Consider the following 230,686-nt stretch of genomic DNA (forward strand, 5'->3'; position numbering starts at 1 on the left):
AACACCAATCGGAAATCCACCAATAGAAACTTTCCGAGCAGTTTTAAATGCAGAAAAAACGGACAATTTATTTTTCTTTACACATAAAGGAAAAACTTATTATTCCAAGACACATGAGGAACATTTGAAAAAACGTCGTGAAAGTGGACAGTTAAAGTAGAGAGTTAAGTAACAGAAAATTTAAAATATAAAAATTGGAAATAAATTTGATGGAAAAAGAAAAAATAAAAAAAATCAAAAAAAAAATTTTGGAAAAATCAAAAAAAATAATAGAAAATAATTTAATTTCTGAAAACGACAAAATTTTAATTGCATTTTCAGGTGGACCAGATTCAGTTTTTCTGTATTATTTTCTAAAATTTTTTAAAAAAAAACTTGAAATCGAAGTTTCGATTGTATATATTAATCATAATTTACGTTCTGATGTAGAAAATGATTTACAATTTGTAAAAAAATTTGCAGCAGAAAATAATATTGATTATTACATTGAAAGCATAAATGTAAATAAATATGCAAAAGAAAAGAAAAAATCTGTTGAGCTAGCGGCAAGGGAACTTCGATATGAGGCAATTGAAAATATTAGAAAAATGATAAATTATGATAAAATTGCAACTGGACATAATTTGGATGATAATGTAGAAACTTTTATTTTTAGGCTTTTAAGAGGAACTTCATTAAGTGGATTAAGAAGTATTCCTAAGGTAAGGGAAAATATAATAAGACCAATATTGGAATTTGAGAAAAGTGAAATTTTAGATTTTTTAAAAAATGAAAATCAAGATTATATAATCGATTATACAAATAACGAAAATAATTATACAAGAAATTTCATCCGAAATAAGATTTTTCCCGATTTTGATAAAATTAATCCAAGCTTCAGAAAAAAAATTTATATGTTAATTGGAGAAATTAATGACAGAGACTTTGAAAATATTAAATTTAGTGATCAAAATGCTAAAATATTAGAAAAAAAAGAAATTTTGAAGCAAAATGGAATAATCAGAAAAGATAATATAGCTTTATTTTTAAAGAAAAATAACATCGAAGTTTCAAGAGAAAAAATTAATCAAATTTTTAAGAGTTTTTTTGATGAAAATGATAATTTAAAGACTGAAGGCTCAACGGCACTTTATTTAGGTAAAAATAAAATTTTGAAAAATGAATATGGAAAACTTGAAATTACTCAAGAAAATTTTAGAAAAAAAGAATGGAATTTAAAAAATGGAAAAATAAATAATTCATTTGAAAAGTCTCAGATTTTAAAGGAAAATCAAAGTATTGAGTGGTATAATTACAAAATAATGTTTTATAAAAATATTAAGAATTTGAAAAATCATTTTGCAGAGGATAAAAATATTGATTATACATTTTTTAGGTTCACTGATAATATAAAAAATAAAAAAGTTATTGTAAGAAATCGAAAAGATGGGGATAGGATTCTTATAAAAAATTTAGGTCATAAAAAAATCAAAAAAATTTTGATTGATGAAAAAATTGCAAAATGGGAAAGAGATTTTATTCCAATTATAGAAGCAGAAATTATAGAAAATAAATATAAAGATCAAAGTATGAAGGAAAAAATAATTTTAGCAGTTTCGGATATAAAATTTTCAAAATTTTTGGAAAAAATTAATAAAAATGATATAAAAACATTAGAAAGTAACAGTGAAATATTAATAATTGGGAGGAAAAATGGCAGATAGAGATAAAAATGACATTAGAAAACGGCTGGAAGAACTGCGAAAAGATAACAATAGAAGAAATAATAGACAAGATAATGGTAATAGATCTCCATTTTCAGGATTTTTATTTTTTATTTTTGTAATTCTATTATTCACTTTTACATTGTTATTCCACCGTGATATACAGACGTATTTTCAGGAAAAAAGGGAAATTTCTTACACTGAATTTGTAAGCAAGACACAAAAAGGGGATTTTTCTGAAATTAATGAAAAAGATGATAAGTTAATTTCGCAAGTAAAAGAAAATGGAAAAGACGTTCTATATTATACTAAAAAAATAACAGATCGTGTTGGAGATGAACCAAATATAATTAGTGCAATTGGACAAAAGAAAGTAAAATTAAATTCATTGCAGCCATCAGGTGGAGGATTCTTTCTTTTACTTTTAGGACAGTTTTTACCAATGATTATTATGATTGGTCTTATGGTTTATTTAGCTAAAAAAATGGTAGGTGGCTCGCAAGGTGGAGGGCCAGGAAATATTTTTGGCTTTGGAAAATCTAGAGTTAATAAAATTGACAAAAAGCCAGATGTTAAGTTTGATGATGTAGCTGGTGTTGATGGAGCAAAAGAAGAATTGCGTGAAGTTGTAGATTTCTTGAAAAATCCAGAAAAATATACAAAAGCTGGAGCTAGAGTGCCAAAAGGTGTACTTTTATTAGGAAGACCAGGAACTGGTAAGACATTGCTTGCAAAAGCGGTAGCTGGAGAGTCAGGAGCATCATTCTTTAGTATTTCAGGTTCAGAGTTTGTAGAAATGTTTGTTGGAGTTGGAGCTTCACGTGTAAGAGATTTATTTGAAAAAGCAAAAGAATCAAGCCCATCAATTATTTTTATAGACGAAATTGATGCTATTGGAAGAAGAAGAAGTGTTGGAAAAAACAGCGGAAGTAATGATGAAAGAGAACAAACTCTAAATCAGCTGCTAGTTGAAATGGACGGTTTTGAAACAGATACAAAAGTTATTGTACTTGCAGCAACGAATAGGGAAGACGTATTAGATCCGGCATTATTGCGTGCAGGACGTTTTGATAGACGTGTGACTGTTGATGCGCCTGATTTACAAGGACGTATTGCAATATTAAAAGTTCATTCAAGAAACAAAAAATTGGCAAGAGATGTTAAATTAGAAGATATAGCTAAGATAACTCCAGGATTTGTTGGAGCCGATTTGGCAAATTTATTAAATGAAGCGGCAATTTTGGCGGCAAGAAGAGCTAGTGATACAATAAAAATGGCTGATTTGGATGAGGCTGTGGATAAAATTGGAATGGGACTTGGGCAAAAAGGTAAAATTATTAAACCTGAAGAGAAAAAACTGCTGGCGTATCATGAAGCTGGACATGCGATAATGACTGAACTAACACCAGGAGCTGACCCTGTTCATAAAGTTACAATAATTCCTAGAGGGGATGCAGGTGGATTTATGATGCCGCTTCCAGAAGAAAAATTGGTAACTACAAGTAGACAAATGCTAGCTGAAATAAAAGTATTATTTGGTGGACGTGCGGCAGAAGAAATTGGACTGGAAGATGTAAGTACAGGTGCATATTCTGATATAAAACGTGCCACAAAAGTTGCAAGAGCTTATGTTGAAAGTGTTGGTATGAGTAAAAAATTAGGACCAATTAATTTTGAAAATTCAGATGATGAATATTCATTTACACCAAACAAAAGTGACGAAACAGTTCGTGAAATTGATTTGGAAATAAGAAAGATTTTGACAGAAGAGTATTTTAACACTTTGAATACATTACAGGATAATTGGGAAAAACTTGAACAGGTTGTTGAATTATTATTAAAGAAAGAAACTATTACTGGAGATGAAGTTAGAAGAATTATAGCTGGAGAAAAAGCTGAAGATATTTTGAAAGGAACTGAAGTAAAAGAAGAAAGTATTCAAAAAGGCTCAGAAGGAATAGTACAAACATCTGAAAATTCAATAGAAGAATCTCAAGAGAATAAAACAGTAGAAGCCGAAGTACATGATTCAAACTTAAAAAGTGATACTGAAAAATTAGCAGAAGCAGTTAGAGAAATTACTGGTGAAACTGGTGGAGTATTGGAACCAACTGAAAAAAATGATTTTGATAAAGATTCAGATGATAATGAAAAAAATGATGACGATAATGAGAATTCAGATGATTCTTCTAAAAATGATAGTGATTCAGATGATGAAAATGAAAATTCAGATAATAAATCTGAAAAAAATAAAAAAAGAAAGAGTAATTTTAAATTACCTAGTTTTATGGAATAATAAAAAATAATTTAAAATAAGAGAACTAAAAGGATAGAGAAATAGCATCAATGTCAAGTTTTGCTATTTTTCTATTTTTTTGTTCTAAATTTTTATGAATAAAACTTAAATAGAATAATCATAACTCTTGAGTTTAGGTTTAAATAATAGCTAATATAATTTTACAGATTTTCTATTACTCTTATTTTTTTTAGTATTATGTAAATATAATGTTGACATATATATAAATATATTGTATAATTTATTATAAAATAAAAAATAAAATATATTAATATAAAATAAATTACTACTAAAAATAAATTACAAAATATTTTATTCTCATTTTTCTTTAATAATTTAATGATACAATGCTAGTATCTAAAAGATGGAGGGATTTATATGAAAAAAATATTATTAATGGCAACATTGTTGATAGGAGCAATAAATTACGCTGCAGAAGGAATGAATTTAACTTTTACAACTGATGGAAAGCTGCATGAAGAAAAATTGATAAATAGAAATATTCATTCGGAAGATACGGATATCAGAATAAAAAAGATAGGTAAAGGAAAATATGAAATTACAGGTTATTATGAATCTCAAGATGAAGATTTTGGTGAAGTAGAAACTTCAGTAATAGTAAGTGAAGCAACTTTGAAAAAGAATGTGATTTGTGATGAGAATGTTTGTATTGGATACGATACAAAATTAAAGAAAGCCGTATTTTTAGATAAGGATGATATGAAAATAATTTACCCTGAATGGTAGAATAGGTTTATTTAAGAAGGAGTGGGAAAATGAACAAGAAGAAAGTAGCAGTATTAACAGTAATAATTGGGGCATTATCGTATGCAGCTTATCAAACTGGAAAAAGCAAAGTTAATCAAAAAAATCAAAGAGCAGTTGAAGTTAATCTTACATCGTCTGTTAAAGATAATGGGAAATTTGATTATTATTCTGAAAATGAAATAAGAAATGAATTGCAAAAGGCGGGGGTGAACAAAAAATCAATAGAAGCATTTTTATCAGCTAATAAAATGGCCTTAAATGCAGATATACCGTTGAAACAGAAAAAAGAGATCTTCATGAAAGCTCTTGAAGAAGATGGTAACAATTATTTGGCAATAGCAGCTTTGGGAAAAATTGCTTATGCACAGGATGACCGTTCTACAGCGATAAGTTATTATAAAAAATCAATAGAAACAAATCCAAAATTCCAAAAAGGATATGAAAATCTCATAAGAAGATACAGAGATTATGAAGATTATGAAAATTTGAAAATAACAGCAGAGCAGTTGATAAAACTTTATCCTGAAAATCCTGTAAGCTATGATGGACTGTATCATTATTTCAAATATAAAAAAGATTATAAAAAAGCAATTGAAGTTGGGAAAAAGGCAATAGAATTGTATTTAAGAGGAGAGCCAAAATACTATAATTATGAGTTTATAACTACAGATTTGATTCATAGGATAGCAAAAGATTTGGGGCAAAAACCTGAAGAAACTGAACTGACAAATGACTATGAAGGACGGAATTTTCAATTATATATTCTTGATGCTTATATTGAACAAGGTAATGACAAAGAAACTTTTGATTACTTTTTCAGTAATTATCAAAAATTTAAGGATAATATTAAATATATGGGAGATATGGATTACGAGTATAAAGAATGGATAGATGAATATATCGATTCGCTAAAGAAAATAAATGATAAGTATAAAAATAAAGATAAAAAATTTTATGAAGAAAATTTGAAAAAATTTAAGGCATTAAAATAAAAATTTAAAATACTAAAAGATAAAAGTATGAATAATATAAATAGGAAGGTGAATAAAAATGAAAAAATTAATGTTAGTAGTGCTGATGTTGCTAATTGGGGTTATTGGATGTTCAAAATCTTCAGAAAAAAAATTATCTGGGGAAAAAATTGATGATAAACAGACGATTTCCAATATTTCTGAAAATAATGTACAAAATCAGGAAAGTAATGAAAATTATGAAACAAGTCTGAAAAAAAGAATAGAGGATATTCAGAAAGAAGTTCAGCCAGGGTTGGATAGCGGTGTAACAGCAGATATGAATAATGCGGTTTCAAAACAGGAAGAACTTTTGGAAGCAGAAATGAAAAAAGTTTATGGATTGCTTGAAGCAAAATTATCTGATAGTGAAAAGGCAAAATTGAAAAAAGAGCAGGAAGATTGGAAGAAAGAAGTAGAAAAGAATGTCGATGAAGCTACCAAAGAAGTAGAAGGCGGAACAATATCAGGAGTTATGGGAGGAAATGCTTGGGTAACTAAAACAGAGGAAAGAGCTTTGGAACTTGCAAAAAGATATGATCAGTTAAATAATAAATAATATTTATAATTTGATTAAAAATTGACAAAGGATTGGTATTTGATATGAAAAACAAAATTTTGAAAATATTTGTAATTATGGCTTTAGCGGTAAATGTAAGTTATGCAAAAAGCAATACAAAAATAGATAAAGCAACATTTCAGGAAATAGATGCTACATATTCAAAAGATAAAAATGGAGTTTATGTTTGGGAAAATAGAGGGTGGAAAAAATTAGAAGGGCTGGATCCAGTTACTTTTGAAATTATAAATATTAGCGGAAGTGCACGTCGATATCTAAAAGATAAAAATGGAATTTACAGTATCATTTACAGTATGGATGGAGATAGTGATAAGTTGGCACTGGAAAATTTGCCATATGATCCACAGACATATGAAGTGATAAATCAGTTATATTCAAAAGATAAAAATAATATTTATTATTCAGATAGAAAAATAATCGGAGTAGATTTACCTACATTTCAAAGAATAGATGAGAACATATATTCAAAAGACAAGAATAATATTTATTTTAGAGGAAAGAAAATATCAGGCGCTGATAAAGACACTTTTGAAAAAATAGATAAATATAACTACTCAAAGGATAAAAATAATATTTATTATAATGATAAAAAAATAGAGGGAGTGGATAAAAATACATTTGAATTAACGTATGATTTTGGCTCTGTAGTAAATGAGTATTATTCAAAAGATAAAAACAATGTTTATTATGAAAACAAGAAATTGAAAGGTATAGATGTAAAAACATTTAAGAAAATAAACAAATTAGTTGACAATTTTCTTATAGAAGATAAAAATGGATTTTACATTGTTGAGGAAGATGGAAGTGTAGCTCCGATAGACAGTAAGGAAGTAGATATTGAAAATCTCTCACAGTTAGCTATCAAAACTAACTTGTATCACGATAAGGACAGCATGTATTTTGTAAAAAATCATAAACTTGTAAAAATAAAAGACGCTCCTAAGGTTGATCCATATAATTTATCGACATATAATGACAAATATATAAATAAATACGATATAGTTTATTACTTAGACACAGATGAAGGTGCATTTAAAAAACTTGAAAAAGCAGAAAGCCATGAGTTTCGTGCATATGGCGATACTGAATATGCAAAAGGAAAGAAAAATGTTTATTTTAAAGGTAAGGTTTTAGCGGGTGCTGATTATGCAAGTTTTGATATGAAATATAATCATGAAAAAGATGTATATGAAATAAAAGATAAAAATAAAGTTTATGAAAAAGTAAAAGCAGACTAGAAAAAATAAAAAGTAAAAGAAAAACTCTCATTTTTCTTTAATAAACTTATGATATATTGTTAGTATAAAAATAGATAAAGAAGAAAAAATAGAAAGTGGAGGAAATAAAAATGAAAAAAATTATTATGGCACTTATGCTTTTAATGGGAGTTATTGGATTTTCGGAAGAAGAATTTAGTTACAAAGGTTATGATTTACCTTTTACAAATGATGGGAAATTGTATGAGGAAATATTACTGAAAAGAGAGATAACAGCTGATGATACTTCAATAGAAATAAAAAAATTGAAAAATGGAAAGTATCAGTTCTGGGATTACGCTTCTGATACTGGAGATGAAAATGAGCCGCCACGAATTTCAGATGCAGTTAAGGAAAAAAATGTGCTTTGTGATGAATATATCTGTGTTGGATACGATACAAAATTAAAAGATCCAGTAATTTTGAATAGAAAAACGAAAAGAATAATTAGTATTGTACGTGAAGAAAACTACAATAAAGTTGATGACCCTGAAACTTTAAGAAGATTCCCTGAGGATAATCCTGAAATGTATAAATTATACCGTGATTATTATAAATTGTATAAATAAATTATGATTAAAAAATAAAAAAATTATAAATATCAAATTTAAATAGAAAGAGTAGGTAAAAATTATGAAAAAAGTATTATTTTTAATTATGGCATTAGCTGCAATACCAGCGTTTGCAGTAAAAGTTACGACAGATGGGAAACATAATTTAGATAAGGTAGCGGGGAAATACAGAGAATATTCGGAACTTGAAATATTTGAAAAAAGTGGGAAATGGTATGCGACAAAAAAAGCTTTTAAAACAGAAACAGTTCCTCTAGTTTTAGAAAAAGATGGAAAATTTTCAGCAGAATTTGAGCATGGAAAAGAAACTTTTGCTTATGATACAAGAATGAAGGCTTTGGTAACGCTTGTTAAAGATGACACAGATCAGATACTTTCTATAGAATTGCCTACAGGAAAAACAAAAGCAGCAGTGGATAAAAACTTTAATATGAATAAAGTAAAGGGAGATTGGTGTGATTTTGAAAAAATTGTTCAGAAAAATGGAAAATGGTACATGTATACTGATTTTGATGACGAATACACTCCTTTAATTGTAACAAAAAATGGATTTACTATTAAAATTGAGAATGATATTGCAAAATTTACATTTGACACAAGACTTCAGACACTTGTGAAAATTGATGAGGATGGAAATATAGTTGATACGTATATACTAAAGGATTATTGTCCAGAAGGATATGTAGAGTTATAAAAAATGATTATAATAAGCGAAATAATAGAAATAGGAGTTGAGAAAAATAAAACAATTATAAATACTAAATTTAAATCGAAAGTGTAGGTAAAAATTATGAAAAAAATATTATTTTTAATTATGGCGTTAGCTGCGATACCAGCATTTGCGATAAAGGTCACGACAGATGGAAAACACAATTTGGAAAAAGTGGCAGGAAAATATCAAGGTATTGAAATATTTAAAAAAAATGAAAAATGGTACATAACAAAGATACATGACGGATTCGATGAAACGGAAACAGTTCCTATAGTAATGGAAAAAAATGGAAAATTTTCAGCAAATTATAAAAAACGTGAAAAAGAAACTTATGCTTATGATACGAAAATGAAAACTTTAGTAACACTTGCTAAAAATGATACAGATCAGATACTTTCTATTGAGCTGCCTGAAAAAACAAAAGCAACAGTGGATACAAACTTTAATATGAATAAAGTGAAGGGATATTGGTGTGATCAACTGTTTGAAATTGTTCAGAAAAATGGAAAATGGTATTTACATGGTGAGGATGACGGCGGATGGGAAGAACTTATAACTGTAGCAAAAAATGGATTTACCGTTGAATATGGAACTAAAGATACTGGAGATGACAGAAGATTTACTTTTGATACAAAACTTCAAACAATGGTTGAAATTGATAAGGACGGGAATATAATTCTTCCATTTATATTAAAGGATTATTGTCCAACAGGATATAATTAATATCTGAATTTTATTGAAAATTAAGTTGACTAAAAAAGGGGTTTGTGATTTAATACAAAATACAAAAAATAGGAGTTGATAAAAAATGAGAAAATTACTAATAGCAGGATTATTACTTTTAGGAGCTATTGCATTTGCAGGAAAATATGAAAATGAATTGACAGAAAGAATGAAAGTTGCAGAAGAAAAAGCACAAACTGGATGGGATAGCGGAGTAAGAGCTGATATGGTTAATGCTTCACTGGACTTAGATAAAGAATGGGAAAAAGAAATGAATAAAGTCTATGATTTGATTCTAAAAAAACTTCCAGCAAAGGAAAAGACAAAATTTAAATCAGAACAACAAAAATGGTTAAAAAATAGAGAAAGTCAAGTACAAAAGGCTTATGATAAATACACTAAAGAAGAAGGACCTAGAATGGCTGGAGAGCTAGCTGCTAGTGAAAGACTGAGTATAACAAAGGAAAGGGTTTTGGAACTAGCAAAAAGATATGATAAAATGAATGTGAAAAAATAAAAAATATATTTTAATTAAGGAGATTATTATGAAAAAAATATTATTATTAGGAATGCTGCTTGCAGGAGCGATTGTGTTTGCAGGGAAATATGAAGATGAAATGACAGAAAGAATGAAAGTTGTAGAAGAAAAAGTTCAGCCAGATTTGGAGTCTGGAAGTACAGATGGCATGCTAAATGCTAGCTATAAATTGACAGGCGAATGGGAAAAGGAATTAAACAAAGTTTATGATTTGATTTTGAAAAAATTGCCAGCAAAAGAAAAGTCAAAATTTAAAGCCGAACAGGAAAAATGGATAAAAAGTAGAAAAGCGGCTATAAAAAAGGCATTAGCTGATGAAGAGGATGGACCTAGAATGGCTTTGTTTGGAGCAGCTGGAACTGAATATGAGATGACAAAGGCAAGAGTTTTAGAACTGGCTAAAAGATACGATAAATTAAATAAATAATAAAAAACAATAGTTATGGAATAAACGAGTTTCATAACTATTTTTTCTAAATAGCATATAATTTAAAATTTATAAAATATCTACTATGTAAAATAGGAAATAGTATAAAACTTATACTAAACCCCATTTAAATAACGAATTTATTGGAAGCTTTTCCAACAAAGGATAAAAACTTAGTATTTCAAAATAATTAAAATATAATTATAAACCGACGGAGATTTTATTTGTTCAACTACGACTGTTTGACGACTATAAGGAGGAGTTTCGGAGGTGGGCAAATAAAAGTCGTAGTCTAGCCATGGGTATTGCGTAGCAATCTTGCCACAATTTTAATTATCAGGATAAACCTTTACTGCAAGATAAGGATTTGCGGCAATGAGCAATCCTGCGAAAAAAAGAAAAAAATGAATAAAAATATTAAAAAACTGATATTAAATAAAATAATCCAATACTAAATCCCATTATAAAATAGAAACTATGTTAAGGACCAAAAGTTTTAATTCCTTACTAAATAGTATGTAATTCAAAATTTATTAAATATGCGCTATTTAAACGGGGAATAGTATTAAATTTTTGATGATTTATTTTTATTGGAAAGAATGAATTTTATAGAAATTTTAGTACAGTATTATAATTATTAGAAAAAAAATCTGAAAAAATATTTGCACTTTTAAAATCATATGGTATAATATTAAGTATAGTGAGGTATTAAAAAATGAATAAATTTTTTTATAAAATAATTCTTCTCATTCCATTATTTCTCAGTCAAATATCATTCTCGCTAAGTTTTAAATACAATACGGGAGAAAACCTGGTTGAAAGAATAAGAGAAAAAAATACTCAGGAAAAACGTATAAAATTAGTACTGGATTCTATTAGAAAGCATAATAATAAAATTGTACGTTTTTATCTTGCTACCAAGGATAATATTATTAATAGACAGAATTTAGAAGATAGCATACTACATAGAAAAGAAGGGGTGTATGGAGTTAACCTTGATAAAAAATCAATATATGAAGGGGATATTGAGCTGGTTGATATAAATGCCAAAAGTCAAGATGGATACACTCCAATTGTTGTTGCAATTGAGGCTAAAAATCATGAAATTTTAAATTTATTAATTGAAAATGGTGCAAATTTATATGAAAAACATCCAATTTTTAACAGGACAACACTAGGAACCGCCGCATATTATGAAAATGTTGAAGCGGTACAAGCTTTACTAAAAAAAGATCCTAAACTCGTAAATATAGGAAGTACGTTGGACGGATGGACACCTCTTGAGGATGCTACTTTGAAAGCTAACGTCCAAATTGTAAAATTGTTATTGCAATATGGTGCTAACCCTACAATTACTGATAAACATGGTGGAACTCCTATGGATATGGCAACAAAGTTTGGAAAAGGTGAAATAGTGAAATTATTAAGAGATAATATAAAGGCTAATAGGAAAAAATACAATTATTGAAATGTTGAGTTTCAAAAAATAAAAAATCTTTATTAACTAAATTTGTTTGTAATAAAAAAATTTATATATAGAGGAGAAAAAAATGAAAAGAATGACAGGAATTGGTGCTTCAGAAGGAGTATCTATAGGTAAAGTATTACTTTTTATCACGGAGGAAATTGTTATTCCAGAAATTAAAGAAGAGGGTTCAACAATTGAAGCAGAGTTAGCAAAATTGAAAGAAGGATTGAAAAAATCGAAAACTCAATTAATTGCAATCAGAGAAAAAGTAAAAGAAAAAATGGGAGAAGATAAAGCAGCAATTTTTGATGGTCATATTATGCTTCTTGAAGATGAAGATTTGATTATGGAAGTTGAAGGTAAAATTAAAGAAGAAGGGTTCCCAGCTGCAAAAGCATTACACGATGGAATAGATGAGTATTGTGATATGATTTCACAATTAGATGATCCTTATTTGAGAGAAAGAGCTGCTGATTTAAAAGATATAGGGAAAAGATGGCTTAAAAACTTATTGGGAATGAAAATTCACGATTTGAGTAACTTAGCGCCAGGAACAATTGTTGTAACTGAAGACTTAACACCATCTGATACTGCACAATTAGATTTGGAAAACTGTATCGGATTTGTTACAGAAGTTGGAGGAAAAACAGCTCACTCTGCGATTATGGCAAGATCGCTTGAATTGCCAGCAGTAGTTGGAGTAAAAGGAATATTAGGTGAAGTAAAAGACGGAGAAGTTATTATTATGGATGGAGAAACAGGAGAATTATTCCTAGAACCATCTGAAGAGCTAGTTAGTGAATACATTAAAAAACAAGAAGTATTAAGAGTTGAAAAAGAAGAATTGAGAAAATTAATTCACGAAGATGCAGTTACTACTGACGGAAGAAAAGTTGACATTTGGGGAAATATTGGAAGCCCTAATGATGTTGACGCTGTAATAGAATCAGGAGCAACTGGAATTGGATTGTATAGAACTGAATTTTTATTCATGAATTCTGATCATTTCCCAACTGAACAGGAACAATATGAAGCGTACAGAATTGTTGCCGAAAAAATGCAAGGGAAACCTGTTACAATTAGAACAATGGATATTGGTGGAGATAAAGAGTTGCCATATTTAGACTTGCCAAAAGAGTTAAATCCATTCTTGGGATATAGAGCAATCAGAATTTCGTTGGAAAATAAAGATATGTTCAAAACTCAGTTAAAAGCGATTTTAAGAGCGTCTCAATATGGACAGATTAAAATTATGTATCCAATGATAAGCTCAGTTAATGAAATCAGAAAAGCAAATGCTATCTTGGAAGAATGTAAAAAAGAACTTGATGAAATCGGAAAAATTTATGATAGAAACATAAAAGTAGGAATAATGGTTGAAACTCCTTCAACAGCTATTATTGCTTACAAATTTGCAAAAGAAGTTGACTTCTTCTCAATTGGAACTAATGACTTGACACAATATTTCCTTGCTGTAGATAGAGGAAATGAAATGGTTGCTAATTTATACAACTCATTTAACCCTGCGGTATTAGAAGCCATTCAAAAAGTAATTGATGCTGCACATGATGCTCATATAAGTGTTAGTATGTGTGGAGAATTTGCTGGAGATAAGAGAGCAACTAAGTTATTGCTAGGAATGGGTCTTGATTCATTCAGTATGAGTGCTTCATCTGGATTGACTGTTAAAAAAATAATTAGAAATAGTAGTTATGCAGACGCACAAAAATTCAGAGATTTAATCTTACAACAAGATACACCTGAAGATGTTATAGCAAAATTATAATTTTTTTAAAAGGGCTAATAATAACGCTATTAGCCTTTTTTTCATCTTGATTGTTTGGAAAATATTAGAAAATACCTTAAAATTATAAAGGAGTTGAAAGTATATGAAAACAAAAAAAGTAGCAGTTTTTTTAGCAAATGGATTTGAAGAAATTGAGGCGATTACACCGATTGATTTATTGGAAAGAGCTGGAATTACAGTAGATACAGTATCTATTACTGAAAATAATCTTGTTGAAAGTGCAAGAAAAGTGAGAGTATTGGCGGATAAAGTGATTAAAGAGATTAATTTTTCAGAATATGATATGCTGATATTGCCGGGAGGACCTGGATTTAAAAATTATTTTGATTCACAATTGCTGCTTGATAAAATTGTAGAGTTTTCAAAAGATGTGGAAAATAAAAAAGTGGCTGCTATATGTGCTGCACCGACGGTATTATCAAGTTTAGGAATTTTAGAAGGGAAAAAGGCGGTTTGCTTTCCAGCTTGCGAAGAGGATTTATTAAAAGGTAACCCAATTTTGACACGAGAGCGAGTTGTTAAAGATGAGAATATTATTACAAGCAGAAGTGCGGGAACTGCTCTTGATTTTGCTCTTGAAATTATTAGTGAACTTTTGGGTAAAAAAGAGGCAGAAAGAATTGCTGATGAGATTGTTTGTAAATAAATTTGTAAATATTTCTAGGCTGTGTCTGAAAACTCAAAATCTATGTTATATTTAATGTTTTTTTGATTTTATAAATTATACAAATCACGATAAAATCAGTATTTATTATTTTTGATTTTGGAAAAATTTATTAAAAATTCATCATTTTGATAGTTTTCAGACACGCCCTAAATAAAAGTTTAAATTTTAAAAACTTATATGGAAAAAATAAGAAAAGTATGCTAAAATGTTTCAGTAATTATGAAAGAAATAAAATGACTTAATAATTAACAAGATTACAAACTATTAATATATGTTAAGTATGTTAAACTTTAAAATTGATTTTAAAGAGTTTTGTAAAATATTAAAATTTACAATTAAAAAAACTTTTAAAAAAGGAGAATTTTATGGAATACCATAAGCCTGTGCTGTTTGATGAAGTGATGGACAATATAATAACAGATAAAGATGCAGTTTATGTTGACTGTACTCTTGGCGGCGGCGGGCATACGGAAGGTATTTTAGAAAATTCTTCTAAAAATTCAAAAGTTGTTGCAATTGATCAGGATGTACAAGCTATTGAATTTGCTAAAAAAAGGCTTGAAAAATATGCAAATAAACTTCAGATATTTCAAGATAATTTTAGAAATATTGATACTGCCGTTTATCTTGCAGGCTTTGAAAAAGTGGATCGAATACTTATGGATATAGGAGTTTCCTCAAATCAATTGGATAATGCCAAAAGAGGTTTTTCATATAGGTTCGAGGCAAGGTTAGATATGCGAATGGACAGTAACTTAAAAATAAGTGCTTATGAAGTTATTAATAATTTTTCAGAAAAGGAACTAGCTGACATTATTTATAAGTATGGTGAAGAACCAAAATCTAGAAAAATTGCAAAAAAAATTGTAGAATATAGAAAAATTAAGGCAATCGAAACTACGACGGAACTTGCTGATATTGTAATAAAATCAATAGGAAAAAGTATGAAGCGGCATCCTGCCAAAAGAACATTTCAAGCTATTAGAATTTTTGTAAATAAGGAGCTTGAAATATTAAGTGAGACGTTGGATAAGGCAGTAAAGTTGCTCGGTAAAAATGGGAAACTTTTAGTGATTACTTTTCATTCACTGGAAGATAGAATTGTAAAAGAAAAGTTTCGTGAATATGAAAATCCTTGTACTTGTCCACCAGATATTCCAATTTGTGTATGTGGCAAACAGAGTCTGGGAAAGGTAATTACAAAAAAACCGATTGTTGCTAAAGAATTAGAGTTAGCAGAAAATAATCGGGCACATTCAGCAAAATTGAGAATTTTTGAAAGGAGTGAATAGGTTATGAATGGTGTTTCAAAAAATAAAAAAATGCAAATGGAAATACTTGATGTTCCAAAAATCACAAATTCAGCAAGATCCCATCAGGATGCAAAAAGAAAAGAAATAGTAGCTCCTAAAGAAGTTAGAAGACAACTTTCAAGGACAGCTGGACTTAATAAAAAAGCTATAAAAATAGTTATGTTTTATGTTACTATAGTAACGGCAGTAGCTTTATTGAGAGCATTTGTTTTATATGATGTTTCTGATTTGGGAAAAACAAAGACTATAAGAGAAAAAGAATTAATTCAATTAAAAAAAGAAGTTGCAAGAATTGATAATGAATTTATAAGTAATAATGATTTGAAAACTAAGGAAGAAGAAGCAAGGGCAACAGGATTTACTGTTCCAAATGATCCAACGTATATAAATTTAAATAAATAGCAAAAAGAGAGAAAATATAGCATAAATATAAGAGTGTTATATTTTTTTTATTATTTTTATAATAAAAAGTGAAGCATATTCAAATTTTTTCAAAATCAAACTAATAAAAATTACATTAATCTAAAATTGAGTAAAAATTATAATTTTTGAATTTGATTTTAAAGTGGTATTGCTGTAAATTAAGGAAAAGAAAAATTCTTGACAATACCTTAAAAAATTGGTAACATAATAATATAATGACTAATCAGTCAATTTATTTTTGAAAAATTATTTATAAATAATTAAAAAAATTATAAATGATTATAAAAAAGTAAAAATAAATTTTGAAGGAGGTTATATCTTGGCAAAAGAAGTTTTACAAAAAATAAAAGATGCTGAAAGTGAGTCAGACAGGATTATTGCCGATGCGAATGAAAAGGCGAAAGATATTTTGAAAAATATTGAGCAGAAAATAAAAGATGACGGCGATAAAATAATTTCTGAGACAAATCTTGAAGTAGAAAGTTTAAAAAGACAGTCAATTGATGTTGCTGAAAAAAGAGTAAAATCTCTTTTGAGCAGTGAAGAAGAAAATGTAAACAAAATTCTTGAAATTGACGAAAAGAAAATAGATGAAGTTGTTAATTTATTAGCAGAGAGGATTGTGAAATAATGGCAATAGTTAAAATGAGCAAATTTGATTTAGTTGTTTTCGCAGAACAAAGAGCTAAAGTATTAAAGAAACTTCAAAAATTTAAAGAAGTAAATTTTGTAGATATTGAGTTGCATGATGAAAATGGGGAACTTAGTAAAGATGCTGTTGAAGGTGTTGCTAAATATGCAAATAATGAAGAGTTGACACACATTGATGAACGTCTTTATCAGTTAAGCAATGCAATTTCTCTTATTAAAAAGTATGACGAGAGAAAGACACGTTTAAGAGATGTTATTTATGGAAACGAGAATTATACATTTGACGAGCTAGCAAAAAAAGTATTGACTTATGACTGGAAGAAAGTTTCTTCTGAACTGAACAAAATTGGAACACAATATTCACAGATAAAATCGGAAATTTCTAAAAAATACACACGTTATGATGAAATTGATTTGTGGGAACGACTGGATGTAAATCCTAAAGAATTAAAGAACTTGAAAAAAGTAAATACATTTTTAGGTACAGTGCCAATAAAGTTAAAAGGAACTTTTATTGACGGTATTTCTGAGCTTGATAAAACTTATTATGAAGAGCTGAAAATAGTAAAAGATGAAGTGTATTATCTTGTAATTTCAAGTATTGATGAAAGCGAAAAGAAAAAGTTGGCTGAAGTTTTTAGAAATAGCAGTTTTACAGTGGAAAATCTTGACATTGATGCAGTTCCACAAGATTACAAAAATGGACTGCAAAAGGAAATTTCAGAGTTGAAAAAGGAAAAACGTAGACTAAAAGCTCAAATTAAAACTTATAGTGAAGACTTAACTGATTTACAGGCAGTTTACGAATATATGCAGAATAAAAAGTTAAGAATTGTTGAATCAGAAAAATTAGCACAGACTGAAAATACTATTTTGATAAAAGGATGGATTCCAACCGAAAAAGTAAGTGAATTTGAGAAAGTGATAAAAGATGAGACTAGGAATAATTATTACTTGACATTCATAGATGCCGATAAGGATGATGCGACAGTGCCTATTAAGTTGAAAAATGGAAAAGTTGCAAGTACATTTGAAAATTTGACTGGAATGTATGCATATCCAAGATATAATGAAGTTGATCCAACCCCACTGTTTACACCGTTTTATATCTTATTTTTTGGAATGATGGGAGCAGATGTAGGTTATGGGCTTGTTTTACTGCTTGCAACAATGTTTGTTTTAAAAGTAGTGAATTTAAGTTCTCAAATGAGAAAATCTATTAAGTTTTTCTTTTATTTAAGTTTTTCTGTTATTTTCTGGGGACTTTTATATGGCTCATATTTTGGAGCGACAATTCCAGGAATGTGGCGATTGGTAGATCCAGCGTCACAATATAATGATTTATTGATAGGTTCAATTTTATTTGGTGTAGTCCATATATTTGTTGGATTGGCAATAAAAGCGTATATGTTAATTAGAGATGGTAAATCATTGGAAGCAGTTTATGATGTATTGTTTTGGTATATGGCTCTTATTGGCGGAATGTTATTCCTAATATTCAAGTTAATGAATTTATCAGCAGTTGTGGCAAACGTGTCAATGTGGGTAATGATTGCTGGAATGGCTGGAATCGTACTTACTGGTGGACGTGAAGCTAAAGGAGTCGGTGCAAAATTAGGTGGAGGACTTTACAGCCTTTATGGAATTTCAAGTTATGTAGGAGATTTCGTATCGTATTCAAGACTTATGGCTTTGGGACTTTCTGGTGGATTTATTGCTTCGGCTATAAATATGATTGCTGGAATGATTAGCGGAAGCTGGGTTGGAATGATATTTATTCCAGTAATACTGATAGCAGGACACTTATTTAATATGTTCTTATCTTTCTTAGGTGCTTATGTTCATACTTCAAGACTTATGTACGTAGAGTATTTTGGAAAATTTTACGAAGGTGGAGGAAAACCATTTAAAGATTTTAGAACAGAAAATAAATATATAAATCTTGATGATTAATTTTATAATTTTAAGTTTAGTAAAAATATTTAATAAATAAAATAGAAAAAATTAGGAGGAAATAAAATGAATTTTTCACAATTTTTAGTACAAAATGGAGGAATCGTAATGGCGACATTAGGTGCGGCATTAGCGACATTATTAGCAGGTATTGGATCTGCAAAAGGTGTAGGTATCGTTGGGGAAGTAGCTACTGGACTTATGAGTGAGGAACCTGAAAAATTTGGTAAATCGTTAGTATTGCAATTATTACCAGGAACACAAGGGTTATATGGATTCGTTATCGGGCTTATGGTGTTAGGAAAATTAAAACCTGAAATGACTTTACAAACAGGATTAGGAATTTTAATGGCTTGTTTACCAATCGCAATTGCAGGTTATGGTTCGGCAATCGCACAAGGAAGAGTTGCTGCGTCTGGTATTAGCTTGCTTGCAAAAAATGAAGAACAAAATACAAAAGGTATTATTTACTCAGTAATGGTTGAAACTTATGCGTTATTGGCATTCGTTGTATCAATTATGCTATTAGGAAGATTCTAATTTAAAAAGGGGTATTTATACCCCTTAAATATGGTAAGGAGTGAATATGTCTAATTTAAATAATTTAACATCAAAAATATTAAATGATGCTAAAGAGGAAGCCGACAAAATTGTAAAAAGTGCAGAGGAAAAAGCAAAGCAAAAATACGATTTGGAAATAAAAAAAGCTATTGCAAAAAAACAAACATTACTTGAAAATGCAAGAAGAGAGCGTGAACTGCTTTCAGACAGAATTAAGTCAAGTGCAAATTTAAAGGCTAGAAATGAAAAATTAAAGGCAAAACAGATAGTAATTGACAAAGTTATAAATAAATTAAAAACAAAACTTGTTAATATGAATGAGAAGGAATATATTAATTATTTGAATCAAAATATTGATAAAAAATCTATAACAGGAAAAGAACTAATTGTAAAAAAAGAATTTTTAAATAAAGTAAAAAAAGAATTTCCAAGTGCAAAAGTGAAAGAAAATGAGTTTGTAACTTCGGGATTTGTCATTGAAGAAAATGGAATTCAGGAAAATTATACTTTTGAAGTGAAATTGGATTTTATGAGAGATGAATTGGAAGTTGAAATTTCCAAACTTCTTTTTTCATAATGTAAATAAAATTTATGAAAATTTAAGTTTTATATTTTCTTTTACAAAATAAATTTTATAATTAACTGGAATTTGTAAACAAGGGAGAAAAAAATGGATAGAATGGATTACGGACAAAGTGTCGTAACTATTAGAGTACTTGAAAAGAGGCTTTTGACTAGAAATAGGTTGGAACGTATGATAGAAGCCGAAACTCCCGAAGAAGTGCTAAAATTATTGGGAGAAACGGAATATTCTCAAGATATGGCTGATATTCACGGCAGTCAAGATTATGAAACAATACTGAAAAGAGAAACAGAGCGTGTTTTTTCCATTGTAAGAAGTATGGTTAAAAACACTGCAATTGTTGATATTTTATCTCTTAAATATGATTATCATAATCTAAAGGTGTTATTAAAAAGTAAAATAACAGGAAAAGATTTTTCAAGTCTGCTTATGCAGGCTGGGACGATTGATGCTGGGAAATTTAAGACAAAATTTGAATTGCAAAGTCATGATTTGCCACAGGAAATTCTGGAAGCAATTAATGAAGTGCAGAAAGACTTTGAAGAAAATCATGATCCGCAAAGAATTGACATCCTCGTAGATAAACATTATTTTAAAAATTTATCAAGACTGGCAAAAGAAATTGATGTAAAAGTTATTACTGATTATGTTGAGGGACTGATTGATTTTCAAAATATGATAACTTTATTTAGAGTGAAAAAACAAAATCGTGATGCAAGATTTTTGGAAACTGTTATTTTTGAAGGTGGGACAATTTCAAAAAATAAAATTGTTGAGTCAATAAATGACAATACAGACACTATTTTGAATAAGTTCAAAAAGGAAAAATTGGGAATATATCTGACAAAAGGACTAGAAGTGTTTAATGAAACAAAAAGATTATCAGAGCTTGAAAAAATTTCTGATAATTACTTGATGGAATTAAATAAAGAGTCAAAATATGTTGTATTTGGACCAGAGCCGTTATTTACATATCTAGTTGCAAAAGAGCGTGAAATTAATGCAATAAGAATGATAATGGTAAGCAAGATAAACAATATAAGTTCGGATAAAATAAGAGAAAGGTTGCGTGAAACTTATGCATAAAATAGGTGTAGTTGGAGATAAAGATTCTATTTTATCATTTAAGGCATTGGGAATTGACGTGTATCCAATTATTACAAAGGAAGAGGCAAGAAGTACAATAGATGAAATGGCAAGTAATAACTATGGTATTATCTTTGTAACAGAGCAAGTTGCAGCTATGGTTGAAAGTACCGTTGAAAGATACAATCGTGAAGTGCTTCCAGCTGTTATTTTGATTCCGAATAATCAAGGAAGTCTGGGGATAGGGCTTAAAAAGATAGATGAGTACGTTGAAAAAGCGATAGGATCTAATATATTTTAGATGAAAGGAGAAAATTCATTGAAAACAGGAAAAATAATAAAAGTATCTGGACCTCTTGTTGTTGCAGAAGGTATGGAAAATGCCAATGTATATGACGTGGTAAGAGTTTCAGAGAAAAAGTTGATAGGTGAAATTATTGAAATGAGAGGCGACCAGGCTTCTATTCAAGTATATGAAGAAACAGCGGGAATTGGTCCGGGAGAAGAGGTTTTTACAACGGGAGAGCCTTTAAGTGTTGAATTAGGGCCTGGGCTTATTGAAGCGATGTTTGATGGAATTCAGCGTCCACTAAAGGAATATCAGGAAATAGCAGGAGACTTTTTGGATAAAGGGGTAGAAGTAAATCCTTTAAATAGAGATAAAAAATGGGAGTTTGAGCCTGTTTTGTCTACTGGAGCAGAAGTTGAAACTGGAGATATTCTGGGAACTGTTCAGGAAACTTCAGTTGTAAGCCATAAAATTATGGTTCCAGCAGGAATTAAAGGAACTTTGAAAACTATTAAAAGTGGAAGCTACACAGTAGCTGATACAATCGCAGTTATTGAAACAGAAAAAGGTGAATTGATAGAAGTTCAAATGATGCAAAAATGGCCAGTAAGACGTGGAAGAAAATACAAGCAGAAATTAAATCCAGAAGCACCATTGATTACAGGGCAAAGAGTAATTGACACGTTCTTTCCTGTAACTAAAGGTGGAACTGCATGTGTACCAGGACCTTTTGGATCTGGAAAAACCGTTGTGCAGCACCAAATGGCTAAATGGGCAGATGCTGAAATTATAGTGTACGTAGGATGTGGAGAGCGTGGAAATGAGATGACAGACGTTCTTATGGAATTTCCAGAAATAATCGATCCAAAAACAGGACAATCACTAATGAAAAGAACGGTACTTATAGCAAATACTTCAAATATGCCAGTTGCAGCCAGAGAGGCTAGTATTTATACAGGGATTACAATTGCAGAATATTTTAGGGATATGGGATACTCTGTCGCAATAATGGCGGATTCTACTTCAAGATGGGCAGAAGCACTTAGGGAAATGTCTGGACGGCTTGAAGAAATGCCAGGAGATGAAGGATACCCTGCTTATTTAGGTTCAAGAGCCGCTGAATTTTATGAAAGAGCAGGAAAAGTAATCTGTCTTGGAAAAGATGGAAGAGAAGGAGCATTAACAGTTATCGGAGCGGTTTCTCCTCCAGGTGGAGATATTTCAGAGCCAGTTTCTCAGGCTACACTTCGTATTGTTAAGGTATTCTGGGGATTAGATGCCAATCTAGCATATAGACGTCATTTCCCAGCAATTAACTGGTTAAATTCATACTCATTGTATCAAGGAAAAGTGGATAACTGGATGGATCAAAATGTAGGGACTAAATTTTCTAAAAATAGAGCACGTGCAATTTCATTATTACAAGAAGAAAATAGTCTACAGGAAATTGTTAGACTGGTTGGTAAGGATACTTTGTCAGAAAAAGATCAGCTTAAACTGGAAATTGCAAAATCAATAAGAGAAGATTACTTGCAGCAAAATGCGTTTATGGAGTCAGATACTTATACTTCACTTGAAAAACAGGATAAAATGCTTGATATAGTATTGAAATTCTATGATGAGGGATTAAGAGGACTTGAAAATGGAGCTTATTTAAATGAAATTATCGCAATGCCTGTAAGAGAAAGAATTGCAAGAGCAAAATATTTACCTGAGGCAGAGTTAGGAAAAATTGAAGAAATAGCAAAAGAATTGGAAAAAGAAATTGATGAACTTGTAAATAAAGGAGGTGTAGCAAATGCTTAAAGAATACAAAACTATCAAGGAAATAGTAGGACCATTGATGGTTGTTGAAGGTGTTGAAGGAATAAAATATGAGGAACTTGTTGAAATTGAAACACAAAATGGTGAGCTTCGTCGTGGGCGTGTACTTGAAGTAAATGGCGATAAGGCAGTAGTACAACTATTTGAGAATTCAGCTGGAATTAATTTAAAGGATTCAAAAGTAAGATTTTTGGGCAGACCTTTGTCGCTTGGAGTATCAGAAGATATGATAGGGCGTGTATTTGATGGATTGGGACGACCAAAAGATAATGGACCAAAAATAATTCCTGAAAAGACATTGGATATAAATGGAACGGCTATAAATCCAGTTGCACGTGATTATCCGTCAGAATTTATTCAAACAGGAGTTTCTGCGATTGACGGCTTGAATACTCTTGTTAGAGGGCAAAAATTACCAATTTTCTCTGGTTCAGGGCTTCCACATGCAGAACTAGCACTTCAAATTGCAAGACAGGCAAAAGTTTTGGGAACAGATTCAAAATTTGCGGTAGTATTTGGAGCGATTGGAATTACATTTGAAGAAGCTCAGACGTTTACGGAAGACTTTATAAAAACTGGAGCAATAGATAGGGCAGTATTGTTTATGAATTTGGCTAACGATCCTGCAATTGAGCGTCTGTCTACACCAAAAATGGCACTTACTTGTGCAGAATACTTGGCATTTGAAAAAGGAATGCATGTACTTGTAATTTTGACTGACTTGACTAATTATTGTGAAGCATTAAGGGAAGTTTCGGCAGCAAGAAAAGAAGTTCCTGGAAGAAGAGGATATCCTGGATACTTGTATACTGACTTATCTACAATTTATGAAAGAGCAGGAAGAATTAAAGGGCGTGAAGGATCAATTACGCAAATACCTATTTTAACAATGCCAGAAGATGATAAGACACATCCAATTCCAGATTTGACGGGATATATTACAGAGGGGCAAATAATCTTGTCAAGAGATTTATACAAACAGAATTTAATGCCTCCAATTAATGTTTTACCATCACTTTCAAGATTGAAGGATAAAGGGATTGGAAAAGGAAAAACTAGAGAAGATCATGCAGATACAATGAACCAATTATTTGCAGCTTATGCAACAGGTAAGGAAGCAAAGGAACTGGCTGTAATTCTAGGAGAATCAGCATTATCTGAAACTGATAAAGCGTTTGTTAAATTTACAACTGCATTTGAGGAACAGTATGTAGCTCAAGGGTTTGATAATAACAGAACTATTGAAGACACTTTAAATTTAGGATGGGATTTACTAAAAATATTACCAAGAACAGAGTTGAAAAGAATTAGAGACGAATATTTGGAAAAATATTTGCCTGCAGGAGATGAATAGACTATGGCAAGATTAAATGTAAATCCTACAAGAATGGAGCTGAGCCGTTTAAAGATACGTCTAAAAACTGCTAAAAGTGGACATAAACTGTTAAAGGACAAACAGGATGAACTTATGCGTCAATTTATAATCTTGATAAAGCAAAATAGAAAATTGCGTGTAGAAGTGGAAGGCAAATTACAAAATTCATTTAAGGATTTTTTGCTTGCAAGAGGGGTAATGTCTGATGAAATGCTGGAAAATGCTATCGCATATTCAGAAGATAAACTTTTAGCAAATATAAAAACTAAAAATGTAATGAGCGTAATTGTGCCAACAATGACTTTTAATAGAGATATGGAAAATGCAGAAGTATCTTATCCTTATGGATATGCTCAAACATCTGCTGATTTGGATGATGCTGTTGATGGCTTGAATCGAGTAATGAAAGACTTGCTGGAACTGGCAGAAATCGAAAAGGCATGTCAGCTTATGGCAGATGAAGTGGAAAAAACAAGACGGCGTGTAAACGCATTGGAATATATGACAATTCCACAGCTTGAAGAAACAATCCGTTATATTCAGATGAAACTTGATGAAAATGAAAGATCAAGTATCACAAGGCTTATGAAAGTTAAGGATATGATGGCTGAAAAAGCATAAAAAATCAAATTTGAGAATGAAATAAAATAAAAAAGCCGTGATGAGCGGCTTTTTAGTTTCTATTTTTCCAATTCTTTTTTTAATCCTTCAACTTTATCCAGCTTTTCCCAAGGTAAATCAATATCAGTTCTTCCAATATGTCCAAATGCAGCTAAATCCTGATATCTGAATGAAGGTTTTCTCAAGTTTAGAGATTTTTGAATTCCATTTGGTGTCAAGTCAAATAATTTTGCAACAGCTTCTTCGATTCTTGTTTCTTCAACTGTTCCAGTTCCAAATGTTTCTACACGAATTGATACAGGTTCTACAACACCGATTGCATACGATAATTGAACTTCACATTTTGTAGCAAATCCTGCTGCAACAATATTTTTGGCAATCCATCTTGCTGCATAAGCTGCTGATCTGTCAACTTTTGATGGGTCTTTTCCAGAAAACGCTCCACCACCATGTCTAAAATACCCTCCATAAGTGTCAATTATAATTTTTCTTCCAGTTAATCCAGAATCTCCGTGAGGACCTCCGATTACAAATCTTCCTGTTGGATTAATATGGAATTTTCTCACATTTTCAATATTCAAATCATATTTTTCTAACACAGGTTTTATTACAAGCTCTTTTAGATCCTTTTCAATTTGTTCGTTTGTAACATCTTCATTATGCTGCACAGACAAAACAACTGTGTCAACATTCAATAATTTTCCATTTTCGTCATAAGCCAATGTAACTTGAGCCTTCGCATCTGGTCTTGCCCAAGCAAGTGTTCCATTTCTTGTGATTTCAGTTAATTTTTGAATAATTCCACGTGATAATACAAGTGCTAAAGGCATTAATTCTTCGGTTTCATTAACTGCCCCTCCAAACATAATACCTTGATCTCCAGCTCCGCCTGTATCAACTCCCATTGAAATATCAGGCGATTGAGAATGAATAGTATTTAACACACCACAATCAGAATCAAATCCCATTCCAGGTCTATATCCAATTTCTGAAATTTTATCTCTTACTATTTTTTGTACATCTACATAAGTTTTAGTAGTAATTTCTCCTCCAACAACTACAAGTCCAGTAGTTGCAAATGTTTCACATGCCACTCTTGAATTTTCATCATCTGCAAGGCAAGCATCTAATATTGAATCTGAAATTTGATCACAGATTTTATCTGGATGTCCTGGTGATACAAATTCTGATGTAAAATAAATTTTTTTAGTCATTTTATTTCCTCCTAATTTTTCTACTAGTTCTTGTTTAGTTATTTATTATATCTTAAACTATACGATGTTAGTAATAAAAAACTCTTCCTGCTAGGAAGAGAATAAAAATTCTTATCTTCGCATTCACATGCCGGAATTAGCACCTTGTTAATACAGGTTGCTGGATACTCAAAACGGGCCGGTCCCTAGTATCACTCTTGATAAGTTGATATTAAATTGTTTCTGATTTTAAGATATATATTTAACATTATTTTAAAAATAAGTTTAATAATTTAATAACTTAACGCAAAAATAGTATATACTATTTTTTTTAAAATGTCAATATTAAAATTATTTATATTCTTCTTGTTTTCTTTTCATAATATCATCAACACTTTGAGACTTTTCTTGCTGTTTTTTTTCGATTTTTTGTCTTTCTGCAATTTTTGCTTCTTCTTCAGCTTTATTTTTGCTTCTAACACTGTTCAGAGTGCTTTCTGTTAAACTCGGAGAAGAATTATTGTTTCTTAGAATAGTATTGCTTTTTGCCTGTTGTTTATCATTGTTTCTTTTTTCATTAATAACGCCACCTTTTTCAATTCTTTCAACAGCGGCAGCAGCATTTTTGTCTCCATTTTTAGCGGCAATTTTGTACCATTTTAGAGCTTCTGCCATATTATTTTGCTGATGATAAGATATTGCGATTGGCATAGCCATTGCCTTATTTCCTGAATTATATGACTTTACTAGATATGGACGTGATTCTGACTGTTTTCCACCATCATATAAAATCGCTCCAATTTCGTAATTGGCTTCTTTTACACCACGATTTGCAGCTTTTTGAAACCATTTTACAGCGTCGTTATTATTTTTTAATTGTTTATTCAAAAGTGCTATACGAACATCAGCTTCTTTTATTCCTGCGTTATAAGCCTTTTCAAATTCAGCTCTTGCTTCACTATATCGTTTGGCTCTAATTAAGTCTACTCCTCTATTATACGCTTCCGCACCGGGTCTCATTTTTATTTGTCTCATTTGCATTTGTTGTCTTCCTGTTGTTGTTGCAGTTCTTGGAAGTTTTGCCATCATTTTTTCAGCTTCAGCTGTATTTCCTTCTTGTTTTAGAATTACAGCAAGGTTATAAATTGCTTCAGGATAGTTTTTATCTACACCATATTGCAAAATTTGTTTTACTTTATTTAAATTTTTCATATTGTAATAAAGTTGTGCAAGTGACATAATTGCCTCTTTATCTCCATTTTGAGCTTTTGTAAGCGCTTCTGACACTTTTAGAGGGTCAATTTGGTTGTCAATTAGATTTTGTTGTTCTTCTGGTGTTAAATTTTGTATATTGGGATTTCCTTGAGCTTGTCCTCCAAGGTTAAAAATATCTGTATTAATTGTTTTTTGCTCTTGTTGTGTTTGAGTGTCATTTTTAGTATCTTTTTTCTTTTTAAAACAAGAAACTGACATCATCCCAATAGCTAAAATTACTACTACAAACATTGCTTTTCTTTTCATTTGTTGTTAATCCTCTCTTTAATAATCTTTATTTTAGTAAGTTTTTTTATTTAAAATGATCCTAACTGTGTTGCATCTAGTATTTTGTACATAAAATCTGTACTGGATTTTGTGGTTGGCTCATCATCAAAATTTATTGTAAACAAACCATCCTTATTTTCCCATAATCTGTCAAAATACGAATAAATATCTTTTGTTAATTTTGAATCTTCATTTGTTAGAATTCTAAAATTAGCATCCATTATATAACCGCGTATGTTTTTTTTGATTAAATTTGCAGAACCTGCGTGTATTATAACATTTCCGTCTGTTTTTTTTATTAGTGTTATCTTTGTGTGATATTGTTCATTATTGGTAAAATACCACTTAATTTCTATTTTATTTTTAGTTTTTTTCTTCAATTTTTTAGAAACAGGTTTATTTGGAAGCCCATTGGTACTCATTCCAAAAGCATCCCGGCTTCTATCAAAGATGATACGTATTTTTACTCCACGATTTGCAGCCTTTATCAGCCTGTTTATAATTCCTTTATCGGCAAGAAAATACATCCCCATAAGAATTTCATCACCAGCTTTTGCATTGTCAATATCTTTATTTAAATGTTCTCCAATTTTTGCTTCTGTCACAAACTGCAACTGATATTTGTTATTTTCATCATCAAATTTAGTTATAGTATCTCCATTTTTCAAATTATTTTCATTTTTAGAAGAATTTTCCCTATTTAAATCTGAATTTTTGTCGGGAAGCTCTCCAGTTTTAGAAAATCTTTCAGTTTCTGCTTCTACAAATTTAACTTTTTCTTTTTCAATTTCCTTTACTTGCTGTTCAATTTTGGTTTCATTATTATGAGAATTTTTTTCTTGATTTTCCTCATTTTTACTTAAGTTTCCAAAATCTATGTTTTTATTATTTTTTTCAACAGCATTGCTGGAAATATCAATTTTGCCGTTTGAAAAATTAGCTACTAGCTGTAATCCTCGTAAAACTTCATCTTTTATTTCACCATCTGCTGATATTGCTATATTTTCGTGAAAATAACTTTGGTCATGGATATTTGCACTAGAAACCATAACATTTTCTTCATTTAGAAATATTTTTCTATGATCTGCTTTTACATTTAATGCTCTTAATAAATTTCTTAATGTTAGTTTTGGCCACATTGGACCATAAAAATTACCAATCCATCCTTTATTCTGTGGATTTCCCGAAGGTTTTATCAATGTTCTCCAGATTGGCGAATACCAAGGGAATGTGTCCTTTAATTTGAAAATATCAACTAATATAATATCAATTCCAGCATTTTTCATTTGTGTAATGAAAGGATGTTCAAATGCGCCATATAAATTGTTATTTTCATCCAGCAGAACATATACTTTTAAATTTGGATTTTCCATTTTCTTTTTAACAAGTCGCCTTGTGTATTCTTTCGCAAATGCAGGATAACTTTCCTTATCTTTATTATAAATGTCATTAAACAAAAACATTTCTACAATCAAGTAGTCTTTTGCCTCATCTACAATTTTATAGCTTGCATCCCAAATTTGTCTATCGTAATGAATATTCCCATTTTTGTCAAGATATGTTAAATCATAGTGAAACTCGACATTGTTACTGCTTTTTAAAGGGCTTTCGTAATCGACTCCTAATGGAGGTGTCTTTATTGTTGAACAGGAAATATTTAATATTAGGATACTCATTATGAGATTTCTTTTGTTTATAATTTTGCTTTTAAAATTCATTTATCAATATTACCTTTCTATAACTGCTAGCTGTAAAAACTTATTAATTTAAAAAGTTAAATTAATTTATATTGCCATATTCTCTCATATATTTCCAGTAATATATTATTTAATTTGGTTTGAGAATTATTAGTTAATCATATTAATTTGATGTTTACTGTCTATTATTAGAAAGTTTTACAGTAAAATCACTTTAAAATTAGATATAAAAGTTATACGTTATTTAATATAAAAAATTCTCTTAGTTTACCAGATTATTTATCCATTTTTTACTTTTTAATCTTTTTAAGCATGGAATTATTTTTATAACTTCATCACTGCAGGAAATTAAATACACAAATGCTACTGGCAATCCTAAATGCAGTCCAGCAAAAAATGTGATTGGAATTGCGATAAACCAGAGGGGTATTAAATCTACAAACATTGTCCAAAGTGTATCTCCTCCTGAACGTAGTATTCCAACTAATAATTGCAAACTTATTGCCTTTATGAAAATTACAAATACTTCTGCTGCTATAATTTCTCGCGTTAATGGGTAAATTCGTGGATTGACTTTCATCAGTGTTAATAATAGCGGGCTGAAAAGGAATACAAAAATTCCAATAAGGATTCCGCAAATAATAGCTACTTTTATAAGAATTATTGAATAATCGTAGGCTTTTTCTTCTCTCCCTGCTCCAATTTCATTTCCAATTATAGCCGCTGTTGCACTTGAAAGACCAAATAATAACGTTAATACAAGGCTGCTTATAGATTTTACAATTTGAACAGAGGCTGCAAAATCGGTTCCCATTCTTCCAAAAATTACAACGTACATGCTTGCTCCCAGTACCCATAGTATTTCGTGAATAAATACAGGAAGTGATATTTTCATAACTTTTATAAAAAAGTCTAAAGATAAATCAAATAATTCATTTATTTTTCCAGCAATTGGTAATTTTAACTTGTAAATTATAAAAATAATATAGCCTGTGCTTATAATTCTTGCGATAACAGTAGCAATTGCTGCTCCACGTACTCCCATTGCAGGAAATCCAAAATGTCCAAAAATTAGTGTATAATTTATAGTGGCATTTATTAAAAGTCCGATGAAACTTGAATAAAAGGAATATTTTGTTTTTCCAATTGCACGAAGTTCCATATTAAAGGCAAATCCAATTCCTATGAGTGGATAAGTCCAAGCTACAATTTTTAAATATTCTGCCCCTATCTTTATAACTTTTTTATCTTTCGTAAATATTGAAATTACTAGTTCTGGCGTGAATAGTCCAGCAAACAGGAATAAAAGTGAAAATAAAAATCCTATAATTATCGTTATTCCAAGACATTTTTTCAAATTTTTATAATCTTTATTTCCAAAATACTGTGCCGCTAAAATTCCACCACCGCTATTCATTCCAAAAAGTGATGTCATAAAAATCATAAACATCTGATTTGCAAATCCCAGTCCCGCAACTGCAACAGTTCCTAGCCCAAGTGCCACATTTTCAGTTCCAACCATAAACATGTCAATAAAGTTCATAAGCGCATAAATCATATTTTCTATCGCTACAGGGAGTCCAATAGTAAGCACTTTCTTATAAACCAGTTTTTTATCTAAATTTTTCTTTTCCATTAATCCCCTTTCTAAAAAATAAATTATCTGCCGATTTTTAAAATATTCAATCCAAATCTTCTGTTATCGAGTATTCTGAAAAAATTGGCAAATGGTCTGATACATATTTTTTTATTATAGCATAATTATTATTTTTTATAAAGTTATAAACGCCAGAATTTCCAGTAAATTCTTTTGTCTTTTTTGAATTGATAAAAAAGTTGTCGTATGAGCTTACCAGTTTATTGTCTGAAAGTGTTGTTAAATTCTCATTTGGCTCTAAAATATAGGAAACGTTGTATTTATCAGAAAGATTTTTAAATGCCATATTGTCTGCTGCTGTATTAAAATCCCCTGCGATAATTATATCATCTTCATCAGTTAGTTTTGAAAAATATTCATAAACATTCACATAATTTGCCGCTTCCAGCAATCTCTGCTTTTCCTTGTCTCCAAAAACTGAATGGGCGATTATATAGACAAAGTCAAAATTTCCCGCCTTAAAATAAGCTCCATAAGGTTCACGCATAAACTCATTTTCATCTTTTTCTTTATAAAATCCAAGTCCTTTCGCTTCTAAAAATTTATCACGCCTATAAATAAAAGCATAATACTCCCTGTAATTTTCACTTCCAACAGAGTCTTCTGAAATTATATAATCCCATTTTTCTTTCGTTAATTTTTGTAAATGTGCCTGAACCTTTTTCACCCCTTTTTCATTCATAACTTCTTCCAGCCCAATCAAGTCAAAATTTGCCAGAATTTTTGAAAATGCCTTATAATCCTTCTGCTTTTCTCCAAGCCGAAGAGCATTAAATGATGCAATAATTATTGTTTTATCATTTTTTTCAATTTGAGAAAAGTCTGTTTCAATATTTTCTTTTGTACATGCAAAAATCAAACAAAAAAGTAATGCTAAAATTTTCATTTTTAAATTTTTCATAATATTCCCCCATTTTATTATTTATTTTTAATTATACCAAAAAATATTGCAATATTCTATATATTTTTAATTTTTTTTTAATAAAATATAATAATCATTTAGAATTTTTATATAACACCTGAAATGAAATAAAAGTTTGCAAATGCCATTAAAATTTGTTATCATAAATTTAAGAAAAATATAGTAATTCTAGTTTAAAACGAGAGTAGAAAGTTAGGATGTTATCTACAACCAATCCATTGTTTTTGTATATTTTTACTCTTATTTTTAAATGGATTGACTATAAATATTAAAATTCAAGGGAGAGATAGTGGTGGAAAATATTATTTCTATGAATGATATGGGAAAAGATGAAATTCTTGATATTTTAGAACTGGCAAGAAAAATTGAAAATTGTTCGGAAGAGGAGAAATTAGAGTTTTTGCATGGAAAAATTATTTCAACTTTATTCTTTGAGCCAAGTACACGTACTAAAATGTCATTTGAATCTGCCGCAATGCGACTTGGGGCAAATATCCTGTCATTACCGCCTGTGAGTCAGTCATCTGTAAAAAAAGGGGAATCTTTTACGGATACGATAAAAATGGTGGAAGCGTATTCAGATGTGATTGTTGTGCGTCATCCATTTGACGGCGCGGCACGACTTGCTTCAGAAACATCAAAAAAACCTGTTATTAATGCGGGAGATGGCTCTAATCAGCATCCTAGCCAGACATTGCTTGATTTGTATACAATTCTGGAGGAAAAAGGTACGCTTGAGAATTTACAAATTGCATTTGTTGGAGACTTGAAGTATGGAAGGACAGTTCATTCGCTGGTAAAGGCACTTACACATTTTAATCCAACGATTTATTTTGTAGCGCCACAAATCTTGCAAATGCCTGATTATTTACTGGAAGATTTGAGAAAACATAATATAAAATATGAAATTCTGGAGGATTTTAGAGGCTGTCTTGATAAAATTGATGTTTTTTATATGACTAGAATTCAGAAAGAGAGATTTCCAGATGTTGAAGACTATGAGAAAGTGAAGGGAATTTACGTTATAAATCGTGAAAATATTGAAAAAAAATGTAAGGACGATATGATAATTTTACATCCTTTGCCAAGAGTTGATGAAATTGACAAAAATTTGGACAATACAAAATATGCTTTATATTTCAAGCAAGCTAAAAATGGGATTCCTGTGAGGCAGGCAATGATGATGACTGTTTTAAAAAAGGATAAGGAATTTTTTTCTGTAAATTTATTATTTTAGAATAGAAAATTATATTTGGAAAGGAAAAGATTATGTCTGAAGGAAGAGAATTACTGATACGGGCAATAAAAAATGGAATTGTAATAGACCATATCCCGTCAGAAAAAGTTTTTGCAATCGTGGAAATCTTAAAATTAAAAGAATACAGTGAAAGAATAACAGTTGCAACAAATATGCCAAGCAGCTCACTTGGAAGAAAAGGGATTATAAAAATTGAAGAAAAAATACTTGAAGAAAAAGAGTTGAATAATATTTCACTGCTTGCTCCAAATGTTACAATAAATATTATTGACAATTATGAAGTTGTAGAAAAATCAAAATTAGATAAATTGGATAAAGTTATCGGACTTATGAAATGTGATAATCCAAAATGTATTTCAAATCACGAAAATATTGAAACAAAATTTATCCGCGTAGAAGAAGATTTAAATGAAAATAATTTGGAAGAAAAAACAAAATATAAATGCTTTTATTGCGAAAAAATAATTTTGGAAGATGAAATACAAATTCAATAAATTTGTTTAGTAACTTAATTTCAAATTTTTGAATTAAAGAGAGGAGAAAAATTAAATGCCTAAAATTCTAATAGAATCAAAAATGCTTGAAAATAATAAAAATGGTGTATTAAAATTAAGAATAAATAACGAAAGAGTGGAAGAATTAAAAAATGTAAAAAATGAAGTTGATCTTGATTATGGTGAGCAGACATTGCAGGTATATAACAGTTTTTTTACAAAAACACCAAAAAAAGTTATAAATGTGGAATCAGCTGATCAAAAATATAAGATTACACTTCACTATAAAGCATGGGGAATCACAACTTTTTTACACCTTGTAATGATGGTATTGATTGCTGTTTTTAAATCGAATCCACTTTTTACAGTATTCCCGATAGTTGCAATAGAATTTCTGTTTCTGATTTTTATAGGAGCGTTTGAAATAAGAGAAGTTAAAAGAAAGGATAGTTAAAAAATGGCTAAAATTGATGAAAAAGCAAAAGAGCGAATATTTGTTGCATTGGATTATAATAATATGGAAGATGCAAAAAGGCTAGTGAAAGAACTGGGAGATAATATTTCTATGTACAAAGTTGGACTGGAAAGCTATCTTAATACAGATGGAAAATTAGTTGATTACTTGCATGAAAAAGGAAAGAAAGTATTTTTAGACTTGAAGTTTCACGATATTACAAATACTGTGAAAATGGCTTGTGCGAATGCTATTAAAAAAAATGTGTTTATGTTTAATATCCATTGCTCAAATGGAAGTAAAACTATGAGGGAAGTTGCTGAATTAGTTAAGGAAAGTAAATCAGAAAGTCTTTTAATTGGAGTTACGATTTTGACAAACTTGGGAGAAAATGATATTTTTGAAATGTTTAAAAGTAAACTAAAATTGGAGGAAATTGTTTTAAATCTTGCTACACTTGCTAGAAACAGCGGAATGCATGGAATTGTATGTTCGCCACAGGAGGCAAAAGATGTGAAAGAGAAATTAGGGAAGGATTTTGTGACAGTTTGTCCAGGAGTACGTCCTAAATTTACATTAAATGCTGATGGGAAAAGTGATGATGACCAGACACGGATTATGACACCAGCAGACGCGATAAGACAGGGAGTGGATTTTCTTGTAGTTGGGCGTCCAATAACTAAGGCTGAAAATCCTGTGGAAAGTGCGAAATTGATTTTGGAGGAAATTTCTGAGGTTTTAATTTAAGAAAAATATTAAAAATAATTATAAATTGTAAAAATAGTGAAATTGGAGAATAAAAATGGAAAAAAAAGAAATTATTATTCTAAAAAATGGAACAGACGTTTTTGGACATAAAATTGAAATTTTGATAAATGGAGAAATTATTGAAAAAATTTCTGAAAACATTGATGTAAAAGAATTTGAAAGTAAAGATAATGTGAGAATTATTGATGTTAATCAGAAATTGATAATGCCAGGAGTTATTGATGTTCACACACATATGAGAGAGCCTGGAATTACGTATAAGGAAGATTTTGGAACAGGTTCACGTGCTTGTGCAAAAGCTGGAGTTACAACTTTTTATGATATGCCAAATACAATTCCGACAACTGCAACATTGGAAAGTTTGCAGGAAAAGAAAAAATTGGCAAGTGAGAAGTCCATTATAAATTTTGGACTGCATTTTGGTGGGAGTAAAAATGATAATGTTGAGGAAATAAAAAAAGTTTTGAAAAATAGTGAAGCGAATACAGTAAAAATTTTTATGAATGTTACGACTGGAGAAATGCTTATTGAAGATAATGAAATTTTGAAGAAAGTCTTTGAAAATTCTAAATTAGTACTAGTTCACGCAGAGCATGAAATGATTGACAAAGCAATAGAACTCAATAAAAATTATGGAAAAGGACTTTATGTATGCCATATCCCATCGGCAGAAGAATTGAAAAAAGTTATAAATGCTAAAAAAGATGGAAATCTGAATACAGAAAAACATCCAGTTTATGCAGAAGTTACGCCGCATCATTTGTTTTTAAATACTGAAATTCGAGAAAGTACAGAGCGAAACAAAATGCTTTTGAGAATGAAGCCTGAATTAAGAGAAAAATCTGACAATGAATTTTTGTGGGAAGCTATAAATCGTGGAGAAGTAGATACAATTGGGACTGATCACGCACCGCATTTAATCAAAGAAAAATTGGAAAAAGTTACTTTTGGTATGCCGGGAGTTGAAACTTCGCTTGCTCTTATGATAAATGCCTATAATAAAGGAAAAATTTCACTTGAAATGATTCAAAAGTTAATGTGTGAAAATCCTGCTAAGATAATGAAAATTTTAAAAAGAGGAAAACTGCAGGAAGGGTATTTTGCAGATATAATAGTTGTAGATACTAAGAAAGAATGGATTGTTGGTATAGATGACACGATTGAGTCAAAATGTGGATGGACTCCTTATGAAAATTGGAAATTAAAAGGAAAAAATATAATGACAATTGTAAATGGGAAAATTGTTTATGAAAATGGGAAAATTCAGGAAAATGTGAAAAATGGGAAAGAAATTGAATTTTATAATTAAATTTGAAAATTAAATTATAAAGAATAAAAATCAAAATTTGAAAGATGAAAGGAAATAAAATTATGACTAATTTAACATTAGAAGAAAAAGTAGCAAAGGCATTATTTGATGTAAAAGCAGTGAAAATTAACGTAGGAGAGCCGTTTACATTTGCTTCTGGAATAAAAAGCCCTATTTACTGTGATAACCGTTATGTTTTAGGTTTTTCTAAAGAGAGAGACACAATTGTAGAAGCATTTGTGGAAAGAATTGATAAAGATGTGGATGTAATTGTGGGAGTGGCTACAGCAGGAATTCCTTGGGCCTCATTTATCGCCGACAGAATGAAAAAGCCACTTGCATATGTAAGAAATAAACCTAAAGACCATGGTGCTGGAAAACAAATTGAAGGTGCAGAAGTTAAAGGGAAAAAAGTTGTTGTAATTGAGGATTTAATTACAACAGGAAAGAGTAGCCTTATAGCAGTTGATGTACTGCAAAAGGAAGAAGTAAGGGAACTGGAAGTAAAATCAATTTTTTCTTACGGATTTGACAGCGCAAAAGAAAATTATGCGAAATATAACTGCAAGTTCAGTTCGCTTTCAAATTTTGATGTTTTAATAAGATTATTAGCACAAACTGATTATTTGACACAAAATGAAGCGGGAATTGCTTTGGAATGGAGTAAAAATCCTGAAAAATGGGGAAAATAAAGTATACTAATATTGTAATTTTAATCAGAATGAAGAAAGGAAGAAAAAAGTATGATAAAATTAATTGCAATTGATATGGATGGAACTTTGTTAAATGAGAAAAAGCACATTGAAAAAGCACAAAAGGAAGCAATTCACGAAGCAATAGAAGCTGGTATAAAGATTGTATTGTGTACAGGCAGACCTTTATATGGGATTTTACCGTTTTATAAAGAACTTGGGTTGCAAGAACTGGATCAGGAGGGATATGTTATTTTAAATAATGGATGTTCAGTTCATAAAACAAAAGACTGGGAACTGATAGAATGTGCAGAGATTACACCTGACGATATGGAACATTTATATAAATTTTCTGAAAAATATGACATAAACTTTACATTAGTTGATGAAACGCATTATTTTAACATTGGTAGAAAACCAACTAAAGAGCTTATTATGGACGCTCAGTTTGTATTTTCGGACATTACAGATATAACTTTGGAAGAAGCGAAAAGTGGGAAATATAAAATAGTCAAAGTTATGTTTTTAGGAGATCCAGAAGAAATGAAAAAATTTCAGACAGAATATGAAGATATGATAAAAGAGAGATACGAAGGCGTATTAAGTCAGTCTTATGTTTATGAAGTATTGCCAAAAGGCTATAATAAAGGAACTGGATTAAAGAATTTAGCAGAAAAACTGGGAATAAAGCAGGAAGAAGTAATGGCAATAGGTGATGGAAATAACGATGTTGAAATGCTTGAATATGCAAATTATGGGGTTGCAATGGGAAATGCTTCCAAATTAGCAAGAAACGCCGCTAAATATACAACTGACACTAATGAAAATGATGGAGTGGCAAAGGCAATTAGAAAATATGCTTTAAATAAATTATAATTATTATATAAAAGGAGATGTGGTGTCATGAAAAAAATGATGTTGAAATTTACGCTGACAGTATTATGTTTTTTTACGTTTAATGTTGCTGTAACCGCTGCCATTAAGGAAAATCCATTAATTCAGGAAATAATAAGGGAAAAGGAAAATACAGACAAGGAAAAACTAACTGTTAAAACAGAAACTCGACGTATTGATGGTGGTGCAGAAGAAATTAACTATTATTATAACGGAAATGAATTAAAAAAAATAGTTAATATCAATGATTATAATAATGTAGTTATAGCTGATGCAACTAATGAGATAGAATACTATATAAAAAATGGAAAGGTATATTTCATATATGATAAATTTACAGTAATAGAATACGGAGAACCGATAATTGATGATAAAACTGGAGAAGAAGAATATCCAGTAATTGATGAATCGATTAGAGAGAAAAAATATTATCTGGATTTTAAGGGGAAACTTATAAGATATGTAGATGAAGATGGAAAAATTCATGAAAATGATTCAAAAATGAAAGAAGATTATGAAAATTTTAAAATAAATATGAGTGATAAATTGAAAAAATATTTAAAAAATTAAGAAATAACTATAGCTGATTTAAAAGGAGAATGAAGTTATGGAAAAAGAATTAAAATGGGCAGTTTTAGGAACAGGAGTAATTGCAAATGAAATGGCGCAGGCACTTCAAAAAATGGGGAAAAAATTATATGCTGTGGCAAACAGAACTTATGATAAAGCTGTAGAATTTTCTGAAAAATATGGTGCAGAAAAAGTTTATGAAAAAATAGACGATATGTTTACTGATAAGAAAAGTGATATAATTTATATTACAACTCCACATAATACACATATAAAATTTATGCTCGAAGCATTAAAAAATGGGAAACATGTGCTTTGTGAAAAATCAATTACTTTAAATAGTGAAGAGCTGGAAAAAGCAGTAAAAATTGCAAAAGAAAAAAATCTTATTCTTGGTGAAGCAATGACAATCTTTAATATGCCGCTTTACACAAAATTATCAGATATAGTAAATTCAGGTAAGTTAGGCGATGTAAAAATGATTCAGGTTAATTTTGGAAGTTATAAGGAATATGACATGAATAACAGATTCTTTAACAGAAATTTAGCTGGAGGAGCATTACTTGATATAGGTGTTTATGCAATTTCAATCACAAGATTATTTATGACTTCAAAACCTGATAATGTCCTATCTCAAGTAAAATATGCTCCAACTGGCGTAGATGAGCAAGTGGGAATAATTATGATGAATAAGGAACAGCAAATGTCAACAATTGCTCTGACACTTCATTCAAAACAGCCAAAAAGAGTTGTAATTGCTTGTGAAAAAGCATACATTGAAGTTCTTGAATACCCGAGAGCTGATAAAGCTAAAATTGTTTATACAGAAACAGGAGAAATAGAAGAAATCGAAGAAGGAATAACAGCAAATGCACTTCAGTATGAAATGCAAAATATGGAAAAATCTGTAAAATCTGGAATTAATCAAATGAAATTAGAATACACAAGAGATGTAATGGATATTATGACAAATTTACGAAAAGAATGGGGAATGACTTATCCTGAAGAAGAAAAATAAAAAGGAGAAAAAATGAGAACATTATTACTGCTACGTGGAACAGTCGGAAGTGGGAAAAGTACCTTTATCAAGAAAAATAATTTGGAACCATACACTCTTGAAGCTGATAAGTTTAGACTTTTAATTTCTAATCCTAAATTGACAAAATTTGGAGATTTTGAGATTTCGCAGAAAAATGACAGGCTGGCTTGGGAAATGCTTTTTAACTGTCTGGAAGAAAGAATGAAAAAGGGAGAATTTACAGTTGTTGATGCGACACATGCTACAAAAAGGGCAATGAACTCCTACAAGGCTCTTGCAGACAAGTATAAATATACAATTTATTATTACCAGCTTGATACGCCACTTGAAGAGTGTATTAAAAATAATAAAAAGAGAGAAAGCTATAAGCAGGTTGATGAAAATGTTATAAGTCGAATGTTTAGGAATATTCAGAATGAAAAACTTTCAGGAAGTTTTAAAAGAATTTTTGACATAAATGAGATTATAAACTTTTATGTTGCTGATGTAACAGGAAAATATGATAAAGTTCGAATAATTGGGGATATTCATTCGTGCTTTACAGCGATTTCTGAAATTGTGAAGGATTTTGATAAAAATACCTTGTATGTATTTTTAGGAGATTTTTTGGATAGAGGAATTGAACATAAACAGACACTTTTGTTAATGCTGGATTTATATAAAAAGGAAAATGTTATAATGATTGAAGGAAATCACGAAATTCATCTCGAAAATTTTGCCAATGACTTTAAAATTAACTCAAAGGAATTTTTAAATGTAACTTTGCCAGCAATTTTGGAAAATGAAAAAAATATTGATAGTTTTAAAAGGGAAATTCGTAAATTTTATAAGAAATTAAGACAATGTTATGCCTTTAAATTTCACAATCATAAAATTCTTTGTATACATGCAGGACTGTCTTTTGTGCCGAACTTGGCACTTGTATCGACTAACGAAATGATAAACGGCGTTGGAAGCTTTGAAACAGAAATTGGAGAACTTTATGAAGAAAATTATTTGAAAGGTAAATGTCAGGATTTTGTGCAGGTTCATGGGCATAGAGGTGTAAATTCGACTGAACATTCAATTTGTCTGGAAGGAGAAGTTGAGTATGGTGGAGAACTGAAATACTTGGATGTAATGCCAGATAAAATTTTGCAAAAATCAGTTATAAACACTGTTTACGATAGAGATTATTTGCAACACGAACTGGAAAAGGCAAAAGAAAACAAGCAGATAAATTTGACAACCGATGAAGATGTGAATAAATTGATTGTAAGTAAACTAATCAGCGTTAAAAAGACAAAACCGAACTTGTATTCATTAAATTTTGGTAGAAACGTGTTTCGGAAAAAATTGTGGAATGACTCGACAATTAAGGCACGTGGACTTTTTGTGGATGCAGAAACTGGAAAAGTGAAAATAAGAAGCTATAACAAATTCTTTAATTATGGCGAAAATAAATATTCTACGAGAGAATATATTGAAAACAACATAGTTTACCCAGTTACAGCCTACGAAAAATACAACGGATTCTTAGGAATACTTTCAGTTATTGATGAAAAATTTGTATTTGCAACAAAAAGTGTAACAAATGGAACACACGTCAAATATTTTGAAACTCTTTTTGAAAAAGCAAGTGAAAGAATGAAAAATAAGCTTTTTAGAATTTGTAGCGAAAATGATGTCTCCATAGTGTTTGAGGCTGTTTCAGATGAAGATAGGCACATAGTTGATTATTTTGGAAAGGAACATCTTTTTATTCTGGATGTTATTGACAACACTTTATTTATAAACGGTGTGCATGTGGATAATAATTTTAGTAAAAAATTTTTAAAAGAGCTGAATTTTGATGATAATGTTATTAAAATGAAAAAAGAAATCAAAAAATGCAATGACTTTGACGAAATAATTGACTTGATGGAAAATTATGATAATTTTGAAAATGCTGAAGGTATTGTATTTTGTGCTGAAAATGGATTTATGTTTAAATACAAGGCAAGACATTACAGTTTGTGGAAAAAACGGCGTGGAATACTGGAATTTTATAGAAAAGATTTCAACAGATCAAAACTTACTGGAAGATATAAGGACGAGCACCAGTTTATTGAATGGCTTACTGAACTTGATAATGATAAAGTTGAAAATGCTCATATTATTGACTTAATGAATGAATATGAGAATCTAAAATAAAAAAATAAATTTCAAAAATGTATCAAAAAAACTGGACAATAAAAATTGAAAAGTTTAGGGATACATTTTTTATTTTTTAAACAAAAAGGAGAAATATTTTACCAAAAGATAAAATATAACTCCTTGTTCCAAAGTTTTTTATTACAAAATCATTTAAATTTTGTGTTTTTTCTTGTCTATACAAGATTTTTTATGTAAAGAATATATTTATTTTATAAGAAATAGTTTATAGTTTAACTAAATGGATTAATTGCCCATCTAAATGTCTTGTTGTAATAGTTACTGTCTAAACTAGAAACTGTTACTCTTTTACTTCCAGAAGAAGCATGAATAAACTGTCTATTTCCCATATAAATACCTACGTGAGAAATACGACCTTTTCCAGTTGTTTCAAAAAATACCAAATCACCTTTCGTCATATTCATTGATGAAATTCTTGGTTTAAATGTTGCTTGTGAACTTGAAACTCTCGGTAAGTTTACATCAGCAGCTTTTTTGAATACATAACCAACGAAGCCTGAACAATCAAATGTGTTAGGTCCAGTTGCTCCCCAAACATATGGTGATCCTAGTTTTGTTTGTGCAAAAGAAATAATTTGATCTCTTACAGCTGTAGAAGAAGTTCCACTACTTTTCACCTCTTGTTTTGGTTTTGAAACAACAGACAAATCTATATTTTTATTACTATAATGACTTCTGATTGTACTTTGTAAATCTGCAAAAGATACTGCAGAAATGATCATAGCTCCAGCTAGCATCAATATTTTTTTCATTATAACCTCCAATCTACCTTTGAACTTTGGTAAATATATTATAACAACTGTTACTTTTATTGCTATTTTAAAAAAATTAATTTTTAATTAAAAAAATTGATGCTTTTTTTGATGTTGCTTATATTTTTAGGTTTAAAATTCAAATCTTATACCTGTTGTAATCATGTGATTATCAGCTTTTGATTTATCAGTAGAGTGTTTGTAGTCATAATTTGCATACCAGCTTGCTCCGTTTTTAATTTCTGTATTCACTCCAATTCCCGCGTTAATTTTGTTTCTTGAATAATTTATTCCTTTTACTTTAAATTTGGCATCAGGTGCAAAATTGTATGAGGCTTCAAAATCCAGATTCTTTTTATTGAGTCCTTGAGTATAGCCTGTATATCCAGTAATATCTGTCTTTCCAAAAGTTTTTACTGTTTTAATACCGATTGATGCATAAGGCATATTATAACTTTTTTTATCAGCCTTCATTCCAAAGTTAGTGTTTTCTTCAGAGAATTTTCCACGTGTAACTTTGTCCATACCTAATGCGGCATAAGGAGTTACAGCAAAATCTCCTTCTTTATTTTTAATATCGTATCCCGTTTCAAAATATCCTGAAATTATGTTATCATTATGACTTACTTTAGAATGTTCGATATAATTATTATTAACAATAATATCCCGTTCTACTCGACTATCAGCAAATCCAATTCCAGCACGTCCTGCAATATATGAATTTCCTAAATTTTGCCGTCCATAAAGCGATAAACCTGTCATATCAGCTTTTGACTGTCCATTATATCTATTAAATTTAACTTTTCCCTTGCTGTAATCTGCAGAAATTCCTAAAATTGCATCAGGGCTAATTTTCATATCGAAACCGATTTGTCCGCCTTTTACAGATGTATTACCTTTAGCAAATCCATCTTTTTTAATATTCCCTTTTGAAAAAATTCCACTTGTCCAAAAACCAAATTTTTTATCCAAATTTTCCATACTTTTACTTAACATTGAGATTCTATTTGAAAGATTCTTGTTTACTGTTTCACTTTGTTCAAAAGTTAAAGCTTGTGCCGATGCATAAATTTGACCAGACATACTGTCAAGAGTATTTAAATTTAATGTTTGAAGTTTGGAACCAAGTATTCCTGCTTCTTTTTTTCCGCTTTCATAATTTTTGTCAACATTTTCCAATGCAGTTTCAATTTGTCTTGCAGTATTTAGTTGTTCTGTATCGGAATTTAAGGATTTTGCATATTCAATTGTATCAGTTCTTGAAATATTTGCTGATAAATTTTCAGTTTTGATTTTGTTGACTGTCATAAGTCCATTATCACTTTTTATTTCAGAATTACCTGTAACGTTTCCTGTAATTATATCAATATTTTTACCATTTTTTGTTAAATATTCACCATTGTTATTTGTGACTGTTACTATTCCGTTTACTTCAGCATTTGTTGCTTTTAAGTTTGCATTGATATCAGAATACATTTTAGATTCATTTGTCATTACAACATTATTTGCTATTGAGTTTCCATTGTTTATAAATGTACCATCATTTTGAATATTATTTATAGTTGAACTGGAAACTTCAACGATGGCTTCTTTTCCTATGGAAAGTGTGCTTGGAGAATTCATTCTTTTGATTTTCAAGTATACATTGTTTCCAACGTTTGTTTCACCTGTATAAGTAGCAGCTCCATTTAATATAAGAGTCCCTGATCCACGAAGTACTAATCCAGCATCTCCTGAAATATCATTATCAAATTCATATGGTTTTGATCTGCCGTCAAGAGTGATGTAGACATCGTCTCCAAGCGCAAGTCTTTTATCAAATAATGCAGGTCCTTTTAAAGCCTTGTCAATATTCAAGAATCCCCATCCGTAAACATCATCCACTCCAACATCTCCGATATCAGTTGCAGTTGAAAGGATAGTCTGTCTTAAGAGGTCACCAGTCATAAAAGGATATTTTTCCTTAATAAGAGCAGCTGTCGCTGTAACACGTGGTGCTGCAAATGAGGTTCCAGAACGAACACGTCTTGATCCGTCAACTTCTATGTAATAATCAGCAATAGTAGTTACAGTCCAGTTTTTAGCCCCTGCAGCTCCTGCAAAAGGCTTAAAATTACTAAAATTAAAGTTTCCTTTTTGTTCAGATGTTTTTGAAGTTAGACCGTTTACATTAATCCACCCTTCTTCTAACTCAGGCAACCAATATGGAAGCGTGGCTCTAAGAAGAGAAGTATTGTATTCTTCATTTCCAGCAGAAAAGACAAATAAGCTCCCATTAGCGACAGCAGTTTTATAAAAATCTAGTGTACTTCTGCTAAGCTGACTTTCATAAAAATCATCTCCTTTATCAGAGTAAGTTTCGTATTCTGCTCCAAATGAATTATTAAAGATTCTTACGCCTTTGTCATACAGTTTTTGGTACAAATCAGTTGTAACGTTAAGTTTGTCAGTATCTTCATTATCTGTTCCATCAATAACATACATATCGGCATCAGGTGCAATTCCTTCTTTTCCCGCTATAAGGCTTGTTACCATATAGCCATGATCTTCATCACCAGAATTTCGTGAACTGTAAACTCTTGTTATATTTTTTACTTCACGGTATAAATCATCATAATAATCTCCAGTAAATCCAGTATCTATTACACCAACCTTAACATTGTAACCTGTATAATATCTTTCTGAATTATTTTGTGGATTATTGCTATTGTAACTAAAATTCCCATTCCATTTTATATTTCCGTAATAGTTGAATTTACTGTTTTCGCCTCCATCAACATCTGATAGTCTTCGACGATAAGGAATGTTATAGTTATCATTATCAGCTGCTATAATTTCTCCATTAAAAGTGTTATAAGATGGTTTAGGAGGAGCTGGATTCGGAGTGTTTGAATTACCAGTATTTGTATTTGGAGGTGTTGGGGTTGGATTGTTTGAAGAATTTCCTCCACCTCCACCTCCGCCACCGCAAGCTACAAGTGAAAACAACGAAATTAGAATAAATGTAATTTTTTTCATCTTTTTATCTCCTTATTTTTTATTTGTACAGTAATTGAGTTTCTGTTTTCTTTTAATAAGATTATACGATATATTTTTTATAGTGTCAAGACTTTGAATAAAAATATTTTCATCAAACACGAAAACAGTAAATGATTTACTTCGATTTAAACTGTGTAGAATAAAATAAGGCTGCTTAAACAGCCTTTTAATTAATTTCTTCCAAATACTTGTTTATTAAATTATCACATTCATTACTGCTTTTTTTCATCAAGTCAAAACTGTTAATTTTTTTTTGTTTTAATTTTTCCAAATCAACTTTTTCCTTTGTTTTAAAAACATAATTTAAGATATCTAAATTACATCCTTTATTTAAGATGGTTTCATTTGGTATTGATCTTGAAATACCATTTATTTCTTCTCTTTTTTCAAAAATTTCTGACAGATCCTTAAGATTTTCTATTTTTATCTTTTCACTTCCTTTTTCAAAAAAATGTTGAGATTGAATAAAGAAGATATTGTTTTTATTAATTTTTTCTTCATTAAATATTATTATCTGATTTTTTAGGATACCATTAAGAGGCATGGAAATTATACTTTCTATTTTATCCATTTTTATAATTTCTTCTAATTCATGAGCTTTTAATGAATAGATGGCTTCCTTTTCTACGATACCTTTTTTTGTATTTTTTATTAAATCGTATATCAGTTTATCAGAATGTGTGTCCTTTGTTATGATTACTGCAGATTTGTTTTCTGTTTTTAAATTTGCCATAGAAGATAAGAGTTTAATAATGACATTTTTTTCAGTATTATTTATTTTTTCATTATAAAAATTATTTTCTTCAAAAAAATCAATATTGTATAGGATTTCATCATCCTGAATGCCCAAAAGCAATAAGACTAGTTGATTAATACTGCTGTCATGCATAATAGACAGATTTATTATGTTATCTGTATAATTTTTCGCTATTTTTATATATCTTCCTCTTAAAATATCAAGTTTTAGTTCCATTTCCATTTCTTCTAAACATTCGATGTACTCATCTTTGCTTGGATGACTGATAATCATATCATATGTTTCTTTAAATATTCCCAGTTTATCTGACGCTATTTTTACATTTTCCAAATACGAAGTTTCTAAGTTATATTCAAATCCTAAATAATTTAAATATTCCAAAAATAGATAATTATCGTCTCTTAAATTTTCCAATTCTTCATAAACAACTTTACTTACAGAAACGGCATATAACAATAGCGATATTTTAAAAAACTCTATTTTTTTAGAATTTTTTTTGTCTTCTAATTCTTCTTCTATAAGTTTAAAAAATTTATTTTTCATTTATTCTCACCTGATTCTTTTCAAGAACTTTTTCTTCAATATATTTTTTCTTGATTTTTAGATAGTCTATTGTATTCTTTTCTTCATTTTCAAAACTCGTTATTATCTCTACCATTTTATCCTGAACTTCCCTTTCAGGCAGATCTATATCCAGTTCGACAATATCAGATTTATTTACTGCTCTGACTGCACTCATTGTCTTGTATTTTTTTTCAAAATAGAGTAATAATAATTCTGTTTTTAAAAGCCATTGAAGATATTTGGGATTTATTTTTTCGTTAGCTCTTAAAATAAAATAGAGTGTGGCAGGCAGAACATTTTCATAATCCTGATCTACATAGACAACTTCTATTTTACTCCCTTTTGCCTGAAATAGCACATCGTTTTTTTTCACAAAATATTTATCAGCTATCTTATTTTTTCCATTTTTGTATCTTTCTGGAACTTCTGCATTGTCAAAATTTTCTATTTTTCCATTATTTACCATTGTCGGATTTAATAAAAGATAGCCAGTTTTTATATCAGCTGTTTTTACGTTTAACGGTGCTATAATATCTACATTGTCTCCTAATTTCATTTTCCCTGCTCCTTTTCTATAATTTTATTTATTAAATATATTATACCATAAAAAAAAACAGAATACCATATAATAATTCTTTTTTATTTGTATAAAATATGTTAATTAGGAAAAATTATAAATAAAATTAGAATACTGTAAAAGAATGTTAATTTATATTTGAATTAAATTTTTAAAATTTGAAAAATAAGTAATCTAAACTATTTTTCTGAAAAATATTTTTCAATTCCGTTTACAATTCCGTTTATCATTAAATCCTGAAATTCAGGAGAAGACATTTTTCTATCATCTTCAGGATTTGACAAGAATCCCATTTCTATAAGTGTGTTTGTTACAGTTGACCAGTTTGTTCCAGTAAGGTCGTCCCTGTATGAGATTCCTCTGTTTTTAAATCCTGTGGCTTTTACATATTCTTCTAGAACTATTTTTGAGAATTTATCACTCGATTGCTGAACGGCTCGAGTATTAGGATTTTTTATCGATGAAGTGATCGTGCTTGCCCCAGTTGCACCGCTACCTCCTGCATCTGCATGAAGTCTTAGAAACACATCGCATCCCGCTTTATTTGTTATTAAGGCTCTTTCTTTGTTGCTTATATTCACATTATTTTTTTCTCTTACCATAAATACGTCATAGCCTTTATTTTTTAAAGCATCTCTTAATTTTAAGCCAATTTCCAATGTTAATTCATACTCAGGTTTTTTTGTTGCAACTCCAGTTGCTCCTCCTAAAACTCGTGCTTTTCTTTGATTTGATCCTGGGGCAATTTCCTCTGTTCTTAAATCAGCTTTTTCCTGGTGTCCTGGATCAATACAGATTTTATTGTTCTTTATGTTTTTATTTTCTTTGCTCTTTTTATTTTTTTGAGATACATTTTTCTCTGTTTTTTTTATATTTATTATTTCATTTTTTTCTTTTGTTTTTTGTGATTTTTTATAGATATTGGATAATAATACACCAGTTCCCAAACAAAGTACCACTATTATTATTGATAAAATTATTATTTTATTTTTTTTCATTTATTCTCATCTCATCTTTCTATTTTTCCATTGTTCTTACTATATTTATGAAGTTTCTATCTTCTTGTGAAAAATTCTGCTCAATAGTTGTGGCATCAGGATTACTTTCTTCATAACCTGATAAATTGTTAAAATATTCATTCATATCCTGATTTTTTTGAAATATGTATCCATGTTCTGCATAAAAAGAATTTCTAATAATTTGTAATCCGAATGGAGTATAATTTTTTAATATATTCTGATCTCCACTTAAAACCTTTTTTTTAATCTGTCTTACTCTAGAAAGTAAATCTGATAAATTGCTTGCATCATCTATACTTATAATTTCCTGTTCTTGTGATGTCTTTTCTTGTTGTATTTGATTATTTTGATTCTGGTCATTGTTATTTTGTACTTGGCTTGAATTTTCATTTTCACTATTATTTTTATTGCTATTGCTAGTTTGAGGTTGAGTATTTTCAGTTTTAGCGGGGATATTGCTTTGAACAGGAACACTGCTTACTTCAGGATATTTTGGCTTCATAGCCTGAACTATTGAGAAAACAGCTATTAAAATGACTATTATCCCAATTAAGAGAAAAATAGGAACATTATTTTTTTTTACAGTTCGAGTTCGTGCTGAATTTCTATAATAATTGTTATTTGTGTATCTTGGGGTATCCGATGAAGTAGTTTCCTGATTTTGTTCTCGATTTCGAGTGTAAAGGCTTTTTTCAATTTCTACATTTTTTAAATACGGATATTTATTTTTTAGTTGTTTATATTTTTCTTCTGCTATTCCATAATTGCCATTTCTTATACAATTTTTTATTTCTTCAATTTCTCTAATAATTTCCTCTTTTATTTTATTTAATTTTGTTTTGATTATCTTAATTTGAGGATTCTCTGACCAATAGTTTTCTGCCTCTTTTAAATAATTCTGAGCATCAGCCAATCTGAATTCATCTATCGCTTCTAGAGCTTTTTCGCAAGATTTATTACTTGTTTTTTGAGTTTCAGAACTGTCAAAACTTTCATTGTTTTGTGTGTTATTATTATTTGTATTATTTGAAGTTTCTGAAATATTGTATGGAAAATTATTTTCATCACAAAAATTTGTAAATATTTCTCTTGCTTCTTTTTCATTTTTTAATATTTCTGCAATCTCATTAATAAAGTTATCGCTTTGTCTTTTTGAAATAGTTGTTCCTATTACATTAAATATTTTTTTTATTTTAGATAATATTACTGAAACTTCTTTATATTTCAAATATTTCAAATAGTCATCGTATTCTGTTTTTATTTCAGTATATTTCAACATTTTTTCACATTCGCTGTATAATTTTCTTTTGGCAGAAGTTTCATCATCTGATTTTAATAATTTTAATCTTTTTTCATCAATTTTACTAACAGTCAAAGTCTTTAATTCTAGTCCTTCTGAAATTAAGAAATCATATAAATTTTTTTTATTTAATATTTTTAAATATTGGTCAATTCCACGAAATACAGTTAAAAATTTAAATTTTTTCTTCATATAGTTACAATAATTATTATATGCATCTGATGCTGTTTTTTTAGCTTCATCAAAGTCTATTTTTTTTCCAGATTGCTGTATTCTTTCTACAACTAGCTTTTCATCTCTTTTAGATTCTTTTGCAATTTTTTTTATTATTTCATTTGTAATTGGAATATTTCCTATAGCATTTAAAAAATCATCTATTGGTTTAAAATAATTATTTCTTGCATCTTTTATCAGTTTTTCCCTTATATTATTTTTGCCTAGCATCTGTTCGTATATAATACCTTTATTGTACAAATTTAAGTATATTTTATAATCCGTACCTTTTATAATATCTGATCCATTTATTATCCATTGTTTTCTTTTTTCATCAATTCTGTTTTTTATTTTTTCTTCATTTTCTTCAGCAACTGGATAAAACGTTAATTCAAGTATTTCATACCAGTTATGTTCTATTTTATTTTTTTCTGCCATTTCCATACCTTTTATTTTTCTATATTTTACGATTTAAATTCCTATAACTAAAGAATTTCCAAAAAAAAGTTAAAATATACTCAAACCACTTTAAAATCATAATTTTTTAGACATTAAAGTGATCTGAGCAGTTTTTTTCTTATAATTAGATTTTCTTATAAGATTTATTTTCATCTTTTTGGAATTTTGTTTTTATAATACTGCTAAACCTTGTGATTTTTGCTTTATTTTTTCTAAATCTTCATCTGACATTACGCCTTTTGTTTCCATTTTTACGTTTACTTCCCTATTTCCTGTTTTATCCAGCCCTCTTACTTCGAGAATACCTTCTTTATTTAATTTAAGAGTTATTTCAATTGGAGAGCCACTTGGAAGATTTTCTGGCAATTCTAATATTGCATTTCCTATTCTTAAATCATCGTCTACATCAAAGTATTTATCCATATAGTCGTTCTCATATATTTCTATATTTACGGAAGCCTGATTATCGTGAAGAGTGCTGAAGTTTCCTGGAACTTCTAAGATACCATTAGGCATAGCTTCATTTTTTATAATCATATTGAAACATCTTTTGAGACCTTCTTTATTTTCTACTTTTATAGCAAAACTTTTTGTTGTTGCAATAATGATTTCTCTAGTATTTCCACCAATGCTCATCATTTCAGGAGAGAATGTTAAATCTTCTTTATAATCTTTTGCATTTATTTCTTTTTCATCTCCATCAACTGTTACTTTTACATCTTTATCTGACTCAAAATCTTTTTCTGTAAGGCTTTTTTGATTGTTTACATAAACGTTTACAGCATGAATGGCGGCTCCTTTAGCTACAGCTTCATCTGGTTCCAGAACTTTGATTTCAGTTTCTTCAAACCTTTCAGTCAAAGCCTTTTTTACTTGCGGCATTCTTGTGGAACCGCCAACTAACAGAATTTCATCAATTACTTTGTATCCTTTTTCTTTGGCGATTTTAATTGCCTCTTCTGTTTTTTTCAAAGTTTCATTAAGTAAAGTGGAAGTTATTTCATCAAATTTATCTCGAGTTATAGATATTTTTTTTCTATTTCCCATAACTTCCAGCATATCACCAGCTTGAGTTTTTGAAGTTAATTGTTTTTTAATTTTTTCAGATTTTAGTCTTAAATCCTGCATTGCATATTCATCAAATTCAATTTCATATCCTATTTCTTCTATAAACTGTTCAGATAAGTAATGCATTAATGCTTCATCCCAAATTTTCCCACCTAAGTCGTGATCTCCGTCTGAACAGATAACTTCAATTTTATCAGAACTTATTCTCATAATTGTTACATCGAATGTTCCTCCACCAAGGTCGTATACTAATATTGTTTTTTCATTCTGTTCTTTTGCACAGCCATAGTACAATGCGGCAGCTGTAGGTTCACTTATGATTTCTAATACATTTAGTCCAGCAATTTTCCCAGCATTTTTAGTTGCAGTCCGTTCTGCTGTTCCAAAATAGGCAGGACAAGTTATTACAACATCTTTAACTTCTTCTCCTAGCTGTACCGAAGCATCCTGTGCTAATTTTCTTAAAATATATGATGATATTTCTTCAGGAGTTTTGTCTTCTCCATTATAGTTAAACGCAAAATCTGTTTTCCCCATTAACGTTTTAACAAATGCCGCTGTAGTTTCTGGATTTAAGACCGCTTCTGCTTTTGCATCTTCTCCAACTATTACGTTATTCCCCTCAAATGCAACTACAGATGGTGTAGTATTGCTTCCTTCATTATTTTTAATTACCTCAGCTCTTGCTGAATCATCTACACGAGCTATACAAGAATAAGTTGTTCCTAAATCGATTCCGAATACATACTTTGCCATTTTATTCTCCCTTCAATTCTTCTGTTGTTTTTTTATAAATATTAACTTCTACTTTTTCTGGTGAAATAACTCTTCCTTTATACATATATCCGTTACTTGAAATATGAAAAATTCTTCCATGAAGCTCCTCATATGGTGTTTCTATTTTTTTTATTATTTTTTGTTTTTTCATATCAACATTTTTATCAATATCTTTATCTGTTTCGTATATTTCTATATCGTTATTTTCTAAAATAATTTGAATTTCTTCTATATAGCTGTTAAGTAGTTTTAATTTATCTTCGTCTGTTTTATTATTAAAATCCTGTACATTTTTTCTCATACTTTCTCTCATGTCTATAAAATGCATTATAAGAGGTTTTATAAATTTGAAATAAATATCATTTTTATATTCTTGCAGTTCTTTATGAAGTCTATCTGCAGTTTCCTTTTCAAAGTCTATGCTTAAAATTTTTTTTGAAAATAATTCTTTCATTTCATCCATTTTTTTATTAAGATCTTCAATTTGTTCTGATAGTTTCAATTTTTCAGTTTGGTCTTTCTCAGATTTGATTTCTAAATTTAAATTTTCTGATAAAGGCAATTCATTTTCTGAGTTTGTTTGTGTTTCGATTTCCTTATTAAAGTTTTGAATTTCTAAATCTGGAACTGTCATTTCTGGTAATTGCTTTTCTTCTAATTTCATAATTAATCCTTTCTTGAAATTACTGATTTTATTATTTTATCGCCAAATTTAATAACCTTTTTCTCTATTTTTAGTAAAGAGAGTGTGCTTTAGAAATGATTAATAGCATTATATCACATTTATAATTAAATTTCATTAAATTTCTAAAAAATTTGAAAGAAGTATTAAATATTAATTTTTGCCTCTATAAAAAACAGTAATTTAATTTCTGTTATTTTATACATAATTATACTTTATATTTTGTTGGATGTCAATATATTTTTTTGTTTTTTTAAGATAATATAAAATTTTTTAAATAAGTTTGTCTAAAAAAAATCAGACAGTAATTTTTATTATACTGTCTGAGAAATTGTTTATAATGAATTTAATAACATGCTGAGGCATCGTAAGTTTGTACAAAATTTCTTGCGGTATCACGTCCACAGTCATATGTTACTCCTGAACCATTTTCTATTAATGTTTTATTCAAATTATAACTGTATATTTGATCAATGTCTGCATCTGGCTGATGAAGTATCAATCCGTATTCCATCTCCACACCATTATTAATACCTGATGCAGCCCAGGTACTTCCAATCAATTTCCTTAAAGAAGAGTTACTTATATTTTTAAAACCTTTTAAATTTATATATCCTTTTTTATTTTTGTTTCTTCCTTCCAAAACTTGAACTAATACCCTGTTTCCATCTCTAACTCCCTTAATTTCCACAAGCGTATTATTCATATCAGAAGCTGTAAATCTTTTTTCATACGGATCAACTTCTTTGACTTCAGCTTTAGGTTCATTAGTTTTTGTTTCAATTTTCTTATTATTTTCAATAGGTTGTGTCTGTATTGAAGCCATCATCTGATTTTCTAGCTGTCTTTTTTCCTGTTCTTTCTGAGTTTTTTCCATCTCATTTAGTTTATTTTTCGTACTTATGATATAATAAATGCCACCACCTATGACAATAGAGCCTATAATTAGCACCAAAGCAACTATTATTCCAATTAAAATTTTTACTAAATTCTTATTTTCCATTTATTTCCCTCCAAAAAGATATTTAAATTTGTTTTCATTTTAATTATACTATTTTTTTACTTATATATCAATTAATTTAAACTTAAATTTTAAAGTTCTTCAATAATGATATTAAAAATTGTAAATAAATATATTCTTTAGTGATTTTAATATGTTTAGAAAATATAGAATCTATAAAAAAATAAAATTTTATTAGTTTTTAATAAATTGCATCTTATATTTTTGAGTTAGAATTTCCTGTACAAGAACAGCATTAACAAGGTTAGCAGTGTCACATTTTTCAAATGATGATAAAAATTTCCATTGTGGCTCAAAACTTAGGTTAGATTGAATTCTATGGAATTTTCCAATAGTTATGTAACTTTTTTTGTTTGTAGTTACTTTTACCCTGTCTTTGTATTCTAATTTTATATTTTTATAAGTTATTTTTCCAAAAGATTTATTTTTTATGAAGATAAACTTATCATTATTAATTTGTCCAAATAAATAGGGAGAAGCAATGATTTTTTCCAAATCGTTATCATATTTTTCAAATACATAATTTTTAAACTGCTCTTTTATAACGTTAAATACACGTGCGAAATCTTTTTCCAGCAATTCATCGTCAAAAATAATTGAACGTGAAAATTTACTAAAATTATTAGAAATATCTTCTAATTCCTGTTCATTGTATTCATAAAAAGGCTTTTTCAAATATATAATCCTCATTTTTTGATTCAGTTCACCCTTGATTCCTAAAACTCTCTCAAAAGCAATATTTCTTGAATTATTTTCATCTAATATGCTAAATCCTGTTGGATAAACAATTATTTTATTTTTTTTAGTTAATAAATGAACTCCGTATCCCATCATCACTAAACCAGCAATGGATGAAAAACCTCCAAAAAACAGTGCAATAAAACCAAGCGTAACAAATACCCAGAAACCTTTTGAATTATTTCCACTTTTTTCAAATCTAAAAACTTCTTTTTCTTGCATATATTTTCCTTCCGATATTTTTCATTTATATTAAAAACAAATTCCTTTAAAATTTAGTTTAATCTAGTAAATTTTATTAATAAAACAATAATTTGAAAATAATACAGTTCTAATTATACTATATTTTTTCGTTTATGTAAAAAGTAGATTGTAAAAAAATTGAAATAATTATAAAATAACAAAAAAGTGAAAAAAAGTAATTTACAGAATAGAGATTTTACAGTATAATATGGACAAAGAAAGACAGAAAAATATTATTTAAAACAATTGATTAAAAAGGTTTTGAAATAATATTATTATTAAGAAAAAATTTATATTGAGGAGGAAAAATTAATGGGAAAAAAAGCATTAGTAATCGGAGCTGGAGGAGTGTCAAATGTGGTTTGTCATAAATGTGCACAAAATTCAGAAGTATTTAGTTCAATTATGATAGCCAGCCGTAGAAAAGTGAAATGTGATGAAATCAAGGAAAGAATTGAAAAAAGTAAATATGCTGGAAGAATTGAAATTCAAACTGCACAGGTGGATGCTAACAATGTGCCTGAATTAGTGGCATTGATTAACGAATATAAGCCTGACATTGTGATAAATGTAGCTTTACCGTATCAGGACTTGACAATTATGGATGCTTGTCTTGAAACTAAGACTGATTATTTGGACACAGCAAATTATGAGCCGTTGGATACAGCTAAATTTGAGTACAAATGGCAATGGGCTTATAAAGAAAAATTTGAAAAGGCTGGAATTACAGCTATTTTAGGAAGCGGATTTGATCCAGGAGTTACTGGAGTATTTTCAGCGTATGCACAAAAGCATTATTTTGATGAAATAAATTACATTGATATTCTTGACGCAAATGCTGGAGATCATGGTTATCCATTTGCAACAAACTTTAATCCTGAAATTAACATTAGGGAAGTTACAGCTAACGGAAGTTACTGGGAAGAAGGAAAATGGGTAGAAACAGAGCCAATGGAAATCAAAAGAGTATACAATTTCCCACAAATTGGTGAAAAAGATATGTACTTACTGCACCACGAAGAGCTGGAGTCGCTTGCAGTAAATATTAAAGGAATTAAAAGAATTAGATTCTTTATGACTTTTGGACAAAGTTACTTGACTCATCTAAAAGTGCTTGAAAATGTTGGGATGACTTCAATTGAGCCAATAGAATTTGAAGGAAAACAAATTGTGCCATTGCAATTCTTGACAGCAGTATTGCCTGATCCAGCTTCACTTGGACCTAGAACAAAAGGAAAGACAAATATTGGAAATATTTTTAGAGGTAAAAAAGATGGGATTGAAAAAACTTATTATGTTTATAATGTGTGCGACCATCAAGAATGTTATAAGGAAGTTAGCTCACAAGCGATTTCCTATACGACAGGTGTTCCAGCAATGATTGGAGCGGCAATGGTGCTTACTGGTGAATGGAAAAAACCAGGAGTATTTAATGTGGAAGAAATGAATCCAGATCCATTTATGGATGCCCTTAATAAATTTGGGTTGCCTTGGGTTGAAGACTTTAATCCGACATTAGTTGATTAGGTAAATTTATGAAAAAAATTGAATTTGTAAAGATGGTTAAAATTTGGTAATTTAGAAATAGTGGAATTGAAAATTATCTTTTAATAGTTTATTAATAATTTAATAAATTATAGAACAAAATTAAAATATTGGGTATTTTTAGTAGTTTGTTTTTTTCAAAACAAATTAAAAATACTATTTTGACAATTAAAAAAAATGGGGTATAATTTAAATGTAAACAAATAAAAATTTTTAGGAGGAGAAAATGAAAAGAATTGTAACGCTTTTTAGTGTAATTTTTGCACTAATGTTAGTTGTGGCTTGTGGAAATAAACCAGCTACAGGGGAGCAGGTAAAAGATGGAAAGACATCTGCTGATTCAACAAATTCTAAGAAAGCTGTGGCGGTAGTATATTCTACTGGTGGAAAAGGTGACAAATCATTTAATGATGCGACTTTTAGAGGATTACAAAAAGCTCAGAAGGAATTGGGAATAACTTTTAAGGAATATGAGCCCAAAGATCCTGCTACAGAAGCAAAAAATGCTTTGACACAGTTCGCGGAATCTGGAGAATTTGATTTAATTATTGCAGTTGGATATACAATGAAAGATTCATTAGTTGCAGTAGCTCAGACATTCCCTGATCAAAAATTTGCAATAATTGACGAAACTGTAAACGGATTGCCAAATGTTGCTTCTATTTTGTTTAAAGAACAGGAAGGTTCATTCTTAGTTGGAGCATTGGCTGGAATGATGGATAAAACAGGGACTATTGGATTTGTTGGTGCAAATGAATCTGAATTGATTAACAGATTCTATGCTGGATACGAACAAGGTGCAAAATATATAAAACCTGGAATTAAAGTTTTACCTGTTTATATTGGAGGAAACAATGCATTTAACGACCAGGCATCAGCTAAAGCTAAAACTGAAACATTGGTTCAACAAGGTGCAGATATTATTTATCATGCTGCTGGGGCAAGTGGACTGGGAGTTTTCCAAGCAGTTAAAGAAAAAAATATTTACGGTATCGGTGTAGATTCTGACCAAGACGGTTTATATCCAGGAACAATTTTAACATCTATGTTAAAATATGTTGATAATGCAACATTTGATGTAATCAAAGCTGCTGTAGACGGAAAATTTGAAGCTAAGTTACAAACTTTTGGAATCAAGGAAAATGGTGTAGGAACTACAAATTTTGAATTTACAAAAGATAAAATTGGTGAAGAAAATCTTAAGAAATTGGAACAAATCAAACAAGATATTAAAGATGGAAAAATTGTTGTAAAAGCATCAAGATAATTTTTAAGTGTATAAATTTTAATTTTTTTAGATTGTTTATATAAAAATGGTTGTTTAAGGTTGATATTATTAAAAAGTATCGTTCTTTTAAGCAACCTTTTCTTTTCATTTTTTAAGTAGAAATTTAAAATTTAGGAGTTGATTTTATGAGAGCAGTAGATATAATTCAAAAAAAACGTGATAACGAAAAACTTTCAGATAAAGAAATTGAGTTCTTGTTAAATGGATATCTAGCTGGAGATATACCTGATTATCAAATGTCGGCATTTCTTATGGCAGTTTACTTTAATGATATGTCGCAGGAAGAATTGTTAAAATTTACAATGTTAATGAGAGATTCTGGAGATGTTATAAAATTTGATGAAATAAACAGATTTTTAGTGGACAAGCATAGTACAGGGGGAGTTGGAGACAAGGTTACTGTTGTACTTTCCCCAATTTTATCAGCACTTGGAATGGGGAATGTTAAATTATCAGGAAAAGGTCTTGGACATACTGGGGGAACAATTGATAAATTTGAGTCAATTAAAGGATTTAGGTTTTCAACTACGAAAGATGAACTTGTGAAAATTGCCAATAAGACAGGAGTTGGGCTTATGGGCTACAGCGATAAAATTGTCCCTCTTGATAAAAAATTGTATTCTTTACGTGATGTTACAGCGACTGTGCCAAGTATTCCGCTAATTGCAAGCAGCATTATGAGTAAAAAGCTGGCAATTCATTCAGATGTTATAATTCTTGATGTAAAAGTTGGGGATGGAGCTTTTATGAAAAATTTGGAGCTAGCTGAAAAATTGTCGGAAAGAATGATTGAAATAGGAAAAGGAGCCGACAGAAAAGTAAGGGTTGTGTTAAGTAATATGGATGAGCCGCTAGGACATGCAGTTGGAAATGCAAATGAAATTATTGAGGCAATAGAGTTTCTAAAAGGAAATTATGCAGATGATTTAAAAGAAGTTGTTTATACAATTGCAAGTTTAGCATTAAAGGAAAAAGGAGAAGTAAAGGAACTGGAAGAAGCGAAGGAAAAAATTGACAAAGTAATAAACGATGGAAGCGCATTGAAAATTTTATCTGAATTTATTGAAGAAAGTGGTGGGAATAAAGAGCTTGTAAATAATTATGACTTATTGCCGAAAGCAAAATCCGTAATGGAAATTTTTTCTGAAAAAGAAGGATATATAAAAAAAATAAAAACAGAAGAAATTGGAAAAGCAGCAATGATTATAGGTGCTGGACGTGCAAAAAAAGAAGATGAAATTGACCATGCAGTTGGAATAAATATTTTCAAAAAAGTAGGAGAAAAGATAGCTAAAAACGAAAAAATTGCTGAAATTTATTATAATAATGGTGAAAATGTGGAAGAGTCTAAAAATATGATTTTAGAGGCATTTGTTTTGACTGAGGAAAAAGTTGAAAAACAAAAAGCTGTTTTGAAAATTATATAATATTGTTAGTTCAAATAATACTGATAAAATTTTAAGAATTGTTTTATAATTTAAATATTTATAATTACTAATATTAGATTTAAAAATAAGGGGTTTAAAATAACCCCTTAATAATTTAATTATACTAATTTTTTTCCACATTCAGGACAAAATTTTGCTCCATTTGTTTTTGTTCCGCATTCAGGACAGAATTTTGGTGGAGTAGCATCGGATGAAGCTGAAGATTGATTTTGAGATGATGATTGGGATTGTTGATTTTGATTATTCTGGTTTTGCATTTGATTCATCATTTGCTGTCCCATCATCATTCCCATTTGCATTCCAGCCATATTGCTTGCCATATTTCCCCCTGAAGAATCATTTCCCATAGAATCAGCCATAGCCATTTGAGTGTATCTGTTTACATCGCCAACCATACTTTGTCCTGCGGCTTTTTCTTGCATTCGCTTGATTTCTTCGGGATAATTAAAACTAGAAACTGAAAAGCTTGGAACAGACAGTCCCATTTTTCTCATTTCCATGTCTAAATCTTGTCTTATTCCAGCACTTATTTCAAATGAATTTATTTGAAGATTGAACATATCTTTCCCTTCTCTTGAAATCCATTTCATAAGTAGTTGATCTAACATTGAAATTACACGTTCTTTCACATCATCAATATAAAATTGTTGTTTAATTCCAGCGATTTTATCAATAAGAACATTATAATCATCAATTTTACAGGCCATTGTACCGAAAGCACGGATTGGCATTCCTCCCGGAAGTCCTGGCGCTGGAATATTGACAGCATTTTTAGTTCCCCATTTTACAGTAACTTCTTTCGTATTGATAAACAGCACTTCGGCTCTTATTCCAGAATTAAATCCAAATTTGAAACCTTTTAATGTGGATAAAAATGGAATAATTTGAGATTCAATGTCGTATCTTCCATCATCTACAAAAACTCCTTCCACTTTGCCGTTATAGAGAAATATCGCATCCTGTCCAGGTTTTATAATAAGTTTTGAACCTTTTTTGATTTCCTTGTTTGACCATTTCCAAAATAACATATCATCGTTGTATTCTTCCCATTCAATGACATTTGCAAATTGATTACCGAATAATCCCATAATTAATTTCTCCTTTTCTTATTCTAGTCCCATTTCCTTTTTCATTTTTTCAAGTTCAGCGTCAACTGCTGAAGATGTTTCTGATGAATTATCATCATATTTTTTCATTAAATCATCAATTCCGTCACTTTTTGGCATGTTTAATTCCATTTTTGCATTTGCTTCGTCAATCATTCTATTGGCTTTTTCTTCCATTGCATTAAAGGCTGAAACGTTTCCGTTTGGTCCTGCACCTGAAAGAGAACTAATTCTTTCGCTAGTTTTTGCCATTTTCATTTTTGCCTTGATTTCACTTCGTTTTGCAGATAATTTTTGAATGTCACTTGCAAGTTTATCGTGCATTTCACGCATTTTTAGAGCATTTTGTGCTGCAACTTCTTTATCATTGTTAAGTGATTCTAATTTAGTCTGAAGAGTAGCCTTTTTTTCAAGAAATAATTTTGCATCACTTTCATTTCCTGATTTTAATGCTTTTCTAGCATATGTGTCCATCTTTTTGATTTCATCTTCACATTCTATAACTTTTCTTTTTGCAGCGCTTTCTTGAGCCATAACTGCCGCTGTTTCTGATTTTACGCTATTAAGATCTCTTTCCATATTTCTCACATATTGATCTATCATTTTTTCAGGATTTTCCATTTTATCCAGTAGTGAATTAATATTAGCTGACATAATGTCTTTAAATCTCCCTAAAATACTTGCCATTTTTCTTCCTCCTAATTTTTATTTATTTTTTACAAAAAAAAATCTACTTGTCAATAAAAGTGTACCTTATATTTCTGTTTTGTCAATAGTGGTACAATTTAAAATAAAAATGCAGTAAATTTTTATAAAAAAATTAATAAAAATAAAGGGAATATTTTCCAATGAATAGACAAAAATTTGAATAAATGATATAATAAGTGAGTTTTTAAATTAAAATGATAAGATTTTGGGAGCATAAATATAGTGAAAAAAATAGTTATAAATAAACGTAAGAATGTAATGCTTATTATGACTTGCATTGTTTTTATGATGACTTATTCAAGTCTTTTAGGGACACCAGGATTTAGTTATAAATTAAGTGTTTTTGTAGATGAAAACAATTTGACGCACGAAGACATTAAAGATTTGATTGTAAAAATTAATCAAATTGAAAGTCAAAATAATAAAAAACTTACACAGGAACTGAGAAAAATAGGGAAACGTAAGGAAAAGCAAAAGAATAAAGAGTTTTTAACATCTGAAAAAAATCAGAATATTTTTTTGGAAAAAGAGAAAAATATTCAAAAAAATTCTAAAAATATTGGAGATATAGGAATCTTTCTTATGAAAAAAAGTGAAAATAATTTAAGAGCAAGAGAATAAAAGCCAAATATTTTGATAATTTGTAACAAAAGAAAATAAATGATGAGAAAGGATTGAAATTATGTTAAAAAAAATAGGAGAAAAAATATTTGGTACATCAGACGAGAGAGAAATAAAAAAAATGAAAAAACTGGTGAATAAAATTAATGAAATTGAGCCACTTTTTGAAAAAATGACAGATGAAGAATTGCAGCATAAAACAGTAGAGTTTAAAGAAAGATTAAAAAAAGAAACACTAGATGATATTTTAGTAGAAGCATTTGCAACAGTCAGAGAAACTTCTAAAAGACTAATGGGAATGCGTCATTATGATGTTCAGCTGATTGGTGGAATGATTCTTCATAAAGGTAGCATTGCGGAAATGAAAACAGGGGAAGGAAAAACTCTGATGGCAACGCTTCCAATTTATTTGAATGCATTGACAGGAAAAGGAGTGCATGTCGTAACAGTTAATGACTATCTTGCAAAGCGGGATAGAGATATTATGGCAGAACTTTTTGAATTTTTAGGACTAACTTCAGGAGTAATTGTTGGAAATATTACGCCAGAACAAAGAAAAGCTAGTTACAACTGCGATATTACTTATGGAACAAATAATGAGTTCGGATTTGATTATTTGAGAGACAACATGGTAGGAGAACTTGAAGATAAAGTACAACGTGGACATAATTATGTAATTGTCGATGAGATTGATTCGATTCTGATTGATGAGGCAAGAACACCGCTTATTATTTCGGGAGCCGCTGAAGAAACTACAGAATGGTACAATACCTTTGCTGAAGTTGCTAAAAGATTGAAAAGAAGTTATAAAACTGAAGAAATTAAGGACAAGAAAAATACTGTAATACCAGATGAAGATTGGGAAGATTATGAAGTTGACGAAAAATCTCATACTGTAACAATTACAGATAAAGGGATTAAAAATGTTGAAAGAATATTAAAAATTGATAACTTATATTCGCCAGAATATGTAGAACTTACTCATTTTTTGACACAGGCTTTAAAAGCAAAAGAATTATTTAAATTGGACAGGGATTATATTATCAATGATGAAAATGAAGTTATTATAGTTGATGAATTTACTGGTCGTCTTATGGATGGAAGACGTTATTCAGATGGCTTACATCAGGCGATAGAAGCTAAGGAAAAACTGGAAGTTGCTGGAGAAAATCAGACTCTTGCGACAATTACATTGCAAAATTACTTTAGAATGTATGAAAAATTATCAGGAATGACAGGAACTGCAAAAACAGAAGAAGATGAATTTAAACAAATTTATAGCTTAAAAGTTATTGTAGTGCCTACAAATAAACCTGTTGCCAGAGTTGACTTGCCAGATGTAATTTATATGAATAAAAAAGCTAAATACAAAGCAATCGCAAGAAAAATCGAAGAACTTTATCAAAAAGGGCAGCCAGTCCTTGTCGGTACAGCATCAATTCAACATTCGGAAGAAGTTTCAGCATTATTGAAAAAGAAAAAAATTCCACACGAAATATTAAATGCTAAACATCATGAAAGAGAAGCAGAAATCATTGCCCAGGCAGGTCGTTACAAAACAGTAACAATCGCAACAAATATGGCAGGACGTGGAACAGATATAAAACTTGGTGGAGATGCAGAATCTTTTGCAGCTAAAGTGGCAGTAAAAGGGACACCTGAATATGATGAAGTTCATAAGGCGTATGTAAAGGAATGTGAAGAAGACAAGAAAAAAGTTATCGCCGCTGGTGGATTGTTTATCCTGGGGACAGAAAGACATGAAAGTAGACGTATAGATAATCAGTTAAGAGGACGTGCGGGACGTCAAGGAGATCCAGGAACATCAGAATTCTACTTATCACTTGATGATGACTTGATGAGATTATTTGGTGGAGACAGATTAAAAACAATGATGAAAATGCTAAAAATTGATGAAGATGAGGAAATTCGTCATAAACAAATCAGTAAATCTGTTGAAAATGCACAAAAACGTATTGAAAGTAGAAACTTTTCATCAAGAAAAAGTCTTATTGAATATGATGATGTAAATAATACTCAAAGAGAAGTCGTTTATGAACAAAGAGATGCGATTTTGAAAAATGAAAATTTAAAAGAGTTAATTACAGCAATGATCTCAGATACTGTGGACGATATTGTAAATTCAGCTTATGTCGGTGAAGGAAGCGGAGAAAAAGACTTTAATTTATTGTCAGATAAACTTCAGGAAACATTTGGATATGAAATTTCAGAAGGTCTGGAAAATGCAAGTGCAGAAGATATTTCAAATAAAGTTTACGATGATTTGATAAAACTTTACGATGAAAAGGAAGAGGCAATTGGAGAAGAAATTTTCAGAAGAATTGAGAGGTATATAATGCTGGAAGTACTGGATTCTAAATGGAGACAGCATTTAAAAGATTTAACAGAGTTACGTGAAGGAATAAGACTTCGTTCATATGGACAAAGAAATCCAATTCACGATTACAAAATTGTCGCTTATGATATTTACAATGAAATGATAGATGCAATAAAACGTGAAACAAGTTCATTTATACTGAAATTAAGAGTACGTGGTGAAGAAGATACGAATAACTTGACACACGAGGAAGTTTCTAATGTAAAATACGAACACGATGAAAATGAAATGATTGGTGACGATGTTTCAGACAGAATGCCATCTGAACCGCAACGTCCACTTTCAAGAAGGGAAAGAAGAGAAAGAGAAAGACGGAATGTCTAATTCTAAAAATGATCTGACTTCAAAAGTTGGACATAATTTAATTTACTAACAAGGATTAATTTCTGTATAAAGCAGTAGTTAATCCTTTTAATTTTTCTTTTCATTTAATTTCTCTTTTTTACAATATTAAACCTAATTTTTCTAAAATTTTAAAATCTATTTTTATTTTTATATCTTTTGTCAATTGCAATACAAATTGTGCCATTAAAATCTAAAATTTATAAGCTTAACAAATTTTATTTTAAATTTGTCGCATTTTATTATAATCTATCGCTGTTAAAAAAAATTTGAAGTTTTGTCGTCCTCTATTCCCCAAAATTCTTTTTCTAGCCATTTTTCTTGACGTGATTTAAAAATGATTAATGAATCTTTGTCTTTACGAATGTGACGTTTTAGTTCAAGGTTTAGTTTTTTTAATAATACTGGTGTTATTTCTCCTTCAAATACTGATTTTTGTACATTTGTTAAATATTTTTTACAAATTTTAAATACGTTTCGAGAAATTTTGGGACCATTGTCTTCTGTTAGAATGTCGTACACTAAAATTATATACATATTACCACCATATTTTAAATCCTTCGTATTTTTTATCTTCTAGCAAGTGTTTTACTAATTTGTATGCTTCTAAACGCATCAGGTGCCGATAGGAAACTTTTCGATTTAAATCTCTATGTTTTATTGAGGTTTCTAATCTTTCGTTAAAAGTTTTTAAAATCAATTTTTGTGCATTTTCTTTCATGTAAAAATAGTTTGAATCTTTAACAAAATCTTTTTCTGTTATCATTTTTTTATTCAAAAGAGAAAAAATAATTCTATCTGCCAAAAGAGGCTTAAACACTTCAGCAATATCAAGTGATAATGAAAACCTTCTTTCTCCTACACTATGCAAATAGCTAATTGTGGGATTTAATTGACTGACATAAATTTCTGAAAGGCATGCTGTATAAACTAGTGTATTCAAAAAAGAAATCATTGTATTAATCATATTATCTGGTGGCCTTTTTACTCTTTTTTCAAAGTCAATTTCCTGATTAACAATTGTATTCCATGCGGTATAATAAGTACGTCTGATACTTCCTTCAATTCCCATTAATTCATTAATCTCGTTTGTTCTAAAAATTCCTTTTTTCAGTGCCTTAATTTCTGTTATTATGGATTCTAAATCTTTTCCTCGTTCCTGATAATATCTTAAATTTCGCAAAATATTTGTGCTTGCTGCATCTATTATTAATTGTGCTAATTCAATTCTTTTGGCATTGTCTGTATAATTTTCAACTTGCTTTACGAATAGTTTTCCAGAAACATTTGATTCTTTTGGATAAAATGTTCCAGTGTAAAAACCATAATAATTAAAAATATGAACAGGAATTTTATTCTGTGCCAAGTAATTTAAACATTTTGTATTTAATGAAACTTCTCCAAATAAGTAAATATCTCTTGTAACTTCTATTTTTATATCTTTAAAACGTCCATCTGGCGCTGTTATTCTTATAACATTATCTTTACGTTTTAATTCACCGCTGGAAAAAATAAAATAACTTTCTGCCATTTTATACCTCTCTTTATGATATTTTTTTATTAATTTTAAATGTAACAAAATTCATAGTATGCACATTTTTTACAAATTTTATCATTAATTACAGGAGGAGCTTTTTCATTTTTACAAATTTTTTCAATATCAATTAAAATTTCCTTCAATGTATTTTCGTCCTCTTTTGTCAAAATTATTTCCTTACGTTCCCTAATTACAGGATAATCAATAATCCCTTTTTCAATTTTTATTCCACGCTGTTTTAGAAAATAAATATAGTATTTTACTTGCCAAATTGCCGCCTCTTCCACAGCTTTACTTTTTTTTATTTCGTGAACAACTTGCCATTTACGGATAAAATCAATGTTGACTGTTTCTTCTATCATAATTTGTTTAGTTTCCGAACTATAACTATTTTCATCAATTAATTTTCCTAGCTGAACATTTTCATTTTCCTCTTCAAGATTAATATTTTTAGACTGGCACCACAATTTACGTTTGCATATAAAATAATAGTTTATCATAATTCCTGTTATTTTCATTGTTTCACCTCATAACATTTAAAAAGTATTATCTTCAAAAAAATCTCGATTTTTTATTTTTACTTCAAATCCTTTTTCATACGAATAATCACAATCTAAAATAATCAATGTTTCATAATCATTTATTTCCATTTTTTCTACTTGTTCAGGAGAAATATCATCAAGTTCATATTCAGGAATTGCTACTTTAAATTGATTTATTTCTCGTCTTGCTTCTATTTTTTCACTTCTTAAATTTTTCCGCTCTTTTTCATTTAATCCCTTTGTTTTCTTCTGTAGGATTTCAATATTTTTCTCTATTTCTTCTTTATTTTCTTGATAAATAATTTTTGGAATTATATCTCTTGAAGCAATATTTCTAAAGATTTTCTGTACTTCTGATTTTGTTTTTTCATATTCCACTATATAATTTTTCAAAGCATAAATATTTTTTACTAATTTTCCATAATACTCCGTATCTTTTAAACTTTCAGTTGAATAAACCTTATCAATCAATTCCAATTTTTCCTTTTCTGTAAGTAATCCATCAATGTTTATCAAGGCTTCTTTAGATTTTTGATGAATTTCTTTATCTATAACTGCTTTAGAACCCTTTATTCCGGAACACTCTTCCGTAAAAACATAGCAGTTATATTTTTCATCCAAAATTTCTCTATTTCTGTAGCATCTTCCCATTCTCTGAAAAAGTCCATTCAAATCTGATAATTCTGTAATAAGAATATCAAAATCCAAATCAAGAGATGCTTCAACTACTTGTGTACCAATCCAGATTCCATTTTCAAAAATATTTTTTGATTTTCTTTCTTTTTTTACACTTTGTTTAAATCTTTTAGGATTGGCAAATTCAGAAATTTCCTTTTCTTTTTTAGCCCTGTCTTTTTTTATAAATCGGCTATGAAGTAGATTCAATTCTTTACACTCTATTCCTAAATTTTTCAAATTTTCATACATTTGTTTGGATTTTTTGACAGTATTGCAGACAACTAAAATTTTATTATCTTTGTAATTTTCTTTTATAAATTCAGCATTGATAGTATCTTTTAATACTTTTATATTATGTCTTTTTTTATCATTTATAAAAGGTTCTGTAGTTACAAATTCTATTTCTTCCTTTTTTAACAAATCTATGATAATTCCTGGTAAAGTGGCAGTCATTATAGCAAATTTCCCACCAAAATCTGTAATATATTTAAGTCCGTATATCAAATAAGCTAATAAATCCGTTGAATACATCTGAATTTCATCAATAACCACTTTAGAATAAGATAGTGTAGCAACTTTTAATTCAAATCCCGGTGCTCTGAAAACAAAATCAAAAAGCTGGTCTATTGTGCAGACTGTCAATGGTAAGGAGAGCTGCTTTGTTTTATCTATATACATAAACAGATCATCATTATCCATTTTTTCTAGATTATTTTTTTCCTTCTTTTTTGTATCTTCTATATATATTTCTCTAAAATCTGAATGTAGCAGCCCTATTCTATTTTCTAGTTTTTCAATCACAATCTGATTTTTCACCCTATTAAAAATGGAATTAATTGCTACTCTTAGCGGCAATGTGAAAAATCCCTTATTATTGCCTATCCAAAGTAGCCCCGCTTCAGTCTTTCCATATCCTGTCTGTGCCACCACTACAACATTTTCATTTTGATTATGAATCATAAACTTCTGCAACTCGTTCCAGTCATTTTTAGGATTATCCTTTTTCAATACATTTTTTAGAAAATCATCCATTTTTTCTTCAAGAAAATCATTTTTTTCCTCAACCGGAATATATGAACTTGCAGCATAATCTATTTTATTCAGTAATCCTTTTAACATCACATATTTTTGAAAAGTTTCAAAGGTTTCCTTTTCTGATAAGATAAAATCTTGAGAATAGATTCTTCCATTTAATTTATAATATTTTTTACTTAATTTCTTTAATTTTACTTTTTCATTCTCGATTTTAAAAATAGAATACTTTAAATTTTCTTCTATATTCTTATTCACATAGTCAAAATATATATTTTGTAACTTTTCCAAATATTTTAGAAAATAGTCTGCTTCAATGTTCATTAATTCTATTTCTGACGAAAAATCTTCTTCTTCAATTTCTGAAATATCTCTTTCATGATGTAATGCAACAGAATAGGATAAAACTTTAATATCACTTTTATCAAAACCATTTTCACTTAAACTTTTGCTATCTATAAAAGAAGTACTTAATAGTCCATGAGGAAGTTCTCCATTTTGCTTTTGACCAGATAACTTACTTTGAAATTTTTTATTTATTTTCCCAAGATCATGATAAATACAGGCAAGTAATAATAATTCTTTATCCACATTTATCTCAGAATATATTGTAAAAAAGTTTTTAAAGTTATTAATCAGATTTTCTGTATGCTCCATTATTGTTTCACCATTAGATTTTGCCAAAAACTCATTTTTCATAATTAATTTCTCCTATAAATTACAACTCACAAAAAACAATTTCATTATCTTCATCAACTGGAACTATTTCTTCTTCCAATGCTGTTATATTTGAAGAATATAGCACTTCTTCCTTTTTCCATTCCCTTATAAATTTTGGTTTTGCTTTTGTACCAATATTTTTAGTTTCATAATTTTTTGTCAATTCATATCTCGTACCACAAATACGAACACCTGAGGCAGGATTACCAAATTCAACTTTTTCATCATATACAAAACTTAAAGGAATATATGCAAACACTTCTTCTCCATTTTCTAAATCCTCTTCCATTTCTTTCTTTTCTACGTCTACAATCCTAACATCCTTAATTAACACAATATCCTCTCTTCTTCCTAAGCTTGGATATTCTCTTGGATATTTGAATGCTTCAAAAATGGTATTTAAAAATTCTTCTGACTGGTCTTCCGGAATAATATGAATTGTCAAGTTTACGTCAACCAGCAGTTCAGCAGTTGCAACTCCTCTATTAATACCATAACCATTTACATTTAATTGATGCCTTCCCATTTCAAAAGGATTTCCATTTTTAAATTCATATCTTGTATATAAGTCATTAACCTTAGAAAAGTAATTTCCACTGATACTTATTTTCATCGGTTTATATTCCTTAAAATCACAGAGGGAATGAACCATTCCAATTACTGTCGAATATGGTGGCAAAGGATAGCTTTCTTTCAGCTGAAAACTTGTTGGAACTTTATAATTCACCATATTTTGATACAATTTCAATTTAATTGCCTTCATAGTTATCCATCAACTTTCTCTGTATAATAATTATCAACCTTTTCTTTTAACTGTTTGAAAAATTCAGGAACATCTAGTACATTTATGTTTTTTCCTTTTAATTTTTCTTCAACTTCTGTATCATTTTCAAATTGTTCTTTCACAATTCCGGAGATTGTATCTTCTTCAATATAATCATAGATTCCGCTACACAGTTTATCAGCTAGAATCTTGTTATTTTTAACATCCACTATATTTTCAAAAAATGGATTTTTTATATCATACACTCCACCTATTATAAATAAGGGTTTCAAATCTTCCCTTCTTCCTTTAATATCCCTATAAAGTAATGAAATCGTATCTAGAAGTTTTTTCACTCTTCTTGATTTTTCTTCATTTGAAACTTCAATTTCATCCAATTCATCTATTCCAATTCTATCTAAATCTATAGTAACTGTATATTTATAGTAAGATTTGTGTATTTCAGCCTGTGCTATATTTGGAAATTCTCCAATTCTATCAGCTAATCCTTTATTTGTTAAAAATTCCAAATCCCCTTTAAATGTTTCCAATGAAATTGCATTTGACAGTCTTACTATTGCAGAACGATTTTTAGAATTTTCACCTTTTATTGTTTTCATATATCCAAAAAAATCAAGTTCAGGATAATCTTTAATTGTCGTATCTGCTGAAAATTGAACTATTTTCTTGTCTCCACTTCCTTCTGCTTTTACTGGTGACTTTTCTTCTCCAAGCTGTTCTATAATATTATATCTTATTGCCTGTCTAGAAATATATGTGTATTGTTCCCCCTTATTTCTTGATAATTTCTTTAATGCTGCAACATTTCCTATTCCTTCTCCATAGTTAGCACTTTGTGCCAAAAATATTGCTGTAAAAGTTAAACCTTTTTTATTCATAATTATTCATTCCCTTCTTTTTTATCTGTCTTATTTTCATTCTTACTTTTATCTTCACCTAATAAACCTAATAAAAATCCATGACCTAATGTCTGAAAATTTTCATCATTTAAAAGTGCTTTAGCAAAAAGTGAGCTAATATTTTTTCCTGCATAAGCATGAGCTGAAATCAGTGCATCCATAAACATATCAACATTATTAATTCTCAAAGCATTCTGAAGTCTGTATAACAGACTTCCAATCTTTTTATCATTTCCACTTTTTCTTATATATTCTTCCCTAAAAATCATTGCATCTCTTCTTATATAGAAAATATCTTTTTCTGTTAATTCTTCTGATGTTTTCTTATTTTCCTTTTTTTCAATTATTTCTTGCTTATCCATTTTCTTCAACCTCCTGATATAATCCAAATTTATTTTTAGCAAATCTTCTATATTTTTTAGTTTACAAGATAATTTTGTTTTTGAAATCTTATAATAACATAATTTGTTTATTAATGAGAATAAATTTTGATTATTTAACAATTCTGTTATTGTTGTATCATAAAGATAAAAATACCTTCTATCAATTAAATACCATTTATCTAATAAGGCATCTAATTTTTCTTTATTTTCAGATAAAAGTTTTAAAATATTTCGTGACAATAAAGTAAACTTATAATGTCCTTCCTCAAACTTCACAATCTGAATATCTGATAATTCATATTTTGTATTGTCTTTTTCTTTCTTGATTTCCTTCAATAAATTTTTATACAGATTTATATTCTTTTCTTCCGACTCATCTTCTAAAATATTATATGCAATTCCATTATTTATTTTACATAATTGGTCTATATTATGATTTGCATTTACGAATATTCCTTTGTCAGCTCCGTATATAAATCCTGCCGGAACGCAGGAATAAACCAATGTAACTAAAGGAGTTACTGCAATATCATTTACAAAATTCCAGACATGTGACGGCTTTCTATTCACATCAAAACCTGTGTCATTTAAAAATCCTAATGTATTTTTATAATCCTTCATTAGCATATTCGAAAGTACACATTTATATTTAAATTTAGACTTGTCAGCATTAACATATTCTAATGCAGGTTCTACAAAATATGATTTATGTTCTTCATAAATATCTTTAGCGGCATTTGCCCTATTTAAAAATGATACACTGCTCCAGGCATTATTTATTATTACATAAGCTATATTTTTAGCAGCAAGATAATTTTTTACATTTCCGTTCTTATCAGTTATTTTCTTCTTAAAAAAATCAATAATTTCCTTCATAATTTTGATATTATTTTTTACATCATCTTTTGAAATTTCATCAATATTTTCTTTAGGTTCTTTTATTTTTTTTAATTCCTTTTCCAGTCCTAAAATTTTATTAGTCCCGTCTTTTTCTATAAAATCATACGCCTTCTTATAACTTGCAGATTTAATTTTAGCTTTGAAAAATGTAATTTTGTCATTTATCATTTTTAATTCATTAATACTTCTAATTTTTTCTCCATTTTCCTCAAATTCATCAATGTATTTTTCAAATTCCAGGATTTTACCATAAGTTAGTGTTTTCCCATATCTTTTTATAAAAAAATCAAAATATTTATACTCAAAGTTTTCCAGAACTTTTGGAGAAAATCTTATTAAGCGATTTTTATCATCTATTTCCAGTTCTCCATTATTTCTTGCTTCTTCTCCAAGAATATTTATAAATCCTAACAATCCAGCATTAAATAACCAATCCTTCAATTTCAATTCTATTTTTTCATCACTCATTTTTCTACCTTTTCCTAATTCAAATTATTTCAATTTTTCCAGCATTCCAAATCCACTTCCAGTTATGCTCCCAAGCCCTGCATTATAAATATAATCCAAAATATAACTTTTCCCTTCCAATTTCAATATACCAACTGAAGTATCCAAAAATTTACCATTAAATTTATTTTCATAATTTAAAGTTTTATCTTTTTTAGTCTTATCATAATGCTTTACAACGATTTTTTTAGTCTGACTTGAATCTATTATCAAATCTTCAATATCTTTTTTTACATATTCTCCTTTTAATTCTTTAAGTCTTGTATAAAGATTTCTTTTTATAATTTCAGTAAATTTATCGTCTGTTCCTATATAGTATGCATCTTTTTTAGTCTCCTGATTATGATCACGGCAAACTATTGGGGACATAGTTTTAACGATTAATACATTGTCCTTTATAATTTTTCTCGGTAAAATCGAAATGTTAGTAACCACAACCTTTGTTTCTTCCGAAATTTCTATCTCTTTAAACCTAAGACTTGAAAAAGCATTATAAATGTTCAAACTATCAACATTATCGTACGCTGAAAAATTAATTGTAGCCTTTTTTTCATCGCCTAAAAATCTAATTTCATTTTTTTCAAATTTTACATTCTGAAAATAAACCGCCCATGTATAATTTTTCTGTTTTGCAGTTCCAAAGAAATCTTCAAAAATATCAAGATCACACTGTTTCAATCCTTTTTTTAAAATACGCAAAATCTTTGATCTCCAATTAACAGGAAAACTATTTCCTTTTATTAATTCAATATTAATTTTGAATCTCATGTCTTTTTTATACCTTTCTTTCTGTTATTTTTTTCTTTGAAATATAATATATTATATCCTATTTTCTATAAAAGTAAATACTCGTATAGTAAACTTTTACTACTATTCAATATTTTTAATCTGTCGATGCCTAATAACTAAAAAATCCCTGTATATCGACAGATTTTTAAAATCACTGATTTTTACTAATTTTCTTAAATATTTTTAGTTTAAAATAAAAAATCAACCTTTAAAATTTTGAAAAAAAATTAGGTATCGACAAAATTGATAAAAAATGATATGATATACAAGGAAGTTAATAATGATTTAGTTTTAATAGCACAAATTGTATTGTAAATTATTAGAAACCTTGTTTTTAATAACAGGATTTTTTGTTTTAATAGCACAAATTGTATTGTAAATCTCCCTACATCTTGTATTTTTAACACTCTTGTGCTAGTTTTAATAGCACAAATTGTATTGTAAATGCAAATGAAACTTTTAGTTGTGGATTGAAACATCCGTTTTAATAGCACAAATTGTATTGTAAATGGAATAAAAGAAAAATTGGAGGAATACTTAAACCACGTTTTAATAGCACAAATTGTATTGTAAATGATGCTTTTAGTGCTTCTGCGAAAGTTTCAAAACTGTTTTAATAGCACAAATTGTATTGTAAATCAAGTATCTACCATCTGCATCTTTCCACAATTTCAGTTTTAATAGCACAAATTGTATTGTAAATAACACATTCAGGCACTCAATGACTATCTTAGCTGGCGTTTTAATAGCACAAATTGTATTGTAAATTCGTATATTATATGAGGATTATAATACTTGTCAGCTGTTTTAATAGCACAAATTGTATTGTAAATGCTTTTCAACCCATTTAATATCCGTTTTAATGTTGTGTTTTAATAGCACAAATTGTATTGTAAATCATCTTAAAGCTGTATTTAATACCACTGACAAGGAAGTTTTAATAGCACAAATTGTATTGTAAATCTCCTCTTTGCCAATGTTGTTTTTAATTTGCACTCGGTTTTAATAGCACAAATTGTATTGTAAATGATTAGTAAATACATAATGCAATAAGTCTAAATCATGTTTTAATAGCACAAATTGTATTGTAAATAATCACTTTGTATGCTTGACTTAAACTTACTTCCAAGTTTTAATAGCACAAATTGTATTGTAAATTTGCGTCTTCGATATAATCGAGAACGATTCTTTCAAGTTTTAATAGCACAAATTGTATTGTAAATGCTTTCTTGATATTATTATACTATACTTTTTATCAAAAGTTTTAATAGCACAAATTGTATTGTAAATGCCTGTTAAGGACTTCAACAAGTTTTTCGTTTTGTGGTTTTAATAGCACAAATTGTATTGTAAATTTGTGAATATTTACTATTTGTTTCTCAACTTTAAATGTTTTAATAGCACAAATTGTATTGTAAATTCCGCCGCCGGACCGTAAATAATCGTATTATTGCTGTTTTAATAGCACAAATTGTATTGTAAATAATTGTATTATATGGAATGTTGGGACTGGCTGGTAAAGTTTTAATAGCACAAATTGTATTGTAAATGTGTAAACGGAGATTACAACAACATTATTAGAAAACGTTTTAATAGCACAAATTGTATTGTAAATATAATACCATTAAAGGCTTTATTTTTGAGTTTAATTGTTTTAATAGCACAAATTGTATTGTAAATTTGTATTGTTTGTGTCAAATTCTCCTAGAAGTGTACGTTTTAATAGCACAAATTGTATTGTAAATACAGGTATGGCACGTTCGGTTAGGTCTAATTAAATCGTTTTAATAGCACAAATTGTATTGTAAATTTTTCTCTAATTCTTTAATTTTTGAATACAAACTGTTTTAATAGCACAAATTGTATTGTAAATTTCTTTATCTGAGCCTAAAATATCATCTAAAATTCTGTTTTAATAGCACAAATTGTATTGTAAATCAAAATTATTGGACTTTGGTAACTTTGATACAATTGTTTTAATAGCACAAATTGTATTGTAAATTATATTGCCTTGTACTTGCCTTTACATATTGGTATCGTTTTAATAGCACAAATTGTATTGTAAATTAAAAATTGATAAAACTTGTTAATTAATACTTATTTGTTTTAATAGCACAAATTGTATTGTAAATGTTTTTAATGGAAAAAATGCAATAGATATTATGGAGTTTTAATAGCACAAATTGTATTGTAAATTTATTCAACATCTCCTTATAGTTTTTATTAATTTTTGTTTTAATAGCACAAATTGTATTGTAAATTTAGTAAATACTTGTTGGGAAACAGAGAAATTATAGTTTTAATAGCACAAATTGTATTGTAAATGATGTAAAAGACGAAGAAGGGAATATTAATCTTAAAGTTTTAATAGCACAAATTGTATTGTAAATGAAAAAGGACTTAAAAGATTTCGAGCAAGAAGAAAAGTTTTAATAGCACAAATTGTATTGTAAATACTTTTGAGGAAACTGCTGAACACATCTTGAAAGATGTTTTAATAGCACAAATTGTATTGTAAATAGTTATATCGCCAAAAACCTTTTTCAGCCTTCTGTAGTTTTAATAGCACAAATTGTATTGTAAATCTTGTTGTGCTTTAAATTTAGTTAGTTTTGCCATCTGTTTTAATAGCACAAATTGTATTGTAAATGCTTACACATTTGCTCAAGGAATTAATGGACGTTGGGTTTTAATAGCACAAATTGTATTGTAAATTTCCCGCCCGCAGCCCTTCAGTTGTGCCAAGTGTGGTTTTAATAGCACAAATTGTATTGTAAATTCAACTCCCCTTATTTTCTACCAGTACCTTTAAAAAGTTTTAATAGCACAAATTGTATTGTAAATATTCATTTATATAATCATATTCTTTTAATTTCTTTAGTTTTAATAGCACAAATTGTATTGTAAATATACAAATTGTCTCTTTCCAAAAGTTATTAAATATTGTTTTAATAGCACAAATTGTATTGTAAATTTAAATCAATGATAAATTATTTTCATATCTGAACTTGTTTTAATAGCACAAATTGTATTGTAAATTAGTGTTAGAGGAATTAACACAATTAAAGATTAATTGTTTTAATAGCACAAATTGTATTGTAAATATCAAAAAATAAGTATATTAATGATGATAATAATATGTTTTAATAGCACAAATTGTATTGTAAATTTTTCACTTTCTCGTTGTTGCTGTTTACTAATGTTGTTTTAATAGCACAAATTGTATTGTAAATCGAATTCTTCCATATCTGAAAATTTGCCTTTTTTAGTTTTAATAGCACAAATTGTATTGTAAATTGCGGAATTGGCTTTTATTTAATTGAATGTTATTGTGTTTTAATAGCACAAATTGTATTGTAAATTTCAATACTATATTCTCTAATACTGGAATATCTTTGTTTTAATAGCACAAATTGTATTGTAAATAAAGGTTTCTAAAAACAATATCGGCGATTTCTGACAAGTTTTAATAGCACAAATTGTATTGTAAATATACAAATAGAAGTAGTTGCTAACAATAACAATAAGTTTTAATAGCACAAATTGTATTGTAAATTTTCTTCCGCAAATTGCACAAGTTCTTGACTTTAAGTTTTAATAGCACAAATTGTATTGTAAATTGATATTAAGAGAAAAGATTTGGAAGATGCTTTATTGTTTTAATAGCACAAATTGTATTGTAAATATTCACAATCATACACTCCATTAAACGTTGTAGTGGTTTTAATAGCACAAATTGTATTGTAAATGTTGCAGGACTGTTTATGGGAATTGCTGAAGCAATGTTTTAATAGCACAAATTGTATTGTAAATACAGTATCTTGTACTAATCTGTACTCTGAACTTTCGTTTTAATAGCACAAATTGTATTGTAAATTATGTTTACCGATTTCCCTTTTGACGCTTTTATAAGGTTTTAATAGCACAAATTGTATTGTAAATCAATTTCGTGCAGTAAGTCATCTTCTTTCTTTTCATGTTTTAATAGCACAAATTGTATTGTAAATTCAAATTTTTGTTCTTTACGATGCAGATTGTTTTGTGTTTTAATAGCACAAATTGTATTGTAAATTGATATTAAGGAGGTGTAGATAATAATTGAGTAGTAGTTTTAATAGCACAAATTGTATTGTAAATATAATGGTAATTGGGACTTTTGCGGGCGTGGCCTTGGTTTTAATAGCACAAATTGTATTGTAAATTTACTCAATCATATAATTTAAATGATAATATGTTTGGTTTTAATAGCACAAATTGTATTGTAAATAATTATGAAATATGGAAAGGGTATGTTTTTTCAAAAGTTTTAATAGCACAAATTGTATTGTAAATTTATCTTTGTATGTTTTTACATCACAATAAAAATAAGTTTTAATAGCACAAATTGTATTGTAAATACAATCATCTGTAGGAGTGTGATTTATGGACATAAAGTTTTAATAGCACAAATTGTATTGTAAATAATTTTGATAGCTTTTCTTCTATTTTTGAAGCGGCTGTTTTAATAGCACAAATTGTATTGTAAATTAAAAATTTATTTCTTAAATAATTTCTTAATTCTGGTTTTAATAGCACAAATTGTATTGTAAATGTTGGGAGGACGAATAATGAGAGAAATAAAATTTAGGTTTTAATAGCACAAATTGTATTGTAAATTTTGTCTATAAGGAAAATATGGATATTTTTGAACTGGGTTTTAATAGCACAAATTGTATTGTAAATGTTACAGTTCCTCATATTCTTTCAGGTTTTCCAGTATGTTTTAATAGCACAAATTGTATTGTAAATAATAACCGTATTCGTCAGTTTTAAGATTATGTTCATGTTTTAATAGCACAAATTGTATTGTAAATCAATTCTGCTTTTTCTATCCAGTTCTGAACATACAGTGTTTTAATAGCACAAATTGTATTGTAAATTATAAACTGGCAATTGAAAAATCGTATTCGGGATGTGTTTTAATAGCACAAATTGTATTGTAAATTATCTTCCTTAGTTATTTGATAATACTTTTTCCAAGTTTTAATAGCACAAATTGTATTGTAAATCTTTGTGGTTGTTTTCAAAGATAAGTTCCTTTGCCTGTTTTAATAGCACAAATTGTATTGTAAATAGAAGATTTTATGTATGTAAGAAATGGTAAACAAGTGTTTTAATAGCACAAATTGTATTGTAAATGGAGAATTGAAGAGCCTTTAAAAATTCTGAAGGTACGTTTTAATAGCACAAATTGTATTGTAAATTGTCTAGTGAGCGGAAGACGACCCTTGAAACGAAGGTTTTAATAGCACAAATTGTATTGTAAATCATCTTCGGTGAAAGCAAATTTTTCTTGTAACTGACGTTTTAATAGCACAAATTGTATTGTAAATCGTCTAGTGTAGCAGTTCTTAGCCCACTGCGCAAGGTTTTAATAGCACAAATTGTATTGTAAATCCTTTTGAGTTATAATAATATCGCCAAATAAAATCGTTTTAATAGCACAAATTGTATTGTAAATTTTTTATCACATAATTCTAATGAATAATTATCAAAGTTTTAATAGCACAAATTGTATTGTAAATCAAAACAAGGAGCGATAGTTTCGACTATTTTTGGAGGTTTTAATAGCACAAATTGTATTGTAAATTTCTGTACATTTGCTATTTTATTCCAGCCCATAAAAGTTTTAATAGCACAAATTGTATTGTAAATTGCATTTTACCCTTGACTATTGCGGGCACAATTTGTAAATTTTAAAATATTAATCAGTAAAATAGCTGTACTTTTGTTAATAAAGCATGGCTATTTTTAGTTTACAAATGCTTTTTCTTGTTTATTTTATTTGAAATTCTAAAAAAATAGGTTAAAATATAGCAATAAAAAGAATATTAAAATTTAAGTAAGGGAGAATGCGGATGAAAAAAAATGTAGCAGCATTTTTTGATATAGATGGAACAATTTATAGGGATTCTTTGCTGATTGAGCATTTTAAAATGCTTGTGCAGTATGAATATATTGATATGATGACTTGGGAAGGGAAAGTTAAGGAGAAATTTTCCAAGTGGGAAAATAGGACTGGGGATTATGATGATTATCTGGATGAACTTGTCCAGACTTATATGGAAGCATTAAAGAATTTTAGCAAAGAGGATATGGATTTTATTGCGAAAAGAGTAATGAAACTTAAAGGAGACAAAGTTTACCGATATACACGTGAGAGGCTCAAATATCATAAGGAAAGAAATCACAAAGTTATAATTATTTCTGGAAGTCCAGATTTTCTTGTAAGCAAAATGGCTGAAAGATATGGAGTTAAGGATTACAGGGCATCTACTTATGAAGTTAATGAAAATGGCATTTTTACAGGAAAAGTGATACCAATGTGGGATGCCAAGAGTAAACAAAAAGCAATAGCAGATTTTTGTAAAATGTACAAAATAGATTTGACAAAATCATATGCTTACGGAGATACAACAGGTGACCTGACAATGTTCAAAAATGTAGGCAAGGCTATTGCTATAAATCCAGCTAAAAAATTATTGCAAAAAATAAAGCGGGATAAGGAATTGAAGGAAAAAGTTATGATTATTGTAGAAAGAAAAGATGTTATTTATAAATTAAAAGCAGATGTGGATATTATATAGATTAATTTTCTATAAGAATTAAAAATTTTGAGAATATAATTCGTAAATTAAATTTTTTAGATAATTTTTTGAATAAAATCCTTATTTTTGTCAAAATTAAAAGTTTAAAGTAAGAATATTTGTTAATGGAAAAGATTTACCATACAAAATAAAAATTGTTAGTAAGAGGCTTTTAATCTTTGATTTAAGTAAAAAAATTGACATTAAACGTATATATTTTTTAATTGAAAAATATAATTTGATAAAATAACTTTTTATAAATATGTAAAAATTAAATTAACTAAAGAGAGAGGATAATTATGGATAAAAATTTAAAGATAGTTTATTTGGACAGAATTACGGCTGGACCTATTGATTTGAAAGAAAAATTTTCTAAATACGGTAAATACATTGAGTATGAAGATACTGATTCTAGCGAAATTGACGAGAGAATAAAGGATGTGGATGTTGTAATAACGACTCGGATAAAATTGGGAAAAAAGCAGTTTGAGAAGGCTGAAAAACTTAAATTGATACTTATTACAGCGACAGGATTTAACCATATTGATGTGAAAAGCGCAAATGAGTTTGGAATAAAAGTAGCGAATGTTTCGGGGTATTCGACTAATTCTGTGGCACAACTTGCGATTACTTTTTTATTGAATGAATTAACGCCTGTTAATAAATATTATGAGGAAGTTAAGGAAGGAAAATGGATAAATGTTGCTGTTCCTGAATATCAGAAATATCCGATAGATGATGCAGATGGGAAAATTTTAGGAATTGTGGGATTTGGAAATATTGGCAAGAGAGTTGCTCAAGTTGCAGAAATATTGGGAATGAAGGTAATGGTGGTAAAAAATAATGAAAAGGATTATGGAAAAACTAACTCTGTAATTGAAAAAGATGGGATTTTACAATATGACTTGGATGAAGTTCTCGAAAAATGTGATGTTTTAACGCTTCATGTCCCGCTGACTGATTCGACACGGAATCTTATAAATCTTGAAAAAATGAAAAAGATGAAGAAAAGTGCAGTAATTTTGAATTTAGCGAGAGGACCTGTAATAAATCAGGAAGATTTGTATTTTGCGCTAAAAAATAAAATAATAAAATCAGCGGCTGTTGATGTTACAAGTGTTGAGCCAATTGAAAAAAATTCTAAATTATTTGAGCTGGATAATATTTTAATTACACCGCATATTGCTTGGAAATCTGAAAAAAGCATGATAAAACTGATGGACGATGTTGAGAAAAATTTAAAATTATTTCTTGAAGGAAAGCTGGAAGGCTTAAAATAGGGAAAATTTTCAAAAATATTTCAGAAAATTCTGTACTAAACTAGTACTTTTCAGAAATGTTTTTTACAGAAAAATTTTACTAGAAATGTGAAAGAGGTGAAAAATAAATGTTAATAAATAATTTTAGTGGGATAAAACTTGAGTTTGATGGACTTTATTATGGGGGAAATTATGATATTGAAATTTTTCCTGATGGAAGATTTTATTATTCATATATTGAGAATACATCGGTTGAGCTTAAAAAAGGCTCTTTTCAGATTAATCAGAAAGAAATTATGATTTTTGAGGAAATGATGGACTATTTTGAACTTTTAAAAAATCAGAGCAATTATATGATAAATGAGTTCAATTTTGGAAATGGAGTTCTTGTTATTCATAAAAATAACGGACGAGAGGAAAAAATCCAGCTTGGCAAGGAAATGATGTTTGAATATGCAAAAACATTAATTGATAAATATACGAAAAAATCAAAACGACTTTTTCTACTGGATACTTATTTGGAAGGAGCTAAATATATCAGAAATTTTGCAATTAAAATTAAAGATGAAGTTCAATTGGATTTATTCCGTGAATTTAACGGTATTTCCCTAAATGCAGTGGCTGTGTTTAATTCCAATAAGGAAAAAGTAGGATATTTGCCAAAGAATCAAAGTGAAATTATTGCAAGAATGATTGATGCTGGAAAGAAGTTTGTTGCAGTTCCAATTCCATTTGATGAAGAAATAGCTTTAAAAATATATCTTTTAGATTAATTAAAATAATATTAATTATTTTCTTGACAAATAAATATTTTTGAGGTAAAATAATAACAGATGATTAAAATTAAATTAATTTTTAAAATAGTACTATTATTTAATTGTCAAAAATAAAACAGGGGGAATAATTATGGGATTCAGATTGAGTGTAAAAGGGCAGGAAAATGAAATTTTACTTGATAAGGAAAGCATTCTAGATGTAAAATACATTTCTGAAACGCCTGATGATTCAAATGCGAGAGCGACAGACTTGGGAGTAATCTTGGAAATTCGTGGAAAAATACTGGCAGCAGCAAGTGGAGATACAGAAGACGATACAAGAAAAGTCGCACAATGGTCGTTAGTACCATCAGAAGCAAGCGACGCTTACAGACAAGCTAGCCTTGAAATAATCTCAGCAGGACAAATGGTAAGAAAAATCGACATGACAAACGTGTTTGTGGTTGATTATATTGAAGAATACGGAAATCAGGCTGGAACTGGAACTTTTTCACTAAAAATAAAACAGAAGAAGGAAAAAGTGAAGGAAGTTGCAATTGAAGGAGGATATGCAACACAGGAAGCTTAATTTAGCAAATTAGAATTTTCAAAATTCTAAAATCAGAAATATAAAACATTTTTGAACTTTGGAAAATTTTTGTAAGTAAAATTATATAAAAATAATCTCTTTTTCTTGAAATTTATTTAAGATAGGAGGTTATTTTTTTATAGAAAATTTTGTTATAGTAATATTAATCCTGTTTACATAGTGAATATTTACTAAATTTTGATTATTAGGGAATTAAAACTTCTTGTTTTTATGGGGGTGTTAGTATTAGATTATCTTGTTTAATAACAGTTTTTACTATTTTTATTGGAAAAGTTTGTAATAAATTTGTTATTTAAATGAGATTTAGTATGAGAACAGAATTATAAAATTAATATTTAAGATGTATTATTAAATTAAGAAAAAATGCTTTGAGAAAAAATGTAAAAATGGTAAAATATACAAATATGAATATTGTTAAAATTTAAAGAAAAGAGGAATAATTAAGTTGAAAAGAGCAGTTATATTGGATACGAGTGCGATTATGTATAGAAGCCATTTTGCACTGATGGGAATGAGAAATAGCAGCGGGATGTCTACTGGGGCGACATTTGGATTTATTAATACGCTGGAAAGTGTGATTAGGGAGTTTAGGCCTGATTATCTGGTGGCTTGCCTGGATGTGAAAAGGGACGAGTTGGAGAGAACTGGGGAGTTGGAAACGTATAAGGCACATAGGGAAAGTATGCCTGAAGAGCTGGTTATGCAGATTGATACTATTATGAAGGTATTGGATGGGTATAGAATTCCGAAATATAAGAAGGCTGGGCAGGAAGCGGATGATGTTATTGCCACTTTTGCCACTAAATTTTCTAACGATGCTGATGAACAAATTGAGGTTTTTGTAATAACTGGGGATAAGGATTTGACACAGCTTGTAGATGGAAAAATTAACATTGCCTTGCTTGGAAAAGGGGATAAAAATTCTGCATTTAAACATATAAAGACTGATGAAGATGTAGTTGAATATTTGGGAGTTACGCCTGATAAGATTCCTGATTTGTTTGGGCTTATGGGAGATAAGTCGGACGGAATTCCAGGAGTTGCTGGGATTGGACCTAAAAATGGAGTGAAACTTATTACGACTTATGGAAATTTGGAAGGAATTTACGAAAATATTGATGAAATAAAAGGGAAACAGAAGGAAAAATTACTGACTGACAAGGAAAATGCCTTTATAAGTCGGGAACTTGCAACTGTGAAAAGGGAGCTTGATGTTGAATACGATAAAAATAAATTGAAATTTGAGGAAAAGGATTTTGACAGTCTTTTAAAACTTTATGAAGAGCTTAATTTTAAAAGATTTTCTAAAGCTGTGGAAGAAGAAAAGGAAAGATTCTTGCAAAATGGTAATCAGAAGGAACTTACTGAAGAAGAGAAGTTAGTTTTAGAAAAAAATAAAAAAATTACTGAAGAAAAATTGGAAAAAGAGAGATTTGAAAGAGAAAAAATTGAAAAGCAGGAATTGGAGTATGATAAGGAAAATCCAATTTTTGATGGAATTTCACATTTTTATGAGCATGTAGAGTATGAGCATAATTCAGAAATAGATAAAAAAATTGATGAAATTCAAGTTTTAAAAGAAGAATTGGCAATAGAATATGAGGCTCAGAAGAAAAAGCAGGAAGAGATCGCACTAGAAAATCAGAAAACTGAAAAAACCAAGAAAATTAAAGATGAAAAAGTGTATTTTGAGAAAAATTATGGAAAAGTTGTGAGCTGGAATGATGCTTATTCTGTGATTGAGAAAATGGATAAAAAAGTGGCAATTTTTGAGAATATGCTTGGACTTTCCATTTGCGATGAAAAAATGAATATTGTGCTTTTGGATAGTGAATTGAAAAATATTTTACAAAATAAAAATTATGAAAAATCAGGAGCTGAAGTTCAAATTAACTTGTTCAGTTTAGGTGAGAATACTGCTGAAAAAGAAGACAACAAAAAAAATATTGAGAATATTTATAAATTATTGAGTGAGAAAGAAATTATTGCCTATAATGTGAAAGAGTATATGAAAAGTGGAGAAAGTGAGTATTTTGGATACTCTGTTGGTGGAAAAACTTATGGGATAAATGAAGAGAGATTCGGGATAAAATGCACGGAATATTTTGATATTTTGCTTGCAAGATATGTACTTGGGACAGAAAGTTTGCAGGAAATCGAGGAAATAATTTTAGATGAGTTTGGTGTTGAGATTGCAACTTTTGAGGAGCAATTTAAAAAGGAACGAAGAAAGAAGGATTTTAGCGATGTTTCTGATGATGTGGTTTGTGAGTTTTTATCAAAGAGAACGTTTTTTATTTATAAATTGGAAATAATTTTTAGAAATAGATTACAAAATGAGCAGTTCTTAAATATATTTGACAAGCTGGAAAGTCGATTAATACCAGTATTGGCACAAATGGAAGAAACTGGAATAAAAATTGATAAAAAATATTTCAGTGAATTTCAGAATGAGCTGGAAGAAAAGATAAATATGCTTCAAAGTGATATTTATAAACTTGCTGATGGAGAATTTAATATTGATTCGCCACAACAATTAGGAGAAGTTTTGTTTGAAAAATTACAGATTCCATCAGGTAAAAAGACAAAAACTGGATATTCAACAAATGTGGAAGTTCTGGAAATGATTGCAAACAATCGAGAATTGACAGAAGACAAACGTATGATTGGGAAAAAGCTTCTGGAATACAGGGCTTATAAGAAATTATTATCAACATACATTGAGCCAATTCCAAAACTGGCGGATAAAGAGGAAAGGATTCATACGACTTTTAACCAAAATGGGACATCTACTGGACGGCTTTCGTCAGCAAATCCAAATTTACAGAATATTCCTGTGAGAACAGATGATGGAATAAGGATTCGTACAGGTTTTGTATCAAAAGAAGGACATAGCTTGATTTCATTTGACTATTCACAAATTGAATTGAGAGTTTTGGCTGAATTGTCAAAAGATAGGCATTTAGTACAGGCGTATCAGGATAATCAGGATTTGCATAACTTGACGGCAAGAAAGATATTTTTCAAAACCGAAGAAGATGAGATTTCACGGCATGAGAGAAGTATTGCAAAAGTAATTAATTTTAGTATTCTGTATGGAAAAACTCCGTTTGGGTTGTCAAAGGAACTGGGAATTACAGTTCAGGAGGCTTCTCAATATATTACGACATATTTTGAGGAATATCCGAGAGTCAGAAAATTTTTGGATATTGTGACAGAAACGGCTAAACTTCACGGTTTTGTAGAAACTTTTTACGGTACGAGAAGATACATTAGCGGAATTAATGCTACAAATAAAAATGTACAGGCACAGGCTGTGAGAATGGCGGTAAATACTGTCGTTCAGGGAACAGCAGCAAATATTATAAAAAAAGTTATGATTGAACTTCATGAGGAGTTTAAAAATGATGAAAATATCAAAATGCTTCTCCAAGTTCACGATGAACTGATTTTTGAAGTTCGTGATGAATTTGCTAAGGAATACATGGAAAAAATTGAAAAAATTATGGAAAATACTGTTAAATTTAAGAAAGTTCCATTAAAAGCGAATGGAAGTGTGGCTAAAAATTGGGGATTATTAAAGTAATAATATATTTTATATATGATAGAAATATATATTATATATTTGACTAATTGTTTTGAAATTGTTAGAATAATACTATATAAGGAAGGAATCAGAACAAAAAATGGCACAAATAAGAAAATTGGAAAACTATTTAAAGGGATTAAAAGATGGTACTGGAATTGGAATTGCCTATATTCCCTTTGGAGTTGCAATTGGACTGATTTCAGCCAAAAGTTTTTCCCAAATTTTGCCAATGATTGGGCTTACATCGTTTGGAATGTATGCAGGAGGGGCTCATTCATTACTGTTAAAGATACTTTATGTGATGAAGTCGCCTCCAGTTGAAGTGATTTTATCTATTGCTCTTATCAATTTAAGATATTTACTGTTAAATATCGTTATTTTTAGACAGCTTGGTGAAAAAACTCCTATTTTTCAGAAGTTTCTGGTAGGCGTGGGGCTTACTGATGAAACTGTAACATATCTGACATTGAAAAAGGCAACAAATGCGTGGTATATGATGGGAGTAAATACAATTCCATATTTTTGCTACTGTTTTGGTACAATTTTTGGAGCGATATTTGGTGAAAAATTGCCTGAATCACTTATGACAAGTATGAATTTTGTGCTTTATTCTATATTTTTCAGCATGCTAATAATGGCTTTGAGCCAAAATTTTAAATATATAAGAATTGTTTTGCTGGCACTTATTATAAAAATGGCATTTTCATTTTTGCCTATTTTAAATAAGGTAAGTTCAGGATGGGTTATGATTTTGACGATGTTTTTGGCAAGTTTTATATATGCACAGCTTTATTATAATGAAAATCCTGAAAAGCAGGAAAACGATGAAATTGATAAAAGGAAAGGAAGTGATAAGATTGAATTATAACGAAAATTTAGGGATTTTAACAATGATTTTGATGACACTCATAATCATGACGGTAATACTGAGGACATTGCCAATATTTGTAAAAATTCCAGAAAATAACCTAAAAGTTAATAAATTCTTTGAAGCACTTCCTTATACAGTACTGACAGTATTAGTATTTCCAGACATTTTCACATCTACTGGGAGTACAAAATTTGACATAATAAGAGTTCTGATTGGAATGGCAATCGTGGCATATTTAACTTTTAGGAAGACAAATCTGGGAATAATAATAATTGTTTCTATTGCAGTGATATATTTTTTAGGAATGTTAAAAGGAAGTTTTTAAATAAAAACAGAAAAATTTTAAAGAAATATAAATTAAAATTGATATTTAAAAAGGATTTTTATGAGTTTAGATAATTATAAAAAATTTTTAGGACAAAAAATACATGTAAAGATGGATAGAAAAATGGGAGAAAGACATCTTAAATATAATTTTATATATCCAGTAAATTATGGATATATTCCAAATACTATTAGTGAAGATGGAGAAGAAATAGATGTGTATATTTTGGGAGTTTTTGAACCTGTTGATGAATTTTGTGGAATATGTAGAGCTATTGTGTATAGGTATGATGATGAAGAGAATAAACTTATAGTAATTCCAGATGGGAAAAATTATACAGTTTCCCAAATGGAAGTACTGGTTGAGTTTCAGGAACGTTTTTTCAAACATAAAATTTTAACTGAATAATAATTAAAATTATTTTTTATTTAACAACTGTCAATTTATTATTTTCAATTTTTATATCCTTTATCATTTTAAATTTGTCAATATTTGATAAATTTGCAATTTCCTTTTTTTCAAATTGGGCAAAAATATAGTCAAGTACAGGTCTTATAAGCGGATTTTTATCAAGATTAATTTCTTTATTTTCTTTAGTTAATTTTTCAATTTGAAAATTTTCTAAATAAAGATTTGAGTTTGTTGTGTCATAGCGAATATCAGTTGTAAATATCATTATTCCACTTATTTTTTCATTTAGTGCATCATTTAAATATTCAGTTTCAATAACTAATTTGTTGTTTTCAAAATAGACTTTTGGATTAAACAGTTTTATTTTTCCAAGAGGGTATGAATACTCTATTGGAAATTTTGATGTTATGGCATTTTGCACTATCGAATTTGGGACTTTTAGTTGATTTTGCGTATAAATATGATAACCAGCGATAATTATTAGTATAATAATTGAAAAAAATAAAATTTTTAATATTTTCATAATTATAAATTCCTTTCAGTTGAGAATTTTTTAAATTTAAATAACTATATCATTTGTTTATTTTAAAATATTTTGAAATATTATTTAATATTCTTTGAATACAAATAAAAAATTTTTATTGAAAAACGTATAAATATTAGGTATAATATTATCATAATGATTAAGAATAAGGAGGATATGAACAAAAACGTTCATAAAAAATAATGAAAGATTTACAAAAAACAAGGAAATTAGTAAAGACCTCATTTTTTATAGCAGTTGTAACAATTGCGGCGGTTCTTGCATTTCCACGTGAATTAACAGGAAAAGAATGGCAAATTTATATGAATAGCTACCTCATTACTACAATGGGATTAACAGTTGGAGGAGCGGCTATTGGTATATTTTTTGGAATGGCTTTAGCATTTTTTAAATTTCAAAAGACAAATAACGAAATTGTTAATATGATAAAAGATGTTGTTATTGATGAGTATGTGGATATAATGCGTGGAACGCCAATGGTTTTACAATTATTGATACTTTCGGTAGTTATAGCAGTATTTGATAATTACTGGGTGGCAGTTATTGCTCTTGGAATGAATAGTGCGGCTTATGTTGAAGAAACAGTGCGTTCTGGAATTGAAAGTATAGATAAAGGGCAAATGGAAGCGGCAAGAGCAACTGGAATGCCTTACAGAATGGCAATGAATGAAATTATTATGCCACAGGCAGTAAAAAATATTTTGCCAGCACTTGTAAATGAATTTATAAATTTATTTAAGGAAACATCAATTGTAGGATATATCAGTGTTGTTGATATTACAATGAACAGTAAGAGTTTACAAGCTGTATATTACAGTGTAAAACCTATATTATTTACAGGTGTAGTTTATTACGTAAGTGTAAAATTATTCTCATTTATTGGGAAACGATTGGAGATGAGATTAAAGGAAAATGATTAGTTTTAATAAAAAATGTAGAGAATCAGCTTCATTTCAAGGTATTACCGAATTAAAAGAAGTTGAAATGATAAAAATAAAAGATTTGAAAAAAAAATATGGTGAATTAGAAGTATTAAAAGGAATTAGTACAGAAATAAAAGAAGGTGAGGTAATTTCGGTTATAGGACCTTCTGGAAGCGGTAAATCAACGTTTTTACGTTGTATTAACAGACTTGAAGAACCAACATCAGGTGAAATCTGGGTAAATGGAAAAAATATTACGGAAAATGGAGTGGACATAAACAAAGTTCGTGAAGAAATTGGAATGGTATTTCAGCATTTTAACTTGTATCCGCACAAAACTGTAATGGAAAATATTACTTTAGGTCCTATCAGATTGAAAAAAATATCTAAAGCTGAAGCTGAAAAATTAGCTCTAGAACTATTAGAAAAAGTAGGTCTTTCTGATAAAAAAGATGTTTATCCAAATAAACTTTCTGGAGGACAAAAGCAAAGGGTGGCAATAGCAAGAGCATTAGCAATGAATCCCAAAATAATTCTTTTTGATGAGCCAACATCAGCACTTGATCCTGAAATGATAGGAGAAGTTCTGGAAGTTATGAAAGAACTTGCAAATGCAGGAATGACAATGATTGTAGTAACACACGAAATGGGATTTGCAAGAAATGTTGCAAATAGAGTGTTTTTCATGGATGAAGGGTATATTTTGGAAGATGCGAAACCGCAAGATTTATTTGATAATCCAAAATCAGAAAGGGCAAGGATATTTTTAGATAAAGTTTTGAATCATTAAAATAGTAAAACCTTTTTATTTTCTTTGTATAAAAAAGGCGGTATAAAAATGAAAAAATTATTATTAATAATTACGATGGCAATATTCGGGATAGTATCGTGGGGAGAAAGTAAAACAGAAACAAAAAAAGATGAAAAAAAACTGATTGTAGGAACGAATGGAGTATTCCCTCCATTTGAGTATATGGAAAATGGTGAATTAGTGGGATTTGACATTGATTTGATAAAACAGATTGGAAAAAATTTAGGATATGAAATTGAAATGAAAAGTCAGCCATTTGACGCTCTTATACCATCATTAAAAGCTGGGAAACTAGATGCTATTATTTCTGGAATAACTGTAACTGAAGCAAGAAAACGATTAGTTGACTTTACAGACGAATATTTTAATTCAACACAAGTGTATTTACGAAAGAAAGGGAATATAGCTGTAAATTCTAAGGAAAGCTTGTCAGGTAAAAAAGTTGGTGTACAATTGGGAACAATTCAGGAGTTCGAAGCTAATAAAATTAAAAATGTGAATGTTATAACAAATGATGCAACTGTTAATATAATTTTAGACTTGAAAAATGGAAAAACTGATGCAGTAATTTTAGAAAATATTGTTGCAATGGAATTTATGAAAAAAAATCCAGATATAGAAATTTTTTATGAAGAAAAGTTGCCGTATGGTATGGCAATCGCATTTGATAAAGGAAAACATTCAGAACTTATTAAAAAGATAAATGAAGAACTGAAAAAGTTGCAGGAAAATGGTCAATATTCAGAATTAATGAGAAAATATGGATTAGAAATGAAAAAAAATTAAAATTAAAAATAAAAAAATAAGAAAGTGAGGAAAAAATATGAAAAAAATATTTTTTATATTAACATTAGCTATGTTTGGAATTATTTCGTGCGGAAAGAAAGCTGACAATGGAGAAAAAAAATTAAGAGTCGGATTAAATGCAGTTTTTGCTCCATTTGAGTATATTGAAAATGGTCAAGTAACAGGGTTTGATGTGGAAATGATAAACGAGATAGGGAAAAATCTTGGATACAAAGTTGAAATTATAGACCAGTCATTTGATGGGTTGATTCCAGCATTAAAAGCAGGGAAAATTGATATAATTGTTTCTGGAATGAGTTCAACTGAAGAAAGAAAAAAATCAGTTGATTTTACAGATGATTATTTTGTATCTAAAGAAACTTACTTAAGAAAAAAAGGAAATAATGCAGTTACTCCAACTACTTTAAGTGGAAAGAAAATTGGAGTGCAATTAGGAACAATTCAAGAGATGGAAGCAAGAACAATTAAAGGTGCAACTGTTGTACCAAATGAAAACACTGTAAATACAATTTTAGATTTAAAGGCTGGTAAAATTGATGCGATTATTTTGGAAAAAGCAGTGGCTACTGAATATATGAAAAAAAATCCTGAAATGGAAATTTTTGATGAAAAACCTGCTCCAATTGGAATGGCAATGGCTGTTGACAAAGGGAAAAATCCTGAATTAATTAAACAGATAAATGCTGAATTGAAAAAAATGAGAGAAAATGGAAAATATAATGAATTAATCAAAAAATATGGTTTAGATAAAAATTAAAGAATTTTTAAAAGGAGGAAGGAAAAATCATGAAAAAGCCAACATTGATTGCGGTTTCCTCGATGGTAGCAATGGCAGTACCGACAGTATCTGAAAAAGTTACAACTTCAGATATGAGAAAGGATATAATTCGTGCAAATGTGGCGGATATAGAAAAGGATAGTGAAAATAATGTACCAATATTGGATACACCAAATCCTGAGAAACTGACAGATAATGATAATCCTGATTTAATAACAGTTACATTGCCGCAGAATGAGAAAAATACAAGTTTGTTGGATAAAGGCGGAACACAGCCAGAGCAATCTCCAAAAAGTCAGGATCAAGATGTAATTTCACAACAACAGGGAATACGTTCAGAAATAAAAGAATCAGCTTCTTTAGATACCAATACTCAAGAAAATTCAATAAATAATCCACAAAAAGTTCAAATATTAAAATCAGAAATTATAACACTTAGAGCAGAAGATTTGAATTTTCATAAGAATAGTATAAACTTGAAAGAAGAAGCATATTCTGTTTTAAAAGATATAAAAAATTATATTGAAGAAAATGATTATCTGGTATCAATTGTTGGATATACAGATGAAAGTGGTATAGCCGCATACAATAACAGATTATCTCTTAGAAGAGCTGAAAAAGTGAGTTCAAAATTATTGGAGTTAGGACTTTCAAAAGATAGGATCTTAGATTTAATAGGTCGTGGAGAAAATAATCCGATAAATTCAAATGAAACTAAAGAGGGAAGAGAAAGAAATAGGAGAGTAGAATTCAGGTTCATAAAAAAAGGACAAATATAATGTCCTTTTTATTTTTTATCTTTTTTTGTTTCACTATTTTCAGAATTATTAAGCTTTCTCTTAGAATCTTTTGGAACATTAGAAATATGCTCATCTGTTGTATTACCAAAAATATCCCTGAAAAATCCAACTTCTAATTCTTTAGAGAACACGTTTTTTAAAATAATCATTACAATCGGTCCAATCAAAAATCCTATAACTCCAAAAATTTTGAAACCAGAATACATTGATATTAATGTAATTAGTGGATGAACGCCTAAGTTTTGACTTACTAATTTTGGTTCCAACATTTGCCTTACTGACAAAACAATCAGATAAATCATTATTAATGCGATTCCCAGCTTTATGTCTCCTAATGCAAAAGAAATTACAGCCCATGGAATTAGAATTGTACCGGCTCCTAAAATTGGCAGAGCGTCTATCGCACAGATAATAATCGACATAAGCAGTGGGTATGCTACATTAAAATGAAGAAATGATAGCAAATTCAGGCAGACTAAGAGTTCAAAGAAGCAAATTGTCATTAGAATTATCTGGGCTTTTATGTAGGAACCAAGCACTGTAAACATATCTGTCTTTATATTGAATAATTTATCTAGCCAAGATTTTGGAAACTGCTGTTCCAAAAATGAGATAATTTTATCTCGGTCAAGACTTATAAAAAAAGTTGCCAAAATTGTTATGCAAATGTATAAAATTAAAGTAGGAATCGACGTAATAAAATTTATAAGCCCTTTTATAAACGTTCCAAGTTTTGCTGAACCTGACGAAATAAATCCGTTTATAGCATCGTTTATTTGTTTTGTAAAGCCTGACGGGAAATTTCCTAAATAAGAATAAATTTTTGCCATACTGTCAGTCCATAATTTCTGGATCATTTCACTGTAACTATTTAAGTTTTGTGATAATTTATAAATTTCGCTGACTAATTTTAGAGAACACCAGCCAATAATTCCGAAAAATATAAGTAAAAATGTTACAATTGAAATTATTGTAGCGATTTTTTTGGAAAGTTTTAGCTTATTTTGTAAAAATCGCGTAAGCGGGCGTGCTAATATTGAAAAAAATAACGCTATTGTAAATGGGAATAGAAAAATTCCCAGTTTGAAAACTATAAATACGACTAGCAGAATTAAAGCGATGTATACAATAAAATATAATTTTTTAAAGTCAAAATTTTTGTAACTTGCCATAAAGTAAGTACTCCTTTTCATCAAATCTTTTATTGAAAATATTATATAATAAATAAATAAAATTGTAAATGAATAATTTTAATAAATATCTTAAAATATAATTTCAAAAAAAATAAAAAAAGTCATAATTTTGTCAAAAAAAAATGATATTCTATGAAATAAATGCTATAATGAAAAGCATTAAAAAAATTTAATATGTTTTATTTTTAGGGAAAGGAGATTAAAAAATCAAAATGTATTTAAACTTTAAAAATAGGAAAATACAGATTTTACTGCTATTATTCGTATCTTGTGCATTGAGTTATGCGACTAATGTAGATGATTTGATTTCACAGTATGAAAAAAATTCCTATACTACAAAAATTAATGCAGTAAGCTTGAAAAAATATGATATAAAAGACAAGGCATTAAAAAATGGAGATAGGAATGAAATTACAGTAACATCTGACGACAATTACACATTGCATGGGCAGGCAAATGGTCTGACTATTGAAAACAATGTAAAATATGGCATGTTTTATTATAGGAATGGGTATAATTTTACAAATAGGGAAGTTACTCAAAATAGAATTGGAATTTCTAAAAATTTAAATGATTATTTCGGATATAGTGACAATAATTATAATAAAAAAACAAATGAAATATCAAGAAATATACAAAAAATTACTAATGAAACTACGAAAAATTCTGAAATTCGGGATTTAATTGATTTGTATAAAAATTATAAAAATAAACAGAAGGAAATTGAGCAGGAAGCACTTACAGTAGATGATACAAAGAAAGATTATGCGATTCAGACAAAAAAGTATGAGCTAGGGACAGCTACCCAATATGATTTTGAGCTGTCAAAGACAGAATATGAAAATTCCCAGCTGAAATATGAGAATTTAGGAAGAGAACTTAAAATTTTGGCAGAGCAGTTTGGAACCTATAATGTAACTTTGCCTGAAAAAGAGAAACTGGAAGACTTGAAAAAGGTTGAATTGCAAAAGGATGATTTTTATGCACTTAGATTATCAGAAGCTGAGACAATAGAATTGAATACCAAATTAAATAATGAACAGCTGAAAAAAGAAACAATAGACTATAAATATCCAAAACTAGTTGGAGATATCGGATATTCGCTGAAGGATCATTCAGTTGTCGTGGGACTAGCCGTCTCTAAAACATTTAAGAGATACAATGATACAATTGAAGATTTGAAAAATGAAGCTGATAAATTGCAGTTACAGTATGAACAGAAAAAAAATGAGCTAATGTCAAACGTAGGGCAGCAAATGATAACTTATACAACTTACCAGACAAATGAACTGACAGCGGAAAATACTATGAAAATTAAGAAAAAAGAATATGAAATCTATGCAAAAAAATACGAACTGGGACTGGACACATATTCCAATTATGTTGAAAAGCGGAATAATTATAAAAAAGCTGTAATGGATTATGAAATTGCCAAAAATGAACTTGCGGCGTTTACTAAAAAAATAAAATATTATAAATAAAATGTGCAATATATGAAATAAGAATATAATGAAAGATAAAAAAAAGAAAATTGAGAAAGTGGTGATTTTGTGGAAATGAATACAGAAATTTCTGAAATAGTCGAAACGATTGTATTGAGAAGGAAAAAGTCCCAAAATAAAAATAGGATTTGTAAATTTTTGCTAATGCTGGCTGTAGTGATGGCTGCTGTGGTGTCTTGTGGAAAAAAAGAAAATGTAGCTGAATATGAAGTTACAAATGTCCAGTTGGGAGATATTTCTCTGTCAGTTTCAAAAACAGGGCAAGTTGTGTCAGACAATGCGGTGTCAGTTTATACGACAGCAAGTCAAAGAGTTAGTAAAGTATTTTTCAAAGAAGGGGATAATGTAAAAAAAGGAGATGTAGTTGTAACATTTTATCCAGTTGATAAAAATGAAACTTTGAGAAAAATAAAAATGAAAACTTTGGAAATAAAAAAATATGAAAGAAATATAGCTGATGCTAAAGGCTCGCTTAGAAGAAAAAAAGAGTCTAAAAGCTTGGAAATTCAGCAAAAATCAAGAGATTTATATAATGCTGAAGAATTATATAAAGTTGGCGGAGAAACAAGAGTTAATGTAGATGATGCAAGAAAGGCTCTAAGAAATTCAAGAATAGACTTAGATACAGTTGATAGTGAGCAAAAGGCGAGTATAGAAGATTCGAGAACAGCATTAAAAACTGCAAAATTAGAGTTAGCAACATTGCAGGAAGATCTGGCACTTATAAAAGATCAAATAACAAGTCCAGTAGATGGAGTTATTACAGAAATGACTGCTGATGAAAATTATAAAGTAAATACAGAAACAACTTTATTTAAGGTGTCAGATTCTCAAAATATGAGAGCAGAAGTGAGTTTGTCAGATACACAAGTAAAAAATATAGAAGTAGGGCAAAGAGTAGAAATTACATCGGATGCATTACCTGATGGAGAAAAAGTGGAAGGAGAAGTGTCGCAAATTTCTGGAGTGGCTAAGAAAAGTTCATCTCTTGATGAAAGTGATACAGTTGTAAAAATTAATCTGAACGAAACTAGAGGATTAAAGCCAGGTGCTACAATAACAGCAAAAATCTTTTATAAGGAAAGTAAAAATGTGACAAAGTTGCCATATAGTTCGGTTATTAATGAAAATGGAAAATATTATGTTTTTGTCGTAGGAAAAGGTAATAAAGTTTCAAAAAAGGAAGTAAAGGTAGGATTAAATGATGATTCCTATTATGAAATAGCTTCGGGAGTATCAATAGGCGAAAAAGTAATTACTGTTGCTGATGAGACTCTTAAAGATGGACAAAAAATAAAAATTGCAGATCCATCAAAACAAAAGATGAAACCTAAAGGCGTAATATTTAAAGAAGAAAAACCATCAAAAAGAGGCGGAGGACCTGGTGGACCGCCAAGATAGGAAAATAAACTTTAGAGGTAAATTTTTATGATAAAGGTAAATGACATAGTAAAAATATATAAAAATGGGAACATGGAATTAAAAGTTTTGAAAGGGCTGAATCTGGAAGTGAAGGAAGGGGAATATGTAGCTTTTATGGGACCTTCTGGAAGTGGTAAATCAACTCTTATGAATATTTTAGGCTGTCTTGACAGCTTAACATCGGGAACATATATTTTAGATAATCAAGATGTTTCAACTATAAAAGGTGATGCACTTGCTAATGTTAGAAATAAAAAAATAGGCTTTGTCTTTCAAACTTTTAATTTATTACCAAAAATGACTGCAGTTGAAAATGTAGCTCTTCCAGCGCTTTATGCGGGTTTGAAAAAAGCTGAACGGATAAAAAAGGCAACGGAGGCGCTAGAAAGTGTGGGACTTGGAGAAAGAATACATCATAAGCCAAACGAAATGTCTGGGGGACAAAGGCAAAGGGTTGCGATTGCAAGGGCGATAATTAATAATCCAAAAATTCTTTTGGCGGATGAGCCGACTGGAAATCTAGATTCAAAGTCTGGAGAAGAAGTTTTGGAAATTTTTAAAAAGTTAAATGATAATGGAACGACGATTGTAATGGTTACACATGAGGAAGATGTGGCAGAGCATTGTAAAAGAATTATTAGGTTAAAAGACGGTGTAATAGAAAAGGATGAACTTGTCCAGCATAGGAGAGGAGTGTAATATAAATGGATTTTATGGAATTGTTAAAATTATCAGTGTCAAATTTGTTTAGTTATAAAGTACGTTCCTTTTTGACAATGCTTGGAATAATAATTGGAATATCTTCAGTTATAATGATGTCTTCACTGGGAGCAGGAGTTAAAGAGAATATTACTGGAGATTTGAACAAGTTGGGAGTATCAAATTTTGAAGTATCAATTGATACTTCACCAGGACAAACTCATAAATCGCAGGATTTATTAACACAAAAAGATATTAAAGAATTGAAGAATATAGAAGGTATTGAAGCAGTAACTCCTACTTCTAGCACTTTTGCTAGATTGTCTACAAGCGATGGTTCGGATAAGATGTTTACAGGAACTGGAGTAACGGAAGACTATTTTAAGATATCAAATTACACAATAGTAAAAGGACGAAAGTTTTTGCCAACTGAATACAGAAAAGATGGGAAATATGTGATAATAGATAATACAACAGCTAACCAGATGTTTCCTGATGAAAATCCAATAGGAAAAAAACTGACATTAAATTTTAAAAAGAACAGTGAAATAGTTACAATTGTTGGAGTATTTAAAAATCCGTATGCAAGTATGGGAGGAGGCGACCAGATGCCTGCAATGGGACTTTTACCTAATAATTACTTAAATTATTTGGAAGGAAATGAACAAGATAAATTTACTGCATTACAAATAAAGGCTACGGATGCAAATGAAATGAGCAGGGTAATGGAAATTGTAAAAGAAAAGATGAAAACCCGAGGGAGTGAATCTGATATTTACAACGTGAACTCAACAAGTCAAGGATTGGATGAATTTAACAATATTCTTAATATGCTTTCGCTTTTTATAAGTGGAGTTGCCGCCATTTCACTTTTTGTAGGTGGAATAGGAGTTATGAATATAATGCTTGTAAGTGTTACCGAAAGAATCAGGGAAGTTGGACTCAGAAAGGCAATTGGGGCTAAGACTAGGCACATTCTTATACAATTTTTGATAGAAGCAGTTATTTTAACATTTTTTGGTGGAATAATTGGAGTTGTAATTGGATATTCATTGGCACTCCTGATCGGCATATTTATACAAACTTCGCCAATATTAAGTCCGGTTGTAGTATTTGTGTGTATATTCGTTTCTACAATGATAGGATTGGTTTTTGGTGTTTATCCAGCAAAAAAAGCTGCGGCATTGGAGCCGATGGAAGCACTGAGAACAGATTAGAATTATGTTTAAATAAAAATAAAAATTGATTATCTTAAAAAATTAAATTTAGGATAATCTTTTTTTATAGATTTTGAGAAAAGTGTGATATAATAAGGAATAAATTTTAAATATATTTGAATTATAATATTGATGAGAAATGTAGAGTATAAAAGGAGATGATAAAAAATGTCAAAAAATAAGTATATTGATATGGATATAACAAATTTGCCAACACCAGCGTTTATAGTTGATGAAAGGCTGCTAAAAAGAAATCTTGAAACATTAAAAAGTGTAATTGATAGAACAGGATGTAAAATATTGCTTGCACAAAAGGGATTTTCGATGTTTTATTTCTATCTGTTAATTAGTGAATATTTAAATGGTACGACTGCAAGTTCATTATTTGAGGCAAGACTTGGGTATGAGGAAATGGAATTGAAAAATCCTGGTAAAAAATTAGAAACTCATATTTTTAATCCGTCTTACAGGGATGATGAGTTTGATGAAATAATGGAAATAACAAATCATATTGTTTTTAATTCTTTCAATCAATGGAAAAAATTTAAAAGTAAAGTGAAGGAATTTGAAGAAAAGAATGGTAAAAAAATTAGCTGTGGACTTCGGTTAAATCCAGAATTTTCAGAAGTTGAAACAGAGATTTATAATCCAGCGGGAAGGTTCTCAAGATTTGGCGTAACACTCGAAAACTTTAAGGAAGATGAGATTGAAGGCTTGGATGGCTTTCATTTCCATGCACTCTGTGAGCAAAATTCAGATGCGCTTGAAAATGTATTAAAAATTTTTGAACAAAAATTTGGGAAATACCTGTATAATATGAAATGGCTTAATTTTGGCGGAGGACATCACATTACAAGAGAAGATTATGATATTGAAAAACTTGTAAAATGTATAAATTATATAAAAGAAAAATATAATGTGGAAGTGTATTTGGAGCCAGGAGAAGCGGTTGCCTTGAATACAGGATTTTTAGTTTCGGAAGTTTTAGATATTACAAAAAATGAGATGGATATTTTATTAATGGATACTTCGGCCTCCTGCCATATGCCTGATGTAATCGAAATGCCATACCGTCCATTTATTTTTGGTTCAGGAATGCCAAATGAGAAGAAATACACTTATAGATTGGGAGGGCCTACTTGTCTTGCTGGAGATATAATCGGAGATTATTCCTTTGATGAACCTGTAAAAGTGGGAGATAAGCTTATTTTTACTGATATGGCACATTACAGCATGGTTAAGACGAATACTTTCAATGGGATAAATTTGCCTGTGATTGCAGTTTATACAGAAAAAGGTGGAGTTGAGGTTATTAGAAAATTTGAATACGAAGACTTTAGAAATAGATTGTCATAATTTGAAATAAAAAAATGGGGTTGTCTCATAAGGTAATACAAGACAACCTCTTCTTGTGTTAGTTTTTTTCTAGTTGCTAATTATTCATTTCATCTACAATTGTATTATTTTATTAGCTACATCTTCAACAAATCTCTTATCGTGTTCTACCAATATTAAAGTTAAAGTTGACTTTTTTATAATTTCCTCAATCTGTATTCTTGATATTACATCTATATAATTAATTGGCTCATCCCAAATAAACAAATGAGCTGGTTTTGACAAACTTGCAGCAATCAATACTTTCTTTTTTTGTCCATTACTATAATTTTTCATGTCCATTTCAAATAATTCTATTGAAAAATCTAATTTTCTAAGAATTGTTTTAAACAAAGTTTCATCAATATCTTGTTTTTGAATATACTCATTTAAATTTCCTATTAAATCAGAAGTATCTTGAGGTATATATGATAGTTTTAAATTACTTGCTAATTTTACTTCTCCCGTGTAATTATGATTGATCCCTAGTAAAATTTTAATTAGTGTTGATTTTCCACAGCCATTGCAACCATATATGGCTGCTATGTCGCCTTGTTTTATCTCGAAATTTACACCACTTAATATCTGTTTTTCTCCATAATATAATGATAAATTGTTAACTGATATTAGAGTTTCTTTGTGATGATGCAACGAATGTAGCAGCAAATTTTCCTTTACCTCGATATCTTTTAATAAGTTTTGTTTTTCTTTTATCGCCTTGATGTATCTGTTTTCCAAATTCTTTGATTTTTTCATCATCTTAGCAGACTGATGACCGATATGCCCTTTGTCTGGTTTTACACCAGATACTTTTACTCCATTTTTTGTATTTTCAATTTTATCTGACCAGATTTTACTTTGTTTTGCAGCTTTCTTTAATCGCTTAATATCCTTTTTTAATCTCTCGTTTTGACTAATTTCAAACTGATCTTTGATCATTTTATTTTCATACCATGATGTAAAATTTCCCGATTGAACATCAATAGTATTTCTGTTAATAGAAATAATATGATTGATACATCCATCTAAAAAATCTCTATCATGGGATATAAGTAAAAATCCCTTTTTATTTTTCAGATATTTGCTTACAATTTTTCTCCCATCCATATCTAAATGATTCGTTGGTTCGTCAATAAGTAAAAATCCGTTTTCGTTTGTAAATAAAATAGCTAAAAGGATTTTTGCCTGTTCTCCCTTAGACAGGGTTTCAAATTTTCTGTGAATAAGATTTTCGTCTACATTTAACAAATTAAGTTCTCTAAATAATCTCCACTCTTCCTCACTTGATGTCAGTTCTTTAAATAATTCTATACCTGATTTTGAAGTATCAGTTATATTTGGCGGGAATTTAATAAAGTCTGTACTTTTACTGATTTTACCCTGATAAGTTTCCTGATTTAAAAGCAGTTTAAATAGAGTTGACTTTCCAATTCCATTCCTACCTATTAACCCTGTTTTCCAGCTAGTATCAAAAGAAAATGATACATTTTCAAAAACAGGTTTTACATATCCATAATATGAAAATGTAAGGTTTTCAACTTTAATTGTTGACATAAAATCACCTCTTCATAAGTTTGATTTTGTTTGATATTACACCACTTTCAATTCCTGCATTTACAAAACTTTATTTTTCCTGCACTTTCACTAATTTTACACTGTTATTTTTATCTAAAGGTATTAAATAATCAGTATTTTGTTCATTTTCTTCAAAAAGTAATTTTATTTTTGGAGAAATACTTTTCAAAATATCTGTTTTGTTATCTTTTTCATCTTTTATTTTTTACCTTCTTTCCTTATTTTTCATATTGTTCTACGTTTAAAATTTTAAGAATATCACTATAAATTTCATCAAAAATATCTAAAGTGTTTTTTAAAAAATTTACATTACTTTTATTTAAGGATATTTCTTTATAATCAGCTTTTATTTTATATTTCCAGCATTTTTAAATTCTTTGGATTTTTTCTCCAAAGCAATTCTAGTATCTTGATATCGCCCTATATACGTATTTTCCCCTTTAATCAATATTATTATTTATTCAATTATACCTTAAGAATTTAAAAAAATAAAGATTTTTTATAATAAATTTAATATATTTTATTTGTTTAATCTTTTTTTGTTATAAAAAAGATAGCCATTTCTGACCATCTTCGCTAAATACTTATTTAAAAAGTTCATTAATTTTCTGAATCAAATAATTTACATCATTTTTCTCTAAAAATTCAACAATACTCGTTCCTACAATCACTCCATCCGCATATTTTCTCATCGTATTCACGTTATCGTTATTTTTTATTCCAAAACCTAATGAAACTGGCAAGTCTGAAACTTCTCTAATTTCATTAATAAAAGATTCTAAACGTGGTAAATCAACTTGTTTTGAACCTGTAACTCCAAGAGAACCGATTGCGTAAATGAAGCCGTCACCTTGAGAGATAATTTTTTTCATTCTATTTCCAGAAGTAACGCTTACAAGAGGGATAAGAGCGATATTGTTTTCTCGTAGTTTTTCTGACATTTCAAAGGCTTCCTCGTAAGGTAAGTCTGGAATGATTATTCCTTTAACATTAGCTTCACAGCATTTTTTGATAAATTCATCAATTCCATAAGCAAATATTAAGTTGTAATAAATTAAAAAAATTAAAGGTTTTGAAATATCGTTTTTTATTTCTGTTAGTAAATCAAATACGGTATCGGTAGTAACTCCAGCTTCTGAAGCGAGAAATGAAGCTTGTGAAATCAATTTTCCGTCAGCTATGGGATCAGAGTAGGGGATACCGACTTCTAGCATATCAAGAGCCGTATTATCCAAATTTTGTAAAAATTGTTTTGTAAAATCAACGCTTGGGTATCCTGCGACAATATAACCAATGTTTACTTTTTCTTTTTCTCTAAAAATATCAATAATTTTCTTATCTAAATTTTTTTCACTCATTTTCTAAACCTCCATTTAACTCATAAATTCCATTTTTTCCGCCAGTTTCCTTGTCTTTTAACACAGAAAAAACAGTATGCATATCTTTATCTCCACGTCCAGAAACGTTTACAACGATAGTTTCTCTCTTGTCTTTAGAAAGTACAGGACATAATTTTTCAAGATAAGCTAATGCGTGGGAACTCTCAATTGCTGGAATAATACCTTCTTTTCTTGTAACAAGCATTAGTGCCTTCATTGCCTCATCATCAGTAATTGGTGCGTAAGTTGCTCTTTTTATATCAAATAAATGTGAATGTTCAGGACCTACTCCTGGATAGTCAAGTCCAGCCGAAATTGAATGAACTGGACTTATTTGTCCATATTTGTTTTGAAGAACATAAGTTTTCATTCCATGAATAATTCCAGGTTTTCCAAGTGTCAACGTGGCAGCGTGCATATCTGTGTCAATTCCGTATCCTCCAGCTTCGACTCCATAAAGTTTTGTTGAGTTATCTTCTAAAAATGCACTAAAAATACCAATAGCATTACTTCCGCCACCAACACAGGCAATCACGTGATCAGCATGTTTTCCCATTTCATCAAGCTGAGCCTTTGTTTCATAACCGATAATTGACTGAAAATCACGCACGATAGTCGGATATGGATGAGGACCTACAACAGATCCGATTACATAAAATACAGTTTCTATCTCTGCAACCCAAGACTGAATAGCCGCAGTTGTCGCTTCCTTTAAGGTTTTAAGCCCGTCTTCAATCGAAATAACTCTCGCACCCAAAAGCTCCATTCTAAAAACATTTAACTTTTGCCGTTCAATATCAACAGCCCCCATGTAAACATCACATTCTAATCCTAATAGAGCGGCGGCAGTAGCAGTAGCAACTCCGTGCTGTCCAGCCCCAGTTTCAGCAATAACTTTTTTCTTTCCCATTTTTTTAGCAAGTAAAACCTGTCCAAGCGCATTATTAATTTTATGAGCGCCAGTATGGTTCAAGTCTTCTCTTTTCAAGTAAATATCGTGGTTATAATGTTCACTCAAATTTTTTGCATAATAAAGCGGAGTTTCACGCCCAACATAATTCTTTAGCAAATCATCAAATTCTTCAAAAAATTCCTTGTCATTTTTTAGCTTTTCATATTCGGCTTCCAGTTCTGACAGAGCAAACATCGCAGTTTCAGGTACAAATTGTCCGCCAAATTGCCCAAAATATGCCTTTTCATTAAAATGTTTATTTTCCATATTTTTTCCTTTCATATTCATCTTTTAAAATTATTATTATTTCTTTTTTACCAAATTTACAATATTTTCAACTAATTTTTTATTTTTTCTATTATTAACTTCAACTTTGCTGTTTATATCCAAAATGGCAGGCTTGTAATCAAGTGCTTTCTGAATATTCTCAATCGACAACCCTCCAGCCAGCACAAACGAATGCTTCTCCAATTTTTTCAAAATATCCCAATCAAAGACAATTCCATTTCCTCCACGATTTTCTCCCTTCGCATCAAATAGAGGATATTCAATATATGGCTTGTAGTCAGCAATATTCGGAAGTTCATCAGTTACGCCAAAAACTTTCCAAAGCTTCGTTTTAGCAGGGAAATTTTTACGTTTTCTAAAACAATTTTTCTCATACAATTTTTCTAATTTTTGAGTAAGTTCCATGCAATATTCCACTGATTCATCTCCATGTAGCTGCACAATATCAATATCTGTTTCTTCCACAATCTTTACAATATTCTCAATCATTGCATTTACAAACACTCCAACAGTTCTTTTCCCATGCCTGTGTGCAATCCGTGTAATTTTAGCCGCAAGTTCGCTATCCACTTGCCTTTGACTTTCTGCAAAAATACATCCGAAATAGTCAATATCCAAAGTTTTCAATTCATTAATTTCAGTAATGCTTCTAATTCCACAAACCTTTAATTTAGTAGTATTTTCTGTGAAATCATCAGTTGCCACATTATTTTCTTTTTTCTCCAATTTTTTTCCTTCCATAAATTTATTTTTCTTTTTAAAGAAGCCCTTTCATAAGTGCCTCCCCAATTAGCAGTCCATCCACGTTCAATTTTTCTGCATACTCTACATCTTCTTTTGACAAAAATCCACTTTCACTTACAATAGTCAAATTGTTCAAAACATCGCTTGGAATTTCATTTATCAGTTTTTCCGTAGTTCTAATATCAACTTCAAAAGTATTCAAATTTCGGTTATTTATCCCCAAAATTTCCAAATTTGGAATCTTCAAAGCTCTTCTTATTTCCTCTTCGTCATGAGTTTCCACCAAAACATCCATTTCCAAATCCTGTGCCAGCTTATGAAGTTCCAAAAGCGTCTTATCATCCAGCATTCTCACAATCAGCAAAATTGCCGAAGCCCCCAAAAACTTAGCATGAGCCACTTGAAACGGAGTATAAATAAAATCTTTTCTCAAAATTGGAATTTCTGGAAATTTTTGCCTTACAATTTTTATAAAATCATTCTCCCCTTTAAAATATTCCTTTTCCGTCAATATCGAAAAAGCGGAAACTCCTTTATCCACATAACTTTGTGCCTGTTTTAACAAATCAAAATCATCTTTCGCAATTTTTCGCTTCGATGGGGAAGCTCTCTTAATTTCCCCAATAATCTGAATCCCCTTTTGATTAAGTGCCTTTTTTAAAGACGGTTGCTTAAAAGACTTTAATTCGTCTTCAAGCTGTATATCTCTTTTTATTTTTATTTTTTCTAAAATATCCATATTTCTCCTTTTGTTTTTAAATATTTGGTATGAAAATTTCATTTTTTACTAAACTGACATAGATACTAAACATTATTAAATTTACTAAAAAAATTACTAATTTTAATTTATTTTTAGATTTTTTTCTTTTTTCTTCATCTTCAACTTTATTTATTTCTTTTAATTTTTTTGAACTTAAATACATTACTATTATTTTAAACAAAATATAAATTAAAGGAATATTTCCAATAACAAAAAAATATAAAAATTCTAACATAGGGTAGAAAAAAATTGTAACTAATAAAAGCAATATTATGTCAGGTACTATAAAATATCTTAAACATTTTTCTTTATATAGAGTTTTTATCATATTTTCAATTTCTTTTACTTTCTAAAATTTTATCAATATCTTCAAATGCGTTTTCTAAAGTTTCCGTATGATATTTTTCATACATATCGTATATTAATTGCGTTATATTAAGTTTATCCCATTCTTTTAAAATATCACTCGCATTTTTATTTTTTTTATCTGCATACTTTTCCAATAAATATATAAAAAAATTCATTTCTTTAGACATAGTAATCATCTCTCATATATAGTGAATTTCTAGGATTTCCAGTTACCTGCTCATTTTCCCACATATCAAAAATTACAAGAGGGCTAAAATCCCACATTTCTAATTCAAAATTTGAAAGCATTTTATATGTTTCTGAATAAAAAAACTTTCTTAACGCTTCCATTTCATTAAAACCGTATTTTTCAACAATTAATCTTATGATTTGAGTATCATATTTTTCCAATATATCTGAAAAAATTGTTTTCATATTCATAATTCCACCTCCAAAAATTTTAAATATTTAAGAGCCTTTTCTGTTTTAAATGTATACTGGTCTTTAAGATTTTGAGGTAAAAGTCTTTTTAAAGCCTCGTTTTCATCGTAGATTCCATTTAAATAGAGATTGATAACAGGCATTGTATTATCGTTTGCAACAGGTCCTATTATAATATCCCAATTTTCATTATTTATTATATTATTGCTTCTATTTTGAGTAACAAATTTAAGCCATTCTCTATTGGCTGATTCAAAATATAAAACTTTCAAATTCTTTAATTGCTCCTTGCTTATTTCATACACGGAAACTGTTGCAATTCCTTGTTGTCTCCGTTTTTGAGTCAGCTTTGCCCATTTTTTAGCCTGTTTAAAATCCGAAGTTAGATAAAAACCATATCCAAAATCTAAGAGCCTAGTATTTGTGATAATTCTAGGATTTTTTACGTTGACATTACTTCCATGATACAATTTCACTTAATCACCCTTTTTTCTTATTTTTTATAATTTTAGGAAAACTAAATAATTTTTATTAGAAAAATTTTAAATTTAAATCCTTTTTATAACATAAATTTCAAAATTATATTTTTTTCAGTTATATTTTACAATATTATTTCACTATTTCCAACAATTTATTATATTGAATTGTGTTTAGTAGATAAATAGCATTATACGGAACTTCTACATAATATTTTTTATCATTCTCATAAATATAAACATTTAGTTTTTCTGTTTTTAACAAATAATATTTTTCTAGATTTGGAAAATCATTTACAGATTCTGTTCTACTTCTCAATTGTTGCAATATTTTTACAATGTCATCTATTTTATTAGGAGAATTTATATCTTTAATTTTTCTCTCTTTGCTAAAAACTTCTATTCTAGCAATTTTTTCGGGATTAAAATTGATTTTTCTTGTACTAGTATTATAAAGAAAAAATCCTAAAATAGCCAATATTAAAGTTATTAAAATCAAAAACTTACTTTGTATAATTTTTATAAAACTCATAAACCTTCCCACTTTCAATCGCTTCCAAAACCATATCCTTTGCTTTCGCAGGGTGATCCACCACATCTGCAGTATAAAGTGCAAACATTGCATTCAATACGACAATATCAAATTTTGCGGATTTTTCTTCGCCTTTTAAGATTTTTATCAAAATTTCAGCATTTTCCTCTGGAGTTCCGCCTTCAATTTCAGAATGGAAAGCCCGCTTAAAGCCAAAACTTTCAGGCGAGATTGTATATTCGAGAATTTGTTCACCTTTTACTTCAATAATTTTAGTGTCATCACAAATTGTTATTTCATCAAGCCCATCATTTCCTCGAACAGCTAATGCATGCTTTCTTCCCAGTAATTGTAATGTTTTAGCGTACAATCTGTGTACAGGCTCGTGGTAAAGTCCAACCAATTGGTATTTTAATTTTGTGTTTGGGTGAAGCAGTGGACCTAAAATGTTAAAGACAGTTCTGATTCCAAGACGGCCTCTAACTTCTCGTACTTCTCCAACTAATTTGTGGAAGAATGGGGCATGAAAGAAAGCAAGATTTTTTACGTGCAGTTTTTCAATTTGATTTGCAAGCGAATTTTCAAGAGGTACTCCTAGTTTATCAAGTACATCACTGCTTCCACTTTTACTCGAGATTGCACGATTTCCATGTTTTGCGACATTTACTCCCATTGCTCCTAGAATAAATGCAACTGCCGTAGAAATATTTATTGTCTTGAATCCATCGCCACCAGTTCCGCAAACATCAATCATATCAGAATCATCTTCAAAAGTTGTGCTGTATTCCAGAATATTTTTTACAAATGCTGTAAGCGATTCAGGATAAAGGCTTTTTTCCGAAATTAGTACAAGCAAGGCTCCAAGCTGTACAATGTCATAATTTTTACTGTCAATAATTTTACAGATTTCACGAAAATCAGTATCTGTCAATGCAATATTTTCCTGTAATTTTTTTAAATATTTATTCATATCTATAAAGTTTCCTTTCTTTTTAAAATTTTTATTATTTTGCAAAGTTTCTGAAACTTCAATATTCAAGAAATTTCTTATCATATTTTTTCCATATTCAGTAAAAAATGATTCTGGATGAAACTGTATTCCAAAAATATTTTTACTTTTGTGTTCCACAGCCATCGCAATCCCATCCTCAGACTTTGCCGTAACTTCAAGATCTTCTGGAATATCGTCAACATAAAGCGAATGATATCTCATAACTTTAAATTTTTTTGGCAAGTTTTTAAATAATACAGAATTCTCGGATAAAACTGTAATTTCTGAAGTTTTACCATGCAACGGATTTTCAAGCCTTTTTATTTTTCCGCCAAAATTCATTCCAATTGCCTGATGCCCAAGACAAATTCCTAAAATTAGAATATTCCCCAGTTCATCAGTATTATTTAAAATTTCTAGGCAAATTCCGCTGTCCTTTGGATGTTTTGGACCTGGAGAAAAAATTATTTTACTAGGATTCATTTTTTTTATATCATCAATCGTAATTGCGTCATTTCTAACAGTAATAACTTCATCATCAGTCATTTCCTTCAAATACTGCTCAACATTAAATACAAACGAATCATAATTGTCAATCATTAAAATCATTTATTTCACATTCTTTCTATTTTCATTTTTATCATTTTTATTTTTTTCTTCATTACAGAATTTTTTAAAAATGTTTAGAACAGATGCTCTTTTATGGCAAATTTCCTCATATTCTTTTTCTTTCACAGAATCAAAGACAATTCCTGCTCCAGCCTGAATAAATACATTTCGAACTTCATCAACTTTATTCAAGTCGTAATTTTTATTTTCAAAAAATGCAGTACGAATAATAATCGCAAGCTGAACATCTCCATTAAATCTCAAAAATCCAATTCCGCCAGCATAAACATTTCTTTTAAATTTCTCCAGTTCTGAAATAATTTGCATAGCACGAATTTTTGGCGATCCAGAAAGTGTTCCCGCTGGAAGAGCCTGAGCAATAACTTCAAATATCGACACATCTTTTCGCTTTTTCCCATAAACATCAGTTACAATGTGCATTACATGCTCATAATTCTTAATATGCATAAGATTTTTTACAACGACTGAGCCACTTTCCGCAAATTTCCCAATATCATTTCGAGCCAAGTCAACAAGCATCCGATGTTCAGCACATTCCTTTTCATCATTTAATAAGTCGTTTGCTAAAAATGCATCTTCGTTGGCATCTTTTCCTCTTGGACGAGTTCCAGCGATAGGAGCAATATAAATATTATCCGATGAAATATCAACCAGTATTTCAGGGCTAGAACCAACTATATCTCCATATTTTGTAGGAAAATGGTACATATACGGACTCGGATTTGCCTTTGATAATTTTTCATAAAAATCAAGAGAATCCATATTTGACGTAAGTTTTAACTGCTCGCTTAGAACAACTTGAAAAATATCCCCAGCCTTGATGTATTCCTTCGCTTTTTCAATAATTTCATAATAATGTAATTTTTCCTCTTCAAAATCTGTTTTTATATCATAAAATAAATCAGAATCATTAAATTTTTCAGAAATTTCATCATTTAACAAATTAAAATATTTTTCTTCATCTCCGTAAAATGAAAATTCTTTGCTAGTTTTAGAGTAGTGTAAATATGCCTTTGCATTGGCAAAAATAAACTTCGGAAATTTAAACTGCTCTTTTTCAATTTTTGCAATTTTTTCAAAAAAATGTATCGACTCATAAGCAAATGTTCCAAAAAGCCCTGCAAAAGGGGAAAGTCTTTTCTGTTTTACAAAAGAATTGTATATTTTTTTTAATGAGTCATAACTGTATTCATTAGAATCAAAATATTCACAGTCAATCCCAATAATAACTTGTCTTTCATCTTCAGCAAAATAGGAATTGCTAAATTTTTTTCTAATAATGGAGTAATAATAAATAGGCTTGTTTATCAACATAAAGTGTCTCGCTTTCTATATTTTCGTATTTTTGTTTTTTTTCTTTTTTAGTTGAATTTATAAAAAAATTCTCTTAAATCGTTTTACCGACTAAGAGAATTGTATAAAATAAAAGCATTGATTTTATTTCACCAATGCTTTCCTCGCAATATTTAATAATAGTAATTACAATAAATTTCAACATAGCTGGCAAAAAATATTAAATTGTATTTAATTTTTTCCACCATGTCCAAGTTTGTCTAATCATTGTAATCACTCCTTAAAATTTTTATTTATTATTTTACTTTACAAATAATATACCATAAAAAATGTATTTTGTAAAATATATTTTATTAATTTAATCATATATTATATTAATGATTAGTCAGTATTTATTAACCCATTTTCTTCATCAAGTTTTCTCTTATCCCATAATTTAAAAAATGGATAGTAAATAGCTGCTGTTATAAAGAAGTTCACTACTTGCATAAGTAGTCCGCTTATATGTCCACCTGTTGCCAAGAAACCAGCAAGAAATGGAGGAGTAGTCCAAGGGATGACAATTCCAGCTGTTTTTGCCACTAATCCAAAATACATAGCCCAGTAAGTAACTGATGATGAAATTAATGGCGCTAAAATAAATGGAATAATTAAGATAGGATTCATAACTATTGGTAATCCAAATAATATTGGCTCATTAATATTGAAAAATGCGGGTGCAATTGCCAATTTTCCAATTTCTTTAAGTTGTTGACTCTTTGAAAGGAATAACAGCATTATTGCCAGTGCAAAAGTTGCTCCAGAACCACCTGTATTATGGAATACATCAAAGAATGGTCCAGTTACTACATTTGGAATAGGTTGTCTAGCTACGAAAGCTGCTCTATTTTGATCAGCTAGAGCTAAAAGTGCAGGACTTGCAATACCACCAGTGATAAGGTTTGAACCATGAATTCCACATGACCATAATAAGTTGTTCATCAATGATAAAATAACCATTCCTGGGAAAGAAGCACCAACAGCTGTTATAGGTCCAGTCAATAAAACTTTTGCAACTTCGTGAATATTATCAAATGGTGATACTTCAAATCCGATACGGATAACTAGTGAAAGAAGAATCACAACACATCCTGGAATTAATGCCGCAAATGATTTTGCTACTGAAGGCGGAACTGAATCAGGCATTTTAATAATGATATTTTTCTTGACAATAAAGTTAAAAATCTCAATAGTGAAAATAGACATAATAATTGCGACAAACAATCCTTGGCTTCCTAATCGGCTTAGAGGAATAATACCATTTATAGATTCGCCAGTTTTTTCAATCATAAAAGTAAATGGAGTTACAAGGAAAAATGAAAGCAGTGATAAAATAACTCCAGAAACTTCATCAAGTTTGTAATATTGAGCTAATTTGTACGAAATACCGATACATGCAATAAATCCTAATAAATTAAATGTTACATCAACAGGGTAAGAGAGCCATCTTGCAATAACTTGTCCAGTTGCATTATTTGTATAAAAATTAGCTAGTGCTGGTATTGGCAGGTTTCCCAAAATCAAAAATACAGATCCTACAATAATGAATGGCAATGTAATAACCATTCCATCTTTTATTGCTGCCAAGTGTCTCTGATTAGCCACTTTTACAGCAACTGGCATTAATTTTTCTTCTAAAAATTATGTAAATTTGTCCATAATGTTTGCCATATTAATTCCTTCTAAATGATAATTCTTTTAAATTTTAATCTTAGTTTGTAAAATTACATTATTCTTCATCTGTACTAATTATTTGGCTTTAATCAATTAATAAAGTGTTTGTTATATATTAATAAAATGAATAGATAATGTAATTAATATGTTCGTGATAAAAATATTTACCAAATTAATTTATAAGAATAAATTATTAAATCAATAAATATGATGTGGATAATTCTGAAGTTTTGAGTCATTCTTTAAATTTCTTATAAACTAACTAAAATGAAAAAATTAGAGTTTAGTTTAAAGTGGTTTTTCTATATTCTAAACAAAATTTAAATAAAGTTGTTTTAAAGCTAAATACTAATATTTATAGTAATTGTATTTGATAACTAATATCTTTTTTAGACAAAAGAGTTTGACTTCTTTCAAGATAACGTATATCAGTATTTGAAAAGTTACAAATATTAGTATTTAAACTTTAAACAAAAAATATATTATAAAGAAATAGAGTATCTTAAAGTAAATTTAATGCCTGATCCAATACTTTGGCACCGTTCATCATTCCATAATCAACCATATTAATTACATCTATGTTAATGTTATTTTCTTCAGCGATTTTTTTAGCTTCTGGTAAAGCATATTTTACTTGTGGCCCTAATAAAACAACATCAGCTTTAGCAAATTCTTCTTTTGCTTTATCAAGTGGTTCTGCCCAAATTTCAGCTTCGATTCCTCTTTTTTGAGCTTCTGCTTTCATTTTGTTTACTAATAAGCTAGTAGACATCCCTGCTGCACAACATAATAAGATTTTTTTCATTTCTGATCATCCTTTCTTTTTTCAAAATTTTATTTTGTATTTTCATTGTTCTATCAAATCAATGAGTTTAACTTTCATATTCATAGTATACCATTAATTTTCCAGAAGTCAAATTTTATAAAAAAATTATTATTTTTCGTCTGTAATTTGTTTTAAACATAGTTAAAATAAGACTTTATAAATTCAAAAACAAAATAAGCGATAAATTGTTTAATAATTTTTCGTTTATATTTTAAGCCAAATATTTCAAAAAAAAATAAAATTTTATATATTTTTTTACAAAAATTTAGTAAATTTTATGATACTTTCAGTGTTTTGGAAATATTGAATGTAAATTTTGAAATCATAAAACCTTTTTTCCATAATTTGTTTATTTTTTAAAACAAGAATTTCATTAAAATAACCATCATCAACTATTATTCTTAGCTCATTTTCCAAATAATTCTGTCGCATAAGATTTGCTACATCCAGCTGAAGAAAAAAAGATGTAGTGTATTTTCTTTTAATATTAAAAATTTCTATTTCTTTTCTAAAATTAGTTTTTGAAAATTGTGCCAAGTCAAGCAGTAAAACTTTCTTTAACTGTTTTTCTATATTATTTTTAAAGTGTTTTTTTGCAAAGCTGACATTTTTGTACACATAATCATAATTTTTTTTCAAAATATATGTTTTTATTAATTCATAAGTATAATGAAAATCTTTTATATCATTTTTTATTAAATCCATAATGCTATTGATATTTTGAACAAGTTCGATATTGTTCTCTTTCAAAATTTTATTATTATCAACAATTTTAAAAAGAATCTTTTCCACTCTATTATTTATATGTTCTCCAATCTTAATTTTTTCATAAATAACCTTAATATCTGAAAAAATATTAATAGTTTCTACTGCCTTTTTTAAAATCTGCTTTTCAAAATCAAAAAATCTTTCATATTTATCTTCAATATGAAAAATTTCTTTCAATCTTTCAAGTGTAATAACAGTATCATTATTATAATTCTTATCTGAAATTAAATAAGTATAAAAATTATAAATGGCTTCGTCTCCCATAAAAATCATAAAATCAAGTCTAAGCAATGAAAATAGGGTATTATTTCTCCTAGCAGCTTGAATTTCCCTTGCAAACTGAAACTCAATTTTTGAATAAACAATATTGTAAGATGCCAAAATAGGAAAACGACTATAGATAACGACTTTATCATTACTAAAAATAGAAAATTCCAGCTTTTTCAGCTGTAAATTATCTAGAAACTTTTTTAACTGCTGAAAAGATTTAAATTTTAGGACTTTCATTATTTCTGTTAATTCAATATCGCGTAAAACAGCAGTTTGTTCTAGTTTTTTTAAAAGGCTGTATTCTGTAAAAAGGTACTTTAAAAAATAACGTTCTTTTTTGTTCAAAGCTTTTGAAAATAAAATCTTTATTTTTTTATTTTCTAAAAAGTGCTTATTAATAGGCATATAAATATCCATTTTCTAATTCTCCTTTAACAAAATTGATTATTATAAATTTACTAAAAAGGTTTATTTTATAAAATATTTTTTATATAAATTATATTTTTTAACTTTTTGATATATATTATACACGAAAAAACATATATTTGTAAATCGTTTATTTTAAGGAAAATTATCAAAATTATATTTTAAATATTGAAAATAATATTAAAAATAGACGAAAAATAGCCTAAAAAATTGAAAAATTGACATATAGAAAAACGTGTGTTATAACAAAGTTAAGAAGAAATTTTGATATAAAATTAAAAAAATAAATTTTTAGGAGGAATTACTATGGCTGAAGAAGTATTGGATATTGAAATCATCGCGATGACATTGATTGGACATGCGGGAGAAACTAAAAGCTTGGCTTATCAGGCTATGAATGCTGCAAAAGAAGGAAAATTTGATGAAGCGGAAAAATTTCTGAAGCAATCTACTGAAGAAATGTTGAAAGCTCATGAATTACAGACAGATTTGATTGTGAGAGAAGCAGGCGGAGAAAAAATGGAAGTAGGTTTAATTATGGTTCATTCACAAGATCACTTGATGACAGCAATTTTATTTAAGGAATTGGCAAAGGAATTTATAGAAGTTTACAAAAGACTGGAACAAAAATAGTTAGACTGGTATACAAAAGGAAATTAAAAATAATGGAGAAAATAGGAAGGTTATTGCCATGATGACAATAGGAATTATAGGAAATGGGAAAAGTGCGAACAGATATCATCTCCCATTTTTACTCCAAATAAAAGATAAAATAAAAGTAAAAACAATTGTAACTAATAACTTGGAAAATAGGACTTGGGAACGAATAGACGGAATTAATTATACTGATAAAATTGAGGAATTGTATAATGATCCTGAAATTGATTTGATTGTTATATGTTTGAGATCTGATTTACATTATCAATATGCTAAAGAAGTGTTGGAACACAATAAAAACTGCCTTGTGGAAAAACCTTTTGTTGAAACATTGGAAGAGGCAGAGGAGCTGTTCAGATTGGCAAAGGAAAAAGGACTTGTTGTGCAGCCTTATCATAATAGAAGATTTGACAGTGATTTTTTGACTACAATGAAAGTAATTGAAAGTGGAAAATTAGGAGAAATTTTAGAAATTGAGTCTAATTATGATTATTACAGGGCAGAAGTGCCTGAAAATGTGAAGGAATGTGATGGAAAATTGGCAAATACATTTTTATATGGGCATGGAACGCACGTCTTGGATCAGATAATTTCACGATATGGAAAGCCTAATAAAGTGCATTATGATGTAAGGCAGCTTCTTGGAACAAATCGGATGAATGACTATTACGATATAGATTTATTTTACGAAAAAGAAAATGGGAAAAATTTGAAAGTTACTGTAAAAGGGAGCTATTTTAGAGTAAAACCAAGAGCTTCATTTATCGTGTACGGAACAAAAGGGTGCTTTATAAAAGAAACAGAAGATAGACAGGAAGAACATTTGAAGTTATTTTATATGCCAGACAATACAGATTTTGGAATAGATTTGCCAAAACATTATGGGACGTTAATTTATTATGATGATAACGGGAATTATCACGAGGAAAAGGTTATTTCTGAAAAAGGTGATTATGGCAGAATTTATGATGATTTGTATGAAGTGATAAAAAATAGGAAAGAAAAAACTGTTAAGGACAAAGAAATACTTTGCCAGATAAAAATTTTAGAAGAGGGAAGTAAGGATTTGAAATAAAGACTTGATAGTTTGATTTCTTTTTAGTAATGAAATAGGGTAAAGGAAGTGAAAAATGACGGAATTAGAAAAATTAAAGGCAGGACTGGAATATAATTTTTATGATGAGAACGTTGCAGGTGTAAAAGGAAATGCACTGAAAAAATGTCAAATGCTCAATTCTATTGATCCAATGAATAACGAAAAACAGCTTGTTGCTATAAAAGACTTGTTTGGAACAGTAAAAAATAATGCTTCTGTACAGCCATTTTTTAACTGTGATAATGGGAAAAATATTCATGTAGGCGAAGATTTTTTAGCCAATTATAATGTTACAATTTTGGATATTGCAGAAGTTAGAATTGGAGATTATTGTATGATTGGACCTAATACATTAATAACAACAGTGGGACATCCAATTTCTCCAAAAGGGCGGCGAGAAAGAAAGGTACAAGGAACACCTGTAAAAATAGGAAATGATGTTTGGATTGGAGGTAATTGCACAATTTTGCCTGGCGTTACGATAGGAAATAATGTTATTATTGCGGCTGGGGCAGTTGTAACGAAAGATGTGCCTGATAATAGTGTTGTGGGGGGAGTTCCTGCGAAAGTAATAAAGAAAATTGAAAATGATTTGTAAAAGTGACTAGTTGTTAAAAAACTGAAAAATTATATAAAAATCAGAAGAAAAATCTAAAAAGATAAACTTCTGTTTTTTTGTTTTATTTTAATTAGGGTATGTCTGAAAACTCTTCAAATGATGAATTTTTAACAAATTTTTCTAAAATCAAAAATAATAAACACTGCTTTTATCGTGATTTGTATAATTTATAAAATCAAAAAAACATTAAACATAGATTTTGAGTTTTCAGACACGGCCTAGTGTATTTATAGTGCTACTTTTAGATTAATAATTTTCATTAACTTTATATTTTAAAACTCTAGTTGCATTTAATACAGCCAGTAAAGCGACACCAACATCAGCAAATACAGCTTCCCACATTGTTGCATCCCCAAAAAGCCCTAGAATTAGAACTATTAATTTTACAGCAAATGCTAAAGTAATGTTTTGCCATACAATTGTTTTAGTTTTTTTGGCTATTTTCATAGCAGTTACGATTTTTGAAGGTTCATCGTTCATTATTACAACATCGGCAGCTTCGATGGCGGCATCACTTCCAACACCTCCCATTGCGATTCCAATATCGGCTCTGGCAAGTACAGGAGCGTCGTTTATTCCATCTCCTACAAAGACAACTTTCCCTTTTTCACTTTTAGTCTTGTAAATTTCTTCCAGTTTTTCAACTTTTTCATTTGGAAGAAGTTCGGCAAATACTTTATCAATTTCTAATTTTTCAGCAATATTTTTACCAATTGCATTGTTATCTCCAGTAAGCATTACAATTTCCTTTATTCCGTTTGCTTTCATTCCTCTAATAGCTTTTGGAGAATCTTCCTTTATTTCGTCAGAAATTAGGATATTTCCGATGTATTGTCTGTTAAATGCGATATAAACCACAGTTCCTAAATTTTCTTTTTTATCAAATCTAATATTTTCCGAGTTCATCAATTTAGAATTTCCAGCTAAAATCTGATGATTGTTTATGTTAGCCTTTATTCCAAATCCTGAAATTTCTTTAAAATCTTTTACAATACTTTCATCAGTTTTGGCAATAGAATTTTCATATTCAGAAACTATCGACTGTGCAATAGGGTGATTTGAAAATTTTTCAATGTGTGCGGCATATTTTAGTAGTAAAGGCTGTGTCAAATCAGTTTTATTGTTTTCAAAATCATTTATTTTTACATTATTTTCAACATTAATTTCAGTAACTTTGAATACACCTTTTGTCAAAGTTCCAGTTTTGTCCATAACGATACTTTCTACGTCATTTAACGCTTCCAAATAATTTGCACCTTTTACCAAAATTCCATGTTTTGAAGCACCGCCAATTCCGCCAAAAAATCCTAATGGAATAGAGATAATCAAAGCACATGGACAAGATACAACAAGGAAAATTAAAGCACGGTAAATCCAGTCTGTAAATGTTGCACCTGAAATTAACAATGGAGGAAAAATTGCCATAATTAAAGCTGTTATTACAACTGCTGGAGTGTAGTATTTTGCAAATTTTGTAATAAAGTTCTCTGTTTTTGATTTCTTACTGCTAGAATTTTCTACCAAGTCAAGAATTTTGGAAACAGTTGATTCAGAAAACACTTTTGTAACTTCAATTTCCACAAGCCCTGTTTTATTTATAAATCCGCTTAGGACAATATCTCCAGTTTTTGCTTCACGTGGTAATGATTCTCCAGTTAGTGCAGAAGTGTCAAAAGTGGAATTTCCAGTTATTATTTTTCCATCTAAAGGTACTTTTTCTCCTGGCTTTACTACAATAATATCAGCAACTTTTATTTCATCAGGATTTACTTTTTTTATTTCACTATCAGTTTTAAGATTTGCATAATCAGGACGAATATCCATTAATGCAATAATAGATTTTCTTGAATTATTAACTGCAATACCCTGAAACAGTTCCCCAAGCTGATAGAATAACATAACAGCCACACCTTCAGGATATTCCCCAATAGCAAATGCCCCAATGGTTGCAATTGACATCAAAAAATTTTCATCAAAAACCTGTCCTCTTAAAATATTTTTCACTGCAGAAACCAGCACATCTCCACCAATAATGAAATAACTTACTAAAAATACTGCGAATTTTGGAATAAACAAAGTTTTTGGAATAAAAATTCCTAAAACAAATATAATCCCGCCAATTAACAATTTTTTCTTAATCTTATCAGTATCCCCTTCTCCATGAGTATGAGAGTGGCTATGAACATGGGAATTACTATGGCTGTGATGATGAGTGTGTCCATGGGAATGAAGTCTTTTAGTGGAAATCTTAACTCCATCCTCAATTTTATCTACTTCAGTCTGAATAAACTTTGCCAGTTCATCTTGTGAAAAATCTTCAGACTCTACAATAACTCTTTTTCCAAGAAAATCAACGGTAGCCGCCTTAATCCTTTGTAATGTATTTAATTTACGTTCAATCTTAGCAGCACAATTAGGGCAATCTAACCCTTCAATAAATAGCGTACATTCATTAGTTTTCATGAGCCTAACCTCCCAAATTTTTTTATTTATTAATTTTATGTTATTTTAACATATGAACATTTATTCATATATAGTTTACTATATTTGATATTTATTGTCAACATATTTTTTTCTTAATTTTAAAGTTATTTTATCAGGTGTATTGTGATATTTTAGCAATCGTATTAATAAAAATTAAATGTTCTATCTTTTGACAATGGAAAATTATTAGGTAATCTAGTTTTGAAAGGTTTGCCTTTTTTGTTTTTATAAAAATTATCATTGACTTTATATGTTATATCATATAAAATATAAAAGGGAGGGGAAAATATGAGTAAATTTATCTTAGAATTTAAAGATGAAATCTAGACTATATCGTACATTAGCTGTGCTAGAAACAGATGGAAATAATATCAGAGAGCCTTATTCCAAATTTTTAGGAGATGGTATTTATGAAGTGAGAGTACAGCAAGTAAATAATATAGCGAGAGTTTTATATTTTTTTGTAGTAAACAAAAAAATTATTCTGACAAATGGGTTTATAAAAAAATCTCAAAAAACACCAAAATCATAGATAAATAAAGCAAAAAAATTTTGTTCTGAATATCTGGATATGAAAAGGAGTGAAGAAAATGAGTAAATATTTTAGAGATTCTTTGAATGAACAGCTAAAAGATGAAGAATTTAGAAAAGAATATGAGAGTCTTGAGGCTGAATTTCAGATTATAAGAGAAATTATTTCAGCAAGAAAAGATAAAAATATTACGCAGAAAGAATTGTCGGATTTAACGGGGATAACTCAGGGAGATATAAGCAAAATAGAAAATGGAAATGCCAATCCTTCATTAAAAACATTGAAAAAGTTGGCAGCTGCATTTGATAAAAAGTTAGTAATTTCATTTGAATAATTTTAATTTACAAAGGTACATTTTGCAAATATCAGGTATTACTAAAAGGCATAGTCACTAATAAGAAAAAAGCATTTGAAATTATAAGGGGTATTTGTTAAAATTTGGGTGTAAATGTAGTGAAAATTATTGAGAGGCAGTTTGATAGATTATTTAGATAATTTAAAATATAAAATAAACAATGACATTGATTTAATCGAAGATAAAATTTTAAGAAGATTATTTAAAGAATTAATGATGGAAATATTGAATTTAAAAGAAAGAGAATTTAAAAAAGGACAATTCGTAGATTCATTGCTGACAGTGTGGATTTTAATAGTTTAGATATTAAAATAAGTGATGAAATTCTCAAAAATAATAATTTATATTTTAAAACTGGACAACAGTAATTTACTAAAAATATTTTAATTAATAATAATTTTAGGAGGGAAAAGATGGCATTAGAAAAGGTAAATTCGCCAGAGGACTTAAAAAAATTAAGTAGAGAAGAGTTGGTTGTACTGGCTCAGGATATTAGGGAGGCAATGCTTCACAGAGTTAGTAATAAAGGGGGACATGTGGGGCCTGACTTTGGGGCAGTTGAGTTAATAATTGCGTTGCACAAAGTGTTTAATTCTCCTGTTGATAAATTTGTGTTTGATGTTTCGCACCAATGTTATCCGCATAAAATTATTACTGGGAGAAAATTTGGATTTTTGGATTTGGATAGATATTCGGAAGTTTCGGGGTATACTAATCAAGATGAAAGTGAGCATGATTTCTTTAAAATTGGGCATACTTCTACATCTGTGAGCTTGGCGACTGGACTTGCTAAAGCGAGAGATTTACGAGGGAAAAAAGAAAATATAATTGCGATTATTGGGGACGGTTCACTTAGTGGTGGCGAGGCATTTGAAGGACTTAATATGGCTTCTGAAATTGGTACGAATATGATTATTGTTGCAAATGACAATGACATGTCGATTGCTGAAAATCATGGAGGACTTTATAAAAATTTAAGAGAATTAAGGGAAAGTAACGGACAGGCTCAAAATAATTATTTTAAATCGTTGGGGCTTGACTATGTTTATGTGGATAAAGGAAATGATTTGGATGCTTTGATAGAAGTTTTTGAGAAAGTAAAAGATATTAACCATCCAATAGTTGTTCACGTGCATACTCAAAAAGGAAAAGGGCTGCCTTACGCTGAAAAGGATAAGGAAACTTGGCACTATGGAATGCCTTTTGATCCAAAAACGGGAGAAAGCAAAGTAAATTATTCTGGTGGATTAAGTAATGACACTGCTGAATTTTTGATGGATAAAATGGAAAAAGATCCGACAATAGCCGTGGTAACTTCTGGAACACCGACTGTTTTAGGATTTACAAAGGATAGAAGGGATAAATTTTCAAAACAGTTTATTGATGTTGGAATTGCAGAAGAGCAGGCTGTGGCGATGATTTCGGGAATGGCTAAAAATGGCGGAAAACCAATATACGGAGTTTTCAGTACATTTATTCAAAGAACCTATGATCAGCTTTCACAAGATTTGGCAATAAATAATAATCCAGCCACAATCCTTATTTTTGGTGGGGGACTTGGTGGAATGAACGATGTTACCCATTTATGCTGGTTTGACATTCCATTAGTATCAAATATTCCAAATATTGTATTCCTAGCCCCAACAAGCAAGGAAGAATATTTTGCAATGCTAGACTGGTCAATTGAATACAAAGGACACCCAGTTGTAATAAGAGTTCCGTCTCAATTGTCAGAAGATACAGGGAAAGTACAAAAAGACTTTAGTGACTTAAATAAATATCTTGTTACTGAAAAAGGAAAAGATGTCGCAATATTAGGATTGGGTAATTTTTACAAATTAGGAAAAGAAGTGAAAGAATTGTTAAAAGAAAATGGAATTGATGCAACATTAATTAATCCAAGATATGCTTCAGGACTTGATGAAACATTGTTAAACGGATTAAAAGCAGAACATAAATTAGCTGTTACATTAGAAGATGGTGTAATTGATGGTGGATTTGGAGAAAAAATTGCAAGATTTTACGGTGCTTCTGATATGAAAGTGTTAAATTATGGTATTAGAAAAGAATTTACCGATAGAGTGGCTTCAGATGTGGCATTTAAGAATAATAGGTTAACAAAGGAGCAAATTGTAAAAGACATTTTAAGAGTTATGAAATAATTTAAATAGAATAAAATCAGGAATGAACTTAATGATTGAGGAATTTTCTGATTTTTTTATTTTTATTGTTTTTTTTTAAAAATTATACTAAACCTCGTTTAAAATGAGAATAAATTTTTACAATAGGATTGTTCAATAGCTAATTCATAATCATTCAACTTTTTTCTTTTTTACTTCGTAGGAGTGCTCATTGCCGCAAATTCTACAACCTATGGCTAGTCTACGACATTTTTCTGCACTGACAAAAAACTCGCTATGCTCAGACAGTTTTGCCAGCACAGAAAAATGCTCCGACAGATTAGTTTATACTAGAATCTATTTAAAAGATGAAAATTATATCTTAAATTACTTGAAAATATTAGGTTTTTATCCTTTATTAGAAAAGTTTAATAAATCCGCTATTTAAATGGGGTTTAGTATAAGATAATAAAGTAAGATGAAAAATAGCTATTTTCTAATAATTATTGAAAATTGGAAAGGGAAATTTATTCAAAGAAATAAAACGATAAAAAATAATGTGGTATAATATAATAAAGTAATAAACACATTTAGAAAAAAATAAAAAATTAGATGTCAATGAAAAAGTGACAAGTAAATGGATAAGAATATTTAAGTCAAGACATATAAGGATTATTGAATAACCTAAGAACAGGAAATCATAGAAACTTAATGTTAAAGTAAGGAGGAATTGGAATGTTTCAAAAATCTGGAAAAAATTTTATGAAAAGGAAAAGATACAATAAAAAAATGTTTATTTTTCCTTTAATTGTTTGGACTATAGGATTTATCATTAGTTTTATTGCTTATAAGCCGTCATCGCCAAAATCGGTTTATAGTATACCTTCATTTTCAGGATACATAATGCTTGGTTTAGGAACGGGGTTGTTTTTTCATGCTTTGGTCAAAGAGAAATATCGTTTAAAGTTAAAAATACGTTTTCCTCTGAAAATACTATTTCCAGCATATCCAATTGTGGAAGACTATAATCAGTTAACAAGGAATATGAGTTCATTTAAAGAAGTTTACAGTGAATTTATGAATAATATAGGCGGTAGTAAAATCAACAGCAAAATACAAGATTATGCTACACAGATGTTATGGCACTGTATTTATCTTCAAAAAAAACGTATGGAAAAACTGGGTATACAGATAGGGCTGGAATCCAGCAGACTTTCTTACTCAAAAAAATCAGATCCTGTTCGTTCTACTCTTTATTTTGATGGCAGATACAATGTAAATGATGTGTACGAAGAAATTTACTCTGTAAAAACTTTCCGTCATGAAAACCGTAACATAAAAAAAGTTTATAATAAAGAAGTTGCACATTACACATTTCTATCTGCAAAAAATGTAGGAAAAGATGAGGTAGTATGTCCAAATTGCGGCAGCCTCTCATCTAGAAGTAATTTAATTGATGGTTGTGATTTCTGTGGAACAAAATTTACTATTGAGGATTTAGATAATAGGGTAGCCAGTTTTGGATTTCGTCGTGATTTCGAGGTAATGGAAGGAAAACGCGAGGCAATAAAAAAAGTAATTTTTCCATGGTTTTTCTTTGCTGGAGGAATGCCATTTGCTTATATAGGATTTCTTATACCATTTATTAGCGTTAAAAATATGGAGATTTCTTTACCATTTGCTATAATATTCTTTTACTTGCAAGTCATCATGGGATTATTAGCTGCAGTTGTATTTTCTGTTCTTGGATTTGTATTTGTAACCATTTCAATGTGGTTTATTGTACCTGTTGTTATGCTTTTTAATCAATTTTTTAAATTTTTAAATTCTAAACTTGTTTATCGATCAAAAGGAAAATTGTATTCAGAAAATAGAATGGCTCAAAAGGTTAGAAAAAAAGATCCTCTGTTTTCTATACAAAGTTTCTTTGGAGGAGTTCAAAATAAACTTTACGCAATTCATTTTGCAGATAAAAGGAATCAGGTCAATGCTTTCTCTGATTTAGACCTTTCAGAATATTTGAAAAAATATGAAAAAGTCGTAGATATTGAAACATTATCCTTATCTATGGATTTATATAGAGTGAAAAAAGGTATTCAAATTGCAACAGTACGTGCAGAGTTGTTACTTAGAGAATTTAAGGACAATAAGATAAAAAATAGAAAAGAATTTTTAAAATTACAGCTTGAAAAAAGTGAATATTGTAAAACACAGGCGGTCTGTGCTCCATCTATTTTAAAATGTACAAAATGTGGAGGTAATTTATCTCTTTTGGAAGGTAAAATTTGTAAATTTTGTGGAAATGAACTGGATATGAAAGAACATGACTGGGTAATTACAGAATACTCTAGTATGCAGGAACAAAAGTAATTTTTAAAATATTCTTTATTGAGCTATGCTGATTAGGACGATAGAAATATCGTCTTTTTTTGTATGATAATAATTTTTTAGAATACTGTAAGCTGTAAAAGATATTATGAATAAAAGCATATAAAAAGGGACATTATGTCCCTAATCATATAAATAAATTATTCAAGACTATTATTTCATAATTCTTAACACAAGTTTCTCTTTTGCATCTTTCAAAATTTCATTAATTTCATTTTTTGAAATATCATTCGCCAAGATAATATAATAATTTTCAATTTGATTTATTAATTCAAATGGCGAGCTTTCTATATCAAAATCATCAGAAACTCTTATGTAGTAAGAATCTTTTACTGTGTTTGAATCCACAATTTCAAATACTTTTGTAGAGTTAAAGAAGTAGTCTGATTCGATGTGGTTTCTTGTTACAATTTTTACGATGTCTGCCACTACAGCTGATGCAGTTGGATCCATTCCAGCACCTTTTCCGTAAAATAAAGTCTTATCTGTGTAAGAACCAGTTGTTTCGATTGCATTGTAAACACCATCCACTTTTGCTAGAATTTCGCTGTTTGGAATTAATACTGGTTCAACTGAAATTTGAGCTGACGTTTCTGACAACAGTTTTGAGCTTGCAATTAATTTTATTGTGGAATTTAGCTGATTTGCTGAGAAAATATCGACTGTACTAATTTCTCTTATTCCATATAATTGCATATCTTTGAATTTTACAGAACCTCCATAGGCAAGTGAAGCTAGAATGTTGATTTTGTGTCCAGCATCAATTCCGTCCACATCAAATGTAGGATCAGCTTCCGCATATCCTTTTTCAGAGGCAATCTTTAATGCTTCGTCAAACGACAAGTTATCCTCTTTCATTTTTGTCAAAATATAGTTTGAAGTTCCGTTCATAATTCCACGAATTTCAGTAACTGTATTGGCAACTAAACTTTCCATTAAAGGTGTAACAATAGGGATTCCTCCTCCAACAGCAGCTTCAAATAGAAATGAAACTCCATTTTTTTTTGCACGTTGGAATAATTCTACTCCGTATTTTGCAATTAAAGCCTTGTTTGCTGTAACAACACTTTTTTTAGCTTCAAAAGCTTCAATAATTATTTGTTTTGCAATAGTTTCTCCACCGATTAGTTCTACAACAATCTTAATTTCAGGGTCATTTAATATTTTTTTATAATCGTTTATGAGGATTGATTTATCAAAATCGAAAGAAAATTCACGGTTGATATTCAAATCACAAGCATACTTTACTTTGATGTCGGCTCTTGATTTTTCAAAAATGCTTTCTTTTTCTTTTGTTAATACTTTAAGAACTCCTTCTCCCACAGTTCCTAATCCAATAATTCCTATTTTCATATTTATCAAAGTCCTTTCTTTTGTTTTTTTTTATAAAAAATTAGTCAATTTCAATGAATCTTTTGTGAAGAGCATTTACAGCCTTATCTACATCTTCTTCACGAATAATGCACGAAACATTGATTTCTGAACAAGAAATCATATCAATATTTATATTGTTTTCTGCAAGAGTGTCAAAAATTTCAGATGTTGTTTCATAATGGGTTTTTAATCCAATTCCAACAACAGAAACTTTCGCAATTTTTTCTTCGTAAGAAACTCCTTCAGCACCGATTTTTTCTTTTATTTGTTCTGAAATCGCAACAGCTTCTTTCAAATCATCACTTTTTACAGTAAATGAAATATTATTCAGTTCTTTATTAATACTTGAACTTTGTAAAATTATATCAGTATTAATTTTTGATTTCGCAAGTCTGGAAAATACTTTGGAAGCGATTCCCGGTCTGTCAGGCACTCCAAAAAGTGTAATTCTCCCTTCATTTTTTGAAGATGTGATACCTACGATTTTAACTTTTTCCATAGCGTCTCCTTTTGTGTTGATATTTTGGCTTTCAATTTCATCAATAGTTTTCTTATTTTCAACGATTGTTCCTGTAGAATCGTCAAATGATGAACGTAAATGTATTTTTATGCCATATTTTGCGGCAATTTCAACTGATCTTGGATGTAAAACTTTTGCTCCTGATGCAGCTAATTCAAGCATTTCCTGATACGAGATTGTTTTTATTTTTTTGGCTTCTTTGACAACTCTCGGATCAGCTGTATAAACTCCGTCAACATCAGTATAAATTTCAACTTCATCGGCGTTAAGAGCCGCTCCTAATGCAACAGCAGTCGTATCTGAACCACCACGTCCAAGTGTAGTAATTTCATTATTTTTAGTAATTCCTTGAAATCCAGCAAATACTACCACATTTCCTTCATTTAATTTTTCCTGTATAAGTTCTGTATCAATGTCAATAATTTTAGCTTTTGTATGTGCAGATGTTGTTTTGAAGTTTACTTGAAAAGCATTTAATGAAACTGCCTTTTCTCCTAACTCAGAAACAGCAATTGCAAGAGATGCAATAGAAATCTGCTCGCCTGAAGTCAAAAGCATATCAAATTCACGTTTATTTGGTGTATCAGATAATTCATATGCTCTTTTTATTAAAGCATCCGTTCTCCCTGCTGGTGCAGAAACAACAACAATCACATCGTGTCCAGCTTTTTTATACTTAACAACCCGTTTAGCCACTTCTTTTACACGTTCAGCATTGGCAACAGAAGTTCCGCCGTATTTTTGTATAATTAAAGCCATATTACCTCCTATTTTTTATAATTCATTTTAACAAGCAAAGAATATCATATTCTAAGTAAAAAATCAAGGCAATTTCGCATATTTATTAAATGTTAAAACTTTATTTTTTAAGTTGGGATAATATAAAAAATATATAATATAGATTTAAAATTTTAAATAATTTAATATATTCAAAAAAAATTCAAAGATTTATATGTATATTTTTGGAGATATTTAAATTCAATATAAGTAAAAATAAATTGAAAAAAACACAAAATTGTGATAGTATAACAAGAAGAAATATGTTTTAGATTATATAATGAATAATTTGTTAAATTAAAATTAAAATATTTTTATTTACTTTAATTATTGGGAGGATAGTTATGCAAAAAAGAAAAAAATTAATAGTTGTCGGTTCTGCTCTTGCAATAGGAATTCCATTACTTGCAATAGGTACAAAGTCGATATTAAAAAAAGTTAAAAGTGATTACTATAAAAATCAGAAAGAGCAAATTGAAACTGAAAAACTTAAGGAAAAAGAGGAGGAAGCAGCAAGGCTGGCAGAGGAAAAAGCTAAACAGGAACAGCAGATTAATGAAAATAAATCAGATATAAGTAAATTAATAATTCAGAAAAAACCGGAAAAAATCCAGAAAGTTGAAGAACAAAAACTTAAGCCATCAATTGTAAAAGAAAAACCAGAAAAAGTAAAAATAGTTGATGCAACACAAGCTCATGAGCCAGTTCCAGCAGCACCTGTAGTTATTGTAAAACGAGAATTGACAAAGGAGGAGATTAAACGGGCTAAAAAAGCTCTAAAAGAAGCAAGAGCCAGTTATTTTAGCGGAAATAAAGGTCCTGCACTTGCAAAAAGCTCGACAAAGAATAAAGATAAAATTGTAATTAGAACTGACAGTAAAGGAAATATAGAAGTAGCCTCAAATCATACTGTTAAAAATAAAAATGATAAAGCTGAAAAAATCATACAGGAAATAAAAGAAAGTTACTATAAAGGTAAAAATAAAAAATAAAAATGTTTAAAATAGCTCATTTTTGAGCTATTTTTTGGATTAAAAAAAAATTTAAAAAAAAACTTGCAAAAAATTTGAAAATGTATTATTATATTACTAGCACTTAAGCTAACAGAGTGCTAAAAATATAAAAATAAAAATATTTAGGAGGAAAAATGATAATTAAACCACTAGGAAAAAGAATTTTAATAAAACAAACTCAACAGGAAGAAGTTACAAAAAGCGGAATTGTACTTCCAGGTACAGCTTCTAAAGAAAAACCAATAATCGGAGAAGTTTTGGCAGTAGGAAGAAAAATAGAAGAAGTTAAAGTAGGAGATAAGGTTATCTTTGAAAAATATTCTGGAACAGAAGTTAAGGATGGGGAAGAAACTTATTTAATTTTGGAAAAAGATAATGTTTTAGCAATTGTTGAATAATAAGAAATTTTATTAGATGCATTAAAAAATAAGATAAACATTGCAAAACAATCGATTTTAATTTCTTATTAAAATAAAAAAGTTATATTATTAAATTATGAAAGAATTTCGTAATAAAAAAATTTACAAAATTTAGAAGGAGATGATTAAAAATGGGAAAAATAATAAAATTTAATGAAGATGCAAGAAAAGCGCTTGAAGTAGGAGTGGATACATTGGCTGACGCTGTAAAAATTACACTTGGACCAAAAGGAAGAAATGTAGTATTAGATAGAGGATTTGGAGCACCAATGATAACAAACGATGGTGTTACAATAGCAAAAGAAATCGAACTTAAAGATCCAATTGAAAATCTTGGAGCACAAATTGTAAAGGAAGTTGCTACAAAGTCAAATGATGTGGCAGGAGACGGGACAACTACTGCAACTGTACTGGCACAGGCTTTAATCAAAGAAGGACTAAAAATGGTAGCTTCTGGAGCAAATCCTGTATTTATAAGACGTGGAATGGAACTTGCTTCTAAAAAAGTTATTGAAGAGCTTACAAAAAGAGCTAAAAAAGTGGAATCAAATGAAGAAATTGCACAAGTTGGGGCAATTTCGGCAGGAGATATAGAAATTGGGCAGCTGATTGCTCAAGCTATGGAAAAAGTTGGAGAATCTGGAGTTATTACAGTTGAAGAGGCACGTTCTTTGGATACAACTTTGGATGTTGTGGAAGGAATGCAATTTGATAACGGATATTTGTCACCTTACATGGTTTCAGATTCTGAAAGAATGGTTGTGGAAATGGACAATCCATTTGTCTTAATCACAGATAAAAAAATTGCAAATATGAAAGAATTATTGCCAATCTTGGAAAAAACAGTGGAATTAGGACGACCAATGCTTATAATCGCTGAAGATGTGGAAGGAGAAGCGCTTGCTACTCTTGTTGTAAACAAACTTCGTGGAACATTGAATATTGCCGCTGTAAAAGCTCCTGCGTTTGGGGATAGAAGAAAGGCTATGTTACAGGATATTGCAATTTTAACAGGTGGAGAAGTTATTTCTGAAGAAAAAGGAATTAAACTTGAAACTGCTGACTTGAATTTCTTGGGACAAGCTAAAAAAGTTAGAATTACTAAAGATAACACAGTTATCGTAGATGGACTTGGAGAAAAAGATGAAATTCAAGCAAGAATTGGACAAATAAAAAATTCTATTGCTGAAACAACTTCTGATTATGACAGAGAAAAATTACAGGAAAGACTTGCAAAATTAGCTGGTGGAGTAGCTGTAATAAAAGTTGGAGCTGCAACTGAAACTGAAATGAAAGAAAAAAAATTAAGAATTGAAGATGCTTTAAATGCAACAAAAGCGGCTGTGGAAGAAGGAATTGTTGCTGGAGGAGGAACAATCTTAATCCAAATTGCAAAAGACATTGAAGACTTTAAATTGGAAGGTGAAGAAGGACTTGGAGTGGAAATTGTGAAAAAAGCATTATCTGCACCACTTAGACAAATTGTTCTTAACGCTGGAATTGACGCAGGTGTTGTAATTGAAAAAGTAAGAAATTCTGAAAATGGAATAGGATTTGATGCGGCAAAAGAAGAATATGTAGATATGGTCAAAGCTGGAATTATTGATCCTGCCAAAGTAACACGTTCTGCAATCCAAAACGCAGTATCAGTATCATCAGTATTACTTACAACTGAAGTTGCTGTTGGAAATGAAAAGGAAGAAGCTCCAGCAGGTGGAATGCCAGGTGGAATGGGAATGCCAGGAATGATGTAGTAATTTAGGCATTTTCTAAAATAAAAATATTTCAAAACGGTAAAAGAAATAAATATAAATTAAATAGAGGTAGCAATTTTAAACTACCTCTTTTCTATTTTTCTTGTATTTTTATCTCGTACTTTTTATTTCTTCCAAAATTTTCTTCACATTTTCTAAATTAATACTTTTCCCACTTTCCAAAAGCCTTTCTACGATAATATCGATTTCTTTGCCTTTCGCACCAGCAAACAATGCCAACGAACGAGCTTGCAATTTCATATGTCCATGCTGTATTCCAGTTGTAACAAGCGCTTTTACTGCGGCAAAGTTTTGGGCGAGTCCTACTGATGTAATAATGCTTGCCAGTGTCCTTGCATCAGGATTTCCTAAAATATTAAATGCAGCTTTTACACTTGGATTTAGCCCTATTGAGCCACCTACACTTGCAATTGGCATTGGAAGGATAAGTTCTCCTTTTAATTTATTTGTGCTTTCATCAAAAGTCCAAGTTGTAAGACCTTCGTATTTGCCATTTTTCACAGCAAAGGCATTTCCCCCAGCTTCGATTGCGCGCCAATCGTTTCCAGTAGCGATTACCACAGCGTCAATTCCATTAAAAATTCCTTTATTATGAGTTGTGGCACGATAAATATCAAGTTTTGAAAATTTGCTTGCAAGTTCAATTTTTTTGGCAGTTTCAATAGATGTTTCCATTGAGCTGCTAAGAAGTTTTACATTTACTTCACATTCGGCTTTTACAAGAGATTCAGTTGCATAATTTGATAAAATTGCCATAAGACTTTTTCCGTTTGTAATATTTTCAAGCGGTATTTTTATTGCCTCAAGCATTGTATTCAAAATATTTGCTCCCATAGCCTCTTTCACATCGGCAATCAGATAAACAATCAAAAATTCATCAATATTTTTCACTTCAATATTAATTGCGCCGCCGCCACGTGCCACAATTGAAGGATGAGCATCATTTGCAATTTTTAAAATCTCGTTTTTATTTTCCAAAATCATTGAAATAGCATTTTCAAAGTCCAAAATATCATACAATGCAACTTGTCCAATCATTTTCCTGTCCAAAATCTCTGTTGTAAAGCCGCCAGATTTTCCAATAATCTTAGCCGCATAACTGCATCCTGCCACAACAGACGGCTCTTCCGTAACCATTGGCACAGCATAGTCTTTCCCGTCAATAACAAAGTTTGGAGCAATGCTAAATGGCAAGGCAAATGTTCCAATTCCATTTTCAGCCATTTGATTTGCAGTTTCTAGTGGCAAGTTTTCATTTTTTTTCAGAATTTGTTCAAATTCATCGGTTAAAAAGCCATTAGCTTTTAACATTTGTATTCTTTCAAGCCGTTCTTTTTTTTGAAATCCAAGCCAGTTTAATTTTTTTTGATTTTCTTTTTTCATATCTAAAATTAGTTCCTTTCATTTTTCATTTATAATAAAACTCAAGCATTTGAAAAAATGATAAATTCTAATACTTGAGTAAAAATATAGTTTTAAATTAAGGTTTGTAGACAGTTTTATCGTTTTCTGTTATTTTTCTAATAATTTTGCACGGCACTCCTGCTGCAATTACATTATCTGGAATATCTTTTGTAACAACGCTTCCAGAGCCAATAATAGTGTTGTTTCCGATTGTAACTCCTTGATTAATGTGAACTCCCGCACCAATCCAGACATTATTGCCGATTTTCACGGGCTTGGCATAGCATCCCCCGTTTATTCTTTCTTCTGCATCAATGCTGTGATTGGAAGTGTAAATTCCCACTCTTGGGCCAAAAAGAACGTTATTTCCAATTTCAATTCCGCCACCGTCGAGCATTACACAGTCAAAATTTGCATAAAAGTTATTTCCTATTGAAATATTAAATCCAAATTCACATCGGAATGTTGGCTCAAAATGCACATTTTTTCCAATTGATTTCAAAAGTTCCTTTAAAATTGCTTCACGCTCTTCTGATTGCTTTCCAAAACTTTCGTTATATTTATTTGTTAAAAAAACGGTATTTTCTCTAGCCTTTATGAGCTCTGGAGTTAAATCATTGTAGACTTTTCCTGATAAAATAAATTGTCTTTGTTCTTCTAAGTTCATAGCTGTTCAATCCTTTCCAATTATAATTTATTTTATTTTTTTATAAATCCTTTTATGGTTTTCCACTTTTTCCAATACAAACGCATTGTCACTTTCCTGAATAAATCTGTTATTTGAAAAATCACAATTTCCTTCTTCATTTAAAATTATTTTTTCAAAAAACATATCTTCATATTCCTTTATTGATAATTGTTTTCTATTATCAAAATCATTTAATCTATCATTTCTTAGATGACTTTTAAAGCCATCTGCAAGAGTTAGATTAAAAAATTCACAAACAGCGCCACTTCCGTAACTATACATTCCGATCTTGTCGCCAGCTTTCAGGTTATCACAGTTTTCAAGTAGTGACAGCAAACTTAAATAAAGGGAGCCAGTGTAAATATTTCCAACTCTTTTTCCATAAATTATTGAAGCATGAAATTTTTCTAAAAATTTATTTTTTTCTTCTTTTTCCACTTTTTTTGCAAAAATTGAATTAATTGCCTTTAATCCAAGTTTCGGAAATGGAAGATGAAAACAGAAAGCATCAAAATCAGATAAATCCTGATTATATCTTTTTGTATATTCCTCAAATGTTGTTGTAAGACAGTCAAGGTACTGCTTTGTTGAAAAATGTCCATCTACTATTGGGAAATCTGAGTAGTTCGGACGCCAGAAGTCCATAATGTCACGTGTCTGGCATATACTTTCATCGTTTATTACAGCGATTCTTGGCTCTTTTTTTATTAACATTGCGATACTTCCTGCACCTTGAGTGGATTCACCAGGAGTGTTAATTCCATATTTTGCAATGTCAGAAGCAATTACTAGAACAGAAGCGTTTTCATTTTGCTCAATATAATTTTTTGCAAAGTTAAGAGCGGCAGTAGCTCCGTAGCAGGCTTCTTTAATTTCGATACATCTTGCAAAAGGCTGAATTTCTAAAAGGTTATGGATAAAAACGGCAGATGCTTTACTCTGATCAATTCCTGATTCTGTTCCTACAATAACCATTTCAATATTTTTTTTATCTTCTTCGTCCAAAATCTGTTCAGCGGCACTAGCTCCAAGTGCTACAATATCTTCTGTAACAGGTGCAATACTCATTTCACTTTGCATAAGCCCTTTCACAAATTTATTCGCATTTTCATTTCGTCCTATTGCCAAATCCCGTATATCTAAAAAATATTTTGGCATAGCAAAGCCAATTTTATCTATTCCAATTTTAATTTTTTCTCCTATTTCTTTTATTTTCATAAAATTTCATCCTTTCTTTATATTTTTTTGAAAGTTTCTTAAATTATATAAAATTTTTTGATATAACTAAACATATTTTACTATAAAAAAAATGAAATATCAATAATACAAACTTTTATTTTTTTCTTGAAGTTTTTTGCATATACTGATATAATAAATTTGAAACTTTATTGAAATAAAGTTAATATTAAAAAAATTATAAATTTGGAGAGGTAAAATGAAAAGATATATTTTAATTGCAATTACAGCAATTTCAATAATGTCCTTTGCTGAAGTAAAAATAAATAAGAGGGCGCTTCTTGAAAAATACAGAAAAGAAGCTCTTTTACAGGAAGAAAAAAAGGAAAAGGAAGCAAAGGCAAAATCATCTGGGAAATCTAATACAGCTAAATCAAGTTCAAGCTATCAAAATAGGACAGAAACTTCAGAAGAAGTAGAAGATGAGAGATTTTCGACTCAAGTTGATGAAGATATAATTGAGTTCGTAAACTATTACTTAAGACGTAATCCAGAAAAAAAAGGAAAACTTGAGCAGCATTATAAAAATGTTGTAGGTCAAGAATAGATTTTCAAGGCACTTTTTATAGTGTCTTTTTTTATGAAATTTTGAAAAAATTAATTATAAAAAAACTTGATATAATATATGTTATATGTTATTATATCAATGTTAAAAAGTTTTGAGATTGGTTTTTTATAACTTTGAAAAATAAAAAATGAGAGGATTACATAATAATGAAATTTGACGAAAGTTTTTATGAAAAAAAGAACACAGGTAGAAATATTTTGATAATAGTAATTATAATAATAATTTTATTTGCTTTTAAAAATAGAATCACAAGTTCATTTACATTTTTGGATGGGATAACTCAAGCGGTAAATTTTAGATTAGTAAAAGTAAAAAGTATGCTTTATACGCAAGTTCTTAAGCTAAGGTCAAGAGTTAATGATATTAGTTACATTGAAGATTATGTTGAAAATAATAAAACTAGAGATTTTGAACTACAAAAAAATAAAGTTCAGAATATGGAGCTTGCATATTTAAAACAGGAAAATGAAAATTTGCGGCAAATGCTTGAAATGCGTCAAAAAAATCCATCTGAATTTATAGCTGCAGACGTAGCTCTTGTGGAAAATGGAAATTCTTCAGAAAAAATGTACATAAATAAAGGGGCTGCTCAAGGAATCAAAATGAATTTGCCAGTAATGTTTGACGGCTTTTTAATCGGTAAAATTTCTAAAGTTAATGATGAATATTCAGAAGTGACTTTATTGACAAGCAAAACTTCAAAGTTAAGTGTAGTATTAAATGGAGAGTTGCAAATTTTACGTGGAAACGGAAATGGAACATTTTCTGTGCAAAACTATAATGCTGGAATCGTTAATAAAAATACAGTGTTTAAAATAGAAACTTCAGGAGTAAGTGATGTTTTACCAAAAGGAATTAAAATAGGAACTTTCAAATTAAATGATTTAGGAGCTTTTAGCAAAATGAAAGAAGTAAAGCTTAGACCTACCTTCCAAATATTTGATATTCAAAGTGTCCTAGTTTATAAATGGAGTATCAATGATACTATAAATACACAAATACAAAATCAGATAAAAACTGAAAAACAAGAAAATAAAGATAATTCACAAATAAATTAAAGAAAGTTGTATTAATATATAGAGTAATGATAATTAACAATTATCTAAAATAAATAAAGAGGTGAGTTTAATATGTTAAAAAATTTAACAATGGTGAAGAAAGTAATGTTGTTATTTCTATTGGTGTCAGTATTTTCCTTTTCAAAGGATTTTTGGGAAAAGAGTAATTTTACTGTAAATGTTGTAGAAGATGCTACAATTAACGGGAACAAAAGAAGTAAAAGTTATGTGATGAATTATAATTCAGGTACATTAAGATTAACAATCACAGCACCAAAAACTAACAAAGGTGAAGTTTATACTTTTAGTGGAGCTAAGAAAACAATTTATTACCCAAGTTTAAAACAAACTGTAACACAAAAGGTTCAAAAAGATGAAGCAACTATTTTAGCAGTATTTAATAAATTGCGTACAATAAGAGCTAAAAAAACACAAACTAAAAATGGTGATACTTTTACTTTTTCAAACAATTGGCTAACAGCTATAAAAAGTAAAGGCTATACAGTAAACTTTAGTGATTATAAATCTTCAAACGGATATTACTATCCAACAAAACTTGCTGTAAAAGATGGAAGTTCCCAAATAATTTACAGATTATCAAATTTTAGATAAAAAATAAACTTTGAAAAGAAAAAATATGAAAATAATAAAGACAAATTGTATTATTTTGAAAAAAAAAGAAATGAGAGAAGCGGATTTACAGGTAACATTATTTAGCAAGGAATATGGAAAAATTATGGCAACAGCTTATGGAATACGAAAATCCAAAAAAAGAAATATTGTTTCCTTAAATCCGCTAAATAAAGTTGAAATTACACTTTTAGAGAAAAATGGCTACTATGTAATAAAAGATGTAGAAATTATGAAGAATTTTAAAAATATTCCAAAAAGTATTGAAAAACTTGAAATTTCATTGTATATACTGGATAGTATTGACAAAATTTATTATATGACAGATGAAAATGGAAATTTTTTTGATAAACTAGTGGAAATATTGAGTTTTATTGACATTCTTCCATACATAAAAAAAGGTTATAAATACTATGTTGTATTATCATTCCTAAGGAGAATAATGATAGAACATGGTATTTATGATATTGAAGAAATAATTTCAATATTAATTAAAGAAAAGAAGGAAAATAAAAAAAAATACAAAGAAATCATGACAATTTTAAAAACAAATTCTGATATTTCAGAAATTCAGGAAAAACTTGAAAGTTACACAGTTTTTTTTAAAAAAATGGTAATTATTTTTGAAAATTTTATAAATAAAAATTTACAAGTTGAATTAAAAATGAAGAAATTTATTATGGAGGAATTTTATGGAAATTAAAAATATATCTGAGTACATCAAAGCTGATACAATAGATCTAAATTTAAAGGCAAAAAATAAAAATGCAGTAATAAAAGAGCTATATAACAATTTAAAGAAAACAGGCTTAATTAATGATGAAGAACTTGGATTAAATGATATCTTTGTAAGAGAAGAAATAGGTTCAACAGGAATTGGGAAAAGAATAGCGTTACCACATGCAAAAACTAAAGCTGTGGAGGAATTAATAATAACTTTTGGAATTTCAAGAAATGGAATAGCATATGATTCATTGGATGATGAAAATGTAAATATTTTCTTTATGTTTCTTTGTCCAGAAAGTAAGGCACATGAATATTTAAGAGTGTTGGCGAGAATTTCAAGATTAATAAGAGAAAATAGATTTGTAGAAAATTTATTAAAGGCAACGTCAAATGAAGAAATTATTGAAATTATTAGAAAAGAAGAAACGAATTAATTAATAAGTTAAATTTTTCGGATTCCAAAACTTTCTTGAATCTATTTTTAAATATATTTTAAAATCACTGAAAATTAGATGTATTTTTAAAATTATTTTTTTAATTAAAAGAAAGATTGGTGAAAATTATGAGATGTCCATTTTGTGGTTATGAAAATACAAAAGTTATTGACAGCCGTTCATATTTTGAAGGAAATTCAATAAAACGTCGACGTGAATGTGAAAATTGTGGAAAAAGGTTTACAACCCATGAAAAAGTCGCCGAATTATCATTAACTGTAATTAAGAAAAACGGACAAAAGCAACCGTATTCGAGAGAAAAGGTTTACAATGGAATTATAAGAGCTTTTGAAAAGCGTCATAGTGATACTGAAAAAATTGAAGAAATGATAGATAAAATTGAACGAGAAATTTTAACTGAATATTCTGGAGAAATAAAATCTAGTGAATTAGGAGATAAAATATTGTCTTATTTAATAGATTTAGATGAAATTGCTTATGTCAGATTTGCTTCAGTTTATAAAAAATTTGATAGTCTTGATAGTTTTGTAAAAGAAATTGAAAAAATAAGAAATGATAGAAAATAAAAACTCATAAAAGTAAAATTTGAAAGGAGTAGCATGAAAAAGCTTTATTTTATTGGAAATATTATATTTTTTTGTTTAGTAGTGCATTTTATTGGTCAAAGTGTAAGTGTGTATATGGGAAAAAAGAAAATGAAAATTAGTTTAATGGAAACAGAAAGAAATATAAAAGAATTAAAAGAAAGAAAAAATAAACTGCTAGAAGAAAAGAAAAATACCAACGATAAGGAAAAAACAGAAAAATATGCAAGAAATGATTTAAATTTAAAAAGAGAAGGAGAATCTACTTATAAAATAGTAGAATAACTTTGAAAGTTAAATTATAGTAAAATTACTTAAAATTAATTTGATTTAGATAATTTTACTATAATTTTTTATCAAAAAGTTTTATAAGTAAGAATAAATATACAATGAATAATTTAATTAATACAGAAAATTTAAAAGACAAAATTGAAAAATATAAAATAGAAGATGAGAAAAATAAATATATTTTTAGGGCAAATTTGAAATATATGATTTCATCATCTATTTTTTTTATAATACTTATATTTATTGCAGGATATTCACTGTATAAAGGAATCGCAGGACTTGAAAAATTAACACCAATAAAAATTACCCTTATAATAATTTTATTTGGATATGTTTCTGTTGCATCTTTTCTTCTGTTCAATTTCAAAATTGTTATTGAAAATAATGAAATATTTGTAAAAAATTTATGTATTAAAATGTCAGATATTGAAAGAGCTAGTGTAAAAGTCGCTAAAATAAGCTCTACAAAAGTTGATAAAATTTTGGAAATAGTAACGAAAGATAAAAAGAAAATACAAATTAGATTGAATATAAATAATGAGTTATTATTTTTTAAATTAATACAAAATCAAATTGGAGAAAAATTAAATATTTAAAAGAAAAAATTGTAAATTTTTATAAATATTAGATAATTCAGATAATAATGTGAGAAATATAAAACTAGAAGGAGAGAAAAACAATTATGGTAGAGTTTTTTATTGCGTTTCGGCATGTTGTTGAAAGAAAATTTCAAAGTATATTTTCTATACTTGGAGTAGCGATTGCTGTGACGGTTTTTATTGTATCGCTTACTGTTTCCAATGGACTGGAAAAAAATATGATAAATTCATTACTGACAATGAGTCCACATATTTTAATAAAAAATAGACAGAAGTCATTTTTTGAAAATTATAATCAAATTGTAGAAAATGTAAAAAAAATAAAAGGAGTAAAAGCTGTAATTCCACAAATTAACAGCCAGTCAATAATAAAACGTGAAGGCTTTGCAAAAGGAGTGTTGGCAAATGGAATTAGTCCTGAAAATGTGAAAACAGACCTGAAGTTACGTATAATTAAGGGAAATAATAATATTTCAGAGCTTAATTCAGTTTTGATTGGAGAAGAATTGTCAAAGGAACTGAAACTAAAAGTTGGAGATGAAATAAGTCTTGTATCAGCTGAAAATAAACCATTAAAACTTATAGTAAGAGGAATATTTAAAACGGGTTTTTTAGACTATGATTCTAATCTTATAATTGTACCTTTACAAACTATGCAAATATTATCGGAACAAGGACAAGCTGCAACAGAAATTGGAATCAAAGTTGAAAGTCCACAAAAAGTGGAAGAAACTTTGAATCAGGTAAACAATACTATTAATAGTCAGGAATATGGAGCAATAAGCTGGAAGACAATTAATCAGAATCTATTAAGGGCAGTGCAGTTTGAAAAATTTGTACTTGTTGCGATTTTAAGTTTATTATTAGTTATTGCAAGTTTTGCTGTATCTGTAATTTTAAATATGATTGTACGTGAAAAAATAAAAGATATTGGAATTTTAAAGTCAATTGGGTATACAAATAAAAATATTCGTAGAATTTTTACTATAGAAGGATTAATAATTGGTGTTTTTGGAATGATCTTGGCAAGTGCATTATCGCCACTTATATTAATAGCTTTAAAAAGACTTTTTAAAATATATATGAAAAGTGGAACATATTATTTAGAAGAATTGCCTTTGTATATTTCACAAAAAGAACTGCTCATTATTTACGGAGTAACATTCGTCGTTGTATTTTTATCGACAATTTTTCCTGCAGCCAGAGCATCTAGATTGAAACCAGTGGAGGCATTGAAATATGAATAAAAATAAAATAATAGAACTGAAAAATGTTAATAAAATTTATAAGACAAAAGTTGAAGAAATTCATATATTAAAAAATATAAATTTAGCATTTAATAAAGGGGATTTTATTTCCATTCAAGGTAAATCAGGAAGTGGGAAAACTTCTCTTTTAAATATACTGGGACTTTTAGATGAGCCAACAGATGGAGAAATTTATATTGGCGGAGAAAAAATTCATTATAGAAATGAAAAAACTAAAAATATTATAAGAAATGAAAAAATAGGGTTTGTATTTCAGTTTCATTATTTATTAAATGAATTTACTGCTCTTGAAAATGTTATGATGCCTGCACTAATAAATAAAAATATGAATAGAAATGAAGCCCAGAAAAAAGCTAAGGAACTTCTTGCACTTGTAGGGCTTGAAAAACGTACAAAACATAAGCCAATGGAACTTTCAGGCGGAGAAAAGCAGCGTGTGGCAATAGCAAGAGCAATGGTTAATGACCCTGATATAATTCTGGCTGATGAGCCAACAGGAAATCTGGATACAGAAACAAGTAATTTAATAAACCAACTATTTATGAAAATAAATAAGGAAAGACAGCAGTCAATAATAATAGTAACACACAGTCTGGAACTTGCAAATTTAGCTGCATATAAATACAAAATTGAAAATGGTGAGTTTAATATGATTTTACCGACAATACAGTTTTAAAAAATAATTTAAAAAAAGTAGGAAATTAGTAATGGAAGAAAGAAGAATTTATTTGCATTATGATATGGATGCTTTTTTTGCCGCAATTGAACAGCGGGATAATAAAGAACTTAGGGGAAAGCCTATTGCAATAGGGCATGGAGTTGTTACAACAGCAAGCTATGAAGCTAGAAAATTTGGTATAAAATCAGCAATGCCAACAGTTCAGGCTAAACGGCTATGTCCCAGCCTTATTGTTGTGAGCCTTAGAAAAGATATTTATTTTGAAGAGGGCAGAAGAATACAGGGATTAATAAAAAATATTTTGAAAAAGTGTGAATTTACTTCTGTCGATGAAGGTTATATTGATATTACAGAATTTATTCAAAATAAAAATATAAAACTTGATAAAAGAGATGAAATCTTAAAAATTGAAAGATTTATAAAAAAATTTAAGCAATATATTTATGATAATTCTAAGCTTACCTGTTCAGTTGGAATAGGATTTAGCAAAATTAGTGCAAAAATTGCAAGTGATATTAATAAACCAAATGGTTACTTTATATTTAAGAATCGAGAACATTTTTTGGAATATATTTATGATAAAAATTTAGCTATAATTCCTGGAATTGGGAAAAAAACTAGAGAAGTATTAAAGTTATTTAATACGACAACTGTTTTTCAGCTTTACGAAATTGAGAAAAATGAATTAATTAGAAGATTTGGAATGAGTAAAGGAGAATATTTGTATAATACAGTTCGTGGTTTACATTTTACGGAAATAAATACGGATAGAAAAAGGCAGTCGTATGGACATGAAATAACATTTAATCGGGAAGAAAATGATATTTCCATAATATATGATGAATTAAAAAAGCAATCTAACAAGTTAAGTCGTAAACTTATCGAAAAAAATGAATTTGCAAAGACAGTTACAGTAAAAATTCGATATTCAAATTTTGTTACTCACACTCGTTCCAGAACTTTGGAAAATGCTACAAATAATGAAAATAAAATTTATGAAGCGACTCTTGAAAATCTAAATTTTTTTGAAAAAAAAGATGAAATAAGGCTCATTGGAGTACAATTAAGTTCAATATTAAAAAGTAATGTTGTCCAGTTATCATTTAATGACTTAAAATAATTCTAAAATTTTTTTAAATTAAACATCTAGAGTTTTTTTTGTAAAATTTGCAACTTTTGAGTTTAAATTTAAAATATACTCGAACCCATTTAAAATTGAACTGCTAAAATTATAAATTTAGGGTTTGAATAAAATAGTCATAGCTTTTGAGTTCGGCTTTAAATCAGTTTTAACTATAACATTACTTTATAGATAGGGAGTGAGAATAATGTCTCTAAATGAAAAAGAAATATTAAGTTATATTAATGAAGTAAATCTTTTATTAAAAAATGCGTATGTACCTTATTCACAATTTCCAGTAGCAGCACTTCTAATTGACGATAATGGACGTAAACATAAAGGAGTCAATGTGGAAAATGCTTCCTTTGGACTTACAATTTGTGCCGAACGTAATGCAATTACAACAGCAATTACTGAGAATATGAAAAAAATAAAAGTGCTTGTTATAACAGGAAATACCCCTGAACCAATTAGCCCTTGTGGAGCCTGTAGGCAAGTAATCAGAGAATTTTCAGATAAAGATACAATTATAATTTTGGCAAATAAAGAAAATAAATATAAAATTACTTCAATAGAAGAATTGTTGCCATATTCATTTGGTGCAGAAGATTTAGAGTAAAAATATGTTGAGAAATTTATAAAATGTGATATAATTATTATAGGGAGAGGTTTACAAAAATAAAAAAATTTTAAAAACCAAGCAAAAAAATAACTTTATTATTGAAAAAGTAAAAAAATGAGTTATAATTATAATGAAAAAGCCAAATATTATAAAATTTTAGTTTTGGAGGAGTGGTTTTTATGAAAAAATTTAATTTAAAAAAAATGTTTTTAGTTTCAATTTTGTCTTTAGCGTTTAGTACTGTTTCTATGGGAGCTTCTTTTATAACATCATCAAAAGATAATGCCATTAATATCCGAGAATCTGCTACTACAGATTCTAAAGTTATAGAAACTATTAAAAATGGAGAAATACTTGAAAGTACAGAAAAATCTGGAGATTGGCATAAAGTGACTTATTATAATAGCGAAATAAAAAAGTCATTCACAGGATATATTCACAATAGCCAATTAAAAGAAACAATTGGAAAACTTGTTATAACTTCCAGTATAGGATATAGCAACATAAGAGAAAAACCAACAACAAAATCTGCAATAAAAACTAGATTAAAAACTGGTCAGACAGTTTATGCAATAAGTAAAACAGACGATGACTGGTATTACATAAAATTTAATGGTAATCAGCGAGGTTATATTTACAGTAATCAAGTTGCTAAAAAGTAATATTTAAATTTTTTGATTTATTATTAATGTTACAGATGATAGTAGGAAATTTTAATGTTTCCTACTATTTTATATTATTTTTTTATATTTTTTTTAAATTTGTATTGCAAAAATAAAAAAAAGAGGTATAATTATAGTGATAAAAGAATTAAAAAAAGTTTAAATATAGGGAGTGATTCTTATGAAAAAAATATTATCATCTTTGATTATGTTCTCAACATTGAGCAGCATTTCAATGGGAGCAACATACATGACATCAGCAAAGGGTAATGGAATTAATGTACGAACTTCTCCAACAACAAAATCCCGAGTTGTAAAAGTTGTGCCAAGTGGAGATATCGTGAATAGTGATGAAAGATCTGGTAACTGGTACAAAGTAGAATCTGTAGATTCTGAATCTGAATACAACGGATATATTCATAACAGCCTATTAAAACCAGTAACTGAAAGAAATGTACTACCGAATGGAAATACTAATGTAAGAGCAGCAGGTTCATTAAAATCTAAAGTAATTGGTAAAGTAAATAGTGAAGATGTAATCTACACAATAGGAAATAAGAATAAAGGATGGTACCACGTAAGACTTTCAAAATACCAAGCGAATGGAAAAAAATTTGGATACATTCATGAAAGTAGATTTCAAGACTAATTATTAAAAATAAACTATATTTATTATTGCTTAAAAATTAAACTTCAAAATAGTAGGATTATAAAATTTTTCCTGCTATTTTTATATAAATTTTAAATTTTTTATTATTTTTTAAAATTTATGTTCAAAAAATGAAAATATGAGGTATAATTATAATGATAAAAAGATTAATAAAATTTTAAATCTAAGGAGTGATTTTTATGAAAAAGATGTTTCTGTTTTTAATTTTATTTTTCACATTAAGTACTGTTTTGACGGCAGATTGGTATTACATAGGGTCATCAAGTAGTGGAATAATTAATGTTCGAGAATTTCCAAATAACCAATCTAGAGTTGTAACAACCGCACGAAATAATCAAATAATACGGGTTATTCACAAACAAGGTAATTGGTATAAAGTGAATATTGAAGCTGGTGATATTGGCTATTTAGGATATATTCATAATAGCATGTTAAAAAAAGTTACAGAATTTTCAATATATTCTAAGGAAGGATACACTAATGTAAGATCAAAGCCTAGTTCTTCTTCTAAAGTAATAGCTCGGTTAGAAAATGGAGAAGAAGTTTTTGCGATAAATAAGACAGGAGACTGGTATTATGTAACACTTTGGGATAGTGACATATACGGATATGTTCATCAAAGCCAATTACAAAGAAACTAAAAAATTAAAATAAAAAATGGCAGGAAATATTAACAAATATAATCCTGCTATTTTTATATAATTTATATTCAACTTAGCTATACATTTCATTTAGTCTTGCTTCAACTGTTTCATCATTCAAATAATCATCATATTCCATTTCTTTTTCCAAAATACCTTTTGGTGTAATTTCAATTATTTTATTTGCGATTGTCTGAATAAATTCGTGGTCGTGTGTTGTGAATAAGATTGTTCCGTCAAATCTTTCTAACGATTTATTAAGCGATGTAATTGCTTCAAGATCCAAGTGATCTGTTGGGTTGTCTAATAATAGGACATTTGCGTTGGATAGCATCATTTTTGAAAGCATACAACGAACTTTTTCCCCTCCAGAAAGAACTTTGGCTTTTTTTCTTGCATCTTCTCCTGAGAATAGCATTCTTCCTAAGAATCCACGTACATATTCTTCGTGCTGATCAGTCGAAAATTGTCTTAGCCAGTCAATTAATGACAAGTCAACATCTTCAAAATATTCTGAATTGTCTTTTGGAAAATAGCTTTGTGAAGTTGTAACTCCCCATTCAACTTTTCCAGAATCAGGTTCTAGCTCGCCAGCTAAAATTTGAAAAAGAGTTGTCTTGGCTATATCATTTTTGGATAAAATAACAACTTTGTCCCCAGTGTTTATTGTAAAGGAAATATTGTCAAGAATTTTTTCTCCGTCAATAGTTTTTGTTAAGTTCTCAACTTTTAACATATTGTTTCCAGCTTCCCTTTCAGGTTTGAACTCAATATATGGATATTTTCTATTAGAAACCTGCATATCTTCAAATTGTAATTTTTCCAGCTGTTTCTTACGGCTTGTAGCTTGTTTTGATTTTGAGGCATTAGCAGAAAAACGTGCAATAAAGTCTTGAAGTTCCTTTTTCTTTTGCTCCATTTTTTTATTTTGGTTTCTAATTAATTCTTGCATTAATTGATTTGATTCGTACCAGAAATCGTAGTTTCCAACAAACATTTTGATTTTTCCGTAATCAATATCAGCAATGTGAGTACAAACCTTATTTAAAAAGTGTCTATCATGCGAAACTACAAGTACAGTTGTGTTTTCCAAGTCCATTAGAAAATCTTCTAGCCATTTTACTGCGTGCAAGTCAAGTCCATTTGTAGGCTCATCTAATAATAAAATGTCAGGATTTCCAAAAATAGCCTGTGCAAGCAGTACTTTTACCTTTTCAGGTTCTGTTAATTCTTTCATCAGTTTGTGATGCATTTCAGCGGGAATTCCTAATCCAATTAGAAATTTTTCGGCATTTGTTTCAGCTTCCCAGCCGTCCAGTTCTGCAAATTCCCCTTCAAGTTCAGCCGCCAAATTTCCATCTTCTTCAGTAAATTCAGTTTTTGCATATAAAGCATTTTTTTGCAGCATAATATCGTATAATTTTGCGTGTCCCATCATTACTACATTTAGCACTTCTTCATCTTCATAAGCAAAGTGATCCTGCTTTAGAAATGATAGTCTTTTATTTTTTTCTACAATAACTTCCCCAGAAGTAGAATCAAGCTCTCCAGTTAAAACTTTCAGAAAAGTTGATTTTCCAGCTCCGTTCGGTCCAATAATACCGTAACAGTTCCCTTCTGTAAATTTAATATTCACTTCATCAAAAAGTTTTCGTCCACCAAACTGGACAGATAAATTACTTGTTGAAATCAAAAAATTTCCTCCTTAAATATTTATAATTTATCTATATTATATCAAAAATTTTCACTAAAAACAAAATAAATTTACTTAAAACCTTTATTTTTTCCAAAATAATTGGTAAAATATACGAAAGGAAAAATTTTGAAAAAACAGAATGGGGAAAACGTATGAATAAAACAAATTTTCACACTCATAATTACCGATGTGAACATGCCGTTGGAAATGTTGAAGATTATGTAAAGGTGGCAATTAGGGAAGGCTACACCGAGCTTGGAATATCAGATCACGCTCCAATGCCTGAATATTATGAAAATAATAGAATGAAAGAAGAAGATTTTGACGGATATTTGAAGGAAATTGAAGAAGCACAAGAAAAATACGGAGATAAAATTAAGATTTATAAATCATTAGAAATTGAATATTTCCCAGAATTTGCTGAAAAATATAATAAATACAGGGAAAAACTAGATTATCTTATTTTAGGGCTGCATGCTTTTAGAAAAGATGGAGATGATACAAATTATAATGCTTGGAAAATAAAAACAGAAGAAGATGTGCTGGCTTATGCCAAATTTATGGTGGAAGCTATAGAAAGCAAAAAATTTGACTACATCGCACACCCAGATTTGTATGTAATAAATTATCGAACTTGGGATGAAAGCTGTGAAAAAGCTGCACATATGATTGCAAAAGCAGCAGAAAAAATAGATGTGCCGCTTGAAGTAAATGCAAATGGGATAAGAAAATCGTTTGAAAGACATCCTGACTGGGACAGATATATGTATCCGTACAAGGAATTTTGGGAAATTGTGAAACAGTATAATGTTAGAACGATGATTGGATCGGATACGCACAATTTTAACAGGATGGAAGATAGAGAAATGGAAATTGCTAGGGAGTTTGCGAAGGAAATTGGGTTGAATGTGATTGAGAGCATTTTTTAGAATTGTAAAATTTAACAGGAAGGATTACAATTATGAAAAAAATAATTTTATTTATTTGTATTTTAATAGGAGTGAGCTCGTGTGATATGATCGCTGAAAATATCCAGGAATCAAAAATTTATTTTGCAAATAGAAAATTAGATAAGAAAAGAAATAAAATTGGTTGGGAACTTTTAAAAGGAGATACTGAAAAAATATTATGGAATGATATGGAATTAACACTTCCTAAAAATACAAAGATAAAAAAAGAACCTGGTAAGCCAAAATATGAAACTGGAAATTTGGAATATAATGAAGTAGTATTAGAAATAAAATTTGTATACATTCCTAACAAAAATGATGGGAATATTTGTTTTGCTGAACCAACTCCATTCAAACAATGGTATAAGAAAAAAGATAATGATTATTACTTTTTATATGCTGATAATTTTGAGAATACAAAGAGTAATATGGTATTAGCTGAAAAAATAGCAAAAGAAAATGGTTTTACTGAATGTAAAAATGGGTTAAGATAATAAATTTGTATAAAAAATGAAAAATTTTAAAGAAAGGAGTGTATGGTATTGATTTATCATACAATAAACAAAAATGGATAACAGTTTTAAATTTTTAAAAGGGGCAAAAATGATACACCCCACAACAGGGATAACTTTGGAATATTTGGATAAGGCTCATGCAGTATGTTTTGTGCTGTTTAATGAAACGAAGGAAAAAGTAATTTTGGTAAAACAGTTTAGACCTGGACCAAAAGATTATTCGATTGAAGCTTGTGCAGGGTTAATTGATGGAAATGAGGAGCCTAGAGTGGCGGCTTTTAGAGAATTAAAGGAAGAAACTGGATACTTGGAAACAGACGTAACAGATATTGAGGAATTGCCGCAAGGACTGTATGTATCGCCAGGTTACACTACTGAAAAATTGTATTTTTTTAGTGCAAGATTGAAATCTGATGATATTAAGCCAATAGAGCAGTCGCTTGACCATGGGGAAGAAGTGGAAGTAATATGGGTTGATGTAAAAGATGTTATAAAACTTTCAAGCGATATGAAAACAATACTTGCTGTAACATATTTTTCTAAATAATTTTTACTAAATTTTTAGATTGTACAAATCAAATTGAAGGGAGAAAATTATGAAAAGCTCTTTGCCGTTGCCATCTCTGATAATATATGTTTATATTATTTATTTGCTTTTCAGTTTAATTATGAAAAAAATTAGATTTAAGGCAGAAAATTTGGAAGAGCTGGATGGAGAATTCATTTTTACTTTTATAAGAAGAATTAGAAAAAAAGAGATTTATTTTAACATTAATGAAGTAAAAATGTGTGTATTGTCAAGAATGCTTATACAAGGAGGAACATTTAAAACTATAAATTTCAATGTTTTCTTAAATGACGGGTATACTTTTCGACTAAGAAAAAAAAGAGAATGTTTATTATTTTTGCAAGTTTGCCGTGAAAAAAGGAATGAACTGTATCAAAAAATATTAAGCATGATTCCAGCTGATATAACAGTTATTTCAATCATTGAAAAAGAGCTGGATAATTTTAAAAGATAAATTATAGAGAAAATAAGCATTTAATCAATAATTTTAAAAATTATTTGACAACATAAATTAAAAATGATAATATAAAAACGTAAGGTTAAAAGAAATTTTCTGTTAATAAATTTTTAATTATAATAGTTATAGAAGGAGAAAAAATCTATGAAAAAAATCGCAATTTTAACTAGTGGTGGAGATTCACAAGGTATGAATACAGCGATAAGAGCTGTTACGAAAGCTGCCATAAATAAAGGAATGAAAGTTTATGGAATCAAAAGAGGATATAAGGGTATGCTTGAAGATCAGATTTCACCATTGACATTATTAGATGTAAGTGGAATTGCTGATAAAGGGGGAACAATTTTATTATCAGCAAGATTGCCGGAATTTAAAGATCCTGAAGTTAGAGCAAAAGCAGCGGCTAATTTAAAAAAATATGGAATTGATGGATTAGTTGTAATTGGTGGAGATGGATCATTCCATGGAGCACATTATTTGTATGAAGAACATGGCATCAAAACAATTGGAATACCAGGAACAATTGATAATGACGTAGCTGGAACTGATTATACAGTTGGTTATGATACTGCATTAAATATCATATTAGATGCTATTTCAAAATTAAAAGATACTGCCACTTCTCATGAAAGAACGTATTTGGTAGAAGTAATGGGAAGAAATTGCGGAGATTTGGCTCTTTATTCTGCAATAGCAGGTGGTGCAAGTGGAGTTATGATTCCTGAAAAAGAAAGCTCAATTGATGATTTAGCAGAAGTAATTAAAAAAAGACGTGCAGATGGTAAATTATATGATATAATCGTAGTTGCTGAAGGTGTAGGAAATGTTGTACAACTTAAGGAAGAATTAGCTAAAAGAGTTAACACAAGTATAAGAGTTACTATTTTAGGACATATTCAAAGAGGTGGAGCTCCTACTGCATTTGATAGAATTTTGGCAACAAGATTAGGTGTAAGAGCGGTTGAATTAATTGAAGAAGAAAAAGGTGGATTAATGGTTGGAATTCAAAGTGAAGAAGTAACAACTCATAAACTATCTTATGCTTGGGAAAATTATTCAAAAGCATCATCAGCTGACTATGTAATAGCAAATATGTTATCATTATAATTATTTAGTAATTAATGATCTATAAAAAATGAATGAATATTCTTATATTAAGTAAGATTCATTGATAAATAAGACAGTAAGAATTTTAAACATTAAATTAGGAGGAAAAATGAAAATTAAAATGACTAAAGTTGTTTGTACCATCGGTCCAAAAACTGAAAGTATTGAAATGTTGACAAAATTAGTAGAAAGTGGAATGAACGTAATGAGATTGAACTTTTCTCATGGTGATTTTGAAGAACATGGACAAAGAATTAAAAATATTAGAGAAGTAATGAAAAAAACAGGTAAAGAAATAGGGATTTTATTAGATACTAAAGGGCCTGAAATTAGAACTGGAAAATTAGAAGGTGGAAAAGATGTATTATTAGAAACTGGTAAAAAAGTAACTATTACTACTGATTATTCTTTCGTTGGAAATGCTGAAAAATTTGCAGTTTCTTATCCTGGAATTGTTGATGACTTATATGAAGGAACAACAGTTTTATTAGATGATGGTTTAGTTGGATTAAAAGTTGAGAGCGTAGACAAAGCAGCTGGAGAAGTTCACTGTGTTATCACAAATACTGGAGAATTAGGAGAAACTAAAGGTGTAAACTTGCCAGATGTTTCAGTTGGATTGCCTGCATTAGCTGAAAAAGATATTGCTGACTTGAAATTTGGTTGTGAACAAGGTGTTGACTTTGTAGCAGCTTCATTCATAAGAAAAGCATCTGACGTTGCTGAAGTAAGAAAAGTATTAGATGATAATGGTGGAAAAAATATTCAAATTATTCCTAAAATTGAAAGCCAAGAAGGTGTTGACAACTTCGATGAAATCTTGGAATTAAGTGATGGAATCATGGTAGCAAGAGGAGATTTAGGAGTAGAAGTTCCTGCAGAAGAAGTTCCTTTCATGCAAAAAATGATGATTAGAAAATGTAACAAAGCTGGAAAACCAGTTATTACAGCTACACAAATGTTAGATTCAATGATTAGAAACCCAAGACCTACAAGAGCAGAAGCAGGAGACGTTGCTAATGCTATTTTAGATGGAACAGATGCAGTTATGTTATCAGGAGAATCAGCAAAAGGTAAATATCCAGTAGAAGCTGTTAAGATGATGGCTACTATTTCAAAAAGAACAGATGAATTTAAAAAATTCAAAACAGTTGAAACTCCAGGAGGATCAGATATTTCTGTTACAGAAGCAATTTCAAGCGGTGCAGTAAGTACTTCTCATGCATTGGATGCTAAATTAATTGTATGTTGGACAAAAACTGGTAGAGCACCAAGAATGATTAGAAAATATGGACCAACTATACCAATTATTGCTTTGACAGACAATGACCAAACTGCAAGACAATTGGCATTAGTAAGAGGAGTTAGAGCTTACGTAGCAAAAGGATTGGATAAAACAGATGATTTCTTCGCAAAAGCAAGAGAAATTGCAGCTAACCATGAAGAAGCGAACAAAGGTGATTTAGTAGTAATGGTAACTGGAATCTCTAAAGAAGGAACAACTAACACATTCAGAGTAGAAAGAGTTGGAGAATAATTAAAAAATTTGATTATTTAACTGACAATTAATTTAAATATTTTTGTGAGGGAAACGGTTTTATACCTTTTCCCTTTATTTATATACATAAGAAAAGAAAGGAATAAAAAAAGTGAAAAAACTTGATGATTTGATAGATGTTTTTGCAAAATTACCGGGAATTGGAAGAAAAAGTGCGGCAAGAATTGCATTTGATGTGCTTGAAAAAAGTGAAGCTGATATTGATAGAATGCTTGAAATAATAAAAGATTCACATACTAATATTAAACATTGTGAAATTTGTGGAAATTTATCGGAAAATGATATTTGTGAAATTTGTGCCAATGAGAAAAGAGACAAGGAAGTAATCTGTGTTGTTGAAGGAGTGCGAGATGTGATTGCATTTGAAAAGTCTGAAACTTATAATGGACTTTATCACGTACTTGGCGGAAAAATTGATCCATTAAATGGAGTTACTATTGAAGATTTAAACTTAATGAAATTAATGAGAAGGTTGGATGGAAATGTGAAAGAAATTATATTAGCTTTAAATCCTGATTTGGAAGGGGAAACTACAAGTCTCTATTTGACAAAATTTTTAAAAGATAAAAATGTAAAAATTTCAAAAATTGCCAGTGGAATTCCAATGGGAGGAAATATTGAATATACAGATATGGCGACGCTGGGAAGATCGCTGGAAGGTAGAGTTAATGTGGATGATGTAGACTAGATTGGGTTTTAGAAAATAAGAGTTTAAATTACTTGTATTTTATTTGCTATTTCAGTATAATTTCAATATAGGGGCTGAAGGATAAAAAAGGGAGTAAAGTGGAATGAGAAAGAAGTTGCCCAATTGGAATATCGGATTTTAAAAAAGTGATTGAAGGGAATTAGTATTTTGATAAGATAGAATTAATTAGTAATACTAAACACCATTTAAATAACGAATTTATTACAAATTTTTCTAATCAGAGGATAAAACTCAATATTTTCAAATGATTAAAATATAATTTTCACTTTTTAAACAGATTTTGGTATAAAATTATGGAAGAGGCGGAAATGGTAAAAATTTTTACAAGACCTCGGCGTTTTTAGGAAAAGAAATGGAAGTTAAATTTGAAGGATAAATAAAAATATAAAAAACAAAAAATAAATACTCAAGCAGTCTGATAAAATAACCATTGCCTGAGTATTTTTTATTGAAATTAGATTAATTTCTAAAATTTTAATAATTTTTATTTTAAATCGTTTATATATTTTTTCACAAAGTCCTGAATTTCAGCCTTATCAATTACATTTGAAAATCTTATTTCTGAATTTCTGACTTCTGTCAGCTTTTCTGGGAATTTTACACCAGTAACTTTTGATACTTCATCTAAAATTGCATAAGGCTCTTTTGTTTCATCAAGTCCCAATGCTTTTGCAATTGGAGTTGGGAATTTGAATGGGTGTGCTGTTGACATTATTACTGTGTGAATGTTTTTATCTAAATTGTTGTTATCTAATTTTTCATAAACAGAATAAGCAACTGCTGTGTGAGGATCCATTAAATAATGATAATTTTCATATACATTTTTAATTGCATTTACAGTTTCATCATCGTTCGCAAATTCTCCGTAAAATTCATTTTGAATATTTTTCAATTCTTCTTCATTTACAGACAACTCTCCTCCTAAAAGTAAGTTTGTAATCAATTCATTTACTCTTTCAGAATTTTCATTTAGTGCGTAATATAAATATCTTTCAAAATTTGATGAAAGAAGAATGTCCATTGAAGGTGAGTTTGTTGCGTAAAAATCTCTATTTTTGTTGTATATTCCAGTTTGGAAGAAGTCAGCCAGAACTTTATTTTTATTTGAAGCTGAAATAAATTTTTTGATTGGTATCCCAAGTTTTTTAGCGATAAATCCAGCTAAAATATTTCCAAAGTTTCCAGTTGGAACTACCACATTAAATTCCTCGTTAGGCTTAATTGTTCCAGCTTTTACCAAGTTTACATAAGTTGACACATAATATATGATTTGTGGAAATAATCTTCCAATATTGATAGAGTTTGCACTTGAAAACATTACATTGTGATCGTTTGCATATTTTTTAAATTCTTCGCTGGAAAAAATGACTTTTATGGCACTTTGAGCATCATCAAAGTTTCCGTTTATTGCGACAATTTCGACATTGTTTCCAAGCTGTTTTCGCATTTGTTCTTCCTGCATCGGACTAACTCCATTTTTAGGATAAAATACGACAATGTTAATTCCGTCAACATTTTTAAATCCTTCAAGTGCAGCCTTTCCAGTATCTCCAGAAGTTGCAGCCAGAATCAATATTTTTTTATCTTCTTTTTGTTTTTCTTTACTTAAAAGCAGCAAATATGGGAATAATGAAAGAGCCAAATCTTTAAATGCCAATGTTCTTCCATGAAACAGTTCTCCAAAACTTACTTTTTCATTTAATTTATGTACAGGAACAATATTTTCATCAGTAAAAGTAGTATTGTTATAAGCATTGTTCACAGCATTTTTTATTTCTTCGTCTGAAAATTCTGTAAAAAATAGTTTTATAATTTTTTCTGAAAGTTCTTGATAAGACAAGTCTTTTAGTTCATCATAAGTCAATTTAACTTCTGGTAATTTTTCAGGGATATAAAGCCCGCCGCCATTTGCAAGTCCATGTAATGTAGCAAAAGTGGAGCTTTGTACTTTTCCGCCTCTTGTACTTTTGTAATTCATAATTACACCTCTTCTTTGATTATTTTATTTATAAAACATTATAACATAAAAAAATACGCCAATCAATTGGAATGGAGCATTTTTTTAGCTTTTGTTAATCTAAATGGATTAATTTATTATTTTTATAAGTCAAGCATATCATAAAATGTGAAATTAGTTAACTAGAAAATAAAAAATTATAAATTTTTTAATAAATAAACAATTTTTCTCATTTTTCTTTAATAATTAATCTGTATAATATAATTGAAGTAAAGTTTTTTGTTTTATAATTATTATGATATATGTGTATAGAAAGGTTGGTAAAGACTATGAAAAAAATATTTTTGATGTTATTATTGATATTTTGTGTAATTTCCTGTGAATTAAAAAAGGCTCAGGAAGCATACGATAGAAAAGAATATTTGGAAAGTATGAAAATTGTTTTAAAATATTTTGAAAAAAATCCTCACAAATTACAGAAGATAAAACCAGATGTAAAAAATGACCTTATTGCAAAATTTTCAAATATTGTAAGTATTTATGAAAGAAAGGCGTATAATGGAACTCCTGATGAAAAAATTGAAGGTTATTCTAGTTTAGGTCAGATTTATATGTTAGTGGATAAATATTCGGCATCACATGAATTTACAAATTTTACTAGGGAGCATAATTTGAATTCAATTTATGACAATTATGAAAGTCTTATTTCACAGAAAATACGAGATAATATGAGCTGGGAAAATTATGAAAATATTTATCAGACGGTAAAGAAATACTATAACGGGCATATAGAATTTATGGAAGAATTAATGAATAGTGGTAAAATGACGTTTTATCGAGAAGTTCATGAAAAAATGTCAAGATCAAAAGCTGATAAATTAATAGATATTGCACAAAGATTTGAAAACTCGGGAAATTATAGAAATGCTGAAAAATTGTATTTAGATGCGAGTAAAACCTATTCGCGTTATGACGAAAACTACAGACAAGCCAAAACTAGATATTATGAAACAAAGCAAAGAGCAGATTTAATTGATGCGGAAAAAAGTTATAATTTAGGACTTGCAGAAGTTCGTAAGAATACTAAATCGAGTTATAGAAAAGCTGCAAACTATTTTGAAGAAGCTGCAAAATTTGTGCCTAATTATCGGGATAGTAAAGAATTGGCAAGAAAATATGAAAGTATGGGAGAAATACATTATTATTTTTCAGAGTGTCCAACTACAGTTGAAAATTATATAAGCAGTGGGCTAGCAAGAGTAGGAAGTAAAAAAATGTCAATTGGGTATGCTGATGTAGTTATTTCATGTGATATGGATACTCGATATAGAGTTTATGAAGGACTTCCTAAAAGAGTGGGACGTACTGAAGTTGGTCAGGTACGAGATAAAAATGGAATGTTTGTTACAAAGCAATATATGTTCCAAGAAATTGAAAAAATTTCTACTGAAACGATGGATATGAAATATACAATAAAATTAAGTGGATTGTCAAGAAAAAGCGTTAATGGAAGTTTTTCCGTAGAAAATAAATATAAGGAACTAGTTTACAGTGGAGATGTTCCAGAAAAATATAGATCGGTAAAGGAATCTCCTTTAGGAAAAGATGAAATGAAGAAAAAAGCATATAAAACAATGTTAGATAAAGCTCATACAGAATTAGAGGAAATAATAAAAGTTATCAAAAATTTATAAAAAAAGAGAGAAGTGAATGATATGAAAAAAGTAATTTTAAGTTTATTTGTATTGTTAAGTTTATCAACTTTTACACAGGAAAAATATAAAATAGAAATAGAGCCGTCTACAAAAATATCTCAAAATGTTATTCAGGGCTATAATTCTCAAATTGAAAAAGAAGTGAGCAAAATATATTCAAAAGAAGAAATGTTTGGAATTATGAATAAAATGATGAACGGAGCTTCTGCTTCTATTCAAGGTAAAAATGGAGCAAATGAGTCAAAAGGATTTTTGGGAGAAGACTATATTTCTAAAATGATGGATACAATGTTTAAGTATTATAAAATTGAAATAGAAAAGATAAATTATATTTCTGAAAATAAGGCGTATGTAAAAGTTAAATTGGGATTTCCTATTAATATGGATGAAATAAAAAGTATGAGCAGTCTTGATAAAATGCTTGAAAAAGCTCAGGAGAATTCTAAAAAACTTGAAACAGCCTTTAAGAAAAAAACAGGAAAAACAATAGAAGAGTATTCAAAGTCAATTTCAGAAAAAGATGAAAAGGCAATGAAAAAATATTTTAAAATAATGAGTGAAATTCAAATGGAAATGATGGACGAAGAATTGGATAAAATGACAAAAAATGGAAAATATGTAGGAAGAAAAGAAATTTTGGAAGCTAATAGAAAGAATGGTAAATGGGTAATAGAAAATCCAAATTTTGGATATTAAAATAATATCAATAGAGAGAAAAATAAATTTGAATTAGTAAAATTAAAGTGAACAAAAATAGTAAAAATGAATACACTTCAGTTTAAAAGATAATACTAGATAAAAAAGGAGCATATTGTGTTTTATATAGACTAAGCCGCCCCTTGATTCATAATATTTATTTGATTAAATTCCAGATTAAATACAAGGAGATTTTATTTTCTCCTTGTTTTTTTGGTTAAATACTCATCAAGTTTAATAAATTTTGGAATTAATTCTAAAGTAATTTACTACAAATATTAAGAAATTATAATTAATATTATTATATTTTACTTTTGTTAAAATTTATTTTTGTTAGATGTGATATTTTAAAAGTAATTTATATAAATTGTTTTTTTTGGTTTGTTTACTTTTGATAATTTATATGGTATAATAATTACTGTATAATATTAAGGTTATTGAAATAAAAAAATAGGAGGGATTCAGTATGAAAAAATTAGTATTAGGTTTGTTTTTAGTATTAACGGCAATGTCATTTTCAGCTCCACGTTTTGTAGATGTTAATGGGATAAAAAGAAAAAAATATAGAATTATTGCTGATACAGATATAGGATTTTCATATTTAGCGAAAAATAGCGAAAGTGGTAAATATATATCATTATCATATTATTATGGTAGGGATAAAGATAATCCAAAGTCTGTAAATAATTTGTTGAAGAAAGAATTTATAGAAGGGATAGATTTGGAATATATGCGTAATTATGAAAATAGCAGATACTATGTTACTAAATATTATAATAGAGAAGAAGAAATTTATGCTTATCTTGCAATAGGAAAAAATCCTAAAATAAAAAATTGCTATGTTGCAGTTCTTTATCTTACACCAGAAAATTTTGGCACAAAAACTTTAAATTATAATATAAATGTTCTTTTAGACGAAGCAGAAAGTTTTTTAATAAAATCATAAATTGCAATATTAATTGCGATATTTTACTAAATTTTTTTAAAACTAATTTCGTGTAAGAATTTTTCAAATGGTGTTACATGGTTTAAACATTTTCTTGGTCTTGAGTTTATCAGCATTAAATTCTTATCAATTCTTCTGTTTCTATCTTTGCTATGTTGGTCTTCTTTGGGTAAAATTCTCTCAGAAGACCGTTATTGTTTTCGTTACAACTTCTTTGTCACGAGCAGTATGGTTCTGTAAAATAGAAATCTATTTCCAGCTTTTCCACATATGTGAAATAAATCTTTACAGAAGGAATAGCAATGTAAGTTTTAGTTTTATCATTAGCCAAATCGTTAAAAAAGAAAATGACTTTATCATCGACATTATTTTTTCTTATTGTTTTATTTTTAATGTTAATATTTTATTTATCTCAATTTTTTTAAAATTAAGATAATAAATTAAATGTTGAGTGTAGAATAAAAATAGAATGAGAAAAAATTTTAAAATTATAGTGAAATAAAATGAATTTTAGTGTATAATATAAAAAATAATTTAAAAAATAAAGGAGTTGGATATTGAATGTAATAGATGCAGAAAAATCACTTTAAAACTAATTTTAAAATTTGATTTTGAAATATTCTTTGAAATATTCAATTTTCAATCTAAGTTTTCAAAGAGGTCGAGTATAAATTGTAAAAGTTGAATAAAAATAAAACAATAAAAAAAAAGAACATTAAAGAAGAAAGAGGTGCAAAAATTATGTGGTTTACAAAATCACAAAATGATGTTTTAAAAGAGTTGAATGTGGATCCTAAAGTTGGGTTGACAACTGAGGAAGTAAATATCAGGCTTGAAAAATATGGACAGAATAAATTGAAAGGGAAGGCTAAAAAAACGTTATTGCAGTTATTTATAGCACAGCTTCAGGATATGCTGATTTATGTGTTAATTGCAGCTGCTGTAATAAATTTGATTGTAGATATTCATCATGGATGGACTGATGCTTTGATTATAATGGCGGTAGTACTTATAAACGCTGTAGTCGGTGTAGTTCAGGAATCAAAAGCGGAAAAGGCGCTTGAGGCATTGCAGCAAATGACGACTCCTAAGAGCCTAGTTCGTAGAAATGGAGAAGTTATAGAGGTTAATTCAGAAGACTTAGTTCCAGGAGATATTTTGGTAATTGATGCAGGTAGATTTATTCCAGCTGATGTGCGGCTTATAGAAAGTGCAAATTTACAAATTGAAGAATCGGCACTTACGGGAGAATCAGTACCAAGTGAGAAAAATGCTGATTTTATTACAAAAGATGAAAAAATTCCTGTTGGAGATAAGGAGAATATGGCATTTATGTCAACTATGGCGACTTATGGACGTGGTGAAGGTGTCGTAGTTGCCACAGGAATGGAAACTGAAATTGGTAAAATTGCGAAAATACTTGATGAAGATGAAAGTACGTTGACTCCACTTCAAATAAAGCTGGATGAGCTTGGGAAAATACTTGGTTATATTGCAATGGGAATTTGTGCTGTGATATTTGTTGTTGGAATTATTCAGAAACGTCCTATTTTGGAAATGTTTATGACTTCGATAAGTTTGGCAGTCGCTGCGATTCCTGAAGGGCTTGTTGCAATTGTTGCGATTGTGCTTGCAATGGGTGTTAATAAAATGTCTAAAAAAAATGCAATTGTAAGAAAATTGCCTGCGGTGGAAACATTGGGAGCAGTAAATATAATTTGTTCAGATAAAACAGGAACATTGACGCAAAATAAAATGACAGTTGTAAAAACTTATACCCTTGACAATTTGAGAGATGTGCCGTCAGAAGGAAGAGATTTTGTGGCAAATAAAGATGAAAGTGAATTAATTCGTTCATTCGTGCTTTGTTCAGATGCTTCGATTGACAACGGGCAGGATATTGGGGATCCGACAGAAGTGGCACTGGTTGTGCTGGGAGATAGATTTAATCTTGAAAAAAATGCTTTAAATGCGAAATATAAAAGAGTTAGTGAAAATCCGTTCGATTCAGATAGAAAATTAATGTCGACTTTGAATGAAGAAGGAAACGGGAAATATAGAGTTCATACAAAAGGTGCGATTGACAATATTCTTGTAAGAGCAAATAAAATTCTGTTAAATGGAAAAATTGTTGCATTGACGCAAGAAATGAAAGAAAAAATATTAAAAGTGGCAATGGAAATGTCAGATGATGCACTTCGTGTATTAGGTGTGGCATTTAAAGATGTAGACAGTGTAATTGTTCCTGAAGAAATGGAAAAAGAGCTGGTTGTAGTTGGAATTGTTGGAATGATTGACCCGCCAAGAACAGAAGTTAAAGATTCGATAATGGAGGCAAAAAATGCTGGAATTACTCCAATTATGATTACAGGGGATCACAAAAATACAGCAGTTGCCATTGCAAAAGAACTAGGAATTGCGACAGACATAAGTCAGAGTTTGACTGGTGCTGAAATTGATGAAATTTCAGATAAGGAATTTTCTGAAAATATCGGTAAATATAAAGTTTTTGCAAGAGTTTCGCCTGAACATAAAGTGAAAATTGTAAGAGCTTTTAAACAAAAAGGTAACATTGTTTCAATGACAGGAGATGGAGTAAATGATGCACCGTCGCTTAAATTTGCTGATATTGGTGTAGCAATGGGAATTACAGGGACTGACGTTTCCAAGGGTGCGAGTGACATGATTTTGACTGATGATAACTTTACTACAATTGTTCATGCAATTGAAGAAGGAAGAAATATTTACAATAATATCAAAAAAACTATTATTTTCCTGCTTTCTTGTAACTTGGGAGAAATAATCTGTATTTTTCTTTCGACATTGTTAAATTGGGATTTACCATTAGTTGCAACACAATTATTATGGGTAAATTTGGTTACTGATACTTTACCAGCATTAGCACTTGGAATTGATCCAGGAGATAAGGATGTAATGAAACGTTCTCCAAGAAATCCTAAGGAAAGTTTCTTTTCTGAAGGTGCAGGAATGCGGGCAGTAATTGGCGGGGGATTAATCGGACTATTGACATTAGCTGCATTTTATATCGGAATTAGTGAAACTGGAATGATTGGAAATTTGGGACAGCTGGAAGCAATGGCAAAAGCTGGGAACGAAGCTGCAAAACATGCCTTGACGCAAGGTAGAACAATGGCATTTATTGTGCTTACAGTATCGCAGTTATTCTATTCATTGACAATGAGAAACAGTCAAAAAACGATATTTAAAATTGGAATTTTTAAGAACAAATATTTAATTTATTCGATTATAATCGGAATTGCATTGCAAATAGGATTAACTTCATTTGCACCTATTGCACAAGTATTTAAAGTAACAAAAATTTCATTTGGAAATTGGGATATCGTTTTAATGTTTGCATTAATACCTTTTGCAGTAAATGAAATTATAAAATTAATTTCAAACATAGAAAACAAATAAAAATTTAAATTATTTGAAAAAATCTTGACAAATATTAAAAATGTGGTAACATATAGTAAACAATCTAAATAAAAGAGTTTGGAGGAAATATAATGTCAAAAAAAGAATTTGTAGATGCTTATGCTAAAGCAACTGGAGAAACTAAAAAAAGAGCTGAAGAATTAGTAAATGCTTTTTTAGAAACAGCAGAAGAATTTTTAGTAAAAGGTGAGAATATTCAGTTTGTAGGCTGGGGAACTTTTGAAGTAAAAGAAAGAGCAGCTAGAGAAGGAAGAAATCCTTCAACTGGAGATCCAATCCAAATAGAAGCTAAAAAAGTAGTAAAATTCAAAGTTGGAAAAAAATTAGCAGACAAAGTTGCTGAAGCTAAATAATAAAATATTTTATTTCTTATAAATCAAAGCTATCTTGAGATAATAACTTTTCATTTTTTCAAGATAGTTTTTTGTTTACTTTATTAATTTTTTGTAATTATGTAATAAAACATTTATTATTAATAATTTGTCTAAATATTAAGTAAGATAAAATTCAAGGAAGTAAAAAATAATCAAAAAAGTAATTAAAAAGGAAATAATAATATTGCTTTAAAGAGAAAAAAATGTTATTATTTTATAGTAAGAAAAATTTAGTAGGATAGTAGGAAAGGTGAGGAAAAGATTATGAAAAGATTATTGATTTTAGTGAGTGCTTTGGCATTTATGGTTTTGAGTTGTGGTAATTCTAATGGTAGTAAAGGTGGTAATGGAACTGAAAGTGGAAATGGTTCCAAGAAGTATAGAATTGGGATTACACAGATTGCGTCACATCCTGCACTTGATAGTGCAAGAGAAGGCTTTAAAGATGCTTTTAAGGAAGCAGGAGTTACAGCTGATTTTGATGAGAAAAATGCAAATGGTGAAACAGCTAATGCAAATTTAATTGCAAATAATTTTGTCGGTTCAAAAGAAGATCTGATTTATGCCATTGCAACAAATGCGGCTCAACCGGCAGCACAGGCAACAAATGACGTACCTGTTGTATTTGCAGCAATTACAGATCCAGAATCTGCAGGTATTTTAAAAAATAATGTGACTGGTGTAAGTGACAGAATGGATGTAAAACAGCAGCTGGAATTATTAAAGAAATTGAGTCCTAATGTAAAAAAAGTTGGCGTAATTTACAATTCATCAGAACAAAATTCAAAAATTCAAGTGGAAGACTTGAAAAAAGCTGCAAAAGAATTGGGGATGAGTATTGTTGAAAAAAGTATTGTTCAAGCAAATGAAATACCGCAAGCAGCAGATAATTTGGTAAGAGAAGCAGATGCAGTTTACTTGCCTACAGATAATCTTGTAGCATCAGTTGTGAGTTTGATTACAGATAAAGCGACAGCAGCTAAAAAAATAGTATTTGGTGCTGAAGCAGCTCATGTAAAAGGTGGAGCATTGATTACACAAGGTGTGAGCTATTATGAAATAGGAAAAGAAGCTGGTAAAATGGCAATCGATATTTTGAAAAATGGTAAAAAGCCAAGTGAAATTAAATTTAAGACAATGCCTTTAAATGAAATTGTAATAAATGAAAAGACACTTGCAGCACTTGGAATTTCATTGCCAGAAGACATAAAATCCAAAGCTAAAATGGTTCAATAAGATTATAATATAATAACAATTGGGAAAGGAAAAAAATAACATGAAAAAAATATTATTAGTAGCAATGAGCTTATTAATGGTATTATCCTGTGGAAATAAAGGCGATAATACTGTTAGTGGGAACAAGGATTCGCAGGCATCAGATGGCAAGCAGGTCTATAAAATAGGTGTAACGCAGTTTATGGAACATCCGTCACTTAATTTAACTAAGCAAGGATTTGAAGATGCATTTAAAGAGGCTGGAATAAAAGCTGATTTTGATGAAAAAAATGCAAACGGAGAAGTAACAAATGCAAATTTAATTGCAACAAATTACAAGGCGGATAAAAAGGATTTAGTATTTGGAATTGCAACACCGTCAGCACAGGCATTGGCAAATAATATTACAGATATTCCTGTGTTATTTTCAGCAGTAACTGATCCTGCAAGTGCGAAACTTCTGAATCCAAATGTGACAGGAACAAGTGACAAAGTGGAAAATATTGCGGCTCAGCTTGACTTGTTAGCAAAAATAAAACCTGGATTAAAGAAAATTGGAGTTTTATATAATCCATCAGAACAAAATTCGACTGTTCAAGTTCAGGAAATTCAAAAAATTGCTAAAGAAAAAAATATAGAAGTTGTGCTGCAAGGAATAAGCAACTTTGGAGAATTGGCTCAGGCTACTAAAAATTTACTTGGAGCAACTGATGCGTTGTATCTTCCAACAGACAATCTTGTTGTATCTGGAGCAAACTTAATTACTTCAGAAGCGATTAATGCAAAAAAACCTGTAGTTGCAAGTGAAAATTCCACTGTAAAACTGGGAGCGTTATTTACAATGGGGCTTGATTATTACGCATTAGGAAAAAGAACTGGAGAAATGGCAATTGAAATTCTGAAAGGAAAACCTGTTTCTCAAATTCCTTTTGAAACTTCAAAACAAATGAAATTGTACGTAAATGAAAAAACAGCACAAGCATTAGGACTGGATGTAAAAAATTCTATGTTTAATGGGGCTGAATTTGTCAGTAAATAAAAAATAAATTTTGGAGAGAATAGAAAAGAAAGAGAGAAAAAAGTTAAATGAATGAATTATTAGTATTTTTGCAAAGTCTTCCAGAGGCTTTTAAAACAGGGTTTATATATTCGATAATGGTTATGGGAGTGTATTTGACTTATAAAATACTAGATTTTCCTGATATGTCAGTAGATGGAACTTTTCCATTAGGAGGATTTGTATTTGCAGCATTTGCACTTTCTAAAAACGGCTTTTTTGGAATTACAAGTCCTATTATGGGGCTTATTTTAGCGGTAATATGTGGAATGATTGCTGGTTATATTACAGGGGCATTGCACGTTTATTTAAAAATTAACGGACTACTTTCGGGGATTTTAGTAATGACGGGGCTTTATAGTATAAACTCCAGAATTGTCGGAATGCCAAATGTATTTATTTCGCCAGAGAGAAGTATTTATGAAATAATTTCGTATGAAAAGGATTTTGTGCCTTTTATAATTATGTTTGTTATTTTACTTATTTTAAAAGGTCTTTATGATTATAAAATTAAGGAAAATAAGTATATGATTAGAAGTTTGGCTACTTATACTGTTTTTGTAATAGGGTTAATTATTTATGTTGCAAATACGAAAGATGTTAAATTGATGTTAACTGTACTTATAGCTTTTGTTATAAAAATGATTATTGATTATGTTTTGACATCAAAATTTGGATTTGCGTTAAGAGCTTTGGGAAATAATGAGCAGCTAGTTGTAAGTTTAGGGGTAAATGAGAAAAGACTTAAAATATTTGGACTTATGCTTGCAAATGGTGTTGTAGCCTTATCAGGAGCGTTATTCGCACAAAATATTAAAGTTGCAGATTTACAGTCTGGAGTAGGGACAATCGTTATTGGACTTGCGGCAATTATTCTAGGACTTGGAGTATTGAAAAAATCTCGTATAATAAATGAAATTTCAATTGTTACAATAGGTTCTCTTATGTATTATTTTATTATAAACTTGGCGTTAATGTCAAACGGATGGACAAGAAGTCTATATGAAGGACTTCATTTCAGTGACAATATTATAAAAATACTAGAAATAAAACCAACTGATGTCAAAATTATAACAGCGATAATACTTGCGGCAATTTTATGGAACGAGCTTATTAAAAAGGCTAAAAAAGGTAAGAAAAAAGTAAAATTAATTAAGAAAGGGGAAGGGAACTAATGATAGAAATAAAAAATTTGTACAAGACTTTCTTCTCTGAACTTGGAACGGAAAAACAAGTATTTAAAGGTCTCAATTTTACAATAAATGATGGAGATTTCATAACAATTATCGGAAGTAACGGTGCTGGAAAATCAACTCTTTTAAATGTTTTAAATGGACAAATTATTCCAGACGGAGGAAACATCGTTTTAAATGGAAATGACATTACTAGTATTGAACAGCATAAAAGAGCAAAATGGATTTCACAAGTTTATCAAAATCCAACAATGGGAACAGCTCCATCAATGACGGTGCTGGAAAATCTGTCAATGGCAAAAAATAAAGGAAAACGATTTAATTTTACTTTTGGACTGGATACTAAAAATATCGAATTTTATAAAAAACAATTAGCAACTCTCGGACTTGGACTTGAAAATCAGCTGTTTACACAAGTAGGACTTCTATCTGGTGGGCAAAGACAATGTTTATCTTTAATAATGGCAACTTTGAACCGTCCAGACATCTTACTGCTGGATGAACACACAGCAGCACTTGACCCGCAGACTTCTGAAATAATTCTTGAAAAGACAAAGGAAATTATTGAAAAAAATAATATAACAAGTCTTATGATAACACATAATATGCAAGATGCTATAACTTATGGAAACAGACTAATTATGCTTCATGCTGGAGAAGTAATTTTTGATATAAAAGGTGAAGAAAAGAAAAAGCTGACAGTAGAAAAATTATTGGAAATGTTTAAAACAAAAGATGCCAAATTGTCGGATAAAAATATATTTTAAATGTGTAAGGGCTGTATTTAACAGTCCTTTTTTTGTGAATTTTCAATAATACTTGTCCATTTTAAAAATAAACTAAAAATTATAAGTATGTTTCTCCAGTCTGAATAAAAGGACTATATTAAAAATAAAAAAACATTGACTGATTCAAATTGATAATTTTCGTATAAAAAGAGGTTTTAATAAATTATAATGATATTGTTCCAATTTAAAAATTGTTTTAATATAAATTAATTTAAAATAAATATACTTCAAATTTGAAATTATTATAAAAATACTATTGACAAATTTTTTAAATTTGATAAAATTATAAGGTACAAATTTTTTTAAGACTTTACCTATTTTTTATAAAAAACAAATATTTTTCAGGAATATCAAATAAAATACAGATAAAAATAATAGAAAAATATTATAATTATTGGATTTAATTGATTTAATATTAGAAAAATTATAGAAAATAAAGTGTAGTTAAAAAATATAGAACATACTATCAAAGGAGAAATATTTAAATGACAAATAATCTTAGGAAAATATCGCAGGATTTACGTGCGTTTGCAAAAAGAACAAAAAATTTCAAGTATACAGAATCGGCATTAATTGCATTTTTAATGTCAGGAATGCTTTTTACTGCAAATAATTTGTTTGCGGCGCTATCAGAAGAAGAATCCAGCATAGAAAGTCAGAAACGTGTAATTTCTACATCTATAAAGGATATGAAGAAAAATTTTAAAAAAGTTAAGGCTGAAAATAATAAATCAATAAGAAGTAAAAATTTAGAACTGATCCAATTAATGGAACAGGGAGATCATGTTGTAAAATCGCCTTGGAACAGCTGGCAATATGGGGAAAATTATTTCTACAATGACTGGCATGGAACTTATAAGGGCAGAGGGGATAAAGAGAAAAAATATCCTTATGAAGGAGTTTTTGAAAGAGGAGACAGATATGAGAGAGCTGTAAATCCATTAAGTGACAAATATGAAGAAATGCCACTTGGATCAAGAAAAAACGCTGCTTCAAGCTCACAAAGAATGGGACTTGTTTCAGACTCATACGGACTTGTGGGAGTAAAACCTCTTTTAGAGCCAACAGTAGGATTTAACGTAAGTGTGGCGATAAGACCGAAACAAGTGCTGAAAGGGGCAATAACAATTGCGGATAAAACACCTGCAACACCTGCACAGCCAGAAACAATAATTTTTAACGCGCCTAATATAAGCGTAACAGCGCCAGCAGCGCCACAAGTGGAACCTGCACAAGTTACAATAAGCTCGTTGACAGTAACACCTCCGACGCTGCCTAGTATTACGTTGCCAACGCCACTTTCGTTTACACCGGCTTCACCAACAGTAAATGTAAGTATTCCAACTCCAAATTCTTTGCCAACGCTAAATTTTACAGCAACAGGTAATGGAGATGAATCATATATGTTAGGTGGAGGTCCTGGGACATGGACTTATACAAAAGGGGCTTCATATTATGCTCCAAGTGACAGGGCGGCAGTTGCACTTATGGGTCAGGTAAGTATGAGTTCGGGAACAGTTAGCTACACGGATTCAGGTATTACTATAAATGGAAATTTGACTGGATCAGGTTCAATGGGTGGAAGCTGGAGTTTTAGTGGAACTCATAGCGTAACAGGATTTACTGGACATGCGCTTATAAAAAATACTGGAGATTATACTTCAAATATAGACAATACAACTATAACCTTTAACAGATCGGGAGGTGCTAATTATGATGCATGGCTATTTCACACGGATGCCCATAATAGCAGCGTAGTATCTGCATTTGTCCTAGGAAGTGGAACAACAATTAATACAACGGGTAATAAATCTGTTGTATATACTTCTCAATTTCATAATGGAAATTTAAATGCTGAATTTACAAATAATGGAACTATTGATATGGGAGGTACTGAGAATATTGTATGGGTAGCATTGAATGAAAATGCAAGAAGCAGACATAAAGACAATATTTTCAGAAATGGCGGAACAATAAAGCTGAACAGTTCTAAAAATACGTTTGCATATATAGATATGCCGACTACTATAGGAGCTATTGGTGGAAGCTGGGGTGGAAAAGGAGTTCCAGCAGGTGGTTCTGCAGGTGGAACTAATGCAGGTAATAGTAACGGTTGGGAAATAATAAGTACAGGAACGTTAGATATAGGCGGGACTCAGAATACAGGAATATTTATAAATGACAGCTGGAAATACTGGAAGGCTAAGATTGAGCTTGCTGCTGGAGATAAAACTAAAATTTCGGGAACTAAAAATATAGGAACATATTTTAAAGGCTGGGCAGATGTCTCTACTTCAAAACTTAATATGCAAATGCCTGGAGATGAAAATGTGGGAATATACCTTGAATACGCAGGTACAGCAACAGATGATGAGTTTAAGTTCACAAGCGCTTCAACATTAGATTCAGAAGGCAAGAAAAATGTTTTGATATACAATAAGGCCAGTAAGGCTAATTTTGGAACAAATGTTAATTTAAAAGTTAATGGAAAAGAAAATGTTGGGATTGTTAATGAATCTGCACAAGATTTAGTAACTGCCGCAAAAATTGAAACCACAAAAAGCTCTGGGGAAGAATCAATTGGAATATACTCAAAAGGGACAGGTGCAACTACTAATACTGGAAATATAACTATGAAGGCTAAAAAAGTAAAAGGTATTGTAGCTGATAACTCAGGAACTATTAACAATAATGGTGGAACTATTGCTGTGGAAGGAGATGAGGTTGCAGGTGCAATTGCGATGGGGAATGGAACTGTAAATATTTCGACAGCTTCACCAAGCAATGCAACAACGATTACAGTAAAAGGAAAATCAGGACTCGGACTTTATGCAGAAAGCGGCGGTACAATTAATGCAGGTGATGTAGCAATTACAAGTTCTGGAGGTGCCGTAAATGTTTATTCTAATGGTGGGGATATTCATTTAAGCAAAAACAATAAAAAGACTACAGTAAATGTAGGAGCTGATTCACTTGGATTTATGAGAACGGGAAGTAAAAAGATAATATTTGATGGTGCTACAGAACTTAATGTTGCCACAGGCGGATCAGGATTTTATATAACAACATCTCCAGTTCCAACGACAGTTTCGTATCCTGTAAACATTGCTACAGAACTTACTACTGGATATTCGGGACTGAATAACTTGACTGCAAATATGAGTGCAGACTCGAACTTGGTAGTTGCTTCGTATGCACAAGCTAATTTATCTAATTTGGATCTTTCGGGATATGGTATGACTATAAATGGTACTGGGCATAAAGAATTTTTGTTGTACAGAAGTAAATTGACTCTTGATTCTCCAAAGACTTATAATGATTACAAAAAAATAGCATTATCCAGTTCATCAATTATTAATGATACAGCTATACAGACAGATAATGATGGTGTAAAACTTATGGCACAAGAAAATGATGGCGGTACTAATAAGTGGGTAACTCTGGAAAATAAGAAAACTATTGAACTAGGCGGAAAAAATTCGGTTGCGATGTATGCAAGTGATGGTACTATAAAAAATCATTCGGGTGCAACTATCACAATGAAAAAAGAAGGATCTGCCGCAATCTTTGGAAAGAATACAGGAAAAGGTGATACAGAGATTATAAATGATGGAGATATCCAGATTGGAGAAAAATCTGTAGGACTTTTTGCTGAAGATTATACTGAAAAGAATCTTGAAAATGCAGGTAAAATTGCTATTGTTGGAGACAGCGGAATCGGAATGTACTACAAGGCAGGAACTTTGACGCAAGATGTAACAATGGAAAATAAATCTGGAGCGGAGATTAGTGGAACTGAATTAGGTGGAGCAACTCCAGCGACATCTGTAAAAAGAGTTGGAATGTATTCAGAAGCTAATAGTAACAGTAACAAACTAACAGCTAAAAACTCAGGAGATATAAAAATTCTTGGAGATGGAGCAAATTCCATAAGTGATGCTAATATAGGAATGTATACGAATGCAACTGCAGCAGGAACGAATCCATTGGAAAATGCAGGAACGATTGAACTTGGAAAATATGGAATCGGAATGTATGGATGGGAGCTGGATACCAGCGGAGATATTACAGTCGGAGATGGTGGAGTTGCCATTTATTCACAAGGCGGAGATGTCAATATGGTTGCGTCTGGAACTAAAAAGATAAAAGTTGGGAAAGATGCAAGAGGAGTTCTTATTGTAGGAGATGGTCAGACTGTTACAGCCACTAACTATGAATATGAAATTGGAGATGGGTCTTACGGATTTGTTAATAGAAATTCGGGATCAACAGGAAATACATTTACAATAAGTGGTGGAAAGGCTACATTAGGAAACAAAGGTAAATTTATTTACTCAAGTGATAAAAACGGAAATATCATAAACTCAACAGATATGGAAATGCTAAGTACTGCAACTGATGGAGAAAACTACGGTATTTATGCTACAGGAACTGTAACTAACAGCGGGAAAATAGAATTTACTAAAGGTAAAGGGAATGTAGGTATTTATTCTACAGAAGATGGAAACATAATAAACAGTGGAAATATTGAACTGGGAGAATCTGACGCTGCAAACAAAAAATACAGTATAGGAATTATAGCAAAACCTGGAAAAGTTACAAACAGCGGAACTATCAAGATTGGAGATTCAGCTAATTCAATTGACGGAAAAGACGGAATTGGGCTGTTTGCAGACAGTGAAAACGGGAAAAATGGAGAAATCATAAATACAGGAGCGATAACTACTGAAGGAGATTCAACAATTGGTGCTTATGCAAATGCAAGTTCAAAAATTAGTCTTGGTGCAGGTGGAGATATTACTGTAAAGGGAGATAAGACTACTGGATACTATATCGATCAAGGTACAGGAAGCAGCATTGATTCAGGTGTAAGCATAGATGTAACAGGAGATAATGCTAATGGTGTATTTGTAAATAAAGGTGGACTGACATACGAAGGGGATACGACTGTAACAGGTGATGGAGCTTACGGATTTGTTGCAGGTAAAAATTCTACTGTAACTGCTAATGGCGGAAGCGTTACCGTGTCAGGCGCTTCGGGATCTTCAAAAGCTACAACTGGAACTGATGGAAGAGGAACTGCAGGAGTTGTTGCATTGGCAGGGGCAAATCTGACTGGTGGAAAAATGAATGTAGATGCCGATGTTACAGATGAAGGTTCTGTAGGAATATATTCAGCTGGAAATCTTCAAATTGACAAGGCTGATATAAAAGCATACAATGGAGCAGTAAACTTCTTTGCTGATAATGGAGGAACTATCTCTGTTGGAAATAATGGTGGCTCAAGCACAGTTGTAACAGGAACTGGTACTGACAAGGGATCACTTCTGTTCTATACTCCTGGAGGAAAAGTACTTATAAACGGGCCTATGACCGCTACTATTGAAGGTGGAACTAAAGCTACTACCCGTGGTACTGCATTCTACTATACTGGTGGAGGGACATTAGGAAATATCGCTTCTTATACGGCATTGACACCTGGGAACGTTGCAACTTGGGCAAGAACTAACTATGGAGACGGTACAACAAGTACGCTTGGCAACTTGACATTAAATATGCAGGCTGATTCAAGACTGTTCCTGACTCAAAAAGTTAATATGAATTTGTCAAATACGTCAGTTTCAAATTTGTTTAGCGGTCTTGCCTCAACAGAAAAGCCGACAGTAGGAGGAAGCAACGATTATAGAAGATTTATGCTTTATCAAAGTCATTTGAATGTAGATCAGGCAGTAAATCTGGATAATCCAAGCGATGACTACAATCTGCTTGAAATCTCAAACTCAAGCATAACTAACAATAGCACGATAACAGGAACTCAAGATGGGCAAATTGGTATTGCGCAGGAAAACTCAGATCTGGCTACACCAAAATCTACAGTAACACTTATAAATAAAGGAACTATAGATTTGTCTGGTAAAAACTCAGCTGCAATTTATGGGAAAAATGCCATTGTTGTAAATGATACTGCAGGTATCATAAAGATAGCAAAAAGCTCGACAGGGCTATATGGATTGAGAAATACAGAGATTTATAACAAAGGAAATATCTCGGTAGGAAATAAATCGACAGGAATGTTCTATTCAGACGTATTTACAGATCCAGTAACAAGTGCCGTAACAATATACGATACAGAAACAGGGCTTCAAAATGTAGGTACAATAACTCTTGATGACGAAGAAGGAGTTGGAATGACATACGAACCTGGAAATATAACTGTTGCGCCAGTATTTGAAAATGCGGGGACAATTACAAGTACAAAAGATAAGAATGTCGGAATGTATGCAAAAGTCGCAAAAAATAATATTTCATACGACACAGTAAACAGCAAAGTAATCACATTTGGAGATTCTGCTTCGCTTGCTGACCCTAATGTGGCAATGTATACAAATGCAACTGGAACTGGTACAAATCCGCTTATAAATAATGGAGATATAACAATTGGAAAAAATGCCGTTGGAATATATGGATTTGAAGAAGTGAACAATAAAAACATAACTGTAGGCGATGGATCTGTCGCAATGTACTCTAAAGGAGGAACTGTTGACTTAAATTCAGGGACAATTAAGGTTGGAAAAAATGAAGCTGTTGGAGTGTATACAGTTGGGAGCGGACAGCAGATTACGAATACAGGAACAGCATTTGACATAGAGGATACTTCGTTCGGATTTGTAAATGTTGGAACAGGGAATACAATTGAAAGCAATATTTCAGATGTGACACTGAAGAATGATTCAGTTTATGCATATTCAAATGATAATACTGGAGTAATTAGAAATAATACAAATTTGACAGCAGTAGGTACGAGTGGAAATAATTATGGTATTTATGCTGCTGGGACAATTGAAAATAGTGCGAACATTGATTTTAATACAGGAATTGGAAACGTTGGAGTTTATTCTGTAAATAATGGACTTGCTAGAAATAGTGGTACAATATCTGTTGGAGCCTCTGATCCAATTAACAAGGTATTCAGTGTTGCAATGGCCGCTGGATATATAGGAGATTCAAGTACGCCTGCAACTACTGGAAATATTGAGAACAACGGAACGATCAATGTAAATGGAAAATACAGTATTGGAATGTATGGTGTTGGAGAAGGAACAACTGTTACAAATAATCATGATATTATTTTGAATGCCAATAGTACAATAGGTATTTACGTTGAAGAAGGTGCAAAGGCTATAAATAATGGAATAATAAAAACTGGAACAAGTGGTTTGTCAGGAGTTACTGGAGTTGTACTAAGTAAGAATTCAACGCTTGAAAACAACAATACAATAGATATTGATTCAAGATCAGGAGTTGGAGTATATCTAAAAGGTGGAACGATAATAAACAGAGGTACTATAAATGTTGCTGGAAAAGGTGCAGTGGAAGAATATGATATGACTAAAAATGCCACATCAAAACCTATGGGTGATGTAATAATTGACGCACCTGCAGGATCACCAACAGCTAAAATTATAGTAGCTGGAAAAGGTGAAGTTCAACCTACATTAGTCACAACTACAGCAGAAAACCCAATAACAGTATCAGCTTCAAGTATAGGACTTTATGTTGATACTTCAAGCAAAAATTACACACGGTCAATTGACAACTTGGGAGCATTGACAAGTGAAGCTGATTTAATAATAGGAGTAGAAGCGGCAGAAAATACATCAAGCAAATATATTCAAATAAATGACAGAAATATTTTGGATACATACAATAGAACAATTGTTTATGGTGGAGTTTCAAAATGGAATGTCTATTCAGGAGCATTAACTTGGATGGCTACACCGACTCTTGATCCTGATACAGGAGAAATCACAAATCTCTATATGGCTAAGGCTTCGTATACAAACTGGGCTACAAATAGTAAGGTAACTCCAACAAAAGTTACAGATACGTATAATTTTGCTGATGGATTGGAACAAAGATACGGTATAAAAGCTCTGGGAACAAGAGAAAACCAAATCTATCAAAAATTAAATTCAATCGGAAACAATGAGGAAATACTATTATATCAAGCATTTGATGAAATGATGGGACATCAGTATGGAAATCTGCAACAAAGAATTAATGCAACAGGAAACCTTCTGGACAAGGAATTCAATCATCTTAGAAAAGACTGGAGAAAGCCATCTAAACAGAACAGCAAAATAAAAGTATTTGGCATGAGAGATGAGTATAATTCAGATACTGCAGGAGTTATCAATTATACAAGTAATGCTTATGGAGTGGCATATGTTCACGAAAACGATACCGTTAAACTTGGAAATTCTAGTGGATGGTATGCAGGAGCTGTAACAAACAGATTTAGGTTCAAAGATATTGGAAATTCAAGAGAAAATCAGACAATATTAAAAGCCGGAATATTTAAGACAATGTCGCCTTCCGGAGATTATAACGGTTCATTGAGATGGACAGTTTCAGGAGATATGTTTGCTGGGATTAATGATATGAAACGTAGATATCTAGTTGTCGATGAGATATTTCAGGCCAAATCGGATTATTATTCTTATGGTGCTGCGATAAAGAATGAACTTGGATATGATATAAGATTGAGCCAGAGAACACATTTACGTCCTTATGGAGCATTAAAGATGGAATACGGAAGATTTAACAACATAAAAGAAGACAGAGGGGAAATGCGTCTAGAAGTAAAAGGAAACGACTACTTTTCAGTTAAACCTGAAGTTGGAATGGAATTCAGATATGTTCAGCCATTGGCAGTAAGAACAAATTTATCGGTAGGATTGACAGCAGCTTATGAAAATGAATTAGGAAAAGTTGGAGAAAATAACAACAAGGCAAGAGTGAGATATACAAGTGCCGACTGGTTTGGAATAAGAGGTGAAAAGGATGACAGAAAAGGAAGCGGTAAGTTTGACTTGAATATTGGAGTTGATAATACAAGATTTGGAGTAACTGCTAATATTGGATATGATACGAAAGGGAAAAATACTCGAGGTGGAATAGGTTTCAGAGCTGTTTATTAATTTGACAGTTCAGAAAATATTTAAAAATAGGAAACAGTGAGATTCTATATGAGTCTTGCTGTTTTTTAATTTAGAAGAGATTTAGGAAATATATTTGAATTTATTAAAAATATGTGTAAATTTTTTAATAAATTCGTGATTTAAATTGGGTTTAGTATTAGTATTAATATTATAAAAATAAATAAAAAAGAACTATCTCTAATTTTAGAAATAATTCCTTAAATAAATAATAATTTTGTTGACAATTTTGTGTAATTTTTAAAAATAATTATTTAATGTTATTTTCAATCATTTTTTCAACAAGATTTCTAGCATGATCTCCAATTCTTGTAAAGTGATATGAGAGTTATTATAATATAAACACCTTATTTTTCAGCATTTATTTCAAATTATAATATAATATTTTATGTAAAATGGATTTTTAAAATTTATATTGTCCCCAAATTGTCTCCAATATTAATTATATTATTTTTACTTTTTACTCCCAAATTTCACTTTTTTATTAGGCTGTGTCTGAAAACTCAAAATCTATGTTATATTTAATGTTTTTTTGATTTTATAAATTATACAAATCACGATAAAATCAGTATTTATTATTTTTGATTTTGGAAAAATTTATTAAAAATTCATCATTTTGATAGTTTTCAGACACGCCCTAATTTTTATCTAAAAATTCAGAATCTATGTTATTTCTTTATTTTTATTTACTGACAATCATAAAATGCTATCTCAAGTTTCAAGATATTCTTTATGTCTCTATCCTTTGAACTCCTCTCTTTTTCAGTTTTAGATATTTTTAAATTTTTAAAAAGTTTTCTGTTCTCATGTTTATTATTTTCAACATCAAAAAAATATTTAAGCATTGATATATTTAAAGTTTTTCCAAATCTTCTTGGTCTTATAAAAAGTGTTACAGGATCTCGATTTTCAAGTATTTCTTCTATATAATAGCAATTTATTCGTATAATACTTAAAAATTTACTTCTTTCACTGTACTCCATAATTCTATTCTCCATTATATTTTTTATATACATTATAAGTATTTTTTTTTATTTCCCCAAAATAGACTCGAATGATTTTTTGCTTTTTTCTCTCTTAAATTTGTTTAAACTCTTCTTTTTCTGTATTTATATTTATTTTTTTAATTTGTAATTTTTAAAATATCTTACAAATAATTTAGCCTCTTTTTCCATTAAATTATGATATTTATCAGCTTCTCCGGTTTAATAAATATTGCTTGTGTAACATAAAATGTCCAAATTCATGTATCAGAATATTAATTTCTTCTTGGGGAGATAACCCTTTTCTTAAAAAAATGAAACTTGTATTGTTTTCATCAATGAAAAAAGCACCTTTTAAATCAAAATTACCGTATAATATATAAATTTTGTAATGTTCACATAAAACATAAATATCTTTTGTATTATGGAGAATCATTAAAATCCTTATTTGTTTTTTTATATAGTTTTTCATAACTAAAATGTTTCTTATAGTTTTTAATAATATTGAAATTAGAACATATCCGAAAATAATATTTTGAACTTTCATACATACTCTATTTAAATTAAATAGTATTTAAAATTTAAAAAAATAATTTATTTCTAGAATAAAACTTTAATTTTTAAAAAATTGGTTAGAAAATTACTCTTAATCCAACTCCACCTTTAACATTTTTACCTTTAGTTTCATATCCAGCATTTACTGTTACTCCAAATCTTGTATTATCAATTCTGACATTCAAGTCAAATTTACCATTTCCATCTCTATCTTCTTTTTCACCTCTTATATCAAACCAGCTACCTTGTGTACCTTTTACTTTTACTTTTGTTTTGTTGTTTATACTTCCAGATTTCTGGTTTTATTGAGAAATAATCATTTCCTTTTACTTCCAGACGTATTTCTCCCCTGTTATTAAATCTTCCATATTCCATTTTTAAGTTTCCATGTGGTCTTAGATGTATTCTTTTGCTCATTCTTATATCATATCCTAATTCATTTTTAATTGCTGCACCATATGAATGATAATCAAACTTAACCTGGAATATTTCATCTACAACTAAGTATCTACGTTTCATGTCGTTAGCAAATCCATCTCCACCAATTGTCCATTGTAATGCTCCATTATAATCTACTTTTTTGACATTGTTTTGAACACTCCGGCTTTAAGCATTGTTTGATTTTCTTTAGAATTCCAATATCTTTAAATTTGAATCTGTTTGTTATAACTCCTGCATATCATCTGCTTGAGCTATCCATCTTGATTTTTTCATTTTCATTAACATCGCCTACTCCGTAAGCATTACTTATATATATTCTAGCAGTATTGGAATTATATTCAGCTCTTATTCTAAATATTTTTATTTTATTATTCTGTTTTGAAGATTTTCGTAAATGATTAAATTCTTTGTCTAAAGTATTTTCAGATGAGTTAATTCTTTGTTGTAAATTTCCATATTGATGTCCCATCATTTCATCTACTGCTTGTGCAAAAATATTCGCTTCTCCACTTGTTATTCCATTTAATTAAACAAATAAAATTGAAATCTAGCCATAGCTGCAGGATTTGCGGTAATAAGCAATCCTGCAAAAATAAAGAAAAAAATAATAAAAATAGTAAAAACTGTTATTAAACAAAATAATCTACTAATACTAAATCCCATCATAAAATAGTACACAATTCAAAATTTATTAAACATTCGTTATTTAAATGGGAGATAGTATAGGTTGTTTTCTATCAAAAGAATACAGGTGAATAATTTCAAATTATTTTTTATTTACCTATATTCAAAATCCATCGGATTAACTGAATTTCCATTAAAAAATACAAATAAAACTAAGACAATCGAATATGCCGATATTTTTAGAATACTATTTTTCATTTCTTTTCAACCTTATTATTTCAGCTTCATTTTTCTCTATATCTTTTTTCTTTTGTTCGTTTTCCCTTTGTAATTTTTCAAGCTCTTTTTCTTTATTTATCTTTATTTGCTTATAGTCTATCCTTTTTACAATTACATTATTTTTTATCTTATCATTGGGATTTACTACTATTTCCATTCCCTCTTTTATATTTTCACCAGAAATTTCTATTTTCTCTCCATTATTCATACCAACTAGAACTTCTTTTTCAGTAACTTTATTATTTTTATCTATCAAATAAATATAATATTTATCAGTTTTTCCATTTTTAGATTTTCGTTTAACTACAGCATTTATTGGTACAGTTATTACATTTTCCTTCTTCTTATGAATCAGTCTTATATTTACTTCCTGATTTAAACTTAAATTTTTAAAGTCTGAAGTTAAAAACTCCAGTGTTTTCAAGTTTTCTATACCTGTATCATTTATTTTATACAAAATAGCTTCATAGGAATTATTATTGTTTATTACACTAATACTTGCTGTATTTCCTACATTAACATATTGTAGCTGATTCTCTCTTACAGGTTCACTAACAATCTTAACATCCTGTATTTTTGCTAAAACTACTACTGGAGTTAACGAATTAGCATATTGTCCTTTTAAAGCATTTATTTTTACAATATAGCCATCAATTGGCTTATTATAGCTCTTCGTACTAATCCGCTTTCATTGTTTAGTTTTATCAATTCTCCTTCCAATGCTTTAATTTCTCCAGTAAGGTTGTTTATATCATTTGTAGTATCTGCTCCTTCACCATATTGATTTTTCAAAAATCTTAGTTGCGAATTTTTGACAGCTAGATTTTGTTTAAGCTCCTGCATTTTTGAATTTAAATCTCTTTCTTTGTAATCACTGAATTTAACTAAAATATCCCCCTTTTTTATCCTAGCACCTTCCTTAAAAAAAACATCATCAACTTGCAGCTGAACATCTAGTCCTATGGACACAAAATCTTTAGCTTCAACTTTACCTTTCATTTTCGTAAATATCTCTAAAGTTTCTCTTTTGGTAGTATCTGCCATATATTTTTCATTTATTCTCGGAGTACACATTCCAACCATTAATAAAATTACAAAAATTAAAATACAAGGTAATAACCAGATTATATTATCTTTTTTATTTATTATCAAAGTCTTCTCCTTTTTTTTTTTAACTATTAATTCAAAAAATATAATTTTTTTGAATTTTTTCTCTCTTTTTAAATTTGTCGCAATATATTATACAATCTATAATTTATAAAATATAGTTATTAATGTTCTCCGTCAAAATATGAAATTTCATTAAGATTATCTTCATAAGGGAAGTATTGTTTTTTCCCCAAATATAGCTGATCTCCGTGTCTTTGCACTGGCACTACATAAAATCCCCAATTGTTCATATCAGTATATATGAAAAATCTCACTACATTGTTTTCAATATTATCTGTTTCATTCTGAGTGAATATACCTGCATAACTTGGCAATATTTCTTCCGCATCCTTTTCTTCATATTCATCAATATTTTTATAAATCACCTCTTTTTTCAGCTCGTCTTCTGCATTGTGAACATATAATTTTAACTCCATTGCGGAACTGGACTTATCTATATAGCTTACAAGTATATTAGCTTTTCTTGAAGTTTTTAACATTTCAACTTTTTCTCCATTATATTTTTCAGCATACACAGAATACGGTACTAACGGCACTTCATTTTCTATATTTACATCCATATGTCCAAATCTCTTATAATCCAAGTACTTTATTGCTCCGTCAAGACAATTTAATTTTAATTCATAATCAATCCCTGTGGCTAAGTTCCTTATACTCTATCATTTTTCCAGGTACAAATTCCTTTAGAACTTCCTGAAATGTACTTATTTTTGTAGATTGTCCACTTAACTTGATTAATGAATATTCAAATAGCATACCTTCCTTGTAATAGGTATTCAAGAATTTTCTAAGCATTGAATAAATATCTGATTTTAATATCTTTTCTATTTCCTTTATAGTAAAAATTTCATCAGGAAATTTATTTATCGTTTTAAATTTATCATTTTCCATTATATGAATATTCCATGTTTTCAATTCTGTTATATGTAAATCTTTTTCTTTTTCCATAATTTTAGGAATGTCAAATCTTGTTCTCAATCTTCCGTCAGATGTAAAAAATTCTTTTTTCATATTTTCAGCGGCTTCCCACAGCATATAAAAATTATTCTTTATTTTTCTATATGATTCACTCATTTTATTTTCAAATTTTGAATATTTTGTAGGAATTATCTTTTCACTTTTTTCATATTCCTTATCTAAATTTTCAAATATTTTTTCTATTCCGTATTCATCTATAACTTTATAAATCATATCATTATCATATGGAATCAAGTCATTAACCGATATTTCATTATTTTCTGAATATTTCTCCGCAAGTACAACTTTCAAATATTGCATTAATCGGTATGTCAAATTATTTCCTCCAAAATTTTCATCCCCATTTTCAAAACTTGTCTTTATATCAAGTTTATACGAAATTTTTCCATTTTCAATCACATATTTACAAGCCGCAAGATCCGTTGTTCCTCCTCCACAGTCTATAATTAATGCACTGTATTCTTCGCCTTGTATATATCTTCCTTTTTTTATCTGATTTTCTATTGTGTTATACAGCACAGCTATCGCTTCATCCATAGCATTGTCTGTTATTATTTCATATTCATATTTCTTGCTGGTTACTTTTCCATCCTTCACATCAATAGAAAATATTTCCTGAAACATATTCAAAAACTGCTCCTTTAACCTTACTGGACTGGAAGCATGTATTTTTTTAAATTTACACTTAAACATATATTCGGCTCTTTTTACGATATATTTCAAATATGCCTTTATAATTTCTTTTCTTTCTACAAATCTTATATTTCCAAATTCATCATTTATTTTCTCCACTTCATCATGATCATGCACCCATTTCTTTAATCCGTAAAAAAGAGAGCCGTTTACAATGTAGTCATTCATTTCAAGTTTTTTAACCACATCATAGCCAAAAGAATATTTTATATTATTCTCATCACTGCAATCATCAACATAGGCTATTGTCGGCAATATTTCCCTGTATCTTCTTTCTCCGTCATTAAATTTTACATAATTTATTTCGTTTATTTTTATATTTCCATTCAGTATATCATTTGTCGGCAAATCCCTTACATAATTGGTATCCAGATATGCCCCAAGAGCAGTGTTAGAAGTTCCAAAATCTATACATAAAACTGTACTTGTTTCCTCTAGCTCCCTCACTTCAAAATTTTCAACATCGATTTTATAATAGTTTAATTTATAAGGATAGGTTGGTAAAGCATCATCTTTTTTTGTATTGTAAAATTTATAGATATGCTTTAAATCAGATGACTTGAAGAATAGAAATGAAAATTTATTATTTCTTAACTTTTCTACCCTTAAAAACTCTGTCTTGCATGTCAAATAATATTCATCATTTTTTTCAAGATCCTTCTCAAGATTAAATATTCCACAAACATAATTATTTGCATTTACCAAAAATACATTTGCATTCCCAATTTTATCAGGAATAATTATCTTATAGTTATCTTCCCTCGTCAAATTCAAATCTTTATACAAAATTATCTTGTGTGGTATCTTTATCTCGTTTTCGTGGTGAATTCTAACACTTAATTTATCATCAAACAGAGCCTGAACCATAGGAAGCCCATTTTCATTATATTTATTAATACTGTAATCTGGCCTTGCCCCTCTAAATTTTAACAGAATATTTATCAATTCCTCCCTAGTAGGATTCTCCAAATATATATCCACAAGTTTTTCCTCTACAGCAATCTGGTACATCTCGTTATACGACTTTCTTCTCAATTCGTCTTCATAAAATAATCTCATTTTCATTTTTCCCTTTCTTCATCAATTCAGTTTTTATAACAAAATTTCTCTCATTCTATCCTGAACCCCTTAATTTAAATTAAAACTACATATCAAAAATTTCCTCAAAAACCTTCAAAACCTCTTTTTCTGAAATATATATCCTATCTCTTTCCCCTTCGATAAGTTCCAAGAATTCTATCTTATTCGTTTCTATATACCATTTTAACGTCTTAAAAATTTTAGGCTTTTCTGAAAATACTATCCCATCCACAAAATTTTCAAATTCATATCTATCAATTTCCTTTTTGTGTACCAATTTATCCAAATATTCAAACAATTCTCCAACTGCCTCATCATACGCTCTTCCCTCATCTTTCTCATTTTCATCAAATCCTTCAAGTTCCAGCACTCTTTTAGTCGAAGTAGTTAAGTTATAAAATTTAATTTCCTTATCCACTTCTATCTTTTCAACAGTTTCTGTTTCCGTATTATAAATATAGTATCCCTTTATAAAAAAATCAAAATCAAATGGTTCTGTTTCAGGAAGTTCCAATATTTGTTTAAATCCGCTTTTAATCTGTTCAGGTGAACTTTTGCTTTCATCTAACCTTTCTTCAAAATTAATTTTTATTTTCTTTCTATGGACTTTTTTAGTAATGTAAGTCTTTAGTGTAGGTATGTTGTAACCTGAATAAATTTCAGGAGTTTTAGATTCAATTGTCTTATTTCCAATATCTTTTATTTCATCTATTTTAAATAGGTAAGGAAATATACTGGTTTCTTCCATTTCCTGTTCAAGATTTTCATATTTTAAACTTTCTTTCATTGCAAAAAGTATTTTATTAATAGCTTCAATTTTAGCTGGATATTTTCTGAAATAATCAAAAGTTTTCTCATTTAACTTTTTTAAAAAAACATCTTTATTTACTACATAAAACTTTTTATCTTCCAGTATTATTTCCAATGGATTAAAATATTCTTTAAGTTTATTATAAAAAGAAATATTAAAATTATTATCTGGAATATTTTCCTCTGTTTTCTCATCAACTTTTTTTAAAATCAATAATGAATTATCATCTTTTAAAGATATTTCATAATATCCTGTACTTTCATTTGTATTCAATATATCTTCATTATTTTTTATTATTTCTGAATCAGTGTAGATATAATTATTTATTTTCATTATCTATTGCCATCCTTATTTTTTTTCTTCTCTTTTATAATTTGGATTTTTTACCCTCGTTAAAAAGGGATTTTTAGCATATTCTATATTTACCATAAAATTATAATCTTCAGAATTTATTTTACCAATTTTTTTTTCAATTTGAGAATTCACAAGTGTTTTTGAAGTCTTTTTTGGCTCTAAATTAAAACCAACAATCTCCTTTTTTACATCTGCGTTTATTTCTATAGTATAATCTGGTAATTTGGGATTTTTTATATTGTTATTTTTCAGTTTAATATGTATTTTGCTATTTTCATTAATTAATTTTATATCTTCTTCTAAATTACTATAATTAAATTTGACCGAATCTTTATAATTCATTACAGGTGCTATCAAAAAGTCATTTGTTCCTACAACTACATTTGACCAGTAATTTAGATTTTCTTTGCTTACATTTTTTCCAAGAACTTTTGAACCTAGACTGATTGTTCCTTTACCCATATTCAATAATATATCTTCTCCTGTCCAAATATTAACCAAATCCCTTCCACCAGAAAATACAGAATAACCTCCAGCAACTACATTGCCATCTATTATTTCAATAATTCCACTTCCAATAGAAAAAGTTGGATAAATAGATTTTACAACTTTTTTTCCAGCTGGATTCCAACCAAAAGGAGAAAAAATTTTATCCCATTTCGCTTCTTCTATTTCAGGATCTTGTCCATTATCTGTAAATGTAATCTTGGCATCTGGAAATATTCCACAAACCAGTCTTGAGCCTTTTATCAAAACATTAGCACCATCTATAATTACATCATCTGAAAAATTTACCCATCCCAATATATGATTTTTTAATTCACAAGGCTTTCCACAATTAGCAGCACAATTAAGTCCTGGTTTTATTTCAAAATTTTCTGGTTTTAAATCAACAGTTGTTCCAGCCGCATCAATTCCCATCAAATAAACTTTTGCTTTAGGAACTTTAAAAGTAATCATATCATTAACTTCATCCTCATTGGTTGCTGAAAAATCAGGTTTCATTAAAACTATCTTACTTGATATATCCTGCACCATTGAACCAAATATCCCCATACTACATTTCATAGTTGCCCCATCACAAATAATAGTACTTTCATCTCCTTTCGCAACAGGAACTCTACCTAATTCAGCAATTTGATTATTAACAGCATCTCTGTTTATTTTATCTTTTTCTGCTTCTTCTTTTTTTCTAGCTTCTGCTTCTTTTATTGCTTCAGCTGTTTGTCTTCGGCTTCTCTCTAAACCTGACATACTTGAATCATACATTCCTTGATACTTCTCTCTAGCCATTAATATTATTTCTCCCTTTCTAATCTTTTTAACTCTTTCAATGCCTCTTTATCTCCTACTTCTGAAGCTTTTTTATACCATTTCATTGCATTTTCTTTATTCTCTAAAACTTCATATGCCAATCCTAAATTAAACATAGAACTTTTATGTCCTTTATTAGCAGCTATAAGATAGTATTTTACAGCAAGCTCGTGATAATATTTATATGTATTATTATGTCCTTCAAGACTAGAATAATGAAGCCCCAATGTATATGCCGATTTTACTTCCCCCATTTCAGCCCCTTTTTTTAAAAATTGAAAAGATTTTTCTTTATTTTTTAATCCGCCTTTTGCTTCATATAAAAGATATAATCCAAAATAACCATCTGGATTTCCTTCTTTTATCAATTCATTAAATATTGCTTCTGATTTTTTATAATTTTTTTTAGTTTTGTAGTACAAACCTGTATAATACTTACCATTTCCATCTTTAAAACCAAGCTCTTGAAATAATTTTGTCGCTTTATCATATTCACCCATTTTTCCATATAAAAGAGCAAGGTTGTGTTTAGCAGATTTTTGGTTCTTTTCTACTGCCATAAGATAATATTTTTTGGCTTCACCATAATTTTGCTTTTCATCAAAATATAATGCAAAATTATATATTTCATCAGGATTTTGTGTTTTTTCTATCGCTAATTTTTCCCATTTTTCATAATTAGGGTAATCTTTAATTCCATAATAATAATCTGCTAAATATCTTAATGCTTCAGGCTTATATTTTGCTAATTTTTCAAAATACATAATTCCAATTTCTGGATTTTTATCATAATTCATTTTAGCTATTGACAACATTGTTGTTAAATCATTTTCATTCATATTATCATTAATCTTAGCTAATTCTTCTTCAATTTTTTTCATAACATCGCCATTTATGTTAATCTTTTTTGTCTTTTGTATATCTTTCTGTTCATTTTTTTCTTCATTTTCTTTATATCTTTTCAAATGTAAATGAAAATTATAAAAACACATTGAAAAAAAAATTCCACAGAATAAAATAAATTTCATTAATTCCTTTTTTTTAATTATCATTATACCACATCTCCTATTTTATTCATTTCAAAAATTTCATATCGATTCCCTATTTTCAAATTTATAAAAATTTCAATTCTTTTAATTTTTTTATTTTCTTTTTTTAAATTTAACAAATAAGAAAATTCATAGTTTTTTACATCTGAATCATACTCACTTTTTATTTTTTGAATAAAATCTAACTTACCTATTTTTTCTTCATCTATTTCACCAATAATTTCAATATTCCCATTTTCTATTTTTTCTTTTATCTTTACAGGAATACTAAGATTATTTATAAACCCGTTCAAGTAAAATCCTTTTTCTGCCCTTGAAAATTCTTCATTTTTAAAATATGGATTCCCAAATAAACATTTTATTAATGCAGATTCATTTATTCCTGCAAAAAATTGGGTATCATCTTCCTTTTCTAAAACTTCTCTGATTTCTTTAAGTTCTTGTTTTAAACGATACCTATTTTTACAGGCTTCCTCTATAATTCCAAATCTATACAAAATATTATCTTTATTTATTGCCTTACAATAAAAACTTTCTGTATCTAAATAAAGTATTAATGAACTAAATATTTCAAACATAAACACATCGGGAGGTTCTATATTCATATTATTTCTTTTAACTTCTATATTTTCTTCCAAAAGATGAAATAATTCAAAGTTACCATTTTTTTCACTGCTATTTTTTAAATTTGTTAAATATACTTCTGAATTATATTCAAAAAGTTTATTATTTATTCGATTAAATCTATCTTTAAATCCTTTTTTTAGTTCAAATTTATATTTATCCATATAAATCGTATTCTCCATAAGCCCTCCTATCCATTAATCAGTACATTACTTCCGCCATTTACTACTGAAAAGCCGTTAGAATTTACTTCTGTATCTCCATTTGACTGTATGCTTGTATTTCCTTGTGAAGTTTGAGAAATATTTCCAGCTACAAGAGTTTTACTTCCTTCTACTATTTCTGTATAACTTTTTGCATTATTACTTATATTCCCAGCACTCTCTGAAATACTATCCGCACTTTCCGATATACTACTCGCACTCTGTGATATACTTTCTGCCGCCGTCGTTGACAAACTATTAGTCGCAAGCACCATATTAAAGTCCGAATCTCCAACATGATAATTCCTATTAGCCACATCAGTAAATCTACCATTCCCGTCATTATTCAAAGCTCCTATTACAAAAGCCTTTGTCTCATTTCCGTTTGGAAAATAAAGTGCTACTCTGTCATTTACTTCTGGTGCTGGTGTAAATCCTGTATTTGTCTGGCTATATGGTGTTACATATGGAAAATAACTTTTCCCAGCATACTTATCCTCAAAGGATTGCCCATTTTCTCCCAAATCTATAAGTCCTTCTGTTAAATTTAATGTCATAACTGCAATATCTTTTGTCTTGACTTTTTCTTTTGTATTTTCATTCTGATTATTTTCAGTTTTCTCTATATATTTATTAAGTGGTTTTGCTCCAATCTTTCTTCCCTCAAGATTATCCGAACTTCTATCACTTCTTCCGTGATTGCTCTTGCTTTCATCTGTTCTTGCAATATGCACTGTTCTTGCTTCTATTACTGCTCCTCTTATCTTTTCATGCGGTATTGGATCTACAAAGTAGTCTGTCTGTTTTCCAAGTATATATTCACATTTTAATGTGTTTCCCTCATTATAAATTTTATTTTCAAGAACATAGTAATCGTTTTCTACTTCTTCTCCTGACACTCTGTTTCTAGTCTTTAATTTTATTGGTGTCGCTACTGGATAAACTTCTGTCCCTGTTATTTTAAAATATGTTCTCTCTTCTTTTGTTCTTTTCCCAAATTGAGAATACTTTAAGTTTGGTGTCTGTGTTGGCATATTCTTAAAAAATCCTACAAATACCTTATCTGAGTATGCCATTACTGGCTGTCCTGTATACGATGCTATTCTTTTTAAATATTCCCAGTCTGTTTCATTATACTGGATTGTCATTCTTGGTACTAACTGCATATCTTCACCAACATTTACAATTTTTCCATCATTTGTACCGTAATTCCCATTTATTTCCTCCGCTATCGCTGAATATGTTAATGTCGGATCTTGAAATGAACGGTATCTCGGTATTCTATCCAAAAGAATACTTTTTGAAATTGCTGTAATTTCTACTGTCAAGGCTCCTGCTGTAGTTTCATTTATTTGAAGTTCTTTTATTACTCCATTTAGAAATATTTTTTCTGTTGAATTTCCAGTATTATCAGCAATATTACTTCTTCCCAGTATTTTTATCTCCTTATCCCCTTTTCTGTCTATCAAGGCATCGTATAAACTTAACTGGTTTACTGAACCAATATACTTTATTTTACCAATTGTATGTTCCCCTATCCTTGAATCAATTTCCAGTTTCATATCTCTCCAAAGTATCTGCTGTCCATCTATTTCTATTTTTATTCTTTCTGCCGAAAAAAACTCCACTGGTTTTTGGTTGTTTAAATTATTATTCATTTCATATCACTTCTTTCTCTTTAAAAATTTTTTCTTCCATACATTTCTAAATGTCCTTAAAATCTAATTTTTCAAATTCCGATTTCATTTCAACAACATTGTTAAATCTGCCCTTTATCTCTACTTCCATTCCCTTTTCAATAAATTTTCTTATATCCTCACTTATATCTTCATCAAAAATCAATTCAGGATTATAGAATCTTTTTAATACTTCATCTGGTTTCTTTTTAGTTATCATAAAATATAGTAATGCCGAAAGGCTATATATATCCGTTCTTTCATCATTTTCAGCTTTTAATGAGTACATTTCAAGGGGAGAGTATCCGTCTGTTACTTTTATATATGTTCCATTTTTTTCATCAAAATATATGCTTGATCCAAAATCTATTATTTTTATTTTATTTTTCTTATTGATTAATATATTTGAAGGCTTTACATCCCTATGAATTATTTTTTCGTTATGAATTTTTATAAATATATCTAAAATATCAAAATATATTTTTTTTATATCTTCACCTTTTACATTTTCTTCATTAAGTATATACTGTTTTAATGTTGGAAAATTAAAATATTCCTCGACAATATAAACTGTCTTATTTTCCTTAAAATAATCAAACAATTCAATTATTCTACTTTTAGAGTTTGAATCAAGTACATTATGCAGATGTGCCAATATTTCCGCTTCCCTGTCAAAACTTTCCTTTACTTCCTTTAATCTATCCTCATATTTTTTAGTAAAAACTTCCTGATTCGCTCCCCTGATAACTAGCTGTGATGGAAAACATTCTTTTATAACATATCTTTTTTTCTTGTTAAATGTTAAATATACATTTGAAAAATCACTTTCTGCAATCACCTGTTTTATTTCATATTTATTTTTCAACTTATAATTTACTGGTAAATAATTCATAAAAACTCCTTTTTTCTAATATTAAATTTTTATTTAATTAATAAGTTTATAATCAACCTTCTATATCTCGTTTTAAACTAAAATTACTATACAACAAAAATATTCTGATTAAATAACATTTCCATTATTATCTCTTCCTAATTTTTTCCAATTCTGTCTAATTTCCTCATCAAGTGAATCATATGATTTTCTTGTTGTTCTAGGTTTTAATTTTGTTTTTGGTTTTACATTTGTATTGCTTTTCTCTCTTTTTGGCTGTTTTTTTACAGGATTAACAGGTGTGCTAATTTCTCTTTTTACTTCTGGAAGTTTCACTGCCTTGCTCTGATTTTCCTGTTCCAATTTTTCAATCTTTTTTTCTTCTTCATTTTGTGGCGGTAATACAGCTACTTTTTCCAATTTTTCTTCTACAACTGGTGCTGGAATTTGTGGTTGAAAATTTTCTGGCTTAACTAGTTCCACTATCTTTGTATTTTCTACTTTTTTATTTTTATTCTGTTCTTCTATAAGCTGCTGCTGTTTCTTCTGTTTTTCAGTTTTACTGTTATAAATTGTTTTTCCTACTGCTGTAATAAAAAAGACAGTTATTAGTATTGGAAGTATGTAATTAAGCGGATTTACTCTTTCCATTACAGTAGTAGTTACTGGATATTCTTCTTTTTCCAAATTTTCGACAAAAATAGACAAAAATGGTATCTCAATTTTTCTTTGTATCTCTATATTATTTACTTTCTGGCTCAATTCATTCTCAAAACCAAAACGGGTGCTATTTCTTATAAACATATCCAATATGTCATTTTCATTCACTATTTCCCAAAATGCCGATGTTCCTGATAATATATAATCATATTTTTTTAAATCTAGACTTACTATTGTATCTCCCTCAATTTCTTCAATTAATTCATTATCACGGAAAATCTTTACTTTTGAATTACCTATATTTCCCACTATCATTTTATCATCTTCAGCTGCCACTATTGATGTTGAAAATTTACTGTAGTAATCCATATTTCTTTTAATTTTGCTTTCGATTATTTCTTTATTTGCCACATTAAGAAGATGTGTCATATTATCTTCTGTCAGGCTATTATTTGAAAAGTATGCTTCAGCCACAGCTGTTACTGCAATTTTTGCGACATTTTCCTTCTTCTCAGTATCTTCCATTAATATCCAAAATCCTTTTTTCCCTTCTGGAATAAACGCAGAAAATGTATTTTCCTCTTGATCTGTATTATGGTGTTCTCTAAAAAAGTATGTTGAATATTTAGTTTTTGTTATTTGCATAATAGTTACCTTCCTTTAAATTTAAAAAATTGACAATGATTCAATTGTCATTGTTTCCTCAATTCCTATTACTCCAAAATGATGTTCCCAATAAACTTTTGTTCTTAATCCCATTGGCAAAAATAACTTTGAAAGCAGTCTAAATTTTTTCCTGTTTTTTTCATTTTTTTGGCTATTAATATAGATAACAAGTTTATCCTCTGAAACCTTATTATTGTATATTATCGAGTCAGGGTATATTTTCTTTATAATTTCCTCAAAAGCGTACATCCCGTTTGAATGTTTATACATGTCATTTATTGTGTTAGCAATATTTATTTTTTCTATCCTATCAAACTCTTTTATCAAATTCTGTATCTTACCCCCATATCTTCCTTCTTCCAAATCCTTAACTATTTTACGGTTTATTATAATCTTTTTATTCATCCCTTCATACAAGTCAAGTTTTGCCAATATATGCACCATTACATTAAAAACTATCTTTCTAACTTCCTCATAATCTTTTTTTATATTTATATCAATAATATTTGACAAAATCTTATTAAATCTCAAAAATGGATTTATCTCAATTTCCATCTCCTCATCAAAATAATTTATATCTTTGTCATTTATCTCCATATATGGCGAAATTTGCTTCGATAACACATATTTTATCTTATTTATATCCTCCTCTTTCTGAAACATTTCATAAATAACATTCCATATATATTGATACTGTTTTTTATTATCCATTATATTCCATCTCCTTTACTTCTTTCTAAAAATTTTCCTCTTATCTCTAATCTCTACAATAAACTTTTTCCAAATATTTTATAATTCTACTTTTCCCCATCTCTCTATTTCCATTCATCCACACTTTCTTATTTCTATTTATCTTCTTTCATTCTTTTAAGAAAATATTTCTTTCTTAACTGCTGTGGCGTAAGTTTCTTTTCTTCTTCTATCTTTATTCTCTCATTTTCTTTCACATGTTCATCTTGAATAGATAATCCCATTGTATTACTAAATATTTTTAATACCTCTTCTATTTCATATTTTCCTTTTGTATCAAACGTTAACGTTTCAAGATAACTTTTCAAATACCATTTTATATACTCATATACTCTTTTTTTCAAATCAGTATCAAAATTCTCTATTCTTTCAATAAATTTTTTTAATGGAAATACATTTCCCTGCCCTAAAACTCCATTCCCAAAAAAACCTTCTTCACCTGTACTTAGCCAGTTTTGTATTTCAGTAAATTTCTTATCAGCTTCCAATTTATCAATTTGTTCTTGTGTCAGTTCTGGTTTTGTTTCCTTAGACGATACAGATGTTTTAGTATTTTGAGAATCTAATATTTTATTTTCTTGTTCTTCAGTTTCTTTTTCTAATGAGTTTTCTAAATTATTTCCATAATATCTAGTAATATCAGTATAAGCATAATATTTTTTTATAACTTCATCTTCAGAATAAGTTGTTATATATCTTAAATTCCCATTTTTATCATATGTTTTTACCTCATTTTCTAATAATCCCTCTTTATATTCTCCTTCCTCTTCTAACTCACCACTATCATAATATCTTAAATATTTCCCATGTTTTTTCCCATTATACATAAATCCTTCAAAAATCAAGTTCCTGTTCTCATCATAACCTTTTAAAATTTCTGTATTTCCATCCAAAAGTGGCTCTATCTCTCTTTCAACATTTCCATCTGGATAATAAAGTTTCCACGCACCTTTCATTTCTCCATTTATAAAATTACCCTCTTCTTTGATAACACCAGTTGGATAATACCATTTCCAATGCCCAGCTTTTTCATCATTTTCAAGAAAACCATCTATTTGCAATATTCCTGTTTCATAATAAATTTTGTATGTTCCATTTCTTTTACCATTTTCTGAGTAATATTCCTCTATTTTTTCTTGTCCATTTGGATAATATTGTGTATTTTTTTTATATCTTTTACCATCTTTCAATTGCCCTCTTACTTGAATTCTTTCTTCATACCCGTATATTTCAATATGTCCAGTAAAAGGTTCTCCATCCTTATAAAAAACATCTTCTCCATCTTCATTTTTTTTAACTACAAATATTTCTCTTATATCATCTTCTGGATATATTTTCATTACTTTTATTATTTTCATAATTTCCTCCAACTTTTAATGAAATCTATCAAATAAATTTTTTAAATCTATTACAGGCGGTTCCCTTCTTTCTTTATCTATTTTATTGTAATAATCTTCAAGCTCTTTTTCTACAACTTCTCTTTCAGTTTCAAAATTTTCCATATTTTCCAAATAATAAATTAACAAATAATGAAAAAATTCTTCATGTGCATAAAAAACCTTCATTACTTCATCTTTTATCTCAGTTACTATATACACTGCCTTTTCTAATATTTCCTCTTTCCAAATAATTTTTATTCTTATCTTTTTATTAAAAAAATATAACTCAGTTTCATCGCATATTTTTGAAACAATATTAACAAAATTTTCTTTTTTCTCCATTACCATTAAAAACAAATCATGTTTATTCATTCCTAAATTTTCATAAAAATCTTCTATTATTAATTTTTCCATAATTATTCTCCTAACTCTTCTTTAAATTTTTCAAACATTCCTTTTATTTCATTGTCATTATAAATTTTTTCATAAGCATTTACTATTATTTCCAGTTCCTTAATAAAATCTTGCTTTGATATTTCTTCCATATTTGCAGTTATTCTTTTATTTTTATAAATTTCAAATTTTTTCTTTTCAGAATCACTGTATTGGGAATAATAGAGATTTATATCGTTTTCTAAAAATTGGTTATAATATTCAATTTTTACATTTTTTTCAATAATTACAGCATAACTTTCCAAAATTTTATCAAACCCGCTGAAATAACCGTTTACTCTTATAAATTTTCTTTTTCCTTTTAAAAATTCCAATAATATATTTTTATTCATTAAATATGAAAAAAACTTTTTTGCAATATTAATACTAAAATAACTTATATGCTTTTCAATTTGAATATCATAGTTATATTCTATCAAAAAATTTCTTAACTTATCCCTTTTCAAAATTTTTTCTATATTTAAGTTTAATTTATATTTTTTATTATTGTTTATTTCTTCAATATATCTCTGAAAAGAATTTTCTATTTTATTCAAAATATCAGCAAAACAACAGATATTTTCCAAATAGTAACTAAACATATAATGAAACAGTTCTTCATAACTATAATAAATTTTTATTTCCCTGTCATTAAAATATTGAACAATGTACAAATCTCTCTCATCTTCTTCCATTTCATACCAATAATTCACTAATCCTATTCCCAAAAACTCATTGGAAAAAAATGGTTCTTCATCATTATTATTATACAAGTAATCCAATAAATCAGCAAAACTTCCTATTTCATCAACTGTATAAACTAATAAATCATACTTATTCTTGTCTATTAAATCTGTTGTTCCTATTTCAGTAACTTGATTAAAAAGATTTTTCTTTACTTTTAATAATTTATTTTTAAATATATTCATTATATTTCTTTTCCTTTATCAGTTTCAATACAACTATTCTCCCAACTCTTCCTTAAATTTTTCAAACATTCCTTTTACTTCATTATCCTTATAAATTTCTCCGTAAGCATTCACTACTATTTTAAGTTCCTTGATAAAATTCTGTTTTGATACAACTTCTACATTCATTTTATCCCTTGTCCCTTTAAATCTTTCTTTTACAAATTTATCGGTTTCTTCTTTTGTTACAAAATTTCCAGCGTATTCTTCTGACAAAATATCGGAAATGTTATATGCACGATATGTTATTCCTAATTTATCAATTACATTACGATATTTTCCTAAATCAATTTCAGTATAATAATTTATTGAAATGTCTTTTTCTATTTTAATATTGTATCCCTCACTATATCCTCTATCTCCAAAATAATATGCCACTCCTATCTTAAATTCTCTTCTACCTTGAAAAAATTTTTTCAATATATCTTTTCCAAGCAAATAAGACATAAATTTCTTTAATATATTTATATCCCAATAGTTTATGTATTCATTATAGTGATTTATAAAACCATATAAATATTTATTTTCTTCAATATTATACTCTAACAAAAAATTTCTAAGTTTATCTTTTTTGAATATGTCCATCACATTTAATCTTATTTTATATTCTTTAGCATTGTCTATATGCCTTGTATAATTTAAAAATTCTTGTTCAATAAAACTTATCATATTTGCATAACAATGTATATTTTCCAGATAATAAGTTAAAAAATAATGTAAAAACTCTTCGTATGTATAGTAAACTCTTATTTCATTTGCATCACCTCTTATGTTTCTATGAAACTTTGAAATATATGTTGCAGTTTCATCATTATCATTCCAGCCACTATTTATTTTAAATCCTAAATATTCATCACTGTCATATCCTGTATTATCCAAATAAAAACCCGATATTATAACTGGAAAATCCCCTATTTCATTTATCATTGTTGTAAAAAGATCATATTTATTCATTTTAAATTCTTGATTAATATTTTCTCTTAATTTTTTTATACTCATTTTTTTCCTATTATATTTTTTTATTTTATTCTTTCAAAATTTTGTTCATTAACTATTAAAATTTCTAAAGTTTCCTCATTTTCAATAAATTCAACCATATAATCATTTGGAAATTCAGAAAATACCATTACTACTGCTCCTACTGTATTCTTTTTAACTTTTTCTGATAAATCAATTTTTGATTTTACTACACCGTATTCATTTAACATAAAAAAACTCCCTTCATTATTTTTTATGTACCTTGTTGACATATTATTCTCCTTCTATTTTCATTTTTTCAATTTCATTTTTTAATTTTCCTAATGAATTTAAATATTCTAAATATTGTTTCCCTATTTTTTCATTTGTTTTCATCCATTCTTTTATATCTGAATTTTCTTGTATTTTTTTATTTTTTATTTTCAACAAAAATTTTAAATATTTTTCTCCTATTTTTATATTTTCCATTATACGTCTGTGAGTATCATCAACTAATTGTTTATCTTCTTCATCCAATTCATTACTATTCCATATAATTTGATTTTTAAAAATTTCTTATTTCATTTGGATAATAATAAACTGATATAAAAGCTGTTATCACTCCTTCGCTATCTCTACCAATAAAATTTTCATCTAGCCATTCATCTTTAACTTCACTTAAAACTTCATAAATATACCCTTCAAATCCTATTTCTTTTATATTGTCAAAATATCCTTCTGCATACTCAGAATTATAATTAGATTCACTTTGCTCTAAGTATCTCCCTTTAATCTTTATATTTTTATTTTCCCATATAAATTCTAAAATTTCGTCATCGTCTTCTCTTTTTGATAAAAATTCATATAAATTATCTATTATATCAATTTGTTCTCCGTACCACTGTAACATTTTTTTCTCCATTCTTGTTTTATTTTTTATTTGGATGTTCTGGAACAACGTGAACTAATCCTTTTTTACTATAATGTATTTTAAATTTCGGTGTAATTAATCTTTCGTTTCTTCTATTATTAATATAAATTCCTTGATATTCTCCTTGAGTATCTATTATTTCATAAAAGTTTCCACTTCTAGGGTCTTGAACAAAATTTCCTGTTGCTTTGAATTTTTTAAAAATATTTTTAGCATCATCCATACTAACTTCACTTTTATGTCTTTCACTTTGATAATTTCTATGATTCGGATCATGTTTCCCTTGACTTCCTTCATTTAACCTAAAATCTTCAATATTTTTTCCCAGTTCATTTTCAATTTTTCTTTTATTATCATTGATTTTAGTTTCATCATCAAGTAAAATCCCCGTTCCACCAATACAATCATCCAAATTATGGTTCAACAATCCTTCTCCACCTACATAATAATTCCTAGTCCCTTCTACACTAAAATTATAAACTTTCTGTTCTTTTTGGTACTTTATTATTTCTATTTCTAGTATTTCTACTTCTTTTCCCTCAAAATCTGTTAATTTCATATTAGTATTTAAAAATCCTGCTAATATATATTGTCCATTTACATAAAATGGATGTTCTGGGGTTGTAAATATTATGTCTTTTTTTGTTTTTATTTTTACTAATAAATCAGTTGTATGTAGATATACTGCTTGTACACTTTTTAAAATATTTTCCTTTTTTATTTCATCATAGCCGTATATTTTGTCACCTACTTTTATTTCCTCAATTTTTTTAATTCCATGTTCTGTTAAAACAAAGGTTCCTTCTGCAAAACATCTTGTACCTTTACAGTATAAATCACAATTCATACTTTCTTCATATCTTGCTCTTGCATTCTTATACCTTGTTTCTATATCCAGTTCTGAAGTTTTTCCATTTGACATTTTTCTTTTAGATTTATTTCCTGACATAACACGGTAGCTTTTCATCGCTCCAGCAGCTGCTGAAAATCCTACATAAGTTTCATACATACTTTTTATATTTTTTCCGTCAATATATTCATCATCGTAGTTAAAACCCCTTATATACTGTTGTTTTATTGTATACTGTTGCATAGCATGTTCCGTACTCATATAGCTACCTACGATACTGTTTTTAAATTTTATTCCATTTTTTTCATATTCTTTAATTGTACTTTGGTTTTCTCTTTTATTTAAAAAATTTCCAAAATCATCAACTACTAGAGTTACACTTCCATCTTTATTTTTTTTTATAATCTACAATTTTAACATTTAAATCATCAAACCATTTATCACTTTTTTTGTCAAATTCTTTTATACTTTTTACCCATTGTATATTATTATGCGAATTTTGCTTTTTTTCACCCCTTTTCTTAGCCTCATTAGCCCAATCTTTTTTTGTTTTTTCAATAATTTCCTTACTTATTTCCCTTTTTTCACGATAATTATTAGAATCTGTATATATAACTCCTCTTACTGGAAAATCTTTATCTTTTGTTTCTCTTACCCGATATTCATTTCCTAATAATTCTACTTTTTGTATTGCTTTCCTTTCTGTAAAAAAGATTCCATTTTTATTAAATTCATTTACGTCAGTTTGTAAATTTTTATTCAATTCAATCTTATTAAAATCATTCTGCATTTGTCCCCTTGTTGTAATATCTAATGTTGGAAATTTTCCATTTGTAAATTTAAAATCTTCTACATTCATTGGTTGATTATATTTTTTTGATAAATATTCACTCAATTTTTTTTTGATTTCTTCTTTGGTTCCTCCTTGTGAAGCTATTTTCATTAGTTCCTCAGAATCTTTTGCTATTGTTTCTGACGTTAAAAATTGACCTGAATGTATTACTCTTATAATTCCGCCTTTTTGGCATCGTGCAAAGGAATTTTTAGATAAACATTGATTGCCTCCGCAAAATTTATCTTCTATATAATTTTCCCAATCGCCTTCAATAATTAATTCACATTTTGCATTATCATTATAGATACAACTTTGAAACGGGGGGATATTTTCGAATGTTTCTTTGTCTTTTTTAGTTGCAACTAACTTATTTTTTATTTCATAATCATTTTGACTGGTTACTTGTAAATTAGTTTTCTCTCCAGGACAGCCATCACAAATTAACTCAGCTCCATCAACTACATATTCTATTTCAGAAAGATCTGCTAAATCCAATTTTGCAGCCGTATTCTCACCCAATATTAATGCTTCATTTAAAAATAATCCGTTCATACCAAACCTCTTTTATTTTAACTCTTTATTTCTATGCCATTTACATATCTAGTTTTCATAATTTCCCTGCCAGCTTCATCAAAATATATCTCTTCTCCATTTTTTTCACTATCCCTAAGAAAACACTTATATAAAAGTATACCACTTTTTGAATATTTTTTATAATTTCCATAAAACATATTATTTTTTGTAGGACATTCACATTTTAATTCTCCGCTTTCATAAAATTTTTTCCAAATACCATTCTGTTTATTTAAAACATATGAAGTTTCAACATCTAAATTTCCATTCTTATAATACGACTTCCATGTACCTTCCATTTTATCGTATCTCATTTCTCCAACTTCCATTAGTTCTCCACTTTCATAAAATCCTTTATAATTTCCACTCAATTCCCCAAATTTATATGTTTCAATTTTTTCAACATTCCCATTTTCATAAAAATATCTCCATTCTCCCGATTTTAACCCTTTTTCAATTTGTCCTGTCACTTTAACTTTATCACTATTATTAAATCGAATTTCTATTTTCCCTGTGTAATATTTTTCATTATTTAAAATATAATAATTTTTACCATTCATTCTTTTTTTTGACAATTCTACTTTTTCATAATTTTTCATTACCCATTATTCTCCAATCCAATTTACTATTAATGTACTTTTACCTTCCCACCTTTTATATCTGTTGTTCCTGCTCCATCTCCTATGGAAACTTGTCCTCCTGTCGCTGACAATTTTGCACCTCCTTTAATGTCAACACTGCTATTTCCCTTAACATTGACATTATTAGGATCTATTGTTACTTTAGAACTTCCGACAACTGAATTTACAGATTTTGAACCTATAACATTTACGTTCGATGTTGTTGAGATAACCCCTACGTTACTTCTTCCTGCTACATTAATCGTTCCTGAAGATTCCATACTTATAACATTACCAGTATTCATAGTAAATTTTTCACTGTCTAAAGTAAAATCATACATCGGTTTCCCATTATTCGCCCCACCTTGACTATTCCCCAAAGTAAAATTCCTTTTATCAGGATTTGTAAACCTTCCATTCCCATCATTATTAACCGCACCCAGCACTATTGCATGTGTTTCATTTCCATTTGGAAAATAAAGTGCTACCCTATCATTTACTTCTGGTGCTGGTGTAAATCCTGTATTACTTTGACTATATGGAGTTACATAAGGAAAATAACTTTTCCCAGCATATTTATCCTCAAATGACTGTCCATTTTCTCCTAATTTTAACAATCCTTCCGTTAAATTCAATGTCATTACAGCTATATCACTCGCTTTAACTCTTTCTTTTACATTTTCATTCTGATTTTCAGCTTTTTCTATATATTTATTAAGCGGTTTTGCTCCAATCTTTCTTCCCTCAAGATTATCTGAATTTCCATCAGTCCTTCCATGATTACTCTTGCTTTCATCTGTTCTTGCAATATGGACTGTTCTTGCTTCTATTACTGCTCCTCTTATCTTTTCGTGTGGTATTGGATCTATAAAGTAGTCTGTCTGTTTTCCAAGTGTGTATTCGCATTTTAAAGTATTTCCTTCGTTGTATATTCTGCTTTCTATAACATAATAATCGTTTTCAGTTTCTTCTCCGCCTGCCCTGTTTCTAGTCTTTAATTTTATTGGGGTTGAAACAGGATATACTTCTGTTCCTGTTATTTTGTACATTGTCCTTTTATTTTTCTTGCTTTTTCCATATTGGGAATATGTTGTATTCGGTGTCTGCACAGCCTGATTTTTCAAAAATCCAACTAGGACTTTATCATAATAAGGCATTACTGGCTGTCCTGTATACGAAGCCAGTCTTTTTAGATATTCCCAGTCTGTTTCATTATACTGGATTGTCATTCTTGGGACTTCTTTCATATCTTCTCCCACGCTTATTATTTTTTCTCCATTTGCCCCATAATTTTTATTAATTTCTTCAGCTATTGCTGAATAAGTTAGTGAAGGATCCTGAAATGAACGGTATCTTGGTATTCTGTCAAGAATAATGCTTTTAGAAATACAGGTAATTTCCACTACTAAAGAGCCTGTCTTAATTTCAGAAAGTTTGATATCGTCAATTATCCCATTTAAAAATATTTTATCATTTGAAGTTCCGTTTTCATTTGAAATATTGCTTCTTCCAGAAATAATAATTTTAATATCCTCATCCTTGTCTATTGCGGCATCATAAATACTTATCTGCTGTAAAGAAGCTATGTACTTTATTTTCCCAACAGTATGCTCCCCAATTTTTGAATCTATTTTTAAAGTCATATCCCTCCACAATATTTGCTGCCCATCAATTTCTATTTTTATTCTTTCTGCTGAAAAAAATTCCACTGGTTTCTGATTTTGCAAGATACTGTTCATTTCATATCACTCCTTTTTTATTCTTAATTATTACTTATTCTCAAAAAATTTAAGAAAACTTTACTATAATTTCATATTCTGGAAAGAAAAAGTTTATTACAGAACAGAAATAGTCTATCTTATCCTGTTTAAAAATCATATTTTCAGGAAAATCTATCGTAATAACAAGCTTATCCTTTGAAAATGTTTTTACGATTTCCCTTGATATTTCATCAACTATATATCCATATTTATTTTCAAAATAATCAAATTCTTTTAAATATCCATTTACTTCGACTCTTTTTAATTTTATTTCCCCTAAATATTCATAAGCATTTGCCAATCTATATATCTCCAGTTCGCTTCTAATCCTATTTTTATATTTTTGTCTAATTCTGTTAAGCATATTTTTATTCATTTTATTTGATATTAATTCAAATTTCTGTTCATTGTACCTGTTTTCACTACGAATATTTTTCACTGTTAAAGTTGACCAGTTTTCTATATTTTTTAGTTTTGAATTTATTTCCACTATTCCATTTTCTTTAAAAATTATGTCCGTTATTGCTCCTTTGCTGTCTTTTGTATTTATAAAAGTCTGTCCTTCTTGCAGTATCGTTGTCTGATGTACATACATTCCCTCATCTTCCCTCAGCAGGTAAGTATTTGTCGTTATGTTATTTTCAAATACATTCCACATAAGGACATAATCCCTAAAATACTCATTTTCTATTTCAGGAAACTCATAATTTATTTCTTCAAGATTTATATTTTTTAATATCCTTTCATCAAGTTCTTTATTATCTTCCAATTTTAAGATTACATTGTAAAATTTAGTATTATATGGCATTATAAATGGCTTCCAACGGATTTTATTTGTTTCATACATTTCATAAAGCTCTTTTTCCTTTTTTACATATTTATCTGTATTTTTTAATCTTACCTTAAATTTATATTCCTCATTATTTATTTTTACTGTCGCAGAATATAGTTTATTTTCTACATTTTTCAAATTTTTATTGTCTGATGTTATTAAAATTTCTTCCAATATATGCTCATCTTTTTCGACATTTTCAAGTTCCAGAGAAACTGGACTCATTTCATCGTCATATTCCGCTATTTCATCTTTATGAATAGGAATCGTGTATATCGGATATTCCTTTTTATTGTCAAAATACTTTTCCACAACTTTTTCCACATCACCCATATCCAAATTTATTTTTTCCATAAAATAATTATAAAATTCGTTTATTTCTTCCCTCAAATAAACCCTGTCCTTCTCATCCACAAGTTTTATCAATGATTTTTCCAGCAATTCTTCTATCTTTTTCATAATTTTCAATTAGAACTCAGTAAATATGCAGTCGCAATCTACTAGATATTCTTCCAAAACTCCTTTCATAAAGCTAATTATATCCGAACTATATTTAGATTTTACATATTTCAATCTCAAATACAATCTTTTTCTTTTATTTTTCAGCAAAAACTCATCCCTGTTCTTAATCTGCAAATCATATGTTTCAATAATCCTGCTATTCTCATCAGAAAATCCCTCTATACCGTAATCATCAAATACTTCATATTGTTGTAATACATTATTCATTTCTGCTATGCTTCTTAATATCAAAACCATTTCAGTATTCTGATTATTCTGTCTATTATATTTTTTTATATTCCCATACAGCCTAACTTTCTTTGTAAAGTTAAAATCAATATTTTTTATAAAATAAAGTTTTAATCTTTCATACTTTATATTGCTTGTTATTATCTTTATAAACTCCCCATCTCTGTATAAAAATTCAAAATTTCTTGTACTTTTGTCCACAAGCACATTCTCATCTCTTTCTTCCAATATATGCTCATAATAAATCTGTTCCTCCGATGGACGTACTAATATTTCAGGATATTTAGTTTCTTCATTTATATTCCAGCACAATATTTTTTCTATCATACTTTTCCTTATTTCTTTAGGAAAATTTACTTTTATAGTTACTTTATCAAAATTTTCTATGTTATTTATATTCTCTGGAAAATCTTCTGCTATTAGCGAAAATGCCTTATATGCAAAAGGACAATAAATATTTTCCCATTTTATATTATTTCTTTGTATAACTTCAGACATTTCCCTCAATTTTTTTATATATTTCTCCTCTTTAACTAACCTAAACCCAACCTTATATTTATTTCCAAATTCATCTGTTACTTCCCCATCTATTTTCTTTCCATCAATCTCCTTCAACTTTTCATAGGACATATCAAGAAATATAGTCTTATACACCCTTTCTTCTTCAGCATCCTCATCAAACAGCATTTTTGATACCTTCTTATTTAAATCACTCAAAAACATCGGAGAAATTTTCCTTTCATAAAGCCTCATTTCCTCCCTGTCCAGCAACACAGTCCCAATTGTATAATCCACAACTTCCCCATTTAATGAATCCGCAACCCTTTCAATAAGTGAACTTACCCTTTCATGCTGTTCCTGCAACAGTTCAAAACTTGCATGATTTATTGCCACCTTCTCTTCATCCGATATATTTTTCAATGCCCTAGACTTCAGTATATTTTCTAAACTTTTTTTATCCATTTTCTATTCCTCTCGTTTCATTTTTAACAATTTATTTTTTAGACTTCTTTCATTTTTATTTTTCTTCTTTAGGCAATCCCATTATTTCCCTAAATTTCTCCAACGCCATCTCTATTTCATATTTTTCCCCTGTGTCAAATGTTATCGTACTAATATAATCTTTCGTGTATGAATCTTTATAGCTGTAATCAGTATTAAAATCTTTTATTCTGTCAACAAACTTGCTTACTAGAAACATACTTTCTTAGATTTTTAAATTAAATAATTTTTTATATTTTAAATACTCTTAAAAGTGTATTATTTCCAGAACTGCCACCATTTTTTTCCAGCCTTTGAAGTTGCTTTTTTCAATTTCTTTTCTACTCTTTTTTGAATTTCATTTGATTCGTTAGTTAGTTTCATATTATCTAATGCTAACTGATATTTTTTCTGACTCTCTTGCCAGTTTTTTTTCTTGTATTCATCATCCCCTTGTTCCTCATACAAATACCCTTCTGCTCTAGTGACTTTTTGTCCTAAATATTCTATCTTGTTAGTCTGATCATCAAAATCACTTGCTGATTTTAATTCTTCAAAGATTTTTTTAGATTCATTGTATTTAGCTATACTTTCTGTATATCTTTTCAAGGTAAACATCTGATCTGCCTGCATTTCTAAATTCGTAGCATTTTCTATACTTTGTGCAATTTTTTTCCTTCTCTGTTTCTCCTGCTCAATCTCTCTCTGTCTAGCCGCAATCTCTGCTTCTTTTGCTGCTATTGCCTGTTGTTCCTTGATTTTCTGTTGTTTTAATTCTTCTGCATTTCTTGCTTCTAATTCTCTCATTTCAGTTTCTTTTTGCTTTAATTCAGCATCTTTTTTGCTTTCAAACTTAATAAATTCCTGAGCCTGTGAAATAAATTTATTTACGTTATTCACATTATTGCTATCTCCCAACCCTTGATAAATATTCTTAGCTTTTGTAAGCAATGTTATTGCTTCAGCGGGATTATTTGCAGTTATTTGATTTAATCCTTCTTGAACCATATTATTTGCTGTTTGAAGGCTTGACATCTGTCTTGCATTTAATTCATTTATCTTATTATCAATTTCCTATGCCTTAGCAGTATCTCCTAGGCTTTGATACATTTGTCTTGCCTGATAATACGACTGTCTTGATTTATTAGTATCTGTCGGAGATAATAAATCAGCCTGGTTCTCAGTTAGCATTGCCCCATTATATTCTGTTTTTGCCTTGTCATCTATTTCAGCTATTTTTCTTTCAATATTTGCAACATAGTCTGCACGTCCATTTACTAGATAAAGTTCTGAAGCAGTTTTATAATTTTCTTTTGCCAAATTATAGTTTCCTGCTGAAAAAGCCTGGTTTCCCGCTGTTTCAATTGCTAAAGCTTCTTTTAATTTACTAGATGAATCTATTCTTGCATTTAACGTTGTTAAAACTTCATCTGTATTAAGTTCATCCTTTTTGTAAGTATTTTCTTCCAAAACATATTTTGCCTCTTGGTATTTTCTTGACGCTTCGTCATAATTTCCCGAATTAAATAGCTGATTTGCCTCATTTATATCCTGAAATGCCTTTTGTAATTTTGAAGTCTGGGATATTTTAGTATTTACAGCACTTATTCTTTTTTCAACGTCAGCTCTTTTACCATTAGCTCCCGTAAAAAATCCTATTATTCCTCTGGATTTAGGTTTCAATTTTTCAAGTTCCGCCTTTTCCAGCTTAAAACTTTCTATCGCATTATTAAAATCTTTTTTAACAATATCATCGTTTGCCTGTTCTTCGTATACTGCCGCTCTTTTTATAATATTATTTCTTTTACTTATATTCCAAAATGTCAAGGACAATATTATTACTAGAACTGCTAAAGATATTAACCCAACTTTTATCCAAAATTTCTTCTTATCCTTTTCAACAGGTTCAGGTGATGCCACTTTTTCCACATTTACTAGTGCAAAAGTATAGTTTTCCACACTTTCTCTTGTTGTTGCCATAACTTTATGTTCCAATGATCTTAATAAACTATCTTTATTTGGGTATCTTGAAATTTCAACTTCCATTTCCCTTTCATCAATATTTTCCCAAAATCCTATTGTTGTTAAACATAGCATATCATTTTCCTGAAGTGTTACAGGATTTTTTATAATATTTGGCTTTATCTTTCCAAAATCTCCTATCGCCTGAAGCAAATCATTTCTTTGTCTATGATACTTCATATCATTCATATCAAGTGCATTTTCATCTACCAGAAGCTGAGCTATTGTGTCATCTCTACTTTGAGAAACCACATAACCGCCTCTCAAATGATAAAGCCTTGTATTCCCAACATTTCCATATAAGAATGAATTGTAATTACTTATTACAACTAAAAGAGAAGTATGCATTAATGAATATTTTTCAGTTTCCTCCTGCTTTTCTTTCACTTTTAAATTTGCATATTCCATTATCTCCTTAATCACATCTGGATTAAAGCGTGGACGTAACATAAAATATTCTATTGCAGAACTTACTGCTAACTTTGCAGCCACATCAGCTCCAGCTTCTTCATCATATCCATCAGCAGCCACCCATATTGCATAATTATCCAGCTGGGTATATCCAAAATAGTCATTATTTTTCCCTTTAGTCCCAGCTTCACTAAAAAATCTCGTTTCAAACTTTGCTTCTTCTTTTCTCATTAAGCTCTCCTACTAGGGCGTGTCTGAAAACTCAAAATCAATGATATTTTTAATGATTATCAAATAATATACTCAAAATCAATGAGTTGAAACATTGCTCTCAGTCTGATACAATAAAAGAAAAGCACAGGAGGCTTCTATCATGCAAAGAAGATATGAAATATCAGATGAACAATGGAATAAAATAAAGCATATGTTTCCCAAAGCTAAAACAGGACGTCCAGGCAAGGATTTACGCCTGATGTTTAATGCCGTGCTATGGATTGCCTGCAGCGGTGCACCTTGGAGAGACCTTCCTGAACGTTTCGGTTCATGGAAGACGGTCTATTCTCGTTTCTGCAAATGGCGTGACGAGGGGACTCTGCTTAAAATATTTGAGCATTTAAGGGAAGATGCCGACTATGAGAACTTGAGCATTGACTCTACAGTAGTTAAAGCCCACCAGAGCAGTGCAGGAGCTAAAAAAGGGCAAAAGATTCAGAAGTGAATCAGCACATCAGGAGAAGCTCAGGTGGAAGGACAACTAAGATCCATGCAGTTGTTGATGGACTTGGAAATCCGCTGTATATAAAACTTAGTGCAGGACAGATTCACGATAGTACGCAAGCAATTAAAATATTGTCGCAGCTAAGCATAAAAGACAGCAACATACTGGCAGACAAGGCATACGGAACAAAGGAAGTTCGGGAGTACATAAGAAAACACGGGGGAGAATGTGTAATACCTCCGAAGTCAAATGCAGTAAACAAATGGGAATGCGATTACCATATCTACAAGGAAAGACATCTTGTGGAATGTTTTTTCAATAAGTTTAAACAGTTCCGCAGAATAGGGACACGCTATGATAAGCTGGCAAGCACATTCATAAATTTTATTTATATAGGATGCATAATAATTTTAATAAAATAAATTTAAGTAATCATTAAAAATATCATTGATTTTGAGTTTTCAGACACGCCCTAATATTATCTAAAAAAAAACAATATTAAAACTAAATTTTATATTTTTAAATTCTAATATTGTTTTCCTCATTTATTTATTAACTTTCTTTTGTTTTATCCTTGCTCCAATCAAAATTTTGACCACAAAACTCAACAAATACAAATTTACTTTCCCCTATCTCCAATGTATCAAAACTTTGAAGCTGTCTTGTATTGTATACTGCCTCATCACTAAGATATATTAATCCATTTGCATCTCCAGGAGTAATATAGAATTCCCTATTTTTGGGATTATAACTAATTGAACAATGATTTTTTCTTGAAATATTCATATCTCCTTCGATCCTAATGTCCATGCCTTCTCCACGTCCTAAAAAATTTCTCTCTGATACTATTTTGAAGTCTTTTCCTTTTTCCGCTCCTGCTATACAAACTAGCCAACCTACCACAGGATCTACTCTGCTGTCTTTTGCCCAGTACGCTGTTGTTCTGTCATCATCATCCAATTCCTCTACCAAATTAACTTTTTTTTCCTTAATTTCAGGTTTCAATCCTTCAGATTTACAATATGGACAATTCTCTCCATATCTTGATACATCATACATGTGTCCATTTTTACATCTGTCTAATCTCATTTTTTTCCTCCAATTTTTTTATATTATTTATTAAAATTTTTCTCTAATTAAATAACCCTCTTTATTGTTTTTTATTTATTGCTGTAGCCTCATTTAAAAATTTTTCATACTGCTTTATTCTTCCGCTTTGACCTTCGTTATAATTTTTTAATTTTGTTGAGTTTTTAACCACATCTACCCATTCTTTTATTTCTTTCAATTTTTTTTCTCTATAATAATATTTTAACAAATATTTAATTGCTCTATAATCTTTTAGCTCAGCCGCTTTTAAATACAAATCAAAAGATTCGAGTTTATAACCTTCTTCTTCCAAAATTTGTGCTAAATATATTTGTGAATCAGTGTATCCTGCATTCGCTGCTATCCGATACCATTTTTTTGCTTCATCAATATTTCTATTTCTATGCTCAATAATTCCTATAAAAACAGCAGCTTTCTTTAAACCATTTTCATATGCTTTTTTATATTTTTCCATTCCTTTTTCTTTTTCATCCTTAAAACGATAATAAAAATCAGCTGTATACAAAATTCCTTCTTTTTTTAACTTCTCCATTTGTAAAAAATATTTTTCTGCTGTATCATAATCTTTTTTTAAAATACTTTCCTCTCCTTTTATATACAACTCAAAGAACTCTTTATCCATTCTATCTTTTGATAAACTGTATTCCAGTAAATCATTTGCTTCATCATCAAATCTAAAAATTTCTTTTGTATTTAATATTTTATCTTGCCAGTATTTCAATTTTTCATTATCTTTTTTCATATAATATATTTTTATTAAGTCTAACATCGAATCCGCATCTTTGCGATTTCCAGCTTCTATAAAATATTTCTCAGCCTCATTTTTTCTATTTGTTTTATATAAAAACGTAGCAAAAGATTTATATCCTAATACATTCTCTTTATCCAATGATTTTTTGTACCATTCTTCCGCCTTTTTATAATCATTATTATCCTCAGCAATCATACCTAAAATTGTACCTGCCTTTTTATTTCCTTTTTCAAAAGCTATCTCATACCTCTTTTTCCCTTCATTTTCATCAATATGTTCATAATACATATCTGCAATTGAAACATAAGCAGTTTTGTCATATTTTGCCACTTTTAAAAAATACTTTTCCGCTTCTTTATAGTTTTCTCTGTTCAATTCATAGGCAATTCTTGCCATTAATTGAGCTTTTTCAGGATTTTTTTTATTTTCCTGATGAAAGGAAACATCATCAATGTCTTCTATTATTACTTCTTTTTCTCGATTTCCACAACTTATTAATATACAAAAAAAGATTATCAAAATAAATTTTTTCATTATAATTTTTCTCCTACAAAATAATATTAAATTTTACTTTATGATGTTTATTTAAAACAATGGTTTAGTATTGTCTTTTTCAGTCATAATAAGATACTTGTTATTTTTCATATACTCTATACTCCGTCTATATCGATTATTACTAGGATAAAAAAATTTTAAAAAGTTTCTGTGTTCTGGGACATGATGATTTATATAATCGTACACTTCATAATTCACTGTTGCTTCCTTTAATTTATCTTTTATTATATTCATCCCTATCTTTTTAGGCTTTAATTCACTTGAAACTTCTTTAAATACATTTTTTTCTGGTTTTACCCCTTCCTTCACCCCATCCTTTAAACCATCAAGAACTGCATCAGAAATGTCTTCAACCCCATTCTCAACAGTGTATTTTTTACCCTTTCTTATTTCCCCTTTTAATGGCGGATATTTTAATCCTTTCTCAAAGTTTTTTTTACCTTCTGCTTCTAATTCTTCATCTCCTATAATTTTTCCTAACAACATCATCCTGTATCCATTAAGCGTTACACTATTAAATGGTGAAGCTTCAAAGCCTCTTCCAGTTTTAAATGCTGCTTTTTTATAATTCTCCAAAATATTTGAAATTACATTTGGAATATTTTCTGGTACCTTTTTTATTCCTCCATTAAAAAGAATACCTATATTTTCAGAATCAATATATGAAACTCCTATAAAATCAATTATTCCTTCTAATGATACAAAAATCCATGGATTATCTTCATAAAACATTAAAAATTCATTTTTTTTACCTTCAAATTCACTAAAATCTTGTCCATTAAAAACTATATCTAATTCAACATTATGTTTTCCACAACACAATTTACTTGTCATTAATACAACTCTTTTTCCATTTGAAATTATATTTTGTGATAAAGTTTCTTCTTTCCAATAAAATCCTTTTTTATCACAAATTCCTCCTTTTAAACATTTTGTAACTCCTGAAGAAAAGTTTTTAGGTTCTTTGTCTGCTTCTGTCGCAATTGGATCTTCTCCCATGAGTTTAACACTTTCATCATAGATTCTTAAAAATATAATACCTTGATACCCTGCTGGCCTACCTCCAGCATCAACTTTATCCAAATACGGACAATATAAATAGGCTCCATCACACACTAAAGAATCTGCTTCTTCTCCACTCAATTCTAACGTTACATCCATTGAATCTGTTTTAGTAATTCCACCTATTGTTCCATCTGAATTTTTCCATTCCCTTATTTTTGTCCTATTAATTTTTATGTCTTTTACTTTATTAGTTTTATAATAATCTTGTGTTACTTGTTTTATTGTATCTGATTCATCATACCCAAAAGAATAAATTGCACCTTTTTTTTCTAAATTATCAAAAACTGTTTTTATTTTATCTTTCATTAAATTACATCCTCCTTTTATTTCTTTACTAAATCAATTTTAAAATATTCTCTATATTTTCTACCATCTACTTCCAAAATTTTTATTACTTCTATTTCCTTTATTTGAAAATTATTTTTATCTAAAATATAATATCCAAAAATCTCTAAATTAAATGTTATTTTTTCCCACATTTTTTTATTTAACTTTTCTCTTATTTTAGAAATTAAAAGAGTTTTACTCATTTTATTACTGTCATAATCCATTTTAAAATTTAATTTTATATTTTCTGTATCAAGATACTTTTCGTTTATTTTAAATATCAATTTTAATGGCGTAATTTCATCTATTAACAATGTATTTATTAAATATTCTATCTCAATTTTTTTTTCATAATTAAATTTTTGATTATAAATATCTAAAAATAAAAAACTAATTGGTGATTCGGTAAACAATAATATCTCAAGATAATTCTTTTTTGATATTAATTTTTTTAAATTATATATCGTTAAATGAATTTGAACAGAAAATTCATTTCTATTTTGAAAAAATTTAAAAAGATTCTTATTTATATTTTCAATAATCAATGATTTGTTCAAAATTTTAGGATTATTTATATCATTAAAATCAAAAATATAAATATTATTTTCATCAAATATTTCTTTCATTATCTGTAATTCTATTTTTTTAATATTATTATTATTATTATTATTATTATTATTATTATTATAAAATTCAATTCCAACTATATTTTTTTTTAAATCTAATATGCCTATTTTACTTTGTCGAACTATATTAAAATTTTCTGCCCCTTCTAAATTTAAAATTTCTAAAACCGTATAATCTTGTCTTTTTTCACAAAAATATTTTTTTAAAACAACTTCATTAATCATTATCATACCTTTCTAAAAGTTCCCTTTTAAAATAAATAATCTTTTTTATTTCATCTGTTTCTTGTTTATTAATTAATTTAATTACATCATCAACTTTTAAAGTTATTCCTTTATTATCAAATAAAATAAATCTTTCATATTCAAGATTTAAATTTTCCCATTCTATTTTATATTTATTTCTAATTTCTTTTTTTAACTTTTCTTTTTTTAATTTCAAATAATTAATTCTTCCTTTTATTGTATTAATTCCATCATTTTTACGGTGATCTAACAACATAGGAATTGAATATGAAACAATTTCTTTTATATCTAATTTCTTATTAGATAGATCATTATAAAATAGGTTGTAAAATCTTCTTTTTTTTATAAAAATAGTGAATATTTCATTATTTTTAACTAACTTTCTAAAATTATTTAGCATTGCAAAAGTTAATTTTAAATTGGCATTTTCAATTTTTTTAATTTCTTCTTGTACTAATTCTATTTTTATTAAAATTTCTTCAACATTTAAAATTCCAACTAATTCAAAATTTTCATTTACTAATATCTCTAATTCATCAAAAATAAAATTTTTAAAAATTTTTTCTTTTAAATATTCTGTTCTATATAAATGGTATTGTTCCTTAATTCTATAAACACAATATCTCTTTGCTTCATATTCTACCTCTGATAATTTTTCTAAAATGATATCACACTGTTCATCATCTTTTAATTGGTTATTTTTAGTATTAATTTCAAATAACTTTACATATTTATATTTTTCTTTTACTAAATTTTCTGTAACTTTATTCATTAATTAACACCTTACCTCCAGCTGCAACTTTAGAAGTCCCAGAAGAAATAATAGTTGTGTTATTATTTGAGATCAAAGTTGTATTTTCAGTAGATGTATTATTGATATTTTGAGCAATTATAGATTTTACTCCTTGTATCATTTCAGAATAATTTTTAGCACTATTACTTATATTCCCCGCACTCTCTGAAATACTGTCCGCACTTTCCGATATACTACTAGCAGTCTGTGAAATTGAACTTGCCGCACTTGTTGACAAACTATTAGTCGCAAGCACCATATTAAAGTCCGAATCCCCAACATGATAATTCCTGTTGGCCACATCAGTAAATCTACCATTTCCATCATTATTAACCGCTCCTAAAACTATTGCATGTGTCTCATTTCCATTCGGAAAATAGAGTGCCACTCTGTCATTTGCTTCTGGTGCTGGTGTAAATCCTGTATTACTTTGACTATATGGAGTTACATAAGGAAAATAACTCTTTCCAGCATATTTATCTTCAAAAGACTGCCCATTTTCTCCCAATTTTAGCAATCCTTCCGTTAAATCTAATGTCATTACAGCTATATCACTTGCTTTAACTCTTTCTTTTACGTTTGCATTTTGATTTTCAGCTTTTTCTATATACTTATTAAGTGGTTTTGCTCCAATTGTTCTGCCTTCAAGATTATCCGAACTTCCATCAGTCCTTCCATGATTACTCTTACTTTCATCTGTCCTTGCAATATGCACGGTTCTTGCTTCTATTACTGCTCCTCTTATCTTTTCATGCGGTATTGGATCTACAAAATAATCTGTCTGTTTTCCTAGCTTGTATTCGCACTTTAAGGTGTTTCCTTCATTGTATATTCTGCTTTCTATTACATAGTAGTCATTTTCCACTTCTTCGCCTGATACTCTGTTTCTAATTTTTAATTTTATTGGGGTTGATACTGAATACACTTCCGTTCCTTCTACCCTGTAATATGTTCTTTCCTCCTCCGTTTCCTTTCCAAAATATGAGTATGTCAAGTTTGGTGTCTGTGCTGGCATATTCTTGAAAAATCCTACTAAAACTTTGTTTGAGTTTGCCATCAATGGTTGTCCTGTATACGACGCTATTCTCTTTAAGTATTCCCAGTCTGTTTCATTATACTGGATTGTCATTCTTGGGACTTCTTTCATATCTTCCCCTACATTTACCAATGTTTCTCCATCATTATAATTTTTATTCACTTCCTGTGCTATATCTGTATACGTAAGTGTCGGATCCTGAAATGAACGGTATCTCGGTATTCTGTCAAGAAGTATGCTCTTTGAACTGCACACTAACTCAACTGCCAACGCTCCTGCCTTTGTTTCCTTTATCCTAAATTTACTTATCACTCCATTTAAGAATATTTTATCTGTAGCATTTCCTGCTTCGTCCGATATGTTGCTTCTTCCTGTAACTACTATTGTCTTGTCGCCTTTTTTATCTATCAGGGCATCGTATAAACTTAACTGATTTGGTGATGCCATATATTTTATTTTCCCAATTGTATGTTCCCCTATTCTTGAATCTATTTCAAGATTCATATCTCTCCAAAGTATCTGCTGTCCATCTATTTCTATCTTTATTCTTTCAGCTGAAAAAAATTCCACTGGCTTTTGATTATTTAAATTATTCTCCATTTTTACATCACTCCTTTTACAAATCAGTTTCTTTAATCATTTCTACTATAATTCTCCAAATATTTCTTCAAGAACTTTCAAAACATCTTCTTTTGAAATATATATCCTATCTCTTTCTCCTTCTAAAAGTTCCAAAAATCCTATTTTATTCGTTTCTATATACCGTTTCAATGTCTTAAAAATTTTAGGCTTTTCTGAAAGTGCTATCCCATCCACAAAATTTTCAAATTCCTGTCTATCAATTTCCTTTTTACGCCCCATTTTATCCAAATATTCAAACAATTCCCCAACAGCCTCATCACATGTTCTTCCTTTATTTCTCATATTTTCATCAATTTCTAAAATTTCTAGAAGCTCTAAAGTTCTTTTAGACACTGTTGTGATATTAAAAAGCTTAATTTCTTTATTGACTTCTATTTGTTCTAATATATCTTCATATTCATTATAAATATAATATCCTTCTATAAAAAATTCTAATTCTAATTCTGAAGTTACAGGAATTTCAAATAATTTTATCAATATTTCTTTAAATTTTTCAAACTTAATCCTACTGTTATCTAAGATCTCTTTAAAATTTATTTTTATTCTTTTATCATCTATGCTTTGAATTTTATATTCTATTGTTGTTGGAACACCCCAACCATAAATAATTTCTAAACTCTCTGATTCTAAAGTATTATCTCTTATTTTTTTTATTTTATCAAATTTAAAAAGATACTGTAAAATACTTTCTTCTTCTATTTCAGCTTCTAAATTTTCTAGTTTTAAACCTTCTTTCGCTTTTGTTAATATTGTATTTACTTCCAAAGCTTTAGATGGATATTTTCTAAAATAATCGAAAGTTTTCTTATCTAATTTATTTATTAAATCTTTTTTATTTGTAATTACAAAAGTATCATTTTCATATTCTATTTTTAAAGGAGTAAACTCTTTTGACACTTCATTATAAAAATGTCTTTTAAAGCTTATATCACTACTTATTTCTTGATAATCAGTCTTATTTGTTATTTTATAATATGTTATTTCATTTTCTTTGTTTTTTTTTATTTCATATAACATCTCTTCATTTTTTAAAGTTTTTTTTATTTTACCATCATATTGTATAATCTTTGATTTACTTTGATATAAATTTTTCATATTCTCTTCTTTCCATAAATATTTAAAATTTTTAAAATAAAATATTTATTTTATTTTTTCTATTATTCTTCGGCTAGTTCCAAATCTTCTGTTTAAATATTCAATTTTTAAATCCGCCACACTTTTAGCTGTATCTACTGGACTTAATGTCATACTTATTGGATTAGTTATTACATCAGATATTAACTCCTGAGTTTCTTTCAATTTTGCATAATTAAAATCTTTAACTGTTGCACTATTAATAAGAAAACTTCTTTGATTTTCCAAATTTATCAATCCTTGGTTACTTATGTTAAGCTTATTTATTTTTGCTTGCTTATTTGGTCTAGAAAGATATTCTTTAAATTTATCTGCTCTTTTAGGACTAAGCCTAAGCATAGTTTTAACAGCATTTTCATTTTTGGATACATCTATTGTTTGACTTGAAATATCATATGCATTATTTATAAGTTCTCTAGCATTTATATTTGTTGGCTGATTTACAATATAATCATCAAAACTAAAATTCTTAACTTTTTTTAAAACTACATAACTACTTCCAGCCATTCCCTTAACTCCTTCAAATATTTCATAACCATCATAAAGTATTGCAAATCCTTTTGCTGTATCTTCTGGTATACCAACAACTTCTGTTTGAAATCTAACTAATATATCTTCACCTGTTGTTAATTGTTCGTAACTTCTAACTCCATCAAACATATTTCTTGCACCATCTAAAACTAATAATCCATTTCCTGTAAAAATTCCTCCGCCTACTTCCACTAATCCAATTACAAATTGAAATCTTGATACAAATATTAGAATTTTCTTTCTTCTATTTGCATTAAGTCCTACATCAGTAAGTGCTTTTTCAACCCAGGCATATTGAATATCCGCATTTTGCCCATTGTTTAAAACTGTTATTCTAGCTCCAGGATATTTTTTACAAGTTAAAACAGAATCTTTAGTTAGGGCTTCAAACCCGTTCATTAAAACTAATTGAGATACATTTGTCCACTCATTAGCAAAAGCCTTTATAGCACATTTTCTACCTTCTTGACATTCCAATTCAGGATTTGGATCAAAATTATCGGCATGTACACAAAAAGTTGTTCCCGCAGCATTCCCTCCCATCAAAAATGTTCCTGCCATATAATCTGGAACATTAAATCTAATAAATTTTTCGTATTTTCTCTCAATAGTATACGGATTATCTTGTGCACCTATATTTGAAAATTTACAGTGAGAACAAATTAAATTTGCTCCATCACATACCATTGTATCTGCATCTTGATTAGAAAGATATCTATAACCTTTTTCTTGTTCTTCTTTTTTTAATTGCTCTTTTGATTTAAATTCATCAGGAAATCTTACGAGTCCTTTATGTCTATGAGCTACTCTTCTATACTGTCGTGCAAGCCTTTTTTCTATTTCTATTTCTTCATTCATTATTTTTCCTTTCTAAAATTGCTTATCGTTCTCTAAATTTTTCAATAATTCCTTTGCAGGTTCATTCCCTAAATTTATTGCTTTCTTATAATATTCTCGTGCTTCTTTAAAATTTTCCTGACGTTCATATACAAGCCCTAATAGCTCTAAAGAATCTGCTTTTTCTTCATTATTTGGTGCAAGTTTAACTGCCATCAAAAAATATTTTTTTGCCTCATCATATTTTTTTTCTTGTCCATATTTTGTTCCTAAAATAAAGATAGAAGTATAATTCCCTTTTTCAGAGCCTTTTTTATACACTTCCATCGATTCTTCCCTTTTTCCTAAATCTTCCAGCAAACTTCCCCATCCTACATAGCCATCATAATCTCCTTCTTCTATCATCTGTCTAAATATTTTTATTGCTTCATCGTATTTTTTTTCTTCACGCAGTACTTGGGCTTTGTAATATTTTAGACTTTTTATTTTTCCAAATTCTCTTAATATTTTTTTTGTTTCTTCATCATTACCACGTTTCACATACAAGTTTACTACATTGTTTTCAGAACTCTTATCTCCATTTTTAGCTGCTATCATATAATATTCTATAGCTTCTTGTATCTTTCCATTTGTTTCATAGTAATAAGCTAAATTATAAGTTATATCATTTATTCCTTTTTCTGCAGCTATTTTTGCCCATTTTTCAAAATTTCTATAATCTTTCTTCTTTAAATAATAGTCTGTTAAATATTTTAATGATTCAGGCTTATAATTTACCACTTTTTCAAAATATATTATAGCTACTTCAGGATTATTTCCATAATATATCTTTGCTGTGTAAAACATATCACTTATATCCTTAGCTGTAGGATTTTTCCCTATTTTTTCAATATGTTCCTTTGCCATTTGTATTTGATTTTCTTTTTGATTACAATTAAACACCGTGAAAATTATCAATACAATTAATAATAATTTTTTCATTCATTATCTCCTTTTCTTTATCCTTTACTTCAACTTTTTCTATTAATTCTAAAGTGTTATCCATTTTTAGTTTCTTCATAGGTATTCTTAATTTTCTTATTTTCATAATAAATTTTTTAATTATATGAAAATGAAAACAAATTAAGATTAGCTCCACCACATACCATTGTATCAGCCTCTTCTTTTGTTAATGATTTAATCCCTGTCCTTTTTTCTTCTTCTTTTTGTTTAAATTGTTCAGCTGTTAAAAAAATATCTGATTTTTCAGGTATTCTTAAATGTCTTACTTTTTTTAATTGCATTTCATATGTTTTATCATTAAGCCCTGTTTCTTCGTCTATTATTTCCATAATTTAATTCCCCTTTCTTATTTATTTTCTATATCCTGTAATCTTCTAAACGAAACTTCATTATCTCCTAAATCAATGGCTTTTTGATACCATTTCTTTGCTTCTTCATAATTCCCTTCCATTTCATAACAATATCCTATTGCGGAAGTAGCTACTTTTTCACTTCGCTTAGCGCCTATTAAATAATATTTTCTACATTCTTTATAGTTTTTTTCTTGTATATAAAGATTTCCCAGAAAATATGCAGAATCAATATTTCCTTTCTCCACTCCTTTTTTATAAATATTTATAGCTTCATCTTTTTTATTTAATTTTTCTAATAATAATCCCCAACCCATATAACCATCTGAATATCCTTGTTTTATCATTTGTTTATATATTTCAAAACTTTTTTCATATTCTTTTTTCATATTAAAATAACTTGCCTTTCGTAACATTAAATTACTTTCATCTCCCTTTTCTCCTAATTTTTTTAATATTTTTTTAGTTTTTTCATCATTTCCTTTTTCAACATATAAAAATATTAAATTATTTTTGGAATCAATATCTCCATTTTTAGCCGCTATCAAATAATATTTTGTTGCATTTTCTATATCACCTTTTTGTTCATAATAATATGCAAAATTATGTGTTGCTGGACTTATTCCTCTATCCGCCGCATATTTTGCCCATTTTTCATAATTTGCATAATCTTTTTTATTATAATAATATTCTGCAAGATAATTCGAGGCTTCTGGCTTATCCTTTACTATTCTTTCAAAGTAAAGCATTGCCATCTCGGGATTGCTTCCATAATAAATTCTTCCATTATCATACATCTCGTTTATATCTCTTGTTGTAGGATTTTTCCCTATTTTTTCAATATGTTCCTTTGCCATTTGTATTTGATTTTCTTTTTGACTACAATTAAACACTGTGAAAATTATCAATACAATTAATAATAATTTCTTCATTCTCTATCTACTCCCTTTTTTTACCTTTTATTTCAACTTTTTTTGTTAATTCTAAATCATTATCCATTTTTAATATTGTTTTTTCGTAGACATTCTTAATTTTCTTGTTTTCATAATAAATTTTTAAATTATATGAAAATAAAAACAAATTAAGTTTAGCTTCATCACATACCATTGTATCAGCCTCTTCTTTTGCTAATGATTTAAGCCCTGTTCTTTTTTCTTCTTCTCTTCTTTGTACTTCCTTATAAGTTGAAAAAATATCTGGCATTTCTGGTCTTTTCAAATGTCTTACTTTTTTTAGTTATGCTTCTATTGTTAAGGATGTAACACCTGTTTTCTCATCTACTATTTCCATTAATTATTCACTCCTAATCTTTTTGATATTTTAGTTTTTCTTCCATTTCTTCTATTTTATATTTTTGGCTTTCTAATCCATTATTAACAGCTTTTTTATACCATTCTTTAGCTTGTTTATAATCTCCTGTTTGTTCCTTACACCAAGCAATGGCTCCCATACTATATTGATTGTAGTGCTTATCATTTTTTTCTAAAACCATAAAATAATACTTTTCTGCTTCTTTATAATTTTTTTCTCTAACATATATATTACCTAAAAGACACATAGAGTGGATATTTCCTTTCTCAATCCCCTTTTTATAAATATTTATAGCTTCATCTCTTTTTCCCATATCATTTAATAAAAGTCCCCATCCCATATAACCATCTGAATACCCTTTTTCTATCATTTTTTTATAAATTTCAATACTCTTATTGTATTCTTTTCTTCTTTTATAATGAGAGGCTTTTCGTAACATTAATTCATTTTCCGTTCCTTCTTCGCCTAATTCTGCTAAAATTTTTTTAGTTTCTTCATCATTTCCTCTTTCAATATACAAAAGTATCACATCATTTTTCGAGTCCTTATCTCCATTTTTAGCCGCTATCAAATAATATTTTGTTGCGTTCTCTATATCACCTTTTTGTTCATAATAATATGCAAAATTATGTGTTGCTGGACTTATTCCTCTATCCGCCGCATATTTTGCCCATTTTTCATAATTTGCATAATCTTTTTTATTATAATAATATTCTGCAAGATAATTCGAGGCTTCTGGCTTATCCTTTACTACTCTTTCAAAATAAAGCATTGCCATCTCGGGATTGCTTCCATAATAAATTTTTCCATTATCATACATCTCGTTTATATCTCTTGTTGTAGGATTTTTCCCTATTTTCTCAATATGTTCCTTTGCCATTTGTATTTGATTTTCTTTTTGACTACAATTAAACACTGTGAAAATTATCAATACAATTAATAATAATTTCTTCATTCGTTATCTACTCCCTTTTTTTACCTTTTACTTCAACTTTTTCTGTTAATTCTAAATCATTATCCATTTTTAATATTGTTTTTTCGTAGACATTCTTAATTTTCTTGTTTTCATAATAAATTTTTAAATTATATGAAAATGAAGACAAATTAAGTTTAGCTCCATCACATACCATTGTATCAGCCTCTTCTTTTGTTAATATTTTCATTCCTGTTTTTTTTCTAATTCTTTTTGTATTCTTTCTTGAGATGTCATTAAAATATCTGGTTTTTTAGGTGTTCTTAAGTGTCTCACTTTTTTAGTTGCTTTCATATGTCTTATCATTAAACCCTGTCTCTTCATTTATTATTTCCATAATTTAATACCCTTCTTACTTATTTCCTATGTCTTGTAATCTTTCGGACGCAAATTCCTTTTCACCTAAATCAACAGCTTTTTTATACCATTTCTTTGCTTCTTCATAATTCCCTTCCATTTCATAACAATATCCTACTGCAGAAGTGGCTCTTTCATCTTTTTTCTTTTTTTCTAATCTTATTAAATAATGTTTTCTTGCTTCTTTATAATTTTTTTCTATAAGATATTTTGCTCCTAGTTCAAAAGCTGCTATTGAACTGCCGTTGTTCATTGCTTTTTCTAGTATTTTTTTCCCTTCTTCTTTCTTACCTAAATTTTCATAAAATAAAACTCCTTTTTCTGTGTAGCCTTCCACTTCCCCTTTTTTTATAAGATTATCGTAAATTTCTAAACTCTTATCATATCTTTCTTTTGTCTTAAAAAAAGAAGCTTTTCTAATTAAAAAATCATTTTCAGTATCTTTTTCGCCTAATTCTTTCAAAATTTTCTTAGTTTCTTTATCATTTCCTCTTTCAAAATATAAAAGTTGTAAATCGTTCCGTGAATCTTTATCTCCATTTTTAGCCGCTATCAAATAATATTTTGTTGCATTTTCTATATCACCTTTTTGTTCATAATAATATGCAAAATTATGTGTTGCTGGACTTATTCCTCTATCCGCCGCATATTTTGCCCATTTTTCATAATTTGCATAATCTTTTTTATTATAATAATATTCTGCAAGATAATTCGAGGCTTCTGGCTTATCCTTTACTATTCTTTCAAAGTAAAGCATTGCCATCTCGGGATTGCTTCCATAATAAATTCTTCCATTATCATACATCTCGTTTATATCTCTTGTTGTAGGATTTTTCCCTATTTTCTCAATATGTTCCTTTGCCATTTGTATTTGATTTTCTTTTTGACTACAATTAAACACTGTGAAAATTATCAATACAATTAATAATAATTTCTTCATTCGTTATCTACTCCTTTTCTTTACCCTTTACTTTAACTTTCTCTGTTAATTCTAAATCATTATCCATTTTTAATATTGTTTTTTCGTAGACATTCTTAATTTTCTTGTTTTCATAATGAATTTTTAAATTATATGAAAATGTATAATCCTTTATTTCTTTTTTAAAAAATTTACTCAACTTTTCTTTGAAATACGAATTACTAATTCTATCAGTATCAATTTTTCCATATATTTCGACATAATTTTCTTTTATTTTTTCAAAAAGTTTAACTGGTATAGCTACATCTTCTAAAAAATCTACTATATAAAATCCTTTTTCTTTAATAGAGAACTCAAAATTTCTGTAATATGGGGAGCAAAATAAACATTTAATAAATTTATTATCATTTATAGAATTAAAAAGCAGCTGTTCATCTTGTATTACTATTTTATATTTCTCAATATTTTGTAAAATTTTTGTATATCTATTATCTTGGTTTTGTTGCATATAAAAAGTTTGAATCATACTTGCCTTTCTTTTTAATTCATCAATATTTAAAATTTTACAAAAGTAACTTTTCTTATCCAGATATATTTCAAGCATTGAAAAAATATCAAAAGAAATTTTTTCCATCTCATTTACTTTTTTTCCATTTGTAATAATTTCTATATCTTTTTCTATTAATTTAAAAAATTCATAATCTTTTTCTAAATTATCATCATTTCTATCAAGATTTTCCAACTGAATATTTGATGTGTAACTGGTTAAATAAGATTTCATATTATAAAAATCCATTATTTCTCTTTCAAATAAAAATTCATATCCATTTAAATAAATAGTATTTTCCAAAATATTTCCTCCACTTATCCATTAATTAATACATTACTTCCACCATTTACTACTGAAAAACCACTAGAATTAATTGCTGTATCTCCATTTGACTGTATATTTGTATTTCCTTGAGATACTTGTAAAATTTCATTAGCTATTAGAGTTTTACTTCCTTCCACAATTTCAGAATAATTTTTAGCACTATTACTTATATTCCCAGCACTCTCTGAAATACTGTCCGCACTTTCAGATATACTGCTAGCAGTCTGTGAAATTGAACTTGCCACACTTGTTGACAAACTGTTAGTCGCAAGCACCATATTAAAGTCCGAATCTCCCACGTGATAATTTCTATTAGCTACATCAGTAAATCTTCCATTTCCATCATTATTCAAAGCCCCTATTACAAAAGTCTTTGTTTCATTCCCATTGGGAAAATAAAGTGCTACTCTGTCATTTACTTCTGGTGCTGGTGTAAATCCTGTATTTGTCTGACTATATGGAGTTACATATGGAAAATAACTTTTCCCAGCATACTTATCCTCAAAGGATTGCCCATTTTCTCCCAAATCCATAAGCCCTTCTGTTAAATTTAATGTCATAACTGCAATATCTTTTGTCTTGACTTTTTCTTTTGTATTTTCATTCTGATTATTTTCAGTTTTCTCTATATATTTATTAAGTGGTTTTGCTCCAATCTTTCTTCCCTCAAGATTATCCGAACTTCTATCACTTCTTCCGTGATTGCTCTTGCTTTCATCTGTTCTTGCAATATGCACTGTTCTTGCTTCTATTACTGCTCCTCTTATCTTTTCATGCGGTATTGGATCTACAAAGTAGTCTGTCTGTTTTCCAAGTATATATTCACATTTTAATGTGTTTCCCTCATTATAAATTTTATTTTCAAGAACATAGTAATCGTTTTCTACTTCTTCTCCTGACACTCTGTTTCTAGTCTTTAATTTTATTGGTGTCGCTACTGGATAAACTTCTGTCCCTGTTATTTTAAAATATGTTCTCTCTTCTTTTGTTCTTTTCCCAAATTGAGAATACTTTAAGTTCGGCGTCTGTGCTGGCATATTCTTAAAAAATCCTACAAATACCTTATCTGAGTATGCCATTACTGGCTGTCCTGTATATGAAGCCAATCTTTTTAAATATTCCCAGTCTGTTTCATTATACTGGATTGTCATTCTTGGTACTGCCTGCATATCTTCACCAACATTTACAATTTTTCCATCATTTGTACCGTAATTTCCATTTATTTCCTCCGCTATCGCTGAATAAGTTAATGTTGGATCTTGAAATGAACGGTATCTCGGTATTCTATCCAAAAGAATACTTTTTGAAATTGCTGTAATTTCTACTGTCAAGGCTCCTGCTGTAGTTTCATTTATTTGAAGCTCTTTTATTACTCCATTTAGAAATATTTTTTCTGTTGAATTTCCAGTATTATCAGCAATATTACTTCTTCCCAGTATTTTTATCTCCTTATCCCCTCTTCTGTCTATCAAGGCATCGTATAAACTTAACTGGTTTACTGAACCAATATACTTTATTTTCCCAATCGTATGTTCCCCTATCCTTGAATCAATTTCCAGTTTCATATCTCTCCAAAGTATCTGCTGTCCATCTATTTCTATTTTTATTCTTTCTGCCGAAAAAAACTCCACTGGCTTTTGATTATTTAAATTATTCTCCATTTTTAACCTACTTCCTTGAACAAATCATTATTTCAACAATATTTTTGTTGTTGCTAAATATATTATATCTCCACTTTCAACTTTTACAGGCACATTTCTTTTTAATTTTATTTTTCTTCTGTCATCTTTCTTTTCTATTCCGCTTCCATTTTGTGAACCTAAATCTTCATAGTACCAAACTCCGTTTACTCTGTTCAACATTCCATGAGCCCTGCTTACCAAATTTGAATATACTCCTTCACTCACGTCTATATCCACCTTGTTTCTAGGTGTTCTTTTCCCTATCAGCAATGAAGATGCTCTTCCAATCTTCCATACTTTAATATCATAATCATCTGAATTTTTTAAAATTATATTTTCAATTTGATTCTTTTCGACTTCCTCTATTTCTTTTACTTTATCCAAAAATACATGATGTTCTCTTTCACGCTCATTCTTTATTTCCTTTATCTCATCATTAACTTCCACTCTTTCTTTAAATCTTTCGACTATAAGAAGATACAATGTTAGTGCTATAAATATAAAAATTGCAATATATAGACTTTTCACAGAATATCCAGCCATATGAATATATACAAAAGTAAAAAATAGTATAATCAGAATTATTATATTTTTTAAATTAAAAAAATTATACTGTCTTTCCCCTCTGGCAGCCATTTGTCTTTTTTCATATTTTCTAATCCCTTTGTCTACTGACATCGAAGTTGGTTTTTCGCTATCTCTCTTGGAAGATACAGATTTTTTTCTTAAACTTTCAACTCTGTACAGGCTTCCTCTTCCAGAAAATACATTAAAAAATCTACTTCTTATTCTACTTAAAAAACTTCTTATTCTCCAAAGCATTTTATTATTTCCTTTCTTTCTAAAATCAAACCTAAATTCTAATTTTATTTTTTATTTTAAAGTTTTTATTTACGATTATCTTATTTATTCTTTTTAGGTTTAAAAAAGTTTTCAAAACTTTGTTCCATACTTTTTTTATGTTCCCTCATTTTATCTTTGTCAGAACTGCTCATATTATTGACATCAAAAGCACTTTCAAACATATTCTTTATATCATTTGGATTTGCTGAAAAATTACGGAAAAATGCCTCAGCCCCCCTTTTAGCTGATTCACTATTCTGTTCAGCCCTGCTTGATTTTTTCCCATCAAATCTCTGGCTGTTATTACTATTCCTCTTATTCTTCCTTTTCTCATCATATTCTTTTCTTTTATTCTCATCCCCAAGTATCTCATACGCTTCACTAACCGTCTTAAACATTTCTTCAGCCTTTTTATCATTAGGATTCCTGTCTGGATGATATTTCATGGCTAATTTTCTGTATTTGGCTTTTATCTCTTTGGCATCAGCGTCTTCTGAAACACCTAGTATTTTATAATAATTTATCATAATAAAAACTCCACTCCCTTGTCTTAGTTAAAAAATATAGTTTTTTTATATTTATCTAATATAAAAATCATCTGTCTCTTTTTTTGTAAAATTCATTTAGTTTTAAAAAAATTTATAATCAATAATCTCTTATTAATCATATGTTAATAATAAGTTTGTTATTTTTAATATTTTTTATTATTCTTATTTTATTTTAAAGTTTTCTTTACTTCCTACCATTTTATATATCGTTTTACATGTATAATAGCAGTGATAATATGGATTTGATGAATTTTCTCTAGTAGTCAAAAATTTTTTTCCTCTTTCATAACATATTCCATTTATAAATTTTAATAAATTTCTTCTAGAATAATACATATCCACAACAATATTTGCTGGATCTGCAAATACATCTACACCTATGTCTGCTTTCTTAGTATGTCTTGAAATATTAGAAGAATATTCTTTAAGAATATTAAGATATTTTTTGGTTTCTTCTGGTAATTTTTCAAATACTCTCAAATTAGTTTCTGCTGTTATATACAAATCCATATGAATTAATATCTCTATAGCTATAGAGTGACTTGTTTTAAAGAAATTTCTTCCGCCTAAGTTATTCCGTTTTTTCTCTATTTTATGTATAGCTGTTAATTGATAAGCCATATCTTCAAGAACCATAAATTCTTCTAAATAACAAAGCTCCAACATATCTAAACTATTAATTTTAATACCTAAACTATTTTTCCTAAAATTCACTAATAAAAAATAATATCTCCCATTAAATGTCTCCCATTAATTGAATATCGAATTTTTCTATCTACTCCCATTATTCTTACCTCTTTTTAATTTATTAAAATTCATTACCTTTTAACATTTTTACATACATGTTTACCAAAACAAAACCAAGACTTTCTGATACTTGTAAATTTTTACTTACATAAATTTGTTTTAATTCATTATTTTTTAAATCATATATTTTTAATGCTTCGTAATAACCATTTTTACTTGTAAAATATATTTTTATAAATTTTTTTTCTTTATCTTGTAATTTTACAAATTCTTTTATTCTATTTGCTAATAAATCCATACTTTCATTATCAATAGAATTTTTAATTTGAACATTAATAATTTCATCTAAATCTTTTAAACTCCCTTCATTTTCATAATAAGAACTATAAGAATTTATTGCATCTTTTTCAATTATCTCTACTTCATTAACCATTGGCATTTTTTCTATTATTTTTCTTAACTCCTTATTATTCTTTGTATAAATAATATCTGTGCTATATACAATTTTTCTTGGTTCCATATAAAAATTTGTTAAAAAATATAAAAATAATTTCCCACAAAAAAAACTCAATATTAATAAAAATATTTTCCTAAAATCTTTTATTTTTATAAAAGGTTTTAAAATGATTAAAAACTTGAATAAAGTTAATATTATCAAAGCAATTAAAATATACGTATTAAATTTTTTATTCCAATCCCTAAAACTTGAATAAGTTACTAGAAAACAAGTAAATCCAAGTATAAAAACTACAAAATATTCATTGAATTTTTCTTTTCTAGTAAAAATTTTAATAAAAAATATAAAAGATAAAATTAAATTTATTAATAACCAAAATCCTGTTAAAATATTTGAATAACCATTAAAAAGTAATTGTATATTTCTAATTAAGGTAATTATATACAACATATTATATATATTTTTTTTCATTATTCTCACCCTATTTTAAATTTATTCCATCCTCATTAAATCCTGTTTGTTTCAAAATCAAAAGAAATTGTCCTTCCCCAGTAGAAACTCTAAAATCCTGATCAAAACTTTCCACATACATTTTAGGAAAATACAATTCAAACGTCTTTCCTCCCCCTAAATCTGTTTGCACCATTACATCCCTAGTTGATTTTTCATCTCCATAAGTCATTGCCCACATTGACAGCTCTTTTACATTTTCTTTATTTTGATCATACAAATTGCTTTCTCCAAAATTTCCGAGTCCTCCAAACATTCCTTTCAGGCTGTTTCCTATTCCATTTGTAAATGAATTTGTCATTGGCAGCGTTGAGCTTACTCCTAATACTTGTGAAACAAGTTTGCTTTTACTGCTTTCTTTTGCTTTTTTAGCGACTGATTCAGTAATTCCGCTTGATGATAAGAGGTTACTGCTTAATGAAGCTTCTGGAAGTTCTTCTCCTGCTTCATTATCTTTGTCAAATAAATGTTTTACACTTTTATATTGGTTAAATAATGTTCCCATGCCAAGTGTTCCCATTATTCCACTGACTATCCCTTCGCCTTCATCTTCGGGACTATTGTTTTCTGAAGCTGTGGGAAACAATCTTCCTACAATTCTTAATGTTACTTGGCTTTGAGAAGCACTCATTGTTTCACCATATATTGGGTTTGTGCTGTAAGATACTTCCAGTATTTCATCACTTGAAAGAATCACTCCGCCTTGCTGTGTCAGTCCTCCCATTGCACTTGAAATTGGATTTTTATTTTCTCCGCTTGATACAAAGTTCATTGCTACATTTGGAACTGAAACGTTACCTAAACCTCCAAACGGATTATTTGATGTATTGTTATTTCCTCCAGCTATACTTACTCTAAATTTCATAATTTTTCCTCCTGTTTATTTCTTTTATTTAAATTTTTATTCTACTATTATTTTTCTAGGTATTATTCGTTTTTTCTCAACTTTTTTTCTTTCTGTTCCTAAATTATCTAATATTGTCAATAAATGTCTAAACATTTGTTCATTTGTATAATTTTCATTTGTCAAATTAAGTTTTGCATTTATATATGAAGTTATAACATCTCGTTCTATAAACATCCTGCTGTAGACAAGTTACATAGAAATTTATATCAAAAATATCAAGATTTTCCTTTTTTGAAACTTCCTTTCCCCATAGTTTTAATACATGTGGATGAAAAGTTCCCCATTTATGTGCTGAAGAATATTTTGTATTTATAATTTCCATCAAGTTAAAATCTCTTCTCAAATCCCTGAAATTTTGATAATCATTTCTCAATTCAGCCCCTTCTCTTGTGATAAACCTTGTTATCTCAATTTCATCTTCATTAACATTTTCCCCAAGTTCCAGCACAAAACGTCCTTCCCTTATATAATATTTTCTTTCTTCTATATCTGACATTAATTTAAGTTTTAATATATATCGTTCTTCTTGTTTTGGCATATCAAATATATAATCTTCCTTCATCCAAAAAAGTTCCCCGTTGCATTTTGCCATTCCTTTTGTAATTGTCACTATTCTCTCGCTATAATTGGGTATCAAGTCGAACCCTTTTATTATTCCATTACTTTTGTCAGAATACATCAAGCTCAACACTTCAAGCGGGTTATCCCTTAATAAATCTAAATCTTCCTTTTCCAGCACATTTCCTTTTTTAAAAACTGGATATTTATTTATAAACATTATTTTTGTAATTTCCTCCTATAAAAATAAAAGGAGATAGACGGGATTGTCTACCTCCTTGTGTTACATTATGCTTCCTGAGCAGCATATCCACCTTCAATTGCAACTTCCTTAACTTTCTCTTTTTTCTGTTTGATTTTCAATGAGAATGTTCCAGTCCCTGCCTGATTTCCATAGGCCTCTTCGTAATCAACAACAAACGCATTTGCCATATCAATTTTTCTTACCATTTGTCCTGCGGATATTACCTCTAATGATACAGTTCTATATGCATCACTAGATTCAGCAGGTACTAATGACCATTGAGCAACCTTTCTTGTATCATCTTCGGCATCTCCATTTGCAGCTGCCTAAATTTTTCCTTTAATTTCAATGATAATATTTATTCCCAAATCAGTTGCTCTTGCGTTTGAATCATCAGGTGATTCTGAAAGAAATTTAACATCCAAGGTGCTTTCCTTTTCTAACAAAATTTCTTCTCCTTGTCCTTTTACGTCCTAAATTGCAAATTTTTGAAATTTGATTTTAATTTCTAACTTTTATTTACTGACAACCTTCACACTTTTACCATAAAACGCTATGCCAAGTTTCAAAATATTTTTTATTCCTCTAGCCTTCAACCTTGTATCGTATTTTTTCTCATCTATTTGCTTCAAAGCCTCTTCTGCCTTTGCTCTCATTCCTTTTTCAGTTTTTGAAATTTTAAATTCCATAAGAAAAGCCTTCTCATTGCTTTTTACTGGTATCATCGCCAAATCATACCTTCCATATCCACTCTCATTATTTGAAATAATTTCATATTTTCCCATCAAAAAACCAACAAGCCCTATCATAAATACCTGATAAATTTTCTCCATTTCACTATCCAAGTCAAAATGGCTTAACATATTTATCATTATTTCACCTAATGTTTTCTCAAATTTTTTAATATCTCCATTTTCAAGTGCTTTTATCAAAATACTTGTCTTTACTTCCGTTCCAAAAAATCTATTCAAAAATAAATTTCCAAAATAGCTTCTTATTTCCCTGTTTGGTATTTTCAGATTATAAGTATTTTGGAACTCCGTTCTTTCTGGCTGTTCTTCAGCTTTTGTCAAATATCCGCTATATAAAAATAACTGCCATATTTCATCATCCCTGCTCAAAATACTTTTTATTGTAGTCCCATCCGAAATATATTTTTCAATACTCTCTCCATCAGTAAATTTTTTTAAATCAGCATAAACACTTTCTCCAGCGTAATCAAGCATATTTTCTAAAAACGTATTTCCAGAAATATTTGCCCAATATGCTTTTATCTCTTGATTATCAATAAAATTTACAATAGACCAAGGATTGTATACTTTATTGTCTCCAAAAATATATCCGTTATACCAAGTTCTGACTTCTTCCATTTTATATTCCATCTCAAAGCAATCAAGCATTTCAACCACTTCATTTTCAAGAAGCCCAAAATACTCAGCATACCTTTTGCTTAATACCGTATCCACTTTCAAATTATTTAATCCTGAAAAAATTCCTTCCTTTATTATTCTTGTTATCCCGGTCAAAATTCCATATTTCAAGGAATCATTTGTTTTTAATGCGGAACTATAAAACACTTGAAAAAAGTTTATTGCTTCATTATAATATCCGTTATTAAAAGCATTTATTATCGGTGCATCATATTCATCTATCAAAATTATTACTTTTTTACTGTAATATTTATTTAAATATTTTGACAAATCCAAAAGAGAAGTTTTAAAATTTTTTTCGTTACCTGTCATTTCCCAAATTTTATCAAATTGTCTTTTTTCAACGAAATTTAATTTTTCTCTTAAAAATTCATATTCATTAAAAACTTTATACATAATATCCTTAAGACTTTCAAGACATTCTTCCCAACTATTCTCCTTCAAATCCTTTAACGAAATAAATATAACTGGATATTTCCCTTGTTCACTCATATATTTACTATCAGATATTTTTAAATTTTCAAAAAGTTTTCTATTTTCTTCTTTGTTCTCAACATCAAAAAAATATTTAAGCATTGACATATTAAGCGTTTTTCCAAATCTTCTTGGCCTTGTAAATAATATTACTTTTGCTTTATTTGCTAATATTTCATCTATCAAGAATGTTTTGTCAACATAATAATACCCTTCTTCCCTTAATTCTTTATAATTTTCAATTCCTACAGGAATTGCCTTTTTATTCATAAAACCACCTCCCTAACAAATATAAAATTCATCTAAAAATAGAAATAATACAATTATATTGTAATATAGTATACATCAAAAAAAAGAAAAGAGCAACACCTAAAAAATTAATCATTTTTCTCTGTTACTCTCACTCTAAAAACACAAACTTAAATTCTTTTAATTATTTATCAATATTTTACATTATTTCTCAAAATCATCATTATCCAAATCCTGAATATCCTCTTTTTCCTTAATCTCTTCCTTCTCTTTCATTCCCTCCTCTATCAATTTATTAACCTCGCTTAATCTTTCAATCTTTTCTAATAGTAAATCTGCTTTTTCAAAAGGCTTATTAACTTCTTCTTTTGCATTAGAAAATTCTTCCCTGTAATTTTCAAGCCTTGCCTTTTCTTTTTCCAGTTTTTCAGGAATTTTATCTAACAAATTATCCATTCTCGTTATATTTCCAATTGAATCTTTCCCAAAATCAGTATAATATTTTTCTTTGTTTTCCAATACACATTTATATTTTTTCTCATAGAAGTCAAAATTTGAAGACAGTTTAAATCCTCTATAATTTCCAATAATTTGAGGCTCATCAGATATTCCAGTACCCTTTATAGCTTTTAAAAGCTCTTCTCCAGCTTCTTTTTTATCATAAATTTTGGTTCCGTTAATTTCAATAGATGTAAATTTATCCTCATTATTTGATTTTGGCTCTATTTTAGAAATATCTTCCTTCACATTTTCAATATATTTTTCCATTTTACTAATTTTTACAGGATATTCCTTTGTTATTTTATCCTCAAGACGATATAAGTTTGACTTGTAATTGGCTTCGAGCATTCTTAACTTATTTACTTCCATATCTAAATCCATTTTTTCCTTAATTAAAGGATTTCCAGTTGCAAGTGCCTTTATTTCAGCATAGTTTAAAGAGCTTTCATCAACATCTTCTGCTACTCTGACTGGAGTTTTTGAAGTCATAATTTGGCTTATAAACTTTTGTTTATTCTCAATAGTTTGCCATAAGTAAGCATCAAATGTATTCTCGGTAACATATCTATAAATCTCCACTTTCTTATTTTCATTCCCCTGTCTGACTATCCTTCCTGCCCGTTGTTCCAAATCTGAAGGACGCCACGGAACATCTAAGTCGTGAAGTGCAATTAATTTTGTCTGTACATTTGTTCCTGCTCCCATTTTTTGTGTTGAACCTAATAGTATTCTTACATCTCCTGTTCTTACTTTTGCAAAAAGTTCATCCTTTTGCTTTTCAGAATTTGCATTATGAATAAATGCTATTTCTTCGTCAGGAATACCTTTATTAATCAACTTTTCCTTTAAATCTTCATAAATATTAAAACTTCCATCGTTTTTGGGAGTAGACATATCAGAAAATACAAGCTGTGCAGATTTTTTCCCAACGCTTTCTTTCCATATATTGTAAATATTTTCTACGCAGGCATTTACTTTGCTATTTTCATCATCAGGAAGCATTTCATTTACAAGCCTCTGATCTAGTGCAAGTTTTTTACCGTCATTTGTAATTTTTAA

The 230,686-nt window shown here is 29.0% G+C and carries 208 protein-coding genes, 3 pseudogenes, 1 CRISPR repeat array and 1 riboswitch (2 of these 213 only partly in view); of the genes and pseudogenes, 103 read left to right on the forward strand and 108 right to left on the reverse strand.

The features are described from left to right. From mltG to LEBU_RS03830, 26 genes are all read left to right on the forward strand, one after another. On the forward strand, positions 1 to 160 hold the 3' portion of the coding sequence (mltG, locus tag LEBU_RS03705) for an endolytic transglycosylase MltG (protein WP_015768991.1). Its footprint begins 791 nt before the window's first position; the window shows 160 of its 951 coding nt (coding positions 792-951); the start codon falls outside the window, past its left edge; it ends in the stop codon at positions 158 to 160. 49 nt (positions 161 to 209) lie between these two features. Further along, a complete protein-coding gene (gene tilS / locus LEBU_RS03710; protein WP_015768992.1) occupies positions 210 to 1,703 on the forward strand; it encodes a tRNA lysidine(34) synthetase TilS in 1,494 nt (497 codons plus the stop codon). Next, positions 1,693 to 3,999 carry an ATP-dependent zinc metalloprotease FtsH gene (ftsH, locus tag LEBU_RS03715; protein WP_015768993.1) on the forward strand — a complete coding sequence of 769 codons (2,307 nt, stop codon included), beginning with the start codon at positions 1,693 to 1,695 and terminating at the stop codon, positions 3,997 to 3,999. Before tilS ends, ftsH begins: the two co-directional genes overlap by 11 nt. A 378-nt stretch (positions 4,000 to 4,377) precedes the next feature. Continuing rightward, entirely contained in the window at positions 4,378 to 4,746 is a 369-nt protein-coding gene (locus LEBU_RS03720) for a hypothetical protein (protein WP_015768994.1), read from the forward strand. A 29-nt stretch (positions 4,747 to 4,775) separates the two neighbouring features. Continuing rightward, positions 4,776 to 5,759 carry a tetratricopeptide repeat protein gene (locus LEBU_RS03725; RefSeq protein WP_015768995.1) on the forward strand — a complete coding sequence of 328 codons (984 nt, stop codon included), beginning with the start codon at positions 4,776 to 4,778 and terminating at the stop codon, positions 5,757 to 5,759. Positions 5,760 to 5,817: 58 nt separating this feature from the next. Further along, positions 5,818 to 6,336, forward strand: coding sequence for a lysozyme inhibitor LprI family protein (locus LEBU_RS03730; protein WP_015768996.1), 519 nt, complete (start codon positions 5,818 to 5,820; stop codon positions 6,334 to 6,336). A gap of 44 nt (positions 6,337 to 6,380) precedes the next feature. After that, positions 6,381 to 7,595: a DKNYY domain-containing protein gene (locus tag LEBU_RS03735; protein WP_015768997.1), complete on the forward strand. Its 1,215-nt coding sequence runs from the start codon at positions 6,381 to 6,383 to the stop codon at positions 7,593 to 7,595. A 110-nt stretch (positions 7,596 to 7,705) separates the two neighbouring features. Next, positions 7,706 to 8,182 carry a hypothetical protein gene (locus tag LEBU_RS03740; protein ID WP_015768998.1) on the forward strand — a complete coding sequence of 159 codons (477 nt, stop codon included), beginning with the start codon at positions 7,706 to 7,708 and terminating at the stop codon, positions 8,180 to 8,182. Between the two features lie 64 nt (positions 8,183 to 8,246). Beyond that, a complete protein-coding gene (locus LEBU_RS03745) occupies positions 8,247 to 8,879 on the forward strand; it encodes a hypothetical protein (protein ID WP_015768999.1) in 633 nt (210 codons plus the stop codon). A gap of 96 nt (positions 8,880 to 8,975) precedes the next feature. Beyond that, positions 8,976 to 9,620 carry a hypothetical protein gene (locus LEBU_RS03750; RefSeq protein WP_015769000.1) on the forward strand — a complete coding sequence of 215 codons (645 nt, stop codon included), beginning with the start codon at positions 8,976 to 8,978 and terminating at the stop codon, positions 9,618 to 9,620. A gap of 85 nt (positions 9,621 to 9,705) precedes the next feature. After that, on the forward strand, positions 9,706 to 10,137 hold the full coding sequence (locus LEBU_RS03755) for a lysozyme inhibitor LprI family protein (RefSeq protein ID WP_015769001.1): 432 nt from the start codon (positions 9,706 to 9,708) through the stop codon (positions 10,135 to 10,137). A gap of 28 nt (positions 10,138 to 10,165) precedes the next feature. Continuing rightward, positions 10,166 to 10,585, forward strand: a complete 420-nt coding sequence (locus LEBU_RS03760) for a lysozyme inhibitor LprI family protein (RefSeq protein WP_015769002.1) — start codon at positions 10,166 to 10,168, stop codon at positions 10,583 to 10,585. A gap of 715 nt (positions 10,586 to 11,300) precedes the next feature. Further along, on the forward strand, positions 11,301 to 12,053 hold the full coding sequence (locus LEBU_RS03765) for an ankyrin repeat domain-containing protein (protein WP_015769003.1): 753 nt from the start codon (positions 11,301 to 11,303) through the stop codon (positions 12,051 to 12,053). An 82-nt stretch (positions 12,054 to 12,135) separates the two neighbouring features. Then, a complete protein-coding gene (gene ptsP / locus LEBU_RS03770; RefSeq protein WP_015769004.1) occupies positions 12,136 to 13,839 on the forward strand; it encodes a phosphoenolpyruvate--protein phosphotransferase in 1,704 nt (567 codons plus the stop codon). A gap of 103 nt (positions 13,840 to 13,942) precedes the next feature. Beyond that, on the forward strand, positions 13,943 to 14,506 hold the full coding sequence (locus LEBU_RS03775) for a DJ-1 family glyoxalase III (RefSeq protein WP_015769005.1): 564 nt from the start codon (positions 13,943 to 13,945) through the stop codon (positions 14,504 to 14,506). Between the two features lie 386 nt (positions 14,507 to 14,892). Continuing rightward, positions 14,893 to 15,819, forward strand: coding sequence for a 16S rRNA (cytosine(1402)-N(4))-methyltransferase RsmH (gene rsmH / locus LEBU_RS03780; protein WP_015769006.1), 927 nt, complete (start codon positions 14,893 to 14,895; stop codon positions 15,817 to 15,819). A 3-nt stretch (positions 15,820 to 15,822) separates the two neighbouring features. Continuing rightward, positions 15,823 to 16,242, forward strand: a complete 420-nt coding sequence (locus LEBU_RS03785) for a hypothetical protein (protein WP_015769007.1) — start codon at positions 15,823 to 15,825, stop codon at positions 16,240 to 16,242. A 340-nt stretch (positions 16,243 to 16,582) separates the two neighbouring features. Then, positions 16,583 to 16,894, forward strand: coding sequence for a hypothetical protein (locus LEBU_RS03790; RefSeq protein ID WP_015769008.1), 312 nt, complete (start codon positions 16,583 to 16,585; stop codon positions 16,892 to 16,894). Further along, positions 16,894 to 18,867, forward strand: coding sequence for a V-type ATP synthase subunit I (locus tag LEBU_RS03795; protein ID WP_015769009.1), 1,974 nt, complete (start codon positions 16,894 to 16,896; stop codon positions 18,865 to 18,867). Before LEBU_RS03790 ends, LEBU_RS03795 begins: the two co-directional genes overlap by 1 nt. 66 nt (positions 18,868 to 18,933) lie before the next feature. Further along, the gene (locus tag LEBU_RS03800; protein WP_015769010.1) at positions 18,934 to 19,407 is read left to right on the forward strand and encodes a V-type ATP synthase subunit K; all 474 of its coding nucleotides are present in this window, start codon (positions 18,934 to 18,936) and stop codon (positions 19,405 to 19,407) included. A 46-nt stretch (positions 19,408 to 19,453) separates the two neighbouring features. After that, a complete protein-coding gene (locus LEBU_RS03805) occupies positions 19,454 to 20,005 on the forward strand; it encodes a V-type ATP synthase subunit E (protein WP_015769011.1) in 552 nt (183 codons plus the stop codon). A 93-nt stretch (positions 20,006 to 20,098) separates the two neighbouring features. After that, positions 20,099 to 21,097 carry a V-type ATP synthase subunit C gene (locus LEBU_RS03810; RefSeq protein ID WP_015769012.1) on the forward strand — a complete coding sequence of 333 codons (999 nt, stop codon included), beginning with the start codon at positions 20,099 to 20,101 and terminating at the stop codon, positions 21,095 to 21,097. After that, complete coding sequence (locus tag LEBU_RS03815; protein WP_015769013.1) at positions 21,090 to 21,398, forward strand: V-type ATP synthase subunit F; 309 nt, start codon at positions 21,090 to 21,092, stop codon at positions 21,396 to 21,398. The genes LEBU_RS03810 and LEBU_RS03815 overlap by 8 nt, the downstream gene beginning before the upstream one ends. An 18-nt stretch (positions 21,399 to 21,416) precedes the next feature. Then, positions 21,417 to 23,192, forward strand: coding sequence for a V-type ATP synthase subunit A (locus tag LEBU_RS03820; RefSeq protein ID WP_203415708.1), 1,776 nt, complete (start codon positions 21,417 to 21,419; stop codon positions 23,190 to 23,192). Beyond that, positions 23,185 to 24,564 carry a V-type ATP synthase subunit B gene (locus tag LEBU_RS03825; RefSeq protein ID WP_015769015.1) on the forward strand — a complete coding sequence of 460 codons (1,380 nt, stop codon included), beginning with the start codon at positions 23,185 to 23,187 and terminating at the stop codon, positions 24,562 to 24,564. The genes LEBU_RS03820 and LEBU_RS03825 overlap by 8 nt, the downstream gene beginning before the upstream one ends. Positions 24,565 to 24,567: 3 nt before the next feature. Then, positions 24,568 to 25,206 carry a V-type ATP synthase subunit D gene (locus LEBU_RS03830; RefSeq protein WP_015769016.1) on the forward strand — a complete coding sequence of 213 codons (639 nt, stop codon included), beginning with the start codon at positions 24,568 to 24,570 and terminating at the stop codon, positions 25,204 to 25,206. A gap of 59 nt (positions 25,207 to 25,265) precedes the next feature. Here the strand turns inward: LEBU_RS03830 and metK are convergent, their stop codons facing one another. The 5 genes from metK to LEBU_RS03855 form a co-directional block, all read right to left on the reverse strand. Continuing rightward, positions 25,266 to 26,420 (reverse strand): methionine adenosyltransferase, encoded by a 1,155-nt coding sequence (gene metK, locus LEBU_RS03835; RefSeq protein ID WP_015769017.1) that lies wholly within the window; start codon positions 26,418 to 26,420, stop codon positions 25,266 to 25,268. Positions 26,421 to 26,528: 108 nt separating this feature from the next. Next, positions 26,529 to 26,627: riboswitch (SAM riboswitch) on the reverse strand. 123 nt (positions 26,628 to 26,750) lie between these two features. Beyond that, a complete protein-coding gene (locus LEBU_RS03840; RefSeq protein WP_015769018.1) occupies positions 26,751 to 27,920 on the reverse strand; it encodes a tetratricopeptide repeat protein in 1,170 nt (389 codons plus the stop codon). A gap of 50 nt (positions 27,921 to 27,970) precedes the next feature. After that, positions 27,971 to 29,617 carry a phospholipase D family protein gene (locus LEBU_RS03845; protein WP_238974507.1) on the reverse strand — a complete coding sequence of 549 codons (1,647 nt, stop codon included), beginning with the start codon at positions 29,615 to 29,617 and terminating at the stop codon, positions 27,971 to 27,973. A gap of 283 nt (positions 29,618 to 29,900) precedes the next feature. Further along, positions 29,901 to 31,274, reverse strand: coding sequence for an MATE family efflux transporter (locus tag LEBU_RS03850; protein ID WP_015769020.1), 1,374 nt, complete (start codon positions 31,272 to 31,274; stop codon positions 29,901 to 29,903). A 46-nt stretch (positions 31,275 to 31,320) separates the two neighbouring features. Beyond that, positions 31,321 to 32,196, reverse strand: a complete 876-nt coding sequence (locus tag LEBU_RS03855; protein WP_015769021.1) for an endonuclease/exonuclease/phosphatase family protein — start codon at positions 32,194 to 32,196, stop codon at positions 31,321 to 31,323. 313 nt (positions 32,197 to 32,509) lie between these two features. Between LEBU_RS03855 and pyrB the strand changes: the two genes are divergently transcribed. The 10 genes from pyrB to LEBU_RS03905 all read left to right on the forward strand — a co-directional run bounded on the left by pyrB (position 32,510) and on the right by LEBU_RS03905 (position 41,867). Beyond that, positions 32,510 to 33,454, forward strand: coding sequence for an aspartate carbamoyltransferase (gene pyrB / locus LEBU_RS03860; RefSeq protein ID WP_041760816.1), 945 nt, complete (start codon positions 32,510 to 32,512; stop codon positions 33,452 to 33,454). 32 nt (positions 33,455 to 33,486) lie between these two features. Further along, on the forward strand, positions 33,487 to 33,969 hold the full coding sequence (gene pyrI, locus LEBU_RS03865) for an aspartate carbamoyltransferase regulatory subunit (protein WP_015769023.1): 483 nt from the start codon (positions 33,487 to 33,489) through the stop codon (positions 33,967 to 33,969). Positions 33,970 to 34,024: 55 nt separating this feature from the next. After that, positions 34,025 to 34,423, forward strand: a complete 399-nt coding sequence (locus tag LEBU_RS03870; RefSeq protein ID WP_015769024.1) for a hypothetical protein — start codon at positions 34,025 to 34,027, stop codon at positions 34,421 to 34,423. A gap of 3 nt (positions 34,424 to 34,426) precedes the next feature. Further along, a complete protein-coding gene (pyrF, locus tag LEBU_RS03875) occupies positions 34,427 to 35,170 on the forward strand; it encodes an orotidine-5'-phosphate decarboxylase (protein ID WP_015769025.1) in 744 nt (247 codons plus the stop codon). Between the two features lie 55 nt (positions 35,171 to 35,225). Beyond that, the gene (locus LEBU_RS03880; RefSeq protein WP_015769026.1) at positions 35,226 to 36,500 is read left to right on the forward strand and encodes a dihydroorotase; all 1,275 of its coding nucleotides are present in this window, start codon (positions 35,226 to 35,228) and stop codon (positions 36,498 to 36,500) included. A gap of 62 nt (positions 36,501 to 36,562) precedes the next feature. Then, complete coding sequence (gene pyrE / locus LEBU_RS03885) at positions 36,563 to 37,192, forward strand: orotate phosphoribosyltransferase (protein WP_015769027.1); 630 nt, start codon at positions 36,563 to 36,565, stop codon at positions 37,190 to 37,192. Positions 37,193 to 37,243: 51 nt separating this feature from the next. Beyond that, complete coding sequence (locus LEBU_RS03890; protein ID WP_015769028.1) at positions 37,244 to 38,068, forward strand: Cof-type HAD-IIB family hydrolase; 825 nt, start codon at positions 37,244 to 37,246, stop codon at positions 38,066 to 38,068. Positions 38,069 to 38,095: 27 nt separating this feature from the next. Beyond that, entirely contained in the window at positions 38,096 to 38,656 is a 561-nt protein-coding gene (locus LEBU_RS03895; RefSeq protein WP_015769029.1) for a hypothetical protein, read from the forward strand. 37 nt (positions 38,657 to 38,693) lie between these two features. Continuing rightward, on the forward strand, positions 38,694 to 39,674 hold the full coding sequence (locus LEBU_RS03900) for a Gfo/Idh/MocA family protein (RefSeq protein ID WP_015769030.1): 981 nt from the start codon (positions 38,694 to 38,696) through the stop codon (positions 39,672 to 39,674). Between the two features lie 12 nt (positions 39,675 to 39,686). Then, positions 39,687 to 41,867, forward strand: coding sequence for an RNA ligase (locus LEBU_RS03905; protein WP_015769031.1), 2,181 nt, complete (start codon positions 39,687 to 39,689; stop codon positions 41,865 to 41,867). A 233-nt stretch (positions 41,868 to 42,100) separates the two neighbouring features. Here the strand turns inward: LEBU_RS03905 and LEBU_RS03910 are convergent, their stop codons facing one another. The 10 genes from LEBU_RS03910 to LEBU_RS03955 all read right to left on the reverse strand — a co-directional run bounded on the left by LEBU_RS03910 (position 42,101) and on the right by LEBU_RS03955 (position 55,076). After that, positions 42,101 to 42,640, reverse strand: coding sequence for a C40 family peptidase (locus LEBU_RS03910; protein ID WP_015769032.1), 540 nt, complete (start codon positions 42,638 to 42,640; stop codon positions 42,101 to 42,103). A gap of 132 nt (positions 42,641 to 42,772) precedes the next feature. Continuing rightward, the gene (locus tag LEBU_RS03915; RefSeq protein WP_015769033.1) at positions 42,773 to 45,658 is read right to left on the reverse strand and encodes an autotransporter domain-containing protein; all 2,886 of its coding nucleotides are present in this window, start codon (positions 45,656 to 45,658) and stop codon (positions 42,773 to 42,775) included. A 187-nt stretch (positions 45,659 to 45,845) separates the two neighbouring features. Next, positions 45,846 to 46,979 (reverse strand): N-6 DNA methylase family protein, encoded by a 1,134-nt coding sequence (locus tag LEBU_RS03920; protein WP_015769034.1) that lies wholly within the window; start codon positions 46,977 to 46,979, stop codon positions 45,846 to 45,848. Beyond that, positions 46,969 to 47,556 (reverse strand): restriction endonuclease subunit S, encoded by a 588-nt coding sequence (locus LEBU_RS03925; protein WP_015769035.1) that lies wholly within the window; start codon positions 47,554 to 47,556, stop codon positions 46,969 to 46,971. The genes LEBU_RS03920 and LEBU_RS03925 overlap by 11 nt, the downstream gene beginning before the upstream one ends. A gap of 200 nt (positions 47,557 to 47,756) precedes the next feature. Next, positions 47,757 to 48,575, reverse strand: a complete 819-nt coding sequence (locus LEBU_RS03930) for an N-acetylmuramoyl-L-alanine amidase family protein (RefSeq protein ID WP_015769036.1) — start codon at positions 48,573 to 48,575, stop codon at positions 47,757 to 47,759. Between the two features lie 19 nt (positions 48,576 to 48,594). Continuing rightward, positions 48,595 to 50,547, reverse strand: coding sequence for a YARHG domain-containing protein (locus LEBU_RS03935; RefSeq protein ID WP_015769037.1), 1,953 nt, complete (start codon positions 50,545 to 50,547; stop codon positions 48,595 to 48,597). Positions 50,548 to 50,739: 192 nt separating this feature from the next. Beyond that, positions 50,740 to 52,392 (reverse strand): Hsp70 family protein, encoded by a 1,653-nt coding sequence (locus LEBU_RS03940; RefSeq protein WP_015769038.1) that lies wholly within the window; start codon positions 52,390 to 52,392, stop codon positions 50,740 to 50,742. A 1-nt stretch (position 52,393) separates the two neighbouring features. Then, complete coding sequence (gene grpE / locus LEBU_RS03945) at positions 52,394 to 53,077, reverse strand: nucleotide exchange factor GrpE (protein ID WP_015769039.1); 684 nt, start codon at positions 53,075 to 53,077, stop codon at positions 52,394 to 52,396. A 364-nt stretch (positions 53,078 to 53,441) separates the two neighbouring features. Then, the gene (locus tag LEBU_RS03950) at positions 53,442 to 54,098 is read right to left on the reverse strand and encodes a hypothetical protein (protein WP_015769040.1); all 657 of its coding nucleotides are present in this window, start codon (positions 54,096 to 54,098) and stop codon (positions 53,442 to 53,444) included. 192 nt (positions 54,099 to 54,290) lie between these two features. Next, the gene (locus LEBU_RS03955) at positions 54,291 to 55,076 is read right to left on the reverse strand and encodes a hypothetical protein (protein ID WP_015769041.1); all 786 of its coding nucleotides are present in this window, start codon (positions 55,074 to 55,076) and stop codon (positions 54,291 to 54,293) included. Between the two features lie 333 nt (positions 55,077 to 55,409). Between LEBU_RS03955 and LEBU_RS03960 the strand changes: the two genes are divergently transcribed. The 3 genes from LEBU_RS03960 to LEBU_RS03970 all read left to right on the forward strand — a co-directional run bounded on the left by LEBU_RS03960 (position 55,410) and on the right by LEBU_RS03970 (position 59,357). After that, complete coding sequence (locus LEBU_RS03960; RefSeq protein WP_015769042.1) at positions 55,410 to 56,624, forward strand: saccharopine dehydrogenase family protein; 1,215 nt, start codon at positions 55,410 to 55,412, stop codon at positions 56,622 to 56,624. 244 nt (positions 56,625 to 56,868) lie between these two features. Then, positions 56,869 to 57,909 (forward strand): BMP family lipoprotein, encoded by a 1,041-nt coding sequence (locus LEBU_RS03965; protein WP_015769043.1) that lies wholly within the window; start codon positions 56,869 to 56,871, stop codon positions 57,907 to 57,909. A gap of 146 nt (positions 57,910 to 58,055) precedes the next feature. Next, complete coding sequence (locus LEBU_RS03970; protein WP_015769044.1) at positions 58,056 to 59,357, forward strand: thymidine phosphorylase; 1,302 nt, start codon at positions 58,056 to 58,058, stop codon at positions 59,355 to 59,357. A gap of 119 nt (positions 59,358 to 59,476) precedes the next feature. Here the strand turns inward: LEBU_RS03970 and LEBU_RS03975 are convergent, their stop codons facing one another. Both LEBU_RS03975 and LEBU_RS03980 read right to left on the reverse strand, forming a co-directional pair. Further along, a complete protein-coding gene (locus LEBU_RS03975) occupies positions 59,477 to 60,466 on the reverse strand; it encodes an SPFH domain-containing protein (protein ID WP_015769045.1) in 990 nt (329 codons plus the stop codon). An 18-nt stretch (positions 60,467 to 60,484) separates the two neighbouring features. Continuing rightward, on the reverse strand, positions 60,485 to 61,171 hold the full coding sequence (locus LEBU_RS03980) for a PspA/IM30 family protein (protein ID WP_015769046.1): 687 nt from the start codon (positions 61,169 to 61,171) through the stop codon (positions 60,485 to 60,487). 243 nt (positions 61,172 to 61,414) lie between these two features. Between LEBU_RS03980 and LEBU_RS03985 the strand changes: the two genes are divergently transcribed. Both LEBU_RS03985 and secA read left to right on the forward strand, forming a co-directional pair. Beyond that, positions 61,415 to 61,813: a hypothetical protein gene (locus LEBU_RS03985; protein WP_015769047.1), complete on the forward strand. Its 399-nt coding sequence runs from the start codon at positions 61,415 to 61,417 to the stop codon at positions 61,811 to 61,813. Positions 61,814 to 61,874: 61 nt separating this feature from the next. Further along, a complete protein-coding gene (gene secA / locus LEBU_RS03990) occupies positions 61,875 to 64,535 on the forward strand; it encodes a preprotein translocase subunit SecA (RefSeq protein ID WP_015769048.1) in 2,661 nt (886 codons plus the stop codon). A gap of 276 nt (positions 64,536 to 64,811) precedes the next feature. On the opposite strand, the gene cas2 is transcribed toward secA, so the two are convergent. The 8 genes from cas2 to cas6 are packed head-to-tail and all read right to left on the reverse strand — an operon-like array spanning position 64,812 to position 73,234. Further along, positions 64,812 to 65,090 (reverse strand): CRISPR-associated endonuclease Cas2, encoded by a 279-nt coding sequence (gene cas2 / locus LEBU_RS03995; RefSeq protein WP_015769049.1) that lies wholly within the window; start codon positions 65,088 to 65,090, stop codon positions 64,812 to 64,814. A gap of 1 nt (position 65,091) precedes the next feature. Next, positions 65,092 to 66,084, reverse strand: a complete 993-nt coding sequence (gene cas1b / locus LEBU_RS04000) for a type I-B CRISPR-associated endonuclease Cas1b (RefSeq protein WP_015769050.1) — start codon at positions 66,082 to 66,084, stop codon at positions 65,092 to 65,094. A 35-nt stretch (positions 66,085 to 66,119) separates the two neighbouring features. Further along, entirely contained in the window at positions 66,120 to 66,608 is a 489-nt protein-coding gene (cas4, locus tag LEBU_RS04005) for a CRISPR-associated protein Cas4 (RefSeq protein ID WP_015769051.1), read from the reverse strand. A gap of 18 nt (positions 66,609 to 66,626) precedes the next feature. Next, positions 66,627 to 69,041, reverse strand: a complete 2,415-nt coding sequence (locus LEBU_RS04010) for a CRISPR-associated helicase/endonuclease Cas3 (RefSeq protein ID WP_015769052.1) — start codon at positions 69,039 to 69,041, stop codon at positions 66,627 to 66,629. A gap of 19 nt (positions 69,042 to 69,060) precedes the next feature. Beyond that, on the reverse strand, positions 69,061 to 69,825 hold the full coding sequence (cas5b, locus tag LEBU_RS04015) for a type I-B CRISPR-associated protein Cas5b (RefSeq protein WP_015769053.1): 765 nt from the start codon (positions 69,823 to 69,825) through the stop codon (positions 69,061 to 69,063). A gap of 2 nt (positions 69,826 to 69,827) precedes the next feature. Further along, positions 69,828 to 70,724, reverse strand: coding sequence for a type I-B CRISPR-associated protein Cas7/Cst2/DevR (gene cas7i, locus LEBU_RS04020; RefSeq protein ID WP_015769054.1), 897 nt, complete (start codon positions 70,722 to 70,724; stop codon positions 69,828 to 69,830). A gap of 2 nt (positions 70,725 to 70,726) precedes the next feature. Continuing rightward, positions 70,727 to 72,496: a Cas8a1 family CRISPR/Cas system-associated protein gene (locus tag LEBU_RS04025; protein ID WP_015769055.1), complete on the reverse strand. Its 1,770-nt coding sequence runs from the start codon at positions 72,494 to 72,496 to the stop codon at positions 70,727 to 70,729. 24 nt (positions 72,497 to 72,520) lie between these two features. Next, entirely contained in the window at positions 72,521 to 73,234 is a 714-nt protein-coding gene (gene cas6 / locus LEBU_RS04030) for a CRISPR-associated endoribonuclease Cas6 (protein WP_238974508.1), read from the reverse strand. Positions 73,235 to 73,612: 378 nt separating this feature from the next. Beyond that, positions 73,613 to 79,018: a CRISPR direct-repeat array (repeat unit 29 nt; unit sequence GTTTTAATAGCACAAATTGTATTGTAAAT). Between the two features lie 203 nt (positions 79,019 to 79,221). On the opposite strand from cas6, the gene LEBU_RS04035 reads away from it, so the two are divergent. The 8 genes from LEBU_RS04035 (at position 79,222) to LEBU_RS04070 (ending at position 87,767) form a co-directional block, all read left to right on the forward strand. Next, positions 79,222 to 79,950, forward strand: coding sequence for an HAD family hydrolase (locus LEBU_RS04035; protein WP_015769057.1), 729 nt, complete (start codon positions 79,222 to 79,224; stop codon positions 79,948 to 79,950). A gap of 299 nt (positions 79,951 to 80,249) precedes the next feature. Further along, on the forward strand, positions 80,250 to 81,230 hold the full coding sequence (locus LEBU_RS04040; RefSeq protein ID WP_015769058.1) for an NAD(P)-dependent oxidoreductase: 981 nt from the start codon (positions 80,250 to 80,252) through the stop codon (positions 81,228 to 81,230). Between the two features lie 107 nt (positions 81,231 to 81,337). Further along, on the forward strand, positions 81,338 to 81,982 hold the full coding sequence (locus LEBU_RS04045; protein WP_015769059.1) for an HIRAN domain-containing protein: 645 nt from the start codon (positions 81,338 to 81,340) through the stop codon (positions 81,980 to 81,982). A gap of 133 nt (positions 81,983 to 82,115) precedes the next feature. Further along, complete coding sequence (locus LEBU_RS04050; protein ID WP_015769060.1) at positions 82,116 to 82,553, forward strand: hypothetical protein; 438 nt, start codon at positions 82,116 to 82,118, stop codon at positions 82,551 to 82,553. A 466-nt stretch (positions 82,554 to 83,019) separates the two neighbouring features. Beyond that, positions 83,020 to 86,160, forward strand: coding sequence for a DNA polymerase I (polA, locus tag LEBU_RS04055; RefSeq protein ID WP_015769061.1), 3,141 nt, complete (start codon positions 83,020 to 83,022; stop codon positions 86,158 to 86,160). Between the two features lie 100 nt (positions 86,161 to 86,260). Beyond that, positions 86,261 to 87,031 carry an AzlC family ABC transporter permease gene (locus tag LEBU_RS04060; protein ID WP_015769062.1) on the forward strand — a complete coding sequence of 257 codons (771 nt, stop codon included), beginning with the start codon at positions 86,261 to 86,263 and terminating at the stop codon, positions 87,029 to 87,031. Further along, entirely contained in the window at positions 87,021 to 87,359 is a 339-nt protein-coding gene (locus LEBU_RS04065) for an AzlD domain-containing protein (protein ID WP_420805365.1), read from the forward strand. Before LEBU_RS04060 ends, LEBU_RS04065 begins: the two co-directional genes overlap by 11 nt. 60 nt (positions 87,360 to 87,419) lie before the next feature. After that, positions 87,420 to 87,767, forward strand: coding sequence for an inorganic diphosphatase (locus tag LEBU_RS04070; protein ID WP_015769064.1), 348 nt, complete (start codon positions 87,420 to 87,422; stop codon positions 87,765 to 87,767). Between the two features lie 16 nt (positions 87,768 to 87,783). Here LEBU_RS04070 and LEBU_RS04075 read toward each other — a convergent pair whose 3' ends face one another. Next, positions 87,784 to 88,293, reverse strand: a complete 510-nt coding sequence (locus LEBU_RS04075; RefSeq protein ID WP_015769065.1) for a hypothetical protein — start codon at positions 88,291 to 88,293, stop codon at positions 87,784 to 87,786. A 203-nt stretch (positions 88,294 to 88,496) separates the two neighbouring features. On the opposite strand from LEBU_RS04075, the gene LEBU_RS04080 reads away from it, so the two are divergent. The 5 genes from LEBU_RS04080 to LEBU_RS04100 all read left to right on the forward strand — a co-directional run bounded on the left by LEBU_RS04080 (position 88,497) and on the right by LEBU_RS04100 (position 92,412). Further along, a complete protein-coding gene (locus LEBU_RS04080; RefSeq protein WP_015769066.1) occupies positions 88,497 to 89,234 on the forward strand; it encodes an amino acid ABC transporter permease in 738 nt (245 codons plus the stop codon). A gap of 64 nt (positions 89,235 to 89,298) precedes the next feature. Beyond that, positions 89,299 to 90,027: an amino acid ABC transporter ATP-binding protein gene (locus tag LEBU_RS04085; RefSeq protein ID WP_015769067.1), complete on the forward strand. Its 729-nt coding sequence runs from the start codon at positions 89,299 to 89,301 to the stop codon at positions 90,025 to 90,027. Positions 90,028 to 90,075: 48 nt separating this feature from the next. After that, positions 90,076 to 90,834, forward strand: a complete 759-nt coding sequence (locus LEBU_RS04090) for a basic amino acid ABC transporter substrate-binding protein (protein WP_015769068.1) — start codon at positions 90,076 to 90,078, stop codon at positions 90,832 to 90,834. A gap of 37 nt (positions 90,835 to 90,871) precedes the next feature. After that, positions 90,872 to 91,612 carry a basic amino acid ABC transporter substrate-binding protein gene (locus LEBU_RS04095; protein ID WP_015769069.1) on the forward strand — a complete coding sequence of 247 codons (741 nt, stop codon included), beginning with the start codon at positions 90,872 to 90,874 and terminating at the stop codon, positions 91,610 to 91,612. Positions 91,613 to 91,641: 29 nt separating this feature from the next. After that, positions 91,642 to 92,412: an OmpA family protein gene (locus LEBU_RS04100; RefSeq protein ID WP_015769070.1), complete on the forward strand. Its 771-nt coding sequence runs from the start codon at positions 91,642 to 91,644 to the stop codon at positions 92,410 to 92,412. Between the two features lie 8 nt (positions 92,413 to 92,420). On the opposite strand, the gene ytvI is transcribed toward LEBU_RS04100, so the two are convergent. Further along, a complete protein-coding gene (gene ytvI, locus LEBU_RS04105; protein WP_015769071.1) occupies positions 92,421 to 93,605 on the reverse strand; it encodes a sporulation integral membrane protein YtvI in 1,185 nt (394 codons plus the stop codon). 233 nt (positions 93,606 to 93,838) lie between these two features. Between ytvI and LEBU_RS04110 the strand changes: the two genes are divergently transcribed. From LEBU_RS04110 to nspC, 5 genes are all read left to right on the forward strand, one after another. Continuing rightward, positions 93,839 to 95,107, forward strand: a complete 1,269-nt coding sequence (locus tag LEBU_RS04110; protein ID WP_015769072.1) for a TolC family protein — start codon at positions 93,839 to 93,841, stop codon at positions 95,105 to 95,107. Between the two features lie 75 nt (positions 95,108 to 95,182). Continuing rightward, entirely contained in the window at positions 95,183 to 96,529 is a 1,347-nt protein-coding gene (locus LEBU_RS04115; protein ID WP_015769073.1) for an efflux RND transporter periplasmic adaptor subunit, read from the forward strand. A 27-nt stretch (positions 96,530 to 96,556) separates the two neighbouring features. Then, positions 96,557 to 97,249: an ABC transporter ATP-binding protein gene (locus LEBU_RS04120; RefSeq protein ID WP_015769074.1), complete on the forward strand. Its 693-nt coding sequence runs from the start codon at positions 96,557 to 96,559 to the stop codon at positions 97,247 to 97,249. 5 nt (positions 97,250 to 97,254) lie between these two features. After that, on the forward strand, positions 97,255 to 98,466 hold the full coding sequence (locus LEBU_RS04125; protein ID WP_015769075.1) for an ABC transporter permease: 1,212 nt from the start codon (positions 97,255 to 97,257) through the stop codon (positions 98,464 to 98,466). A gap of 168 nt (positions 98,467 to 98,634) precedes the next feature. Next, complete coding sequence (nspC, locus tag LEBU_RS04130) at positions 98,635 to 99,822, forward strand: carboxynorspermidine decarboxylase (RefSeq protein WP_015769076.1); 1,188 nt, start codon at positions 98,635 to 98,637, stop codon at positions 99,820 to 99,822. A 93-nt stretch (positions 99,823 to 99,915) separates the two neighbouring features. On the opposite strand, the gene LEBU_RS04135 is transcribed toward nspC, so the two are convergent. The 14 genes from LEBU_RS04135 to LEBU_RS04205 all read right to left on the reverse strand — a co-directional run bounded on the left by LEBU_RS04135 (position 99,916) and on the right by LEBU_RS04205 (position 114,243). Further along, complete coding sequence (locus LEBU_RS04135; RefSeq protein ID WP_015769077.1) at positions 99,916 to 101,394, reverse strand: Lsa family ABC-F type ribosomal protection protein; 1,479 nt, start codon at positions 101,392 to 101,394, stop codon at positions 99,916 to 99,918. A 605-nt stretch (positions 101,395 to 101,999) separates the two neighbouring features. Beyond that, complete coding sequence (gene trpA, locus LEBU_RS04140) at positions 102,000 to 102,773, reverse strand: tryptophan synthase subunit alpha (RefSeq protein ID WP_015769078.1); 774 nt, start codon at positions 102,771 to 102,773, stop codon at positions 102,000 to 102,002. Beyond that, positions 102,766 to 104,013, reverse strand: a complete 1,248-nt coding sequence (trpB, locus tag LEBU_RS04145; RefSeq protein ID WP_015769079.1) for a tryptophan synthase subunit beta — start codon at positions 104,011 to 104,013, stop codon at positions 102,766 to 102,768. Before trpB ends, trpA begins: the two co-directional genes overlap by 8 nt. A 36-nt stretch (positions 104,014 to 104,049) precedes the next feature. After that, positions 104,050 to 104,775, reverse strand: a complete 726-nt coding sequence (locus tag LEBU_RS04150) for a phosphoribosylanthranilate isomerase (protein WP_083767517.1) — start codon at positions 104,773 to 104,775, stop codon at positions 104,050 to 104,052. Positions 104,776 to 104,791: 16 nt separating this feature from the next. Beyond that, positions 104,792 to 105,517, reverse strand: a complete 726-nt coding sequence (locus LEBU_RS04155) for an indole-3-glycerol phosphate synthase TrpC (protein WP_015769081.1) — start codon at positions 105,515 to 105,517, stop codon at positions 104,792 to 104,794. A 353-nt stretch (positions 105,518 to 105,870) separates the two neighbouring features. Beyond that, complete coding sequence (locus LEBU_RS04165; RefSeq protein WP_015769083.1) at positions 105,871 to 106,074, reverse strand: DUF3791 domain-containing protein; 204 nt, start codon at positions 106,072 to 106,074, stop codon at positions 105,871 to 105,873. Further along, on the reverse strand, positions 106,067 to 106,327 hold the full coding sequence (locus LEBU_RS04170) for a hypothetical protein (RefSeq protein WP_015769084.1): 261 nt from the start codon (positions 106,325 to 106,327) through the stop codon (positions 106,067 to 106,069). The genes LEBU_RS04165 and LEBU_RS04170 overlap by 8 nt, the downstream gene beginning before the upstream one ends. Next, on the reverse strand, positions 106,324 to 106,803 hold the full coding sequence (locus LEBU_RS04175) for a DUF3990 domain-containing protein (RefSeq protein ID WP_015769085.1): 480 nt from the start codon (positions 106,801 to 106,803) through the stop codon (positions 106,324 to 106,326). Before LEBU_RS04175 ends, LEBU_RS04170 begins: the two co-directional genes overlap by 4 nt. A 133-nt stretch (positions 106,804 to 106,936) precedes the next feature. Beyond that, positions 106,937 to 107,335, reverse strand: a complete 399-nt coding sequence (locus LEBU_RS04180) for a DUF5301 domain-containing protein (RefSeq protein WP_015769086.1) — start codon at positions 107,333 to 107,335, stop codon at positions 106,937 to 106,939. Next, positions 107,307 to 108,935, reverse strand: a complete 1,629-nt coding sequence (gene trpD / locus LEBU_RS04185) for an anthranilate phosphoribosyltransferase (RefSeq protein ID WP_015769087.1) — start codon at positions 108,933 to 108,935, stop codon at positions 107,307 to 107,309. Before trpD ends, LEBU_RS04180 begins: the two co-directional genes overlap by 29 nt. Then, positions 108,936 to 110,270, reverse strand: a complete 1,335-nt coding sequence (locus LEBU_RS04190) for an anthranilate synthase component I family protein (protein WP_015769088.1) — start codon at positions 110,268 to 110,270, stop codon at positions 108,936 to 108,938. Positions 110,271 to 110,630: 360 nt separating this feature from the next. After that, positions 110,631 to 111,911 (reverse strand): PTS cellobiose transporter subunit IIC, encoded by a 1,281-nt coding sequence (gene celB / locus LEBU_RS04195; protein ID WP_015769089.1) that lies wholly within the window; start codon positions 111,909 to 111,911, stop codon positions 110,631 to 110,633. Between the two features lie 553 nt (positions 111,912 to 112,464). Further along, complete coding sequence (locus LEBU_RS04200; protein WP_015769090.1) at positions 112,465 to 112,767, reverse strand: PTS sugar transporter subunit IIB; 303 nt, start codon at positions 112,765 to 112,767, stop codon at positions 112,465 to 112,467. A gap of 276 nt (positions 112,768 to 113,043) precedes the next feature. Beyond that, entirely contained in the window at positions 113,044 to 114,243 is a 1,200-nt protein-coding gene (locus LEBU_RS04205; RefSeq protein WP_015769091.1) for a replication initiation protein, read from the reverse strand. A gap of 315 nt (positions 114,244 to 114,558) precedes the next feature. Here LEBU_RS04205 and LEBU_RS04210 point away from each other — a divergent pair, with 315 nt between their 5' ends. The 3 genes from LEBU_RS04210 to LEBU_RS12360 are packed head-to-tail and all read left to right on the forward strand — an operon-like array spanning position 114,559 to position 116,603. After that, positions 114,559 to 114,885 carry a PTS lactose/cellobiose transporter subunit IIA gene (locus LEBU_RS04210; RefSeq protein WP_015769092.1) on the forward strand — a complete coding sequence of 109 codons (327 nt, stop codon included), beginning with the start codon at positions 114,559 to 114,561 and terminating at the stop codon, positions 114,883 to 114,885. Positions 114,886 to 114,943: 58 nt separating this feature from the next. Then, complete coding sequence (locus tag LEBU_RS04215; protein WP_015769093.1) at positions 114,944 to 115,984, forward strand: Gfo/Idh/MocA family oxidoreductase; 1,041 nt, start codon at positions 114,944 to 114,946, stop codon at positions 115,982 to 115,984. 55 nt (positions 115,985 to 116,039) lie between these two features. Next, positions 116,040 to 116,603: a sugar O-acetyltransferase gene (locus tag LEBU_RS12360; RefSeq protein WP_015769094.1), complete on the forward strand. Its 564-nt coding sequence runs from the start codon at positions 116,040 to 116,042 to the stop codon at positions 116,601 to 116,603. Positions 116,604 to 116,870: 267 nt separating this feature from the next. Here LEBU_RS12360 and LEBU_RS04225 read toward each other — a convergent pair whose 3' ends face one another. Then, positions 116,871 to 119,087 carry a heavy metal translocating P-type ATPase gene (locus LEBU_RS04225; protein WP_015769095.1) on the reverse strand — a complete coding sequence of 739 codons (2,217 nt, stop codon included), beginning with the start codon at positions 119,085 to 119,087 and terminating at the stop codon, positions 116,871 to 116,873. A 337-nt stretch (positions 119,088 to 119,424) separates the two neighbouring features. Between LEBU_RS04225 and LEBU_RS04230 the strand changes: the two genes are divergently transcribed. The 5 genes from LEBU_RS04230 to LEBU_RS04250 all read left to right on the forward strand — a co-directional run bounded on the left by LEBU_RS04230 (position 119,425) and on the right by LEBU_RS04250 (position 124,485). Continuing rightward, on the forward strand, positions 119,425 to 119,640 hold the full coding sequence (locus LEBU_RS04230) for a type II toxin-antitoxin system RelE/ParE family toxin (protein ID WP_015769096.1): 216 nt from the start codon (positions 119,425 to 119,427) through the stop codon (positions 119,638 to 119,640). A 58-nt stretch (positions 119,641 to 119,698) separates the two neighbouring features. Further along, positions 119,699 to 119,974 (forward strand): helix-turn-helix domain-containing protein, encoded by a 276-nt coding sequence (locus LEBU_RS04235; protein ID WP_015769097.1) that lies wholly within the window; start codon positions 119,699 to 119,701, stop codon positions 119,972 to 119,974. 141 nt (positions 119,975 to 120,115) lie between these two features. Next, entirely contained in the window at positions 120,116 to 120,298 is a 183-nt protein-coding gene (locus LEBU_RS04240; protein WP_015769098.1) for a hypothetical protein, read from the forward strand. Positions 120,299 to 120,408: 110 nt separating this feature from the next. Then, positions 120,409 to 122,157, forward strand: a complete 1,749-nt coding sequence (locus tag LEBU_RS04245; protein ID WP_015769099.1) for a 1-deoxy-D-xylulose-5-phosphate synthase — start codon at positions 120,409 to 120,411, stop codon at positions 122,155 to 122,157. Positions 122,158 to 122,850: 693 nt separating this feature from the next. Continuing rightward, complete coding sequence (locus LEBU_RS04250; RefSeq protein WP_015769100.1) at positions 122,851 to 124,485, forward strand: zinc ribbon domain-containing protein; 1,635 nt, start codon at positions 122,851 to 122,853, stop codon at positions 124,483 to 124,485. Between the two features lie 171 nt (positions 124,486 to 124,656). On the opposite strand, the gene LEBU_RS04255 is transcribed toward LEBU_RS04250, so the two are convergent. Further along, the gene (locus LEBU_RS04255) at positions 124,657 to 125,856 is read right to left on the reverse strand and encodes a homoserine dehydrogenase (RefSeq protein WP_015769101.1); all 1,200 of its coding nucleotides are present in this window, start codon (positions 125,854 to 125,856) and stop codon (positions 124,657 to 124,659) included. A 40-nt stretch (positions 125,857 to 125,896) separates the two neighbouring features. Continuing rightward, on the reverse strand, positions 125,897 to 127,156 hold the full coding sequence (locus LEBU_RS04260) for an aspartate kinase (RefSeq protein WP_015769102.1): 1,260 nt from the start codon (positions 127,154 to 127,156) through the stop codon (positions 125,897 to 125,899). A 362-nt stretch (positions 127,157 to 127,518) separates the two neighbouring features. Here LEBU_RS04260 and LEBU_RS04265 point away from each other — a divergent pair, with 362 nt between their 5' ends. From LEBU_RS04265 to groL, 3 genes are all read left to right on the forward strand, one after another. Then, positions 127,519 to 128,166, forward strand: a complete 648-nt coding sequence (locus LEBU_RS04265) for a hypothetical protein (RefSeq protein ID WP_015769103.1) — start codon at positions 127,519 to 127,521, stop codon at positions 128,164 to 128,166. A gap of 155 nt (positions 128,167 to 128,321) precedes the next feature. Then, positions 128,322 to 128,585, forward strand: coding sequence for a co-chaperone GroES (locus tag LEBU_RS04270; protein ID WP_015769104.1), 264 nt, complete (start codon positions 128,322 to 128,324; stop codon positions 128,583 to 128,585). Positions 128,586 to 128,737: 152 nt separating this feature from the next. Further along, positions 128,738 to 130,360: a chaperonin GroEL gene (groL, locus tag LEBU_RS04275; protein WP_015769105.1), complete on the forward strand. Its 1,623-nt coding sequence runs from the start codon at positions 128,738 to 128,740 to the stop codon at positions 130,358 to 130,360. Positions 130,361 to 130,471: 111 nt separating this feature from the next. On the opposite strand, the gene LEBU_RS04280 is transcribed toward groL, so the two are convergent. From LEBU_RS04280 to LEBU_RS04290, 3 genes are all read right to left on the reverse strand, one after another. After that, complete coding sequence (locus LEBU_RS04280) at positions 130,472 to 131,764, reverse strand: hydroxymethylglutaryl-CoA reductase, degradative (RefSeq protein ID WP_015769106.1); 1,293 nt, start codon at positions 131,762 to 131,764, stop codon at positions 130,472 to 130,474. A 97-nt stretch (positions 131,765 to 131,861) separates the two neighbouring features. Further along, on the reverse strand, positions 131,862 to 132,452 hold the full coding sequence (locus LEBU_RS04285; protein WP_015769107.1) for a sugar O-acetyltransferase: 591 nt from the start codon (positions 132,450 to 132,452) through the stop codon (positions 131,862 to 131,864). A gap of 27 nt (positions 132,453 to 132,479) precedes the next feature. Then, complete coding sequence (locus LEBU_RS04290; protein WP_015769108.1) at positions 132,480 to 133,691, reverse strand: hydroxymethylglutaryl-CoA synthase; 1,212 nt, start codon at positions 133,689 to 133,691, stop codon at positions 132,480 to 132,482. A gap of 217 nt (positions 133,692 to 133,908) precedes the next feature. Here LEBU_RS04290 and LEBU_RS04295 point away from each other — a divergent pair, with 217 nt between their 5' ends. The 15 genes from LEBU_RS04295 (at position 133,909) to LEBU_RS11575 (ending at position 144,279) form a co-directional block, all read left to right on the forward strand. Next, entirely contained in the window at positions 133,909 to 134,256 is a 348-nt protein-coding gene (locus tag LEBU_RS04295) for a hypothetical protein (RefSeq protein ID WP_015769109.1), read from the forward strand. A 167-nt stretch (positions 134,257 to 134,423) separates the two neighbouring features. Beyond that, positions 134,424 to 135,335 carry a rod shape-determining protein MreC gene (gene mreC, locus LEBU_RS04300; protein WP_015769110.1) on the forward strand — a complete coding sequence of 304 codons (912 nt, stop codon included), beginning with the start codon at positions 134,424 to 134,426 and terminating at the stop codon, positions 135,333 to 135,335. A gap of 72 nt (positions 135,336 to 135,407) precedes the next feature. Next, a complete protein-coding gene (locus LEBU_RS04305; RefSeq protein ID WP_015769111.1) occupies positions 135,408 to 135,947 on the forward strand; it encodes a hypothetical protein in 540 nt (179 codons plus the stop codon). A gap of 25 nt (positions 135,948 to 135,972) precedes the next feature. After that, positions 135,973 to 136,668 (forward strand): DNA repair protein RecO, encoded by a 696-nt coding sequence (recO, locus tag LEBU_RS04310; RefSeq protein WP_015769112.1) that lies wholly within the window; start codon positions 135,973 to 135,975, stop codon positions 136,666 to 136,668. Further along, a complete protein-coding gene (locus tag LEBU_RS04315; protein ID WP_015769113.1) occupies positions 136,658 to 137,125 on the forward strand; it encodes a PTS sugar transporter subunit IIA in 468 nt (155 codons plus the stop codon). Before recO ends, LEBU_RS04315 begins: the two co-directional genes overlap by 11 nt. Before the next feature lie 128 nt (positions 137,126 to 137,253). After that, positions 137,254 to 137,712 carry a transcriptional regulator NrdR gene (gene nrdR, locus LEBU_RS04320; RefSeq protein ID WP_015769114.1) on the forward strand — a complete coding sequence of 153 codons (459 nt, stop codon included), beginning with the start codon at positions 137,254 to 137,256 and terminating at the stop codon, positions 137,710 to 137,712. 33 nt (positions 137,713 to 137,745) lie between these two features. Further along, complete coding sequence (locus LEBU_RS12365) at positions 137,746 to 138,015, forward strand: FtsB family cell division protein (protein WP_015769115.1); 270 nt, start codon at positions 137,746 to 137,748, stop codon at positions 138,013 to 138,015. Positions 138,016 to 138,119: 104 nt separating this feature from the next. Continuing rightward, complete coding sequence (locus LEBU_RS04330) at positions 138,120 to 138,614, forward strand: hypothetical protein (RefSeq protein WP_015769116.1); 495 nt, start codon at positions 138,120 to 138,122, stop codon at positions 138,612 to 138,614. A gap of 86 nt (positions 138,615 to 138,700) precedes the next feature. After that, positions 138,701 to 139,864, forward strand: a complete 1,164-nt coding sequence (locus LEBU_RS04335; RefSeq protein WP_015769117.1) for an ABC transporter permease — start codon at positions 138,701 to 138,703, stop codon at positions 139,862 to 139,864. Further along, a complete protein-coding gene (locus LEBU_RS04340) occupies positions 139,857 to 140,561 on the forward strand; it encodes an ABC transporter ATP-binding protein (protein ID WP_015769118.1) in 705 nt (234 codons plus the stop codon). The genes LEBU_RS04335 and LEBU_RS04340 overlap by 8 nt, the downstream gene beginning before the upstream one ends. Positions 140,562 to 140,592: 31 nt before the next feature. Next, positions 140,593 to 141,684 carry a DNA polymerase IV gene (gene dinB, locus LEBU_RS04345; RefSeq protein WP_015769119.1) on the forward strand — a complete coding sequence of 364 codons (1,092 nt, stop codon included), beginning with the start codon at positions 140,593 to 140,595 and terminating at the stop codon, positions 141,682 to 141,684. Between the two features lie 208 nt (positions 141,685 to 141,892). After that, on the forward strand, positions 141,893 to 142,303 hold the full coding sequence (gene cdd / locus LEBU_RS04350; protein WP_015769120.1) for a cytidine deaminase: 411 nt from the start codon (positions 141,893 to 141,895) through the stop codon (positions 142,301 to 142,303). A gap of 182 nt (positions 142,304 to 142,485) precedes the next feature. Next, a complete protein-coding gene (locus LEBU_RS04355) occupies positions 142,486 to 142,968 on the forward strand; it encodes an SH3 domain-containing protein (protein ID WP_015769121.1) in 483 nt (160 codons plus the stop codon). Positions 142,969 to 143,149: 181 nt separating this feature from the next. Further along, a complete protein-coding gene (locus LEBU_RS04360; protein ID WP_015769122.1) occupies positions 143,150 to 143,617 on the forward strand; it encodes an SH3 domain-containing protein in 468 nt (155 codons plus the stop codon). A 200-nt stretch (positions 143,618 to 143,817) separates the two neighbouring features. Beyond that, the gene (locus LEBU_RS11575; protein WP_015769123.1) at positions 143,818 to 144,279 is read left to right on the forward strand and encodes an SH3 domain-containing protein; all 462 of its coding nucleotides are present in this window, start codon (positions 143,818 to 143,820) and stop codon (positions 144,277 to 144,279) included. Positions 144,280 to 144,352: 73 nt separating this feature from the next. Here LEBU_RS11575 and LEBU_RS04370 read toward each other — a convergent pair whose 3' ends face one another. Continuing rightward, complete coding sequence (locus LEBU_RS04370) at positions 144,353 to 145,972, reverse strand: ABC-F family ATP-binding cassette domain-containing protein (protein ID WP_015769124.1); 1,620 nt, start codon at positions 145,970 to 145,972, stop codon at positions 144,353 to 144,355. A 155-nt stretch (positions 145,973 to 146,127) separates the two neighbouring features. Between LEBU_RS04370 and LEBU_RS04375 the strand changes: the two genes are divergently transcribed. The 7 genes from LEBU_RS04375 (at position 146,128) to recR (ending at position 151,818) form a co-directional block, all read left to right on the forward strand. Further along, complete coding sequence (locus tag LEBU_RS04375; protein WP_015769125.1) at positions 146,128 to 146,904, forward strand: histidinol-phosphatase; 777 nt, start codon at positions 146,128 to 146,130, stop codon at positions 146,902 to 146,904. A gap of 32 nt (positions 146,905 to 146,936) precedes the next feature. Then, on the forward strand, positions 146,937 to 147,419 hold the full coding sequence (locus LEBU_RS04380) for a hypothetical protein (protein WP_015769126.1): 483 nt from the start codon (positions 146,937 to 146,939) through the stop codon (positions 147,417 to 147,419). Between the two features lie 73 nt (positions 147,420 to 147,492). Then, positions 147,493 to 147,987, forward strand: coding sequence for an NUDIX hydrolase (locus LEBU_RS04385; RefSeq protein ID WP_015769127.1), 495 nt, complete (start codon positions 147,493 to 147,495; stop codon positions 147,985 to 147,987). A gap of 49 nt (positions 147,988 to 148,036) precedes the next feature. Further along, entirely contained in the window at positions 148,037 to 148,462 is a 426-nt protein-coding gene (locus LEBU_RS04390) for a hypothetical protein (protein ID WP_015769128.1), read from the forward strand. A 147-nt stretch (positions 148,463 to 148,609) separates the two neighbouring features. Then, complete coding sequence (gene pfkA, locus LEBU_RS04395) at positions 148,610 to 149,572, forward strand: 6-phosphofructokinase (RefSeq protein ID WP_015769129.1); 963 nt, start codon at positions 148,610 to 148,612, stop codon at positions 149,570 to 149,572. 109 nt (positions 149,573 to 149,681) lie between these two features. After that, positions 149,682 to 151,109 carry a pyruvate kinase PykF gene (gene pykF, locus LEBU_RS04400; protein ID WP_015769130.1) on the forward strand — a complete coding sequence of 476 codons (1,428 nt, stop codon included), beginning with the start codon at positions 149,682 to 149,684 and terminating at the stop codon, positions 151,107 to 151,109. 112 nt (positions 151,110 to 151,221) lie between these two features. Continuing rightward, positions 151,222 to 151,818 (forward strand): recombination mediator RecR, encoded by a 597-nt coding sequence (recR, locus tag LEBU_RS04405; protein ID WP_015769131.1) that lies wholly within the window; start codon positions 151,222 to 151,224, stop codon positions 151,816 to 151,818. A 505-nt stretch (positions 151,819 to 152,323) separates the two neighbouring features. On the opposite strand, the gene thrC is transcribed toward recR, so the two are convergent. Beyond that, positions 152,324 to 153,817, reverse strand: coding sequence for a threonine synthase (gene thrC, locus LEBU_RS04410; protein ID WP_015769132.1), 1,494 nt, complete (start codon positions 153,815 to 153,817; stop codon positions 152,324 to 152,326). 308 nt (positions 153,818 to 154,125) lie between these two features. Here thrC and LEBU_RS04415 point away from each other — a divergent pair, with 308 nt between their 5' ends. The 10 genes from LEBU_RS04415 (at position 154,126) to LEBU_RS04460 (ending at position 174,220) form a co-directional block, all read left to right on the forward strand. Beyond that, positions 154,126 to 155,490, forward strand: coding sequence for a hypothetical protein (locus tag LEBU_RS04415; RefSeq protein ID WP_015769133.1), 1,365 nt, complete (start codon positions 154,126 to 154,128; stop codon positions 155,488 to 155,490). 21 nt (positions 155,491 to 155,511) lie between these two features. Then, positions 155,512 to 156,207, forward strand: a complete 696-nt coding sequence (locus tag LEBU_RS04420) for a hypothetical protein (protein WP_015769134.1) — start codon at positions 155,512 to 155,514, stop codon at positions 156,205 to 156,207. A 466-nt stretch (positions 156,208 to 156,673) separates the two neighbouring features. Beyond that, positions 156,674 to 157,153 (forward strand): hypothetical protein, encoded by a 480-nt coding sequence (locus tag LEBU_RS04425; protein WP_015769135.1) that lies wholly within the window; start codon positions 156,674 to 156,676, stop codon positions 157,151 to 157,153. A 741-nt stretch (positions 157,154 to 157,894) separates the two neighbouring features. Then, a complete protein-coding gene (locus LEBU_RS04430) occupies positions 157,895 to 160,591 on the forward strand; it encodes a cation-translocating P-type ATPase (protein ID WP_015769136.1) in 2,697 nt (898 codons plus the stop codon). 92 nt (positions 160,592 to 160,683) lie between these two features. Then, positions 160,684 to 160,965 carry an HU family DNA-binding protein gene (locus LEBU_RS04435; RefSeq protein WP_015769137.1) on the forward strand — a complete coding sequence of 94 codons (282 nt, stop codon included), beginning with the start codon at positions 160,684 to 160,686 and terminating at the stop codon, positions 160,963 to 160,965. A 285-nt stretch (positions 160,966 to 161,250) separates the two neighbouring features. Next, positions 161,251 to 162,222, forward strand: coding sequence for an ABC transporter substrate-binding protein (locus LEBU_RS04440; protein ID WP_015769138.1), 972 nt, complete (start codon positions 161,251 to 161,253; stop codon positions 162,220 to 162,222). A gap of 40 nt (positions 162,223 to 162,262) precedes the next feature. After that, positions 162,263 to 163,240: an ABC transporter substrate-binding protein gene (locus tag LEBU_RS04445; RefSeq protein ID WP_015769139.1), complete on the forward strand. Its 978-nt coding sequence runs from the start codon at positions 162,263 to 162,265 to the stop codon at positions 163,238 to 163,240. 47 nt (positions 163,241 to 163,287) lie between these two features. Further along, a complete protein-coding gene (locus tag LEBU_RS04450) occupies positions 163,288 to 164,433 on the forward strand; it encodes an ABC transporter permease (RefSeq protein ID WP_015769140.1) in 1,146 nt (381 codons plus the stop codon). Beyond that, a complete protein-coding gene (locus LEBU_RS04455) occupies positions 164,433 to 165,218 on the forward strand; it encodes an ABC transporter ATP-binding protein (protein ID WP_015769141.1) in 786 nt (261 codons plus the stop codon). Before LEBU_RS04450 ends, LEBU_RS04455 begins: the two co-directional genes overlap by 1 nt. 506 nt (positions 165,219 to 165,724) lie before the next feature. After that, positions 165,725 to 174,220 carry an autotransporter-associated N-terminal domain-containing protein gene (locus LEBU_RS04460; protein ID WP_015769142.1) on the forward strand — a complete coding sequence of 2,832 codons (8,496 nt, stop codon included), beginning with the start codon at positions 165,725 to 165,727 and terminating at the stop codon, positions 174,218 to 174,220. A 704-nt stretch (positions 174,221 to 174,924) separates the two neighbouring features. Here LEBU_RS04460 and LEBU_RS04465 read toward each other — a convergent pair. The 31 genes and pseudogenes from LEBU_RS04465 to LEBU_RS04605 form a co-directional block, all read right to left on the reverse strand. After that, a complete protein-coding gene (locus LEBU_RS04465; protein ID WP_015769143.1) occupies positions 174,925 to 175,221 on the reverse strand; it encodes an AAA family ATPase in 297 nt (98 codons plus the stop codon). A 208-nt stretch (positions 175,222 to 175,429) separates the two neighbouring features. After that, positions 175,430 to 175,768 carry an ImmA/IrrE family metallo-endopeptidase gene (locus LEBU_RS12430; RefSeq protein ID WP_041760531.1) on the reverse strand — a complete coding sequence of 113 codons (339 nt, stop codon included), beginning with the start codon at positions 175,766 to 175,768 and terminating at the stop codon, positions 175,430 to 175,432. A 248-nt stretch (positions 175,769 to 176,016) separates the two neighbouring features. Next, positions 176,017 to 176,295, reverse strand: coding sequence for an autotransporter domain-containing protein (locus LEBU_RS12145; protein WP_041760534.1), 279 nt, complete (start codon positions 176,293 to 176,295; stop codon positions 176,017 to 176,019). Between the two features lie 160 nt (positions 176,296 to 176,455). Next, the gene (locus LEBU_RS12150; RefSeq protein ID WP_238974511.1) at positions 176,456 to 176,689 is read right to left on the reverse strand and encodes a hypothetical protein; all 234 of its coding nucleotides are present in this window, start codon (positions 176,687 to 176,689) and stop codon (positions 176,456 to 176,458) included. 399 nt (positions 176,690 to 177,088) lie between these two features. Beyond that, on the reverse strand, positions 177,089 to 177,577 hold the full coding sequence (locus LEBU_RS12155; protein WP_238974512.1) for a permuted SH3 domain-containing protein: 489 nt from the start codon (positions 177,575 to 177,577) through the stop codon (positions 177,089 to 177,091). Between the two features lie 179 nt (positions 177,578 to 177,756). Beyond that, a complete protein-coding gene (locus LEBU_RS12160) occupies positions 177,757 to 178,272 on the reverse strand; it encodes an HlyD family secretion protein (RefSeq protein ID WP_238974513.1) in 516 nt (171 codons plus the stop codon). 119 nt (positions 178,273 to 178,391) lie between these two features. Beyond that, positions 178,392 to 181,020, reverse strand: a pseudogene (locus tag LEBU_RS04490) (acetate and sugar kinases/Hsc70/actin family protein). An 85-nt stretch (positions 181,021 to 181,105) separates the two neighbouring features. Continuing rightward, positions 181,106 to 182,185 (reverse strand): hypothetical protein, encoded by a 1,080-nt coding sequence (locus LEBU_RS04495; RefSeq protein WP_015769144.1) that lies wholly within the window; start codon positions 182,183 to 182,185, stop codon positions 181,106 to 181,108. A gap of 15 nt (positions 182,186 to 182,200) precedes the next feature. Further along, positions 182,201 to 183,499, reverse strand: coding sequence for a PAAR-like protein (locus LEBU_RS04500; RefSeq protein ID WP_015769145.1), 1,299 nt, complete (start codon positions 183,497 to 183,499; stop codon positions 182,201 to 182,203). Positions 183,500 to 183,504: 5 nt separating this feature from the next. Continuing rightward, positions 183,505 to 184,572, reverse strand: coding sequence for an SEL1-like repeat protein (locus LEBU_RS04505; RefSeq protein WP_015769146.1), 1,068 nt, complete (start codon positions 184,570 to 184,572; stop codon positions 183,505 to 183,507). Then, positions 184,572 to 185,375 (reverse strand): hypothetical protein, encoded by an 804-nt coding sequence (locus LEBU_RS04510; protein WP_015769147.1) that lies wholly within the window; start codon positions 185,373 to 185,375, stop codon positions 184,572 to 184,574. Before LEBU_RS04510 ends, LEBU_RS04505 begins: the two co-directional genes overlap by 1 nt. A gap of 8 nt (positions 185,376 to 185,383) precedes the next feature. Then, positions 185,384 to 187,054 (reverse strand): hypothetical protein, encoded by a 1,671-nt coding sequence (locus LEBU_RS04515; protein WP_015769148.1) that lies wholly within the window; start codon positions 187,052 to 187,054, stop codon positions 185,384 to 185,386. 46 nt (positions 187,055 to 187,100) lie between these two features. Continuing rightward, positions 187,101 to 187,964 carry a protein kinase domain-containing protein gene (locus tag LEBU_RS04520; RefSeq protein ID WP_015769149.1) on the reverse strand — a complete coding sequence of 288 codons (864 nt, stop codon included), beginning with the start codon at positions 187,962 to 187,964 and terminating at the stop codon, positions 187,101 to 187,103. Positions 187,965 to 188,072: 108 nt separating this feature from the next. Then, entirely contained in the window at positions 188,073 to 189,248 is a 1,176-nt protein-coding gene (locus LEBU_RS04525) for a hypothetical protein (RefSeq protein ID WP_015769150.1), read from the reverse strand. Between the two features lie 21 nt (positions 189,249 to 189,269). Continuing rightward, on the reverse strand, positions 189,270 to 189,980 hold the full coding sequence (locus LEBU_RS04530) for a hypothetical protein (protein WP_015769151.1): 711 nt from the start codon (positions 189,978 to 189,980) through the stop codon (positions 189,270 to 189,272). A gap of 134 nt (positions 189,981 to 190,114) precedes the next feature. Then, positions 190,115 to 191,377 carry a toxin-antitoxin system YwqK family antitoxin gene (locus LEBU_RS04535; protein WP_015769152.1) on the reverse strand — a complete coding sequence of 421 codons (1,263 nt, stop codon included), beginning with the start codon at positions 191,375 to 191,377 and terminating at the stop codon, positions 190,115 to 190,117. A 15-nt stretch (positions 191,378 to 191,392) separates the two neighbouring features. Further along, positions 191,393 to 191,812: a hypothetical protein gene (locus LEBU_RS04540; protein ID WP_015769153.1), complete on the reverse strand. Its 420-nt coding sequence runs from the start codon at positions 191,810 to 191,812 to the stop codon at positions 191,393 to 191,395. Between the two features lie 2 nt (positions 191,813 to 191,814). Further along, positions 191,815 to 192,759 (reverse strand): hypothetical protein, encoded by a 945-nt coding sequence (locus LEBU_RS04545; protein WP_015769154.1) that lies wholly within the window; start codon positions 192,757 to 192,759, stop codon positions 191,815 to 191,817. 33 nt (positions 192,760 to 192,792) lie between these two features. Continuing rightward, positions 192,793 to 193,797 (reverse strand): hypothetical protein, encoded by a 1,005-nt coding sequence (locus LEBU_RS04550; protein WP_015769155.1) that lies wholly within the window; start codon positions 193,795 to 193,797, stop codon positions 192,793 to 192,795. Between the two features lie 20 nt (positions 193,798 to 193,817). Next, positions 193,818 to 194,048 (reverse strand): DUF4926 domain-containing protein, encoded by a 231-nt coding sequence (locus tag LEBU_RS04555; RefSeq protein WP_015769156.1) that lies wholly within the window; start codon positions 194,046 to 194,048, stop codon positions 193,818 to 193,820. A gap of 1 nt (position 194,049) precedes the next feature. After that, entirely contained in the window at positions 194,050 to 194,292 is a 243-nt protein-coding gene (locus tag LEBU_RS04560) for a hypothetical protein (RefSeq protein WP_015769157.1), read from the reverse strand. A 28-nt stretch (positions 194,293 to 194,320) separates the two neighbouring features. Beyond that, positions 194,321 to 194,665, reverse strand: a complete 345-nt coding sequence (locus LEBU_RS04565; protein WP_015769158.1) for a hypothetical protein — start codon at positions 194,663 to 194,665, stop codon at positions 194,321 to 194,323. 19 nt (positions 194,666 to 194,684) lie between these two features. Continuing rightward, entirely contained in the window at positions 194,685 to 195,797 is a 1,113-nt protein-coding gene (locus LEBU_RS04570; protein ID WP_015769159.1) for a polymorphic toxin-type HINT domain-containing protein, read from the reverse strand. Between the two features lie 127 nt (positions 195,798 to 195,924). Further along, the gene (locus LEBU_RS04575; RefSeq protein WP_015769160.1) at positions 195,925 to 196,923 is read right to left on the reverse strand and encodes a DUF4280 domain-containing protein; all 999 of its coding nucleotides are present in this window, start codon (positions 196,921 to 196,923) and stop codon (positions 195,925 to 195,927) included. 17 nt (positions 196,924 to 196,940) lie between these two features. Further along, positions 196,941 to 197,543 (reverse strand): toxin-antitoxin system YwqK family antitoxin, encoded by a 603-nt coding sequence (locus LEBU_RS04580; RefSeq protein WP_015769161.1) that lies wholly within the window; start codon positions 197,541 to 197,543, stop codon positions 196,941 to 196,943. A 29-nt stretch (positions 197,544 to 197,572) separates the two neighbouring features. After that, positions 197,573 to 199,303, reverse strand: coding sequence for a phage baseplate assembly protein V (locus LEBU_RS04585; protein ID WP_015769162.1), 1,731 nt, complete (start codon positions 199,301 to 199,303; stop codon positions 197,573 to 197,575). A 49-nt stretch (positions 199,304 to 199,352) separates the two neighbouring features. Further along, positions 199,353 to 200,615, reverse strand: a complete 1,263-nt coding sequence (locus LEBU_RS04590) for a hypothetical protein (protein WP_015769163.1) — start codon at positions 200,613 to 200,615, stop codon at positions 199,353 to 199,355. A gap of 9 nt (positions 200,616 to 200,624) precedes the next feature. Further along, a complete protein-coding gene (locus LEBU_RS04595; RefSeq protein ID WP_015769164.1) occupies positions 200,625 to 201,869 on the reverse strand; it encodes a hypothetical protein in 1,245 nt (414 codons plus the stop codon). Between the two features lie 55 nt (positions 201,870 to 201,924). Then, positions 201,925 to 202,107, reverse strand: coding sequence for a hypothetical protein (locus LEBU_RS04600; protein ID WP_015769165.1), 183 nt, complete (start codon positions 202,105 to 202,107; stop codon positions 201,925 to 201,927). A 59-nt stretch (positions 202,108 to 202,166) separates the two neighbouring features. Beyond that, on the reverse strand, positions 202,167 to 202,922 hold the full coding sequence (locus tag LEBU_RS12170; RefSeq protein WP_015769166.1) for a hypothetical protein: 756 nt from the start codon (positions 202,920 to 202,922) through the stop codon (positions 202,167 to 202,169). A gap of 39 nt (positions 202,923 to 202,961) precedes the next feature. Further along, a complete protein-coding gene (locus LEBU_RS04605; protein WP_015769167.1) occupies positions 202,962 to 204,551 on the reverse strand; it encodes a PP2C family protein-serine/threonine phosphatase in 1,590 nt (529 codons plus the stop codon). A gap of 142 nt (positions 204,552 to 204,693) precedes the next feature. Here LEBU_RS04605 and LEBU_RS11700 point away from each other — a divergent pair. Continuing rightward, a protein-coding gene (locus tag LEBU_RS11700) for an IS5 family transposase (RefSeq protein WP_238974466.1) occupies positions 204,694 to 205,460 on the forward strand; the annotation gives its coding sequence in 2 pieces (ribosomal slippage) (positions 204,694 to 205,018 and positions 205,018 to 205,460; 768 coding nt in all). A 130-nt stretch (positions 205,461 to 205,590) separates the two neighbouring features. Here the strand turns inward: LEBU_RS11700 and LEBU_RS04620 are convergent. The 28 genes and pseudogenes from LEBU_RS04620 to LEBU_RS04745 form a co-directional block, all read right to left on the reverse strand. Then, positions 205,591 to 206,127, reverse strand: a complete 537-nt coding sequence (locus LEBU_RS04620) for an FHA domain-containing protein (RefSeq protein ID WP_015769169.1) — start codon at positions 206,125 to 206,127, stop codon at positions 205,591 to 205,593. Between the two features lie 61 nt (positions 206,128 to 206,188). Beyond that, positions 206,189 to 207,433 carry an SEL1-like repeat protein gene (locus tag LEBU_RS04625; protein ID WP_015769170.1) on the reverse strand — a complete coding sequence of 415 codons (1,245 nt, stop codon included), beginning with the start codon at positions 207,431 to 207,433 and terminating at the stop codon, positions 206,189 to 206,191. Between the two features lie 51 nt (positions 207,434 to 207,484). Further along, positions 207,485 to 208,825 carry a hypothetical protein gene (locus LEBU_RS04630; RefSeq protein WP_015769171.1) on the reverse strand — a complete coding sequence of 447 codons (1,341 nt, stop codon included), beginning with the start codon at positions 208,823 to 208,825 and terminating at the stop codon, positions 207,485 to 207,487. 17 nt (positions 208,826 to 208,842) lie between these two features. Further along, positions 208,843 to 209,697: a hypothetical protein gene (locus LEBU_RS04635; protein ID WP_015769172.1), complete on the reverse strand. Its 855-nt coding sequence runs from the start codon at positions 209,695 to 209,697 to the stop codon at positions 208,843 to 208,845. Next, positions 209,690 to 210,490 (reverse strand): hypothetical protein, encoded by an 801-nt coding sequence (locus LEBU_RS04640; RefSeq protein ID WP_015769173.1) that lies wholly within the window; start codon positions 210,488 to 210,490, stop codon positions 209,690 to 209,692. Before LEBU_RS04640 ends, LEBU_RS04635 begins: the two co-directional genes overlap by 8 nt. Then, positions 210,483 to 212,147 (reverse strand): contractile injection system protein, VgrG/Pvc8 family, encoded by a 1,665-nt coding sequence (locus LEBU_RS04645; RefSeq protein ID WP_015769174.1) that lies wholly within the window; start codon positions 212,145 to 212,147, stop codon positions 210,483 to 210,485. The genes LEBU_RS04640 and LEBU_RS04645 overlap by 8 nt, the downstream gene beginning before the upstream one ends. 45 nt (positions 212,148 to 212,192) lie before the next feature. Beyond that, positions 212,193 to 213,284 carry a hypothetical protein gene (locus LEBU_RS04650; RefSeq protein ID WP_015769175.1) on the reverse strand — a complete coding sequence of 364 codons (1,092 nt, stop codon included), beginning with the start codon at positions 213,282 to 213,284 and terminating at the stop codon, positions 212,193 to 212,195. A gap of 45 nt (positions 213,285 to 213,329) precedes the next feature. Then, positions 213,330 to 214,712 carry a DUF4280 domain-containing protein gene (locus LEBU_RS04655; RefSeq protein WP_015769176.1) on the reverse strand — a complete coding sequence of 461 codons (1,383 nt, stop codon included), beginning with the start codon at positions 214,710 to 214,712 and terminating at the stop codon, positions 213,330 to 213,332. 12 nt (positions 214,713 to 214,724) lie between these two features. Then, positions 214,725 to 215,672 (reverse strand): tetratricopeptide repeat protein, encoded by a 948-nt coding sequence (locus tag LEBU_RS04660; RefSeq protein ID WP_015769177.1) that lies wholly within the window; start codon positions 215,670 to 215,672, stop codon positions 214,725 to 214,727. Positions 215,673 to 215,788: 116 nt separating this feature from the next. Continuing rightward, the gene (locus LEBU_RS12175) at positions 215,789 to 216,022 is read right to left on the reverse strand and encodes a hypothetical protein (RefSeq protein ID WP_015769179.1); all 234 of its coding nucleotides are present in this window, start codon (positions 216,020 to 216,022) and stop codon (positions 215,789 to 215,791) included. Positions 216,023 to 216,039: 17 nt separating this feature from the next. Then, a complete protein-coding gene (locus LEBU_RS04670) occupies positions 216,040 to 216,975 on the reverse strand; it encodes a tetratricopeptide repeat protein (RefSeq protein ID WP_015769180.1) in 936 nt (311 codons plus the stop codon). Between the two features lie 7 nt (positions 216,976 to 216,982). After that, positions 216,983 to 217,261, reverse strand: coding sequence for a hypothetical protein (locus LEBU_RS04675; RefSeq protein WP_162009825.1), 279 nt, complete (start codon positions 217,259 to 217,261; stop codon positions 216,983 to 216,985). Between the two features lie 85 nt (positions 217,262 to 217,346). After that, positions 217,347 to 218,309, reverse strand: coding sequence for a tetratricopeptide repeat protein (locus LEBU_RS04680; RefSeq protein WP_015769182.1), 963 nt, complete (start codon positions 218,307 to 218,309; stop codon positions 217,347 to 217,349). A gap of 7 nt (positions 218,310 to 218,316) precedes the next feature. Continuing rightward, entirely contained in the window at positions 218,317 to 218,517 is a 201-nt protein-coding gene (locus LEBU_RS04685) for a hypothetical protein (protein ID WP_015769183.1), read from the reverse strand. Further along, on the reverse strand, positions 218,514 to 218,651 hold the full coding sequence (locus tag LEBU_RS11845; RefSeq protein WP_015769184.1) for a hypothetical protein: 138 nt from the start codon (positions 218,649 to 218,651) through the stop codon (positions 218,514 to 218,516). The genes LEBU_RS04685 and LEBU_RS11845 overlap by 4 nt, the downstream gene beginning before the upstream one ends. A gap of 28 nt (positions 218,652 to 218,679) precedes the next feature. Beyond that, positions 218,680 to 219,624, reverse strand: a complete 945-nt coding sequence (locus LEBU_RS04690) for a tetratricopeptide repeat protein (RefSeq protein WP_015769185.1) — start codon at positions 219,622 to 219,624, stop codon at positions 218,680 to 218,682. 7 nt (positions 219,625 to 219,631) lie between these two features. Beyond that, positions 219,632 to 220,453, reverse strand: a complete 822-nt coding sequence (locus LEBU_RS11580; RefSeq protein WP_015769186.1) for a hypothetical protein — start codon at positions 220,451 to 220,453, stop codon at positions 219,632 to 219,634. Positions 220,454 to 220,467: 14 nt separating this feature from the next. Further along, entirely contained in the window at positions 220,468 to 222,138 is a 1,671-nt protein-coding gene (locus LEBU_RS04700; protein WP_015769187.1) for a contractile injection system protein, VgrG/Pvc8 family, read from the reverse strand. A gap of 27 nt (positions 222,139 to 222,165) precedes the next feature. Then, positions 222,166 to 222,981, reverse strand: coding sequence for an FHA domain-containing protein (locus LEBU_RS04705; protein ID WP_015769188.1), 816 nt, complete (start codon positions 222,979 to 222,981; stop codon positions 222,166 to 222,168). An 80-nt stretch (positions 222,982 to 223,061) separates the two neighbouring features. Beyond that, entirely contained in the window at positions 223,062 to 223,529 is a 468-nt protein-coding gene (locus LEBU_RS04710) for a DnaJ domain-containing protein (RefSeq protein WP_015769189.1), read from the reverse strand. Between the two features lie 183 nt (positions 223,530 to 223,712). Beyond that, positions 223,713 to 224,186, reverse strand: coding sequence for a hypothetical protein (locus LEBU_RS04715; RefSeq protein WP_015769190.1), 474 nt, complete (start codon positions 224,184 to 224,186; stop codon positions 223,713 to 223,715). A 172-nt stretch (positions 224,187 to 224,358) separates the two neighbouring features. Beyond that, positions 224,359 to 224,817 carry a hypothetical protein gene (locus LEBU_RS11850; RefSeq protein WP_157859506.1) on the reverse strand — a complete coding sequence of 153 codons (459 nt, stop codon included), beginning with the start codon at positions 224,815 to 224,817 and terminating at the stop codon, positions 224,359 to 224,361. 418 nt (positions 224,818 to 225,235) lie between these two features. After that, on the reverse strand, positions 225,236 to 226,129 hold the full coding sequence (locus tag LEBU_RS04725; protein ID WP_015769192.1) for a hypothetical protein: 894 nt from the start codon (positions 226,127 to 226,129) through the stop codon (positions 225,236 to 225,238). A 36-nt stretch (positions 226,130 to 226,165) separates the two neighbouring features. After that, the gene (locus LEBU_RS12180) at positions 226,166 to 226,345 is read right to left on the reverse strand and encodes a hypothetical protein (RefSeq protein ID WP_015769193.1); all 180 of its coding nucleotides are present in this window, start codon (positions 226,343 to 226,345) and stop codon (positions 226,166 to 226,168) included. Beyond that, positions 226,296 to 226,949 carry a hypothetical protein gene (locus tag LEBU_RS04730; protein WP_015769194.1) on the reverse strand — a complete coding sequence of 218 codons (654 nt, stop codon included), beginning with the start codon at positions 226,947 to 226,949 and terminating at the stop codon, positions 226,296 to 226,298. The genes LEBU_RS12180 and LEBU_RS04730 overlap by 50 nt, the downstream gene beginning before the upstream one ends. 68 nt (positions 226,950 to 227,017) lie before the next feature. Then, positions 227,018 to 227,398: pseudogene (locus LEBU_RS12390) on the reverse strand (hypothetical protein). Between the two features lie 90 nt (positions 227,399 to 227,488). Next, positions 227,489 to 229,147, reverse strand: coding sequence for an AAA family ATPase (locus tag LEBU_RS04740; protein WP_015769195.1), 1,659 nt, complete (start codon positions 229,145 to 229,147; stop codon positions 227,489 to 227,491). A 183-nt stretch (positions 229,148 to 229,330) separates the two neighbouring features. Then, positions 229,331 to 230,686: pseudogene (locus tag LEBU_RS04745) on the reverse strand (helicase-related protein) (its annotated part continues 3,432 nt past the right edge of the window); the annotation flags it as partial.

The organism is Leptotrichia buccalis C-1013-b (assembly GCF_000023905.1).
Classification (GTDB): Bacteria; Fusobacteriota; Fusobacteriia; order Fusobacteriales; family Leptotrichiaceae; genus Leptotrichia; species Leptotrichia buccalis.

Bases quoted from the DNA above. Each gene is read 5' to 3' on its own strand.
- tilS (WP_015768992.1), top strand. From the start codon at position 210: ATGGAAAAAGAAAAAATAAAAAAAATCAAAAAAAAAATTTTGGAAAAA.
- ftsH (WP_015768993.1), top strand. From the start codon at position 1,693: ATGGCAGATAGAGATAAAAATGACATTAGAAAACGGCTGGAAGAACTG.
- LEBU_RS03720 (WP_015768994.1), top strand. From the start codon at position 4,378: ATGAAAAAAATATTATTAATGGCAACATTGTTGATAGGAGCAATAAAT.
- LEBU_RS03725 (WP_015768995.1), top strand. From the start codon at position 4,776: ATGAACAAGAAGAAAGTAGCAGTATTAACAGTAATAATTGGGGCATTA.
- LEBU_RS03730 (WP_015768996.1), top strand. From the start codon at position 5,818: ATGAAAAAATTAATGTTAGTAGTGCTGATGTTGCTAATTGGGGTTATT.
- LEBU_RS03735 (WP_015768997.1), top strand. From the start codon at position 6,381: ATGAAAAACAAAATTTTGAAAATATTTGTAATTATGGCTTTAGCGGTA.
- LEBU_RS03740 (WP_015768998.1), top strand. From the start codon at position 7,706: ATGAAAAAAATTATTATGGCACTTATGCTTTTAATGGGAGTTATTGGA.
- LEBU_RS03745 (WP_015768999.1), top strand. From the start codon at position 8,247: ATGAAAAAAGTATTATTTTTAATTATGGCATTAGCTGCAATACCAGCG.
- LEBU_RS03750 (WP_015769000.1), top strand. From the start codon at position 8,976: ATGAAAAAAATATTATTTTTAATTATGGCGTTAGCTGCGATACCAGCA.
- LEBU_RS03755 (WP_015769001.1), top strand. From the start codon at position 9,706: ATGAGAAAATTACTAATAGCAGGATTATTACTTTTAGGAGCTATTGCA.
- LEBU_RS03760 (WP_015769002.1), top strand. From the start codon at position 10,166: ATGAAAAAAATATTATTATTAGGAATGCTGCTTGCAGGAGCGATTGTG.
- LEBU_RS03765 (WP_015769003.1), top strand. From the start codon at position 11,301: ATGAATAAATTTTTTTATAAAATAATTCTTCTCATTCCATTATTTCTC.
- ptsP (WP_015769004.1), top strand. From the start codon at position 12,136: ATGAAAAGAATGACAGGAATTGGTGCTTCAGAAGGAGTATCTATAGGT.
- LEBU_RS03775 (WP_015769005.1), top strand. From the start codon at position 13,943: ATGAAAACAAAAAAAGTAGCAGTTTTTTTAGCAAATGGATTTGAAGAA.
- rsmH (WP_015769006.1), top strand. From the start codon at position 14,893: ATGGAATACCATAAGCCTGTGCTGTTTGATGAAGTGATGGACAATATA.
- LEBU_RS03785 (WP_015769007.1), top strand. From the start codon at position 15,823: ATGAATGGTGTTTCAAAAAATAAAAAAATGCAAATGGAAATACTTGAT.
- LEBU_RS03795 (WP_015769009.1), top strand. From the start codon at position 16,894: ATGGCAATAGTTAAAATGAGCAAATTTGATTTAGTTGTTTTCGCAGAA.
- LEBU_RS03800 (WP_015769010.1), top strand. From the start codon at position 18,934: ATGAATTTTTCACAATTTTTAGTACAAAATGGAGGAATCGTAATGGCG.
- LEBU_RS03805 (WP_015769011.1), top strand. From the start codon at position 19,454: ATGTCTAATTTAAATAATTTAACATCAAAAATATTAAATGATGCTAAA.
- LEBU_RS03810 (WP_015769012.1), top strand. From the start codon at position 20,099: ATGGATAGAATGGATTACGGACAAAGTGTCGTAACTATTAGAGTACTT.
- LEBU_RS03815 (WP_015769013.1), top strand. From the start codon at position 21,090: ATGCATAAAATAGGTGTAGTTGGAGATAAAGATTCTATTTTATCATTT.
- LEBU_RS03825 (WP_015769015.1), top strand. From the start codon at position 23,185: ATGCTTAAAGAATACAAAACTATCAAGGAAATAGTAGGACCATTGATG.
- LEBU_RS03830 (WP_015769016.1), top strand. From the start codon at position 24,568: ATGGCAAGATTAAATGTAAATCCTACAAGAATGGAGCTGAGCCGTTTA.
- metK (WP_015769017.1), bottom strand. From the start codon at position 26,420: ATGACTAAAAAAATTTATTTTACATCAGAATTTGTATCACCAGGACAT.
- LEBU_RS03840 (WP_015769018.1), bottom strand. From the start codon at position 27,920: ATGAAAAGAAAAGCAATGTTTGTAGTAGTAATTTTAGCTATTGGGATG.
- LEBU_RS03845 (WP_238974507.1), bottom strand. From the start codon at position 29,617: ATGAGTATCCTAATATTAAATATTTCCTGTTCAACAATAAAGACACCT.
- LEBU_RS03850 (WP_015769020.1), bottom strand. From the start codon at position 31,274: ATGGAAAAGAAAAATTTAGATAAAAAACTGGTTTATAAGAAAGTGCTT.
- LEBU_RS03855 (WP_015769021.1), bottom strand. From the start codon at position 32,196: ATGAAAAATTTAAAAATGAAAATTTTAGCATTACTTTTTTGTTTGATT.
- pyrI (WP_015769023.1), top strand. From the start codon at position 33,487: ATGTCTGAAGGAAGAGAATTACTGATACGGGCAATAAAAAATGGAATT.
- LEBU_RS03870 (WP_015769024.1), top strand. From the start codon at position 34,025: ATGCCTAAAATTCTAATAGAATCAAAAATGCTTGAAAATAATAAAAAT.
- pyrF (WP_015769025.1), top strand. From the start codon at position 34,427: ATGGCTAAAATTGATGAAAAAGCAAAAGAGCGAATATTTGTTGCATTG.
- LEBU_RS03880 (WP_015769026.1), top strand. From the start codon at position 35,226: ATGGAAAAAAAAGAAATTATTATTCTAAAAAATGGAACAGACGTTTTT.
- pyrE (WP_015769027.1), top strand. From the start codon at position 36,563: ATGACTAATTTAACATTAGAAGAAAAAGTAGCAAAGGCATTATTTGAT.
- LEBU_RS03890 (WP_015769028.1), top strand. From the start codon at position 37,244: ATGATAAAATTAATTGCAATTGATATGGATGGAACTTTGTTAAATGAG.
- LEBU_RS03895 (WP_015769029.1), top strand. From the start codon at position 38,096: ATGAAAAAAATGATGTTGAAATTTACGCTGACAGTATTATGTTTTTTT.
- LEBU_RS03900 (WP_015769030.1), top strand. From the start codon at position 38,694: ATGGAAAAAGAATTAAAATGGGCAGTTTTAGGAACAGGAGTAATTGCA.
- LEBU_RS03905 (WP_015769031.1), top strand. From the start codon at position 39,687: ATGAGAACATTATTACTGCTACGTGGAACAGTCGGAAGTGGGAAAAGT.
- LEBU_RS03910 (WP_015769032.1), bottom strand. From the start codon at position 42,640: ATGAAAAAAATATTGATGCTAGCTGGAGCTATGATCATTTCTGCAGTA.
- LEBU_RS03915 (WP_015769033.1), bottom strand. From the start codon at position 45,658: ATGAAAAAAATTACATTTATTCTAATTTCGTTGTTTTCACTTGTAGCT.
- LEBU_RS03920 (WP_015769034.1), bottom strand. From the start codon at position 46,979: ATGAAAAATAAATTTTTTAAACTTATAGAAGAAGAATTAGAAGACAAA.
- LEBU_RS03925 (WP_015769035.1), bottom strand. From the start codon at position 47,556: ATGAAATTAGGAGACAATGTAGATATTATAGCACCGTTAAACGTAAAA.
- LEBU_RS03930 (WP_015769036.1), bottom strand. From the start codon at position 48,575: ATGAAAAAAAATAAAATAATAATTTTATCAATAATAATAGTGGTACTT.
- LEBU_RS03935 (WP_015769037.1), bottom strand. From the start codon at position 50,547: ATGGCAGAAAAAAATAAAATAGAACATAACTGGTATGAAATACTTGAA.
- LEBU_RS03940 (WP_015769038.1), bottom strand. From the start codon at position 52,392: ATGGCAAAGTATGTATTCGGAATCGATTTAGGAACAACTTATTCTTGT.
- grpE (WP_015769039.1), bottom strand. From the start codon at position 53,077: ATGAAATTAGAAGAAAAGCAATTACCAGAAATGACAGTTCCAGATTTA.
- LEBU_RS03950 (WP_015769040.1), bottom strand. From the start codon at position 54,098: ATGGAAAATAAGAATTTAGTAAAAATTTTAATTGGAATAATAGTTGCT.
- LEBU_RS03955 (WP_015769041.1), bottom strand. From the start codon at position 55,076: ATGCAAGAAAAAGAAGTTTTTAGATTTGAAAAAAGTGGAAATAATTCA.
- LEBU_RS03960 (WP_015769042.1), top strand. From the start codon at position 55,410: ATGGGAAAAAAAGCATTAGTAATCGGAGCTGGAGGAGTGTCAAATGTG.
- LEBU_RS03965 (WP_015769043.1), top strand. From the start codon at position 56,869: ATGAAAAGAATTGTAACGCTTTTTAGTGTAATTTTTGCACTAATGTTA.
- LEBU_RS03970 (WP_015769044.1), top strand. From the start codon at position 58,056: ATGAGAGCAGTAGATATAATTCAAAAAAAACGTGATAACGAAAAACTT.
- LEBU_RS03975 (WP_015769045.1), bottom strand. From the start codon at position 60,466: ATGGGATTATTCGGTAATCAATTTGCAAATGTCATTGAATGGGAAGAA.
- LEBU_RS03980 (WP_015769046.1), bottom strand. From the start codon at position 61,171: ATGGCAAGTATTTTAGGGAGATTTAAAGACATTATGTCAGCTAATATT.
- secA (WP_015769048.1), top strand. From the start codon at position 61,875: ATGTTAAAAAAAATAGGAGAAAAAATATTTGGTACATCAGACGAGAGA.
- cas2 (WP_015769049.1), bottom strand. From the start codon at position 65,090: ATGTATATAATTTTAGTGTACGACATTCTAACAGAAGACAATGGTCCC.
- cas1b (WP_015769050.1), bottom strand. From the start codon at position 66,084: ATGGCAGAAAGTTATTTTATTTTTTCCAGCGGTGAATTAAAACGTAAA.
- cas4 (WP_015769051.1), bottom strand. From the start codon at position 66,608: ATGAAAATAACAGGAATTATGATAAACTATTATTTTATATGCAAACGT.
- LEBU_RS04010 (WP_015769052.1), bottom strand. From the start codon at position 69,041: ATGAAAAATGAGTTTTTGGCAAAATCTAATGGTGAAACAATAATGGAG.
- cas5b (WP_015769053.1), bottom strand. From the start codon at position 69,825: ATGAAGGCAATTAAATTGAAATTGTATCAAAATATGGTGAATTATAAA.
- cas7i (WP_015769054.1), bottom strand. From the start codon at position 70,724: ATGAATAAAAAAGGTTTAACTTTTACAGCAATATTTTTGGCACAAAGT.
- LEBU_RS04025 (WP_015769055.1), bottom strand. From the start codon at position 72,496: ATGAGTGATGAAAAAATAGAATTGAAATTGAAGGATTGGTTATTTAAT.
- LEBU_RS04035 (WP_015769057.1), top strand. From the start codon at position 79,222: ATGAAAAAAAATGTAGCAGCATTTTTTGATATAGATGGAACAATTTAT.
- LEBU_RS04040 (WP_015769058.1), top strand. From the start codon at position 80,250: ATGGATAAAAATTTAAAGATAGTTTATTTGGACAGAATTACGGCTGGA.
- LEBU_RS04045 (WP_015769059.1), top strand. From the start codon at position 81,338: ATGTTAATAAATAATTTTAGTGGGATAAAACTTGAGTTTGATGGACTT.
- LEBU_RS04050 (WP_015769060.1), top strand. From the start codon at position 82,116: ATGGGATTCAGATTGAGTGTAAAAGGGCAGGAAAATGAAATTTTACTT.
- LEBU_RS04060 (WP_015769062.1), top strand. From the start codon at position 86,261: ATGGCACAAATAAGAAAATTGGAAAACTATTTAAAGGGATTAAAAGAT.
- LEBU_RS04070 (WP_015769064.1), top strand. From the start codon at position 87,420: ATGAGTTTAGATAATTATAAAAAATTTTTAGGACAAAAAATACATGTA.
- LEBU_RS04075 (WP_015769065.1), bottom strand. From the start codon at position 88,293: ATGAAAATATTAAAAATTTTATTTTTTTCAATTATTATACTAATAATT.
- LEBU_RS04080 (WP_015769066.1), top strand. From the start codon at position 88,497: ATGAAAGATTTACAAAAAACAAGGAAATTAGTAAAGACCTCATTTTTT.
- LEBU_RS04085 (WP_015769067.1), top strand. From the start codon at position 89,299: ATGATAAAAATAAAAGATTTGAAAAAAAAATATGGTGAATTAGAAGTA.
- LEBU_RS04090 (WP_015769068.1), top strand. From the start codon at position 90,076: ATGAAAAAATTATTATTAATAATTACGATGGCAATATTCGGGATAGTA.
- LEBU_RS04095 (WP_015769069.1), top strand. From the start codon at position 90,872: ATGAAAAAAATATTTTTTATATTAACATTAGCTATGTTTGGAATTATT.
- LEBU_RS04100 (WP_015769070.1), top strand. From the start codon at position 91,642: ATGAAAAAGCCAACATTGATTGCGGTTTCCTCGATGGTAGCAATGGCA.
- ytvI (WP_015769071.1), bottom strand. From the start codon at position 93,605: ATGGCAAGTTACAAAAATTTTGACTTTAAAAAATTATATTTTATTGTA.
- LEBU_RS04110 (WP_015769072.1), top strand. From the start codon at position 93,839: ATGTATTTAAACTTTAAAAATAGGAAAATACAGATTTTACTGCTATTA.
- LEBU_RS04115 (WP_015769073.1), top strand. From the start codon at position 95,183: ATGAATACAGAAATTTCTGAAATAGTCGAAACGATTGTATTGAGAAGG.
- LEBU_RS04120 (WP_015769074.1), top strand. From the start codon at position 96,557: ATGATAAAGGTAAATGACATAGTAAAAATATATAAAAATGGGAACATG.
- LEBU_RS04125 (WP_015769075.1), top strand. From the start codon at position 97,255: ATGGATTTTATGGAATTGTTAAAATTATCAGTGTCAAATTTGTTTAGT.
- nspC (WP_015769076.1), top strand. From the start codon at position 98,635: ATGTCAAAAAATAAGTATATTGATATGGATATAACAAATTTGCCAACA.
- LEBU_RS04135 (WP_015769077.1), bottom strand. From the start codon at position 101,394: ATGTCAACAATTAAAGTTGAAAACCTTACATTTTCATATTATGGATAT.
- trpA (WP_015769078.1), bottom strand. From the start codon at position 102,773: ATGAGTGAAAAAAATTTAGATAAGAAAATTATTGATATTTTTAGAGAA.
- trpB (WP_015769079.1), bottom strand. From the start codon at position 104,013: ATGGAAAATAAACATTTTAATGAAAAGGCATATTTTGGGCAATTTGGC.
- LEBU_RS04150 (WP_083767517.1), bottom strand. From the start codon at position 104,775: ATGGAAGGAAAAAAATTGGAGAAAAAAGAAAATAATGTGGCAACTGAT.
- LEBU_RS04155 (WP_015769081.1), bottom strand. From the start codon at position 105,517: ATGGATATTTTAGAAAAAATAAAAATAAAAAGAGATATACAGCTTGAA.
- LEBU_RS04165 (WP_015769083.1), bottom strand. From the start codon at position 106,074: ATGTCTAAAGAAATGAATTTTTTTATATATTTATTGGAAAAGTATGCA.
- LEBU_RS04170 (WP_015769084.1), bottom strand. From the start codon at position 106,327: ATGAATATGAAAACAATTTTTTCAGATATATTGGAAAAATATGATACT.
- LEBU_RS04180 (WP_015769086.1), bottom strand. From the start codon at position 107,335: ATGAGTTTTATAAAAATTATACAAAGTAAGTTTTTGATTTTAATAACT.
- trpD (WP_015769087.1), bottom strand. From the start codon at position 108,935: ATGATTTTAATGATTGACAATTATGATTCGTTTGTATTTAATGTTGAG.
- LEBU_RS04190 (WP_015769088.1), bottom strand. From the start codon at position 110,270: ATGTTGATAAACAAGCCTATTTATTATTACTCCATTATTAGAAAAAAA.
- celB (WP_015769089.1), bottom strand. From the start codon at position 111,911: ATGCCAGTTGCTGTAAAAGTGGCTAATCAGAGACACTTGGCAGCAATA.
- LEBU_RS04200 (WP_015769090.1), bottom strand. From the start codon at position 112,767: ATGAAAAAAATCTTATTATGTTGTGCAGCAGGGATGTCTACTAGCTTA.
- LEBU_RS04205 (WP_015769091.1), bottom strand. From the start codon at position 114,243: ATGGATATTTATATGCCTATTAATAAGCACTTTTTAGAAAATAAAAAA.
- LEBU_RS04210 (WP_015769092.1), top strand. From the start codon at position 114,559: ATGGCTGAAGAAGTATTGGATATTGAAATCATCGCGATGACATTGATT.
- LEBU_RS04215 (WP_015769093.1), top strand. From the start codon at position 114,944: ATGATGACAATAGGAATTATAGGAAATGGGAAAAGTGCGAACAGATAT.
- LEBU_RS12360 (WP_015769094.1), top strand. From the start codon at position 116,040: ATGACGGAATTAGAAAAATTAAAGGCAGGACTGGAATATAATTTTTAT.
- LEBU_RS04225 (WP_015769095.1), bottom strand. From the start codon at position 119,087: ATGAAAACTAATGAATGTACGCTATTTATTGAAGGGTTAGATTGCCCT.
- LEBU_RS04230 (WP_015769096.1), top strand. From the start codon at position 119,425: ATGAAATCTAGACTATATCGTACATTAGCTGTGCTAGAAACAGATGGA.
- LEBU_RS04235 (WP_015769097.1), top strand. From the start codon at position 119,699: ATGAGTAAATATTTTAGAGATTCTTTGAATGAACAGCTAAAAGATGAA.
- LEBU_RS04245 (WP_015769099.1), top strand. From the start codon at position 120,409: ATGGCATTAGAAAAGGTAAATTCGCCAGAGGACTTAAAAAAATTAAGT.
- LEBU_RS04250 (WP_015769100.1), top strand. From the start codon at position 122,851: ATGTTTCAAAAATCTGGAAAAAATTTTATGAAAAGGAAAAGATACAAT.
- LEBU_RS04255 (WP_015769101.1), bottom strand. From the start codon at position 125,856: ATGAAAATAGGAATTATTGGATTAGGAACTGTGGGAGAAGGAGTTCTT.
- LEBU_RS04260 (WP_015769102.1), bottom strand. From the start codon at position 127,156: ATGGCTTTAATTATACAAAAATACGGCGGAACTTCTGTTGCCAATGCT.
- LEBU_RS04265 (WP_015769103.1), top strand. From the start codon at position 127,519: ATGCAAAAAAGAAAAAAATTAATAGTTGTCGGTTCTGCTCTTGCAATA.
- LEBU_RS04270 (WP_015769104.1), top strand. From the start codon at position 128,322: ATGATAATTAAACCACTAGGAAAAAGAATTTTAATAAAACAAACTCAA.
- groL (WP_015769105.1), top strand. From the start codon at position 128,738: ATGGGAAAAATAATAAAATTTAATGAAGATGCAAGAAAAGCGCTTGAA.
- LEBU_RS04280 (WP_015769106.1), bottom strand. From the start codon at position 131,764: ATGAAAAAAGAAAATCAAAAAAAATTAAACTGGCTTGGATTTCAAAAA.
- LEBU_RS04285 (WP_015769107.1), bottom strand. From the start codon at position 132,452: ATGAACTTAGAAGAACAAAGACAATTTATTTTATCAGGAAAAGTCTAC.
- LEBU_RS04290 (WP_015769108.1), bottom strand. From the start codon at position 133,691: ATGAAAATAAAAGAAATAGGAGAAAAAATTAAAATTGGAATAGATAAA.
- LEBU_RS04295 (WP_015769109.1), top strand. From the start codon at position 133,909: ATGAAAAGATATATTTTAATTGCAATTACAGCAATTTCAATAATGTCC.
- mreC (WP_015769110.1), top strand. From the start codon at position 134,424: ATGAAATTTGACGAAAGTTTTTATGAAAAAAAGAACACAGGTAGAAAT.
- LEBU_RS04305 (WP_015769111.1), top strand. From the start codon at position 135,408: ATGTTAAAAAATTTAACAATGGTGAAGAAAGTAATGTTGTTATTTCTA.
- recO (WP_015769112.1), top strand. From the start codon at position 135,973: ATGAAAATAATAAAGACAAATTGTATTATTTTGAAAAAAAAAGAAATG.
- LEBU_RS04315 (WP_015769113.1), top strand. From the start codon at position 136,658: ATGGAAATTAAAAATATATCTGAGTACATCAAAGCTGATACAATAGAT.
- nrdR (WP_015769114.1), top strand. From the start codon at position 137,254: ATGAGATGTCCATTTTGTGGTTATGAAAATACAAAAGTTATTGACAGC.
- LEBU_RS12365 (WP_015769115.1), top strand. From the start codon at position 137,746: ATGAAAAAGCTTTATTTTATTGGAAATATTATATTTTTTTGTTTAGTA.
- LEBU_RS04330 (WP_015769116.1), top strand. From the start codon at position 138,120: ATGAATAATTTAATTAATACAGAAAATTTAAAAGACAAAATTGAAAAA.
- LEBU_RS04335 (WP_015769117.1), top strand. From the start codon at position 138,701: ATGGTAGAGTTTTTTATTGCGTTTCGGCATGTTGTTGAAAGAAAATTT.
- LEBU_RS04340 (WP_015769118.1), top strand. From the start codon at position 139,857: ATGAATAAAAATAAAATAATAGAACTGAAAAATGTTAATAAAATTTAT.
- dinB (WP_015769119.1), top strand. From the start codon at position 140,593: ATGGAAGAAAGAAGAATTTATTTGCATTATGATATGGATGCTTTTTTT.
- cdd (WP_015769120.1), top strand. From the start codon at position 141,893: ATGTCTCTAAATGAAAAAGAAATATTAAGTTATATTAATGAAGTAAAT.
- LEBU_RS04355 (WP_015769121.1), top strand. From the start codon at position 142,486: ATGAAAAAATTTAATTTAAAAAAAATGTTTTTAGTTTCAATTTTGTCT.
- LEBU_RS04360 (WP_015769122.1), top strand. From the start codon at position 143,150: ATGAAAAAAATATTATCATCTTTGATTATGTTCTCAACATTGAGCAGC.
- LEBU_RS11575 (WP_015769123.1), top strand. From the start codon at position 143,818: ATGAAAAAGATGTTTCTGTTTTTAATTTTATTTTTCACATTAAGTACT.
- LEBU_RS04375 (WP_015769125.1), top strand. From the start codon at position 146,128: ATGAATAAAACAAATTTTCACACTCATAATTACCGATGTGAACATGCC.
- LEBU_RS04380 (WP_015769126.1), top strand. From the start codon at position 146,937: ATGAAAAAAATAATTTTATTTATTTGTATTTTAATAGGAGTGAGCTCG.
- LEBU_RS04385 (WP_015769127.1), top strand. From the start codon at position 147,493: ATGGATAACAGTTTTAAATTTTTAAAAGGGGCAAAAATGATACACCCC.
- LEBU_RS04390 (WP_015769128.1), top strand. From the start codon at position 148,037: ATGAAAAGCTCTTTGCCGTTGCCATCTCTGATAATATATGTTTATATT.
- pfkA (WP_015769129.1), top strand. From the start codon at position 148,610: ATGAAAAAAATCGCAATTTTAACTAGTGGTGGAGATTCACAAGGTATG.
- pykF (WP_015769130.1), top strand. From the start codon at position 149,682: ATGAAAATTAAAATGACTAAAGTTGTTTGTACCATCGGTCCAAAAACT.
- thrC (WP_015769132.1), bottom strand. From the start codon at position 153,817: ATGAATTACAAAAGTACAAGAGGCGGAAAAGTACAAAGCTCCACTTTT.
- LEBU_RS04415 (WP_015769133.1), top strand. From the start codon at position 154,126: ATGAAAAAAATATTTTTGATGTTATTATTGATATTTTGTGTAATTTCC.
- LEBU_RS04420 (WP_015769134.1), top strand. From the start codon at position 155,512: ATGAAAAAAGTAATTTTAAGTTTATTTGTATTGTTAAGTTTATCAACT.
- LEBU_RS04425 (WP_015769135.1), top strand. From the start codon at position 156,674: ATGAAAAAATTAGTATTAGGTTTGTTTTTAGTATTAACGGCAATGTCA.
- LEBU_RS04430 (WP_015769136.1), top strand. From the start codon at position 157,895: ATGTGGTTTACAAAATCACAAAATGATGTTTTAAAAGAGTTGAATGTG.
- LEBU_RS04435 (WP_015769137.1), top strand. From the start codon at position 160,684: ATGTCAAAAAAAGAATTTGTAGATGCTTATGCTAAAGCAACTGGAGAA.
- LEBU_RS04440 (WP_015769138.1), top strand. From the start codon at position 161,251: ATGAAAAGATTATTGATTTTAGTGAGTGCTTTGGCATTTATGGTTTTG.
- LEBU_RS04445 (WP_015769139.1), top strand. From the start codon at position 162,263: ATGAAAAAAATATTATTAGTAGCAATGAGCTTATTAATGGTATTATCC.
- LEBU_RS04450 (WP_015769140.1), top strand. From the start codon at position 163,288: ATGAATGAATTATTAGTATTTTTGCAAAGTCTTCCAGAGGCTTTTAAA.
- LEBU_RS04455 (WP_015769141.1), top strand. From the start codon at position 164,433: ATGATAGAAATAAAAAATTTGTACAAGACTTTCTTCTCTGAACTTGGA.
- LEBU_RS04460 (WP_015769142.1), top strand. From the start codon at position 165,725: ATGACAAATAATCTTAGGAAAATATCGCAGGATTTACGTGCGTTTGCA.
- LEBU_RS04465 (WP_015769143.1), bottom strand. From the start codon at position 175,221: ATGGAGTACAGTGAAAGAAGTAAATTTTTAAGTATTATACGAATAAAT.
- LEBU_RS12430 (WP_041760531.1), bottom strand. From the start codon at position 175,768: ATGAAAGTTCAAAATATTATTTTCGGATATGTTCTAATTTCAATATTA.
- LEBU_RS12145 (WP_041760534.1), bottom strand. From the start codon at position 176,295: ATGAAACGTAGATACTTAGTTGTAGATGAAATATTCCAGGTTAAGTTT.
- LEBU_RS12150 (WP_238974511.1), bottom strand. From the start codon at position 176,689: ATGATGGGACATCAATATGGAAATTTACAACAAAGAATTAACTCATCT.
- LEBU_RS04495 (WP_015769144.1), bottom strand. From the start codon at position 182,185: ATGAAAATAAATAATTATATCTACACTGATTCAGAAATAATAAAAAAT.
- LEBU_RS04500 (WP_015769145.1), bottom strand. From the start codon at position 183,499: ATGGCTAGAGAGAAGTATCAAGGAATGTATGATTCAAGTATGTCAGGT.
- LEBU_RS04505 (WP_015769146.1), bottom strand. From the start codon at position 184,572: ATGATAATTAAAAAAAAGGAATTAATGAAATTTATTTTATTCTGTGGA.
- LEBU_RS04510 (WP_015769147.1), bottom strand. From the start codon at position 185,375: ATGGAGAATACGATTTATATGGATAAATATAAATTTGAACTAAAAAAA.
- LEBU_RS04515 (WP_015769148.1), bottom strand. From the start codon at position 187,054: ATGAATAATAATTTAAACAACCAAAAACCAGTGGAGTTTTTTTCGGCA.
- LEBU_RS04520 (WP_015769149.1), bottom strand. From the start codon at position 187,964: ATGAATTATTTACCAGTAAATTATAAGTTGAAAAATAAATATGAAATA.
- LEBU_RS04525 (WP_015769150.1), bottom strand. From the start codon at position 189,248: ATGCAAATAACAAAAACTAAATATTCAACATACTTTTTTAGAGAACAC.
- LEBU_RS04530 (WP_015769151.1), bottom strand. From the start codon at position 189,980: ATGGATAATAAAAAACAGTATCAATATATATGGAATGTTATTTATGAA.
- LEBU_RS04535 (WP_015769152.1), bottom strand. From the start codon at position 191,377: ATGAAAATAATAAAAGTAATGAAAATATATCCAGAAGATGATATAAGA.
- LEBU_RS04540 (WP_015769153.1), bottom strand. From the start codon at position 191,812: ATGGAAAAATTAATAATAGAAGATTTTTATGAAAATTTAGGAATGAAT.
- LEBU_RS04545 (WP_015769154.1), bottom strand. From the start codon at position 192,759: ATGAATATATTTAAAAATAAATTATTAAAAGTAAAGAAAAATCTTTTT.
- LEBU_RS04550 (WP_015769155.1), bottom strand. From the start codon at position 193,797: ATGAGTATAAAAAAATTAAGAGAAAATATTAATCAAGAATTTAAAATG.
- LEBU_RS04555 (WP_015769156.1), bottom strand. From the start codon at position 194,048: ATGTCAACAAGGTACATAAAAAATAATGAAGGGAGTTTTTTTATGTTA.
- LEBU_RS04565 (WP_015769158.1), bottom strand. From the start codon at position 194,665: ATGTTACAGTGGTACGGAGAACAAATTGATATAATAGATAATTTATAT.
- LEBU_RS04570 (WP_015769159.1), bottom strand. From the start codon at position 195,797: ATGAGTACGGAACATGCTATGCAACAGTATACAATAAAACAACAGTAT.
- LEBU_RS04575 (WP_015769160.1), bottom strand. From the start codon at position 196,923: ATGAACGGATTATTTTTAAATGAAGCATTAATATTGGGTGAGAATACG.
- LEBU_RS04580 (WP_015769161.1), bottom strand. From the start codon at position 197,543: ATGAAAAATTATGAAAAAGTAGAATTGTCAAAAAAAAGAATGAATGGT.
- LEBU_RS04585 (WP_015769162.1), bottom strand. From the start codon at position 199,303: ATGAACAGTATCTTGCAAAATCAGAAACCAGTGGAATTTTTTTCAGCA.
- LEBU_RS04590 (WP_015769163.1), bottom strand. From the start codon at position 200,615: ATGAAAAAGATAGAAGAATTGCTGGAAAAATCATTGATAAAACTTGTG.
- LEBU_RS04595 (WP_015769164.1), bottom strand. From the start codon at position 201,869: ATGGATAAAAAAAGTTTAGAAAATATACTGAAGTCTAGGGCATTGAAA.
- LEBU_RS04600 (WP_015769165.1), bottom strand. From the start codon at position 202,107: ATGTTTCTAGTAAGCAAGTTTGTTGACAGAATAAAAGATTTTAATACT.
- LEBU_RS12170 (WP_015769166.1), bottom strand. From the start codon at position 202,922: ATGTCAAGCCTTCAAACAGCAAATAATATGGTTCAAGAAGGATTAAAT.
- LEBU_RS04605 (WP_015769167.1), bottom strand. From the start codon at position 204,551: ATGAGAAAAGAAGAAGCAAAGTTTGAAACGAGATTTTTTAGTGAAGCT.
- LEBU_RS04620 (WP_015769169.1), bottom strand. From the start codon at position 206,127: ATGAGATTAGACAGATGTAAAAATGGACACATGTATGATGTATCAAGA.
- LEBU_RS04625 (WP_015769170.1), bottom strand. From the start codon at position 207,433: ATGAAAAAATTTATTTTGATAATCTTTTTTTGTATATTAATAAGTTGT.
- LEBU_RS04630 (WP_015769171.1), bottom strand. From the start codon at position 208,825: ATGAAAGATAAAATAAAAACAGTTTTTGATAATTTAGAAAAAAAAGGT.
- LEBU_RS04635 (WP_015769172.1), bottom strand. From the start codon at position 209,697: ATGATTAATGAAGTTGTTTTAAAAAAATATTTTTGTGAAAAAAGACAA.
- LEBU_RS04640 (WP_015769173.1), bottom strand. From the start codon at position 210,490: ATGAATAAAGTTACAGAAAATTTAGTAAAAGAAAAATATAAATATGTA.
- LEBU_RS04645 (WP_015769174.1), bottom strand. From the start codon at position 212,147: ATGGAGAATAATTTAAATAATCAAAAGCCAGTGGAATTTTTTTCAGCT.
- LEBU_RS04650 (WP_015769175.1), bottom strand. From the start codon at position 213,284: ATGAAAAATTTATATCAAAGTAAATCAAAGATTATACAATATGATGGT.
- LEBU_RS04655 (WP_015769176.1), bottom strand. From the start codon at position 214,712: ATGAATGAAGAAATAGAAATAGAAAAAAGGCTTGCACGACAGTATAGA.
- LEBU_RS04660 (WP_015769177.1), bottom strand. From the start codon at position 215,672: ATGAAAAAATTATTATTAATTGTATTGATAATTTTCACGGTGTTTAAT.
- LEBU_RS12175 (WP_015769179.1), bottom strand. From the start codon at position 216,022: ATGGAAATAATAGACGAAGAAACAGGGCTTAATGATAAAACATATGAA.
- LEBU_RS04670 (WP_015769180.1), bottom strand. From the start codon at position 216,975: ATGAAGAAATTATTATTAATTGTATTGATAATTTTCACAGTGTTTAAT.
- LEBU_RS04680 (WP_015769182.1), bottom strand. From the start codon at position 218,309: ATGAAGAAATTATTATTAATTGTATTGATAATTTTCACAGTGTTTAAT.
- LEBU_RS04685 (WP_015769183.1), bottom strand. From the start codon at position 218,517: ATGAAAATATTAACAAAAGAAGAGGCTGATACAATGGTATGTGATGGA.
- LEBU_RS11845 (WP_015769184.1), bottom strand. From the start codon at position 218,651: ATGAAGAGACAGGGTTTAATGATAAGACATATGAAAGCAACTAAAAAA.
- LEBU_RS04690 (WP_015769185.1), bottom strand. From the start codon at position 219,624: ATGAAGAAATTATTATTAATTGTATTGATAATTTTCACAGTGTTTAAT.
- LEBU_RS04700 (WP_015769187.1), bottom strand. From the start codon at position 222,138: ATGGAGAATAATTTAAATAATCAAAAGCCAGTGGAGTTTTTTTCGGCA.
- LEBU_RS04705 (WP_015769188.1), bottom strand. From the start codon at position 222,981: ATGCTTTGGAGAATAAGAAGTTTTTTAAGTAGAATAAGAAGTAGATTT.
- LEBU_RS04710 (WP_015769189.1), bottom strand. From the start codon at position 223,529: ATGATAAATTATTATAAAATACTAGGTGTTTCAGAAGACGCTGATGCC.
- LEBU_RS04715 (WP_015769190.1), bottom strand. From the start codon at position 224,186: ATGGTTCTTGAAGATATGGCTTATCAATTAACAGCTATACATAAAATA.
- LEBU_RS11850 (WP_157859506.1), bottom strand. From the start codon at position 224,817: ATGGAACCAAGAAAAATTGTATATAGCACAGATATTATTTATACAAAG.
- LEBU_RS04725 (WP_015769192.1), bottom strand. From the start codon at position 226,129: ATGAAATTTAGAGTAAGTATAGCTGGAGGAAATAACAATACATCAAAT.
- LEBU_RS12180 (WP_015769193.1), bottom strand. From the start codon at position 226,345: ATGTTTATAGAACGAGATGTTATAACTTCATATATAAATGCAAAACTT.
- LEBU_RS04730 (WP_015769194.1), bottom strand. From the start codon at position 226,949: ATGTTTATAAATAAATATCCAGTTTTTAAAAAAGGAAATGTGCTGGAA.
- LEBU_RS04740 (WP_015769195.1), bottom strand. From the start codon at position 229,147: ATGAATAAAAAGGCAATTCCTGTAGGAATTGAAAATTATAAAGAATTA.